This is a genomic window from Massilia timonae CCUG 45783 (assembly GCF_000315425.1).
GTDB classification, from domain to species: domain Bacteria; phylum Pseudomonadota; class Gammaproteobacteria; order Burkholderiales; family Burkholderiaceae_D; genus Telluria; species Telluria timonae.
Genome location: NZ_JH992926.1, coordinates 394505 through 565023 on the forward strand (window position 1 = coordinate 394505; position 170519 = coordinate 565023).

The following is a 170519-nucleotide window of genomic DNA, read 5'->3' on the forward strand; positions in this document are numbered from 1 at the left end:
CTTCCTAAGAAACTCACCCGCTAGCCATTGATTCCTGAGGCTGCAGAGCAAATCCGAACTGCGCTGCGCGCCGATGCAGCTGCTTGACCACGCGATCGCGATACTGCTGTTCATAGTGGTCGGCACCGGGGTCCCGGTAATCCATACCATACCGCATAGCGTTGTAAAACAGGACCGCAATCTTGCGGGCTGTGGCGGTCACTGCTTTGGCCGTGCCGATGCGTCCTGCAAGACGTCGGTAGAACGCGCCGAGCGCGGTGTCGCTCCGTCCAACGGTGACGGCTGCCAGTCGAATCGCGACGGTCAGCCGGCTGCTGGTCTTGCGCGTATGCGCCGACAGCACCTTGCCGCCGCTGATTTTGCAGCCGGGTGACAACGTCAACCATGACGTGAAGTGTTTCGCGCTACGCCATCGACCCATGTCCGTACCACATTCGCCGATAAACCGTAATGCCAGGAATGGGCCGACGCCGTGGATTTGCGTGAGATCGGTGCCGGTTAGCTGATACAGGGCAGCGCGCACGTCAAACTTAGGATCGCTCGGCATTTTGCTGCGATGTTTGGCCTTCGGGAGCGGCGCGTCCGGCATCGTCTTGCCAATGTTCAGCCCCGCCACCGTACGTTCGATTTCCACGTCGCATTCGTCGATGCAGCGCTGATAAAAATCGTAAAGGGCAAGCGCCTGCTTGAGCGCAAACACGTGTTCGGGCTGGTAATTACCAACCAGCGCACTGCGGATGGTTTCCAGGCTTTCCTTGCAGCGCACATCGCGCATCGCCGCCAACGTATCGGGATTGCGCTCGCCGGCAACGATGGCACGGATGATCCTCATGCCCGTGACGCCGGTGATCGTGGCGATAACGTGATGGAGCTGAATGTTCATGAACGTCAGCGCCTTCTGCATGTGCTGGATATGTGCGGCAGCGTAGTCGGTGTGCTTCTCGCGGGCGCGAAGATAGGCCCGCAACTCTGCGATATCGCGGCCAGGACGGAAGCTAGCACGCAGCAGGCCGCAGGCATGCAAACGCTGCAGCCACTGGGCATCGTTGACGTCGCTTTTTCTACCTGGGACGGCCCGCGCTTCGCGGGCGTTGGCCAGGATGACTTCGAGCCCGTGCGACTCGAGCACTTCAAAGGCGGCGACCCAGTAGACGCCTGTCGATTCCATCACGACCGTTTTCGTTCCGGTTGCAACCAGCCAATTGGCCATGCGTTCCAGATCACTGGTAAAAGCCTGAAACGTCTGGACTGGTTCGTCGCACAGATCCGGGCTGACGGCGGCGACGTGGAATCGTGCACCGATATCGATGCCGGCCGCGAATGGATGAATGATCGGCAGCCCGCTGGGCTTGGATCGTGAACGCTCTCTGGACATGGGCCACCTCCTGGATAGTCAGGTGCAGGACGGGGACTCGGAATTGATCAACTTCCTAAACGGGGTCGCCAGATGGCGCCGCCACATATGAGTCCGCAGCTTCCCCTGGACCAGGTTTTTTGACGGGGTCTATGCCTCCAAAAAGCGTTCGGTCACAGTCCTGCGTGCAACCAGTGTACTCTTCTGGAGTTTCTATTCATGAGGGCCACGGGCGACCGTGCGGGGCGGTTTTTTAACACCTCCCACGTATACGGATTCGGGGCATCGGCAGGATCGGACGTTTCTTCTTCCATCTCGCTATCGTCATCGTCCCCGCTGTTACGGTGTTCAATGGCCTCCGCCCGCGCGTCCTCCACCGTATAGATTTCATCTTCTTCATTGTGCAGCTCCTGGACGTATTTCCGCTGTTTGCCCGTCAGGCCATTCATGACCTTCGTGGTTTTTGCCAGCGTTCCAGGCTTGTAGCCTTCAACGACCCGTTGAACAATAGGGCCCCCGCGAACGGCGTCGCCCAGCGCCCGTTGCTGTAGCACGCGCGGGCTGTTATCGATCATTTCGCCGAGTTTGCGTTGCGCCACCGCCGTAGGCCGGTTGTCGACCAATCTCGCCATCGAAGCGGTTTTGATTTGGACGGCATCAGGGTCACTTCTTGATTGGAGTGGTGCTCGCATGTGGCGACCTTGGATGAATGGACTTATCGATCAGATTACTTGATGATAACCCCATTTTGCCTTTACTCGGCCTCGAATCAACTTCTCTCGTGTCGTCGAAACAGCCTTTCGTCCTTTCCCCCTGCAGACAATCTGTCGTCAGCGCCAAAAATGCGCTTGTTCAATGTTGTCGCTAACGGGATCCATCGTACGCTGCACCGGGACAAATCGTCACTTCAGCAGTTGCGATTCAAAATCGAGAAGCGTGGTCTGACGGAGGGTGACGCCTGCATTTCTCGCTGGCCCAACTCAGCCGCTCGGTGCCAACAGCAGTATCAAGGCTGTGGAATTCAGCCATTCAGCCGGCATGAAAACGCATCTACACCCACATCCCATTCTCAGCACATTGACGCTCACCGTATGTGCATGAGATTTTCAAGAATATCTGAAGCCCGAGGCGCCCATGCTTGCGAAGACATTCAAGTCAGGGTTGGCGTATGCGCTGATATTTGCAGCAGTCCCCCGTCGAGCATCAACCTCTTCAAGGAGCAATGGATGAACAAGAAACTGGCTACCCTGCTGTTTGCTATTGGTATCGGCGCCAGCACTTCGGTGTTTGCGTGGCAGGACGTTGAAGCGTGCGTCCGCGGCTGCGGCCAGGTACTGGACGCCTGCCTGCAATTGAGCACGAACGCCGAGGAATCGGCGCACTGCCGGCAAGAGTTCAACGAGTGCAGGGACTGGTGCGGCTTCTAAGGTCGCTGGCAAGACATGCCGTCCGGATGGGCGGCATTTTCCGGCACACGTTTTCGACTATCGTCGGATGCGCCCTGCTCCGCTAGGAACCAGGATGCAGAATCACCTTGGTCCAGCCGTGATCGCGCACGTCGAAGTGCTTGTAGGCGTCCGGCGCCTGGTCCAGCTTCAACTCATGCGACACGATGAACGAAGGTTTCGCTCGGCCGGCGTGGATCAGGTCGCGTAGCTGCCGGTTGTAGGCCTTGACGTTGCACTGGCCGGTGGCGACGCGCTGCCCCTTGAACCACAGCTTGCCCCAGTCGAGCGCGATCTTCCCTTCCTTTTCGAGGGCGTCCGGGCCGTTCGGGTCCTCCGGCACGAACACGCCCACCACGCCGATCCCGCCGGTGAACTTGACCGAGTTGACCAGGTTGTTCATCGTGAGGTTAGGCCGCTCTTGCCGGTGATGGTGGTGGTCGTGGCACTGGTAGCCGACACATTCGCAGCCCACGTCGGCGCCCTGCCCGTGGGTCAAGTCCATGACCCGCTGCACCGGGTCTTCCTTGGAAAAATCGATCGCCACCGCGCCGATCGACTCGGCCAGCTTGAGCCGGTCCGAGTGGCAGTCGACCACCATCACACTGCACGCCCCCTTGATCATCGCAGAATGCGCGGCCATGAGGCCGACCGGTCCGGCGCCGTAGATCACCACCGCGTCGCCGGGCTTCATGCCGGCCAGTTCGGTCGCGTGCCAGCCGGTCGGGAAGATGTCGGCGCACATCACGTAGTCGGACTGCTTTTCCTCGGCGTCGGGCGGCAGCTTCAGGCACATGAAGTCGGCCCAGGGCACGCGCAGGTATTCGGCTTGCCCGCCCTGCCATGGTCCCATGTCGGCGAAGCCGAAAGCGCCGCCGGCCACGCCAGGTTCGTTCGCCTTGAGGCAATAGGCGGTCAGGCCGCGTTCGCAGTTCCTGCAATGTCCGCAGCTGATATTGAAGGGCATGCAGACCCAGTCGCCGGGCTTGAGCCGCTCGACCGCGGGACCGACTTCCATGACCACGCCGAGGTTCTCGTGGCCGAAGACGCGGCCCTGCTCGAAGTCGGTCCTCCCCTCGTACATGTGCAGGTCGGAGCCGCAGATGTTGGTGCTGGTGATTCGGACGATGGCGTCCGTCGGACGTTCGATCTTTGGATCCGGCACATCTTCGACGGCCACCTGGTTGGGGCCTCGATAGACAACAGCTTTCATAATCCACGCCTTGAGCTGCCAGGAAATAGCCTGCCCTGCGTGCCCAATGACGACACGCGGCAATCTGTTCCGGCAGTGGTTGGCGATATCCGCGAAAGGCGCCCGCGGAACCATCTGCCTGCCGCCGACGCATCGATGGTCGGTGGCAGAAGCGACACAGGTTAGACACGCGTTCGCCCCGCCGCAAGCGGCGATTCGATTGAAGCGAGCACAGCCGAGTCGCTTTATTTGGACGTCTTCACAAACTCGCGAAGCAGCCTTGCGGGGTGGTGGCGATCGGTGTAGCTTTGCGCATTCCATGTTCCGCCGGCGATCGGCGGCGTCCAGTTCTTGGGGTTCTTGCAGCGCACGCTGCTGTCTTCAGAAAGGAAGCGTCATGCGAATCACTGCCACGTTTCTCGCACTCGTCCTTGCCGGCGCCGGCTGGTCCGCCGCCACGGCAACGGCGCAAACCGAGGCGTCCGCCGCGCAGTCCGAGCACCGCCGGGCCGGCACGACGCTGCAGCAGGCTGCCCAGTTCGAACACCAGGTCACCGGCGTGACCGTGAGCGAACGGGGCCGGTTGTTCGTCAATTTCCCTCGCTGGACAGAAGACGCTCCGGTCTCGGTCGCCGAAGTCATGAAGGACGGCAGCCTGCGTCCTTATCCCAACGAGCAATGGAATGCCTGGCGCAATGTCCGGCGCGACGAGCTCGATCCCGCGCAGCACTGGGTCTGCGTGCAAAGCGTGGTCGCCGACGGCCGCGGCAGCGTATGGGTGGTCGATCCGGCGGCGCCTGCCGTGGACGGCCTCGTGCCGGGAGGACCGAAGCTGGTGCGCATCGATCTGGCGACCGACCGCGTGGCGCAGGTGATCCGGTTCGGCCAGGACGTCGCGATTCCCGGCTCCTACCTCAACGACGTGCGCTTCTCGCACGACGGCAGGCATGCCTTCCTCACCGATGCCGGGCAGCGCGGCGCCCTGGTCGTGGTCGACCTGGCCAGCGGCAAGGCGCGCCGGGTGCTGGACGGCCATCCGTCCACCCAGCCCGAGAAAGGCGTGGTGGTGCGCACCGACGGCAAACCGCTGCGCTATCCGGACGGACGCCCGGTGCTGTTCGCGGCCGACAGCATTGCCCTGTCGTCCGACGGCGCCTGGCTGTACTGGAAAGCGCTGACCGGCACCACCCTGTATCGCATCCGGAGCGCGGCGCTCATCGGACAGGGCCTGGCCGGAGAAGACCTTTCGAGCCAGGTCCAGCCCTACGGCCAGGTCGGGCCGACCGACGGCCTCTGGATCGGGCGCGGCGCCGACATCCTGTACCTCACCTCGATCGAGGACAACGCCATCAAGGCGCGCAGATTGTCCGAAGGCCCGGCCGGCGCAGTGCGCACGGTGCTGCAGGATCCGCGCCTGCGCTGGCCCGACACCTTCAGCGAGGGACCGGACGGCAGCCTGTACGTGACCACCTCGCGCATCCAGGATTCCGCCTTCTTCAACCGGGAGGCGCCGCTGGCGCTGCCGACCCAGCTGTGGCGCCTGCCTGCGCCGCGCAAGTGACATCCTCATGCGGCGCTCCGGCGCCGCCAACCTGCAACCAGTCCGCTCGGCGGGCAATCAGCAAGGGAGTTCAATCATGGCAAGCAGACACTCTGCCGCACCACCGGGCACGGCATCGCGAGCGGGTTCACACGCTGGGCCGTCGCACAATCTTGGCTGGATTCCCATCGCGTTGGGGGGCGCAGCCATCGTGGCCGGACTCGGCGGCCGCAGGAGAGGCGCCGCGGCGCTCGCGCTGAGCGCGGTCGCCGGCGCGGGCGCGCTGGGCGCGCTGCGCAGCACGCAGACCGGCCGGGTAAATGCCGGCGGCGCCCCGGAGGTCGAGCGCTCGATCACGATCGGCAAGAATGAAGACGAACTGCGCCAATACTGGCAAGACCCACGTACGCTGCCGCAGATCATGTCCGGCTTCGCGACCGTGCACGCCACCGGCGAAGGCCGCATGCACTGGAAGATCGAAGGTCCGCTCGGCCGCGCCTGCGAATGGGACACCGAAACGGTGGGCCATTCCGGCGCGGGCATGGGTTGGCGCGCGCTGTCCGATGGCGCGGTCTCGAACGAGGGGTGGATCCGCTTCCACCCCGCCCCGGCCGGTCGCGGCACCGTCGTGACGCTGCGCCTGCGCTTCGAGCCGCCGGGCGGCGCGCTCGGCGAGTGGCTGTTTGAATTGCTGGGCACCGTACCCCTGCGCCTGGTCGCCGATGGCGCGCTCAGGCGCTTCAAGAACCTCGTCGAAACCGGCGAGATCCCAACCACCGCGCGCCAGAGCGCTGCTCGCGCCAACACACACTGAAGGACAGGCCATGCGAGCACTTTACTGGAACGGCGTGAACGACCTGCGGGTCGGCACGGTGAAGGACCCCGAGATCGTGAATCCCCATGACGCCATCCTGCGCGTCAGCCTGTCGACGACCTGCGGCTCGGACCTGCACTTCATCGACGGCTATATCCCGAGCATGAAGGCCGGCGATGTGATCGGCCATGAGTTCATGGGCGTGATCGAGGAAGTCGGCCCGGCGGTCAAGCGCGTCAGGAAGGGCGACCGCGTCGTCGTCCCCTCGTTCATCGTTTGCGGACAATGCTGGTACTGCCAGCATTCCCTTTAATCCCTGTGCGACAACACGCACCCGAAGCCCGAGCTGCAGGAACCGCTCCTTGGCGGCTATCCGACGGCCGGCATCTACGGCTACACCCATGCCTTCGGCGGCTACGCCGGCGCGCACGCGCAATACGTGCGCGTGCCGTTCGCCGACAACGATTGCTTCAAGGTCCCCGACGGGGTGGCGGACGAGACCGCGCTGTTTCTGTCGGATGCGGCGCCGACCGGCTACATGGGCGCCGATTTTTGCGACATCCAGCCAGGCGACACGGTCGCCGTCTGGGGTTGCGGCGGCGTGGGCCTGATGGCGCAGCAAAGCGCGCGGTTGATGGGCGCCGAGCGGGTGATCGCGATCGACCGCTTCCCCGAGCGCTTGCAGATGGCGCGTGCGCACGCCGGTTCCGAGACCATCGACTACACGCAGGTCGACAGCGTGCTGGACGTGTTGAAGGAAATGACGGGAGGACGCGGCCCCGATGCCTGCATCGACGCGGTGGGCATGGAGGCGCACGGCACCGGGCCCCAATACGCCTATGACCGCGTTAAGCAGGCGCTGCACCTGGAGACCGACCGTGGACAGGCCCTGCGCGAAGCTATCATGGCCTGTCGCAAGGGCGGCACGCTGTCGGTGCTCGGCGTCTATGGGCTGATCGACAAGTTCCCGATGGGCGCCATCATGAACAAGGGAATGACGGTACGCACCGCCCAGCAGCACGGGCAAGCCTATATGGAGCGGTTGCTGACTCATGCACAGAAAGGCGAGCTGAACCCTGCCTATCTCGCCACGCACCGCTTTTCGCTGGAAGACGCGCCGCGCGGCTACGACATGTTCAAGCACAAGAAGGACGGCTGCGTGCGCGCGGTGTTCGCGCCGTAACGGCCGACCTGGCCTGACTGTCACTCGTGGAGTGCCGGAATCATGACGTCAAGGCACTTCACGGGCGCAGCGCTTGGTTTTCCCGGCGCGAGGCGGGAACGCGCGGATACCGTCACTCGACGAAATGCAATATGACTTAATCGCCACTCCACCAGTGGCGATTTGCTCTTGCCGCCAGCGACCTGCCCCGGGCGATCCAGTCAAGCATTCGGCGGCGGCATGAAAGCCGACAGCTTGACCTGGCTGAACTCCCGCAGCAAGGCGCCCGCCGCCTGCGCCATCGCCACCTCGAGCGCGCCACTGATCGCCTGTTCCTGGGCGCAGCCGGGATGATCGACATTCGCGCCAATGGCGAAGATCACCGGCTCCTCGAGCGCCTCGTAGACATCCAGCATCGTGATGCTGTCGGGGTCCACCGACAACACCCAGCCACCGTTGCGTCCCGCCGTCGATTGCACATAACCCGCATCGCGCAAACCACCCATCATGCGGCGGACCAGGACCGGATTGGTGTCCAGCACGACGGCCAGCTCTTCCGAACTCGTCGTGCCCTTGCGTCCGTGTATATGAACCAGCGCGTGCAGCATGCGCGCCAGCCTGAAATCAGCTCTCATCGATATCCTCCTGACGCGAGCATACCGCAACTCCGAAAGTATCGGAATAGCCAGCCGCAATCGCCACTCCAGAAGTTCTTATTTATCAGAGTACGTCGCCGCGCCCCTCCCCACCCGGTCGCCTCGATTGCAGCTCCTTCTCTTGGTGGCTATGGTGGGTAGTGTTATTTTGTCCGTAGTTCGCGGCTATGAGGATAATTTAATGGTTTGTTTGCTATGTTGGTTAGTTACGTTTTTTAATACGATAAAACAGCGCACCATTTCAAGCCACACCTTTCGGATGCCTGAACATTGCAGTCTGGTATTTATTGGACGACAATGATTGCGCAATCATCTGGCGGTGATCCCTTTTCGCTCACTCCGTCCGCTTCACGAGGCCCACCCGCGTGGGGCCACTTTTTTCAAGGTCATCATGATTTCTCCACGTACCCTGGCAGGCCTGGCATCGTTGGCCGCACTGGCGGCCTGCTCCACTCCGGGCGGCCAACCCGATGTCGACGCCATATCGCCACAGGCCGCCCTCTTCGAACGCTTCAGCTACGAAGGACGGTCGCAGGAAACGGCGACCCCTAGCGCCACCCAGTACCGCAACCCGATCCTGTCCGGCTACTACCCCGACCCTTCCGTGCTGCGCGTGGAAGACGACTTTTACCTGATCAACTCGTCGTTCACGAATTTCCCCGGCCTGCCGCTGTTCCACTCGCGCGACCTGAGCACCTGGACCCAGGTCGCCAACGTGATCACCCGCCCCTCGCAGGCGAATTTCCAGGGCCTGCGCTCGTCGCGCGGCATCTACGCCCCCGATATCTCGTACCACGAGGGCGTGTTCTATGTGGTCACCACCTGCGTCGATTGCGGCGGCAATATGGTCATGACGGCCACCAGGCCGGAAGGCCCCTGGTCCGAGCCGGTCAAGCTGGCCTTCGGCGGCATCGATCCTTCGCTGTTCTGGGATGCGGACGGCAAGGTCTACCTGGTCGGCAACGACGCGCCGGCCGGGAAGCCGCGCTACGACGGCCATCGCGCCATCTGGGTCCAGGAATTCGACCCGGCCGCACTGGCGGTCAAGGGCGAGCGCACCCTGCTCGTCAACGGCGGCGTCGACATCGCGGCCGAGCCCAGCTGGATCGAAGGACCGCACATCTTCCGCCGCGGCGCCTACTACTACCTGATCGCGGCCGAGGGCGGCACCGGCGACAACCACTCCCAGGTGGTGTTCCGCTCGACCAGCGTGCGCGGCCCGTTCACGCCCTACGCGCACAATCCGATCCTCAGCCAGCGCAAACTCGATCCGGCGCGCCCGAATCCGGTGACCTCGGCCGGCCACGCCAAGTTCGTCCAGACCCCGGATGGGCAATGGTGGGCAACCTTCCTGGCCACCCGCCCCTACCGCGACGGCATGTACAACATCGGACGCGAAACCTTCCTGCTGCCGGTCAGCTGGAAGGACGACTGGCCGCTCGTGCTCGCGGACGGCAAGGCGATTCCCTTCGTCGCCGCCCGGCCGGCGCTGCCGGCGCAAGCGCGGCCCGCCTTGCCGCTTTCCGGCGACTTCGCCTATGTCGACGAATTCGACGGCGCCCGCTTGTCCGACGCCTGGATCGGCGTGCGCACCCCGGCGGCGCCGTTCCACCGCCTGGAAGCGGGCCGCCTGGTGCTGGAGCCGCGCGGCCGGCTCGGCGACCTGGAAGCCACGCCGGCCTTCCTCGCGCGCCGCCAGCAGCATCACATCGCCACGGTCGCTACCCGCCTGCGCTTTCGTCCCGCCCGCGAAGGCGACCGCGCCGGACTGGTGGCCTACCAGAGCGACGCTTCGCACCTGTTCTACGGGGTGACGCGGATGGGCCAGCGCGACGTGCTGGCCCTGACCATGCGCGACAAGGGCGACGCCGACCGCCTGCTGGCCAGCGCATCCGTGGACGGCGACGCGATCGACCTCGAGATCCGCTTCGATGGCGGGCGCGCGGACTTCTTCTACAGCGCCGGTGGCGTGCGGCGCGTGCTGCGCGCCGGGGTCGATGCCAGCTTCCTGTCGACCAGCAGGGCCGGCGGATTCACCGGCACGATCGTCGGCCCTTACGTCTGGCGCTCCGGCGCGACAGGTCCGGACTAGTCGTATTGACGGGCTGATCGAGTGTTAACATTTTTTGTTATACGCTACCATTTAAAGTTAAGCAATGGTAGGCTTATCGGATAACGTACCTCGAGCATAACAATATCGACAGGAGGAGACTTGGAACGACATCCGCCAACATTCATGGCAGGCAGCCGCGCGCCCCGCGCCCTTGACGCTGCCTTTGCCGCCTGCCTGCTGGCCGCGGCGCTCGGCACGACGCTGGCGACACCCCCGGCCGCCGCCCAGCCGGCCACGCAGGTCGCGCCATCCGAGGGACGCCAGCGCATCGACTTCAACGACGGCTGGCGCTTCACCCTGGGCGACCCGGGCGGCGACTCGGCGCCCTACCTGTATGACGTGCGCCCCGAGGTCAAGAAGTCGGCCGACGGCAAGGACGCCGACGCCAGGCCCGATCAGGCGGTCCGGGTCGAGCGCGGCGGCGTGGCCCTGCTCAAGCCATGGATACTCCCGAGCGGCAATGCCTTCATCAAGGATCCGGCGCGCCGCCATGCGCGGCCGGCGCTTGACCCGGCCGTCGAAGCGCCGTACGCGCGCCTGGGCTTCGACGACAGCGCCTGGGCCAGGGTGCGCCTGCCGCACGACTGGGCGATCGCCGGCCCCTTCCTCGAAACCGGGCCATATGGCGGCATGGGCCGCCTCAAGACCTGGGGGCCGGCGTGGTATCGCAAGACGCTCGAGCTGAGCGCGGCCGACCGCGGCAAGCAGATCTTCCTCGACGTCGACGGCGCGATGGCCTATGCCAGCGTCTGGGTCAATGGCCGGCTGGCCGGCGGCTGGCCCTATGGCTACAACTCGTTCCGCATCGACCTGACTCCGTACCTGACGCCGGGCGCCAGCAACCAGGTCGCGATCCGCCTCGACAACACGCCCGAATCGGCGCGCTGGTATCCCGGCGCGGGCCTGTACCGCAACGTCTGGATCACCAAGACGGCGCCGCTGCACGTCGGCCAGTGGGGCGTGCAGGTCACCACGCCGCGCGTGTCGAAGCAATCCGCCCAGGTGGCCTGGCGCGTCACCCTCGACAACAAGGGCGCCGCGCCGGTCAAGGCGGAGGTCATCACCGAACTGCTGGAGCTCGACCCCCAGGGCAGGCCCACCGGCCAGCCGGTGGCGCGCGTGACGTCTCCCGCGTCGACTGTCATGCCGGGCGCCAGCGCCAGCGTGGACGGCACGGCGACCCTGGCCAGGCCGCGCCTGTGGGGGCCGCCGCCGACCCAGCAGCCCAACCGCTACCTGGCGGTGACCACGGTGCGCCAGGATGGCCGGGTGGTCGACCGCGTCGAGACGCCGTTCGGCATCCGCACGCTGCGCTTCGACGGCAAGGAGGGCGTGTTCGTCAACGGCGAAAAGATCGTGCTGCGCGGCGTGAACAACCACCACGACCTCGGCGCGCTCGGCGCCGCCTTCAACGTGCGCGCGGCCGAACGCCAGCTCGAACTGCTGCGCGAGATGGGCGCCAACGCCGTGCGCATGGCCCATAATCCTCCCGACCCGCAACTGCTCGAACTGACCGACCGCATGGGCATCCTGGTGGTGGACGAGGTGTTCGACTCGTGGCAGCGCAAGAAGACGCCGCTCGACTTCCACCTGATCTTCGACGACTGGCACGAGCAGGACCTGCGCGCGATGATCCGGCGCGACCGCAACCACCCGTCGATCATCATGTGGAGCATCGGGAACGAGGTCGGCGAGCAGTACACCGACCACGAGGGCGCGGCGCTCGCGCGTCGCCTGCATACGATCTCGCGCGACGAAGACCCGAGCCGCCCCACCGCCTTGTCCATGAACTACGCCAAGCCGCACATGCCGCTGCCGGCGGAGGTGGACATCATCAGCCTGAACTACCAGGGCGAAGGCATCCGCCAGGATCCGGAGTTCGAGGGCACCGACCGCATCCGCACCCCACCGCAGTATCCGGGCTTTCACCAGGCGTTCCCGGACAAGGTGATCCTCACCAGCGAATCGGCGTCGGCGTTCAGCAGTCGCGGCGTGTATTTCTTCCCCGTCCATCCAACCGACAGCTCGATCGTGCGCGATGGCCGCGGCGGCGACTCTAAGCTGCAGCAGGTGAGCTCCTATGAGCTGTACGCGGTCGATTTCGGCTCGTCGGCCGACAAGGTGTTCGCCTCGCTCGACCGCCATCCCTACGTTGCCGGCGAATTCGTCTGGACCGGCTTCGACTACCTGGGCGAACCGACCCCGTACTACGGCGCGCGCAGTTCCTATACCGGCATCCTGGACCTGGCCGGCTTCAAGAAGGACCGCTTCTGGCTGTACCAGTCGCGCTGGCGTCCGAACCTCAAAATGGCCCACATCCTGCCGCACTGGACCTGGCCGGAGCGGGTCGGCCAGGTGACGCCGGTGCACGTGTTCACCTCGGGCGACGAGGCCGAGCTGTTCGTCAACGACAAGTCGCAGGGCCGCAAGAAGAAGGCGCCGTTCACCTACCGCCTGCGCTGGGACGAGGTCAGGTACGAGCCGGGCGAGGTGCGCGTGGTGAGCTACAAGGCCGGCCAGGAATGGGCGCGCGCGAGCGTGAAAACGGCGGGCGCAGCGGCTGCACTGCAGGCCGGCGCCGATCGCACCACGATCGCCGGCGATGGACGCGACCTGGCGTTCGTCACCGTGCGCATCGCCGACAAGGCCGGCGTCGATGTGCCGCGCAGCATGCAGCGGGTGCGCTTCACGGTCGAGGGCCCGGGCGAACTGGTGGCCACCGACAACGGCGACCCGACCAGCTTCGAACCGTTCCCGTCGGCGGAGCGCGCCGCCTTCAACGGGCTGGTGCTCGGCATCGTGCGCGCCAGGCCGGGCGCCAGCGGCCCGATCACGGTGCGGGTGACCGCCGAGGGGCTGGCGCCGGCGTCGGTGACGCTGCAGGCACAGCCGGCGAACGGCCCGACCCAGGCGCACCGACGGCCGTGATCACCCTGCAAGCGCGGCCTCCCGCCAACCGCAACGCATGCAGTTGCAGTCAGCGCTGCACGCCGATGACTCAAGCCGTGGCGCGGGTGCGTTTGCGAAACTCGGCCGCCTTGTGCCGGTTGCCGCACAGCGCCATGCTGCACCAGCGCCGGCGGTGCGACTTGGTGCGGTCATAGAACCACAGCACGCAATCGGGATGCTCGCACTGGCGCACATACTCGAACTGTCCGGTGGCCAGCAGCTGCGCCACCGACTCGGCCACCTGGCCCAGCGCCTGCCGCGGCGACGGCGCGGGTAGCCGGCGCGCGAGCCGGGGGCCGTCCTCGCCCCACTCCAGCACCGGCGCCGACTGCATCGCCGCCAGGTAACGATTGATCCGATCCGGACTGCCCCGCTCTCCCTCCTTGCGCCGCTCGACGAGTTCGCGTGCGATCGACCTCAACTCCCTGGCGTCCCGTAACAGCCCATCCCTGGCCGCCTGGTCGCCCGCTTCGCCCGCATCGATGCCGCAGCGCCCCAGCCAGCGCGCTACATCATCCCAACTGCCCCAGAAATCGACGTACTGCCCGCCCTTGCCGGCTTCGGTATTGAGCAGATCGAGCGCCGGGTGATCGGCGATGAGCAGCGGTTCGCTCAAGGCCGCCTCTTGTGTGTTGTCAGCCATGGTCTTCCTTTTGCAATAACCATCAACATTATACTTGAATGGTTACTTAAAGCATGCCATACTGGATTCATAACCCCTTAAATCCATCGTTGATGGTTACTTAAATAACCCACCTCATACAGGGAGCTCGTCATGAAAAGCATATTGAATCCACTCTTGATGGCAGCCGCAATCGGCAGCGCCGGCGCTGCCCCGGCTGCGGAACAGGCGCCCGTCGTGCGCTACGACACGATCCAGGCCGGGGGCGCCGACGTGTTCTACCGCGAAGCCGGCCCGAAAGACGCGCCCGCCGTCTTGCTGCTGCACGGCTTCGGCGCCTCGTCGCACATGTTCCGCGAACTGATCCCGCAGCTGGCCACCGGCTACCATGTGGTCGCCCCCGATCTCCCCGGCTTCGGACTGACGAACACCGGCAAGTCCTTCAGGTACACCTTCGACAACCTGGCCGACGTGATCGACGCCTTCACCACCGCCAAGGGCCTGCAGCGCTATGCGATCTATGTGTTCGACTACGGCGCGCCGGTCGGCTGGCGCCTGGCGGTGCGCCATCCCGAAAAGATCACGGCCATCGTGAGCCAGAACGGCAATGCCTACGAAGAAGGCCTGAGCCCGGGCTGGGCCCCGATGCGGGCCGCCTGGGCCGATCCGACGCCCGCGAATCGCGAGGCGTTGCGCAAGTTCAATACGCTCGACATGCTCAAATGGCAGTACGTGGAGGGAGTGAAGGACACGTCAGGGGTGGCGCCCGACGGCTATCTGCTGGCCCATGAGGCGATCGAGCGCATCGGCGTGGATCCGCAGATGGACCTGCTGGTCGACTACGGCACGAACATCAAGCAATACGCGCAGCTGCACGAATTCTTCCGTCGCCATCAGCCGCCGACCCTGGCCATCTGGGGCAAGAACGATCCCTTCTTCCTGCCGCCCGGCGCCGAAGCCTTCCAGCGCGACAATCCGAAGGCCGAGGTGCGTTTCCTGGACACCGGCCACTTCGCGATCGAGACCCACGGCGCCGAGATCGCGGGCGCGATGCGCGACTTCCTGGACCGCCACCTGGGCGGGCGCCGGTAGACCAACGCGCCGGCCGGCCCTGGCCGCTACTGCGCCGCAGCGCCGCAGCCGGCCAGCGCCTTCAGCTGCTGCGCGCGCATGAAGCTGCAACAGGTCACGATCTCGCGCACCGGCGCGATCGCCAGCTGGATGGATTCCCCGATATCGCTGAGTTAGGCAGCCCGCTGCCCGAGCCGGGCCAGGGCCGGACGTGCGCCGCGGCCGGCCGCGATCCGCATGCCGTCGCCCAGCAGGCGGGCTGCCCAGCCGAAGACCGTGTTCTGGCTCACCACGCCGCGCATGGCGCGCATGCGGGTCATCTGTTCCTGGGGCGACATGTCCAGCGCGTGTCCGATGGCGCGGGCGATGCCGGCGATGTCGCGCGGTTCGACCAGCAAGGCCTGTTCCAGTTCGGCCGCGGCCCCGGCCTGGCGGCTGAGCACCAGCGCGCCGCGCAAGTCATTGCGCGCCGCCACGAACTCCTTGGCGACCAGGTTCATCCCGTCGTGCAGGCTCGTCACCAGGCACACGTCGCTGGCGCGGTAGCAGTCGCTGACGGTGGCCGCATTGGCGCTGGCGGCATGCAGCACCACCGGCCGCCAGGCGCCATGAACGGCATGATTACTGAAGCGGGCATTGATCCTGTCGGTCAGCGCCTTCACCTGGCGCGCGATCTCCTGGTAGGCGGGCAAGGCGCCGCGGCATGGCGCGCCGATCTGCAGCAAGGTCACCTGGCCCAGCAGTTCCGGGCGCGCCTCCAGCAGCAGTTCGAAGGCCTGCAGCCGCTCGGGAATGCCCTTGGTGTAATCCATGCGGTCGACGCCGACCAGCAGGCGCACCCCCGGCGCGATGCCGAAGCGGCGCCGGACCTCGTCGCCCAGGCCGGGGGCGGGCAGCTCCTGGCGGCCGGGCCAGGCGATCGAGATCGGATAGGCGTCGACGTGGGCGGCGCCAATATCCTGTGCGCAGGCGGCGCGCGCCAGCTGGAAGTTGGCCAGGTCGGCCGGGGTCTGCAGGCCGACCACGGTGCTGGCCAGCAAGCCCGCCATCACCTGTTCGCGCCATGGCAGGCGCGCCAGGCGCTGCGGCGCCGGGAACGGAATATGCCAGAACAGCACGATGACCGCCTCCGGCAGGCGCTCGCGCACCATCTGCGGCACCAGCGCCAGGTGATAATCCTGGACCAGCACCACCGGACGCGCGCTCGCGGCTTCGGCCACCACGGCCTCGGCGAAGCGGCGGTTGACCCGCACGTAATGCTCCCAATCGGCGGCGCGGAAGGTCGGCTCGACGTCGGTGCGGTGGCATAGCGGCCACAGGCCTTCGTTGGACAGGCCGTCGTAGTAGCCGGCGACTTCGTCCTCGTCCAGCCACAGGCGGCGCAGACGGTAGGGCGCGTCCAGGTATAGCTTGCGCACATGGTCGCGCTCGTCGCAGGTGGCGCGGTCGGCGTCGCCGCTACCGTGGGCGATCCAGCAGCCGCCCTCCTTGGCCAGCACGGCTTCGAGCGCCGTGACCAGGCCGCCGGCGGGACGCTGGGCCGCGATGCCGTCTGGCGTATGGGAATGGATGCATGGCGCCCGGTTCGAGACGACGATCAGGTCGTCGCCACAGCCCAGCTGCTCGAGCAGGCGCGCCAGGTCGGCGCTGTCGCGCACGTCGTCCGGCGCGAGGAGGCCGGCCGGCGGTTGATGGTTGCGGCCGTGGCGGCCATCGCCGGGCAGCTGCTCCGGAAGATGGGTCGGTAGATGCGCTGGATTGCCGCGCACCCGCGTGGTGGGGTGGGTTTGGTATCTCGCTGTCATGCAAACAGCTTAATATGTTAACGCTCAAACCCACCGTGCGCCAGCGTACTCAAACTGACAATTTACCTAGAAGCAACTTAGAGTCGGAAAATTCAGACCGGAATGTAATGGTCCAGCAGCAGCGCCGCGAACAGCAGCGCCAGGTACATGATCGACCAGGCAAAGGATTTGCGGGCGATCCGGTCGCTGTAGCGCTTGTGGACCAGCCAGCCGTAGCGCAGGAACACGGCGTTCAGCGCACAGGCGGCCACCAGGTAGACCACGCCGCTCATCCCCACCGCCCATGGCAGCGCGGCGCCGGCCGCCAGCGCCAGGCTGTAGCGCCACACCTGCAGGCCGGTGTGCGCCATGCCGTGCGTGACCGGCAGCATCGGCAGGCCGGAGCGCGCGTACTCGTCGCGGCGGTACATCGCCAGCGCCCAGAAGTGCGGCGGCGTCCACAAGAAAATGATCAGGACCAGCAGCCAGGCTTCCAGCGGCACCGTATTGGCGACCGCGGCCCAGCCCAGCGCCGGCGGCATCGCGCCCGCGAAGCCGCCGATCACGATGTTTTGCGGGGTGTTCGGCTTGAGCAGCAGCGTGTAGATGAAGGCGTAGCCGACGAAAGTCGCCAGGGTCAGCCACATCGTCAACGGATTGACCCGGGTATACAGCAGCGCGGCGCCGGCGCCGCCCAGCAGCAGCGAGAAGACGACAGTGTGCAGCGGGCTCAGGCTGCCGCTGGCGGTCGCGCGGCGGGCGGTGCGCGCCATGCGGGCGTCGATCCGCGCTTCGAGCAGGCAGTTGACTGCGAAAGCAGCGCCGGCCAGCAGCCAGATGCCGGCGCCGCTGAACAGCAGCACGCTCCAGCCGGGGAATCCCTCGCTGGCCAGCAGGCTGCCGATGACGGCGCAGAACACGGTCAGCATCGTGACGCGCGGCTTGGTCAGCGCCCAGTACTGCGAACAATGGCGGGCCAGGCCGGCAGCGGCGCGGTCGCCCAGTTCCGCCGTTTCTACATCTACAACTTTAACGTTCGACATGATCGCTCGACCGCGGTGCGACAATGGCGGTCCTTTACCCAAAACCCGACATCCTAGAGGAAATCGCGGCGCAGACAAACGGGCAAAATGTCTCAGTTGCCGTACATGCCATGCAATTCAGGCCGGCTAAGCCGCTTCTTCGGGCACTGCCGCGGGCGCATGCACGACGCCGGGAACCGGTTTTGCCGGCATCTGATGCATGAAAACCACATGCTGGACCATGCACAGCGCGATATAGCCAAGCAGCTCGCACCATTCTTCGAACGTCTGAGCGGTGGGAATCACCCTGTCGAGATGACAAGACATATGGCCCTCGGCGCAGGTCGATCCCAGGGCGGCCGCAAACATGACGACCAGGAGCACCCAGGGCAGGCGGTGGGAGAAGGCGGCCCGCAGCGGCCCGTCGATCCGGTAGTACAGGGCGCTGAGCACCAGCCAGGCCAGCAGCACGGCGGCGCCGGGCTTGACCAGCGGCTCGATCTGGAGCGCCGTCGCGGCCATGGTCTCGCTGGCAGGGCCGGACAGCCATGCCCTCCCCCAACTGAGTTCGCGCCCCGCCAGCAGCAGCCAGACCGGCGCGGCCCACAGCGCCAGCATGGCGACGCGCGCCGGCCGCGCGCGCAAGTACATCAGCAGCGCCAGCACGCAGCCGGCCCCCAGCACCAGCACCTGCAGGCTTTCCAGCAGCCCGCCCTCGCGCGACCAGGTCGCCGGCAGCACCAGGCTGGCCGGATAGCAGGCGGCCAGCGCCGCCAGCAGCGACCATTCGCCGCGTCCGGCCGGCAACCAGGAAAGACTTCGTCGCATAAGCGCTCCATTCGCATGAGGCCGCGGCTCCCTGTCGGGAGACCCGTCGGCAATCAGGCGATTGTACGAAGCAGCATCACGCGCACGATTGGTTTACGTGAAAATCCTACCGGTGGTTGTTGTTTTCAGGTCAAGTACCGCTCAGTGGCCTGCGTGGGCTGGCTTGGCGGCGCTGTTCAGGGCTTTCACGGGCGCCTTGATCTCGACCTGCTCGCGCTTGCCGTCCTTGCCCTCGAATACCAGCGTCAACGGCACCGTATCGCCCTCCTTCACCTGGGCTTTCAGGTTCATCATCATGATGTGATGGCCGCCCGGCTTGAGCTCCACCGTTTTGCCGGCGGGCAGCTCGACCGACTGCACCTGGCGCATGCGCATCACGTCGCCCTGCATCGCCATCTCGTGCACCTCGACCGTCGGGGTCAGCGGCGAGCTGACCGAGACGAACTTGCTGTCCTTGGCCGCCTGGAGCTGCATGAAGGCGCCGGTCGCCTTCTGTTGTGGAACGGTGGCGCGCACCCAGGCGTCCTTGACGGTGACGTTGGCCTGGGCTTGGGCGGAACTTGCGACGGCGGCCAGCATGGCGGCGGCGGCGACGGTGCGGATGAAGTGCTTCATGGTGTTCTCCTTGAATGGTCTGGATTGGCGGGGCTCAGGCGGCATGCAGCAGCTTGCGCACGTCGGCAGCGTACTCGATCGCCGACTGGCTGTGCGACAGTTTCAGGCGCAGCTTGCCCTTGGTGTCGTAGGCATAGGTGACCGAGGTATGGTCGACGGTGTAGGAATCGCCGGTCGGCACTTTCTGGTAGATCACCTTGAATTCCTTCGCGGTCTCGGCCAGCCGTTCCTGGTCGCCGTACAGGGCGAGGAAGGTCGGATCGAAGGCCGCCGTATAGGCATGCAGGACCTCGGGCGTGTCGCGCTCCGGATCGACGCTGATGAACAGCACCTGCAGGCGGTCGCCGTCCGGCCCCAGCAGGGCCTTGACCTCGGCCGCGCGCGCCAGCGCGGTCGGGCACACGTCCGGGCACTGGGTGAAGCCAAAGAACACCAGCACGACCTTGTCCTTGAAGTCGGCCAGCGTGCGTTCCTGGCCGCTCGGATCCTTCAGGCGGAAATCCCGGCCGAAATCGGCGCCGGTGATGTCGGCGCCGTTGAAACTGACCGAACTGCCCATGCTGCAGCCGGCCAGCGCGCCCAGCGCGAGGACCGCGCCGGACAGCACGAAGGCGCGGCGCGAGGTATGACGTGAAACTCGTTGATGCATCTTGCTACTCCTGACTACTTGTACGTTGAGCGCGACCTGCGGGCGCGTCCCGATGGGCCACGCCGCGCTGCGCGCGTAAAGACTGCGCCGACCTTGCGCCGGCGCGAGAACGTCAGGAGTGCGCGGGCGGCCCGCGTGGCGGAAGCGGTGCGCCGGCAGTGGCGGCGACATGGAAGACGGCGGGCACATGCACCACCGCGGCGGCCGGCTGCGGCGGCGGAACGCATGGCGTCGCCAGCGGCGGCGGCGCGGTGGCGGGCAGGCACAGCGGGCAATCGAGGGTATGCCCCCTGGGGTGCACGGCGGCGCCGTCGCGGTCGACGAGCACGACCTTGACGCCACCGTCGGCGCATACCAGCGCCATCGAGACTGGCTGCACCATGGGTGCGGCGCTGGCGGCGCCCAGGGTAAGGACAAACCAGGCCAGAACCAGACGGACCAGCATCGACGATGTGCGCAGGATGTGCATGACCTTCGATTATTGGTGATGACTTCCACTCCCGTCAACGGCAAGCTGCATCCAGGATCGCTTTCATCGTGTGAATCATGACGCATGCGCTTGACAGGTATTGACGTGCCGGATATCTTAACGGCAAAAAGTTGCCTTAGAGCAATTAACCCTTGGTATCAAGGGGGGGCACCAGAAGACGGCCGCAAGGCACGCGGAAAAGGCAAGGCCTGCGCGGTGCGGATGGCGGTTGCCGCCGGCGCAGGATTCCCAATCAAGAATGGATAACCAAGGAGTATCAAATGAACCTACTGCCTCGCGGGCAGTCCTCAGGCCGTTACCGCATGCCCGGCCTCGCACTCGCGCTCACGATATTGCTTGCCGGTTGCGGTGGTGGAAATGGCGAATCGCCCATGTCTTCCATGCAAAGCGCCAGCAAGAGCCTGTTCAACGCCTTTTCCGCAGCGGCCGAGGGCCCGGAAATGCCCCTCACCCCGAAAGCCGCTACCGCCACGTCGCGCGAGCGCGACGACCTCGACGCCAGGTTCGCCATCGACGGCGACCGCAACACCCGTTGGGGCAGCCGGTTCACGGATGACCAGGACTTCACGCTCGAGTTCGCGCAGAACGTGGTCATCACCCGGGTCCGCATCGACTGGGAGAACGCGCACGCGCGCAAGTACGCGCTGCAGGTTTCCGAGGACGGCGACAGCTGGACCACGATCAAGACCGTGAACGACAGCCAGGGCGGCGTCGAGGACCTGACCGGCTTCGCCGGCGAGGGCCGCTACCTGCGCGTGAAAGGCATCGAGCGCGCCGGCCAGTATGGTTATTCGATCCTCGAGATCCAGGCCTTCACCGGCACCCCGTCCAACCCCGACGCGCCGACCGAACCCGCTCCCGGGATCCCGGTCGACCTGAGCAAGCCGGGCGTGCCCGTCAAGCCGGCCGGCGCGAGCTCGTCGCGGCCCGAGAACGGCGGCCTGGGCGCCTCGATGGCGATCGACGGCGAGCCGAACACCCGCTGGGCCAGCCACCAGGACGATGGCAATGGCGGCTGGATCCAGTTCGACTTCGCCGCGCCGACCCCGATCGGCTACATCAAGCTCAATTGGGAGAATTCCTACGCGAAGCAGTTCAAGCTGCAGACCTCGAACGACAACGTCAACTGGACCGACCTGCGCATCGTCGACAAGGGCCAGGGCGGCGTCGAGGAATTCTTCAACCTCAATACCGTCGCCAGGCACGTGCGCCTGCAGGGCCTGATGCGCGCCACGCAATATGGCTACTCGCTGTGGGAGGTCGAGTTCAAGACCCCGGGCAGCGATAACACCATCCCCGCGCAGCCGACTTCGGCGCACCCATTCCCGGCCAACGGCAACGGCTGGACCCCTCTGCCGGGTTCGAACGACGCCCTCGAGTCGCTCCAGTTCACGCTGGCGGACGGCACCCTGGTGACCCGCTTCGGCGTCCGCGTCCAGGACCGCCATGGTCGCGAACGCGGCGAGGAGTGGAACGAGATCGGCTACGGCCCCAACGAGACGGTCGACCCCGCCACCGGCCTGCCGCGCGACAAGGGCCCGGGCCGGCACCTGACCTTCGTGCCGCAATACCACCAGAACCGCACCTGGGGCGTCGAGATCATCGACCGCAGCCGCGTGCCGAACAACACCCGTCCGGTCCTGATCGTCAACCAGTACACGCAGGTGGACTTCCGGCCGGGCGAAGTGGCATTCTTCCGCGGCTTCGACCGGCCGGGGGTCACCGGCTTCGGCTGGATGAATCCGGGCCAGCTGGTCAACGACAAGGTCGCGATGTGCCCGGCGACGCCCTACCCGCGCAACAATACGCTGTACAACGCGAACCTGGCCAACGGCGACTGCGCCCTGCAGCACTGGAACTATCCGGGCCACGCCGAACTGAACGCCGACGGCTTCCCGAACGGCCGCAGCGTCCCGGCTAGGCCGCTGGTGGCCGGCGACGTGGTCGAGATCTCGCCCTCGATGTTCTCGACCACCGCGGCGATGCAGGCCAAGGGCGACTTCGGCGGCATCCGCTACTACTCGAACGAGTGGACCTATGTGGTCGGCCAGGGCCTGCGTCCGTGGTATGGCGTGCAGCCGCGGCTGATGAACGCGCCGCTGCCCCTCGACACCCTGTCGGGCGGCATCGGCTCGGTGTCCTATAACTACAGCGACAACGGCAGTTTCATGTTCCAGCAGCCGCACAACAACACCGGCATGCAGAACATGCAGCGCTTCGTCGAAGGGCGCCGCCTGGTGCACACCAACTTCACCACCGGCAAGCACAACGAGCCGGGCAACGATCCGCATCCGAACATCGCCGGACTCCAGGGCCAGCGGTTCAACCAGGCCGCCTGTATCGCCTGCCACACGAATAACGGCCGCAGCCCGGCGCCGGAAGTGGGCCGGCGCCTGGACACCATGGCCGTGCGCGTGGCCACGACCGCGGCCGACGGCGCCCAGCTGCCGCACCCGACCTATGGCACGACGGTGCAGATGAACGCCTCGACCGCGGCCGGCACGCCGCAGAACTGGGGCGGCGTGCGCGTCAAGGAGTTCGACACGCGCACGGTCAAGCTCGCCGACGGCACTGACGTGCAGTTGCGCAAGCCGGTGCTGGTGTTCGACGGCCCGACCCCGGACACGGTGTCGCTGCGCGCGGCCCAGCCGATGATCGGCACGGGCCTCCTCGAAGCGGTGCCCGAGGCCGACATCCTGGCGCGCGTGCGCAGCACGCCCGACCAGGACGGCGTCAAGGGCGTGGCCAACTTCGTGTTCGATCCGGAGACCGGCGCGGTGCACCTGGGCCGCTTCGGCTGGAAGGCCTCGAAGGCGACGTTGCGTCACCAGACCGCCAGCGCGCTGCTGCAGGACATGTCGGTGACCTCGCCGGTCTATCCGAACCGCAGCTGCGACAGCAACCCGGCAGGCTGCGCCACGGCGCCCAAGGAACGCGGCATCTCGGAAGCCGACCTGAAGCAGATCTCGAACTACCTGGCCCTGCTGGCCGTGCCGGCCCAGCGCAGCCTGCCGAGCGGCTTCCCGAAAGGCGTGTCGCCGATCGAGGAACTGGACGTCGACACCCGCCAGGTCGCCGCCGGCGCCAAGCTGTTCGAAGCCATGCGCTGCGTGGCCTGCCACACCGCCTCGATGAAGACCGGCTCGAACCACCTGTTCGCGGAACTGCGCGACCAGACGATCCGTCCTTACACCGACCTGCTGCTGCACGATATGGGTCCTGGCCTCGCCGACGACTACAAGGAAGGCCAGGCCAGCGGCCGCATGTGGCGCACGCCGGCGCTGTGGGGCCTGGGCTACACCGAAAAGGTGCTGGACCGCGAAGGCGCCGTCGGCTACCTGCACGACGGCCGCGCGCGCAACCTGACCGAAGCGATCATGTGGCACGACGGCGAAGCCGCCGCCGCGCGCAACCGCTTCGCCAGGCTGAGCAAGGCCCAGCGCGACGAGTTGATGGCCTTCCTGCGCTCGCTGTAAGCTGAACGCAGCAAGGCCAGGATGAATGGCGCCGGGAGCGATCCCGGCGCCATTTTTGTTTAGCGACCGCATTGACGGAATATACGGAACGTATATACTCAACATACGATTCATATATTGGAGTATCGCCATGGGCATCGTCAACATCGAGGACGACCTGCACGACCAGGTCCGCCTCGCCACCAAGGTTTCTTGCCGCTCGATCAATGCGCAAGCCGCGTTCTGGATCAAGGTCGGCATGCTGTGCGAAACCAATCCCACCCTCAGCTTCAACGAGATCGTCGCGCGCGAGCTGGCTGCTGCCGGCGTATCGGCGCCGCCCCTCACCCTGAGCGCGGCATGACCAAGCAACCGCATGAGCTGGCGCTGATGGCCGAGTCGGGCCGCCTGCTGGCGTCCGTATTCGGCATGCTCGACCAGCTTCCCCTGGCCGGCATGACCACGCTCGAAGTCGACACGCTCGTCGAACGCTTCATCGTCGACCAGCTCGGCGCGCGGCCCGCCAGCAAGGGCCAGTACGACTACGGTTTCGTGCTCAATTCGTCCATCAACCACGTGGTCTGCCACGGCGTGCCGTCGACGACCGACGTGCTCAAGGACGGCGACATCGTGAATTTCGACATCACGCTCGAAAAGAACGGCTACATCGCCGACTCCAGCAAGACCTACCTGGTCGGCCAGGTCGATCTGGATGCGCGCCGGCTGGTGCAGACCACCTACGAGGCGATGTGGAAGGGCATTCGCGCGGTGCGACCGGGGGCCACCCTGGGCGACGTCGGCTGGGCCATCGAGCGCCATGCCAAGCGCAATGGCTGTTCGGTGGTGCGCGAGTATTGCGGCCATGGCATCGGCCGCGAGATGCACGAGGAACCGCAGGTGCTGCACTTCGGATCGAAAGGAACCGGGCTGAAGCTGCGTGAGGGCATGGTGTTCACCATCGAACCCATGCTCAACCGGGGTGGACGCAGCGTGCGCACCGAGGATGATGGCTGGACGGTGGTGACGCGCGATGGATCGCTGTCGGCGCAGTTCGAGCACACGGTGGCCGTCACGGCCACGGGCGTCGCGGTGCTGACCCTGCGTCCCGAAGAACGCGCGATGATCGCGCTCTAGAACACCAGCATGCGCCAGCCCGGCGCGCTGCCTTGCTCGACGAACGAGACCATGCCTTCGACACCGGCGCATTGCGGGGCCAGCATGGCGCGATCAACGCCGCTGGCATGCAGCGCCTGGGTGCAGGCGCGGATCTCCACGCCAAGATCAAGGCTGGCCTCCAGGTGACGTGCGATCGCCCACTGTTCGGCGCCGAAGCCGGTCAGGCGCGCCGCATTGTCAGCCAGCAGCCACTGCACCGACTGGCTGGAAAACAGCATCTTGACCCGCATGTCGAGCGCCGCCGCCGCTTGCGCGGCCATGAACGGCGTGGCAAGCAGTTCGGGACGCGACAGGTCGCAGGACCAGACCAGGATGGCCAGCCCACGCTCTCCCATGCTCACGGCTTGATCCAGTCGTCGCTCGGCTCGAGCCGCATGCGGCGCTCGGCCTGTTCGGCCAGGGTGGCGCCATGCGCCAGCCGGGCACGGTCGCGCTCCCAGTCGCTGGCCTGGACCACGGAGATCCAGCCCTTGCCGTACGGGTCCTGGTTGATGAGTTCGGGCTTGTCTTCGAGCAGCTCGTTGATCTCGACCACCGTGCCGGAAACCGGCGTCTTGATCGTCACCACCGTCTTGCTCAGCTCGACGACGCCCATGGTCTTGCCCTGCTCGAGCTCGGTGCCGACCGACTTCGGCCGGCACATATAAAAGTAATTACCGCTGATCTTGACGCCGAAGGCGCTGACGCCGACCTGCATGCGGCCGTCACCCAGGTCACGGCACCACATATCGTTCTCGAGATCGAAATAGCAGTCGTCCGGATAGTCGAAGCCGAGAATGAGCATGGTGTTGGTTTGGGGAAGGATCTAAGGGGCAACTGCATGGCGGAAGGATGCGGGAGTCGAACCCACCCGGCGACGCATGGCGCCACCAACTGGGTTTGAAGCCCAGCCGCCCCACCAGGGACGATTTCCTTCCGATGAGCACGCATTTTACCGCGTGCGGGCAATTCAATCCAGTGCCGGGCTGGAACGACGCTCCAGGATCTGCAGTTTGCCGAGCACGCTCGCCACCTTGGTGGTGATGACGTCGATCGCCGGGCCGTTGGCGCCGTGCGGCAGGATCATGTCGGCCTTGCGCCTGGTCGGCTCGATGAACTGCTTGTGCATCGGACGCACCGTGTCCAGGTACTGGCCGACGATGCTGTCCAGCGAACGGCCACGTTCGGCGACGTCGCGCTGCAGGCGGCGGATGAAGCGCACGTCGGGCGCGGTGTCGACGAAGATTTTCAGGGACATCATGTCGCGCAGGTCGGCATCGTACAGGGCGAACAAGCCCTCGATCACGATCACCGGGGCCGGCTTGACGGGAATGGTCTGGTCGGTGCGGTTGGACACGGTGAAGTCATAGATCGGCATCGCGATCGATTCGCCGTTGCGCAAGGCGCGCACGTGCTCGACCAGCAACGGCCAGTCGAAGGCTTGCGGGTGATCGTAGTTCTGCTCGCGCCGCTCTGCCATGGTGAGATGGGTCTGGTCGCGGTAGTAGTCGTCCTGCATGACGACAGAGACGAGATCGGCGCCGAACGACGACAGCACTTGCTGCGTCACCGTCGACTTGCCACTGCCGCTGCCGCCGGCGACGCCAATGACGAAGGGTACAAAAGGTTGCGAAGGGTTCTGATTCATCCCGCCATGATACCGGAGCGGCGGGGGTTTCGACAGGGGCGACGCGGGTTCGCGCGCCCGCGTGTCATGACATCGTCATGCACGTCGCTTACCTTGGCGAAGTTGCAAGCCATGTCGGCACGACAACACACAGCGGCACAGTTTGTTGCCCAATCGCAATCGAAAATTTCCGGACAGATCTCATGACTTCACGCCGCAGATTCCTGAGCAGCAGCGCCCGCGCCGGCATCGCCGCCGCCACCTACGCCGCCTTCCCGCCCGCCATCCAGCGCGCGCTGGCCATCCCCGCCAACAATGCCACCGGCACCATCCGCGACGTCGAGCACGTGGTGATCCTGATGCAGGAAAACCGCGCCTTCGACCATTACTTCGGCACGCTGGCCGGCGTGCGCGGCTTCGGCGACCGTTTCCCGATTCCGCTCCCGGAGGGCCGCAGCGTGTGGCAGCAGCGCATGGGCAACGGCAACCTGATGATGCCCTTCCACCTCGACGGCAGCAAGGGCAATGCCCAACGCGCCAACGGCACGCCGCACGACTGGCTCGACAGCCAGCTGGCCTGGGACAACGGCCGCATGGACCAGTGGCCGCGCTACAAGAATCCGATCTCGATGGGGTATTTCAAGGAGAGCGAAATCCCCTTCGCCTTCGCGCTGGCCAACGCCTTCACCCTGTGCGACGCCTACCACTGCGCGATGCACACCGGGACCGACGCCAACCGCTCGTTCTTCCTGACCGGCACCAATGGCGCGGTGCCGACCGGCACGGCCTTCGTCACCAACGAGTGGGATGCGATCGACGGCCTGCCGGGCGGCGTCAATACCGGCTACACCTGGACCACCTATGCCGAACGTCTCGAAGCGGCCGGCATCAGCTGGATCAGCTACCAGAACATGCCCGACGAGTGGGGCGACAATATGCTGGGCGCCTTCCGCCAGTTCAGGCGCGCCAATATCGCGTCGGGCTACCCGGTCTCGAGCGGCGGCGCGCCTGGCCAGCCCTACACCAATACCGGCCAGTCGCTGCCCTATAAAGCCTATGACGCGGCGACCGACAACCCGGACAATCCGCTCTACAAGGGCATCGCCAACACCTTGCCGGGGACCCGGCCCGAGCAGTACCTGGACGCCTTCAGGCGCGACATCCGCGAGGGCAAGCTGCCGCAGGTATCGTGGATGAACGCGCCATCGATCTACTGCGAGCATCCAGGCCCATCGAGTCCGGTGCAGGGTTCCTGGTTCCTGCAAGAGGTGCTGGACGCCCTGACCGCCAACCCCGAGGTCTGGAGCAAGACCGTCCTGATCGTCAACTTCGACGAGAACGACGGCTACTTCGACCACGTGCCCTCCCCCTCGGCCCCGTCACCCGACGGCAAGGGCGGCTACGCCGGCAAGTCCACGCTGGCGCCCGGCGACCTGGCGCACGAGTACTACACGCATCCACGGCCGCCCGGCAGCACCAAACAGCCGGCGCCGGACGGCCGCGTGTACGGCCCCGGCCCGCGCGTGCCGATGTACGTAATCTCGCCATGGAGCCGCGGCGGCTGGGTCAACTCGCATGTGTTCGATCACACCTCGGTGCTGCGCTTCCTGGAAGCGCGTTTCGGCGTGAAGGAGCCGAACATCAGCCCGTTCCGGCGGGCGGTATGCGGCGATCTCACCAGCGCCTTCAACTTCGTGTCGCCCAACGACGAGGCGTTGCCGGTGCTAACAGGGCGCAAGACGAAGAGCGAGGCGGATGCCCTGCGCGCCTCCCAGCAACGGCTGCCGCAGATCCCGGCGCCCGCCGCGCCGCAAATGCCCGTCCAGGCCGCGGGGACGCGACCCTCGCGCGCGCTGCCGTACGAGCTGGCGACCACCTGCGAGGTGCAGCCGGGCGCCACGATGGCCGCAGCGCGGGTGGCGCTCACCTTCATCAACACCGGCCGCCAGGGCGCGGTGTTCCACGTCTACGACCGCAAGAACCTGGCCGCCATCCCGCGCCGCTACACGGTCGAGGCGGGCAAGTCGTTGTCGGACGTGTGGACGCCGGCGGTCGGCGGCGCCTACGACCTGTGGGTGCTGGGGCCGAACGGCTACCACCGCCATTTCACCGGCAGCGCGCTGCGCGCCGTAGCGGCGGGCCAGCCGCGTCCCGACGTCCAGGTGCGCTGCGACGCCGCTGCCGGGGCGCTGGTGCTGCGCCTGGTGAACGCCGGCGCGGCGCCCTGCACCTTCAACCTGGGCGCGAACGCGTATGCGCCGCTACGGCAACAGCACACGCTGGCCCCGCGCACCGAACTCAGCGTGCGCATTCCCGTGGCGGGCAACGACTGCTGGTACGACTTCAGCGCCACGGTATCCGGCCAGCCCGACTACCTGCGCCGCTTCGCCGGCCGCGTCGAGACCGGTCGGCACACGGTCAGCGACCCGGCACTGGGCCGCATTTGATCAATTCGATAAAGAGAAAACACCATGCATCGCATCATCCGCAACTACCTCGCGAGCGCCGCCATCGCGCTGTGCGCCCCCTTCGCCTCGGCGGCAGTATTGAACTTCGACGACATCGTTGGCCCAGACGGCTTTGCCGCCGTGCCCGGTAACTACGGTGGCCTGGACTGGTCGGCGTCCGGCCTGAACGTATTTACCGCGCAAGGAGCGCCTTTCACGCCGCACTCGGGCCTGGGCCAGGTCACGACCGACTGGATCGACGGCGGGCCGATCGCAAACACCATTCGCTTCCTGGCGCCGACAGTGTTCAACGGTGCCTGGTTCTCGGGCTATGAGGACAGCAGCGTACGCTTCGACCTCTACTTCGCCGGCCGACTGGTCGCCAGCTCGGATGCGCTCCAACTGTCGGCCACGTCGGCTTTCCTCGATGCAGGTTGGGATGGCGCGATCGATTCGGTGGTCGTGCGCACCGGCGCCCAGGGTTCGTACGCGATGGACGACTTCACCTTCGTGGATTCCACGGAGGTACCTGAACCGGACGCACTCGCCCTGCTGCTGGCCGGCGCCGGCGGCCTGCTAGTCCTTCGGCGGAAACAGCAAGGTCCCCGGCCGTAGCAGCTTGAGGGACGATCTGGCTGCCTTGGCGAACAGTTAGAGGGAATGGGCCACTTGAGGCGATTCCTCTGTCTGGTGGAAGCTCGAAGAATACCGGGGGGCGCTAGCTCGGCGCCCTTTGTCATTTCTACGCACTTTCCCTAGCCCGTCCTAGCGGGGGCGGCAAAGAGAGAAGAACGAATACAACTAGCGATACGAACGACGCAGAAACGACAAGTTCGATGGCCGCGTCCTTTACGAGGTACCGGGGATTGGAAACAAAGAGGATCACGTACAGAAACGCAAAATTAGCTACCCCAGCCCCAAATGAGATCATAATTCGTGAAAACATCGCTGTACGTCCTCGCCGATGCTTTAGAACCAGCCATGTGATGACCGTCATGTCTAGGAATCCCATAACGAGAATGTTCAAAGCCGTCTCGGAGCTTAGGCTGGGGGTGAGTTCGGCTCCTATTAGCAAGTGGACCACCATCACTACAAAGGCTATTCCGAGCGAAATAAGCGTTCTCATACGAATGGCTCGATTGATGGCACCTCGTTATACACAACTCGTCAGTCTCCAAGTTCGCGTAGTGCTTGAAGGGTGAGAGCTGAGGCGCGCACGTCGCGCAGCCCTTCCCAGAGGGTCTTGGCACCAGGTTCGCCATCACCTTTTCGGCCCAAGAAGCCGCCCGCGCGGGCGATCAAGCGTATTACTTCGTTTAACGCCGGGTTGGGCTGGGGGCGTAATTTGTTGAGCAAGTAGGCGCCGCGTATCTCATCGGGATCAAAGAACAAGTGGGCATCCAGGTTCGGGCAGGTACGGCCCATGCGTACCAGATAGGCAATGCGCCAGGCTACGACCAAGTACAGCGCCAGTGCGCGCTCGATGCGCTCGATCGTGCCCAGCTGAAGTTCCTCGACCTTGCAGCCGTTCTTGAGCACATTGAACAGCATTTCAATTTCCCAGCGGGCGCGATACCAGTCGATCAATTCGGCCACCTCGGCCGCGCTGGTGGCGACCCGGTTCGTCAGCAGGCGCCATTCGATCGGCTTGACGCCGGCCGGAGCGCCGTGTTCACGCGCCACGATGCATGTGGCGGTCACCACCTTGCCCTTGCCCGCGTTCAGTTCGACCCGGCGTGCCCACAGCTGCTGGCGCACGATGCGCGCCTTGGCGCCCGGCCGCGCGGCCAGCGCGAACTCGATTTCCCCCAGCGGCGCGCCTTCCGTGGCATGCGGCCACAGCTTCTCGCTGTTGGGCAAGCAGCGGTTGTGCGCGGCGCGCACCAGCCAGTCCACCGGGCAGTCGAGCTGCTGCGCCCGCGCCATCAAGGGCAGCATGTCCGCCTCGCGGTCGGCCACATACACCAAGCGCGTGGCGGGCAGGCGCGGTGCCAGTTCCGCCAGTCTTTCGTAGCCTTCGATCCAGCGCAGGCTTTCCTTGGGGCCGCCGCGCTGGCCGTTGGTGTCGCGCAGCGCGCGCGCCCACATCCACACGTCCAGGATCCCCAGCGGCTCGCGCGCCGTCGTCACCGCGTAGGTGGGGTGGACGTACATGCCGCGCTGCGCTTCATAGCTGAGCGGTCCGAGGCCGCGCGCCTGCTGTCCGTTAAAGTCCAGTTCGGTCGTGTCCTGCAGACACAGCACCACCGACTGCTCGGCCATTCGCTGTTCCGTTTGCTGCCAGTGCGGCTCCAGGATTGCCCGCCAGTCGACGCCGTCATTGTCGAAGAAGCGATACGCGGCCATCGTCTCACCCCAGCCGTTACAGGCCTTTGGCACGCTCGCCGTCGGTGCCCCCGCCATTGTTTCCATCAGTGTCCTCGCTCGCCGGTTCAGGCGCGCGTCGCCCAGGTCGAGTTGCTCAAACTCCGAATCGGTCCATCCCTTCGATTTGCTCGCCAATTGCGCCACGCAAAAGACGAGAGTAAACGCGATTTTGCAAAGGTTTACAAGGGCGCTGGCAAGTCATTGAAAGTAAACGGGATTTTCAGCCGGCGTGGTGAGGCTGGCGGACTTGTGTATAACGAGGTGGATTGATGGACAGTTGAAATACATCCCGGCACTACTGCCGCCAGCTTGCACGACCTCCTCTACAAAGTTCACACAGTTGTGCGGCAATATTCCCCACTGCCATTTCTCCGCTAGTAGTTGAACTAGCTTGACATGCGCGCCAATAGGGTCGGGGATGTTGACGATCCAGCGCCGAATTTCTCGCTTGTTGTTCTCGCGTAAGTACCTCATATAGCCTTCCTCGCGCATGAACCAAGGGCGGCTATTCCAGCCGTCCACGTGGAAATACCAGCCGCCGCCAGTATAGAGCAGCGTATAACCGCAGAAATTGATCCCCCAACCGGACACGATGACAGCGCGGGTCATCTTGAAATCGAACGGTTTTATGGGGCACTGGTTCATTATTTCGCCAAGATAAGGGCTGGACATAAGCGCCACCGATTAGCAGACTCGATTGGTGCTGCAATTCCAGCCGCCAGTAGAGTTGCCCTGCGTGCCGCCCCTGATGCTTTGCCTTACATACTTCCACTGAATTATGGAGAATGCCAGCTGGACCCGTTCAGTGATGATTCCGCCATCCCCGCTATCTGGAGTGATGCTGGCAATCAGCAAATTTTCTAAGTCGATTCGGAAGTAAGGGACCGGATTTCCATTGCCATCCGCTCGAAGGAATTCAAAAGTTGCCTTTGGAATCGTCTTCCCCGCTGCACAAGTTTGCAGCAGCACTGGGGAAGAAATGTCTGCGAGCTTCTTGAAAGTGATCGGGAAAAGGTCTGCCCTGCCGCTAGTGTGGCCTCCACCAGTCGATACTACTTCCGCTCTTGGCTGGAAAATTAAGTACTGGACCTTGCTAACTTCAATCCAATCCTTGTGCCGCTCATCCGTAGATTCACCCTTGATCCCATCAATCTGCAAGTACGCGTCATTCATATTGCCCCCGTTGTATGTAGAACGGGGATTCTTGCCCGACTGAACAGGTGCAAGGTTGGCAAGAGTCAGGAAGCAGTCGGAGCCAGATCAACAAGCAATCTTCCCAGCCCGGCATTTTCAGAGAGTGATTTTGGAGAGTAGCTGTCCGCAAGGCGCATCGTCGGCCACGAAGGTTTTGCCGTCGCGGCCGGCAACTACGGTGGCCTGCCTAGCTAGTCCTTCGGCGGAAACAGCAAGGTCCCCGGACGTAACAGGTGCACGTCGCCGACCCGGCGCAAGAAGCCGATCCGGTCGAAGAACTCGAGGATCTGGATCGCGCGCTTGCGGCCGAGTCCCGTCTCGTCGCGGAAACGTCCCGCCGTGACCTGGCCCTGGGCATCCTCCCGCGCCAGGCGGCGCACCAGGTCGGCGGCCTCCTGCATGACGGCCGGGTGGTAGAACAGGTCCTTAACGACCTGGTACACGTCGCCCCCGCGCGCCATGCGGCCCAGCACCTGGCGCACCTGCGCTTCGGGCAGGCGCGCTGTCTGGGCGATGTCGCGCACCCAGGGCGGATCGAAGCGCCCGTCCAGCAGTTTCGGCAGCGCGTGTTCGGCCACCACCTGCTCGGCCGCGCGCAAGGCCACGCCGTGCTCCGGCAGATGCAGGAAGCCGTTGCGGCGATTGATGCCGCCGGTCGCGATCATGTGTTCGGTCAGCTGCAGCCACAATGCCTCGGGCATGCGCGGCGCGGCCAGGCGGCGCGCGCGCAGCAGGTCGGGGCCGATCTCGTCGGGATACTTCGCATGGAAGTCGCCCAGCGCCCGCAGCAGGCCGGCCTCGTTCTCCTGCAGGCGCGCACGTGAAATCAGCCACTCGCCGCCGGCGCCGACCACGATGTCCGGCACCTTCTCCAGGTCGAACGGCCAGCGCGCCAGGCCGCTGCTCCTCAGCCAGGTCGCGCCGTTGACGCCATACGGCGCCTGGGCCAGCGCGCCCAGCAGGCGCGTCAGGGGTTCGTCGGCGCGCTGGGTCTCCAGATAGGCCAGGCGTTCCGGCGTCTGGCGATAGCGCACCGGCCCGAGGGGATCGAGCACCGACCCGCCGGCGACGGTGCGGATCGCCGAGGCGTCGCGCAAGATGAAACGGTCGCCGTGCCAGACGTTGGCCGGCTTGTGCAGCACCAGTTGCGCCGGCGCCGCCGCGCCGGGCGCGATCGACGGCTGGCCCAGCACCGCCACGGTGGCCAGGCAATCCTGGGTCGCGGCGTGCAGGTGCACCAGGGTGCCCGAGCGCAGCGCGCGCTCTTCGGTGGCCGCCACCTGCAGCCAGACGTCGATGCGCTGCGTCGTCAGCGCGATCGCCGGGTCGCACAGCACCTGGCCGCGCAACTCGTCGCTGCGTTCCAGGCCGGCCAGGCCGACCGCGCAGCGCTGGCCGGCGTGGGCTTCCTGCGCCGCCCGGCTGTGCACCTGCAGGCTGCGCACGCGATATTCCCTGTCCGGCGCGGCGGCCAGCGACAGGCCGTCGCCGATGCCGACCTTGCCGCTCGAGACGCTGCCCGCGACCACGGTGCCCACGCCATCGAGCGTGAACGCGCGGTCCAGGCCCATGCGAAAGCCCGCGCCGGGCGCGCCGTCGATGGGCGCCGCCTGCAGCTCCCGCACCAGCAGTGCGCGCAAGGCGTCGATGCCGTCGCCGCGGATGCTCGACACTTTCAGTACTGGGTAATCCTCGAGACCCGCGCTGGCCAGGAGGCCGGCGACCGCTGCCTCGGTCTCGGCCAGGCGCTCGGCGTCGACGCGGTCGATCTTGGTGATCACGGCGGCGCCGCGCCGCACGCCGAGCAGCGACAGGATGGTCGCGTGCTCGATCGTCTGCGGCATCGGACCGTCGTCGGCCGCGATCAGCAAAAGGCCGAAATCGATGCCGCTGGCGCCGGCGACCATCGTGCGCACCAGCTTTTCGTGGCCCGGCACGTCGACGAAGCCGATCCGGGCGCCATCCTCGAGAGGCATCCAGGCATAGCCCAGTTCGATGGTGATGCCACGCTTTTTCTCTTCCGGCAGGCGGTCGGCGTCGATGCCGGTCAGCGCGCGCACCAGCGCGGTCTTGCCATGGTCAATGTGTCCGGCGGTGCCGACGATCATGCGAAATCCTTTAGGTTCTTATGCTTCGACGAGCGCCGCGCGCAATGCGCCCAGCTGCCGCAGCAGCTCGGCCGGGTCGTCGACGCAGCGGCAGTCGAGCAGCAGGCGGTCGTCGGCGATGCGGCCGATTACCGGCAGCGGCAGCGCGCGCAGCGCTTCGGCCAAGGCGTCGAGCGCCGTGCCCATGCCACGCTTGCTGGAGAGGTTCGGCGCGATCGCCAGCCCGCTCGACGGCAGGCGGTCGATCGGCAGCGAGCCGGAACCGATCTGGCTCACCATCGTCTCCAGCGTCACCGTATAGCGCGGCGCCAGCGCCTCGCGCAGCGGCGTCAGGATGGCGTTCGCGGTGGCGCCCACCTGCTCCTGGGTGCGCGTCAGCCAGCGCAGGGTCGGCAAGTCGCGCACCAGCAGCTCGGGCTGCAGGTACAGCCGCAGCGTCGCTTCCAGCGCCGCCAGCGGCAGCTTCGACAGGCGCAGCGCGCGCTTCATCGGGAAGGTGCGGATGCGGGTGACGAATTCCTTCGAGCCGACGATCAGGCCGGCCTGCGGCCCGCCCAGCAGCTTGTCGCCCGAAAAGGTGACCACGTCGCAGCCGGCCGCCAGCATCTGCTGCGGCGTCGGTTCCTGCGGCAGGCCGTATTTGCCCATGTCGATCAGCGAACCGCTGCCCAGGTCGCTGACCAGGGCCACGCCGCGGGCGCGCGCCAGGGGGGCGAGTTCCGCCTCCGACACCGCGCTGGTGAAGCCCTGCACCGCGTAATTGCTGGTGTGAACCTTCAACAGGAGCGCGGTGCGCTCGTTGATGGCGCGTTCGTAGTCGGCCAGGTGGGTGCGGTTGGTGGTGCCGACTTCGACCATGTGGGCGCCGGCGCTGGCCATTACGTCGGGCATGCGGAAGGCGCCGCCGATTTCCACCAGTTCGCCGCGCGAGACGATCGCTTCGCGTCCGCCGCCCAGCGCCGCCAGCGACAGCAGCACGGCGGCGGCGTTGTTGTTGACCACGGTCGCGGCTTCGGCGCCCGTGATCTCGCACAGCAGGCCTTCGACGATGCTGTCGCGATCGCCCCGGCTGCCCCTGGCGAGTTCGTATTCGAGGTTGTTCGGGCCGGCCATCATCGCCACCAGGTGGTCGATTGCCGCTTGCGGCAGGACGGCGCGTCCGAGATTGGTATGGATGACCGTGCCGGTCAGGTTGATCACCCGGCGCATGTTCGGCGCCAGGCGTCCGGCGATACGCCCGGCCAGCATGTGGCCGAGCGCCTCCGGCAACAGCGCGCTCGCGGGGAGCGCGCCGGCCAGGGCCTGCGCGCGCAGGTTGTCCACTTGCGCGCGCGCTTCCAGCGCGACCAGGGTATGGCCGTGGCTGGAAACCAGCCCCTGCACGGATGGCAGGCGCAGCAGTTTATCGATCGAAGGCAGATCCTTGACTGTCGCCTTCGAGCCGTGGACCACGGACTCGTCAAGCGACATGGTCAGTTCCTCGTTCGTTCGTCGGACTCGCCAGCGTCCTCTTCACCGCCCGTGAGCAGCAACAAGTTGACGCCATGCGGCTGGAAGCCTGCTTCGGACACCAAAATATCCAGTGTCAGCGTGGCCACGTCGTCCGCCACCGGATCGACGTGGAGATCTCGCTCCATGCGCACGATCTTGAGGTAGTGGCCGCACTCGTCGCAAGTTTCGGCCTGGACCGATGCCTGCGCCGTATCTTCCTGCGCGCCATCGGTGGCCACCGCCTGCAGCGAGTGGTAATGGATGCCCTTGGTGGACTGGCAGTGGCTGCACTTGACCCGCACCATATGCCACTGTGTCGAGCACAGCGCGCAATTGAGGTAGCGGAAGTTGCTGCCGCTGGCGTCCAGCCTGGTGACCGACGAGGTCGGCAAGCTGCCGCAGCACGGGCACAGGGTCACGTCGAGCGTGCGCCCGAACGGTTCCTGGCGCGCCGCGCCGTGGGCCTGCTGAATGGCCAGCACCATATGGGTCCAGTAGACCTGCAGGCCGGCCGCCACCAGCGGCGCCGCGCTCATGTCCAGGCCGGCCGCGCCTTGCAGCAGCAGTTCGGCCTGGCCCTCGAGGTGGGCGTCGTCCTGGGCCAGCAAGGCCTGCACGGCCGCCTGGGCCGGGCTGCCCGCGAGGCGCGGGACCAGCAGCTCCAGCATGCGGCGGAAAGCCGCACGCCAGGCCGGGTCACGCGGCCACAGCGGCGCCGGCAGCGGCGCCTGGGCGGCGCGGCCGGCGGCCAGCAAGTCGTCGCTGCTCGGCAGCGCGACTTCCGGGTAGTCCTGCAGGACTTCATGCTGGACGTGCGCCAGTTCGGCGGCGAACAGCAGGAAGTCGCGCATCGCATGCCCGGCCGCCAGCTCGCGCAGGCGGGTTTCACGGGTGGCGAACAGCTCTGCCCGCACCGGGAGGTGCAGGTAGGGCATCTGCTGCCCGGACCGGACCGCGATTTCTTCCGGGCTGAGCAGCGGTGTTGCTTTGGTAACACTCATAGAGCAGTGAAGTCCTTAACGTTTCTTGCGCGAGGCATTGTCTTGCGTGACTTCCTTATACCACAATGGATGGTGCGACTTCGCCCAGTCCTCGTGCACGGTGCCACGGGTCATGGCGCGGAACGAGCCCTTGACCCAGATGGCGGCGTACACGTGGATGATCACGCTCAGCACCAGCGCGAACGCTGCCACGGCATGGACCAGCATCGCGGCGCGGCGCAGCGGAATCGAGAAGAAGTCCGCGAACCACGGCTGCCAGAACATGAACCCGGTGATCAGGAGCAGCACGAGGCTGATCGCGAACACCCAGAACACGCCCTTCTGGCCGGCGTTGTACTTGTGCACCGGCGGCATGCCGTGCTCGTCGCCTGTGGTCACCATGTGCGGCGCCTTCTTGACCCATTCCGTATCGGACTTGGTCCAGAAGTTGTCGCGCACCACGGCGAAGAACAGGAACACGAAGCCCAGCACCATGAACAGCCCGAAGAACGGGTGCAGGATGCGGGTCCACTGTCCACCGCCGAAGAAGGCGCTGAAGAAGTACATCGAAGGATGGAACAATGCCAGCCCGGTCAGTCCCGCGCAGATGAACAGCAGGGCCACGGCCCAGTGGTTCATCCGCGTACGGTCGCGATAGCGAGTGATAAACATGTTCTTCTCCTTAAACGCGCGTATCTTCGCGCTGGTCTGCGTCGGGCGTCGGCTGCACCGGCGGTTCGTCCACATGGGTCTCGATCGGACCCACTTTCATGTAGTGGAAGAAACCGGCCACGGCGGCGCCGATCATCGCGGCCACGCCCAGCGGCTTGGCCACGCCTTTCCACAGCGCCACGGTCGGGCTGATGGTCGGGTTTTCCGGCAGGCCGGCGTACAGGTTCGGCTTGTCGGCGTGCTGCAGCACGTACATGACGTGCGTGCCGCCGACGCCGGCCGGGTTGTACAGGCCCGCGTTCTGGTAACCGCGCTCCTTCAGGTCGACCACACGGTCGCCCGCGTATTCGATCATGTCTTCCTTGGTGCCGAAACGGATGGCGCCAGTAGGACAGATCTTCACGCAGGCAGGCTCCATGTTCACTGCCACGCGGTCCGCGCACAGCGAGCACTTGTAGGCCTTCGAGTCCACCTTGCTGATGCGTGGCACGTCGAACGGGCAGCCGGCGACGCAGTAGCCGCAGCCGATGCAGTTCTCGCTGATGAAGTCGACGATGCCGTTGGTGTACTTGACGATCGCGCCCGGCGCCGGGCAGGCCTTCAGGCAGCCCGGCTCGTCGCAGTGCATGCAGCCGTCCTTGCGGATCAGCCACTCGAGGCGGTCACCTTCGTCAGGCGTCTGGGTGACGACTTCCGAATACTTCATGACCGTCCACGACTGCGGCGTCAGGTCGCGCGGGTTGTCGTACGTGCCGTGGTTTTCGCCGACTTCGTCGCGCAGGTCGTTCCACTGCATGCACGCCACCTGGCATGCCTTGCAGCCGATGCAGCTCGAGACGTCGATCAGCTTGGCGACCTCGGCCTTGTGGGTACGCGCCACCGGCGTCGTCGCGGTCGTCGCCGACCGCTTCGCGATATCGAGAGATTGAAGCGAAGACATGGTATTAAGCCCTTTCGATATTGACCAGGAACGACTTGAACTCAGGCGTCTGGGTATTCGCGTCGCCCACGAACGGGGTCAGCGTGTTCACCAGGAAGCCCGGCTTGGTCAAACCGACGAAGCCCCAGTGGTTCGGCAAGCCCACCGTATCCACCTTCATGCCATCGCAGTCGAGCTGCGGAATACGCTTGGTCACGACGCACTTGGCCTTGATGTAGCCGCGCATCGACGAGACCTTGACCATGTCGCCATTGGCGATGCCCTTGGCCTTGGCCAGCTCTTCGCCGATCTCCACGAACTGCTGTGGCTGGATGATCGCGTTACTCTGGACGTTCTTGGTCCAGTAGTGGAAGTGCTCGGTCAGACGGTAGCTGGTCGCGACGTACGGGAAGTCCTTCGCGGTGCCGAATGCTTCCATATCGCCCTTGAACACACGCGCCGCCGGATTGGCGCGGGCTTTCGGGTTCTTCGGGTGCATCGGGTTGACCGGGAACGGCGACTCGAACGGCTCGTAGTGCTCAGGCAGCGGACCTTCGGCCATGCCGGTCGGCGCGAACAGGCGCGACACGCCTTCGGCCGTCATGATGAACGGCTGCACGCGGTCTTCGTCGCCCGGATTCGCATCGGGACGGATGTCCGGAATGTCGGAACCGGTCCAGCTGCTGCCGTTCCATGCGATCAGGTTGCGGTGCGGATTCCACGGCTTGCCGGTCTTCGGATCGGCCGAAGCGCCGTTGTACAGCACGCGGCGGTTCGCCGGCCATGCCCAGGCCCAGCCCAGCGTATTGCCGATGCCGTACGGGTCGGCATTGTCGCGGTTGGCCATCTGGTTGCCGGCCTCGGTCCAGGCGCCGGCATAGATCCAGCAGCCGCTGGCGGTCGAGCCATCGTCGCGCAGCACGCCGAAGCCCGGCACCTGCTGGCCCTTCTTGAGCAGCAGCTTGGACGGATCCTTCGGATCGTACAGGTCGGCCAGCGCCTTGCCGTTGAACTCCTTGGCGAGTTCCTCGGCCGACGGGCTGTGCGGGATCTTGTACGGCCAGGACAGGTTCACCATCGCATCCGGGAAGGCGCCGCCATCCTTGATGTAGGCATTCTTCATGCGGGTGAACAGGTCGGCGATGATCTCGATGTCCGGCTTGGCCTCGTACGGCGCCTCGGCGCCCTTCCAGTGCCACTGCAGCCAGCGCGACGAGTTCGACAGCGAACCGTCTTCCTCGGCGAAGCAGGTGGTCGGCAGGCGGAACACGGTGGTCTGGATCTGGGTCGGATCGACGTCGTTCGACTCGCCGAAGTTTTGCCAGAATTCCGAGGTCTCGGTGTTCAGCGGATCCATCGTCACCAGGAACTTCAGCTTCGACAGGCCGGCGATGATCTTCTTCTTGTTAGGGAAGGAACCAACCGGGTTGAAACCCTGGCAGATGTAACCGTTCAACTTGCCTTGACCCATCAGCTCGAAGGCCTGCAGCACGTCGTACAGCTTGTCGATCTTCGGCAGGTAGTCGAAGGCCCAGTTGTTTTCCGCGGTCGCGGCATCGCCCCACCAGGCTTTTTGCAGGCTGACGAAGAACTTGGGATAGTTCTGCCAGTAGCTCATCTGGTTCGGACGCAGCGGCTTGAGCGCGCGCGGCTTGTAGTAGGTCTCCAGGTCCTGCTCGTTGTCGGTCGCCAGGGACAGGTAGCCCGGCAGCGAGTTCGACAGCAGGCCCAGGTCGGTCAGACCCTGGATGTTGGAGTGGCCGCGCAGTGCGTTCAGGCCACCGCCGGCGACGCCGACGTTACCCAGCAGCAGCTGCATGATGGCGCCGGTACGGATGATCTGGCTGCCCTGGCTGTGCTGGGTCCAGCCCAGCGCGTACAGAATGGTCATGGCGCGGCCCGGCACGGCGGTCGACGCGATGTATTCGCACACTTTCAGGAACTGCTTGACCGGGGTGCCGGTGATTTTGCTGACTTGCTCGGGGGTATAGCGCGAGTAATGGCGCTTCATCACCTGCAGGACGCAATTCGGGTCTTGCATGGTCGGATCGACCTTGGCGTAACCGTCTTCGCCCATGGCGTAGCCCCACGACTTGTTGTCGTAGCGGCGCTTGGTTTCGTCGTAGCCCGAGAACAGGCCATCCTCGAACTTGAAGTCCGGGCCGACGATGAAGCTGGCGTTGGTATAGCTCCGGACGTATTCGGTCTGGATCTTGTCATTGCTCAGCAGATAATTGATGACGCCGCCCAGGAAGGCGATGTCGGAGCCAGCGCGGATCGGCGCGTAATAGTCGCTCATGGCGGCCGAACGCGTGAAGCGCGGGTCGACCACGACCAGCTTGGCTTTATTGTGATGCTTGGCTTCGATCACCCACTTGAAACCGCAAGGGTGAGCTTCGGCGGCATTGCCGCCCATAATCAGTACTACATCGGCATTCTTGATGTCAACCCAATGGTTGGTCATCGCGCCACGTCCGAACGTCGGGGCCAGACCGGCCACCGTAGGTCCGTGTCAAACGCGAGCCTGGTTATCGAAGACGAGCATGCCCATCGAACGCATCGCTTTGTGCGTGATGTAGCCCGTTTCGTTGCTCGCCGCGGACGCACACAGCATACCGGTGCTGGTCCAGCGGTTGACGAGTTTGCCTTCGGCGTTGTTGACCACGAAGTTCGCATCGCGGTCGTCCTTCATGAACTTGGCGATGCGCGACATCGCTTCGTCCCAGGACACGCGCTTCCATTCCTTGCTGCCAGGCTCGCGCACTTCCGGGTACTTCAGGCGGTTCGGCGAATGCACGAAGTCGAGCAGACCCGCGCCTTTCGGGCACAGGGTGCCGCGGTTCACCGGATGGTCCGGGTCGCCTTCGATATGGATGATGTCCGAGGTGACGTTCTTTGCGCCGTCGCCGATGCTGTACATCAGCAGGCCGCAGCCCACCGAGCAGTACGGACACGTGTTGCGCGTCTCCTTGGCCTTTGCCAGTTTATAGTGCCGGGTCTCGGCCATTGCCGGCAGCGGCGAAAAGCCGAGCGCGACGATAGTAGACGCGGCCAGTCCCGCCCCGCTCACGCGGAGGAACTGCCTACGATTCATGCCCATCTAGGTTCTCCTACTAGTAATGGATTGCGCACGCCGCAAAAGGATCTGCCGGGGTCTAGGCCCCGGCATCTTTGCCGATCGCGACGTTGCCACGGTCAGTGGCGTGCGCGCCTTGCTACGTCGCCGGTCGTGTTACCTGGCCGGCGGCGTCGTTGCCTGGGTGGCGCCATCGCCACCGGTCGGTTCCGAAGCACCGCTGTCGCGGGGCTTTTCCGCATCCTGGCCGGCGACCACGCCGCCGATCGCGGTGCCGCCTTCGCCCGGACCGGTGCCCGGGACCGTCGACGGCGCGGTGGCCGGCTCGGCCACGATAGCGGCGTGCGGATCGGGATTCTGGGTGGCGACAGCTGCGGGCGACGCGGGATCGGTCGGGGCCGGGGAGGCCTCGACGTCCGACTTCTTGCCACAAGCGGACAGGGCGAGCACGGCGGCCAACACGCCGGTGCTCAACAGGATGCGATTCTTGCTATATGAGTTATGTTGCATTGCAATATCCGTTGACCTTGAGATATATCGGGAATATATATGAATTCATGAACGCTACAAATAAGTATTTTACGCAATGTATACAATTTCTGCGTGACATTAGGTGAAAATTGTCCCGCGATTGTCGTGCTAACCTCAGCGCGCCTGCTAATGTAAAGACGCCTCGCCGCCATCGCCCTTGCGCGCGGCGCGCCGGCGCGCCGCGGACGGCAGGTCCGCCTGCGGCCGTTCGCCCTCGTGTGCGCCGGCCGGTGGCGCCGTCCTTGCGGCGACATCGAGCAGGCGCGTCTCGCCCAGCCGCCACCCCTCCTCTCCCATGCGCAGCAGCGTGCGCCCCTTCATCCGCACCAGTTGGCCCTCCACCTCGGCTTCGCTCGCATGCCAGCGCAGGCTGGCCTGGCCGGCGCCCTCGATCGTGATCACGTCCGGCGCCACCAGGCCGCCGGCCATGCGCGCATGGCCCGGCAGGTACGGCATGGCCTGGGCCAGGCGCTCGCTGGGCCTGGCTCCCATCATGCCCACCTGTTCGGCCAGCGCCTGCCACAGCGCGCCGGATTGCGCGCGCAGCGCCAGGTAGCGCCGGGCCTGCTCGCGTCCGTGCGCCAGCAAGGCCTGGGCCAGCTGCGGATCACGGTCGAACTTCGAGAACAGTCCCAGCTCCTTGCGCACTGCGGCGCCGACCGCCTCGCCGTCGAACACGATGCGCACTACCTCGATCGGCTTGTCGTGGGGACGCGAGCGCTGGCCCGGATCGTCCAGCCGCCCGTTCACGGCTTCGATGAAGGCCACTTCCTGGTTCAGCGACAGGTTGCCGGACAGGGTGTCGCGACGATGCCACAGTTCGTCGCCCGACTGGGCGTTGCCCGGGCCGGCGAACTTGCCGCTGAAGTCGTAGCGGTCCTGGTTGATCTGCAGGATCCACAGTCCGTCCGGCTTCTTGGCCGGATCCACGCCCGACGAGATGAAATTCTTGATCGGCGGGTTTTGCGAGAACAGGCCGTCCCAGCACGCCATGCGGCGCGGCTCGTGGGTTTCGGGGTCGAGCGCCTGGATCGATTGCGCCATGAAGACCCACGGCAGCGAGGCCGAGGCCACCACCGCGTCGAGGGTGATGCCGGCGTCGATTGGCGCGCGCTCGGAGCTGAAGGCAACGAAGGCGCCGCTGTCGATGTCCACCGCGCCGACCAGCAATTGCGGCAGCGCCCGGGCGGCGTCGCGCACCGCCTGCGCCAGGCGGCCCAGGGCGTCCGCCTCGAAGCGCAGCTCGGGCAGCTCGAGGGTCTCGAAGGTGGTGCGCAGCAAGGTGCCCGGCGCCAGCCGGTGCGCCCGCGACCAGGCCGCGATCCAGCCGCTGGACGCCAGCCGCGCCCGCAGGTCGTGCTCGATCGCGGCCTGGCGCGCCTGCAGCCGTTCGCGCTCGCGCGCGCTATCGGCCATGCGTTCCTCGAGGGCGATCGCCTGCCAGCGTTTGATTTCTTGCGGAATGCTGCAAAAGTCGCCGATGGCCCCGACCAGGTCGAAGTCGACGTGCGGCGCGATCGACTCGCGCAGCTGGAAGTAATGACCGCGGATCCAGCCGCCCAGCGGCGGATACATCGTGGTCAGCATCGGCCAGGTGGCGGTGGCGAAGCGCTCGATCTCGCGCAGCGGCGACAGGTAGGGACTCAGCTTCAGGTCGACCTGGGTCAGGCCGCCGACCCACTGGCCGATGTCGTTCAGCAGGCGTTCACCGGGCGCGCTGGCGCAGTTCGCATCCCAGAAGCGCTCGAGCCCGGCCCTGGCGGCCTCGGGGCCGCCCAGCAGGTAGCCATACCAGGCCAGCAAGGCGCTGATGGCGCCGCCCGAAGTGCCGCTGATGCCGGTCAGCTGCAAGATGTCGGCAGCCCCGTCCGCCAGCGCCCGCCCGCGCGCGGACGCCAGCTCGGCATTGCGAAACTGCGGCAGCAGCGCCGGCAAGGCGCCGGCGGCATAGGCCGCGTGGCTGCCGCCGCCCTGGCAGGCGATGGCGATGTTTTTGATAGGCATGATCTCCTCCCTCGTCCAGATCGACAATCGAGGCAGGCATTCGCCCATGGATGAAGTGCCAGGCACCGGTAAACGCCGGCCTGTCGCTTTTAGGCAGTTGGCGGCGCACACAGTTCCATGTCCGGCCCGGCGCCAGCCCGGAAACGTCGCGTCATGATAACGATTTCATCAAAACCGCAACGTTATCAATAAATATTTACGACAAGCCCATTCAGCCAATGATTGCGCCTAACATTAGGTGTTATATTTACTGACAGATTGCGCGATTGCCATCGTCCGGCGGTCGCCGATCCCGGCAGCACCAGATAAGGGACCCCATAGATGGGTTCTTCAAACAAAGACGGAGACACAATATGAGACAGTTGAACAAGTCGGCCATTGCCGTGGGCGTCGCACATCTGTGCTGCTTGTCCGCGGCTTTTGCTCAGCAAGCAGCGCCAGCGGCGAGCGCGGCTCCCCAGGTGGTCACGGTCACCGGCCAGCGCGCCGCCCTCGACAGCGCCCAGCAGCTCAAGAAGAACTCGGACGAAGTGGTCGATTCGATCGTCGCCGAAGACATCGGCAAGCTGCCCGACAAGTCCATCACCGAAGTGCTGCAGCGCATTCCCGGCGTGACCATCGACCGCACCATGTCGCGCGCCGACCCCGAGCACTTCTCGGTCGAAGGGTCGGGCGTGTCGATCCGTGGCCTGAGCTGGGTGCGCTCGGAGCTGAACGGCCGCGATTCGTTCTCGTCGACCGGCGGCCGGGCCCTGAATTTCGAGGACGTGCCGCCCGAGCTGATGGCCGGCGTCGACGTCTACAAGAACCCGTCGGCCGAGCAGATCGAGGGCGGCATCTCGGGCCTGGTCAACCTGCGCACCGCCCTGCCCTTCGACATCAAGGGCCAGCGCATCTCGGGCAGCATCGAAGGCGCCTACTCCGAGCTCAAGAAAGGCAAGACCCACCCCGCCGGCTCGCTGCTGTATTCGAACCGCTGGCAGACCGGCATCGGCGAGATCGGCGCGCTGGTCAATTTCGCCAGTTCGCGCAGCGTGACCCGCACCGACGCCTTCCAGGTCGAGCCGTATTATCCGGTCGCCGGCGCCGAGCCGGGCCGCACCGTCTGGATCCCCAAGGGAGCGCAATGGCGCACGCTCGACTTCGACCGCAAGCGCCAGGGCGCCTATGGCGCGCTGCAGTGGAAGAAGGACAATACCCTCAAGAGCCACCTGACCTGGTTCCGCTCCAAATACGATATGCGCTGGGACGAGAATGCGCTGTTCTCGGCCGAGGGCACCCCGACCAACCTGCGCGTGACCAACGGCGTGTATGACGCCAACGGCGCCTTCCTGAGCGGGACCATCACCAACCCGACCGCCGGCAGCATCGAGTACGCCAACAATGCGCGCACCGCGACGCGCGACTCGGTCACCACCGACATCGCCTGGAACGTCGAATGGAAGCCCTCCAGCAACTGGACCTTCACCTCCGACTTCCAGCACGTGAAGGCGCGCTCGGAAGGCTTCGATTCGACGGTGGCCCTCGGCACCCTGATGCCGGAACTGAACCTCGACGTAACGGGTTCGCTGCCGCGCATCACGTTCAGCCCGGCGCAGGCCGCGGCGATGAGCGATCCGAATAACTTCTTCTGGGCCTTCTCGCAAGAGCACCTCGACCGCAGCGTGGCCGAGCAGAAGGCGTGGAAAGGCGACGTCAAGTACGACTTCGACCACCCGGTGCTGCGCGATCTGCGGGTCGGCGTGCGCCTGACCGACCGTGACGCCAAGACCATCAATTCGAACCCCAACTACCACTGGGTCGGCATCTCGCAGCGCTGGATGATGCCGTGGCAGATCAACAACCTGGCCTACCTGAGCGACCCGCGCTTCCAGGCGCCGACCACGGTCAACCAGTTCAACAACTTCTTCAACGGCGACGCCAGCGTCCCGGCGATCATCTTCCCGGCGGCATCGGTCACGGCCGGTTTCCCCGGCAGCTATGCCCAGCTGCACGGCTTCCACGACATCCTGTGCGCGGAGGCAGGCAACAGCTGCACGCCGTGGACGCCGGCCGCCTTCGGCGAAGCCAACCCATCGGGCGACAACGAGCAGGCGGAAAAGACCAGGGCGATCTATGGCCAGCTCCGCTTTGCCTTCGACGACCTGCGCTTCCCCATCGACGGCAACGTCGGGCTGCGCTACGTGAAGACCGAATCCGATTCGTACGGCTACACCGTGTACAACTCGACCTTCATCGTTCCGCCGGGCGGCACCACCGGCCTGCCGGTGCCGGTGATCGCGCCGTTCGCCGGCCGCGAGGACTATGAGAACAGCTACCACAACTGGCTGCCGAGCCTGAACCTGCGGCTGAAGGCCAGCGACGAGCTGCAGTTCCGCTTCGCCATCGGCAAGGGCATGTCGCGGCCGAACTTCGACCAGTTGCAGGCCTATACCACCCTGAGCCAGAACGTCAGCAGCACGACCACCGGCACCGGCGCCGGGCAGGTCACCAACGTCACCTCGGTCGGCCATACCGGCGAGGCGATCGGCAATCCCATGCTGCGTCCGGTCACCTCGCGCAATATCGACCTCACCGCAGAATGGTATTTCGCCAAGGCCGGCTCGCTCACCGTCGGCCTGTTCGACAAGCGCCTGCGCGACATCATCATCAAGCAGAGCCGGTCCTATCAATTGATCGACTCGGCCGGCCGTGCAATCGATTTCACCGTCGCCACGCCGGTGAACGGCGCGCGCGGCAGCGCCCGCGGGGTCGAAGTCGCCTACCAGCAGTACTTCGACCGCCTGCCGGGCTGGCTCGCGGGCTTCGGGGTGCAGGCCAACTACACCCACGTCAAGACCAAGCGCGACCTGTACAGCCCGGTGTTCTCGCCGTGGTGCACGGCCGGCAACAACGCCGCCAACCTCAACCTGAACCTGAACGGTTGCGATACCGACGGCCGCACCTTCGGCGACCTGCCGCTGGAATACATGTCGCGCAACTCGTATAACCTGGCGCTGCTGTACGACCGCGGTCCATGGTCGGCGCGCCTGGCGTGGAGCTGGCGTTCCAAGAGCCTGCTGGGCAACAACAACAACGGCACCAACGGCACCAATGGCGTCGACACCAATCCGGACAGCCCGACCTTCGGCCAGAACGTGGTGGCCTGGGGCTTGCCGATCTGGGCCGACGACTATGGCCAGCTCGACGGCGGCGTCAGCTACAAGTTCAACGACAACTACCGCATCGACTTCCAGGCCCAGAACCTGACCGACGCCAGGTACAAGCAGATCATGACCCATCACGTCGGCGACAAGGGCCGCGCGTGGTTCGTGACGGGGCCGCGCTACAGCGTGCGTCTCGGCGTGACGTTCTGAGGTCGCGAACCGGCCGCGCCTCCGTCCAGGGCGGCGCGGCCATCAAACAAGAATCCAAGGAGACAAGAGTATGCAGCATGCTTTGCCGAACGCCCGCTGGGCGATTGCCCTCGCCGCCGCCTGCGCCGTCCAGTGCGCGCAAGCGGCCCCCGACGCCGCCCAACAACGCGCAGCAAAGCTGGTGAGCCAGATGACCCTCGACGAGAAGATCGGCATGGTGTTCGGCCAGTTCGGCACCGAATTCCAGGGCAAGCAGCCGCCGACCGAAGCCCTGGTGCAGTCGGCCGGCTACATCAAGGGCATCGAACGGCTCGGCATCACGCCGCAGTGGCTGACCGACGCCGGCATCGGCGTCGCCTCGCAGCCGGGCAAGCAGACCCGCGAACGCACCTCGCTGCCGGCCGGGATCGCCACCGCCGCCACCTGGAACCCGGCGCTGGCCTTCAAGGGCGCCGCCATGATCGGCAAGGAAGCGCGCCTGTCGGGCTTCAACGTGATGCTGGGCGGAAGCGTCAACCTGGCGCGCGAGCCGCGCAACGGCCGCAACTTCGAATACACCGGCGAAGACCCGCTGCTGGCCGGGATCATGGCTGGCGAGCAGATTCGCGGCGTGCAGTCGAACCACGTGATCTCGACCATCAAGCACTATGCCTATAACGACCAGGAGACGGGTCGCAACCACCTGAACGTCAAGATCGACGACGCGGCCGGCCGCATGTCCGACCTGCTGGCCTTCCAAATCGCCATCGAGCGCGGCAATCCGGGCTCGGTCATGTGCTCGTACAACCGCATTGGCGGCGTGTACGGCTGCGAGAACGACCACCTGCTGAACAAGGTGCTCAAGCGCGACTGGGGCTACAAGGGCTATGTGATGTCCGACTGGGGCGCCGTGCATTCGACTATTCCCGCAGCGCTGGCGGGCCTCGACCAGCAGTCCGGCTACCCCTTCGACAAATCGCCCTACTTCGACGGCGCGTTGAAAGAGGCGGTGCAGAACGGCCACGTGCCGGAGGGGCGCCTGGACGATATGGTGGCACGCATCCTGTGGGCGATGAGCGCGCACGGCGTGATGGACAATCCCGTGAAGGTGCGCGACAAGGAGATCGACTACGCCGACCACGCCCGCATCTCGCAGGAAGACGCCGAGGAAGGCATCGTCCTGCTCAAGAACGCGGGCAATGTGCTGCCGCTGGCCCCGGGTTCGAGGCGCATCGCCATCATCGGTGGCCACGCCAACAAGGGCGTGCTGTCCGGCGGCGGCTCGGCCCAGGTCTATCCGCGCGGCGGCATGGCGGTGCCCAACGAGGGACCGGCGGCCTGGCCGGGGCCGATGGTCTATCTGCCAGGATCGCCGATGCAGGCCCTGGCCCGCCGCAGCAAGGCGAAGCTCGACTGGCATGACGGCAAGGATGCGGCTGGCGCCGCGAAAGTCGCCGCCGGCGCCGACGTGGTGCTGGTGTTCGCGACCCAGTGGACCTCGGAGGCGAACGACGTGCCGAATCTGTCGCTGCCGAACGGGCAGGACGCGCTGATCGCCGCCGTTGCGAAAGCCAATCCGCGCACGGTGGTGGTGCTGCAGACCGGCACCCCGGTGACGATGCCGTGGGTCGACCAGGTGGCTGGCGTGGTCCAGGCCTGGTATCCGGGCACGAATGGCGGCGAGGCGATCGCGCGCGTGCTGAGCGGCGAAGTGGATGCCTCGGGACGCCTGCCGCAGACCTTCCCGCTGGCCGAGAACCAGCTGCCGCGGCCCAGGCTCGATGGCCTCGACCTGCCCAAGGACAGCCGCTTCGACGTCGACTACGACGTCGAGGGAGCGGCGGTCGGCTACAAATGGTTCGACCTGAAGGGGCACAAACCGCTGTTCGCCTTCGGCCACGGGCTGTCGTACACCAGCTTCACCTACACCAATCTGAAGGCCGAGGCGGCGGACGGCGGCATCCAGGTCAGCTTCGACACACTGAACAGCGGCGCGCGCGCCGGCAAGGCGGTGCCGCAGGTGTACGTGTCGAAGGTCGGCGCCGGCTGGGAGGCGCCGAAACGGCTGGGCGGCTGGGACAAGCTGGCCCTGAACGCCGGCGAGCGTCGCGCCAGCAAGGTGGCGGTCGACCCGCGCACGCTGGCGGTGTTCGACGCCGCATCGAACCGCTGGAAGATCGCGGCCGGAGAATACCGGGTGATGCTCGCGACGGCGGCCGACGCTCCGGTGCAGACGGTGACCGTGCGCCTGCCGGCGCGCGAGTTCGCGGCAGGCGCTCGCTGACAGTTCGCCATGCATGCCTTCCAACGCCGGGCGCTGCTGGCCCTCCTGGCGCTGCTCGCGGCTAGCCTGGTGCTGGGCACTGCCTGCTACCGGCGCAGCTTCCTGGACGTCGCGCTGTTGAGCGGCCCGGGCGACGGCCAGGCGGCCTGGCGCGTCCACCCGGGTGGCGACGCCTCGGCCGGCGGCGCATCGAACGTGCGGGTGCTCGACGACGGCCGGCGTCTGCGCATGGCGCTGAACGTCGCCAGCGGCACGACCTATCCCTACGCGGAAGCCAACCTGTTCTTCCTTGGACCGAACGGTGAGCCGGCGCACGCCGACCTGACGCGCTTTGCCTCGGTGTCCTTCATCGCCACCTGCGCGCCACAGAACACCTTGTCGCTGGTGGCGCCGACCTTTGAGGAGGGCCTGTCCCGGCGCGGCGACCCGGCCAGCTACCGCGCTCCATCGAGCTTCTTTTCCTGCAACGAGCAAGGCAGCCGGGTCGAACTGGACCTGACGCGCATGGAGACGCCGCAATGGTGGTTCGCCCATGCGGGACTGCCGCTGTCGCGCCAATCCTACCGCCTGGACCAGGTGCCCAAGCTGGCCATCGGCAGCACCTTCCAGACACCGCGCGACGTGGCGCTGGTGGTCGACGTGAGCAGCCTGACCCTGCATGGCCGCGACCTGCGCTGGATCATCATGCCCGGCGCGTTTCTTCTGCTCGCCTGGGCCGGCTTCGGCCTGTGGCTGTTCCGCGCCCACGCGCACGCCCTGCGCCGCGAGCTGCAGGACAAGCTGCAGAAGGACTTGCCGATCGTGGCCTACCAGCAGCTCTCGCTCGAACTCCCGCTCGAGCCGCGCCGCGACCGCGAAAAGGCGGCCATCCTGCAGGCGATGGCGAGCCGCTATGCCGAGGCCGACCTGGACCTGGACGCCGTGGTGCAGGCGGCCGGCGTCAACCGCAACAAGGTCAACGAGATCCTCAAGGCCGAACTGGGCTTCACATTCACCGGCTACCTGAACAAGCTGCGCCTGGCCGAGGCGGCGCGCCTGCTGGCCGAGAAGGGATCGGCCACGGTCTCCGAGGTCGCCTACACGGTCGGCTACAACAACGCCTCTTACTTCAACAAGCTTTTCAAGGAGGAGTATGGGTGCACGCCGAAGGCGTTCCGCGCCTCGCTGGCCGGCGCCCCGGGCATGGCGCCTGAACCTGACACGTCCGGCACGATTGCTTCAACTATCCGCATGGCGCATGCCATGGCGGGTGGCGCACCGTATGCTTGCGCTTCACCAGGCTCACCACGGGAATTCGATCCATGAGACACACGCCATTCGCCCGGGCCCTGCTGGCCGCGGCGCTCATTCTGCCAATCAGCGCGCTCGCGCAGCAGCGCAACATCGACGTCGACGTCACCCAGGTCCAGGGCAAGCTCGACCGCATGTTCAACCTGTCGGTCGGCGCCGGGCGCGCCAACGAAGGCTTGCGCGCCGACTGGCAGCAGCAGCTGGCCGAGATCCGGCGCGACGCGGGCTTTCGCTACATCCGCTTCCACGGCCTCCTGACCGACGACATGGGCGTGTACAAGATCGACGCCCAGGGCAAGGAACAGTACAACTTCCAGTACATCGATGCGTTGTTCGACTACCTGCTCTCGATCGGCATCAAGCCCTTCGTCGAGCTGGGCTTCATGCCGAATGCCATGGCCAGCGGCGCCAAGACCATCTTCTGGTGGCGCGGCAACGTCACGCCGCCACGCGACTACGGCCAGTGGGAGCGCCTGATCGAGGCCCTGACGCGGCACTGGACCGAACGCTATGGCAAGGAGGAAGTCGCGAGCTGGTACTTCGAAGTATGGAACGAACCGAACCTGGACGGCTTCTGGGCCGGCACCCAGGACGAGTACTTCCGGCTGTACGCCCACGCGGCGCGCGCCATCAAGCGTGTCGATTCCTCCTACCGGGTCGGCGGCCCGGCCACCGCCGGCGCGGCCTGGATTCCCGAAATGATGGCCTATGCCGACAAGAACAAGGTGCCGCTCGACTTCGTCAGTACCCACTCGTATGGCGTCGGTGAAGGCTACCTGGACGAATTCGGCACCAAGGGCACGGTCCTGAGCCGCGACGAGATGGCGGTGGCCAGCGACGTGCTCAAGAACCGCAGGGAGATCGCCGCCTCGAGCATGCCGAAGCTCGAGCTGCACTATACCGAATGGAGTTCGTCGTACACCCCGGCCGACCCGACCCACGACAGCTATCACCAGGCCGCCTACATCCTGAAAAAGCTCAAGCAGAGCAGCGGCGCGGTGCAATCGATGTCGTACTGGGTGTTCACCGATATCTTCGAAGAGCCCGGTCCGCGCTTCGAGGCCTTCCACGGCGGTTTCGGGCTGATGAACACGCAGGGCATCAAGAAGCCGGCCTATTTCGCCTACCAGTTCCTGAACCAGCTCGGCCACACGGAGCTCAAGAATGCGGACAAGGATTCCTGGGCGACCGTCGACGACAAAGGCAATGCCCAGGTCCTGCTATGGGACGTGACCCAGACGCTGCCCGACAAGGTCAACAACCAGCAGTTCTACATCAAGGACTTGCCGCCGAAGGCCAAGGGCCAGGTCGCCGTGACGCTGCGCGGCCTGAAGCCGGGCGCCTACGCCATGACGGTGTCGCAGGTCGGCTACAAGCAGAACGACGCCTTCACCGCCTATATCGGCATGGGCTCGCCAAAGCAGTTGACCCGGCAGCAGGTCGCCACGCTCAAGGCGCAAGCCACCGGCAAGCCGTCGCAGCAGAAGACGGTCACCGTCGGCGCCGATGGCCGCCTGGCCACCAGCCTGCCGCTACGCGAGAACGACGTCTACCTGCTGCAGTTCGCTCCAGCGAAATGATGGGTCAGCCTTTCGCCAGGATGGCGGCGATCGCCGCATCGGCGCGTTTGTAGAACGCCGGCCATTCCTGGTCATAGCTTGCCCGCGCCTTTTGCGTGAGCGCGCTGCGCGAGGTGAACATGTGCAGCACGCTGCCGTCGCGCTGGACGACGACCTCGGGCGTGACGATCTCTGACTCGATGACCTTCTCGCCCGGGTTCTTCACGATCGGCGCGAAACGGTTGGGCACTTCATAGACCTGGACCCGGCCGTCCGCCCCCTGCTTGACGTGGATGATTTTGGTCTCACCCGGTCCCATCGCGTCGCGCAGCCGCACCACGCCGGCATGCGCCTCGCGCGCGGCGCGGACATCGAAGCCTCTTTGCAGCATGTCGACCACGACGCCGAAACCGCCAAGGTATTTCCCGATGGCCGGGTCGATCGGTTGCGGCCGCTGGAGGCCTTGCCACGCCATGCCGAGCATGTCGACGACGGTCGCGCTATCGAGCCCGGCCGCGACGACGGCCGCCGGCGCCTTCGCCAGGTCGGGCGTGGGAGCGGGAGCGGGAGCGGGAGCGGAAGTGTCGGCCGGCCCGGCGGGCGCTGTCTGACCGGCCCCGCCAGGCCCGACATCGGGGATGCGCGGGAATGTTTCCGGACCGCCTGCGGTATTGCTTGATGACTGCTCCCCAGGCTTTCCGCCCGCATTGGCCGTTGACTGCGGCCACCAATCGAATGCTGCGCAACCCGACAGCCCGAGGATCGAGCCGACGAGCATTGTGCGCGCCAAGAGCAATTTCATCGCGACCTCCCTGAATCTGCGTCGATAGAGAGCGTATGATGACGCGCACCGCGGGCGGCTTTTTATATCTATAACAAGCCGCAGACCGGTTAGCCCGTCCTCGCCGTGAAGCATTGGCGTCGATATACGGCTACGTTAGAATCGTGCAACGCTGCTCGCTCCAATCCAGTGTTCACTGATCACGCAACATTACGGGAATCGATATGGCAAAGAAGGAAGAAGAACTGGACGAAGAAACCTTGGCGTTCATCCAGTGGTGCATCGAAGTGGAAGGTTTCCTGGTCGCCGGCGGCGCCACCGTCAAGCAGGCCCAGGATCACATCGAAGAACAGATCGAGTGGTTCACCGACCAGTTCTACGATTCACTGACGCCCGAAGAGGCGGCGAAGGAAGCGCTGGCCTGAACCCGGTTCAGCGCGGGTAGGTGAAGCCGGTGCGGATATCCATCGGCGCCAGGCTGTCCCGGGTGCGCACCATCAGGCGCTGCGGCGGCTCCTCGCCGGCCAGGGCGCCGGGCGCGAACGGCAATCCTTCCGCCTTGCGCACGAGCGCATCGCAACGCTCGTAGACGTTCGGGCAGCCGGTGGCGGCCAGCAGCGCCTGCACCACCGGCACCTTCCACAGGTCGACGCCCCCGGCGTTGAACTGGCAGACCAGGTAGCCGTCCGGGCCGCCATAGCCCTGCACCACCAGGCCGGGCAGGCCATCCTTTTCCCCGTCGACCAGCTGGACCAGCGCATCCGGTCCGACCGCGCGCCAGGTGTCAAGCCGCCGTTCGATGGCGGCCTGCACCCGGCGCTTGATGAGCGCATGGTCGACCGCTTCATCTTCGCGCAAGGTCCAGACGCGGGCCGCGATCTGCGACCTGGCGTTGTAGGCGGCGCGCGCCAGGAAGCGGCGCGACGACGATTGCACCAGCGCCGTCACGCCGATCTTGTTGCGCTCGTGCGGCTTGCCGTCGACTTTGTCGATCGCGGACTGGTAGATCCAGGGGTCGCCGGCAAGGATCGCTTGTTCCTTGCCCTGCTTGATGGTGATGATGAGCATGTGCGGCTTTCGTAACGAAGCCCGGCATGATACAGCACCGCCCTACCACCCCACTCTTTGGCGCATGAAAGTGGTCAGCAAGTCCGCGTTCGCCTGGTGCTGCGCCACGCGCGGGTGCTTGCCATAACCCGTGAACGGAAAGAACAGCGTGTCGATGCGCGCGTCACCGGCCGAGCGCAGGTTCCTGACGGCGGTCTCGACATACCCTGGCCAGGGCGATCCGGCCCTGGTCGCGTCCATGCTGCCGAGCGCGCACACGATATACGCCTTCGGGTACAGCGACCTGACGCGCGCGACGAAAGCCTGGTAGGCCGCGATCCGCTGCGCTTCATCGGGCTCGGGCTGCAGCTTGTGGTCGCGGCCGATCAGCCAGCTATCGTTCTGCATCAGGTTCACCACCACCACGTCGGGCGTCCAGCGCGAAAAGTCCCAGCGGCTGTCATTGTCGCCGACCGCGCTCAGCTGGTCGTAAAAGTCCGGCATCGTGAACGGGAACCAGCTGATCATGATGCCGATGCCGCCCTGCGAGGTGAAATGCGCTTCGGCGCCGAGCTGGCGGGCGGCGATCGCGGCGTAGGACCGATAGTTGTTCTTGTCCTTGCCGTGATGATCCTCGCCATCGTCAGGCGCCTCGTTGCCCATGCCGCTGGTGATCGAATCGCCGAAGAACTCGATCCTCCGGCCCGGCCTGGCCGGCGGCGCCTGCAATGCCGCCTTGTCGTCCAGCGCCAGGCCGAGGAACACGGTGGCGCCCTCCTCGCCCTCGGTGCGCTTGGTGAGCAACACCCGATGCGCGCCGGGCGCGAGCCCGTTGGCCACGAGGTAGCTCTTCTTCCCCTTGTCGAGCTGCAGGATGATCGGCCGCCCGGTATCGCCGTCGAGGAAGACGTTGTAGTAATTCTTGCCGTGCTGGTCGTCGAGGACGATGGACAGCGAGGTGCCGGTGAAGGTGGCCGCCACCGACGTGCCCGGCCAGCTCAGCACCGGCGTGCGGCGGTCGCTGAAATCGATGCGGCCCGTGTACTGCAAGTGCTGGTGGTCGGGCGCGACCGTCTCGAGCGCATGGGCGGGCGCCAGGTGGAGCAGACCGGCCAGGGCCAGGCAGGCCGCGTAAGAGAAGATGTTCATGGGTGTCGACTGAAAATGCCGGGCACGCGCACGTGCCCGGCGGGTAATCACAGCTTGATGCTCACCGGCTTGCCCTCATACACCACCGACTTGTCCGACGCATCCATATCGGCCGCGGTCGACACCCCCGGCTTGATCACGCGCACCCGGAACTCGCGCTTCTCGACCATGCCCTGGTAGCGGCCGACGCGCTCGCCGATCTGCACCACGCCGGCCTTGTCGTCGTAGCTGATCGGGATGCGGCTGGCTTCGCCGCGCTGGTAGGCGTTCGTCACGCCGTCGTCCTCGTACAGGGTCGCGAGGCCGTTGGCGCCGGCATACACGAACAGCGTCAGCGGCGCATCGGGCTTCTCGTCCACGTACTGGGTCACGGGACCGGCCGTGATCACCGAGCCGGCCTTGACGAACAGCGGCATGCGCTCGCGCGGCGCCTGGATGGTGCGGGTCGCGCCGCCCCGGTGGCGCTCGCCGGTATGGAAGTCGTACCAGTCGGCGCCGGCGGGCAGGTAGACCTGGCGCTGGCGCGCCTTGTACTCGTACACCGGCGCCACCAGGAACGAAGGGCCGAACATGTACTGGTCCTTGACGTTCTTCGCCTTGTCATCGAGCGGGAAGTCCATCGCCAGGCCGCGCATCATGGTGCCCGAGCGGTAATGGGTGTCGGATGCGATCGTGTAAATATACGGCATCAGGCGGTAGCGCAGCTTCAGCCACCAGACCATATTGTCGCGCATGGCGTCGTCGCCGGCGGCGATGTTATAGATCTCGCGCTTGACCACCTCGCCGTGCGAACGGAACAGCGGCGTGAAGGCGCCGAACTGGAACCAGCGGTGGTTCAGCTCGCGCCACTCTTCCATGTCTTCGGGATTGGCTTTGGCGCGGCTGGTGACGCGGTTTTCCTGGGCCGAGCCGACGTCGCCGCTCTGGAACCGCACTTCCTGGGCATAGCCGCCGATGTCGTGGGTCCAGTTCGGGACGCCCGACATCGACATATTGGTGCCCGACGCGATCTGGTCGTACAGATTGTTCCAGCGTCCCCCCGTGTCGCCGCTCCACACCGCCACGCTATTCCTCTGGATGCCGGCGAAGCCCGAGCGCGACAGGATGAACTGACGCTTATCGGGCTGGTCACGCTTGAGGCCATCGATCATGGCGCCCGTGCTCACCAGGCTGTAGGGATTGAAGGTGATCTCGCCGGCGCCATACACGGTCGGTCCGATCAGCTGCTTGAAGTCTTCCAGCCGGCTGTTCGACAGCACGTCGGGTTCGGTATTGTCCATCCACCAGGCGTCGAAGCCCAGGTCGACCAGCTTCGGTTTAAGCTGGCGGTAATAGATCTCGCGCGCCTCCCTGGTGTACGGATCGTAGTGGCTGTTGAGGTAACCCTTACCGACCCAATCGCGCGAACCATTCTCCACGTTCTTGGTCCACATATACCCCTTCGATGCGAACTCCTTGTAGTTGTCGGTATTGGCGTAGAACTTGCCCCACACCGACAGCATGATGCGCGCATTCTGCTTGTGGACGGCGTCGACCAGGCCCTTCGGATCAGGGAAGCGGGTCTTGTCGAAGTCGTGCGAGCCCCAGCCATCCTCGGGCCAGTAGAACCAGTCCTGGACGATGTTATCGAGCGGCCAGCCGCGCTTGCGGTATTCGCCCAGGGCGTCGAGCAGCTGTTGCTGGGTCTCGTAGCGCTGGCGCGACTGCCAGAAGCCGTAGGCCCATTTCGGCATCATCGGCGCCTGGCCGGTCAGGTGGCGGTAGCCGGCGATCGCGCCGTCCATGCTGTCGGCGCTGATCACGTGGTAGTTGATGGCCTCGGCGATCTCGGACGACATGGTCAGCGAATGGCGCTCGGGCGCCGGGAGCGGATTGTTGTGGGTGATGGCCACCATGCCGCCCGACGGCTTCCATTCCAGGTGCAGCTTGACCGGCTTGTTCTTGTCGAATTTGACCTCGAAGTTGTGGTACCACGGGTTCCAGCCCATGCGCCACACGTCCATCACTTCCTTGCCGTCCACCGTCAGCCTGGCGTAGTCCGAGGAATAGAGCTGCATCTTGTGCACGCCCGGCTTGTCGCTGCTCATGGTGCCTTCCCATACCACGCGCACGTTCTTGAGGTCCTTGGCCGGCTTGAGCTCCTTGGGCCAGTTCTCGTCCACGTCCTTCAGGTACTGGTAGTCGATGTCCTTCTCCTGGCGCGTCAGCGCCAGCTTGCCGTCGACGTAGTAGCGCGCGGTCAGGCCGGCCTGCTTGCCGTCAAGGCTGCGCAAGACCAGGTCGCGCGACATGTGGTCGTAGGGCGTGGCGTCGCCGAAGCGCGAGATCGAGTTGTTGTCCCACAGCAGGCCATAGCCCTTGTCCGACACCACGAAGGGCACGGCGGCGATCATATTGTGCTGGGCCAGCAGCACGTCTTCGCCGTTGTAGTTCATCTGGTTGTTCTGGTGCTGGCCCAGGCCGAAATAGGCGTCGCGCGTGCCATGATTGAAGCCCTGCTTGATCGCCAAAAACGGCTTGCCGCCGACATCGACCGGCTTCATCGACTCGGACGCCTGGGCCAGGAAGCGCTTGCCGGCGCCGTCGAAGAACTGGACCTGGCCGTCTTTCAGCGACACGGTGGCCGATATCTTGCCCGCCTTGAGCTGGACGTTGTCCGTCGTGGGCGTGACCGTGAACGTGCATTTGTCGGCGCACGGCGCGGCCACCGTCATGAGCGAGGGCGTGAGCGTCCTGTTCTCCTCGGCGAGCTTCACGACCTGGATGATGTTGTCGCTCATCAGGTTCAGGCGCACCACCTTGGCGCCGCTATCGGGCCGCACTTCGATGCCGGTGGCGGTCTGTTGAAACGTGCCCGCATGGGCCTGGAGCCCGGAGGCGAGGAACAGCGCCGCGGCTGCCACCTGTGTCATACGCATTTGCATATCTCCTGTCTTCATCGTTGTTATTCCTGGTACGTCACGAGCCTGACCTTCAGCACCACCGGCGCCGCCGGCAGGTTCAGGCCATAGTCGGTCTGGTCGCCGTTCCAGTTGCGCTCCATGACCCAGCGGCCATTGGCGTCGAAACGGCCTTCCTCCACCCGCCCCAAGAGCGAGGGCTTGCCCGCGTTCGCGCCATCGCCCGCGAACTTCACGCGCGCCTGCTGGCCGACGAGCACGAACTCGTTCTCGCCGACCTGGGCGATGGCCACGCCGCCGCCGGGCTTCTCGGTTCCTTCCTTGAACTCGCTCTTGTCCTTCAGGTACTGGCGCTCGCCGAACTGGAATTCGCGGAACGACACGGTCGCCTTCCAGCCCTCCAGCGCCACCGTCTGCGGCGCACGGTCGTCGCCCTCGGCCACGCCGTGGGTGCGGCCCTCGAAGGCCCAGCGCGCCCACTGGCGCTGCATCGGCGCGAACGCCCCGTACACGGTGGCGAAGGGCTCGACCATGCGGCGGTCTGTGAACTTCGAGCCCAGCGGGTAGTTGCTGTAGTCGAAGTAGTCGAGCCCGAACGGCGCCACGCCCAGCGCCCCCATGCCGACGATCTGGTACACGTAGCGCGCATAGCCCGCCGCATTGCCCATCTCCGGCACCATCAAGGCGTTGTCCGGCCGCTGGTACGATTTCAGCACCGCCGTCACCTTGTTCGACTCGGGCATATAGATGTCGGGCGCCGCCAGGTCGATGTGCGGCGCCGCCGCCTTGTAGATGTCGATCACGTCCCAGGTCGGCCCGCCGCTGGCGAAGTTCGCTTTCCACGGCGCCGCCGGCTTGCCGTCGAGCGAAGGCTCGCGCAGGGCGGCGTTGACGAACATCGGCAGGTCGTACACCGCGCGCCCCGCGCTGGCGATCGACTCGATATAGCTGGCGATGGCCCAGGAATGGAAGTACTGGTCGGCGTAGTCGCCATACACCTGGCGCCAGCTGCCCTGGGTCACGCCCGCCACCTTCGGCTTCTGGCGCGCCAGCACCGCGGCCGGCACCTGCTGGCGGAAGGCCGCCTCGGCGCGTTCGCCATGGTCGCGCGGGACGCCATAGGTGCCCACCTCGTTCTCGACCTGCACCATGATCACGGTGCGGTGGCCGCTGTCGATCTTCCTGATGTGCTCCATCATCCTGACGAAGGCGCGCCGGTCGGCCGCCAGCGTCTGCTCGCCGAACGGCGAATGGCTGTAGACCGTCTTGCCGTCCTTGTCCTTCATGCGCGGGAAGCGCCGGTTGTCGAACTTGACCCATTCCGGCAGGTAGCCCGGCCCCGTGTTCTTCCAGGTGCCGAACCAGACGATGACGAGCCTGATATCGTTTTCACGCGCCTGCGAAACGAGGGTGTCGAGGAAGCTGAAGTCGAACTCCCCTTCCTTGGGCTCCACCTGTTCCCAGGCGACCGGCATCTCGAGGGTATTGGCGTGCGCGTCCTTCAGCGCCGCCCAGACCTTGGGCAAGGCGCCCGGATAGTTGCTGGAGTTATGGGCCTGACCCGCGAGCATCAGGAACGGCGCGCCGTCCACCATCAGGGCGTGCCGGCCATCCTTTTCGACGAGGCGCGGCAGCTCGGGGGCGGCAGTCGCCGCGCCGGCGCTGGCCAACAACAGGCAGAGGCACGCAAGCCTGCGGGCGAGTGGTTTCAGGGTCATGCTGTTCGTCTCCTTCGTTGTCATTCTTGTCGTTAGCGCAACTGCGCCGGGTCCAGGCTACGGCTCTGCCCTGTCGCCAGGTCGATCTCGATGCGTTTCGCGCCGTAGCGGATCTTGACGGGACCGTCGTTCCCGGCCACCGCACGCACCGTGACGCCCTGCAAGCGGCCATCGGCCCAGCGCAGATCCACTTCATATCCGCCACGCGCGCGCAATCCCTTCACCGCGCCGCGCGCCCACGCCGACGGCAGCGCCGGCAACAGGTGCAATTCACCGCCCTGCGATTGCAGCAGCATCTCGGCGATCGCCGCGGTGGCGCCGAAATTGCCGTCGATCTGGAACGGCGGGTGGGCGTCGAGCAGGTTCGGATAGGTGCCGCCGGCGTTGTTATGTTCCGAAAAGACGCCGGCCTGTTCGGCCGCGCGCGCGCCCGGCGCCGCCAGCAGGCCGCGCAACATGCGGTGGGCGCGCTCGCCCTCGTGCAACCTGGCCCAGAACGCCATCTTCCAGGCCATCGACCAGCCGGTGCCGGCGTCGCCGCGCGCTTCCAGGGTACGGCGCGCGGCCCGGGCCAGCTCCGGCGTGCGCACCGGATCGATCTGGCGCCCCGGGAACAGCGCGAACAGGTGCGACACGTGGCGGTGGGTGTCGCGCGGCGTGTCGAGCACCGGGTCCTTCTTTTCTTCCAGCCATTCGAGCAACTGGCCCCAGCTGCCGATGCGCGGCCCGGCCAGGCGGTCGCGCATGGCGGCTAGCTGCGCGCGCAGATCCGGATCGACCCGCAGGATGCCGGCCGCCTCGACCGTGTTGTTGAACAGGTCCCATACGATCTGCTGGTCGTAGGCGACGCCATCCTCGACCGGACCGTGTTCCGGCGACCAGCCCTGCGGCGCGACCAGGCGCCCGTCCGGCAGCGCCTTCAGGTAGTCTTGCCAGAAGGCGCTGGCCTCCTTCATCACCGGATAGGCCACCTCGCGCAGGAAGCGCTCGTCGCGGTTGAAGGCGTAGTGTTCCCAGAAGTGCTGGGCATACCAGGCGTTGCCGGTCTTGTTCCACAGGTAGTCCATGGCGCCGAAGGGATTCGATTCGGTGCGCAGGGTCCAGCCCCGCACCGGCTGGCCATCGGCGCGGCGGAATTCCTCCGTGGTGGCGCGCCGCCATACCGGGGCCATGCCGTTCACGAAATCGAAGAACGGCAAGGCCGATTCTCCCAGGTTCGTCACCTCGGCCGGCCAGTAATTCATCTGGACGTTGATGTTGGTGTGGTAATCCGCATTCCACGGCGGCGTGAGGCTGTTGTTCCACAGGCCCTGCAGATTGGCCGGCAGCGAGCCGCGCGAACTGGAGGCCAGCAGGTAGCGGCCGTACTGGAAGTACTGGGCCTCGAGTTCCGGATCGCCGCCCGCTTTCGTGTAGGCCAGCAGGCGCGCATCGGTCGGCAGTGCGCGGCGAGCGGCCGGCGTCTCGCCCAGGTCGATAGCCACCCGCTGCATCAGGCGTCGGAAATCCTCGACGTGTTCCTCGAGGAGCGCTGCGGGAGCACGCGCCGCGGCCTGGTCCACCTGTGCGGTCACGCGCGCCAGCGGATGCCCGCCCTCGAAGCGGCGCGCGGCGTCGAGCACGTAGCTGGTGCCGGCGCCCAGGATCAGCGTCAGGCCGTCGGCGCCCGCGAAGGCGATGCGCTGGCCATCGGCCGTCAACTTGCCGCCATCGCTGATCACCTGCGCCTGGCTGGCGTAGGACATCACGTTGCCGCTCGGCGCCTGGTCGGGCAGCGCGAAGCCGGCCAGCGTACCGGTCGCATGCAGCCGGCCATTGGCCACCGCGAGATGGGCGCCGTGACGGTCCGTCAGGGACACGGCGCCGCTGTAGCGGCCGGGCCGGTCGGCAGTCAGGCGCAGCACGATCACCTGGGCCGGGAAGCTCGCCCAGGCTTCGCGCCGGTAGCGCACGCCGCCATGCGTATACGTCACCGTGTGCACGCCACGCCCGAGGTCGAGCGTGCGGCGATAGTCGGTCACCCCGCTTTCGTGGCCGGGCAGCTCGACCAGCAGGTCGCCGAAGGGCTGGAAGGCGCCCATGGTCTTGTCGTCGCCGGTCCACAAGGTGATGTCGTTGAACTGCAGGTGTTCGCGGCCCGGCTGGCCGAACACCATGGCGCCGATGCGGCCATTGCCGATGGGGAGCGCCTCTTTTTCCCAGCCCTGGTCGTCGTCCCGGGCCGGCCGATCGTAGCGCAGCATCATCTCAGGCGCGGCGGCGCTGATTGCCGCCAGCGAGAAGGCGCAGGCGCCCAGCAGGATGCGCAGGCTGGAGAACATCTTCATATCGGTCCCGGCCTTCCATAGACAATGCCGCGGCCGGCGGTGCTCATGTAGACCACGCCAAAGCGGTTCATGTCGCCGACGATGAAGTGGCCGTCGCCGGGGCCGCCGTACTGGTGGGCGTCGTCGTTGATGCGCTGCCAGCTGCGCCCCAGGTCGAGCGAACGGTGGACGCCGCGCACGCCCTTGACGCTGCCCCAGATGTAGACGGTCGGCTCGCGCTTGCCCGGTGCGGCCTTGCCGAAACCGACCGCGCCGCAGTAGCCGACGCCGGCCAGCGGCGCGAAGCTGGCGCCGCCATCGCGCGAGCGCACCAGGCCGCCGTCCTTGAGCGCCACCCACAGGTCGCCGTCGCGGCCCGGCAACGCACGAATCAGTCTGGAGCCGCCCGGCGGCAGGCTGGCGCGCGGCGCGAAGCTGGCGCCGCCATCTACGCTTGCCATCAGCGCCTTGTCGTCGTAGGCGTAGAACGCTTTCGGGTTGACCGGATCGGCGACCGCGCGCAAATCGCGTCCCGCCAGGCCCGCCACCGGCGTCCAGCTGGCGCCATCGTCAGCCGAGCGGTACAGGGTCGCCGATCCCTGCGGCGCATGCACGAGGGTCGCCCCGTCGCTCGACATCGCGACCCGCCCGCGCTTGCCCTGCAGCGTCGGCGTCCGGGTCCAGGTGTCGCCGCCGTCGCGCGTGATGAGCATGGCGTCGCCCACCCGCACCATGCTGCCGGGACGGCGGGCGGCGCCATCGAGCCCGGTGGTGGTGCCGATCTCGGGCTGGTGGATACGGCCCGGGCGCGCCGGGTCGTCGTGCACGAAGCCGTCGTAGTCGCCGATGGCCGAGACCAGCGGCGCGCCCGGCAGGCTGACCAGGCCGAGCGGCACCGTCTCTTCCAGGCCCTTCACCGTGAAAGTCCAGGTGGCCGGCGTGGCGTCGATGTCGGGCGTGCGGAACACGCCGTTGCCGGACGTGACCCATACCGCGCGCGGATCGAGCGGATCGAATTCGACCGAGCCGGCCCAGTGGATCGCGTGACCCTCGAGCCAGGGCACGCCGGCCGCGTCGCGCCGGAAGCCGCGCGCGATGACGTCGACCCAGTTGGCGCCGCCATCGTTCGACAGATAGACGCGGTCGCCGCGCGCATCGCCCTGGGCGATGAAGGTATTGATGGTGGAGACCACCAGCCGCCTGGGGTTGCGCGGGTCGACGCTGATCCCGGCGAACGGCCGGTTCGATCCCACCGGCGTCACGTTGCGCCATGCCCCGCTCGCGATCTCGTATTGCCACACCTGGCCGCGGTCGATCGGCTCGCTGCCGCTCTTGTCCGGGTGCGGACCGGCGCCGTTGGCATAGGTGATGTACAGCTTGCCGGCGCCGTCGAAGGCCGCGCGCTGCGGCATCAGGCCGGACGGGCTTCCCGCCACCGGCACGAAGGTCGCGCCGGCATCGTCGCTGCGGTACAGGTTCGGGCCGACGCTGCCGAAGCGCGACACGCCGACGAACAGCCGCTGCGCGCGCCCCTGCCTGACGCTGGCGGGGTCCGGCAACACGATGTTCAGGCCGACGTCGTTGGGCGTGGTGGTCACCGCCAGCGCCGGATTGCGCTGCCAGCTGCGTCCACCGTCGGCGCTTTCGAACAGGCCGTCGCGGCGCGAGCCCAGGTAGAGGCGCTTGCTCGGCCCCGGATCGACGGCCAGCCGTTCGCCGCCCTGGCGTCCGAAGCCGTTGCCATGGGTCTTGAACTGGGCGCTGACGTCGACGACGTCGAAGCTCTTGCCGTAATCGGTCGAGCGCAGGATGGCGGTGCGGCCGCCGTTCAGGTAGGCGATCCCGGCCAGCAGCCACACATTGGCGGCGTTGTCGGGGTCGATCGCCAGCGCGTCGATGCCCAGCAAGCCCGTCTGGTCCTCGCCCACCCAATCGAGCAGCGGCGTCCAGCGGCCCTCCGTGGCGCGCCACAGGTAGGCGCCGCCGACGTCGGTGCGGGCGTAGGCGATGCCCGGTTCGCTGCGGCTCGGCACGATCGCGGTCACGAAGCCGCCGCCGCCGATGGCGACGCTGTCCCAGACATAGCCCGCGCCGTTCGGGACGACGGGGGCGGCCAAGGCTGCGGCGGCGACGCACACGGCCGCAACCACACCCAGGACCCTGCGCCAACCCATGCCGGGTCGGCGGGCGATCGTGGTACGCATCATGTCTCCTGCCTGTATTTATTATTGGCTTGCTGGCAACCATGCTAATCAATAAAGGGGCGCTTGCAACAAAAATGTTCGCGCTAACAGAAAACGTTATCATTTGGGCTGATTGTTTTATCGCCGATCCCGCAGCAGCGTCTGATTGCGTATGACATCAACGACCCAACCACTTCCAACCAGGAGACCCACAATGAATATCAGCGGCGAAATGATCATCGGCCACCAGATCCTGCGCGGCGGCGCCGGCGCCGTGCGCGCCTACGACCCCGCAAAGAAGCAAGACCTGGAGCCCGAGTTCGGCCTGGCGACGCCGGCCGACCTGGCGCGTGCCTGTGAACTGGCCGATGCCGCCGTCGAGCCGTATCGCGCCCTGCCCCTGGAGCAGCGCGCACGCTTCCTGGAGACGATCGCCCAGCGCATCCTCGACCTGGGCCCGACGCTGATCGAGCGCGCGTCGCAGGAAAGCGGCTTGCCGGCGGCCCGCCTGGAGGGCGAACGTGGCCGCACCGTGAACCAGCTGCGCCTGTTCGCCAAGGTGGTCCGCGACGGCCACTTCCTGGAAGCGACGCTGGATTCGGCCCTGCCCGAGCGCACGCCGCCGCGCCCAGACCTGCGCATGCGCAAGATTCCGCTCGGCGCGGTCGCCGTCTTCGGCGCCAGTAACTTCCCGCTCGCGTTCTCGGTGGCCGGTGGCGACACCGCATCAAGCCTGGCCGCCGGTTGCCCGGTCGTGGTCAAGGCCCACAACGCCCACCTCGGCACGTCGGAACTGGTGGGCAAGGCGGTGCTGCAGGCGGCGCTCGAATGCGGCATGCCGGAAGGCGTGTTCTCGCTGCTGATCGGCGAAGGCAATCAGATCGGCGGCGACCTCGTGAGCCATCCGGCGATCCGCGCCGTCGGCTTCACCGGCTCGCGCGCGGGCGGCCTGGCACTAAGCCAGATCGCCGCGAAGCGCAAGGAACCGATTCCCGTGTACGCCGAAATGAGCAGCATCAACCCGGTCTACCTGCTGCCGGGCGCGCTGGAGGCCGGCGGCGCAAAGCTGGCCGGCGCCTTCGTCGATTCGCTGACCCTGGGCGTCGGCCAGTTCTGCACCAACCCGGGCCTGGTGATCGGCCTGGCCGGCCCGCAGTTCGACGCCTTCCGCGACGCCGCCGCCGCCGCGCTCCAGCTCAAGCCCGCCGGCACCATGCTCACGGCCGGCATCCATCAAGCCTATGACAACGCCATCGGCAAACGCGCGGGCGTGGGCGGCGTGCAGCTGGTGGCGAACGGCAGCCAGGAAGGCCCGGGCTGCGCCGCGCGCGCCGCCCTGTATCAGTGCGACGCCGCGACCTTCCTCGCCAACCCGGCGCTGGAAGAAGAGATCTTCGGACCGGTTTCCTTGATGATCGCCTGCCGCAATGAGGACGAGATCCTGGCCGTGACGCGCCACCTGGAAGGCCAGCTGACCGCCACCGTGCACGCCGTCGACAGCGACCATGCGCTGGCCGGCGCCCTGCTGCCGCTGCTGGAGCGCAAGGTGGGCCGCATCCTGTTCAACGGCTTCCCGACCGGCGTCGAGGTGTCGTACGCGATGGTCCACGGCGGGCCGTTCCCGGCGACCTCGGATGCGCGCAGCACCTCGGTCGGCGCGACCGCGATCGAGCGCTTCCTGCGGCCGGTGTGCTACCAGGACGTGCCGGCCGGCCTGCTGCCGGACGCGCTCAAGGACGGCAATCCGCTCGGCCTGGTGCGCCTGGTGGATGGTGAAGTGAAGCTCGCGTAATCACCAACGACGTGGCCGCGTGTCAGCGGGTATTGCTGCGCGTGGCCACGTCCAGCCACACGGCCAGGGTCAGGATCAGGCCCTTGACGATCATCTGCCAGTAGGCGTCGACGTCGAGCATCGACATGCCGTTGTCCAGGCTGGCCATCACCAGCGCGCCGACCAGCGCGCCATGCACGGTGCCGGCGCCGCCGCGCATCGAGGTGCCGCCGATGAAGCAGGCCGCGATCACGTCCAGCTCCGCCGACACGCCGGCCGACGGCGAGCCAGCCGCCAGGCGCGCGGTGTTGATCAAGCCCGCCAGCGCGCACATCAGCCCCATCAGGCCAAAGATCCACAGCTTGACCTTGCGCACGTCGATGCCGGACAGGCGGGTCGCCTCCATATTGCTGCCCACCGCATAGATGCGGCGGCCGAACACGGTCTGGCGCGCGATGTAGCTGAACACGCCCAGCAGGGTCAGGAGGATCAGCACCGGCAGCGGAATGCCTTCATAGCTGTTGAAGGTCGAGATCAGGCCCACCAGCACCACGCCGACGAGAAGCACACGAAACACCGAACGCCACAGCGCGATCACCGGCAAGCCGTGGCGCGCCTGGTTGACCCGCTGGCGCCAGGCCAGCACGCCGGCCAGCACGAAGAGGAGCACGCCCAGCCCGATGCCCCACGCCGGCGGCAGATAGGCCTGCCCGATCTGCTCGAAGCCGGGCGAGACCGGCGCCACGGTGGCGCCGTCGGTCAGGCCCAGCACCACGCCGCGGTAGGCCAGCATGCCCCCGAGGCCGACGATGAAGGACGGTATGCCGGCATAGGCGGTGAGATAGCCGTTGAGGAAGCCGCACAAGAGGCCCGCGCCCAGCACCACCAGGATCGACAGCGGCAGCGGCATGCCGTGGGTGACATCGAGCACCGCCGCCATCCCGCCCAGCAGGCCCAGGAGCGAACCGATCGACAGGTCGATCTCGCCGGCGATGATGACGAACACCATGCCGCAGGCCAGGATGCCGGTGATCGACATCTGGCGCATCAGGTTCGAGACGTTGCGCGCCGAAGTGAAACCGCCCTCGGTCATCCAGTGGAAGAAGGTCCAGATCAGGGCGACCGCCACCAGCAGCGCCAGGATTTTATATTGGGTGAACAGCCGCTTGAGTGTCGTTGTATCCATGGGTGTTATTTGCTTGTCAGGCCTGGCCCAGGGCGGCGGCCAGCACCGTCTCCTGGCTCAGGCCATCGTTGAGAAAATCGCCGCGCAGCCGGCCCTCCTGCAGCACCAGCACGCGGTCGGACACGCCCAGCACCTCGGCCAGCTCGGACGAGACCATGACGATGGCGATGCCCTGGGCCGCCAGCTCCAGCATCAGGCGGTAGATCTCGAACTTGGCGCCGACGTCGACGCCGCGCGTCGGCTCGTCGAGGATCAGCACCTTCGGGCCGGTGAGCAGCATCCGGGCCAGCACCGCCTTCTGCTGGTTGCCGCCCGAAAGCGCCGTGATCGGCAGCGCGGGGCTGGCGGTCTTGAGCGCCAGGCGCGCGATCTGTTCGCCAATCGCGCTGGCTTCCTCGCCGTCGTCGATGCGGGTCAGGTGCGCATAGCGCTGCAGCACCGACAGCGTGATGTTCTCGCCCACCGACAGGTCGCGCACGATGCCGTGGTGCTTGCGGTCCTCGGGCACCAGCGCGAAGCCGGCGCGGATCGCCTTCAAGGGGTCGGCGGTGTCGACCCGCTGGCCATCGAGCCAGACCTCGCCCTCGTGGCGGCCCGGATAGGCACCGAAGATCGCCGTCACCAGCTCGGTGCGGCCGGCGCCGACGATGCCGGCGATGCCGAGGATCTCGCCGCGCCGCACCTGGAACGAGACGTCGTCCACCTTCTTGCGGCGCGGGTTCTCGGGGTCGTAGCAGGTGATGTGGCGCGCCTCCATCACCACCTCGCCGATGGCATGTGGCAGCGACGGATACATCTGGTTCATCTCGCGCCCGCACATCTGGGCGATGATCCGGTCCACGCTCATGTCGGGCATCGGTGTGGTGGCGATGTGCTTGCCGTCGCGGATGACGACGATGGTGTCGCAGATGGCCGCCACTTCCTCGAGCTTGTGCGAGATGTAGACGCAGGCCACGCCGCGCGCCTTCAGGTCGCGCACGGTCTCGAGCAGCACGTCGATCTCGGAGGCGCTGAGCGAGGCAGACGGCTCGTCGAGGATCAGCAGGCGCGCATTCTTGTTCAGCGCCTTGCCGATCTCGATCAGTTGCTGGTGGCCGCCGCCGTAGTGCTTCACCGGCAGCACCACGTTCACGTCCGGCAGGCGCAGGCCGCGCAGGATCTCCTCGGCGCGCCGGTTCATGGCCGGATAGTCGAGCCGGCCGCCGGGCAAGGTGATCTCGTTCCCCAAAAAGATATTCTCGGCCACCGACAGCTCGGGCACCAGCATCAGTTCCTGGTGGATGATGATGATCCCGGCCGCTTCGGTCTCGCGCACCGAGCGCGCGCGCAGGGGCTGGCCGTCCCACAGGATCTCGCCATCCCAGCTGCCGTGCGGGTAGACCGCCGACAGCACCTTCATCAGGGTCGACTTGCCGGCCCCGTTCTCGCCGCACAGGCCCACGCACTCGCCCGGCCGGATCGCCAGGTCGATGCCGTCCAGCGCCGGCACCCCGTCGAATCGCTTGGCGATTCCCTTCATTTCAAGCAGATAGCCCGGCATCGCACCACTTCCCAAGGCGTGAAAAAATCCCCGGACCGCAAACGCGGGCCCGGGGAAAGGAGAGATTCGGATTTATTTGCCGGCCAGCTGGCCCTGGGTGTAGAACCCGTCCTTCACCAGCAGGTCGACGTTCGACCTGGTCAGCAGGATCGGTTTGAGCAGCACGGTGCTGACCTGCTTGTAGCCGTTGTTAAGCTGGGCGTTATAGGCCGGCTTCTCATTGCGCACCAGCTGCACGGCGAGGGTGGCGGCGCTGGTGGCGATGGTCTTGAGCGGCTTGTAGACCGTCATCGCCTGGGTGCCGGCGATCACGCGCCGCACCGCGGCCAGGTCGGCGTCCTGGCCCGACACCGGCACCTTGCCGGCCAGCTTCTGCGCGGCCAGCGCCTGGATCGCGCCGCCGGCGGTGGCGTCGTTGGACGCGACCACGGCGTCGATCTTGTTGCCGTTGGCGGTGAGCGCATTCTCGACGATCGACATCGCCTCGGATGCGCTCCAGTCCTTGACCCATTGGCGGCCGACGACCTTGATGTCGCCCTTGTCGATCAGCGGCTGCAGCACCTTCATCTGGCCTTCGCGCAGGATCTTGGCGTTGTTGTCGGTCGGCGCCCCGCCCAGCAGGTAGTAGTTGCCCTTCGGTTTCAGGCCGACGATCGACTGCGCCTGCAGCTCGCCCACCGCCTTGTTGTCGAACGAGATGTAGGCATCGACGTCGGCATTCAGGATCAGGCGGTCGTACGACAGCACCTTGATCTTCGCCTTCTTCGCTTCGCGGATCGCATTGTTCAACACCGTGGCGTTGTAGGGCACGATCACCAGCACGTCGACGCCGCGCGAGATCAGGTTCTCGATCTGGGCGATCTGGCGCTGCTCGCTGGCGTCGGCCGACTGCACATAGACCTTGGCGCCGAGCTTTTCGGCCGCGCCGATGAAGTAATCGCGGTCGCGCGTCCAGCGCTCCAGCCGCAGGTCGTCGATCGAGAAGCCGATCTTGGGGTTCCTGGCGTCGGCCATGCTCGGCGCCGATGCGAACAGCAGCGCGCTGCCGAGTGCGATGGCGATGCCCATCTTCGTGAAGCCTTGTTTCATCGTTGTCTCCTTTATTGTCGGCGCGCTCGCTTGCGCGGCGCGCCGTATTGACATTCCATTCGCGTCAGGCGCCGTACCAGCCGGCGTCGACGAAGTATTCGCGGCCGCTGCAGCGGCGCGCATTGTTCGACGCCAGGAACAGCGACAGCGCCGCCACGTCCTGCATCTCGACCCGCGCCGGCAGGCACTGGCCGGCCAGGATGCGGTCTTCTTCGGCCGGCGTATGCCACAACGCTTGCTGGCGCGGGGTGCGCACGGCGCCGGGCACCACGGTGTTGACACGGATATGGTCAGGCCCCAGGTCGCGCGCCAGCGCGCGACTGAGGCCCTCGATCGCGGCCTTGGCCGTCATGTACAGCGCCAGCTCGGTGTGCGGCAGGTGCCAGGAAATCGAACCGACATTGAGGATCACGCCGCCCTGCTGGCGCCGCATCGAACCGGCTGCCGCCTGGGCGCAGAAGAACTGGTGACGCAGGTTGACCGCCATCCGGTCTTCCCAGTACGCCGGCGTCACGTTTTCGATGCGGTGGCGGTCGTCGTTGGCGGCGTTATTGAGGAGGATGTCGATGCCGCCGGCCTCCTGCTCGATGGCGACGAAGCTCGCGGCGAGCGCATCGAGGTCGGTCAGGTCGCAATGGAAGAAACGTGGCGCATGCGGCGCGGCGTGAAGCGCTGCGGCCAGCGCCTGGCCCGGGGCATCCGCGATGTCGAGGAACCAGACCCGCGCTCCCTGGCCGACGAAGGCCCGGACCAGTTCGCTGCCGATCCCCGAGCCGCCCCCGGTGATGACGACCCGCTTGTCGCGCAGGTCCGGATAGGTCGCGTAGACCTGCGTCGGGGCGCCCGGCGTAGGGTCGGCATGTGCCGTCATGGTCGTCTCCAGATTATTCTGAGTATGATGGATGCGAAACACAGCCCCTTAACAGGAGTGTTAGCGCAATCATCCCAGTCTAATGGGCGCCTTCGACGGTTGTCAACGAATTATTGAAATGGATTTCACAGCGGCTGGATTTGCCGGATGTCAGCGCGCTTTCGCCACCGACGGCAGGCGTGCCGGCGGACGGATACGGGGGGCGGCGTCGGACTGGCGGCGCACCAGCTCGAAGTCCATGTGGCTCTGCTCCGGCTCGGCCGGTTCGTCTTCGCGCAGCGCGCGCACCCGGCGCACCAGGGCCTGCACCGCCTCGCGCGCCATGCCGGCGATCGGCTGGCGCACGGTGGTCAGTTCCGGCCAGATCGTGGTGGCCAGAGCGGTATCGTCGAAACCGGTGACGGTCAGGTCGCCCGGCACGTCCAGGCCCAGGCGGTGCGCGACCGCCACCGTGGCCGCCGCCATGTCGTCGTTGCTGGCAAAGATCGCCGTCGGCCGTTCCGGCAACCCCAGCAACTGCTCGGCCGCGTCCAGGCCCGAGCGGTAGGTGAACATGCCCTGCACCACCAGCTCGTCGGAGGCGTCGGCGCCCTTCTCGGCGATCGCCGCGCGGTAGCCGTCCAGGCGGCGCGCGCTGGCGGTCTGGTTCGGATGGCCGACGATGAAGCCGATGCGCTGGTGGCCCAGCGCGATCAGGTGCCGCGCCATGTAGCGCGCCGCCTCGTAGTCGTCGATGCTGACCGCGCCGACGCCGGGGGCCGGCGAGCCGCAGGCCACGACCACCGCCGGAATCCCTGCCTTGGCCACGCACTCGAGCACGGCGACGCTGTCGCACAGCGGCGGCGGCAGGATCACGCCATCCAGGCCGTTGTTGATCAGGCGCTGGGTATGCTCGATCTCGTGGTTGCCGGCCTCGCACTTCTCGACGAACAGCTGGACGTTGTTGAGGCCGGACTGGTTGAGCAGGCCGACCAGGAATTCGCTCAGGTAAGCGGCGCTCGGATTGCTGTACAGGAAGCCGACGCGGATCGGCTTGGAGCCGGCCAGGTTGCGCGCTTCCTGGTTCGGGGTGTAGTTGAGCGCCGCGACCGCCTCGGCCACCTTGCGCCGCGTGCTTTCGCGCACCAGGCTCTTGCCGTTCATGACCCGCGACACGGTCATCGCGGACACGCCGGCGAGCCTGGCCACGTCCACCATGGTGGGCTTGCCCTGCTCCATCGATTCGCGGACGGCCTCGATGCTCGTTTTACTCATGTCGGTGAATTTCTTTAGAAGTTAGTAATGTTGGCCGATGTTAGCATAGTTACGGATTTGCCATCGGGACCTGTTCCGATTTTGCCGGTAAGGGTCGATTCCTAAGCGAAACAGGAAAAATGTGCGCGGCGTTTGCGCTAACATGCGCGCCACGAATTGCGATCATAGCGCTAGCCGCGCTGCGCCGCGAGCGCCTCGCGGGCCGCCGCCTGGCCCTCTTCCATATGGCGCGCGATCGACAGCGCCGAAAAATCGTAGTCGCGCGCCGCCGTCTCGCGTTCGCTCCCCTTGCGCACGATCCGGGTGATGCTGGGCCCGGCATCCTTGTCGCCCATCAGCTGGATATAGGTGGGCCATTGGCGCACCTGGTCGGCCTGGTCCGGCGAGGTGGCGTAGGCCAGGATGCCCTCGACCAGCTTGCGAAAGTCGCGCACCAGGAATTGCTCGGCACTGTCGCGCCGGACGCGCTCGGCAAACACGATTTCATCGCGCCGGCCCAGCACTTCCATCAGGCTGGTAGGGAGCGACCCTGTCTCGGGGTACAGGTCGACGATGAAGATGCGCTTGCGCGCCGTGCCCGAGTGCTCCAGCAGCAGCTCGAGCGGCGAATTGCTGATGATGCCGCCATCCCAGTAGTGCTTGCCGGCGATGGTGGTCCAGGGAAAGCCCGGCGGCAGGCTGCCGCTGGCCAGGATGTGGTCGGCGCTCAGGTCGTCGACATAGCTGTCGAAGATTTCCAGGCGCGCCGTCTCGACATTGACCGCGCTGACCAATAGTCGTACCGAACTCGATTTCAGCGCCCCGAAATCGACGTAGCGCTTCAACAATTCCTTGACCGGTGTCGGGTCGTACAGGCTGGTCCATGAGAGCGGCTCCATGCCTGTGAGCATGCCGCTCCAGCGCGGCCTGAAGAAGGCCGGCACGCCGAAAGCGAGCGTCTGCCACGAACCGAGCAGGCGCCGCGCCCGGTCGTCGAGCAGCGCCTGCGCCGCCTGCGGCACGTCGAGCGACAGGCGGCGCCAGAAATCCTCCAGCGCGGCGGCGGCATGGCCTGGATTGGCCGCCATGATGACCCCATTGAAGGCCCCGATCGACACCCCGGCGATGACGTCGGGCTGGATGCGCGCGTCTTCGAGCGCCCGCGCCACGCCGCATTCGAAGGCGCCCAGCGCGCCGCCGCCCTGCAGGATCAGCGCGGTCTGGCTGGGGATGCGCGTGATGGAAAAGTCGGGCTCGTGCAGGCGCTTGCAGGCCCAGCCGATATTCGTGCGGTAGCGGATCAGCGACTCGATCGCGCGCGTCTCGATCGCCGGCCGCCCCGTGGAAAACAGGGCGCGCGGCACCTCGTGGTCCAGATACAGGCAGGCCCAGGAGCGGGTCTCGGGGCGACCCAGCCGGGCATGCTGGTGGCCGGCCTCGGGATGGCCCAGGAACTGGAAGCCCTGGCCGAACAGCTCGCAGGAAAAATAGGGCACCTCGTCGTAGCGCAGCCGCATGCCGAGCATATTGCGCGCCGCCAGCCGTCCCTGCTTGACCGCATTGTCCCAGTGCTCGATGCGGTGGCGCAGGCGGAACACGGGGTCGGTGAAATTGGCGACGTCGCCCGCCGCCCACACCAGCGGATGCGAGGCTTGCAGGTACTGGTCGACGCACACGCCGTCGTCCAGCGCCAGGCCGCTGCCTTCCAGCCAGCCGAGATCGGGCGCGACGCCGATGCCGACCCCGACCAGCTCGCACGGCAACCGGCGTCCGCCCTCGGTGACGACCATCTCGACCTGCCGCTCGCCATGGAAGGCGGCGACCGTATCGGCCAGCACTTCCACGCCCTGGCCGACGTACAGCGCGCGCAGGTAGTCGCTGATGCCGTGGTCGTGCAGCTTGTCGAACAACATGCCGTGGCGCGCCAGCACGGTCACCTGGATACCCTTGCGCGCGAAGGCCGCGGCCATCTCGAGGGCGATGAAGCCGGCGCCGACCACCACGGCCCGCGCCGCGCCCTCCATTGCGCCGCGCAGAAGGCGCGCGTCGCTGGCCGTGCGCAGGTAGTGGATGCCGGGCAGCCCGGCGCCCGGCACCGCGAGATGCACGGGACGCACGCCGGTGGCGACCAGCAGCCGGTCGTAGCGGATGGCGCCGGCGTGGTCGGTGCGCACCAGCTGGGCGTCGGCATCGAGGCTTGTCGCGCGCACGCCGGACAGCAGGGTCACGCCATTGTCGTGAAAGTATTCAAGCGGCAACACCGTCGCCAGCGGCGGCGCGGCGTCGCCCTCCAGGAAGCGGGTCGAGAGCTGCGGCCGGTGATAAGGCGGGTCGCGCTCGTCCGCCACGATGACGATGGCGCCCTGCGCGCCCTCCTGGCGCAGCGTCTCGGCGGCAGTGGCGGCGGCCAGGCCGCCGCCGAGCAGGAGGTAGCTCGCATGCCGCGCGTGATCCTGCACGGCCGGCTCCGGGGTATGTGGCTGATCGGCCATCGGCCATCCTTTCGCAAGCGGCGTCGATGCGGGTTGGACCGCGGCCGGGCTGCGGCGTTCGCTCGACCTCGAACGAAGATGGTTCCACGCTGACAACCCGCCACGCGAGGCATGACGCGCAGGCGCCATCTCGCTATAATCTCGTCCTTCGCCCCAAAGGAAAACCCATGTCCCTGCTTGCCCACGAGCTCGAATTGCTCTCGCCCGCCAAGACCGCCGAGATCGGCCGCGAAGCGATCCTCCACGGCGCCGACGCCGTGTACATCGGCGGACCGGCCTTCGGGGCGCGCCACAACGCCAGCAATCCGCTGGAAGATATCGCCGCGCTGGTCAAGTTCGCCCACGGCTACCGCGCGCGCATCTTCGTGACCATGAACACGATCATGCACGACAGCGAACTCGATCTGGCGCGCAAGCAGATCTGGCAGCTGTACGAGGCCGGCGTGGATGCGCTGATCATCCAGGACCTGGGCCTGCTCGAACTCGACCTGCCGCCGATCCAGTTGCACGCCAGCACCCAGTGCGACATCCGCGGCGCCGAGAAGGCGAAATTCCTGGGCGACGTCGGCTTTTCCCAGCTGGTGCTGGCGCGCGAGCTGACGGTCGAGCAGATCCGCAAGATCCACGCCGCCACCGACACGCCGCTCGAATACTTCGTGCACGGCGCGCTGTGCGTGGCCTATTCGGGCCAGTGCTATATCTCGCACGCCGACACCGGCCGCTCGGCCAACCGCGGCGACTGCTCGCAGGCCTGCCGCCTGCCCTACACCTTGAGCGACGGCCAGGGCCGCGTGGTCGCCTACGACAAGCACCTGCTGTCGATGAAGGATAACGACCAGAGCCGCAACCTGGAAGCGCTGGTCGATGCCGGCATCCGCTCGTTCAAGATCGAGGGCCGCTACAAGGACATGGGCTACGTCAAGAACATCACCGCCCACTACCGGCTGCTGCTGGACGAGCTGCTCGAGCGCCGTCCGGAGTTCGCGCGCGCCGCCAGCGGCCGCACCCGCGTGATGTTCTCGCCTGACGTCGACAAGAACTTCCACCGCGGCCACACCGAATACTTCGCCCAGGGCCGCCTGCCGGACATCGGCGCCTTCGATTCACCCAAGTATGTTGGCGTGGAACTGGGCATCGTGGCGCGCCTGAACGGCGACAGCTTCGACATCGTCACCAATGCGCCGATGGCCAATGGCGACGGCCTGAACTACATGAACAAGCGCGCCACCTGCGGCATCCAGGCCAACCGCGCCGAAAAGCTCGGCGAGGAGCCGGACGGCCAGCGCTGGCGCGTGTTCCCGAACGAGCCGATGCCGAGCCTGGCCGGCCTGAAGGTGGGCACCGTCATCCACCGCAACCGCGACCACCAGTGGGAAGCCACGCTCAGTAAAAAGTCGTCCGAGCGCAAGGTGGCGATCGACCTGATCCTGAGCGAAGTGCCGGGCGGCCTGCGCCTGGACGTCGTCGACGAGGACGGCATCGCGTCCAGCGCCGAAGCCATGCTCGCACTGGAGCCGGCCCAGCAGGCGGCCCAGGCCGAGGCCGGGCTGCGCGCCAGCCTGGCCAAGCTCGGCAACACGATGTTCGAGGCCGGCCACGTGGCGCTGCAGCTGAGCCAGCCGTGGTTCGTGCCGAGCGCCGCCATCAATGCCCTGCGCCGCGACGCCATCGCCGCGCACGAGGCGGCGCGCCTGGCGGCCTGGGAGCGCCCGCAGCGCAAGGCGCCGGCGGAACCGCCGCCGGTCTACCCGGAAACCCAGCTCAGCTACCTGGCCAACGTCTACAACGACAAGGCGCGCGCCTTCTACCACAAGCACGGCGTGCAGCTGATCGACGCGGCGTATGAAGCGCACGAGGAAGCCGGCGAGGTTTCCTTGATGATCACCAAGCACTGCCTGCGCTTCTCGTTCAACCTGTGCCCGAAGCAGGCCAAGGGCGTGCAAGGCGTGCAGGGCCGGGTGAAGGCCGAGCCGATGACCCTGGTCAGCGGCGACGAGAAGTACACGCTGCGCTTCGATTGCAAGCCGTGCGAGATGCACGTGGTGGGCGCCATGAAGACGAACATCCTCAAATCGCCGCCGCCGTCGAACGTGGCCTACACCCCGCTGACCTTCCATCGCCAGCGTCCGCGCGACCCGGCAAAGGCATAAGCGGCGTTGTTGCCGCGGCCCGAAGCCGCCGTTTCCTGGATGGCGCCTGCGGGCGCCATTGTCATATCCGGAGGATCGTGCAATCCGCGGCGACTTTTCGGCATGGGCGGCGCGGGCGTGCGCGTCCATACTGGCTCCACTGTCCACACAACGGAGCCCACCATGAAAGACCAACTGTCCAAAGTCGTCCTGATCACCGGCGCCAGCAGCGGCATCGGCGAAGCCACCGCCCGCCATCTCGCCGCGCTCGGCCACCGCGTGGTGCTGGGTGCGCGCCGCACCGAACGCCTGGTGGCGCTGGCGGCCGACATCCGCGAAGCCGGCGGCAAGGCCGACGTCGCCCAGCTCGACGTGACGAGCCTGGAAAGCATGCGCGAATTCGTCGACTTCGCCCTCGAGCGCCATGGCCAGGTCGACGTGTTGATCAACAATGCGGGCGTGATGCCGCTGTCGAAGCTCGATGCGCTCAAGATCGACGAATGGAACCGCATGATCGACGTGAACATCCGCGGCGTGCTGCACGGGATCGCCACCGTGCTGCCGGGAATGCAGGCGCGCCGCAGCGGCCAGTTCATCAACATCGCCTCGATCGGCGCCTACACCGTCAGCCCGACGGCGGCCGTCTACTGCGCCACCAAGTTCGCGGTGGCCGCCATTACCGAGGGCCTGCGCCAGGAAGTCGGCGGCGACATCCGCGTAACGCTGGTCTCGCCCGGCGTGGTGGAGTCGGAACTGGCCGATACGATCTCGGACCCGCTGGCGCGCGACACGATGCGCGAATTCCGCAAGGGCGCCATCAAGCCGGAAGCGATCGCGCGCGCCATCGCCTTCGCCATCGAGCAGCCGGCGGACGTCGACGTCAGCGAAATGATCGTGCGGCCGACGTCCAGCCCCTACTGATCCGAAGCCGAGTCAGGACGGGATCTTGAGTCCCTTCCTGACCGAGGGGCGCGCCAGGAAACGCTCCAGCGCGTCCCTCACATTACCGAAGTCTTCGGCGCCGATCAGGTCTTCCGCCTCGTAGAAGTTCAGCAAACCATTAATCCAGGGGAATACCGCGATGTCGGCAATGGTGAAGTCGTTGCCCGCGATCCAGGTATGCTGCGCCAGCTGGGCGTCGATCACGCCGAGCAGGCGGCGCGATTCGGCCACGTAGCGGTCGCGCGGGCGCTTGTCCTCATAATCCTTGCCGGCGAACTTGACGAAGAAGCCGAGCTGCCCGAACATCGGCCCGACACCGCCGATCTGGAACATCACCCACTGGATGACGCGGTAGCGACCCGCCGCATCGTGCGGAATCAGCTTGCCGCTCTTCTCGGCCAGGTAGAGCAGGATCGCGCCCGATTCGAACAGCGCCAGCGGCTGCCCCTCCGGGCCGTCCGGATCGAGGATGGCGGGAATCTTGTTGTTCGGGTTCAGCGACAGGAAGGCTGGCGAGTTCTGCTCGTCCTTGGCGAAGTCGACCTTGTGCGCCTCGTACGGCAGGCCGATCTCTTCGAGCATGATCGGGATCTTGACGCCGTTCGGGGTCGGCATCGAATACAGCTGCAACCGCTCGGGATGGGCGGCCGGCCATTTCTGGGTGATGGGAAAAGCGGAAAGCTTGGTCATGTCGTTGGCGCCTCATCGAGCACCGCCGTGGCGGCAGAGTTCTACGATACCAAAGATTCAATGCGCCCGCTGCGCACTTGGCTGCAGCGGGCGGCATCGCATCGATCAGCCGAACAGCTTGTTGGCGGTCTTGGCGATGAGTTCGCCCTGGTGGCGGGCGCCGCCCAGGTCCTTCTCGCTCGGCTGGCGCTGGCCCTGGCCGCCGGCGATGGTGGTGGCGCCGTAGGGGCTGCCGCCAACGATCTCGTCCAGCGTCATCTGCTCCCGGTAGCTGTACGGCAGGCCGACGATGGTCATGCCGAAGTGCAGCAGGTTGGTGATGATCGAGAACAGCGTGGCTTCCTGGCCGCCATGCTGGGTCGCGGTGGAGGTGAAGGCGCCGCCCACCTTGCCGTTCAGGGCGCCGCGCGCCCACAGGCTGCCGGTCTGGTCGAGGAAAGCCGCCATCTGGCCCGGCATGCGGCCGTAGCGGGTCGGCGCGCCGACGATGATGGCGTCGTAGTGCTCCAGCTCGGCGACGGTGGCGACCGGCGCGGCCTGCTCGAGCTTGAAGTGGGCGCCCCTGGCGACGTCTTCGGGGACGGTCTCGGGAACCCGCTTCACGTCGACGGTCGCGCCCGTGCTGCGCGCGCCCTCGGCGACGGCGTTCGCCATCGTCTCGATGTGGCCATACGTCGAGTAATACAGTACCAGTACTTTTGCCATCGACTGCCTCCATGTGTAGGATTCGGGACGGCCATTGTAGCGACAATGGCCGAATGCCCGTTTTCGGGACCACATGGATTGTGCAGGCGCGAGCGCCTCTCGCGCACTAGGGCTTAAGAAGGATCAGATCCAGTAGATGAAGGCGGCCAGCGCGACGACGAGCAGCACGCGGGTGATGTTGTAGGCGGTCTTGTTCCAGGCCTTGAAGCGGCGGCGGTACTGCCCGGCATAGAAGGAAATGCGGAACAGCTTGCTCACCAGGCCGACCTGGTCGCCGGTTTCATTCGGCGAGGCGGCGGCAGTCATCACGGTGCGGCCGAACCAGCGGTTGAAAGCCTGCATCCAGCGGTAGCGCATCGGGCGCTCGACGTCGCAGAACAGGATCACGCGGTCGCTCTCGCTGCCGTTGATCGCCCAGTGGATGAAGGTTTCGTCGAACACGACGCCCTGGCCGTCGCGCCAGCTGTGGCGCTCGCCGTCGACGTCGATGAAGCAGCGGTCGTCGTTCGGCGTGGCCAGGCCCAGGTGGTAGCGCATCGAGCCGGCGAACGGGTCGCGGTGCGGGTTGAGCTTGCCGCCCGGCGGCAGCTCGGCGAACATCGCCGCCTTGACCGAAGGGATCGATTGCAGCAGCGCGTAGGTCTGCGGGCACAGGCGCTCGGCCGACGGGTGGCTGGCGTCATACCACTTGAGGTAGAAGCGCTTCCAGCCGTTCTTGAAGAAGGAATTGAAGCCGGCGTCGTCGTTCTGCTCGGCCGCCTTGATCTTCTTGAGCGCGAGCAGGTTCTCGGCTTCGGCGCGGATGATCGGCCAGTTCTCTTGCAGACGGGCCAGTTCGGGGAACTCGCTCACCGGGATGAAGGGCGTGTTCGGCACCTTCGAGAACTTGTGCATGAAAATATTGATCGGCGCCATGAACGACGAGTGGTCGAAGATCTGGCGACGGAACGGCAGGCGCACGCGCCCGCGGAAATGGATGTGCAGGATAGACAGAATATAGAAACCCACAACGACCCACTTCATCACATCCTCCATCGCAGCCATGGGAGCGGCTGACCCTCTTGATCAAGGACGCAGGATACCACATCGGCTGCTGGGCCGTGGCGGCCCCGCCGACTCGCTGGAGAGGGAGGGTGGCGCCGGCGCACGGGCCGCATGGCCCGCCTGCCGGCGCTGGCGGTGGCAATACCCGCCAGGAAAATGTCAGTGCAGTACCGACGTCATCGCATAACCTTTTTCGGCGATCTGGCCGTTGAGGTTATCGATGTCGAAATCCGCGATCTGGTCGGCATTGTCGTCGACCTCGAAAGCGCGGGCTTCGATCTCCCAGTCGGTATTGGTGGCTTCTTCGGGAATGTTCTTCGCTTCGGGCACGGCCAGGTACGAGAACTTGCCGTCGTGTTCGGCTCTGCGGTAAATATCCAGGCGCATAGTCATTTTCCTCTATTCAATGCGCGCTTTCCGGATGAAAGCACGCAGCTCCACAGTAGAAGATCAAGTGGCCATAGTCTGTTATCTGCCGAACACTCTGCCGAATACCCGAGCAGGCGCGTCAGCGCGCCGGATTATGTCCAAGCACCCGCGCGGGCAGCATGACGATCGCGCGCAGCAGGCCGAACACGGCGTCGACGCCGATGCCGAGCAGACGGAACGGCAGCAACAGCAGCCACACCACAGGATACAGCACCAGGGCAAGCAGCGCGATTGGCCAGCACAGGAACAGCAGCACCAACCATACCAGGAAACTCAGCATTGTCTTTCTCCATGAAGAAGCAGCATGGTGAATGTATGCCGAAAGAGGCAATGGGGACAGCGGCGTGCGATAAACGGGGGAAACGGCGGCCCGAACGGTCGCCGGAAAGGATGAGCGGACCGACCGGTCCGCCCATGGTTGCCGCATCAGGCGAAGGTGGCCGCTTCCTCGACCGCCGGCGCGTGCGCCCCGGTTTCCGCCTGCTCGGCCACGACCTCGACCTTGATCGACGCTTGCAGCGACGGGATCGAGCCGCCGGCGCGGTAGGCGAAGGAGATGCGCAGCAGGTCGCCGGCCTTGACCTCGACCGGACGGTACAGCGGCAGGGTCATGTAATGGTTGAGCCAGTCGATGGTGGTCGCCTGTTCCTGGACGATGGCCAGCACGTTCTTGGTTACGAAACGCATCGCGTTCAGCGTGCCGCCCTGCTCCACCAGCAGCGAGCCTTCCCAGACGATCAGGCTGTCGACCGGCTGGCTGAAATCGAGGATGCTGTACACGGCGGGTTGGGCCAGCTCGACCGTGCCTGGCTGGACCACACCGGTTTCCTGGAACTGCACGATCGGGGCATAGAAGCCGTCGAAGTCATACGCCTGCTGGATCGGCTGGGCCGCCATGATCACGGCTTCCGGCATGAACAGCGGCAGCGGGCCGCCGAACTTGGCCAGGTAGCGGCGCTTGAACGATTCGATTACTTCGACCTGCTTTTCGCGCAGCATGCCGACGTGGATCATCTCGCAGATCACGACGTCGACCGGCTCCGGCGGCAGGTAGTCGAAGGCGTCGGCATGGATCACTTCAACCTTGTGGCCGTTCGGGTTCATCGCCAGGAAGCGGCGCGCTTCCTGCACCATGTCCGGGTTGAACTCGACGCAATACACTTTCGAGGCGCTCTGGGCCGCGAAGAAAGACAGCACACCGGTGCCGCCACCCAGCTCCAGCACTTTCGCGCCGGGGAACACGGAATAATGGATGGCATTCTTGAAGCTGTGCATCCGGTTCTGGTCCATCAGCATATTGTGATGGTAGTGGACTGGAATGAACTGCCCCAGGTAGCAGCTTTCGATTTCGCGTTCGTTGAGCATGGGTATCCTTGTTGGTCGGTGGTCGTTAAACCGTAGACACATTATGGATACCGTTGCCCTCACGCAATTGGTCGAGCTAAGCGCGTTTTACCGTCCAATTCACGAGCGAATTGTCACGCGGACAAAATCAGCGGGCTGAAGCAGTGAGCTCCCTGGCCAGTTCGTCGCGGCCCGCCTGCCTGGCGATCTGGGCCGCGGTATGCCCTTCCGTGTTCTTCAGCGCGGTATTGGCGCCGCGGGCGACCAGCAGCCGCGCCGTCGCGTCCTTCCCTTCGCGCGCCGCGAGCATCAATGGCGTGAAGGCGCCGCTGGGGCGCGGCGACACGGCGTCGAGCTTGGCGCCATGTTCGATCAGCAATTGCGCGATCTTGTCGTCCCCGCTGGCGGCGGCGTAGTGGAGCGCGGTCCAGCCCGGCTGGTTGACCTTGGCGCCTTTTTTCAGCAGCGCGCGGACGACCTCTTCATCGCGCTTGAAGGCCGCCATCATCAGCGCCGTGTTGCCATTGACCGCCTTACGCTCGAGGTCGGTGCCCGGATGGCGCAGTAGTTCAAGGATTACCTCGCGCGCGCCTTCGCGGATCGCCAGCACCAGGGCCGGCTCGCCGCCCAGGGGATTGAGTTCGTTGGCATTGACGACCGCGCCGACCATCTTGCGCACCGTGCCGGCGTCATCCATCTGCACGGCGCGGAAGAAGGAACTCACCTGCTGCGGCGTGGGCGGCAGGGCGGCGTGGGCGCCGGCAATTGCGGCAAACAGCAGGCTGGCGGCAAGCAGGCGGCGGATCGGCACGGGTCAGCTCCTGGCGGTCTGGAACAGATTGAAGAAATTCTCGCTGGTGCGGTCGGCCACCTCGCGCAGCGAGACGCCCTTGAGCGTGGCGATGTACTCGGCCACGTGGGCCACATAGCCCGGCTCGTTCATCCTGCCGCGGAACGGCACCGGCGCGAGATACGGCGAGTCGGTCTCGATCAGCATGCGCTCGAGCGGCACGGCTTGCGCCACCGCCTGCAGTTCCTTGGCGCTTTTGAAGGTGACGATGCCCGAGAACGAGATGTAGAAGCCCTGGGCCATCGCGGCTTCGGCCACCGCCAGCGATTCGGTGAAGCAGTGCATCACGCCCGCAACGCCTCCCGCATCCGTACCGGCGCCCTCTTCCTTCATCAGGCGGATCGTATCCTCGCTGGCGGCGCGGGTATGGATGATCAGCGGCTTGCGCGTCTCGCGCGAAGCACGGATATGCACGCGGAAGCGTTCGCGCTGCCATTCCAGGTCGCCCTCGAGCCGGTAGTAATCCAGGCCGGTTTCACCGATGGCGACGATCTTGGGGTGGTTGGCCAGCTCGACCAGTTGCTGGACGGTCGGCTCCGGCGTGTCCTCATAGTCGGGATGGACGCCGACCGAGGCGAAGATGTGGGGGTGTTGCTCGGCCAGGGCGAGCACTTGCGGGAAGTCAGGCAGGTCGACCGACACGCACAGGGCGTGCGTCACCTTGTTCTCGGCCATCTTGGCCAGGACTTCAGGCATGCGGGCTGCCAGTTCCGGGAAATTGATGTGGCAATGGGAATCGATGTACATCCTGCCATTGTAAAGGCAGGCGTCGGGGAGCGCCATGCGGGCCACTCACCGGACAGGAGCATCACTCTTTGCTCCTGACAAGGGCGGGGAATCAGGTTGTCGAGGCGGGAAGCGTGGATAACTTGCAACAACGTGAAAAATTGAATCGTGCGCGCAACAAAATTCGTCGCTTATCTTAGTATGTGCAATATCATTTTTTTAACAGCCAAGGAAATATTGTAATGAAGACTGTCTCACTTCGCCTCCTGTCCAGCCTGGTCCTGATGGCCGCGTCTTTTTCGGCCTCGGCCGGTCCGACCGTTGGCAAAGCGCTTGAAATCAATGGCGTATTCAATGAAAAGGTTGGCCCTGCGCCGCAATGTGCGTCCACCCTCGGCGGCAAGCTTGCCGGCCACGGCCAGACGGCCGAAGGCACGCCAGTCGCGTTCGTCGGCGGAGACTGCTTCGCCCAGTCCGGCACCACATTCACCTTCAGCAATGGCAAGTTCATCGTGCTGTATCCGAACGGCGACCAGATTTTCGCCAACTACGGTGGCCAGTTCGTTCCCACCGGCGCAGGCACTGCCTACGTCATGAACGGCGGCACCTTCACCATCACCGGCGGCTCCGGCACCTATGCTCGCGCAACCGGCGGCGGCTATTTGAGCGGCACCGAAGACTTGTCCAACGGGGCCGGTACGATCAAGTTATCGGGTCATGTGTACTACAAGCCGAAAAAGTGATCGCTGAAGCAGCACCAGGCTGCGCTGACACGGCAACGTAACGGCCCGAAAAAAGAGCGGTATGCATCCCGCTCTTTTTACATCAGTCTACGACGCGCTTGCCCAGGATGATCAGGTCGCGCTCGATCCCGTCGAGATTGGCTACACGTGGGAAATTGGCCCAGGTTTCGAAGCCGTATTTGCGGAACAGTGCCAGGCTTGGTTGGTTATGCCCGAAGATGAAGCCCAGCAAGGTATGCACCTTGACCTCGGGCGCGAACGCCATTGCCACCTCCAGGCAGTAGCGACCAAGTCCCTTGCCGCGCGCGCTTTCGGCGATATAGATCGACACCTCGGCCGTGCCCGAATACGCCGGACGACCGTAGAAGTTCGAATATGACAGCCAGCCCAGCACTTCGGGATGCTCGCGCTTGTCCTCGGCATCGTGAATCACCCACAGCGGACGACGGTCCGGCGTATGGTCGTTGAACCACGCTTCGCGCGATTCGACCGTAATAGGTGCGGTGTCGGCGGTGACTTCGCGCGAGGCGATGGTGGAATTGTAGATGTCGACGATGACCGGCAGGTCGTCGCGTCGAGCCAGGCGATGAACGTAGGATGGCATGAAACGAAAGGTGGTGGTTACAGGGTATGGGTTGCGCGCGACGACCGCAGCGCCGCGCCGAGGATTTCTTCGATGCGGGCCTTGGCGCGCTGTCCGGCCTCGTCGGCCGGGAAATGCACGCCGATGCCCTGCGCCTTGTTGTTATTGGCGCCGCTCGGCGTGATCCAGGCCACGGTCCCGGCGATCGGGTATTTGTTCTGGTCGTCCATCAGCGCCAGGATCAGGTAGATCTCGTCGCCGATTTTATAAGGTTTGTTGGTGGGCACGAACATGCCGCCGTTTTTCAGGAACGGCATGTAGGCCGCGTACAGCGCCGCCTTTTCCTTGATCGCCAGCGACAGCACCGAAGGCCGCGGGGCCTGGGCTGCATTCGTCTCTGGCTGGGTGACGCTCATTGTGGTCCTTTCATGTGCAGCACGCAGTGTACTCAAGCAGCATATCTTCGACAAACAATTTTGCCGACAAAGGATGATCCGCCACAGCCCGCCGCTCGTTCACGGCCTTGATGACGCGCAGCAGGCCCGGCGCATTGACGCGACCGGCCAGCGCCGCCAGCTCCTTCTGGTAGCGCGGGTAGTAGCGGAGTTTGCCCGACAATTTGTACGAAAACACATCGTACAGCCAGCGTTGGGTCCAGGACACCAGGGCCGGCAACTCGGCCTTGGCCAGCTTCTCGGCGGCGCGCAGCGCGGAATCCGGCGCCGGCCGCGCCAGGAACTGCAGCAGCGCCTCCATGTCGTCGCGGTTGCCGTTGCTTGACTCTGCCAGGGCCGCCAGCGGCGCGCCGCCCTGCTCGCGCAGCCAGCTGTCGGCGTCCGGCACGCCCTGCTCCTTGAGCCAGGCCAGGGCTTCGTCGTGCGAAGGCATCGGCAGCGCGAACTTGCGGCAGCGCGACAGGATCGTCGGCAGCAGGCGATCGAGGCTGTTGGAAGACAGCAGGAACACGGTGCCCGGCGGCGGTTCTTCCAGGGTCTTGAGCAGCGCATTCGACGCCGGCATGTTCAGCGCCTCGGCCGGATACAGCACCACCACCCGCAAGCCCTGGCGGTGGGTCGAGATGTTCATGAAATCCGAGAGGTTGCGGATCTGCTCGATCTTGATCTCTTTCGACGGCGCCTTGGTCGATTTCGACTTGGCGCCCGCTTCGCCGTCCTCGCCGTCGGCCGGCAGATCGTCTTCGAATACCTCCGGCCGCACGCGGCGGTAATCCGGGTGATTGTGCTGCACGAACCAGCCGCAGGACGCACAGACCCCGCAGGCATGGCCGTCGGGCCGCGGGCTCTCGCACAGCAGGGCCTGGGCAAAGGTCTCGATGAAGTCGGCCTTGCCGGTGCCGGCCGGGCCATGGAACAGGATCGCATGCGGCATGCGCGCGCGCATCTGCTGCAGCTGGGACCAGGCGGCCCCTTGCCACGGGTACATCGTCACAACAATTTCTCCAGAACTTGGGCCAGGCTGGCCTGGATATCGGCAATGCTCCTGGTCGAGTCGACCACGACGAAACGCTCGGGGAATTGCTCCGCGCGGCGCAGGTATTCGGCGCGGCATTTCGCAAAGAAGTCGGCCTGCTCGCGCTCGAATTTATCCAGCGTGCGCGTCGCGTCCAGGCGCTGGCGCGCCACTTCGAGCGGCACGTCGAACAGCAAGGTCAGGTCGGGCTGCAGTTCGGGATGCACCCAGGCTTCCAACGCTTCCATCTTGGCGCGCGGCAGGCCGCGGCCGCCGCTCTGGTAGGCGAAGCTGGCGTCGGTGAAACGGTCCGACAGCACCCATTTGCCTGCGGCCAGATTGGGAGCGATGACTTGCGCGATGTGCTCGCGCCGGCTGGCGAACATCAGCAGCGCTTCGGTTTCCAGGTGCATCTTTTCGTGCAACAGCAAGTCGCGCAGCTTTTCGCCGAGCGGCGTGCCGCCCGGTTCGCGCGACGAGACGATCTGCTTGCCGCGCGACGTCAGGTAATCGGTGACGAAGCCGATGTGGGTCGATTTCCCGGCCCCATCGATGCCTTCGAATGTAATGAACTTGCCCTGCATGTGCTGCCCTGCTTCGTGTTAATGGGATTCGGTAAGTGGCTGGTTCATGATGCCACGCTGGAAACGGTTGACCGCCCGGTTATGGTCCAGCAGGTTGTTCGAGAAGTGGCTGGTGCCATCGCCGCGCGCCACGAAATACAGCGCCGGTGTCTCGGCCGGCGCGAGCGCCGCATTCAGCGACTGCAAACCGGGCAGCGCGATCGGCGTCGGCGGCAGCCCGCTGCGCGTATAGGTATTGTAAGGGGTATCGGTCAGCAGGTCCTTCTTGCGGATCTGGCCCGCAAACACCTCGCCCATGCCGTAGATCACGGTCGGGTCGGTCTGCAGGAGCATGCCGGTGCGCAGGCGATTGACGAACACGCCGGCGATCATGTTGCGCTCGCTCTTCTGGCCCGTTTCCTTCTCGACGATCGAGGCCATGATCAGCGCTTCGTACGGCGTCTTGTACGGCAGCTCCTTGTTGCGCTTTTCCCAGGCCGCGTTCAGGTGCTCCAGCATCGCCTGGTGCGCGCGCCGATAGATCTCGATTTCCGACGAGCCCTTGGCGAACAAATAAGTGTCTGGGAAGAACAAGCCTTCCGGCTCCTTGAACTCGGTCGAGATCTTGCCCATCAATTCCTGGTCGGACAGCTTGACCGTGTCGTGCTTGAGGCGGTTGTGCGAACCGATCGCCTGGCGCATCTGGCGGAAGGTCCAGCCTTCGATGATGGTGATCGCTTCTTGCGCGAACTCGCCGCGCACCAGCTGGGTCAGCAGGCCGCGCGGACTGGTATTCGGTTTCAGTTCATAGCTGCCGGCCTTGATGCGCGCGGCGTCGCCCGTCAGGCGCGCCAGCAGCACGAACATGGTCGGGTTGATCGGCACGCCGGCCGCCACCATCTGCTGCGCGCTCGCTGCGACACCGCTGCCGGGATTGATCGTGAATTCGATCGGTTCACCGCTGGTCGTGAGCGAGTGCTTGGCCCACCAGGAAAATCCGCCTGCGGCTGCCAGCGTGACCACGACGCCGGTAACGAGTAATTTTTTTATGAATGCCATGTGGTGTGTGCGGGTACGAACGTGGATGCTGGTGCGGATTGCGGCGCTCCCGGCGCGATTTCCCCGACAACTCTATAATGAGGCCGTAATGATAAAGCCTAATTGCCAAAATATTTCGGATTTTCATGAGTAACTGGACTGATCACCTCGCCACGCATGGCGCCCGCTTCCATCTCGACGAAGCCACCCAGGTCGAGGACTTCGGCCAGCCCCTGGATATCGACGCACTCGCGGCCGGCTTTGTCGCCACCGTGACCGACCAGGGATTGATCGCTGTCGCCGGCGAAGAAGCCGCGAAATTCCTGCACGCCCAGCTCACCAACGACGTCGAGCACCTGCAGCAGGACGAAGCCCGCTTCGCCGGCTTCTGCACGCCGAAAGGCCGCCTGCAGGCGAGCTTCCTGATGTGGCGCGACCCTGACGCCGTGTATTTGCAGCTGCCGCGCGCGATCCAGGCGCCGCTGCAAAAGCGCCTGTCGATGTTTGTGCTGCGCAGCAAAGCCAAGCTGCGTGACGCCACCGATGAAGCGCCGTTCGCGGCCGTGCTCGGCCTTGGCGGCGCCGGGGCGCAGGCGGCGCTCGGCCGCTTCGTCAATACGTTACCAGGCGCGCCGATGGGCAAGACCAGCGGCGAGTTCGGCACCGTGCTGCGCCTGAACGACGCCTTCGGCGCGCCACGCTACCTGTGGCTCGCCTCGACCGAGGCAGCGAGCGCTGCCCTGCCGGCATTGAAGGAAGAACTGGCCCTGGGCGGCAACCAGGCCTGGCGCCTGGCCACGATCCACGCCGGCGAGCCGCAGGTGAGCGCTGCCACGCAGGAGCAGTTCGTGCCGCAGATGGTCAACCTCGAGCTGCTGGGCGGCGTCAACTTCAAGAAGGGCTGCTACCCGGGCCAGGAAATCGTCGCGCGCACCAAATACCTGGGCAAGATCAAGCGCCGCACCGCGCTGGCCGGCATCGAGAATGCCGCCGCCCGCGCCGGCGATGAAGTGTTTTCGGTGGCCGACCCCGACCAACCCTGCGGCATGGTCGTCAACGCCGCGCCGAACGGCCGCGGCGGCGCCGATGCCCTGGTCGAGATCAAGCTGGCCGCGCTGGATCAAGAGGTGCGCCTGGGCTCGGCCGGCGGCGCGCTGCTGCGCTTCCTGCCCATGCCCTACAGCCTCGACGCGATCGACGACTAGCGATGGTCGACTTCTACGTCTACTACAAGGTGCGCAGCATCGATGCCGCCCGGCTGGCGCCGCTGGTGCATGCCATGGCGCGCCGCCTGGAGCAGGATGCCGGCGTGCGGGTGGCGCTCAAGCGCCGCCCCGAAGACAAGGACGGCCTGCAGACCTGGATGGAAGTCTATCCGGGCGTGACGGAGGGCTTCGAAGCGGTATTGGCGCAGGTCGTCGACGATGCCGGCATCTCGCCGTATCTCGCCGGGCCGCGCCGCCTTGAAATTTTCACGGACCTGCCATGTGCCTGATCGTCTTTGCATGGCACGTCGTCCCCGGCGTGCCCGTCATCGCGGCCGCCAACCGCGACGAGTTCTATGACCGCCCCGCCACGCCGGCCGGCCCCTGGCCGCAGGCGCCGCATGTGATCGCGGGCCGCGACCTGCAGGGCGGCGGCAGCTGGATGGGCGTCTCGCTCACCGGCCCCAACGGCCCGCGCTTCGCGGCGCTGACCAATATCCGCAGCCCGCAAGAACGCCGGCTGGATGCGCCGTCGCGCGGCGCGCTGGTGGCCGACTACCTGCGCGGCGAACTCGATGCGGCGGCCTACGTGGCCGAACTGGCGGCGCGCCCCGACCTGTACAACGGCTACAACCTGGTGCTGGGCGACGGCGAGACCTTGTACTGGTACTCGAACCGCGGCAAGGACGATCCGCGCAACGGCCAGCCGCTGGAGCGTGGCCGCATCTACGGCATCTCGAACGGCCTGCTGGACACGCCCTGGCCCAAGGTGCTGCGCACCAAGGCGCAATTCGCGAGCCTGCTGTGCCAGGGGGCGCCCGAGGATGCGTACTTCGAGATGCTGGCCGACACCACGCGCGCGCCGGACGTGCGCCTGCCCGAGACCGGCGTGCCGATCGAGATGGAACGCATGCTGTCGCCGGTATGCATCGAATCGCCCGAGTATGGGACGCGCACCTCGACCGTGGTCAAGCTGTATCGGGATGCGGCGCCGGAGTTGCATGAGCGGGTGGTGCAGCCTGGCGTCGTCGCTGCAGCGTGAGACGTGGCGTGGACGGCTTCGCCGTCCACGCGTTCAACTTACGGCGATGTTGCGATAACCCTCGCCTGGATTGAACGCGTGGGCGGGGGACCCGCCCACCCCACGATCTAGTGCCAGTCGATCTCGCCGCCAACCCTACCGCCTTCCTTTCATCCCCGCCTTCAAGATCTCCTTCAAATGCGGTGTCGCCGCATACGGATCGGCCGGCTGCCGGGCATGCACCAGCGCGTCCATGCGCTCGGCCACCGCGCCCAGCGCCTGCGGGTGCGAGAACACATAGAAGCGCTCTTCGCGGATAGCGTCGAAAGTCAGGCGCGCGACGTCCGCCGCCGACACCTTGCCGGAGCCGACCGCCTTTTCGGTGAGCGCCTGCGCCGCCATCTGGCTCGCGGTCATGATTTCGTCGGTGCGCAATTCGTCCGGACGGTGGCGGTGCGATTGCGCGATCGCGGTCGGGATGAAATACGGGCACAGCACCGAAGTCCCGATCGGCGCGTCGACCAGCTTCAGGTCGTGGTACAGGGTTTCGGTGAGCGAGACCACCGCATGCTTGGAGACGTTGTAGATGCCCAGCGCCGGCGAATTGAGCAAGCCCGCCATCGAGGCGGTATTGACGATCCAGCCGCGATAGCCGGGATCCTGCGCGGCGCACTCGAGCATCGTGCGCGTGAACGCGCGCACGCCGTGGATCACGCCCCACAGGTTGACACCCAGCACCCACTCCCAGTCTTCCTCGGAGTTCTCCCACACCAGGCCGCCGGCGCCGACGCCGGCATTGTTGAACACCAGGTGCACCACGCCGAAGCGCGCCATCGCCGAATCGGCCAGTTCCTGCACGTGCTCGCCCTTGCGCACGTCGCACACCATGGCCAGCACCTCGGTCTGCTTCGCCAGTTCATCCGCCGCCTTTTCGAGGGCCTTGGGCTGGACGTCGGCCAGCACCAGCTTCATGCCGAGGCTGGCGGCCAGGTTGGCGAACTCGCGCCCCATGCCGCTGGCGGCGCCCGTGATGGCCGCAACCTTTCCGTGAAACTCGTCCATTTTTGCCCCTCCCTAAACTAGACCGCCGTCACCCCGCCATCCACCGCCAGCACCTGCCCGGTGATGTGCTTGCCGGCATCCGAAGCGAACAGCACCACGGCGCCCTTCAGGTCTTCATCGTCGCCCAGGCGCTTCAATGGGGCCGCGGCCGCCAGCCCGTCGACGCCATAGGCGGCGAGCACGCCCTTCGTCATCTTCGACGGAAAGAAGCCCGGCGCGATCGCGTTGACCGTGATGCCGTAGCGCCCCCACTCGCCGGCAAGCGTACGGGTGAAATTTACCACCGCGCCCTTGGACGTGTTGTACGCCAGCGTCTGCATCGCATCGGGCGGGTTGCCGGCCAGGCCGGCGATCGACGCGATATTGACGATGCGGCCGTAGCGGCGCGGGATCATCGACAGCTTGCCGACCGCCTGCGACACCAGGAAGACCGAGCGCACGTTCAGGTTCATCACCTTGTCCCAGGCCTCGAGCGGATAGTCCTCTGCCGGCGCGCCCCAGGTGGCGCCGGCGTTATTGATCAGGATATCGACGTGGCCCAGGCGCGCGATCGCCGCCTCGACCAGCGCCTGCGCCTGGCCCGGGTCGGACAGATCGCCCGCGAAGCAGCTGGCCTCGATGCCGAGCGCGTGCAGCTGGGCCACGGTGGCGTCGAGCTCTTCCTGCTTGCGCGACGAGATCACCAGGCGCGCGCCCTGCTCGCCGAGCGCCTGCGCCATTTGCAGGCCGAGCCCGCGCGAGCCGCCGGTCACGATGGCGGTCTTGCCCTTCAGTGAAAACAGCTCCTGGGTGGTGCGCATGCGGTCTCCTGGTTGTCGTTATCGGAAAGCTGTGCGGCTCAGACCTCGTAATCCATGCACTGGCGGCCTTCGCGGATGGCGCCGATGAACGGCACCACGGCCTGGTGGGTTGGGTGCTTGATGTAACCCTCGAGCGCGGCGCGGTCGGCGAACTCCGAATACAGCACCACGTCATAGGTTGCTTCGAGGTCGGGCTGGGCCAAGGTCACCTCGAAGGTCAGGATGCCCGGCACGACCGTCGCACACTCGTCCAGCCGGCGCTTCATCTCGCGCGCATTGGTCGCGCGATCGGCGCCTTCGGCCTGTTCCTTCAATTTCCACATCACGATGTGCTTGATCATTCTGTTTCCTGTTCTATTCATTGAGGGTGAGTGCCTTCCCGGACGTTGCCGTAGAGGGAAGCCGGTCGAGCATAGCATAGCGGCAGCACGACCGTTCGCGAAGAAATATCGATTTCATCATGGGGATTAAATAGGATGATTCTCTCCTATCAACGGGCAGTAGTCCGACACGGAAAAGCGGAGCACGAGAATGCGCTCGTAAGCCATGCGTAAGCTGGATGCAAGATTCGCGTAAGGTTTCGGGAGCACAGTGGAGTTAGCTGACCAACAATCAGCATTTCCGGTTACACAAAATTAATTACGGAGACACCCATGGCTATCACACCCGGCAATACTGTCGGAGGACAAGCTGCACCGACCTCCGCCGGACTTACCAAGGAAGAGCGCAAGGTCATCGCCGCTTCTTCCCTCGGCACCGTTTTCGAATGGTACGACTTCTATCTCTACGGTTCGCTCGCTTCCATCATCGCCAAGCAGTTCTTCATCGGCGACCCCAGCACCACCTTCATCTTCGCCCTGCTCGCCTTCGCCGCCGGCTTCATCGTGCGCCCGTTCGGCGCGCTGGTGTTCGGCCGCCTGGGCGACATGATCGGCCGTAAGTACACCTTCCTGGTGACCATCCTGCTGATGGGCGCCTCGACCTTCCTGGTCGGCATCCTGCCGAGCTATGCCCAGATCGGCATCGCGGCGCCGATCATCCTGGTCACACTGCGCATCCTGCAAGGCCTGGCGCTGGGCGGGGAATACGGCGGCGCCGCCACCTACGTGGCCGAGCACGCGCCGCACGGCAAGCGCGGCCTGTTCACGGCCTTCATCCAGACCACGGCCACCATCGGCCTGTTCCTGTCGCTGCTGGTGATCCTGGGCACCCGCACCCTGACTGGCGAAGAGGAGTTCCAGGCCTGGGGCTGGCGCATTCCCTTCCTGATCTCGGTGATCCTGCTCGGCATCTCGGTCTGGATCCGCCTGTCGATGAACGAGTCGCCGGCCTTCGCCAAGATGAAAGCCGAGGGCAAGACCTCGAAGGCGCCGCTGTCCGAAGCCTTCCTCAAGCCGAAGAACGCCAAGATCGCCCTGCTGGCCCTGATCGGCCTGACGATGGGCCAGGCCGTGGTGTGGTACACCGGCCAGTTCTACGCCCTGTTCTTCCTCACCAAGACGCTCAAGATCGACGATCCGACCGCGAACATCCTGATCGCGATCGCGCTGCTGCTGGCGACCCCGTTCTTCATCATCTTCGGCGCGCTGTCGGACAAGATCGGCCGCAAGTGGATCATCCTCGGCGGCTGCGTGATCGCCGCCGCCACCTACTTCCCGATCTTCAAGGCCATCACCCACTACGGCAACCCGGCGCTCGAAACCGCGATCAAGACCTCGCCGGTCGTCGTCGTCGCCGATCCGAACACCTGCAGCTTCCAGATCGACGCCACCGGCACCAAGAAATTCCCGTCCTCGTGCGACATCGCCACGCGCATGCTGACCGCCGCCTCGGTGAGCTACAACCGCGTCGACGCGCCGGCCGGCACCGTCGCCACCATCAAGATCGGCGACACCGAGTACCGTTCGTTCAACGCCGTCATGACGCCGGATAACCTCAACTTCGACAAGGCCTCGCTGGCCAGCGAAGCGGCGCTCAAGTCCGAAGTGACCGGCGCCCTGAAGGCCGCCGGCTATCCGGACAAGGCCGATCCAACGCAGATCAACAAGCCGATGCTGGTGGTCTTCCTGTTCATCCTGGTGCTGTACGTGACCATGGTGTACGGCCCGATCGCGGCAATGCTGGTCGAGATGTTCCCGACCCGCATCCGCTACACCTCGATGTCGCTGCCGTATCACATCGGTAACGGCTGGTTCGGCGGCCTGCTGCCGACGACGGCCTTTGCGCTGGTGGCGTTCAAGGGCGATATTTATTACGGCTTGTGGTATCCGATCGTCATCGCGCTCATCACCTTCGTGATCGGCGCACTGTTCGTGCGGGAGACCAAGGACAACAATATCTACGCCAACGACTGAGACCGCGAGCGCAGAAAGAATAATGCCGCTGGCTATCCAGCGGCATTTTTTTCGAATCGACCGACTCCCGCAGGCTACTCTCAGCCGTTGAAGCCCTGCCCCAGCGACGCCAGGCGCGCCAGCAGCGGCGCCGGCTGCCACGCCTCGCCCTGGCGCCCGCGGGCGAACCCTTCGACCGCCTCCAGCACCTTCGGCAAACCGACACTGTCCGCGTACAGCATCGGTCCGCCCCGGTGCAAGGGGAAGCCATACCCGCTCAGGTACACCATGTCGACGTCGGAAGCGCGCAGCGCGATGCCCTCCTCGATGATCCGAGCGCCTTCGTTCACCAGCGCATACACCAGGCGCTCGACGATCTCCTCGTCGGCAATGGCACGCCGCGACACGCCGATGTCGGCCGAATGGCGCACGACCATGTCGTTCACCGCCTCGGACGGCAATGCCTTGCGTTCGCCCGCGCGGTAGTCGTACCAGCCGGCGCCGGTCTTCTGCCCGAAACGCCCCTGTTCGCACAGCAGGTCCGGCAGCTTCGAATAGGTGAAGCCCGGCGACTCCAGCGCGCGGCGCTTGCGGATGTGCCAGCCGATGTCGTTGCCGGCCAGGTCGCTCATGCGGAACGGCCCCATCGCGAAGCCGAAGGCCTCGATCGCGCGGTCGACCTGCTCCGGCAGCGCGCCTTCTTCGAGCAGGAAGACCGCCTGGCGCAGGTACTGCTCCAGCATGCGGTTGCCGATGAAGCCGTCGCACACACCGGAGACCACGCCGATCTTCCTGAGCTTTTTGGACAGCGCCAGCGCCGTGGCCAGCACGTCCTTGCCGGTGCGGGCGCCGCGCACGATCTCGAGCAGCTTCATCACGTGCGCCGGGCTGAAGAAATGCAGGCCGATCACGTCCTGGGGGCGGCGCGTGAAGGCGGCGATCCGGTTGACGTCGAGCGTCGAGGTATTGGTGGCCAGGATCGCGCCCGGCTTCATCACCTTGTCCAGCTCGCGGAACACGAGTTCCTTGACGCCGATGTCCTCGAATACCGCCTCGACCACGATGTCGGCCTGGGCGATGGCGTCATACGACAGCGTGCCGGTCACCAGCGCCATGCGCTGCTCGAGCTGCTCGGGCTTCAGCTTGCCCTTGCTCACGCCGCTCTCATACAGCTTGCGCATCGCGGCCAGCCCCTGGTCCAGGGCGTCCTGCTTCGTTTCGAGGAGCGTCACCGGAATGCCGGCGTTGGCGAAGTTCATGGCGATCCCGCGGCCCATGGTGCCGGCGCCGACCACCGCCGCGCTCGCGATGCTGCGCAACGGCGTATCGGCCGGCACGTCCGGCACCTTGCCGGCCGCGCGTTCGGCGAAGAAGGCATGGCGCAGCGCCTTCGATTCGCTCGTCGTGGTCAGTTGAATGAAACGCTCGCGCTCGAAACGCAAGCCGTCCTCGAACGAATCGGCCGTCACCGAGGCGGCCACCGCCTCCACGCAGGCGCGCGGCGCGGGGAACGGCCCGGCGGCGGCATCGACCTGGGCCCGTGCGGAGGCCAGGAACCCGGCGGCGTCGGGGTGCTCGACCACGCGGTCGCGCACCTTCGGCAGCGGACGCAGGTCGGCGATGCGCTCGGCGTAGGCGATGGCGGCCGGCAGCAGCTCGGCGCCCGCCTGGAACACCTCGTCGAACAGCGGCGTGCCGGCCAGCTTTTCGGACAGCATCGGGATCCCGCCAAGAATCATGCCCAGCGCCTTTTCCAGGCCGAGCACGCGCGGCAGGCGCTGGGTGCCGCCGGCGCCCGGGATCAGGCCCAGCTTCACTTCGGGCAGCGCGATCTGGGCGCCCGGCAGCGCCACGCGGTAGTGGCACCCCAGCGCCAGCTCCAGGCCGCCGCCCATGGCCACGCTGTGGATCGCCGCCACGACCGGCTTGGAAGAGCCCTCGACCACCCGGATCAGCGAGTGCAGGGTCGGCTCGGTGAGGGCCTTCGGAGAATTGAATTCGCGGATGTCGGCGCCGCCCGAGAAGGCCTTGCCGGCGCCGGTGAGCACGATCGCCTTGACCGCCGGATCGCTTTCTGCCGCCTGCACGCCCTGCACGGCGGCGCTGCGGGTCGCGAGCCCCAGGCCGTTGACCGGCGGGTTGTTCAGGGTGATGACGGCAACGCTGCCGTGGACCTGGTAGTCGGCGCTCATGTCTCTCGTTCTCCTTGTAGGTGGTGCTGGATGAGCCATCCACTATACCGCAGAAAATGCACGAGCGTACTATTCAGGCAACGGCCGGCCGGGATCAGAAATCGCGCTGCTGGCGCGCCCGCTCGATCTTCTGGTCGGTCTTGTACTGGCTCAGGGCGTAGACGGCCCAGATGGCGGCCGGCAGCCAGCCGATCAGGGTGATTTGCAGGATCAGGCAGATGATGCCGGCGATCGGGCGGCCGATCGTGAAGAAGGTCAGCCAGGGAAGAATGAGGGCGATGAGCAGGCGCATGGAGAATCCTGTGGGCGAAAGTTGTCAAAAGTGATAACAGTCTACCCGTCCGTGCGCGCTCGCCGCGCCCTGTTGGCGCCGCCTGCACCCATACGGCCGATACCTGCCATTGCGTCAGGCAGCCGGCAACCGATGCCCCGCATACGTCTCGCGCAATTTGTTCTTCTGGATCTTGCCGGTGCCGCCCACCGGCAGGCTGTCGGCGAACACGACGTCGTCCGGCGTCCACCACCGCGCCACCTTGCCGGCGAACCATCCCAGCAACTCCTCGCGGCTGACCTCCATGCCGGGCCGGCGCACCACCACCAGCAAGGGCCGCTCGGCCCATTTCGGATGCTGCACGCCGATGCAGGCCGCCTGCAGCACCGCCGGGTGCGACATCGCCACGTTTTCCAGGTCGATGGTGCCGATCCACTCGCCGCCCGACTTGATCACGTCCTTGCTGCGGTCGGTGATCGCCAGGTAGCCATCGGCATCGATGGTGGCCACGTCCCCGGTCGGAAACCAGCCGTCCTGCAGCACGTCGCCGCCCTCGCCCCGGAAATACCCGGACACCACCCACGGCCCCTTGACCAGCAGGTGGCCATAGGTCGCGCCGTCCCATGGCAATTCGGCGCCGTCGTCGTCGACGATCTTCATGTCGACGCCGCAGATCGCGTGGCCCTGCTTCCTCAGCAGCGCGCGCTGCGCCTCCTGCGGCAAGCCGGCATGCCTGGCCAGCGGGGTGCAGGCGGTGCCGAGCGGCGACATCTCGGTCATGCCCCAGGCGTGCACCACCTGCACGCCCAGCCGGTCGATGAGCAGGTCCATCAGCGCCGGCGGACAGGCCGAGCCGCCGATCACGGTGCGGCGGAAGGTCGAGAACCGCAAGCCGCCCTCCAGCACGTGGTTCACCAGGCCGAGCCAGACCGTGGGCACGCCGGCCGAGAAGGTCACGCCCTCGGCCTCGAACAGCGCGTACAAGGACTTGCCGTCCAGCGCCGGCCCCGGGAACACCAGCTTCGCGCCCACCAGCGGCGCCGAGTACGGTAAACCCCAGGCGTTGACGTGGAACATCGGCACCACCGGCAGCACCACGTCGGCGCTCCCGATGCCGAGCGCGTTCGGCAGCGCCGACGCATAGGCGTGCAGCACGGTCGAGCGGTGCGAGTACAAGGCGCCTTTCGGGTTACCGGTCGTGCCCGAGGTGTAGCACAGGGACGCCGCCGAACGCTCGTCGAACTGCGGCCAGTCGTAGTCGTCCGACGCAGCCCCGATCAGCTCTTCGTAGCACAGCAGGCCGGGAATCGCGCCGGCGGGCGGCATGTGCTCGCGCCCGCACAGGGCGACATACGCTTTGACGGTCTTGCACTGGCGCGCCATCGCCTCGATCGCCGGCAGGAACGTGAGGTCGAAGAACAGGACGCGGTCTTCGGCGTGGTTGACGATATAGGCCACCTGCTCGGGATGCAGGCGCGGATTGATCGTATGCAGCACCGCGCCCGAGCCGGACACGCCGTAATACAGTTCCAGGTGCCGGTAGCCATTCCAGGCCAGCGTCGCGACGCGCTCGCCCATGCCGATCCCCAGCGCCGCCAGCGCGTTGGCCAGCTGGCGCGCACGGCGTGCGCAATCGCGGTAGGTATAGCGGTGCAGATCGCCCTCGACGCGGCGCGAGACGATCTCGGTGGCGCCGTAATGGCGCGCCGCGAACTCGAGGATGCCAGAAATCAGCAGCGGTTGATCCATCATCTGGCCTTGCAACGGACTCATTGGGTACTCGTGCATCGCGTCTCCGTGATTAGAATGGCAGCGTGGAAAGTGTCGTCCCCGCATCCTGGGCCCGTCAACCGGATTCGATGATGCACCGCATCAACGCCTTGAGCCAGATCGGCAATGAGCGGTTACCGGATGTAACGCCGGCCCACACCGCACCGGTGCGCGAATAGAATCGGCCGGGTGCGGTAAAATCGCGCCAATCTTGACCACTTTGCCACGGACACTGCCATCACTGCCGACGAACTTCCACTGAACAATTCGTTCGCCGAATTGCCACCGGCGTTCTACACGCGCCTCATGCCGACGCCGCTGCCCTCGCCGCATTTCATTGCGGCGAGCAGCCCTGCTGCCGCCCTGATCGGGCTGGATGCGGCCGATCTCGCGCGCCCCGACTTCGTCGACGTGTTTACCGGCAACAAGGTCGCGGCGCGTTCGCAGCCGTTGTCCGCCGTGTATTCCGGCCACCAGTTCGGCGTCTGGGCCGGCCAGCTGGGCGACGGCCGCGCGATCACGCTGGGCGACATCGCCACGCCGAACGGCCCGATGGAGCTGCAGCTGAAAGGCGCCGGCCGCACGCCGTATTCGCGCATGGGCGACGGCCGCGCCGTGCTGCGCTCGTCGATCCGCGAATTCCTGTGCTCCGAGGCCATGGCGGCGCTCGGCATTCCGACCACGCGCGCGCTGATGGTCACCGGCTCGCCGCAGCAGGTGGCGCGCGAGACCATGGAGAGCACCGCCGTGGTGACGCGCATGGCGCCCACCTTCGTGCGCTTCGGCTCCTTCGAGCACTGGGCCTCGCGCGGGCGCGAGGCCGAGCTGAAAACGCTCGCCGACTACGTCATCCGCCAGTTCTACCCGGAATTCCTGGGCGCCGCCAATCCGTACAAGGAGCTGCTGGCCGAAGTCACCCGCCGCACCGCGCGCATGATCGCGCACTGGCAGGCGGTCGGCTTCATGCATGGCGTGATGAACACCGACAATATGTCGATCCTGGGACTGACGCTGGACTACGGCCCGTTCGGCTTCATGGAAGCGTTTGATGCCAAGCACATCTGCAACCACACCGACCAGGGTGGCCGCTACTCCTATGCCAACCAGGTCCCGATTGGCCACTGGAACTGCTATGCGCTGGGCAATGCCCTGCTGCCGCTGATCGGCGAGCCCGAAGTGGCCGAAGAGGCCCTCGACGTCTACCGCCCCGAGTTCGGCCGCCAGCTCGACACCCTGCTGCATGCCAAGCTCGGCCTGAAGGAGACGCGCGACGGCGATGCGGCGCTGTTCGACAATATGTTCACGCTGCTGCAGGACAACCACGCCGACTTCACGCTGTTCTTCCGCCGCCTGGGCGAGCTGAAGCTCGAGGAGCCGGCCGCCGACGAACCCCTGCGCGACCTGTTCATCGACCGCGCCGCCTTCGACGCCTGGGCCGGCGAATACCGCGCCCGCCTGCGCCAGGAAGGCAGCAGCGACGCGGCCCGGCGCGAGGCCATGCACGGGGTCAATCCAAAATACATCCTGCGCAACTACCTGGCGCAGATCGCCATCGAACAGGCGCAGAACGGCGACTTCGGCGGCGTGCACAAGCTGCTGGCCGTGCTGGAACGCCCGTTCGACGAGCAGCCCGAGAACGCATCCTATGCGGCCCTGCCGCCGGACTGGGCGGCCCACCTCGAGGTGAGCTGCTCGTCCTGAGCCTGCCCCGGGCCTCATTTGAGCCTGGCCTCTCACACCACGAAAGAGAATCATGACCGACAAAGTGACCAAGACCGACGCCGAGTGGCGCGAGCAGCTCGACCCGATCGAATACCAGGTGACGCGCCACGCCGCCACCGAGCGCGCCTTCACCGGCAAGTACTGGGACCACCATGAACACGGCATCTATCACTGCGTGTGCTGCGACACCCCGCTGTTCGAATCGGACACCAAGTTCGACTCGGGCTGCGGCTGGCCCAGCTACTTCACGGCCCTCGACCCAGAAAATGTGATCGAGAAAGTCGACCGCAGCCACGGCATGGTGCGCACCGAAGTCATCTGCGGCGTGTGCGATGCCCACCTGGGCCACGTGTTCCCGGACGGCCCGCCGCCGACCGGCCTGCGCTACTGCATCAACTCGGCCGCCATGCGGTTCGAACCGATCTGAGGGTAGCGCGGTGAAGAAATTTCTGTTCGATCTGTTCCCGGTCATTCTGTTCTTCGGCGTCTACAAGTACGGCGACAGCAACCAGGACTGGGCGCACCGCATGGCGGTCGAGTACCTGGGCGGGCTGATCGCGGGCGGCGCGGTGCCGCCGGCGCAATCGGCGATCCTGCTGGCCACCGCGGTGGCGATCGTCGCCACCGCGCTGCAGGTCGGCTACCTGCTGGTGCGCGGCCGCAAGGTCGACAATATGCTGTGGCTGTCGATGGCCGTGATCCTGGTTGCCGGCGGCGCCACGATCTATTTCCATGACGACCTGTTTATCAAATGGAAGCCGACCATCCTGTACTGGGCCTTCGCCGTCGCCCTGCTGGTGGCGCAGGTGTTTTACAAGAAGAACCTGATGCGCTCCGTGATGGAGGCCAATATCAAGCTGCCCGATCTGGTGTGGAACCGGCTCGGCTACAGCTGGATCCTGTTCTTCGCCGGCATGGGCCTGCTGAACTTGTTGATGGCCTTCGTGGTCTTCCGTAACGATACCAGCGCCTGGGTCAGCTTCAAGCTGTTCGGCTTTACCGGCATCATGTTCGGATTCATCGTGATCCAGATGATGATGCTCTCAAAATACATCAAGGAGGAAGAAGCATGACCACTGCAACCAGCAAAGGCGACCGCGAAGCACGCCTGCGCGCGATCCTCGAGGCCGAGCTGGCCCCGGCGTCGCTCGAGATCATCGACGACTCGCACCTGCACGCCGGCCATGCCGGCGCGGCCTCCGGCGGCAGCCATTACACGGTCAAAATCGTGTCATCCCGCTTTGAAGGCCTCAAGCTGGTCATGCGCCATCGTCTTGTGTATGATGCCGTTCACGATATGATCAACAAGGCGGAAATCCACGCGCTCGCCATCAACGCGACCGCGCCTTCCGAGCTGTCCTGAGTGTCGGCTTCAGGCAGTTTTAAGTAATGTGCCCGACAATTGTCACTGCTAGTCATAAGAACTAATCCAATCTCGTCCAGCAACTATCCCCGCTACAGGAACACACATGACCTTTAAGCCAGCTCGCCTGCTGTTAGCCCTTGTCGCCGTTGCATCGGCTCCCGCTTTCGCCCAGAACCTCGCAGTGGTGAACGGCAAGGCGATCCCTTCGTCGCGCGCCGATGCCGTCGTCAAGCAGGTCGTGGCCCAGGGCCAGGGCCAGGATTCGCCGCAACTGCGCGAAGCCGTCAAGAACGACCTGATCGCCCGCGAAGTGCTGATGCAAGAAGCCGTCAAGCAAGGCTACGACAAGAAGCCCGAAGTGCGTGAAGCGCTGGACAATGCCCGTCAGTCGATCGTCGTCAACGCCCTGGCCCGCGAATACATCACCAAGAACCCGGTGAGCGACGCCCAGATCAAGGCCGAGTACGACAAGTTCAAGGCGCAGACCGGCGACAAGGAATACCATGTGCGCCACATCCTGTTCACGACCGAAGACGAAGCCAAGGCGGCCATCGGCAAACTGAAAGGCGGCGCCAAGTTCGAAGACCTGGCCAAGACCTCGAAGGACACCGGCACCGCCAACAACGGCGGCGACCTGGATTGGGTCACCCCGAACGCCCTGCCGCCTGAATTCTCGGCCGGCTTCACCAAGCTGCAGAAAGGCGCGATCACCGACGTGCCGGTCAAGACCAACGCCGGCTTCCACGTGATCAAGCTGGACGACACCCGTGCGGTCAAGCTGCCGTCGCTGGAAGAAGTCAAGCCGCAGATCGCCGACACCCTGGCGCAAGAGAAGCTGCGTGACTACCAGGAGCAAATGGTCAAAAAGGCAAAGGTGCAGTAATATGTGCTGTCGCCGGCGCTGAGCATGCGCCGGCTTTCGTCGCCTGCGGCGATACTTTTCGTGTTTATATAGGATCTCAACAATGATTTTGAAGCCAGCCCGCCTGTTGTTAGCCATGACCGCATTGGTTGCCCTGCCTGCACTCGCGCAAAACGCTGCAACCGTCAATGGCAAGGCGATCCCGCAAGCGAGGGTCGACCAGCTGGTCAAGCAAGTCGTCGCCCAGGGCCGCGCCACCGATTCCCCTGAGCTGCGCGATGCGATCAAGAAAGACCTGATCAGCCGTGAAGTGTTGATCCAGGAAGCCGACAAGCAGAACATCGGCAACCGCGCCGACGTCAAATCGGCCATCGACAACGCCCGCCAGAGCATCATCATCAATGCGATGCTGGCCGACTACGTCAAGAAGAACCCGGTCAAGGATGCCGAGATCAAGGCCGAGTACGACAAGCAGAAGGCCATGATCGGCGACAAGGAATACCACGCCCGCCACATCCTGGTCGATTCCGAAGCCGACGCCAAGGGCATCATCGCCAAGCTGAAGGCCGGCGGCAAGTTCGAAGAGCTGGCCAAGCAGTCGAAGGACGGCAGCGCCCAGAACGGCGGCGACCTGGGCTGGGCAAGCCCGGCGACCTACGTGCCTGAGTTCTCGAAGGCCATGGTCGCCCTGCAAAAAGGCGCCATCACCGAGACCCCGGTGAAATCGCAGTTCGGCTTCCACGTCATCAAGCTGGAAGACGTGCGCGCGACCAAGATCCCGCCGCTGGACGAAGTCAAGCAGCAAGTCGCGGAAGGCCTGCAGCAGCGTCAGCTGGCGGCATACCGCGAAAGCCTGGTCAAGAAGGCCAAGGTGCAGTAATCGCTGTCCAGCCGTCTCGAAGAGCGCTCCTGCGGGGGCGCTCTTTTCTTTTGTGCGAGTACGAATGCGCTCATCTGTTCCCGTTTTCCGGCGCGCGACCGCCGCCGATATCCCGCAGATGTCCCGCGTCCGTTTATCAGTGTTCGAGAACCGGTTGCGCGACCCGGCGCGGGTCACGCCGCGGATGTATGAAGATTTTCTGGAAAAGGATGGCCGCGGCTGGATTGCGCAGGTCGATGGCGTCACCGTCGCGTTCAGCTATGCCAACCGGCTCGATGGCTCGATCTGGGCGCTGTTCGTCGATCCCGCGCACGAGGGAAAGGGGCTGGCGAAAGCCCTGCTCGGACTGGTGACGGCGTGGCTGTTCGAGCAAGGCTTCGCCGAGATCACGCTCGACACGGGCGCCGGCACGCGGGCCGACCTGTTCTATGCGCGCCAGGGCTGGACCAGGGACGACGCCGGCGCCGCCGACGTACGTTACACCCTGGCGCGTCCAATACCCTGACTGCCCGCCCTATCCCTGCTTGTCGACTTCGGCCAGGCGCTTGCGCAGCAGGTCGGCATGCATGGCGTCGCGCGGCTTCTCCAGCAGCGCCTTCAATGCCAGGCGCTGGGCCGTACGCAAGGCTTCGTCCGCCGCGACCGGCACGTCGGGGATGACGCCCGTGCCTTCCCAGTTCGATTTGCTGATCGGATTGACCGCCCGGCCGCTCGGAATGAAGACCGAGAGATGGGGATGCAGGCGACGCATGCCGCCCGGGTGGGCGCCGCCGCCGGTCGTCTCGCCGATGAGCGTTCCACGCTTGAGCTGTTGCATGTTGTAGCTGAATTCTTCCGCGCCCGAGAAGGTCTTCTTGCTGGTGAGGACATAGATCTTCTTCTGGCCGCCGAAGCGCTTGCCCGGCACCTCGTCCTGGGTCCAGAACGACTCAAGGCGCCCTTCGTGGCGCCAGACCATGTCGTTGAGGTGGGTGCGCTTGTCGAACAGGTAGCTCGACATGAAGGCGACCGTGTTCGGGTCGCCCCCGCCGTTATTGCGCAAGTCGACGATCAGGGCGTCGGTGTCGGCGACCACCTGCATTGCGGCGCCGATGATGTCCCTGGCGAAGTCGACCGGGGCGAACGTCCTCAGGTCGATGTAGCCGATATTGCCCGGCAGTGCTTCGATCTTGCGTACGCCAAAGTTCGAGGCCTTCAGGTGACCGAGCATCATTTTTTCGATCTCGGGCGTCGGCTCGGGGGGAATGTCCGGAAGCGGCTGCGCGCTGACCCTGACCCTCAGGTGCAGGTCCTTGGTCGGCGCGCGCAGGTCGTCGGTCAGGACGCTGGCCAGTTCCTCCATCGTCGAGATGCGCGCATACGCGCCGCTCTTCTCCTTCGCCTGCAGGCGCTCGGCAATCAGTTTCGCCTTGTCGGGGAAAACGTACTGCTCGTCGATCGCCTGCGCCAGCTCGCGGACGATGCCTGAGCGTGTCGCGGCGTCGATCTGCCTGCCGTCGGGAGCCGCATTCGCGGCGGTGGAAAGCACCATGATCAGTGCGCATAAGGGACGAACGACGATCGGGTTCATGGTCTCCAATCCTTGTTGAGTTCGACACAGTGTATATCGCGCCGGCGAAAAAAACGCCTCCGGAGAGGCGTTTATGATTGCTGCATCAAACCGTCAGACCTGACGCTCGATCCATGACCTTGACCGTTATTGACGGATGAGCGGCATCAGTTCTTCCAGCTACAGTTCCGATCTGCTTGTCGTTAAGATAGAAATTGAAGTTGGTCCCAGATGAGCTACTATTTTGTTTTGGCGCCAACACTAGCCCGATGACAATGCTAACGATGAGAAGGACCGAGATGCCTAATGCGCTGAGACCCGCCCACCGGGAGCTAGGCTCGCCTCTCTTGACATCTTCCCAGACGCCTTTCACGACGTTCGCAGCAGCGGTATCGACTATACGAATCCCACGCTCAATCTCTGGATAATGCTTCAACACGGTCTTGTAGTCGCCGTGCGCCAGCTGACGCGTTGCGAACGCCGCAAGCAGCAGGATCGAGCCGAAATCGGTACAAGATTCTCGCAGTTTCTCCTGCGCTGTCGTTAACGCAGCGACGGTAACTTGCTCAGCGGACGGGATTTTTTTAAATTTCTGCCTTCGGTTCCAACGCGACTTCCGATGCCTCGGAACCTCGCCAATTCGCGCATCCGCCAAGCTCAAGCACCAGCACAGGAAGCGGAAAACTTGCGCGTCTTTCGTCCCTTGTGGGAACTTACTCTGCCAGGATTCGGACACCGCCCTCTCGGCGATTAAATAAGACTCGTGTTCTGCTGGGTTCAAGTGAAGGATAATGGTGTTGTACGACACCCTCAGCTTGGACCAATACGGAAGGAGTTCGCTGGCAAGCTCTTCCTCAAGTGACTTTGAAGGAGTTTTAGCCGGTACCGGGGCGGGGGTCGCTTTTGACTTGATCGAAATCCTTCCGACAATCAAATGGATGCTGCCGCCAAACTCCGCGACCGCCAGCCGGAGTGATTCAACCCATGCCTTCCTGAACTCGGTAACCTTGGCTGCTTTGTCAGAGTAATATTTGAGCGCGGCGAACAAAGCCGTCACTGCCGCGACAAATGTTGCTGTAGCCGCAGGGATATTCGACGCGATAATCGACAAAACAGACATCTGGATCTCCGGGCTAAAATCCAGATTATTTCATAGAAGCATGCTCGAACATCTGCCAGAAATGTTAGTAGATAAAATTACCCACCTTGAATAAGCCCCAGAATGCCAAATTCCCGTGAGTTCCGGAATTGGAAATGAGAAAGTAAGCGGACCAAATAAAAACGCCTCCGAAGAGGCGTTTTCCATATCAGTTAAACCGATCAGCCAACCCACTTGCGCGCATTGCGGAACATGCGCATCCACGGCGACTCGTCACCCCACGATTCCGGCGCCCACGAATGCGTCGCGGCGCGGAACACGCGCTCGGCGTGCGGCATCAGCACGGTGAAGCGGCCGTCATCGGTGGTGACCGAGGTCAGCCCGCCCGGCGAGCCGTTCGGGTTGAACGGATAGACCTCAGTCGCCTGGCCGCGGTTGTCGACGAAGCGCATCGACTGGTTGACGGCGCTCAGGTCGCCGGTCAGCGAGAAGTCGGCGAAGCCTTCGCCGTGGGCGATGGCGATCGGCGCCTGGGTGCCGGCCATGCCCGCGAAGAAGATCGACGGCGAATCCAGCACCTCGACCATGCCGAAGCGCGCTTCGAACTGTTCCGACTTGTTGCGGGTAAACTTCGGCCACGCATGCGCGCCCGGAATGATGGATTTCAGGTTGCTCATCATCTGGCAGCCGTTGCAGACACCGAGGCCGAAGGTGTCCTGGCGCTGGAAGAACTTCGCGAACTGCTCCGAGAGCTGCGGGTTGAACAAAATGGTCTTGGCCCAGCCCTCGCCCGCGCCCAGCACGTCGCCATACGAGAAGCCGCCGACGGCGATGATGCCGTGGAAGTCGTCCAGCTTGGCGCGGCCGGCGATCAGGTCGCTCATGTGGACGTCGATCGCGGCGAAGCCGGCCTGGTGCATCACCCATGCAGTCTCGATGTGCGAGTTGACGCCCTGCTCGCGCAGGATCGCCACGCGCGGGCGCACGCCGGTCGCGATGAACGGCGCCGCGACATTGTCCGCCAGGTCGAAGGTGATCTTCGGCTGCATGCCTGGGTCGGTTTCGTCCAGCAGGCGGTCGTATTCCGAATCGGCGCACGCCGGGTTGTCGCGCAGGCGCGCGATGCGCCAACTGGTCTCGCTCCACAGGCGGTGCAGGCTGCTGCGCGACTCGTTGTAGATCACTTTCGCATCACGGGTGAACTCGATCGCGCCGCGGTCGTTGAGCTTACCGATGATGTGGCTGCAGGCGCCCAGGCCCTGGTCGCGCAGCACGTTCATCACCGCGCTCTTGTCGTCCGCGCGCACCTGGATCACGGCGCCCAGCTCTTCGGAAAACAGCGCGCGCAGGGTCATCTCGTTGCGGCGCTCGGCCACCTGGCCGGCCCAGTTCTTGGCGTCGCCCCAGTCGGACGCGTGCTCGCCTTCCATGGTCAGGATGTCGAGGTTAACCGACACGCCGGTGCGGCCGGCGAAGGCCATCTCGGTCAGCGTGGCGAACAGGCCGCCGTCCGAGCGGTCGTGGTAGGCCAGCAGCTTGCCGTCCTTGTTCAGCTGCTGGATCGCGACGAAGAAGGCTTTCAGGTCTTGCGGCGAATCGACGTCCGGCACCGAGTCGCCCAGTTGCTGGGTGACTTGCGCCAGGATCGAGGCGCCCAGGCGGTTCTTGCCGCGGCCCAGGTCGACCAGGATCAGGGAGGTCTCGCCGCTGTCGGTGCGCAGTTGCGGGGTCAGCGAACGGCGCACGTCGGTAACCGGCGCGAACGACGACACGATCAGCGACACCGGCGAGATGACGGCCTTGTTCTGGCCTTCGTCGTTCCAGGTGGTGCGCATCGACAGCGAATCCTTGCCCACCGGGATCGACACGCCCAGCGCCGGGCACAGTTCCATGCCGACCGCCTTGACGGTGTCGAACAGCGCCGCATCCTGGCCAGGCTGGCCGCAGGCGGCCATCCAGTTGGCCGACAGCTTGATGTCCGAGATGTCGTCGATGGCGGCGGCGGCGATGTTGGTGATCGCCTCGCCGACGGCCATGCGGCCCGAGGCGGCGGCGTCGATCACGGCCAGCGGGGTGCGCTCGCCCATCGCCATCGCCTCGCCCACGAAGCCTTCGAAGGCCATCGCGGTGACGGCGCAGTCGGCGACCGGCACCTGCCATGGGCCGACCATCTGGTCGCGCACGCTGGTGGCGCCAACGGTGCGGTCGCCGATCGTGATCAGGAACGATTTATCGGCCACGGCCGGATTGAGCAGCACGCGACGGGCCGCCTCCGGCAGCTCGATGCCGGTCAGGTCCACCGGCGGGAAGGCGTGCTGGACGTGTTCGACGTCACGCAGCATCTTTGGCGGCTTGCCGAGCAACACATCCATCGGCATGTCGACCGGCGAATTACCTTCTTGCTGGTCGATCAGCTTCAGCTGGCGTTCTTCGGTAGCGGTGCCGACCACGGCGAATGGGCAGCGCTCGCGCTCGCACAGCGATGCAAATTTTGTAAGGTCATCAGGATAAATCGCCAACACATATCGCTCTTGCGATTCATTTGACCAAATTTCCTTTGGCGCCAAACCACTCTCTTCCAGCGGCACCTTGCGCAGGTCGAAGATCGCGCCGCGCTTGGCGTCGTTGACGATCTCGGGGAAGGCGTTCGACAGGCCGCCGGCGCCGACGTCGTGGATCGAGATGATCGGGTTGTCCTCGCCCAGCTGCCAGCAGCCGTTGATGACTTCCTGCGCGCGGCGTTCCATCTCCGGATTGCCGCGCTGGACCGAGTCGAAGTCCAGGTCGGCGGTGTTGGTGCCGGTCGCCATCGACGAGGCGGCGCTGCCGCCCATGCCGATGCGCATGCCCGGGCCGCCCAACTGGATCAGCAGGCTGCCAACCGGGATCTCGTCCTTGTGGGTGTGCCGGGCCGAGATGTTGCCGATGCCGCCGGCGATCATGATCGGCTTGTGGTAGCCGTAGACCGCGTTCGCGGCGCCGACGTTCTGCTCGTAGGCGCGGAAGTAGCCGCCCAGGACCGGACGGCCGAATTCATTGCTGAAGGCGGCGCCGCCGATCGGACCGTCGATCATGATCTGCAGCGGCGAGGCGATGCGCTCCGGCTTGCCGTAGACGGCGTCGAGACGCTCGCCCTTGGTGACGTCCGATGCGTTTTCCCATGGACGCTGGGCGTCCGGCAGCAGCAGGTTCGACACCGTGAAGCCGGTCAGGCCCGCCTTCGGCTTGGCGCCGCGGCCGGTCGCGCCCTCGTCGCGGATCTCGCCGCCGGCGCCGGTCGAGGCGCCCGGGAACGGAGAGATCGCGGTCGGGTGGTTGTGGGTCTCGACCTTCATCAGGGTGTGCACCAGCTCGGTCGACGCACCGTATTCCTGGCCGTCGCGCGGGAAGAAGCGGGTGACGGTGGCGCCTTCGATGATCGACGAGTTGTCGCTGTAGGCGACCACGGTGCCGCGCGGATTCAACTGGTGCGTGTTCTTGATCATGCCGAACAGCGATTTGTCCTGCTTGACGCCGTCGATGATCCAGTCGGCGTTGAAGATCTTGTGGCGGCAGTGCTCGCTGTTCGCCTGGGCGAACATCATGAGCTCGACGTCGGTCGGGTTGCGCTGCGCCTTGGTGAAGGCGTCGTGCAGGTAGTCGACTTCGTCTTCCGACATCGCCAGGCCGAGTTCGGTGTTGGCGCGCACCAGCGCGTCGCGACCAGCGCCCAGCACATCGATGCTTTCCAGCTGCTTGCCTTCGAGTTCGTTGAACAGGTGCTGGGCGTCGTCGGCGCTGCGCAGCACCGATTCGGTCATGCGGTCGTGCAGCAGCGCGCTGACCGCTTCCAGTTCCTCGCTGCTGAGCTTCTTGGCGGCGCCGATGCTGCTGCCCAGGATGCCGCTCTTGAGGACCACGGTGTAGCCGACGCCGCGCTCGATGCGGTGCACGTGAGCCATGCCGCAGTTGTGGGCGATGTCGGTCGCTTTCGAGGCCCACGGCGAAATCGTGCCCAGGCGCGGAATGACGAAGAACTCCTCGGTCACGCCCTCGTACAGCGTTTCGGCCGCCGGCTCGCCATAGGTGAGCATGGCCGACAGACGTTGCGTATCGTCAGTGGAGAGCGGTGCGCTGGTGTCGATGAAGTGGTAGAAGCGTCCCTGGACGGCGGCGATCGACGGGGCGACGGCTTGCAGTTGGCTCAGGAGGCGTTGGCTACGGAAGGCGGACAGGGCATTGGAACCCGGCAGAATCAACATGGCTTGGACAGTCGTTGATGCAGCGTGGCTGCTAGGGTGGAAGATAGCCCGCTATTATACAGTGTTGCACTATGGTCGGGCCCTCGGCCGACTGACAATATGGCGCTGCAGTTTCCTTGATCGGATTGAAACTTGCCGGTATCTTTACGGTAGACAATATTTAAACGCGCCCCCTTCCGCGTGGCGCCGGATGACCTGGACGAGAGCGACGATGCAAGAGAATGGAAACCTGGCGGTGCTGGTGGTCGACCCGAACCCGGGAATGCGCACAAGCCTGCAGAACATGCTGAACCTGGCGGGCATCAACAAGGTCGAGTATGCGATCAACGCCAACACGGCCATCCGCCAGCTGCAGCGGCGCGCCTACGACGTCATCCTGTGCGAGTACGACCTGGCCGGCGGCAGCGGCGAAGGCCAGGACGGCCAGCAGTTGCTGGAAGACCTGCGCCACCACCACCTGATCTCGGCGTCGACGATCTTCATCATGCTCACCTCCGAGGGCGTCCACGACAAGGTGGTGAGCGCGGCCGAACTGACGCCGACCGACTACGTCCTCAAGCCCTTCACGGTGGAGATGCTGAGCGGGCGCATCAAGCGCGCACTGGAGCGCCGCGCCGCCCTGCTCCCGGCCTGGCAGCTGGCGGCCCAGGGCAAGCCGCGCGAAGCGATCGCCGCCTGCCGCGACGGCGCTGGCGCCCAACCGCGCTACGGCGCCGACTTTGCCCGCATCCGCGCCGAATTGCACACGAGCCTGAACGAGCACCACGAGGCCGCCGCCGTCTACCGCGAGGTGCTGGCCGAGCGTCCTCTCGGCTGGGCGGCATTGGGCATGGCGCGCACCCTGTTCGCGCTCGACCAGGTGGACGACGCCCGCACCATCCTCGAAGAACTGCTGGCCGCCAATCCGCGCCTGATGGCCGGCTACGACCTGCTGGCGCGCTGCCTGGAGGCGAGCCACGAGCCGGAGCTGGCCAAGAAGGTGCTCGAAGACGCGGTGGCGATCTCGCCGCACGTGGTGCGGCGCCTGCGCAAGCTCGGCGAAGTAGCGCTCGCGGCGGGCGACGTCGATGGCGCCGAAAAATCGTTCCGCCAGGTGGTGACCAAGGCCCGCTATTCGGAGTTTCGCAATCCCGAAGACCACGTCAACCTGGTCAAGGCGCTGGTCACGCGCGACGACCTGCTCGGCGCGACCGGCGTGGTGCGCGACCTGGAGCGCTCGATGCGCGGCAACCCGGCGGCGGACGCCTGCCGCGCCTATGCCAACTCGCTCGTGCTCGACAAGAGCGGCAACGCCGGCGCCGCGATCGCCGAGCTGCAGGCGGCGGTGACGGCGGTGCGCGCCGGCGGCGCGACCTCGCCCGGCCTGCGCATGGACCTGGCCAAGGCGTGCCTGGATCACCAGCTGGACGAGCAGGCCTCGAACGTCATGCTGACGGTGATGAACGAGTCGAACAGCGGCGTCTCGGTCGACCAGGCGATGCACGTGTTCGTCAATGCCGGCCGCACCGACATGGTCGAGGGCATGGGCCAGCAACTGCGGGCGCAGGCGCAGATCCTGCTCGGCGTGGCCGACGAGAAGCGCAATATGGGCGACGTGCGCGGCGCGGTGCAGACCCTGCTCGAGGCGCTGCACATCGCGCCGCACAATCTGCAGGTGATGGTGGCCACCGCCGGCGGCATCCTGCGCCAGGTGAACGAGCTGGGGTGGGATCACCCGCTGGGCGACACGGCGGCCCAGCTGCTGGAAGGGATTCGGGCGCAGGATGCGCAACATCCAAGGTTGGTGGCGTTGAGCGATGAGTATCAGGCGGCGCGCAGGAAGTATGGTATTGCCACTGTCTAGATCACGTCACGGGTCGGGCATGCCGCGATAACTGGATGGGACCGCCATTCCCGGCCAATGGCGGTCGTCCCTGACCAGGCCGTGACACATGCTGGTCGAGACGATCTCGCCACTGGCCAAGTCCCGGCACGCCCACATATTGCCACGGTGATTGAAGTTGTCCCAGGCAACGCCGACCACGGCGAGCGGTGCGGCAGCGCCGGGCGCCCGGGCAAGCGCATTGGGCGCAGACGGCATTTCAGGCTTCGTACTGCCACACGCACCCAACAGGCCGCATACGGCGAGCAAAGCGAATCGTGGAATTGATCGCTGCGACATGCATTTCCTCTATGTCCGGAAGCGTTTATCGGTGCGGCTGAGTTCAAATCATCGCCTTCCCGGCCCGCCGCCCCTATCGTCGTAGCAATTCCTTACAACTCCACCGCCAACGCCCGTCCGGCAAGGGACTAGAATGAATCATCGTCCCCGATGAGGGTCTGCCATGAACTTGCAGATCAAAGGCGCGGCGAAACGCCTGACTTTTTCGCTCTTGCTGGCATGCGGTCTCGGAGGCTGCGTGGCCTACGGGCCTCCGTATGCGACCTACGATGGCGCCTACGTGCCCGCTGATGGCTACTCCAGCTATTCGGCCTACCCCTATTACGGCGCCTATCCCTACAGCAGTCCTGCCTACGCCTATCCGCCAGTCACGCTCGGCCTGGGCTTCTCGTACTACGACCGCGGCCCGCGCCACTACGGGCACGGCCATCACCACGGCAGGGGCCACTATCATGGTGGCCACGGGTGGCGTGGCCACCATGGCGGACATGGCGGCCACCGCCACGGCGGCCACGGTCGCGGTCACCAGCGGCGCTGAGCAAACCGGGCAAATCGGATCAGGCAGGTTCCCCGTACCCGCCCCCGCCCGGCGTCTCGATCACGAACACGTCGCCCACGCCCATATCGGTCTTGCCGATATGGCCCAGCTCTTCGACCTGGCCGTTGGCACGTTCGACGCGGTTGCGCCCGCGCTGGGCAGCCTCCCCGCCCGCCATCCCGAACGGCGCGTGAATCCGGTTGTTGGACAGGATCGCCGCCGTCATCGGCTCCAGGAAGCGCACCTTGCGCACGCCGCCATTGCCGCCATGCCAGCGACCCGCTCCGCCCGATCCGTGCCGGATCTCGTAACTCTCCAGCCGCACCGGGAAGCGGAATTCCAGGATCTCGGGATCGGTCAGACGCGAGTTGGTCATATTCGTCTGCACGACGTCGGTGCCGTCGAAGCCCTCGCCCGCGCCCGAGCCGCCCGAGATGGTCTCGTAGTACTGGTAGCGCGCGTTGCCGAAGGTGAAGTTGTTCATCGTGCCCTGCGCCGCCGCCATCACGCCCAGCGCGCCATACAGCGCGTTGGTGATGCAGGTCGAGGTCTCGACGTTCCCCGACACTACCGAGGCCGGGTAATGCGGGTTGAGCATCGAGCCGGGCGGGATGATGACCTTCAACGGTTTCAGGCAACCGGCGTTCAGCGGAATCTCGTCGTCCACCAGCGTGCGGAACACGTACAGCACCGCCGCCATGCACACGCTCGACGGCGCATTGAAGTTGTTCGGCAGCTGGCCTGACGTGCCCGTGAAATCGACCTGCGCGCTGCGCGTGGCCTGGTCGACCCGGATCGCGACGTCGATGTGCGCGCCATTATCGAGCTCGTAGTGGAAGCTGCCGTCCTTGAGCGCCGAGATCACGCGCCGCACGGCTTCTTCCGCATTGTCCTGCACATGCCCCATGTAGGCGCGCACGACGTCCAGGCCGAAGTGCGCGACCATCTTGCGCAGCTCCTCGACGCCCTTCTGGTTCGCCGCCACCTGGGCGCGCAGGTCGGCCATGTTCTGGTCGGGATTCCGCGCCGGGTAGCGCGCACCTTGCAGCATCGCGCGCGCTTGCGTCTCGCGCAGGACGCCATCGATGCCGTCGACCAGCTTGAAATTGTTGATCAACACGCCCTCTTGCTCGATGTGATCCGAGTCGGGCGGCATCGAGCCCGGCGTGGTGCCGCCGATGTCGGCATGATGGCCGCGCGAGCCGACGTAGAACAGGATATCCTGCCCGGCTTCGTCGAACACCGGCGAGATCACCGTCACGTCGGGCAAGTGCGTGCCGCCGTTGTAGGGATCGTTGAGCACGTAGACATCGCCCGAGCGCATCCGGCCCGCGTTCTCGCGCATCACGGTCTTGATGCTCTCGCCCATCGAGCCCAGGTGCACCGGCATGTGCGGTGCGTTCGCAACCAGGTTGCCGTCGTGGTCGAAGATCGCGCAGCTGAAGTCCAGGCGCTCCTTGATGTTGACGGAATAGGCCGTGTTCTGCAGCCGCAAGCCCATCTGCTCGGCGATCGACATGAACAGGTTGTTGAAGATCTCGAGCATCACCGGATCGGCCGTGGTGCCGATCGCGCGCCGTTCCGGCAGCGCTTCCACGCGCTGCAGCACCAGGTGGTTGTAGCTGGTGACCTGCGCCTGCCAGCCCGGCTCCACGATCGTGGTCGCATTGTCTTCGGCGATGATTGCGGGGCCGCGCACCACGTGTCCCGGCTGCAGCGTGCGGCGGGCGTAGATGCCGGTGTCGTGCCACTGCGCGCCGCTGTACATGCGCACGGTTTCCTGCGGCGCCGGCGCGGCATCGGCTGTCATCGCGTTTGCCGGCTGCTCCGGCGGCGCGTCGGACTGGCCGATCGCCTCCACCGACACCGCCTCGACGATCAACGCACGCGACGGCATCAGGAACGAGTAACGGCGTTTATACGCCTGCTCGAACTGCGCCTGCATCGACGCCACGTCGTCGAACTGCACCACCAGCGCCGAATCGGTGCCCTCATACCGCAGGTGCACGCGCTCGACCAGGGCGATGCGCCCCGGCTCCACGCCTTGATGCAGCAACTGGCCGCGCGCCGAATCGCCCAGCGCCGACAGGCGCGCCGCCAGCGCATCGAGCGCCGCATCCGACAGCTTCTCTTCCACCGCCTGCTCGCGCATCGCGGTCTGGTCGGCCAGGCCCATGCCATAGGCCGACAGCACGCCGGCCAGCGAATGGATGAAGACCGTCTTCATGCCCAGCGCGTCCGCCACCAGGCAGGCGTGCTGGCCGCCCGCGCCGCCGAAGCTGGTCAGCGCATAGTCGGTGACGTCGTGGCCGCGCTGCACCGAGATCTGCTTGATCGCATTGGCCATATTGCCGACCGCGATCTGGATGAAGCCTTCGGCCACCGCCTCGGGCGCCGGGCGTTCGCCGGTGGCAGCCCCGATCTGGTCGGCCATCTCGTCGAAGCGCGCACGCACCGCCTCCGCATCGAGGGCTTCGTCGCCACCCGGCCCGAACAGGCGCGGGAAGTAATTCGGCTGCACCTTGCCGAGCATGACGTTGCAGTCGGTGACCGCCAATGGCCCGCCGCGACGGTAGCTGGCCGGGCCCGGGTTGGCGCCGGCGCTGTCCGGTCCCACGCGATAGCGGCTGCCGTCGAAATGCAGGATCGAGCCGCCGCCGGCCGCCACGGTATGGATGCTCATCATCGGCGCGCGCATGCGCACGCCGGCGACCTGGGTCTCGAACACGCGCTCGAACTCGCCCGAGAAGTGCGACACGTCGGTGGATGTGCCGCCCATGTCGAAGCCGATCACGCGCTCGAAGCCGGCCAGGCGGCTGGCGCGCACCATGCCGACGATGCCGCCGGCCGGGCCGGACAAAATGCTGTCCTTGCCCTGGAAGGCGCGCGCATCGGTCAGGCCGCCGTTGGACTGCATGAACTGCAGGTTCACGCCCGGCAGCTCGCCCGCCACCTGGTCGACGTAGCGGCGCAGGATCGGCGACAGGTAGGCGTCGACCACGGTGGTGTCGCCGCGCGCGACCAGCTTCATCATCGGGCTGACCTCGTGCGAGCTTGATACCTGGGTAAAACCGATCTCGCGCGCGATGCGCGCCACTTGCGCCTCGTGCGTCGTGTGGCGGTAGCCGTGCATGAACACGATCGCCAGCGAGCGCAGGCCGGCGTCGAAGGCCTGCTGCAGGCCGGCGCGCGCGGATGCCTCGTCCAGCGGCAGCACGACGTCGCCGTGGGCGCCCATGCGTTCGTCGATCTCGATCACCTGCGCATACAGCAGCTCGGGCAGCACGATGTGGCGGTCGAACAGGCGCGGCCGGTTCTGGTAGGCGATGCGCAGCGCGTCGCGGAAGCCCCGCGTGATGGCCAGCGCCGTCGGCTCGCCCTTGCGCTCGAGCAGCGCATTGGTGGCCACCGTGGTGCCCATCTTGACGGCTTCGACGCTGGCCGCCGGCAGCGGTTCGCCCGCCGCCACGCCCAGCAGGTGGCGGATGCCGGCCACGGCGGCGTCGCGGTACTGTTCGGGATTCTCGGACAGCAGCTTGTGCGTGACGAGTTGTCCATCCGGGCGCCGCGCCACGATGTCGGTGAAGGTGCCGCCTCGGTCGATCCAGAACTGCCAGTCCATGCCTTGCTCCTGCTGTAACGGTGAAACGCCTATTGTAGATCGGACGGCGCGACAACGTTGGCGGAAATGCACGACAATCAAACCTGTCCCTCACGACCAGACACGAGCATGGAACGACATCTTTACACGGTCGCGCAATTGCGCGCCATCGAACAAGCAGCCTACGCCGGCCTGGCGCCGGGCACCCTGATGCAGCGCGCCGGCAAGGCTGCCGCCGACTTCGCCCTCGAGCTGCTGGGCGACCGGCGCGACCGGCCGGTACTGGTGCTGGCCGGCCCCGGCAACAATGGCGGCGACGGGCTCGAAGCCGCGGCCAATCTGGCCGAGGCCGGCGTCGACGCCACCGTCCTGCACCTGCCCGGCCGGCGCGACGCCTCGGCCGAGACGGCGGCCGCCTACGAGCGCGCGCGCGCCGGCTCGGTCGGCTGGATCGACATGCTGCCGCCCGGCGCCGAATGGGGCCTGGTGATCGACGGCCTGTTCGGCATCGGGCTGGAGCGGCCGGTCGACGGCGACTACCGCGAACTGGTGGTCGGGCTCGAGACGATCCGCTGCCCGATCCTGGCGCTCGACGTGCCGAGCGGGCTGGACGCCGACACCGGCGCCGTGATCGGCCCGGACGGCATCGCGGTGCGCGCCACCCACACGATCACCTTCCTCGCCGACAAGCCCGGGCTGCACACCGCCGATGGCCGCGACCATGCCGGCCAGGTACGGGTCGACATGCTCGGCGTCGGCGTCGATGCGCTGCCGCGCGCGACGACGCGCCTGAACGGCTTGCCGCTGTTCGCCGGCCGTTTCACGGCGCGCCGCCACAACAGCCATAAAGGCAGCTTCGGCGACGTCGCCGTCGTCGGCGGCGCCCATGGCATGGCCGGCGCGCCGGTGCTGTCCGCGCGCGCCGCGCTGTATGCCGGCGCCGGCCGCGTCTTCGTCGCCGCGCTGGGCGCGCCGCCCGGCTACGACAGCAGCCAGCCCGAGATCATGTTCCGCGCGGCCGACGACTTCGATTTCCTTGGCCGCACCCTGGTGATCGGCCCCGGCATGGGCGACTCGGCCAATGCGATCCGCCTGCTGGCCAAGGCCCTCGACAGCGACAGCCCGCTGGTGATCGACGCCGATGCGCTGAACCTGATCGGCGCGAGTCCCGACCTGCAATCGCGCCTGGCGCAGCGCACGGCGCCGGCGGTCTTGACGCCGCATCCGCTCGAAGGCGCGCGCCTGCTCGGGATGACGGCGGCGGTCGTGCAATCCGACCGGCTGGAAGCGGCGCGCGAAATGGCGCTGCGCACCAATGCGACGGTGATCCTGAAGGGCTCGGGCACGGTGATCGCGCGGCCCGACGGCGAGGTGCTGGTCAACCCCACGGGCAACGCGGGCCTGGCGACGGCGGGCAGCGGCGACGTGCTGGCGGGGATCTGCGGCGCCTTGCTGGCGCAGGGTTGGCCGGGATGGGAGGCGGCAGCCGCGGCCACCTGGGTGCATGGCGCGGCCGCCGACGCGCTGGTCGACGAAGGCGTCGGCCCGATCGGCTTGACCGCCGGCGAGCTGCCGGCGGCCGTGCGCAAGGTAGTGAACCGGCTGGGGAAGGACGCCGCCGGCGGTTGACGGTGTTATTCGACCAGGCGGCCGGCCGCGATGGTGATGGTCCGGCCGCAACGCGCCGCCATGCCCGGATCGTGGGTCACCAGCACCAGGGTCGAGCCGCGTTCGCGATTGAGCTCGAACATCAGCTGGATGACGGATTCGCCGGTGGCGGCGTCGAGGCTGCCGGTCGGTTCGTCGGCGAACAGCAGCGGCGGCTCGGTGACGAAGGCGCGCGCCAGCGCGACGCGCTGCTGCTCGCCGCCGGAGAGGAACTTGGGATAGTGCTTCAGGCGGCTCGACAGGCCGACGCGGCCCAGCATCTCGGTCGCCTTCTCGCGCGCCCCGGCGTCGCCGCGCAGTTCGAGCGGCAGCATCACGTTTTCGAGCGCGGTCAGGTGGGCCAGCAGCTGGAACGACTGGAACACGAAGCCCAGCTTGGCCTTGCGAAAGGCGGCGCGGCCGTCCTCGTCGAGGGCGAAGATATCGGTGCCATCGAGCAGCACGGTGCCGGAGGACGGCGTGTCGAGGCCGGCCAGCAGGCCGAGCAGGGTCGACTTGCCGGAGCCGGATGCGCCGACGAGCGCGAGCGTCTCGGCCGGTTGCACGGTAAAATCGACGTTTTGCAGGATGGTGAGCTCGCCGCTGGCGTCGGCCACCTTCTTCGACAAACCGCTTACCTGGATCGCGGGCGGACGGCCTGCATGAACGCCGGCGTCGCTGACGCCGTTTTTGAATGCCTCGGGATGATCACGCATGCTAGCTTTTCTTAAAAATTTGACTGTCGTCGCTTTCCTCACCTTGGCCGCGACGGCGAGCGCCTATTCTGCACCAAAAACGGTGCTCGTGGTGGGCGACAGCCTGTCGGCCGAGTACGGCATCGCGCGCGGCGCGGGCTGGGTGGCCCTGCTGGAACAGAAACTGCAACGCGAGAAAATCGACGCCAAAGTGATCAACGCCAGCATCAGCGGCGAGACCACCAGCGGCGGCCGCGCGCGCCTGCCGGCCCTGATCAAGCAGCACCGGCCCGACATCGTCGTGATCGAACTGGGCGCCAACGACGGCCTGCGCGGCTTGCCGGTGCCGTCCGCCGAAGCGAATCTGCGCGCCATGATCGCCATGGCGCAAGAGACCAGGGCGCGCGTGCTGCTGGTCGGCATGCGCATGCCGCCGAACTACGGGCGTGCATACACCGAACGCTTCTTCAATATGTTCGAGAGCGTCGCCAAGTCCACCAGGTCGCCGCTGGTGCCGTTCATGCTCGAAGGCGTGGCCGACAAGCCGGCGCTGTTCCAGCAGGACCGCCTGCATCCGACGGCCCAGGCGCACCCGATCATCCTCAATAACATCTGGCCGCAGTTCGCGGCGCTAATCAAGAAATAAGCTTTTTCAATGAGCATGAAGTATCCGGAAGTCCTGGGGTTCGACGCCCTGCTGCCGCAACTCGACGGGTTCGATGCGATCATCGACGCGCGCAGCGAGGCCGAGTACACCCTCGACCACATTCCCGGCGCGATCAACTGCCCGGTCCTGAACGACGAGCAGCGCATCCAGGTCGGCACGCTGTACAAGCAGGTCGGCGCGTTCGAAGCCAAGAAGGTCGGCGCGCCGATCGTCGCCCACAATATCGCGCGCCACATCGAGACGCTGTTCGCCGACAAACCGCGCGACTGGCGTCCGCTGGTGTATTGCTGGCGCGGCGGCAACCGCAGCGGCGCGATGGTGCATATCCTGGCGCGCATCGGCTGGCCGGTGGCGCAGCTCGAAGGCGGCTACAAGGCTTATCGCGCCCACGTGAGCACGGCGCTGGAGAATCCGCCCGAACTGAATTTTCGCGTCGTTTGCGGCACCACCGGCAGCGGCAAGAGCCGCTTGCTGGAAACGCTCGACGGCATCGGCGCCCAGGTGCTCGACCTTGAAAAGCTTGCCGCCCACCGCGGCTCGGTGCTGGGCCACCTGCCGAACGAACCGCAGCCGACCCAGAAGATGTTCGAAAGCCTGGTGTGGGACAAGCTGCGCCGCTTCGATCCGAGCAAGCCCGTGTTCGTCGAGTCCGAGAGCAAGAAGGTCGGCAACCTGCGCGTGCCGGGCCTGGTGATGGAGCGCATGCGCGCCTCGCCCTGCATCGCCGTCAACCTGTCGCGCCCGAACCGCGTGCGGCTGCTGATGGAAGATTACGAGCACTTCTGCGCCGATCCATCCGCCCTCAACACCCAGCTCGATCACCTGGTGCAGCTGCACGGCCGCGCGCAGATCGATGCCTGGCATGCGATGGCCAACGGCGGCGAAATGGCGGAACTGGTCGACCAGCTGCTGGCGCAGCACTACGATCCGGCCTACCTGCGCTCGATCGACCGCAACTTCGTGCGCTACCCGCAGGCCGACGTCCTGGCGCTGGACGACATCGCGCCGGACGACTTTCTGCAGGCGGCGCGCCGGCTGCACGCCGCCTAGCTAACTGGGGCGCGACTGCGGTAGAAGTCGTCGCCGACGATCGCCCGCACCCGCTCCAGATTCCAGTACTCGGTGATGGCGTCGGCCGTGACGATCAATCCCTCGGGAGGGACCGCCGCGCCTGCCTCGCCCTGGAGCTCGAGCTGGATCATTACCTGCGCCCTGGGAGCGCCGGCCTCCCTGACGCAGCGCTGGATCGCCAGGGCGACTTCCGGTGTGAGGAAGGCTTGGGAAGACACGCAGAGCTTCTGGTTGTGGCATCCCCAGTCGTCGTCGACCACCCAGAAGTCGGCGCGTCCGAAAGCGTTTTCGTCGCCGAACCACTTGCAGGTGAGGACCAGGGCGTCATACAGGCGCTGCCAGCCCGGGTCGACCGGGTCCTCGTCGTCGTCCACGTATTTCTCCTTTCGGCGTCAAAGAGTTTGTCTCGTCATCATGGCGCAGCCAATCATGTTATTGACCTTCGACTTTATGCAGAGTTCCTCCGTACGCTATCGTTCGCTGTCAGGACGCGCCTGACCGGGACAGGCCGCCACAACGCAAAAAGCCCGGCTGCTCGCGCAGCCGGGCTTTTTGTCGTCCGACGATCTACTTACTGACCGTCGGTATTCGCGCCGAGTTCAGTCGGCTTGACGTTGATCTTCACCTTGGCCTTGGCCTTGAGCGCTTCGACGTAGTCGTACATCTGCTGCTGGCCCACCAGGTTGCCGATCTGGTCGGATTCCTGCTTGCGGCGCGCCGTATCCGGCTGGGCCGGTTGCGACACCTTGCCGATGCGGTAGACGCCATACCCCTGGCCCGGCACCTCGACGCCGACATAGGCCGGCAGCTTGGTCACGTCGGCCTTCAGCACGGCGATCGCCGCGGTCTGGTTGATGGCCGGCTCCTTGGTGCGCGACACGCTCACAGGCGCGCCGAAGCCGGTGGCGTCGCCCGATGTCTTGGCGGCGTTCAGCTTCGCTTCGCCGGCGGCGCGCGCCAGGCGGCCCGCTTCTTCCAGGGTCACGCGCTGGCGGATCTGCGCTTCGACTTCAGCCAATGGACGCTTGGTGGCCGGACGGAACTCCACCACGCGGCCCGACACCAGCACGCTCGGCGCCACTTCGACCGCTTCGGTATTGCGCTTGTTCTTGATCGCGTCGGCGCTGAACAGGGCGGCCAGGAACTTGGCATTGTTGATCGGCGAGTCACCCAGCGCCGGATTCGGCGTGCGGGTCAGGTTGTCGGCGGTCTGGATCTGCAGCTTGAGCTTGTCGGCGACCGGCTTCAGGCTCTCGGACTGGTCATACGCGGTCTCGCTGAACACGCCGGCCAGTTCGGTGTACTTGGCCGCCATCTTCTGCTTCTTGAGGTCGGCGGCGATGTCGCCCTTGGCGTCGTCCAGCGAGCGCTGCGACGACGGCTTGACGCCGGTGACCTTGATGATGTGCCAGCCGAATTCCGACTGCACCAGGCCGCTCGTCTCGCCCTCTTTCAGCGCGTAGATCGAATCCTCGACCGACTTCACGAACAGGCCCTTCTCGACCACGCCCAGGTCGCCGCCCGACTGGGCCGAGCCCGGGTCTTGCGAATTGGCCTTGGCAATGGCGGCGAAGTTGTCCGGATTGGCGCGGACTTCGGCCAGCACCGATTCCGCCTTCTTCTTCGCGGCAGCCTGGTCGGCGGCGCTGGCGTCGCGCGACACGGTGATCAGGATGTGGCTCGCGCTGCGCTGCTCGGGCGTGGTGTAGTTCTTGAGGTTCTTGTTGTAGTAGTCGGTGACTTCGGCGTCGGTCACCTGCACCTGGTTCTCGACGGTCGACGCATCGAACACGACGTACTCGGCCTTCACCTGCTCAGGGATCTGGAACAGCTGCGCGTTCTTGTCGTAGTAGGCCTTGACCATCTCGTCGGTCACTTTCACCTGCGGCAGATAGGTCGACAGCGGGAACAGGACCTCTTGCACTTCGCGTTCCTGGTCGTTGATGTCCGACAGGCGGTTGGCCACGGTGCGCGGCGCGAAGGCGGTAGCCTGGATCGAACCCGACAGCTGCTGCACGGTCAGGTCGCGGCGCAGGCGCTGGTCGAACATCTCGGGCGTCATGCCCTGCGCCGCCAGCGCGGCCTTGTAGCCTTCCATGTCGAAGCCGCCGTCCGGCAGGCGGAACTGCTGGATGTCCATGATGGTCTTCTGCAGGGTCGCATCGCTCACGCTCATGTGCGCGCGGTTGATCTCGGCGTTGATGGCGCGCTCGGCCACCAGGTTGTTCAGGATCGCCTGCTTGGCTTCCGAGGTCTCGAACAGCTTCTGGTCGAACTGCGCGCCCATCATCTGGCGCGCCTGGTCGATCTGGCGGCGCTGCGCGTCTTCCCATTCCTGCTGCGTGATCTTCTGGCCATCGACGGTGGCGACACCGGCGCCGCCATCGTTGCTCTGGTAACTTTCCATCCCCACGAACACGAACGAGGGAATGATCAAGAGCAGCAGGATCCCGTACATCCAGCGCTTGTGGGTCCGAATAAATTCAAACATGGTCAGCCATTCAAGGTTGAGAATGCATTAACAGCACAGTTAAAAAAAAAGGCGAACTTGCGTTCGCCCCTTCTTGCGGAGCTACCCTTCAGGGCACTCCATACTACTCGAATTCTGGCGGAGCGGACGGGGCTCGAACCCGCGACCCCCGGCGTGACAGGCCGGTATTCTAACCAACTGAACTACCGCTCCAGACTTTCGTCATCGCGTTTATTTGGTGGCGGAGCGGACGGGGCTCGAACCCGCGACCCCCGGCGTGACAGGCCGGTATTCTAACCAACTGAACTACCGCTCCAGCAAATAAACACTACAACAAGCATCAGGATGGATACGACGTTATCCTGTTGCTTTCTACGCTTGTCATCGCGAAGAAGGCATTAGTTTACAGCATCTTTCAGCGCTTTACCAGCCTTAAATTTCGGAACCTTCGCAGCCTTGATCTTGATGGGTTCCTTGGTGCGTGGATCGCGGCCGGTACGCGCCGCGCGCTCGCCCACGGTGAAGGTGCCGAAGCCCACCAGCGTGACGCTGTCGTTCTTCTTCAGGCTTTCGGTGACCGCTTCGATCATGGCGTCGAGTGCACGCGTCGCCGAGGCCTTCGTAATGTCCGCGGACTTCGCGATTTCTTCGATCAGTTCTGTCTTGTTCACTCGTTTCCTCGTTTTCGTTCGTGACGCACACCGCGCCATTGCTGCAAAAGTGCAAGCGCATATTAAACAAGGGCAACATAGGGATGTCAAGCGAGGCGGGTCGAGGTGTTAGCGCAAAGTAGTAATGTCCCCTCTCCGCTAAGTAGAAATGTCCCCTAGGATGCCCTGAAGGGGGACGGGACAGTGCTCAAGATGACAGCCAAAGACGTGTTGCGTAGCCAGGTGATGGCACAGGTAGTTGAGGGTAAGCTGGATCAGGAAAGTGCTGCCAGGAGGCTGGGCATCAGCACGCGCCAGGTGAAACGTCTGAAGCGGCGTATGCTCGACGAGGGCAATGCAGGGCTACTGAGCAAGAGCCGGGGCAAACCGTCGAATCGACGCACGCCACAAGAGAAGCTGTCCAAGGCATTGGACCTGATCAGGGCGCACTATGCGGATTTCGGTCCGACGTTGGCATGCGAGAAGCTCGACGAACTGCATGAGATCCGCCTATCAGTGGAAACGGTGCGCAAGGCGATGATTGCGGCGCAACTGTGGAAACCGCGTCGTGGCGCAACAGCGCGGACACACGCAATGCGCGAGCGCAGGGCCCGGCGCGGAGAGCTGATCCAGATCGATGGATCGCCGCACGACTGGTTCGAGGGCCGCGCGCCCCGCTGCAGCCTGTTGGTGTTTATCGACGATGCCACGAGCGAGCTGATGGCATTGCGTTTCGTCGATGCCGAGACGACGCTTGGATACATGAGTTTGCTGGAGGAGCACATCAGAAATCATGGCCTGCCAGCGGCCCTGTACAGCGATCGTCATAGCATCTTCCGGATCAGCACGGGCGACAAGAGTGGCGTCGGTGAAGGGCAAACGCAGTTTGCACGCGCATTGGAACAACTCGGTATCGAGGGCATCCAGGCTAACAGCCCGCAGGCCAAGGGACGAGTCGAGCGAGCCAATCAGACCTTGCAGGACCGCTTGGTAAAGGAGATGCGGTTACAGGGCATCAGTAGCCAGCAGGCTGCCAATGCCTGGCTACCGCAGTTCATTCGCGCCTTCAACCGGCGCTTTGCCGTCACGGCCGTGCTGCCTGAAGACGCTCATGTGCCGTATGGCGGAACCGAAGCTGCTCTACGCCGAATCCTCTCGGTGCATACACCTCGCCGCCTGTCGAGCAACCTGAGCTGTCAGTTCAATGGCTTGCTGTATCAGATCCAAATTGCCGACCAGGGGCGAGCATTGCGTGGCGCCAGCGTTACTATCGTCACCCATCCGGAAAGTGCGACCGAGGTCGTCTGGCAAGGCCGGGTTTTGCAGCACACATGCAGCAGCAAGCCAATCAAGCAGCATGAGGCGATCGACGGCAAGGACATCAATGGCAAGGTCGAGCAGGCACTCGCCCGACGCCAACCGCCACAGCCTATCGGACACCCCTGGAAAAAACGCATGGAAACGCAACCGGGCACCGTCCCTGTACGTGCTGAGTTCGCCCATACGAAATCGCATCTGGCCCCTGTCACCAACCCGTGATCAAATTGGCAAGAGGGACATTTCTACTTTGCGCAACAGGGGACATTTCTATTTAGCGTTGACAGTCGAGGACGGCTTCGGTCGATCGGCAACGGCGCCCGTCAATACAGGCGGTGCGGGCAAAAAAACAGGCGCCGCATGGGCGCCTGATTCATGAACTACGCGACGTGCTTAGTGCTTGACCACTTCGCCCTGCCCTTCGCTCGGGGCCGGCGCCACGGCGACCGCAGGCACATCGGACAGCGCTTCCGGCTGGCGTTCCAGCGCCACCTCGAGGACCTTTTCGATCCAGCGCACCGGCACGATCTCGAGCTTGTTCTTGACGTTGTCCGGGATCTCGGCCAAGTCCTTCACGTTCTGCTCGGGGATCAGGACCGTCTTGATGCCGCCGCGATGCGCCGCCAGCAGCTTCTCTTTCAGGCCGCCGATCGGCAGCACCTCGCCGCGCAGCGTGATCTCGCCCGTCATCGCCACGTCGGCGCGCACCGGGATGCCGGTGAAGGCCGAGACCAGCGCGGTCGTCATGCCGATGCCGGCGGACGGACCGTCCTTCGGCGTCGCGCCTTCCGGCACGTGGATGTGGATGTCGGTCTTCTCGAACACTTCGTTCTTGATGCCGAAGCGCTGTGCGCGCGAACGCACCACGGTGCGGGCGGCCTCGATCGATTCCTTCATCACGTCGCCCAGCGTGCCGGTGCGGATGATGCCGCCTTTACCCGGGACGTTGACCGCTTCGATGGTCAACAGGTCGCCGCCGACTTCGGTCCAGGCCAGGCCGACCACCTGGCCGATCTGGTTGTCCTTCTCGGCCACGCCGAAGTCGTAGCGGCGCACGCCCAGGAATTTATCCAGGTTCTTGGCGCTCACGATCACGCGCTTCTCGGCCGCTGTCGAACCCTTCTTCAGCAGCAGCATCTTGACCACCTTGCGGCAGATCTTCGACACTTCGCGCTCGAGCGAACGCACGCCGGCTTCGCGGGTGTAATAGCGGATGATGTCGCGGATCGCCGACTCTTCGACCTTGATCTCGTCTTCCTTCAGGCCGTTGTTCTTCATCTGCTTCGGCAGCAGGTAGCGCTGGGCGATCGAGGTCTTCTCGTCTTCGGTGTAACCCGACAGGCGAATGACTTCCATCCGGTCCAGCAGCGCCGGCGGGATGTTGAACGAGTTCGAGGTCGCCACGAACATCACGTCCGACAGGTCGAAGTCGACTTCCAGGTAGTGGTCCGAGAAGGTGTGGTTCTGTTCCGGGTCCAGCACCTCGAGCAGGGCCGACGACGGGTCGCCACGGAAGTCCGCGCCCATCTTGTCGATCTCGTCGAGCAGGAACAGCGGATTGCGCACGCCGACCTTGGCCAGCGACTGCAGCACCTTGCCCGGCATCGAGCCGATATAGGTGCGGCGGTGGCCGCGGATCTCGGCTTCGTCGCGCACGCCGCCCAGCGCCATGCGCACGAACTTGCGGTTCGTGGCGCGGGCGATCGACTGACCCAAGGACGTCTTACCAACACCAGGAGGACCGACGAAGCACAGGATCGGCGCCTTGAGCTTGTCGACGCGCTGCTGCACCGCGAGGTATTCCAGGATGCGTTCCTTGATCTTGTCGAGGCCGTAGTGGTCCTGCTCGAGCACGTTCTGGGCGTTCTCGAGGTCGGCGGTGACCTTCGACTTCTTCTTCCATGGCAGCGACACCAGGGTATCGATGTAGTTGCGCACCACGGTGGCTTCGGCCGACATCGGCGACATCAGCTTGAGCTTGCGGATCTCGGCCTGGGCTTTTTCCAGGGCTTCCTTCGGCATCTTGGCGGCGATGACCTTCTTCTCGAGTTCCTCGATGTCGGCGCCCTCTTCGCCTTCGCCCAGTTCCTTCTGGATCGCCTTGACCTGTTCGTTCAGGTAGTACTCGCGCTGCGATTTTTCCATCTGGCGCTTGACGCGGCCACGGATGCGCTTCTCGACCTGCAGGATGTCCAGTTCGCCCTCCAGCTGGCCGAGCAGATGCTCCAGGCGCTTGGCGACGTTGAAGATCTCGAGGATCACCTGCTTTTGCTCGAGCTTGAGCGGCAGGTGGGCGGCGACGGTATCGGCCAGGCGGCCGGCGTCGTCGATGCCGGCCAGCGAAGCCAGGATCTCGGGCGGAATCTTTTTATTCAGTTTGACGTACTGGTCGAACTGCTGGACGATCGCACGGCGCATCGCTTCGACTTCGGAATCGTCGCCGATTTCCGAATTGAGCGGCGTGAGGTCGGCCACGAAATGGGTGGCGCCATCGGTAATATTATCGATGCGCGCGCGCTGGGAACCTTCCACCAGCACCTTCACGGTGCCGTCCGGGAGTTTCAGCATTTGCAGAATATTAGCCACGCAGCCGATCTCGTAGATGTCTGCGGCTGAGGGTTCGTCCTTGGCGGCGGCCTTCTGGGCAGCCAGCATGATGCTCTTGCCCTGCTCCATTGCGGCTTCGAGCGCCTTGATGGATTTTGGACGGCCGACGAACAGAGGTATCACCATATGCGGGAACACAACCACATCGCGCAACGGCAGAAGCGGCAGCGTCGTTTGCTCGGTTAATTTCGAAGTTGTCATGGCATACCTTATAGAAAGCGTGTTGCTGAACTTGGGCGCTGGGCAGTGAAAACACAAGGGCCACCCAGTGAAAATATTTTCTACAAGTAAAAAAGTTTCAACTTGCCGAAGAATATAGCCGTTCCAATAAAAGTGCCGTTAAAAACGAAAAAGCCACCGCGCGGCGCGCCGCGAGTGGCTTTTCGATTGAAGCCGAAGTCTTTTATTGAGATTGATTGTACCTAGTTAAGTCCGCACGGCAAGCCTTTTTGTAGCGTGCGTGCGGGCTTTTTTCAGTTCTCTCCCGAAGCCTTCGCGGTTTCGCTATAAATCAGCAAAGGTTTCGCGCCATTCGTGATCGTATTTTCATCGATGACGACTTTCACGACGTTTTGCTGGCTTGGCAATTCATACATCACGTCCAGCAGCGCGTGCTCGAGAATCGAACGCAGGCCGCGCGCGCCGGTCTTGCGCGCCAGCGCCTTCTTGGCGATCGCGTGCAGGGCGGCGGGACGGATTTCCAGCTCGGCGCCTTCCATCTCGAGCAGCTTCGAATACTGCTTGATCAGGGCGTTCTTCGGCTCGACCAGGATCTGGATCAGCGCTTCTTCGGTCAGTTCCGACAGCGCGGCCACCACCGGCAGGCGGCCGACCAGCTCGGGGATGAGACCGAACTTGATCAGGTCTTCCGGCTCGGCTTCGAGCAGGATCTCGGCGTTGTAGTCGTCGTTCTGGCTCTTGACCGTGGCGCCGAAACCGATGCCGCTCTTGACCGAACGGTTCTGGATCACCTTGGCCAGGCCGTCGAAGGCGCCGCCGCAGATGAACATGATGTTGGTCGTGTCGATCTGCACGAAATCCTGGTTCGGATGCTTGCGGCCACCCTGCGGCGGCACCGACGCCATCGTGCCCTCGATCAGCTTGAGCAGCGCCTGCTGCACGCCTTCGCCCGAGACGTCGCGGGTGATCGATGGATTGTCGGACTTGCGCGAAATCTTGTCGATCTCGTCGATGTAGACGATGCCGCGCTGCGCCTTTTCGACTTCATAGTTGCAGCTCTGCAGCAGCTTCTGGATGATGTTCTCGACGTCCTCGCCGACATAACCGGCTTCGGTGAGCGTGGTCGCATCGGCGATCACGAACGGCACGTTGAGCATGCGCGCCAGGGTCTGGGCCAGCAGGGTCTTGCCGGAGCCGGTCGGGCCCACGAGCAGAATATTGCTCTTGGCCAGTTCGACTTCGTCTTTCTTGCCCAGGTGCTTGAGGCGCTTGTAATGGTTGTACACCGCCACCGACAGGATACGCTTGGCCGTTTGCTGGCCGATCACGTACTGGTCGAGCAGTTCGGTGATTTCGTGTGGCGTCGGCAGGTCGGACTTGGCGCCCGCCACCGTTTCGACGTTCGACGTTTCATCGCGGATGATGTCGTTGCACAGGTCGATGCATTCATCGCAGATGAACACCGACGGTCCCGCGATCAGCTTCTTGACTTCGTGCTGGCTCTTTCCGCAGAAGGAGCAGTACAGAAGTTTTTCGCCGCTGGAGGATTTTTTGTCTGACATGGGGGCAGGACTCTATTGAATTGCTGTGAATATAACGCTTATACACGTACGCAACAAGTGCGAATGTTACACGCTGACGAGGCAGCGCAACTTGTGCACGTACGAACATGCTACCCGAAATAAAAAACAAACGCCCGAACGTGATCGCGTCCGGGCGTTTTTTTCCAACACCTCTAAGAGGTTCAGGCTTGGCCGCGGCTGGTCAGGACCTTGTCGATCATGCCATATTCGACGGATTCTTCCGCGGACATGAAGCGGTCGCGGTCGGTATCCTTGTGGATCTGCTCGATGCTCTGGCCGGTGTTGTCGGCCATGATGCGCGCCAGGCGCTCGCGCAGGTACAGGATTTCCTTGGCCTGGATTTCGATATCCGACGCCATGCCCTGCGATCCGCCCGATGGCTGGTGGATCATGACGCGCGAGTTCGGCAGCGAGAAGCGCTTGCCCTTGGCGCCGGCGGCCAGCAGGAAGGCGCCCATCGAGGCGGCCAGACCCGTGCACAGGGTCGAGACGTCGGGCTTGATGAAGTTCATCGTGTCGAAGATCGCCAGGCCCGCCGAGACGGAACCGCCCGGGGAATTAATGTAGAGCGAAATATCCTTGTCAGGATTTTCACTTTCCAGGAACAGCATCTGGGCGACGATCAGGTTCGCCATCTGGTCGTTGACAGGACCGACCAGGAAGATCACGCGCTCCTTCAAGAGGCGCGAATAGATGTCATAGGCGCGCTCGCCGCGGCCACTCTGTTCGATCACCATCGGCACCATGCCGAGTGCTTGTGTATCCAATGCCGGATTACGAATCATACCTGTCTCGTTCCTTATAAAGAGGCCATTGAAAAAAATGCCGGCCCTGGAGGCCGGCAAGTTCGATTCTTTAGGCCTGTGGGACGCTGCCCATCAGTTCATCGAAAGCGATGGTCGTGGTCGACACTTTCGCCTTGCCGAGTACATAGTTGACGACGTTTTCTTCCAATACAAGAGCTTCGACTTCACCCAGGCGACGACGGTCGCTGAAGTAGTACTTCAGGACTTCTTTCGGATCTTCGTAGCTTTGCGAGAAGTCTTCGATCTGGGCCTTCACCTGCTCTTGGGTAGCTTGCAGGTTGTTATCGGCGACCAGTTGCGACAGGATCAGGCCCAGGCGCACGCGGCGCTCTGCCTTGTCCTTGAACATCTCGGCCGGGAATGGCAGCTTGGACACGTCCATGCCGCGCTGCGCCATGTCCTGGCGGGTCATTTCGGCCAGGCGTTCCGAATCTTGCTCGATCATGACTTGCGGCACGTCCAGTTCGGTCGACTTGACCAGGGCGTCCATCACGGCTTCCTTGTTACGTGCTTTGACACGGGCGCGCACTTCGCGTTCCAGGTTGACCTTGATGTCTTCGCGCATTTTGTCGATCGAGCCGTCTTCGATGCCCAGCGATTGGGCGAATTCGGCGTCGACTTCCGGCAGGTGCGCCCACTCCAGGGCCTTCAGGGTGATGGTGAACTCGGCGGTTTTACCGGCCACGTCCTTGCCATGGTAGTCCTCCGGGAAGGCCAGCGGGAAAGTCTTGCTTTCGCCGACTTTCAGGCCCACGGTCGCGGCTTCGAATTCCGGCAGCATGCGGCCTTCGCCCAGCACGAAGGCGTAGTCTTCAGCCTTGCCGCCAGCGAATTCGACGCCGTCCAGGGTGCCGACGAAGTCGACGGTCACGCGGTCGCCGTTGGCAGCCACGGCTTCGCCGCCGGTGCCGTGCTCGCCTGCCTCACCTTTGGTGTGGTAGTGCACGCGCTGCTTGCGCAGGATGTCGATGGTCTTGTCGATCTCGACGTCGCTGACGTCGGTCGAAACGGTTTCGACTTCGACGGCAGCCAGGTCGCCGATCACGACTTCCGGGTACACTTCGAAGGTGGCGTCGAAGGACAGGGTGCCTTCAGGCGCATCTTGCTTCGGTTCGATTTTCGGGAAACCGGCAACGCGCAGTTCGTTCTCGACGGCGGCGTCGTTGAAAGCGCGGCCGACCTTGTCGTTCAGCACGTCGGTTTCGATCTGGTAGCCGTACTGGGCAGCAACCATCTTCAGGGGCACTTTACCTGGACGGAAGCCCGGCGCGCGGGCCGTCTTGGCCTGCTGTTTCAGGCGCTTTTCGACTTCGGTACGGACGTCAGCGACCGGAAAAGAGATCGTCAAGCGACGCTCGAGTTTACCCAGGGTTTCGACTGCAGTTGCCATTGTAAAAATCGTCCAAAAAAATAATTATTCGTGGTGCGAGGAGGGGGACTCGAACCCCCACACCATTGCTGGCGTCAGGACCTAAACCTGGTGCGTCTACCAATTTCGCCATCCTCGCTCAGGATTGCATAATTGCCACAAAAACAAAGGACGACCGACAGTGAAACCGGCCGCCCTGCACTCCAATGTTTAGGGGCTACAACTTCAAACGATTATTTTACTGGAATTTCTGACACTATTGGGCATCATTTTTAGGAGTGCGGGGTATCGCGCAATGAATCTTGCAGCTCATCCGTATATCGGACGCGTGGACGGCGAACCGCCCACCCTGCCCCGTCCACCCTGCCCCGCCCACGCCAATCACGATTCCGGCTTCTTGACACGGAACCACGTCGCATACAAGGCCGGCAAGAACAGCAAGGTCAACGCAGTGGCCACGATCAGGCCGCCCATGATCGCCACCGCCATCGGTCCCCAGAACGTCGACCTCGACAGCGGGATCATGGCCAGCGCCGCGGCGGCGGCCGTCAACAGGATCGGCCGGCAACGCCGCACCGCCGATTCCACGATCGCATCCCATGGATGGCTGCCATTGGCGATGTCATGCTCGATCTGGTCGACCAGGATCACCGAGTTGCGGATGATCATCCCGAACAACGCGATCACGCCAAGATTGGCGACGAAGCCGAACGGCCGGTCCAGGATCAGGAGCGCCATCGCCGCACCCGCCACGCCCAGCGGACCGGTGAGGAACACCAGCAGCGAACGCGAGAAGCTGTGCAGCTGCAGCATCAGCAAGGTAAAGGTGATGAACAGCACCAGCGGCACATTGGCCATGATCGAGGCCTCCGCCTCGGAGCTGTCGGCCGCGGCGCCCTCCACCGTCACGCGGTAGCCGGCCGGCAACTTGGACCGGATATCGGCGAGTCTGGCATCGACCTGGTCGGTCACGGTCGGCCCCTGGATGCCCTCCACCACGTCGGACTGCACCATGATCGCCCACTCGCGGCCCTCGCGCCAGACCACGCCCGGCTCCCACACGAACTGCACCCGCGCGACCTGGCTGATGGTGACGGCGCGTCCGCCGGCGGTCGGCACCAGGGCTTCCTGCAAGCGGGTGATGGTCGAACGCTCTTCCAGCGGCTGGCGCACCACCATGTCGATCAGGCGGTTCGATTCGCGGAACTGGCCGATCGGGGTGCCGCTCAGGGTGGTCTGCACCACGCGCCGCACCTGTTGCGAGGTCACGCCCAGCGCGCGCAGCTTGTCCTGGTCGAGGTCCAGGCGCAGCACCTTGACCGATTCGTTCCAGTTGTCGTTCACGCCCAGCGTGTTCGGATTGGCGGCCATCACTTCCTTGACCCCGTCGGCGATGGTGCGCACCACGCCGATGTCCGGGCCCAGCACCTGGAACTGCACCGGATACGGCACCGGCGGCCCGTTCGGCAGCAGTTTCACGCGTCCGCGCACCTCAGGGAAGTCGGTCTTGAATACCTCGATGATCTTCATGCGCAGGCGCTCGCGCGCCTCTGTATCGACCGGGAGCACCACCAGCTGCGAGACGTTCGACTGCGGGAAGATCTGGTCCAGCGGCAGGTAGAAGCGCGGGCTGCCGGTGCCGACGTAGCTCGTCACGCTCTGCACCCCCTCCTGCTTCGCCAGGAAGGACTCGAAGCGCTTCACGACGGCTTCGTTGGCGGCGAAGCTGGTGCCTTCGGGCGACCACATTTCCACCATCAGCTCGGGGCGGCTCGAATCCGGGAAGAACTGCTTCTCGATGAAATTGAAGCCGAACACGCCCAGCGCGAACACGCCCAGGCTCAGCGCGATCGTGGTTTTCCTCCACTCGACGCAGCGGTTCACCAGGCGCCGGAAGCGCTGGTAGCCGGGCGTATCGAACACGTCGTGATGACCGCCCTCGCCGGCGGCATGCGGCTTGACCTTCAGCAGCAGGAAGCCGATATAAGGAGTAAACGTGACAGCCACGACCCACGAGATCAGCAGCGCCAGCCCGTTCACCGAGAACATCGTGAACGTGTACTCTCCGGCGGCCGATTCGGCCAGGCCGATCGGCAGGAAGCCCGCCGCCGTGATCAGGGTGCCGGTCAGCATCGGCATCGCGGTCGAGGTGTAGGCGAAGGTGGCCGCCTCGAAGCGGGACAGACCCTCTTCCATCTTGCGCACCATCATCTCCACCGCGATGATGGCGTCGTCCACCAGGAGGCCCAGGGCGATGATCAGGGCGCCCAGCGAAATCTTGTGCAGCGAAATGTCCAGCATGCGCATGAACAGGAAGGTGATCGCCAGCACCAGCGGGATCGACAGCGCCACCACCAGGCCCGGATACACGTCCACGCGCCACTTCGGCTTGGTATGCAGGCCCAGGGCCAGGAAGGACACGATCAGCACGATCACCACCGCCTCGATCAGCACCTTGACGAACTCGCCGACCGAGGCCGTCACCGCCTGCGGCTGGTCGGCCACCCGTTCGAGCTCGATGCCGACCGGGAGCTGGGAGCGGATGCGCGCGACCGTCTCGCTCAAGCCTTCGCCCATGCTGATGATGTTGCCGCCCTTTTGCATCGACACGCCCAGGCCGATCACTTCCTTGCCGTTGAAGCGCATCTTCTCCGCCGGCGGATCCTGGTAGCCGCGCTTGACGGTGGCGAAGTCGCCCAGGCGGAAGGTGGTGCCGCCGGCGCGCAGCTGCAGGTCCTCGATCTGGCCCAGCGTGCGCAGCGCGCCCGTCACCCGCACCTGCAGGTTGTCGCTCGGCGTCACCAGCACGCCACTGGCTTCGATCTCGTTCTGGGTCGCGATCTGGTTGACGATCTGCTCGAACGGCACGCCCAGCTGGGCGAACTTCTTGCTCGAGAATTCGATATACACTTTCTCGTCCTGCACCCCGAACTGCTCGACCTTGGCCACCAACGGCACGCGCAGCAGCTGCTGGCGCACGAAGTCGGCATAGTCGCGCATCTCGGCGTAGGTGAAGCCGTCGCCCGACAGCGCGAAGATGGAGCCGTAGGTGTCGCCGAATTCATCGTTGAAGAACGGTCCGATCACGCCCTGCGGCAGGGTGCCCGCGATATCGCCGATCTTCTTGCGCACCTGGTACCAGGCCGGCGAGGTTTCGGACGGCGGCGTCGATTCGCGCAGCTCGAGGATGATGGTGGTTTCGCCCGGCTTGGAAAAGCTGCGGATGGTGTGGATATAGGGCGTCTCCTGGAGCTTGCGTTCCAGCGGGTCGGTCACCTGCTCGGCCATCTGCAGCGCGGTGGCGCCCGGCCACACGGCGCGCACCACCATCGCGCGGAAGGTGAAGGGCGGATCCTCGTCCTGGCCCAGCTCGAAGTAACTGAGGATCCCGAACAGCATGCAGGCGGCGATCAGGAAACGCGTGAGCGGAATGTGCTCCAGCGCCCAGCGCGACAGGTTGAAGCCCTTCATTTGCGGCCCTCGCCGGATACGAGCGCTTCGGTGTCGGCGCGGCGCGAGACGTCAGCGGTCAGGATGCGCACCTTCTGGCCATTCTTCAGCAGGTTGACGCCGGCGGTGACGACTTTCTGGCCGGCGCTGATTTGCCCACCGAGCTGGCCCGTCACCAGCACGTCATTGCGCACCTGTCCGACCACCTGCACCGGCACCAGCTTGACGGCGCCGTTCTCGACGATCCAGACGGCGCTGGCGCCCTTCTGCTGCACCAGCGCGGTCAAGGGCAGGCGCAGGCCAGCCGCGCCATTGCCGCTTGTCGCCAGTTCGACCGTCGCGGTCATGCCCAGCCGTACTTCGGCGCTCTCGGGAAGCGCCACTTTCACCGTATAGGTACGGGTGGCCGGATCGGCCACCGGCGACACCTCGCGGATCTTGCCGGGGATCGCCACGGCCTCGTTGGCCCACAGGCGCACGGTGACGTCGCTGGCAGCGCGCAGCTGACCGACCTTGTCTTCGGGGATGCCGATCACCACTTCCTTCTCGACCGTGCGCGCCACGCGCACCACCGGGCTGCCCGGTTGCACCACCTGGCCCACTTCGGCCTCGATGGCGGTCACCACGCCGTCGGCGTCGGCCGTCAGGCTCGTATAGTTGGACTGGTTGGCCTGGCCGCGCAGGCCGGCGCGGGCGGCGTCGACATTGGCCTGGGCCGCCTTCAGGGCGCTTTGCTTGGTGTCGAGCACGGCCTGGCTGACGAAATTCTGGGCGCGCAGGTCGACGTGGCGCTTGTAGTCGGCGCGCGCCAGATCGCGCTCGGTCTCGGCCGCGCGCAGGGTGGCCCTGGCCTGGGTTTCGGCCAGGCGCAGGTCTTGCGGGTCGAGCCGCATCAGCACGTCGCCACGCCTGACCGTGGCGCCGACGTCCACCTTGCGCTCGACGATCTTGCCGCCGACCCGGAAACCGAGCTGCGACTCGTAGCGTGGGCGCACGTCGCCGGAGAACTCCAGGCGCTCACCCGCGCTATCGACGGCCAGGGTGGTCACGCGCACCGGACGCACGTCTTCGGGCGGCGGGGCGGGCTTGGAACAGGCGAGGAGCGCGGCGGCGGCAAGCGGCGCCAGCACGGCCGCGCGCAGGGCGGAAGAAGAAAATCGGGAAAACACAGTGGCAATCCTTTGGCTGATCTTGCGGCGTCTCGGGCCGGAGCTGGCTGCGCATGAGGGGTACATGAACGCCAGTTTGTATTCCAGCAATTATAATCATGCAAATAGATAAATCAGATGACTTTAGAGTCATCCGTCCAAAATGGCCGTAGACCACTACGAAAACTTTCCTGTCGCCTCGATCCTGCTGCCGCGCCGCCTGGTGCCGGCGGTCGAGGCGATCTATGCCTTCGCGCGCAGCGCCGACGACCTGGCCGACGAAGGCCATGCCACGCCGGATGAGCGGCTGGCCGCCCTTGAAGCCTACGAACGTGAATTGGACCTGATCGATGTCGGCGCGACGTCGTCGCATCCGATGTTCGCCCGTCTGGCCGGCGTCGTCGCCCAGTATCGCCTGCCGCTGGACCCGATGCGCGACCTGCTGTCGGCCTTCAAGCAGGACGTCGTCACCCAGCGCTATGCCGACTATGCCAGCCTGCTCGATTACTGCCGCCGCTCGGCCGATCCGGTCGGGCGCCTGATGCTGGCGCTGTACGGCGCCGACGACGCCCATAACGTGCGCGACGCCGACGCCATCTGCAGCGCGCTGCAGCTGACGAACTTCTTGCAGGACGTGGCGATCGACCTCGAGAAGGGCCGCATTTATCTTCCGCTGGAGGACCTGGCGCGCTTCAAGGTGAGCGAGGCGGCGCTGCGCGCGGGCACGGTCGACGCGCCGTTCCAGGCGCTGATGCGCTTCGAGGTCGAGCGCACCCGCGCGCTGATGCTGTCCGGCGCCCCGCTGGCCAAGCGCCTGCCGGGCCGGATCGGCTGGGAGCTGCGGATGGTGGTCCAGGGCGGGCTGCGCATCCTCGACCGCATCGAACACGCCGGCTACGACGTGTTCCGGCGCCGTCCGGTGCTGTCGGCGCCCGACTGGTTCATGGTCGGCTGGGGCGCATTACGTATGTAATAACCCTTCGGGCAACCCCGATTTCACGCTCATCGGATAAGATAGCGGATTGACAGCGCGCCGGGACCCGATCCGGCCGCGCCCCGACCAGCATTTCACGACGATTTCATGTCTCCAGACGAATACTGCCAGCAAAAGACCGTCCAGAGCGGCTCCAGTTTCTACTACAGCTTCCTGTTCCTTCCGCCCGAGCGCCGGCGCGCGATCACGGCGCTGTACGCCTTCTGCCGCGAAGTCGACGACACCGTCGACGAGGCGACCGATGGCTCGGTGGCGCGCATCAAGCTGGCCTGGTGGCGCACCGAGGTCTCGAAGATGTATTCGGGCACCCATACCCACCCGGTGATGCTGGCCCTGCAGCCGCACGTCGCCACCTATCAACTGGAAGAAAAACACCTGCTGGCCATCGTCGACGGCATGGAGATGGACCTCGACCAGAGCCGCTACCTCGACTACCCCGGCCTGCAGCGCTATTGCTGGCACGTGGCGGGCGTGGTCGGCATCCTGTCGGCCAGCATCTTCGGCTACACCAATCCGCAGACCCTGGCGTATGCCGAAAAGCTCGGCCTGGCGTTCCAGCTGACGAACATCATCCGCGACGTCGGCGACGATGCGCGCAAGGGCCGCATCTACCTGCCGGTCAACGACCTGCAGCAGTTCGGCGTCACCGCCAACGACCTGCTCAAGCTGCAGCACAGCGACAAGTTCGAAGCGCTGATGCGCTTCCAGGCCGAGCGCGCGCAAACCATCTACGACGAGGCCCTGGCCCTGCTGCCGAAGGAAGACCGGCGCGCCCAGCGTCCCGGCCTGATGATGGCCGCCATCTACCGCACCCTGCTGGACGAGATCCAGCGCGACGGTTTCCACGTGCTCAACCAGCGCATCTCGCTCACGCCACTGCGCAAACTGTGGCTGGCGTGGAAGACCTATGTCCGCACCTAGCATGCGGGTTGCGGTTGCCGGCGGCGGCTGGGCCGGCTGCGCGGCGGCGGTCGAGCTGGCGCGCCAGGGCTGCCAGGTGACCTTGTACGAGGCTGCCCGCAGCCTGGGCGGGCGCGCGCGCGGCGTCGAAGTGCGCGGCGTGGAACTGGACAATGGCCAGCACATCCTGCTGGGCGCCTACCGCGCATCGCTGCGCCTGATGAAACAGGTGGGCGTCGACGAAAAGACAGCATTCCTGCGCCTGCCGGTCCAGATGCGCTATCCCGCGGGGGGCGACGGCATGGACTTCGCCGCGCCACGCCTGCCGGCGCCGCTGCACCTGGCGTTCGCCCTGCTGCGCGCCAAGGGCCTCGAGCGCGCCGACAAGCTGGCCCTGGCCCGCTTCAACAGCGCCGGGCGCTGGATGGGCTGGCAGCTGAACGACGACTGCACGGTGCTCGAGCTGCTCGAGCGTTTCGACCAGACCGAACGACTGACACGCTTGATGTGGCGCCCGCTGTGCATCGCGGCCCTGAACACGCCGCCGGAACGCGCCTCGGCCAATGTGTTCCTGGCGGTGCTGCGCGACAGCCTGGGCGCCAGCCGGCGCGCGGCCTCCGACATGCTGCTGCCGCGCCTGCCGATGGGGGCGCTGTTCCCGGAACCGGCCGGCGCCTGGCTCGAGCGCCAGGGTCATGCCGTGCGCCTGGGCGTGAAGGTCGCGGGCATCAAGCGCGAGGGCGACGGCTGGCAGGTGGAGCCCGGCGGCGACCTGCCGGCCGAGCGCTTCGACGCCGTGGTGCTGGCCACGCCGGCGCCGGTGAGCGCCGCGCTGCTGGCGGGGCTCACCGAAGCCGCCGAGGTGGCCGGCCTGCTCGCGGCCTTCACCCACGAACCGATCGCCACCTGCTACCTGCAATACGCGCCCGGCACCCGGCTCGCGCTGCCGTTCTACGCGCTGCTGGACGACCCTGCGGCACACCGCTGGGGCCAGTTCGTGTTCGACCGCGCCCAGCTGGATGCGGCCCAGGACGGCCTGCTGGCGGTGGTGGTCAGCGCCGCCGGCGACGCGGCGAACCTGCCGCGCGAGCAGCTGGCAGCAGCCATCGCCTCTCAACTGGCCCAGGATTTCGGACGGCCGGAACTGGCGAATCCGACCTGGACCCAGCTGATCACCGAGAAACGCGCGACCTTCAGCTGCACACCCGGACTAGTGCGGCCAGGCAACACCACTGCCCTGCCCGGTCTGGTGCTGGCCGGCGACTACACGGCCAGCGACTACCCGGCCACCCTGGAAACGGCGGTGCGCAGCGGCCAGGCGGCGGCGACGGCCATCCGTGCCTACGGCGCCCTGCCCCGCGAAAAGCGCAGCCTGTCGCACACCCATGGCGCCGCATCAGGCGATTCCGTAAGGTAGCAGCATCAAAAACCGTCTTATGGAAATGACTATGAAACCCCGTCTCGGCCTGCACGCCGTTGCCATCCTTGCCATCCTTGCCATCGTGGCGCTGAGCACCCTGGTGCTGGTCAAGCCAGAACTGATCGGCGGCTCGGCGCATGCGACCGTCCTGGCGATCGGCTCGATCCCGGCCCTCGGCCACCATTGACGGAGCGCCGCAACGACATGGGCAAGCTGGAATACCTCGACGCGCTCAAGCGGGCCCTGATGGGCCTGCCACCGGAAACCCAGGCCAGAACCCTGGCCTGGTACGAGCAGCGTTTCGTCGACGGGAGCGCCGCCGGCCGGCCGGAACACGAGGTGGCCGCCGAGCTGGGCGATCCGCGCCAGGTCGCGGTGACCCTGCGCACCAGCGCCCACCTGGCCGACCTCAAGGATGGCAATAAAGACAAGAAACCATCTGGCAATGTCGCGCGCACCGTCGTCTCGGGCATCGGCCTGTTGATTTTTAATCTGTTCATGCTGATCCCGGCCGCGGTGTTCGCGTCGCTCTTGATGTCGCTCTACCTGTCCGCCTTCGGCGTCTACGTCTCGGGCATCGCCGTGACCGCCAGCGGACTGGCCGGCTCGAACGAACTGATCCTGAGCGCCCCGCTGACGCGCATGGTGATCAGCGACGATGGCGAGCCGGTCGAGTCGCAGACCCGGGTCACAATCGGCGCCAACGGCATCCATGTGTTCGACGAACCGGCGCCTGCTCTTGAAGAGGACAACCCCGAGACGCGCACCGAGCGCGACGACCGCAACTCGCGCTTCATGCGCGGGGCCGAGGCGGTGGCGGAGCGCAAGATCCAGATCACGACCGAGATGGACCCCGGCTCGCGCAGCACGCAAGTGGCCTTCGGCTGCGCGCTGATCCTGGGCGGCATCGCGCTGTTCCTGCTGTCGATCGTCCTCACCAAATACACGCTGCTGGGCATCCGCCGCTACGTGAACATGAACCTGTCGCTGCTGAAGGGATAAGGACACCATGCGCGCCTTGATGAAAATCGGACTCGCCCTGCTGCTGCTGGCCGCCGTGCTGGTGGCGCTGAGCTACAGCATGCTGCGCGCCAACGGCACCACCAGCATCACGGAGCGCCGCGCTGTGTCGCAGGACACCCGCAGCGTGCCTTCCGGCGTCGAGGTCGTCGAACTCGACGGCCCGATCGACCTGAACCTGCGCTACGGCGCCACGCCTGCGCTGCAAGTGAGCGGCGAGCAGCGCATGCTGGGCAATGTCGAGGTGACGGGCGACGGCAACGTGCTGCGCATCGGCATCCGCGGCATGGTGCTGCGCCACCGCGAACCGCTGGTGGTCGGCCTGACCTTGCCGGCCCTGAGTTCGGTCCGGATCGACGGCAGCGGCGACAGCAGCATCAACGGCTTCTCGGGCGACGAGATCGAGGTGCAGTTGAATGGATCGGGCAGCGTGCGCTTCAACGGACGCTTCCGCACCGCCAAGGTGGGCCTGACCGGCAGCGGCGACCTGGACGTGAATGGCGGCGCCGCCATGGACCGGGTCGAGACACGCCTGATGGGATCGGGCCGGATCACCGTGGTCGGCACCGCGCGCGAGCTCGACGCCAGCACCACCGGCTCGGGGCACCTCGACGCCGAGCACCTGCGCGCCGAGGAGGTCACGGTGAGCCAGAGCGGCTCGGGCGACAGTGCGGTGCAGGCGCGCAGCAAGGTGAAGGTGTCGCTCAGTGGCAGCGGCGATGTCGAGGTGTATGGGGATCCGGGTGAGCGCAGCATCAGCCGGGCGGGTAGCGGGAGCGTCAGTTATCACGATTAGCCGGTCTGGACGGCGCTGAACCGAGGCGACCGCCAAATGGTCGCGAAAGTCAGAATGCTGCAACGGCATCCGCTACCTGGACGAACAGGGCAAGGAGACCGAGATCCAGGACGGGTTTATCGGTCTTTCTTCGGTCGGGCCGCGATGCACATCCAATGTGCATCGCTGTCTTTCAGCAACCGCCCAGCTTCACCCGCTCCACTTCCAGCCCGAACAACGGCCGCAAGCGCGTGCCGACCACGTTGCCAACAAACGCCACCACCAGCCACAACCAGCCATGCAGGCTGCCCGAGATGATGCCGCTGAAATAGGCGCCGATATTGCAGCCATAGGCCAGGCGCGCGCCGTAGCCGAGCAGCAGGCCGCCGACCACCGCCGCGACCAGCGAACGCAGTGGCAGCTTCCACACCGGCGCATAGCGGCCGGCCAGCGCCGCCGCCAGCATCGCGCCGAGCACGATGCCGATGTCCATCACCGAAGTCACATCCTTCCACACCGGCGCGGCCAGCGCGGCGGCGTTGGCGCCGCTCGACCAGTAGGTCCAGCTGGCGACGTCGATGCCAGCAAGGGCTGCCGCCTTGGCGCCCCACAGCGCGAAGGCCGAGGTCACGCCCCACGGCCGGCCCGACAGGGCCAGGGTGGCGAAGTTGAGCACCACCAGCGCCAGCGCGCCGGCCACCAGCGGCCACGGACCGCGCAGCCAGCGCGCGCCGCCGGTCGGTTGCGACTGCGCCGCGACCAGCCGGCCGTGGCGGCGCTTCTCGACCACGACCGTGACGGCCGCGATCAGGGCGAACACGAGCAGGTTCAGCGCCAGCGCCGGGGCCAGGCCCAGTTCCTTCACCGCCGACAGCGGCGGCAGTTGCGGCATCGCGGTCCAGAACGGCATGTGGGCGGTGCCGATCAGCGAGCCGACGATGAAGAACAACAGCGTGACGATCATGCGCGTGCTGCCGCCACCGACCGTGTACAGCGTGCCCGAGGCGCAACCGCCGCCCAGCTGCATGCCGATGCCGAAGATGAAGGCGCCGACGATGACGGACGTGCCGGCCGGCTGCACCAGCCCGGTGACCGGGTTGCCGAACAGCGTGCCGCCGGCGAGCGCCGGGAAGAACAACACGACGCCGACGGCCAGCATCAGCATTTGCGCGCGCAGGCCAGCGCCGCGGCCGTCGGCGATGAACACGCGCCAGGCCGAGGTGAAGCCGAAGGCCGCGTGGTACAGGGCGACGCCGAGCAGCGCGCCGACGATGTAGAGCGCGGCCTGGCGCGGACCGACGACCTGCGTCAGGTACCAGGCGCCAAGCACGATGAGCAGGAATGCGACGCCGAAGGGCCGCAGGTTGATGTCGGCGCGTCGTGCGCCGGACAAGGATGCAGAATTGGTCATGAGTGACGAAGAAGTTGAGACGGAACCCTCTATTCTCTAATATCTTCACTTTCTTTGCAGGCCGCCGGCCGGTTTACAATGACGCCATGGCCGTCATCAATCCTCTCGAAGTCGAATTCAGCGCAATCCGGGCCCAGGGTCCGGGAGGCCAGAACGTCAACAAGGTCTCGTGCGCCGTGCATGCGCGGTTCGACATCGGCGCTTCGTCGCTGCCGCAGCATGTGAAGGAACGACTGCTCGCATCGAGCGACGCGCGCATCACGCAGGAAGGCGTGCTGGTGCTCAAGGCGCAGCAGTCGCGCAGCCTGGAACAGAACAAGGAAGACGCCCTGCGCCGCCTGCAGGAGCTGGTCGACAAGGCCTCGGTCGTGCCGGTGACGCGTCGCCCGACCCGGCCGACGCGCGGCTCGCAGCTGCGGCGATTGGACGCCAAGGCGCGCAGCAGCCAGATCAAGTCCCTGCGCGGCAAGGTGAGCGACTAGTTTTTCTCGGGATCAGGCTGCAGCGCCGCGAACCATGCCGCATACGGCGTGTTGGCCACCATCCGCCGGTTGAAATCCGGCGCGCCATCGGTCCACCACACCGGCCCACGCTCTCCCAGCGCGCGCTTGGCCTGGTCGACCGCCTGGCGCGCGGCCCGCTCGGCATTGCCGTCGCGCGCCTTCAGGGCGGCGCCGACGTCCCGCCGAGCCTTCATGAGCTGGTCGACCAGCTGCTGGCGCTCGTCCGGCGCAAGGCCGGGATTGCTGGCTCGCCACAAGCGGCCCGAGACGACGAAGTACCTTCCGTCGGGCGTAGTGGGATGTTTGTCAGGTGAAGGCATGGCCGCACTATACCTAAAGGCGACATGCGCGGCCGTTCGCTTCCTGCGAATCGATCAAGGCTGCAGGCCGTAGCGGTCGATGAACCCTTTGACGCCGCCTGGATTGGCGGCCAGCCAAGCGTTCAGCGCCGGCCGATACGACTGGCGGAACAGGAGCAGCAGGATCGCCGGCTCCAGCTGCCCATCCTTCGCCAGCGCCTGCATCTGCAGCAAGGCGGGGTCGGTCACGCGCTGGTCGCCGAGCGCCCTGGTCTCGTCCATCACCTTCAGGGCGGTGCGCCACGCGCCCAGTTCGATCTCGTACGGCGATTTGTCGGCGGCGCTCTCCGACTGGCGCTGGTTGGATTCGCTCATGCCGAGCAGCAGCCGCATCGCGTAGTTCGGGGTATCGGCCTGGCCGGCGGCCGACTCGTCGATATGGATCGTGAACTTGCCGTCCGCCTCCTGCGCCACGCGCACCCCGCGCCTGAACGCGAACGGCTTGAGCGGCAGGCCGGCGGCGGCGCGCAGCCTGGCCAGCTTGCCCCAGCTCGGACGTTGCGACGGATCGGCCGCGATCGACGCATACAGGGCTGATTCGGCCTGGGTGCGCTGGCCCTGCGCCAGCAAGGCGTCGGACAGGAAGCGCCACGCCTGCGCATTTTGCGGTTCGATCTCGGTGGCGCGCCGGAACAGCGCCTCGGCGCGCGGCCAGTCGCCCTGCATGAAGTGGCAATCCGCCGCGCCCACCCAGGCGCTCGACGCCTTGGGGTCGGCCTCCATCGCCGCTTCGTACTTGAGCAGGGCTTCCTTCGGCTTGCGCTGCGCGAACAGGGCCGAGCCTTCGGCCAGCAGCTTCGCAGCGCGCGGATTCGGCGTATGCAGGGGCGACGCGCCGTCGTCGTCCAGCATGCGCAAGACCTCGTGCGCGATCGGATCGTCGGCGGCGAGCGTGGTCGCGCGCTCGGCCAGGGCGCGCGCCGTCTGGCGCACCTGCGCCGCCTTGTCCTTCGGGGCCACGCTGGACAGTTTGAGCATCAGGCCGGCCTGCAGCGACACCGGCAGCGAGGCGTTGGGGTCGGCCTGCTGCGCGGCCTTGTACTTGTCGAGCGCTTCCTGGTACTTGCCCTGCCCCTCGAGCACGTGGGCGTCGCGCACCAGGGTGTGGCATGGCTCGCCGCATTGCATGGCGGCCGACGCCGCGGTGGTGAAGAACGCCAGCAGCGCAGGCAATAGCAATACACGGATGGATGTCATGGGCGGCCAGGCGACAAAATACCCATGTTACCGCGCCGCCCGCCCCATGTTATTCACCGAATGTCACGGCTCATGCGTCGTATTTGCCCGTCATGCGGTCCCACCCGTGTCGTACGGCCGACTTTATCTTTTCCCAGGTCGAGGCGCCGCCCGGGCGCGCTTCCCAGTCGGTACGCAGCTCGGGCTCGATCTCGTCCCATTGACGGCCCGTGTACCTGCCGCTGCCCGCCACCTGCGAACCGTAGAGATAGGCCGGCGCATAGTCGTCGTACGCCCCGCCGCTGGCGCCATAGGTGAGCTTGAAATGCTCGCGATAGTAGCGCTCGTCGTCGGACATGCCCGCGCCAAGCCGCTCGACGTCGACTTCGGTGTGGCGCACCGTGTCGTCGATCTGCTGCTGGCGTTCGCTGACCTGCTTGCCGATCGAGACTTCCTCGGTGATGCGGGCGGATTTCTCGACCACGGCTTCCTCGGCGCTCTCGCGCATCTCGATGGTCTGCTCCTTGAAAGCCGCCGCGTCGCTCGGGCTGATCGGCTGGTCCACCTTGCGCCGCTGGACGTCGACGTGTTCCTCGCGCAGGCCAATGGTTTCGTGCACCGGGACCTCGACGATGCGCGAGAAGATGCGCATGCCGCCGCGCTGGACTTCGCGCTTGCCGACCCGCAGCTGCTCTTCGACCACCGGGATGGTCGCGCTGGCCGCGCTGGTCGATACGTCGCGCTGCAGCGAGGCGCTGCCCGATGCGCCCTGCAACTGGCCGGATGCCGACTGGCTCGATGCCGCCGCACCCGGCGTCGCCCCTTGCCGTGGCCCGGCGCCCGTCAGCAATGCCCCGGCGGTGCCGACGCCATCCGAATGTTCGTCGATGTCGACCGGCCCGAAGGCCTCGACGACGTCGGCGGCGCGCTCGACGTCGGGTAACGTCTCGGCGCTGAGCGTCACCACGTGCTGGCCCCGCGCGAGCGCGCCGTCGTAGCGGCTCGCGTGGTGCTTGTCCTCGTCGCCGAACAGGTCCTGGAAGAAGTGCTTGACGCTGCTGCCGATGCCTTCGGCGGTGGTGGCGCCGCCAGCATTGGCCTCGGACAGCCGCACGCTCTCGCGGCTGAAACCGGAAGACAGCAGCTGGTCGTACGCGCTTTGCGCGTCGGTACGGTTGTCGAAAACCGCGACTAGCGTATGGTGCATGATGAGCCTCCTTGGGTGATGACTTCAGGCGCCCGAATCGCCGGCCTCGTCGAAGCGCTCGACCTCGACCCGTTCCGCCTTGAGCGAAACGGTATCAAGGTGACGCTCCTCGTGCCGGACCCGGGTGATGTGCAGTTCTTCCTTGATGCGGACCTTGCGCTCCACCACCAGCACTTCTTCGAGCACGGGAATGACCAGGGTGTCGCCTTCGTGGCGGTGACCGGGCGCCTCGTCGGCGCCGACGATGCGATCCACCGGGACATGTTCGACGCGCAGCTCCTCGCGCAGCAGGCGTTCGTCGATGGCGACGGGATGTTCGGTGACGGTCTTGTGGATGCGTACGCCGCGGCCGGTGTCGACCATGCGGGTGCCGACCGCGAGCTGCTCCTCGACGACAGGAATGCGCACTGGCTCCTGTTCGCTCGGCTCGATAGGCGTGCTGGACATGCTCCGCTCCTGGACAAGGCTGCGAGAAGAACGATCCAGCCTACGCCAATCCACGAACGGCATGCGCACCGTTGGCGTTCACGTTGGCGTTCAATTACCCGCTCAGGCGCCGGCGCGCTCCAGCCAGGCCAGCGCATCGCGCCCTGCGGCGCGGCCGCTGGCGAAGCAGGCGGTGAGCAGATAACCGCCGGTCGGCGCCTCCCAGTCGACCATCTCGCCCGCCACGAAAGTGCCCGGCAGCGCGGCCAGCATTGCGGTGTCATCCGCCAGCGCATCGAAGCGCACGCCGCCCGCGCTGCTGATCGCCTCGTCGATCGGGCGCGCGCGCAGCAGCTTGACCGGCAGGCGCTTGATGCCGGCGGCCAGGCGAACGGGGTCGGCGTATTCTTCGCGCGACAGGCATTCGTGCAGCAGCCCGGCCTTGACGCCCTTGATGCCGAGCCGGCTTTGCAGGTGGCTGGACATCGAGCGCGACCCGCGCGGGCGCGTCACTTCGTCGAACACGCGCCCGGCATCGTGGTCGGGCGCCAGGTCGAGCCAGAGGGTGGCGCCGCCAATACGCGCGATCTGGTCGCGCAGCGGCGCCGACAGCGCGTACACCAGGCTGCCCTCGACGCCGCCCCCGGTGATGACGAACTGGCCCTTGCGCCAGGCGATGGCGCCATCCTGGTCATCGCAACCGGCGGCCACCGTAAGCAGCGGCGCGCCGGCGTAGCGGCTGCTGAAATGCTCGCTCCAGCCGACATCGAAACCGCAGTTGGCGGGCGCCAGCGGGGACAGCGCGACCCCGCGCTCGGCCAGCAGCGGCTGCCAGGCGCCGTCCGAGCCGAGCCGCGCCCAGCTGGCGCCGCCCAGCGCCAGGATCGTGGCCTCGGCCTCGACCAGCAACTCCCCTTCCGGCATGGCAAGGCGCAGCCGGCCATCCTGCCAGCCCAGCCAGCGGTGGCGCATGTGAAAGCGCACGCCGGACTCGCGCAGGCGGTGCAGCCAGGCGCGCAGCAGCGGCGCCGCCTTCATCTCGCGCGGGAAGACCCGGCCCGAGGTGCCGACGAAGGTCTCGATGCCGAGCTCGTGGATCCAGGCGCGCACCGCACCGGCGTCGAATCCTTCCAGCCAGCGCGCCACCTCGTCCTGGCGCGCGCCATAGCGCCGCACGAAATCGGGATAGGGTTCGGAATGCGTGATATTCATGCCGCCCTTCCCCGCCAGCAGGAACTTGCGGCCCACGCTGGCCATCGCATCGTAGACGTCGACCTGCGCGCCGCCTTGCGCCAGCACCTCGGCCGCCATCAGCCCGGCGGGGCCGCCGCCGATCACGGCGACACGCTTGGAGGAAAGGGAAGACTGGGTCATGACGGTGCGGGGGACGGAAAAGATGGACCCGCATTGTAGTCGAGTTCGGGCAGCCAAAGACGATGTAAAGGTTGCTTGACATAGCGTCCCGGCAAGCCTACGATGTAAAGTATCCTTTACTACTCGAGGGCGAGACGATGACAGCAAACACGCATGAACGACGGGTCGGCAAGGCTTATCTGAGGGAGCTGGGCATCTCCTTCGCGGTGTATGTGATCCTGCTGGTGGCGTCGATCCTCTACGGCCGGCCGATGGCAGAAGGCGTGCCGCGCACCGTGGTCCTGCTGTCGCCGATGCTGGGATTCTGTCTGATGCTGTGGGCCATCGCGCGCCACCTGGACCGGGTCGACGAATACCTGCGCCGCTACCTGCTCGAATCGTTCGCGCTGGCCGCCGCGCTCACCGCCGGGCTCACCTTCAGCTATGGCTTCCTCGAGACCGCCGGCTATCCGCGCCTGTCGATGTTCGCGGTCTGGGTGGTGTTGTGCGCGGCCACCGTCCTGGTCTGCACGGTGCGGGCGCTGCGCCGGCGATGAAGAACCGCATTCGCGCGCTGCGCGCCGAACACGGCTGGAGCCAGGCCGACCTGGCCGAACGCCTCGACGTCTCGCGCCAGAGCATCAACGCGATCGAGACCGGGCGCTACGACCCCAGCCTGCCGCTCGCCTTCGCCATATCACGGTTGTTCGGCCTGCCGGTCGAAGCCATCTTTTCACCCGATCAGGAGACCGCATGAAGAAAGCTTCCCTGTTGTTCGCACTCGCCGCACTGGCTGCCAGCGCCGCTTCCATCGCCCAGGCCCAGGCGCAGGCCGCGCCTCCAGCGGCGCCAATCGTCAACCGTTTCGCCGCCACCATCGAACCGGCCGAGCGCTTCGAATCCGGCGGCCTGCTGGTCGAGCGCCACGGCAGCCGCGGCCGGCCGGTGATCCTGGTCCCCGGCCTGGCCAGCGGTCCCTGGGTATGGCAGGAGACGATCCGCCAGTTCAAGGACGAGTTCACCCTGTACGTGGTCACCCTGCCCGGCTTCGATGGCCGCCCGGCGCCGGGCGCAACGTCCGACTGGGCGCCGTTCGAAGGCGCGCGCGCCGCCCTGCGCGGCCTGATCGCCGAGCGCAAGCTGGACAAGCCGGTCATCGTCGGCCACAGCCTGGGCGGCACGCTGGCCTATGCCGTGGCGCAGGACCTCGGCAACGGCATCGGCGGCGTGGTGGCGCTGGACGGCCTGCCGGTCTTCCCCGGCACCGAGAACATGCCGCCGCAGCAGCGCCCGCAGGCCGCGATCAACGTGCGCAACCGCATGGCGGCCAGCCGGCCGGATGCCTACGCCGCCGAGCAGCGCCAGTACATGCGCGGCCAGGGCGTGCTCGACATCGGCAAGGCCGACGACATCACGCCGCTGCTGCTGCGCAGCGACCGCGAGGCGGTCGGCGCCTACGTGGCCGACCTGCTGGCGCTCGACCTGCGCCCGGGGCTGTCGAAGATCAGCGCCCCGGTGCTGGTCGTGGCGCCGTTTTACCAGTACGATGCGGCTCAGGATGCGCTGACGGTGACCGACAAGGTCGAGCATTACCGGATGCTGGTCGAAGGGATTCCCTCGGTCGAGGTGGTCCCGATCGCGCCGTCGCGCCACTTCCTGATGATCGACCAGCCGCTGGCGCTGGCCGGCATCCTGCGCCGTTATCTCGACCGCCGTTGAAAGGAGTCATTCCATGCGTCCTGGGTCACAGTCATACCTCCACTGGATCGGCCAATACCTGCTGGCCGCCGGCACCATGTTCCTGCTGCTGTGCGCAATCGACCTGATGCGCGGCGACAGCCTGGCCCACACCTGGGGCCCGACCCTGCTGTGGTCGCTGGCCGCGGCCGCCATCTTCGTCGCCGCGCGCTGGCGCTCGGCCAGCCAGGCCATTACCGACAAGGCCCGCTGACGCGGCTATTCTCCAGGATGGATCAAGGCCGGTTCCACCAGCGTGCGCGATACTGCCGCGTTGGCGCCGGTCTACGTTAACCGCATGCCTTTGTCATAGCTGCAATATTCCGCTTGACATGCGGTGTGGCAGGAATATTCTTGTACACGCCAGCGTGAACGATGGCGCCCGCTCGACGAGGTCAGCCACGATTCGCCCGGCAGTCCGTTAAAACATCTTGGAGGATGTATATGTCGGTAATCAACCGGTCGTTTACGACCCGCAGGGCAATGCTGGGCGCGATCGCGACCAGTCCCCTATGGATGCAGTCCGCCTGGGCCCAGGCCAGCAATCTCAGGATCTCGCACCAGTTCCCCGGCGGCAGCATCGCCCAGGGCGATTTTCGCGACCGCCTGTGCCGCATGTTCGCGGCCGAGGTCGAGAAGCGCACGCGCGGCAGCCTGAAGTTCTCGATCCACCCGGGGTCGAGCCTGATGCAGCCGAACGCCCAGTTCGGCGCGCTGCGCAGCGGTTCGCTCGACATGGCCCTGGTGCCGCTGTCGTATGCGGGCAGCGAAGCGCCGGAAGCGAATATCGGGCTGATGCCGGCGCTGGTCACGTCCTACGATCAGGGCTATGGCTGGAAGAACGCCCCGGTCGGGCGCGAGCTGGCGCGCATCCTCGGCGAACAGGGCCTGGTGATCGTCAGCTGGATCTGGCAAGCCGGCGGGGTCGCCTCGCGCGGCGCTCCGATCCTCAACCCCGGGGACGTGCGCGGCCTGAAGGTGCGTGGCGGCTCGCGCGAGATGGACATGCTGCTGCAGGACGCCGGCGCGACCGTCGTCAGCCTGCCGTCCAACGAGATCCACGCCGCCATGCGCAGCGGCGCACTGGATGCGGCCCTGACCTCGTCGACGTCCCTCATTTCCTTCCGCCTGCAAGAGACGGCCCGCTCGCTGACCACGGCGCGCGGCGGCTCGTACTGGTTCATGTTCGAGCCGCTCCTGATGTCGCGCACCGTGTTCGAGCGCTTGCCCAAGCCGCAGCAGGAAGCCATCCTCAAGGTCGGCGCCGACCTGGAGCAATTCGCGATGAAGATGGCGCGCGTCGACGATGCCGAGGTAGTGTCGGTCTACCGCGGCGCCGGCGCGCGCGTGGTCGACCTCACTCCGGAAGCCCTGCGCGGCTGGCAGGCGGTGGCGCGCAATACGGCGTGGAAGGATTTCGCGGCGCGTAACAGCAATTGCGCGAAATTGATGGCGTTGGCGGAGCAGTCGATCGCGGCCTTGTGATGGAACAGCCGGCCGCGGCGGCCGGCCGCTGTCAACCGCCGGTCACCGGCGGGAAGAATGCCACTTCGGCGCCTTCGCCGATTGGCGTATCGGCGCCGCACATGACCTGGTTGCACGCCATGCGCACCGCACGTTCCGGCGCCAGGGCCTCGGCCCACACGCCGCCGCGTGCGCGCAGCAGTTCGCGCACGCCGCCCACCGTCGCGACATCCGGCGGCAGGTCCAGTTGCTCCTGCGCGGCGCCCACGGCTTCGCGCAGCGCGGCGAAGTATTTCAAACTGATCTTCATGTCTTTCCTAATACTGTAATTCGGCGAACGGAATGAAGCGCACCAGGTCGCCCGCGGCGATGCGGTTGCCCGCCGGGTTGTCGACCAGGCCGTCGCCCCACACCGTCGAGGTGAGCACGCCCGAACTCTGGTTCGGGAACAGGTCCAGTCCCCCGGCCGCGTTCAGGCGCGCGCGCAGGAATTCGTTGCGGCGGTCGCCCTTGGGCAGGTCGAAGTCGGCGCGCACCGTATATCCCTTTGGCTCGACCTGGCCCGTCACGCCCTGCAGGCGCAGCAGGAAAGGCCGCACGAACAGCAGGAAGGTGACGAAGCTCGACACCGGATTGCCGGGCAGGCCCAAAAAGAACGCGGAGCCACCGTCGTCGCCATTACTGCGGCGCACCTCGCCGAACGCCAATGGTTTACCCGGCTTGACCGCGATCTGCCACATCGACAGGCGTCCTTCCGCTTCCACGGCAGGCTTGATGTGGTCTTCCTCGCCGACCGAGACGCCGCCCGAGGTGATGATCAGGTCGTTCTCGCGCGCCGCCTCGCGCAAGGTGGCGCGGGTCGCCTCCAGCGAATCGGGGACGATGCCGAAGTCGCTGATCTCGCAGCCGAAGTTCTCCAGCAGCCCGCGAAGCGTAAAACGGTTCGAGTTGTAGATGGCGCCCGGTTTCAATCCCTCGGGCGGCACGTCGCCCGGCATGGTCAGCTCGTCGCCGGTGAAGAACACCGCCACGCGCAGGCGCCGCCGCACCGGCAGGCTGGCCAGGCCGCTTGACGCCGCCAGCCCCAGTTCCTGGCTGCGCAGGCGGCTGCCGGCCGGCAGGATCACGGCGCCGGCGCTGATGTCCTCGCCCTTGCGGCGGATCCACTCGCCGGCGCGCGGCGCGTGGTGAATGGTGACGCTGTCGCCGACCGCCTCGGCCTGCTCCTGCATCACGACCGCATCGGCGCCCGGCGGGATCAGGGCGCCGGTGAAGATGCGCGCCGCGGTGCCGGGCTCCAGTTCATGGCCGACGCTGCCGGCCGGGATGCGCTGGCTGACCTTGAGGGTGGCGCTGCCGCCCGCGCAATCCGCCGCGCGCACGGCATAACCGTCCATCTGCGTATTGTCGGCCGACGGCACGTCGATCGTCGCCAGCTGGTCCGCGGCCAGCACGCGGCCGTTGGCCTCGAGGGTCGGGATCGTTTCCACCTGCTCGACGGGCCGCGCGGCTTCCAGCAGGAAGTCGAGCGCTTCGCGCACCGACAGCATGGGGGCTTTCTGTACCGGTGCGTTCATCACAGGCCCGTGTGCTCAGCGATGTAGGCCTTCATGCGGCCGACGTCGGCCGGCATGACCACGAAACGCTGCGGCAGCGACTCGATGTTCTCGAAGCCGGCGGGACGCTCGGCGTCCTGGCCCAGCGCTTCGAGGATGGTTTCGTTGAACTTGGCCGCCAGCGCGGTCTCGAGCACGATCATCGGCACGCCCGGCTGCAGGTGTTCGCGCGCGACCTTGATGCCGTCGGCGGTATGGGTGTCGATCGTGATGCCGTAGTCGTCGGCGACGTCGCGGATCGTGGCCAGGCGATCAAGATGGGTCGAGCGGCCCGACAGGAAGCCGAACTTCGCCACATCCTTGAATTCGTCGCCATCGCTGCCCGGCGCGCCGGACAGGTCGAAGCCGCCATGGGTGTCGACCTTGCGGAACAGCGCATGCGTGCGCTCGGCGTCGCGGCCCACCAGTTCATACACGAAGCGCTCGAAGTTCGATGCCTTGGAGATGTCCATCGACGGGCTGCTGGTGTGGAAGGTCTCGGCAGGTTTACGCACGCGGTAAACGCCGGTGCGGAAGAATTCGTCCAGCACGTCGTTCTCGTTGGTGGCGGCCACCAGCTTGTCGATCGGCAGGCCCATCATGCGGGCGATGTGGCCGGCGCAGATATTGCCGAAGTTCCCCGACGGGACGGTGAACGACACTTTCTGGGAGTTAGCGGTGGTGGCCGCCAGGTAGCCGCGGAAGTAGTACACGACCTGGGCCACGACACGCGCCCAGTTGATCGAATTGACGGTGCCGATCTTCTGGCGCGCCTTGAATTCGAGGTCGTTCGAGACCGCCTTGACCAGGTCCTGGCAATCGTCGAACACGCCTTCCACCGCGATATTGAAGATGTTCGGGTCCTGCAGGCTGAACATCTGGGCGGTCTGGAAGGCGCTCATCTTCTTGTGCGGCGACAGCATGAACACGCGCACGCCGCGCTTGCCGCGCATCGCGTACTCGGCGGCGCTGCCGGTGTCGCCCGAGGTGGCGCCGAAGATGTTCAATTCATCGTCGTTCCTGGCCAGCGCGTACTCGAACAGATTGCCCAGCAACTGCATCGCCATGTCCTTGAAGGCCAGGGTCGGGCCGTTCGACAGCGCCTGCAGCACCAGCTTGCCCTGCGCGCCGTCTTCCAGCACGCGCAGCGGGGTGATGTCCGCGCTCGATTCGTCGGCGCGGGCGTTGCGGTAGACCGCCGGCGTGTAGGTGCGCGCGGTCAGCGCCTTCAGGTCGGCGTCCGGGATGTCGGTGGCAAACTTGCGCAGGATTTCATAGGCCAGTTCGGCGTACGAGAGCTTGCGCCAGGCATCGAGCTCGGCGCCAGTCACCTGCGGGTATTCGGCCGGCAGGTAGAGGCCGCCGTCCGGGGCCAGACCACCTAACAGGATGTCGGAGAATTGCTGGGGATTGCGTGCTGCGGACGCGCTCGTCGCGCGGGTGGACACATAATGCATACAGTTTGAAGATCCGGTTGGCTCACATTGAAACTTTATTATAGTGGGAGCGGGCGGAAATGTATGCTGTGCTGCAAAAAACGGGGTTGTGGCGCATACGCCACTACCCCGCCCCCGCGCAGGCGGGGGGCCAAGTTTGTACGAACGGCCGTATCAGCAGGCCGCGTGATTGACCGTCACCACATGAATCGCCAACCCGCCCAGCGAGGTCTCCTTGTACTTGACCTGCATGTCGGCGCCAGTCTGGCGCATCGTCTCGATCGCGCTGTCCAGGCTCACGAAATGGGTGCCGTCGCCCTTCATCGCCAGCGAGGCGGCGGTGATCGCCTTGATCGCGCCCATGCCGTTGCGCTCGATGCATGGAATCTGCACCAGGCCGCCGATCGGGTCGCAGGTCATGCCCAGGTGGTGCTCGATGCCGATCTCGGCCGCGTTCTCGATCTGTTCGTTGCTGCCGCCCAGCGCGGCCACCAGGCCGGCCGCCGCCATCGCGCAAGCCACGCCCACCTCGCCCTGGCAGCCGACTTCGGCGCCCGAGATCGAGGCGTTCTTCTTGCACAGCATGCCGATCGCGCTCGACGCCAGCAGGAAATCGCGCACGCCCCGCACTGGATCGATCGGCCGGCAGTCCTCGGCGTAATAGCGCAGCACTGCGGGAATGATGCCGGCGGCGCCGTTGGTCGGCGCGGTGACGACCCGGCCGCCGGCCGCGTTTTCTTCGTTGACCGCCATGGCGTACAGGCTCACCTGCTGCACCGCGTCATGCGGCAAGGCGTTCAGTGGTTGCTGTTGCGCTTGCTGTGCCTGCTTCCACAGGCCGGCCGCGCGGCGGCGCACGTCCAGGCCGCCCGGCAGGCGGCCCTCGGTTACCAGGCCGTGGCAGATGCACTCGCGCATCACGCGCCAGATATTGTCCAGGCCCGCATCCAGTTCTTCGTCGCTCATGCGCGTGCGCTCGTTGGCGCGCAGCATGTCCGGGATGCTCAGGCCGTGGCGGCGGCCATGCTCGAGCAGCTGGGCCATCGTGTCGAACGGGTATGGGACCGGCGCCGCGTCCGTTTCAGGCGCGCGCGCCTGGCTCTCGCCGGCCGCGGTGATGAAGCCGCCGCCGACCGAATAATAAATGCGCTCGATGATGCTGCCGTCCTGCAGATGGAGCACGAAGCGCATGCCGTTCGGGTGCTCCGGCAGGGTCGAGGCCTTGTGCCAGACCAGGTTCGTCCTTGCGCTGAACGGCACCGGTTTGGCGCCCAGCAGGTGCAGCACGCCGTCGAATTCCGCTTCCGCCAGCTTGTCCTCGACCGCGCTCGGGTCGACGTCCTGCGGGGTCTCGCCCATCAGGCCGAGGATCACGGCCTTGTCGGTCGCGTGGCCGACGCCGGTCAGCGCCAGCGAGCCATACAGGTGGGCTTCGACGCCGACCGCCTGTTCCAGCATCCCGCTCTCGAGCAGGAAGCGGCGCGCCGCCACCATCGGGCCCACGGTGTGGGAGCTCGAGGGGCCGATGCCGATCTTGAACAGGTCGAAAACACTCATGTCCATGCTTGTCTCACTTTTCGGTTCTTATAATGATTGCGGCCTGGCGCGTCGAGGCGGCAGGCCGTTGGATGCGTGTCCTGGCAAGGCGGGGCTTACGCCGCCACGCCCAGGCCCACGTCGATATTCTTCAGCATCGAATCGACCATCTCGTCGACGCCAATGCGCGATTTCCAGCCCCAGTCGGCGGTGGCGCGGCTGTCGTCGAGGCTCTTCGGCCAGGAGTCGGCGATCTGCTGGCGGCTGTCCGGCTTGTAGTCGATGCGGAAAGCCGGCAGCGCCTTCGAGATCGCGGCGGCCAGTTCGCGCGGGTTGAACGACACGCCCGCCACGTTGTACGACGAACGGATCGCGACTTGCTCGGCTGGGGCTTCCATCAGCTCGATGGTGGCGCGGATCGCGTCCGGCATGTAGATCATCGGCAGGGTCGTTTCCGGCCCCAGGAAGCACTCATAGGTTTCGCCGCGCAGGGCCGCGTGGAAGATCGCGATCGCATAATCCGTGGTGCCGCCGCCCGGAGGCGATTTGTAGCTGATGATGCCGGGGTAGCGGATGCTGCGCACATCGACGCCATACTTGCTGTGATAGTACTCGCACAGGCGCTCGCCGGCCAGCTTGCTGATGCCGTAGATCGTGGTCGGATCCATGATCGTGAACTGCGGCGTGTTCTCGCTCGGGGTGGTCGGACCGAAGGCGGCAATTGAGGATGGCCAGAACACCTTCAGCGGCTTGCCCGCTTCGCCCCGTTCGCGCGCGATCTCGAGGATGTTCAGCAGGCCGTCCATGTTCAGCGACCAGGCCGTCAAAGGGGCCTTTTCGCCGGTGGCCGACAGCATGGCGGCCAGCTGGTAGACCTGGGTGATGCCCTCATCCGCGACCAGGCGCGCCAGGCTGTCCTTGTCCAGCACATTGAGCACGGTATAGCGCGCGGCGCCGTACAGGTTCTTGTCGCCGATGTCCGAGGCGATCACGTTCTGCGCGCCGTGCTTGTCGGCCAGCGCGCTGACCAGTTCACTGCCGATCTGGCCGTTGGCGCCGATGATGAGGATGCGTTCCATGCTGTCTTCCTTGCTTCTATGTATATTGGTCTTGCTTAGTTCTTGATGATGCCCAGCTCTTTGCCGGCTTGCTCGAAGGCCTTCAGCACGGTGTCGAGCTGCTCGCGGGTATGGGCCGCGGACAGCTGCACGCGCACGCGCGCCTGCCCCATCGGCACCACCGGATAGAAGAAGCCCGACAGCAGCACGCCCAGCTCGAACATGCGCGCCGCGAATTTCTGCGCGACCGGCGCCTCGAACAGCATCACCGGCACCACCGGGTGGGTGCCCGGCTTGATGGTGAAGCCGATGCGCTCGATCTCCTGGCGGAAGTAGGCGGTGTTCTCGTGCAGGCGGTCGCGCAGCTCGGTCGACTTGGAGATGCGCTCCAGCACCGCCAGCGAGGCGCCGGCGATCATCGGCGCCAGCGTGTTCGAGAACAGGTAGGGACGCGACTTCTGGCGCAGGGTTTCGATGACTTCTTTTTTCCCCGACGTGAAACCGCCCATCGCGCCGCCCAGGGCCTTGCCCAGGGTGCCGGTGATGATGTCGATCTTGCCGATCACGCCGCAATGCTCGTGGGTGCCGCGGCCTGTCGCGCCCATGAAGCCGGAGGCGTGCGATTCGTCGATCATGGTCAGGGCGCCGTACTTTTCCGCCAGCGCGACGATCTTGTCCAGCTGGGCGATGGTGCCGTCCATCGAGAACACGCCGTCGGTGACGATGATCTTGTGGCGCTTGCCGGCGTCAAGGGCGGCGATCAGCTGCTTCTCGAGGTCGGCCATGTCGTTGTTGGCATAGCGGTAGCGCGCGGCCTTGCACAGGCGTACGCCGTCGATGATCGAAGCGTGGTTGAGGGCGTCCGAGATGATGGCGTCGTTCTCGTCGAACAGCGGCTCGAACACGCCTCCATTGGCGTCGAAGGCGGCCGCGTACAGGATCGTGTCTTCGGTGCCCAGGAAGTTCGAGAGTGCCTGCTCCAGCTCCTTGTGCACGGTCTGGGTGCCGCAGATGAAGCGCACCGACGACAGGCCATAACCGTACTTCTCGAGGGCGGCGGCGGCGGCGTTCTGGGTCTCGACGTCGCCCGACAGGCCCAGGTAGTTATTGGCGCACATATTGATCAGGGTACGGCCATCCTGCGCCACCACCTCGGCGCCCTGGCGCGAGGCCAGCACGCGCTCGGGCTTGAACAGGCCATCAATCTTCAAGGTCGCGAGTTTTTGCTGCAGGCTGCTGTAGAAAGCTTGATCGCTCATGGTGTTCCCCTGTTCCCTGTTTGATGTGGCTGAACTCGTGGCAAGACCGGCGGCTTGACCGGCGGTCGGCGGATGTTGTACCGTTGGTTCGTTCGATGTAGAGAACTAGTTCGCTATCTCGAACAGAAATTCGATATATTGAATCTTACGCCCAGCCAATGAACTTGGCAAGCGGCTTCCCATATACTTATTAGCAATTTGCATTAGGCAATACCCAGACAGGCAGCCAACGGAAAATGAGTACCACTCTAACAAACAATGCCCCGCCAGAAGTTGGCGCCACACTACAACGCCTGCGGCTGGCGCGTGGCCTGACGCTCGAGGACCTGTCGCGTATCGCCGGCGTGTCGAAGTCGATGCTGTCGCAGATCGAGCGCGAAAAGGCGAATCCGACCATCGCCATCACCTGGCGCCTGGCCAATGCGCTGGGCGTTCAGATCGGCGAACTGCTGTCGTCCGAGGTGAGGACGAGCGACCTGATCCGGGTGGTCGACGCCCACGAGATCCCCACCCTGCCCGGCGCCCACGCCGGCTATTCGCTGCGCATCCTGGGGCCGATGGACCTGGCGGGCAAGTATGAATGGTATGAGCTGACCCTGGCGCCGGGCGGAGAGCTGGCCTCGCAGGCGCACGATCCGGGCACTGGCGAGCACCTGACGGTGATCACCGGCACGGTCGAGCTGGAAGTGGGGAACGAAAAGCGCAAGGTGCGGCATGGCGCGACGGCGCGGTATCCAGCCGATCAGAACCATGTGATCCGCAATACCGGCAAGACCGAGGCGAAGGCCGTATTGGTGGTGGTCCACCGGTAGGCCTGCAAATCAGGCACGAAAATCAGGCATGAAAATCAGCGGCCGCCGGGTTGCCCTGGCGGCCGTTGTCTTGTTCACCCGGCGCAGCACCGGCTGATCGTTACCACCTAGTGCGAGCCGCCAACCGTCTTGGCCGCATCCTGCATGTGCAGCTCACGCGACAGGAAACCCCAGCGATCGGCGACTTCCTCGATCTGCTTGCCGGTCGGCTTGCCGGCGCCATGGCCGGCCTTGGTGTCGATGCGGATCAGGATCGGCGCCGAACCGGCCTGGGCAGCCTGGGCCGCGGCGGCGTACTTGAAGCTGTGCGCCGGCACCACGCGATCGTCGTGATCGGCCGTGGTGACCATGGTTGCTGGATAGCAGGTGCCCTTCTTCAGGTTGTGTAGCGGCGAATACTTGACCAGGGCCTTGAACTCATCAGGATTTTCCGACGAGCCGTAGTCCGAAGTCCATGCCCAGCCGATGGTGAACTTGTGGAAGCGCAGCATGTCCATCACGCCCACGCTCGGAATCGCCGCCGCGAACAGGTCCGGACGCTGGGTGGTGGCCGCGCCGACCAGCAGGCCGCCGTTGCTGCCGCCGCCGATCGCCAGTTTCTTCGGCGAGGTGACCTTGTTCTGCACCAGCCACTCGGCCGCGCCGATGAAGTCGTCGAACACGTTCTGCTTTTGCAGCTTGGTGCCGGCCTGGTGCCAGGCTTCGCCATATTCTCCGCCGCCGCGCAGGTTGGCCACCACGTAGACGCCGCCCATCTCCATCCAGGCCAGGTTGGCCGGCGAGAAGCTCGGGGTCAGCGCGATATTGAAGCCGCCATAGCCGTACAGATAGGTCGGATTCGAGCCGTCCAGCTTGAGGCCCTTCTTGGAGACGATGAACATCGGCACCTTGGTGCCGTCGCGGCTCGTGTAGAACTGCTGGCGGGTCTCGTAGTCGGCCGGGTTGAAGGCGACCTTCGGCTGGCGGAACACGGTGCTCTCGCCGGTCTTGAGGTTCAGGCGGTAGATCGTGGTCGGATTGGTGAAGCCGGTGAACGAATAGAAGGTCTCGGCGTCCTGGCGCTTGCCCGTGAGGCCACCCACGGTGCCGATGCCCGGCAGCGCGATCTCGCGCACCGGCTTGCCTTCGAGCGACACCACGCGCACCACGCTCTTCGCATCCTTCAGGTACTCGAGCACGAGCTGGTTGTTGATGATGTCGGCGCCGGCCAGGGTGTCGGCGGTTTCGGCGGCGACCTCTTTCCAGTGATTCTCCGATGGCTTGCTGATGTCGATCGCGACGATGCGCTTCTTGGGCGCGTTGCGGTCGGTGCTGAAGTAGAACACGGTGCCGACATTGTCGATGAAGTCGTAGCCGGCGTCGAAGTTGTCGATCAGGTCGACCACCTTGGCATCGGGCTTGGACAGGTCCTTGTACGAGACGCGGTTCTTCGGCGCGGTGCCCTTGGTGGTGGTGATGATCAGGTAACGGCCATCGTCGGTGGTCTGGCCGCCGAAGCCCCATTCCTTCTGGTCGGCGCGGTCGTACACCAGGGTGTCGGCGCTTTGCGGCGTGCCGATGCGGTGGAAGTACAGCTTCTGGAAGTAGTTGACGTCGGCCAGCTTGGTCGCTTCTTTCGGCTCGTCGTAGCGGCTGTAGAAGAAGCCCTTGCCATCCTTGGTCCAGGCGGTGCTCGAGAACTTGACCCACTTGATGTGGTCAGGCAGGTCCTTGCCGGTGTCGATGTCGCGCACCTTGATCTCGTTCCAGTCGGAGCCGGACGCGGCGATGCTGTAGGCCAGCAGCTTGCCGTCGGGGCTGACCTCGGCGCCGGCCAGGGCGACGGTGCCATCAAGCGCCAGCGTGTTCGGGTCGAGCAGCATGCGCGGCTGGTCGTTCAGGTTCTTCAGGGTGTACAGCACGGCCTGGTTTTGCAAGCCATCGTTGCGCGTGTAAAAGTAGCGGCCGCCTTCCTTGCCCGGCACGCTGTAGCGCTCGTAGTTCCAGAGCTGGGTCAGGCGCTGGCGGATCGCCTCGCGCTGCGGGATCTGCGCCAGGTAGGCCTGGGTGACCTTGTTCTGGGCGTCGACCCAGGACTTGGTGTCGGCGCTGTTCGCGTCCTCGAGCCAGCGGTAGGGGTCGGCCACCACGGTGCCGTGGTAGTTGTCGGTCTGGTCGACTTTCTTCGACACGGGATAGGTCAGCGAAGGGCCGGCAGGCGAGCAGCTCTGCCCCATCGCTGGCGCGGCGAAAGCAGCGGCCAGGACGGCGGCGAGCGTGGCGAGTCTCATGTGCATATTCTTCTCGGGCTGTTGAATGATGGTGTGGGCTTGTGGCCGCAGGGCATCATAGCGCGAAATGACATGCTTGAGTATGGCGTAGCTGCCCGGGCAGCCGCTCGCGGCCGGACGCGTATTGACGATGCATGCCACGCGCATGCCAGGATGCGGCGAGTCTAAGGAAAACCTCGCGAAACCCCGGCGGAACACGCAGCGCCGTGAGAACACGCTCATGCGCCGGTGCGCCCGAGCAGCCGGCGTGGACTCGTCTTCGAGGCCAGCCAGCGCTCGACCAGGGTCCGCGCCCGGCTCCGCTCGGCCGGGCTCAGCAAGGCGGTAAAGTCGTTGGCCGCCGTGCTGGCGGCCAGCGCGACGTCGGCCGGCGCCGCCTTGTCGAGGCCGCGGCCCTGGCGCGCCAGCCAGGCCCACATGCAGGCCCGCACCGGATTCTTCGCGACGCCGCGCCCGGCGGCGTACAGCCCGCCCAGGTTGTGCTGGGCCGGCGGGTGGTCCTGGCGCGCCGCGAGGCGGTACCAGTGGGCGGCCAGGTTGTCGTCGCGCGGCACGCCTTCGCCGCAGGCATACATGGCGCCCAGGTTGTTCTGGGCGCTGGCGTCGCCCTGCTGGGCGGCGCGCCGGTACCAGGCCGCGGCCAGGGCCAGGTCGCGCGGCACGCCCTGGCCCTTGGCGTACAGCAGGCCCAGCGCGAACTGGGCATTGGCGGCGCCGCCCTCGGCGGCCTGCAGGTAGAACTCGAGCGCGCGCGCCGGATCGCGCTGCACGCCGCAACCGCCGGCCAGCATGCGCGCCACCCGGTACTGGGCCTGCACGTGGCCCCGGGCCGCCGCCTGCATGTAGCAGCGCAGCGCGCGTGCGCTGTCGCGCGGCATGCCGCCGCCCGAGAGCAGCCCGCCCAGCACGTACAGCGCCTCGCGTTCGCCGCCGGCCGCCGCGCGTTCGAGCCACTGGATGGCCAGGGCTGGATCGGGGCCGGCGCCGCGGCCTTCGGCATAGGCCACGCCGAGCTGGCGCTGGGCGGTGGGGTCGCCCGCCCCGGCCGCGTGGCGGAACCAGTACAGGGCCTGGGCCGGACTGGGCGCCACGCCCTGCCCGCGCGCATACATTTGCGCCAGTTGCACCTGCGCCGGCACGTGCCCCTGCATCGCGGCCTTGCGGAACCATGCCATCGCCAGCGGGTGGCTGACGTTGACGCCGAGGCCGTGCAGATAACCCTGGGCGAGCTGGGTCTGGGCGCGCGCCATGCCTTGTTCAGCGGCCCGGTAGAACCAGCCGATCGCCGCCTTGTGCGAGCGCGGCACGCCGCGGCCCTTGCGGTACAGGAGACCCAGATTGTGCTGGGCCGAGCGGTCGCCCTGCTCCGCGGCGCGCTGGAACCAGTGCGCCGCCCGCGTGTGATCGCGGCACACGCCGCGGCCGTTGTAGTACATGGCGCCCAGATGGTTCTGGGCAAAGGCCAGCCCCTGCTGGGCGGCGCGCGCCAGCCAGGCGGCCGCTTTGGCCTCGTCGCGCGCGACGCCGTCGCCACGCAGGTACAGCTGGGCCAGGTTGAACTGAGCGTAGGGATTGCCGCCGCTGGCGGCGCGGTGGAACCACTCGTAAGTGGTGGTGCCCTGTCGGGCGGCATCCTCGCTCATCGAAGTCCTCTCGGCGTTCTCAATCCCGTTGTTAAAATTTTAAGGAGAGCGAGGGATTCGGGATTTGCGACCGCACAATCGGACGGTCAGCGGCGCGCGCGCCGCCACGGTTGGGTCAGAAGGCTCAGGCAGCGACGGCGGCCGCGGCAGCGCGGCGCTCGCGCACGGTGGCCGCGTACTTGTCGAGGAAGGCGGGAATCTTGGCGGCCGCGACCTTGTTGATCGAGACCAGCAGCGCCGGCTCGACCTGCTCGATGCCGCAGGTGCGGCCGAGGTGGCGCGCGGCGTGCAGCAGCACGTCGGCGGCCACCTGGGCGTCGGCCTCGGCCCGGTGGGCGGTGCCGCGGAACTCGATGCCGAGCTGGCGCGAGAGCAGGCCCAGCTTGTAGCTGGCCAGGCCCGGGAACAGGCGGCGCGACAGCTTCAGCGAGCACACCAGGCCGGCGTGCGACGTGGCGCGACCGAAGCGCGCGCCTTCGGCCTTGAGGAACTTCTCGTCGAAGCTGGCATTGTGGGCCGACAGCACGTCGCCGCCGATGAAGTCGAGCAGTTCCGGCACCACCTGGTGCGCCGGCGGCGCGCCGTCGACCATCGCTTGCGTGATCCCGGTCAGCTGGGTGATGAAGGATGGGATCCGCACGCCGCAGTTCACCAGCGAGACGTAGCGCTCCGTCACTTCGCCGCCGACGATGCGCAGCGCCGCCACTTCGGTGATGCGGTCGCCCATCTCGGGCGACAGGCCGGTGGTCTCGAAGTCGAGCATCACCAGCGGTCGATCATAAACACTCATCGTTCCATCCTCTATTGTATGTGCGCGGTCGGGCCGGGCCTTCAGCCGAACCTGCGCAGCGCGTCCAGCGCCAGGCCGGTGCCGATGCTGCCGAACAGGTCGCCCTCCACGCGGCGCGCGCCCGGCACCATGGCGCCGATGCGCTCGCGCAGCAGGCCGACGCCGCTCGAGCCGCCCGTGAAGAATACCGTATCCACGTCCTCCGGCTTCACCCCGGCATCCGCGAACAGTTTACTCACCGTGGTCGCCACCTGGTCGACCAGGCCGGCAATGGCCGCCTCGAACTGCGCGCGGGCGACGTCGAGGGTCTCGGGCGGCGCCAGGCGATCGAGCTGCAGGCGCACCGTGTCGGCGTCGGACAGCGCGATCTTGGCGCCCTCCACCTGGATCGCCAACCAGTGGCCGGCGCGCTCGTCGATCAGGTTCTGCAGGCGCGCGATCTTGCCTGGCTCGGCCGCGTCGCGCGCCAGGTCGGCCAGCTGCGTCACGCTCTTGCGCGTGTAGGCCTGGTTGATCGTATGCCAGGTCGCCAGGTTGAAGTAATAGCTGGACGGGATCGCCGCGCCCGAACGCAGGCTGCTGCCGTAACCGAGCAGCGGCATCACGCTGGCCAGGCTCAGGTACTTGTCGAAATCGGTGCCGCCGATGTGCACGCCGCCATTGGCCAGGATGTCGTCGCGCCGGTCGCTGCGCGCGGCGCGCTGCGGGCCGAGGCGCAGCAGCGAAAAGTCCGAGGTGCCGCCGCCGATGTCGGCGATCAGGACCAGTTCCTCGCGCTCGATCCGCGCCTCGTAGTCGAAGGCGGCGGCGATCGGCTCGTACTGGAAACCGATCTCCTTGAAGCCGACCGCCTGCGCCACCTCGCGCAGCGTGTCCTCGGCCAACTGGTCGGCCTGCGGGTCGTCGTCGATGAAGAAGACGGGACGGCCGAACACCGCGCGCTCGAACGGCACGCCGGCCTGGCTTTCGGCGCGGCGCTTCACCTCACCGATGAATTGCGACAGCAGCGCGCGGAACGGCAGCGCGCGGCCGGCGACCTCGGTCTGGCCGTCGATCAGGCTGGTGCCGAGCAGGCTCTTGAGCGAGCGCATGAGGCGGCCCTCGTAACCCTCGAGGTATTCGGCCAGCGCCGCGCGCCCATAGCTGACCCGCTCGTCGTCGGCATTGAAGAACACCACCGACGGCAAGGTGGGCTTGCCATCCTCGAGCGTCAGGAGCGCCGTGGGGGCGGAGTGGGTCGTGCCTGGCCGGAGCCAGCCGACAGTGGAGTTGGACGTGCCGAAGTCAACGCCGCAAGCGTGCGCCATAGGAACCTTTATATCGAAGGGGCGGTATGTTACCAGATTTGGATTGCCCTGTAAGCGGCCTCTTACATACACACGGCGGCGCTACCGATATGGTTCAGACGGTTGCTTTTGCATAATATCTACTGGTCGCACACGGAGCTGCGCGACCAATGACGATGACAATAATGCAAAAGGATTGGACGAGATGAGCAAGCCTCAACAAGCTGGCGCCGTCGTGGTACACGGTGGCGCCGGCGCGTCGCGCGAGAACGAAGATGGCTGCGTTCTCGCCGCGCGCCGCGCATTGGCGCAGCTGGAAGTCAGCGGCGAGGCGCTGGACGCCGCCGTCGCCGCAGTCAGCGCCCTCGAAGACGACGGCCGCTTCAACGCCGGCAGCGGTTCGGTGCTGTGCCTCGACGGCGCCACCGTCGAAATGGATGCTTCGATCATGGATACCCGCGGCCGCCTTGGCGCGATCGCCTGCGTGCAATCGGTGAAGAACCCGGTGCTGCTGGCGCGCGCGGTGGCCGACACGCCGCACTGGCTGCTGGCCGGCGACGGCGCCACGCGCTTCGCGCGCGCGATCGGCATGCCGGAGAGCGCTCCGGTGTCGGAGCGCCAGCGGGCCGACCATCGCAAGATCATGACGCAGCTGGCCGGCTCGGTGCCGGCCATGCCGGGACTGAACATCCGGCTGTTCGACCGGTTCTGGAACTACAACACCCCGTTGAACCTGCCCGAAGGCGTCGCCTGCGACACGGTCGGCGCCGTGGTGCGCGGCGCCGACGGCCACTTCGCGGTGGCCTGCTCCACCGGCGGCTCGGCGCCGTCGCTGCTCGGTCGCGTCGGCGACACCCCGATCATCGGCAGCGGCTTCTATGCCGGGCCGGAAGGCGCGGTGGCGGCGACCGGTATCGGCGAACACATCGTGCGCCACCTGCTGGCGCGCACGGTCTATGGCTGGATCGGAGACGGCATGCCGCTCGACCGGGCGCTGCAGCGCGGAATCGACCTGTTCGCGCCGGAGATCAAGGTCGGGCTGATCGCGGTCAGCCGTCATGACGCCGGCGCCTGCAGCAACAGCGACATGCCTTACTCGAAAATGGTGCAGCGATGAGCGAACAAGCGAAACAAAAGAACGGCCACCTGGTCATCATCGGCGGCGGCGAAGACCGCAAGCACGACATGGAAATCCTGTCGCGCTTCGTCGAACTGTCGGGCGGCGCCAGCGCGCGCATCGTGGTGATCACGGCGGCCAGCCAGATCGCCGATGAAATGTGGCAGATCTACGACGGCGTGTTCGGCACACTGGGCGTGAAGGAACGCGCCCACTGCGAGATCACCAGCCGCGAAGACGCCAACAGCGAAGACTTCGTGCGCAAGGTGGGCGAGGCCGACGGCATCTTCATGACCGGCGGCGACCAGAAACGCCTGCTGGCCCTGATCGGCGGCACCGCCATGGACGCCGAGATGCACAACGCCCTCAAGGTGCGCGGCGCCACCATCGGCGGCACCAGCGCCGGGGCCTCGGCCATGTCGGGTCACATGCTGGCGCAAGGCCGCACCGACCTGCTGCCCGAGAAAGGCTCGGTGAGCCTGGGCGCCGGCCTGGGCTTCCTGCACCGCGTGGTGGTCGACCAGCACTTCTCGGAACGCCAGCGCCTGTCGCGCCTGTTGTCGGTGGTGGCCCAGAACCCGTATCTGCAGGGGATCGGCATCGACGAGGACACGGCGCTGATCATCGAGCGCGGGGTCGGCATCGAGGTGGTGGGCGAAGGCGCGGTGACCGTGGTCGACGGTCGCTCGATGAGCACCAACGTGGCCGAGATCAAGGACCGCGCCACGCCGGAGCTGATCGACGTGCGCCTGCACCTGCTGCCGGCCGGGAGCAAATATTCACTGCCCGATGGCCAGGAGCAAACCGGCAAGCGTGTGCCGCCCCAGCTGCTGGACTTCCTGGAAAACGTCACCAAACGGACGACACTGTCATGAGAATCAAGGAAAAACGCCTGCTGCGCGGGCCCAATCTGTACGCCGCCAGTCCCTGCCTGATGGCGCTGGTGGACAACGGCGGCGCCAAGGGCCGCGGCTTTTCCGCGCGCCTGCTCGCACTGCTGCCGGCGCTGCCGCTCGAGGCTGCGGTGCGCCTCGCCGACGACGCGCTGCTGGTCGATGCGCTCGAGCCGGTGGTCATGGAGTTGCAGCGCCTGGCCGGCGCGCCGGGTGAGCACAGCGCCACCCTGCCGGTCGCGGGACAGAGCGAGCGCCGCCGCGTGGTGTGCGGCTATGCGATCGAACAAGTGGCCGAGGAAGCGCTGCGCAGCGCGATCGCCCTGCTCGACGCGCTGGCGCACGACCAGGCCTTCGACCTGGATGCGGCCGTCGCCGGATTGCGCGACACCGCCGAGCACCATGCGATCGGCACCAGCACCGGCGCCGTCGTCAACGCCGCCCTGCGGCGCGGCATCCCGGCCCTGCGCCTGCTTGATTCGGCAAACCTGTTCCAGCTGGGCTGGGGCAGCCGCCAGAAGCGGCTGCAGGCGACCATCACCGGCGCCACCAACTCGATCGCGGTGGGCATCGCCAGCGACAAGCAGTTGACCAAGGCGCTGCTCGACGGGGCCGGCGTGCCGGTGCCGGAAGGCGACGTCGTCACCACGGTCGAAGCGGCCCAGCGCATCGCGCGCCGACTCGGGCGGCCGGTGGCGATCAAGCCGCTGGACGCCAACCAGGGCAAGGGCGTGACCGTCGACTGCGTCGGCGTTGACGCCGTGGCGCGCGCCTTCGAGTTCGCGCGCAAGCATGGCCGGCGCGTGATCGTCGAGGAATACCTGCGCGGCCGCGACTACCGCGTGCTGGTCACGGGCGGCAAGATCGCGGCCGCCTCCTGGCGCCGTCCGCCGCACGTGACGGGCGACGGCAAGTCGACCATCCGCGAGCTGGTCGAGCTTGAAAACCGCAACCCGGCGCGCGGCGATGGCCACACCAACATCCTCACCAAAATTCCGCTCGACGCCCTGGCCGACGAGACGCTGGCCCGGCAGGGATATGACCTCGACACGGTCCTGCTCGATGGCGTGAGCGCCGACCTGCGCGGCAACGCCAACCTGTCGACCGGCGGCACCGCCGAGGACGTGACCGACCTGCTGCCGGAAGAGACGCGCGACATCTGCATCCGCGCCGCGCGCACCATCGGCCTGGACGTGGCGGGCATCGACATCATCTGCGAAGACATCGCGCTGCCGCTGCGCGCCCAACGTGGCGGCATCATCGAGGTCAACGCGGCGCCGGGCATCCGCATGCACCAGTACCCGAGCCGCGGCACGCCGCGCGACGCCGGCGACGCCATCGTCGAGGCGCTGTTCGGCGGCTGCAACGGACGCATCCCCCTGGTGGCCGTCACCGGCACCAACGGCAAGACCACCACCAGCCTCCTGATCGAGCACACGGTGCGCATGGCGGGCCTGCGCACCGGCGTGACCACCACCAGCGGCGTCTACCTGAACGGCCAGCTGGCCTATGAAGGCGACTGCACCGGCTACCATTCGGCGCGCAGCGTGCTGGGCGCGCCGGACGTCGACTTCGCGGTGCTGGAGACGGCGCGCGGCGGCATCCTCAAGCGCGGCCTGGCGTACGACCGCTGCGACGTAGCGGTGGTGCTGAATGTCTCGGCCGACCACCTGGGGCTGGACGGGATCGACACCATCGACGACCTGGCGAGGGTGAAGGCGGTGGTGGCCAGGCGCGCCTCGCGCGCGGTGGTGCTCAATGCCGAGGACACGTATTGCGTGCGGATGGCGGCCGAGCTGGCCGACGGCGTCGAGATCATCTATTTCGCGCTGGACGCCGAGGATCCGGTGCTGCTGCGCCATGTGGAGCACGGCGGGCGCGGGGTCTACCTGCAGGATTCGACGATCGTGATCGCGAGCGGCCTGCGCCACGAAGCGCTGATGGACGTGCGCGAGATGCCCTCTTCGCTGGGCGGGCGCGCGCGCTACAACATCGCCAACGCGATGGCGGCGGCGGCGGCCTTGATCGCCTGCGGCTTCGCCAACCACGAGATCGCGGACGGCCTGCGCGGCTTCGTCTCGGACAGCAAGCACAATCCGCTGCGTTCGAACCTGTTCGACGTGGACGGCGTGACGGTGGTGGTCGACTACGCCCACAACTGCGCGGCCTACGCCGCCCTGGCCGAGATGGCGCGCGCGATGACGCCGGGCCGCCTGGTCGGGGTGGTCGCCGCCCCTGGCGACCGCCGCGACGCCGACCTGGTCGACATCGGCCGAACCTGCGCCGCCGGCTTCGACGAACTGGTGATCTACGAAACCGAGAACCGCGGCCGCCCCGCCGGCGAAACCGCCACCCTGCTGGCGCGCGGCGCCAAGCTCGGCAAGATCGACGCCGAGCAACTGCAGGTGGAACTGGACGTGCACCGCGCGATCCGGCTGGGTCTGTCGATGTGCCGTCCGGGCGACGTGCTGGTCTTCGGCTGCGGCTCCTCGATCTCCGAACTGACCGAGGCCCTGCGCCCCACCCGCCCCGACCTCGCGCGCCGCATCGACGCCGCCACGATCTGACCCAACGGCCCTCCCGGGCCGTTTTCTTTCCCCATCTCCAATCAGGGTCAGTGTCGAATTGTTTGACAACGTTTGCTGATGAGCCGTTAAATCGACTCTGAGGTAGCCCGGGTTTGGTGGACATCCAGAATAGGAGACAATGGAGCCTATGGATGACACTAAGACCCCAGCTGCAAAGCGCACCATTCACACCAGCGACTTCAAGAAGCGTGCCGTCGCCAGACTCAAGCAGGAAGGTAACGCAACGGCGCTCGCTCTTGAGCTTGGAGTGCCGCGCAATCAGCTGTACAAGTGGGCCAAACGGCTCGAGGAAGCTGGTACTGACAAGGCATTTAAGGGCCCTGGTCGCCCGGCCGGAGTGGAAGAAGATGAACTTGCTAAGCTGCGTCGTGAAAATGAGCGCCTCAAGCTGGAGAACACCATCTTAAAAAAAGCGGAAGCGTACTTTGCGCGACGCAAGCCGTAAAGTACGCATTCATTCATGAGCACATTGGGGTACATCCGGTGGCCATGATGTGCCGCTTGTTGAAGGTCAGCCGTAGCGGTTGCTATGCATCGCGCGAGCGCCCGGAAAGCAAGCGTAGCAGCCAGGATGCGGCGCTGCGTTCACGCATCGAGGAACTGCACGAAGCCCACCGCCATGCTCCTGGCACGATCAAGATGTGGCATCTGCTACAAGCCGAAGGACTACCTTGCGGCCGTAATCGCGTGGCCAAGTTGCGTCGTATCGCAGGCATTGAGACGCGTCGCAGCGCGCGCTTTAGAAAAATGCGCACCTACCAAAAACTCGAACCGCCAGCAGATGACTTGGTCAAGCGTGCATTCGACAGGAAGGCGCCAAACAAGGTGTGGGTAGG

Annotated in this window: 144 protein-coding genes and 4 tRNA genes; 57 read left to right on the plus strand and 91 right to left on the minus strand. The window is 65.9% G+C overall.

Features of this window, described 5'->3' with window-relative positions; genetic code table 11:
* Window positions 1-13: 13 nt before the first annotated feature.
* Together HMPREF9710_RS24555 and HMPREF9710_RS24560 are read right to left on the minus strand one after the other, a co-directional pair.
* Complete coding sequence (locus tag HMPREF9710_RS24555; RefSeq protein WP_005667535.1) at window positions 14-1375, minus strand: IS110 family RNA-guided transposase; 1362 nt, start codon at window positions 1373-1375, stop codon at window positions 14-16.
* 152 nt (window positions 1376-1527) lie between these two features.
* On the minus strand, window positions 1528-2046 hold the full coding sequence (locus HMPREF9710_RS24560) for a hypothetical protein (RefSeq protein WP_157225738.1): 519 nt from the start codon (window positions 2044-2046) through the stop codon (window positions 1528-1530).
* A gap of 534 nt (window positions 2047-2580) precedes the next feature.
* Here HMPREF9710_RS24560 and HMPREF9710_RS24565 point away from each other — a divergent pair.
* Window positions 2581-2781 (plus strand): hypothetical protein, encoded by a 201-nt coding sequence (locus HMPREF9710_RS24565; RefSeq protein WP_005670960.1) that lies wholly within the window; start codon window positions 2581-2583, stop codon window positions 2779-2781.
* 82 nt (window positions 2782-2863) lie between these two features.
* Here HMPREF9710_RS24565 and HMPREF9710_RS24570 read toward each other — a convergent pair whose 3' ends face one another.
* Window positions 2864-4012, minus strand: a complete 1149-nt coding sequence (locus tag HMPREF9710_RS24570; RefSeq protein ID WP_040778170.1) for a glutathione-independent formaldehyde dehydrogenase — start codon at window positions 4010-4012, stop codon at window positions 2864-2866.
* A 376-nt stretch (window positions 4013-4388) separates the two neighbouring features.
* On the opposite strand from HMPREF9710_RS24570, the gene HMPREF9710_RS24575 reads away from it, so the two are divergent.
* The 4 genes from HMPREF9710_RS24575 (at window position 4389) to HMPREF9710_RS29015 (ending at window position 7528) form a co-directional block, all read left to right on the plus strand.
* Complete coding sequence (locus tag HMPREF9710_RS24575; protein WP_005670964.1) at window positions 4389-5552, plus strand: L-dopachrome tautomerase-related protein; 1164 nt, start codon at window positions 4389-4391, stop codon at window positions 5550-5552.
* 172 nt (window positions 5553-5724) lie between these two features.
* Entirely contained in the window at window positions 5725-6345 is a 621-nt protein-coding gene (locus tag HMPREF9710_RS24580) for an SRPBCC family protein (protein ID WP_051205195.1), read from the plus strand.
* 10 nt (window positions 6346-6355) lie between these two features.
* Window positions 6356-6658: an alcohol dehydrogenase catalytic domain-containing protein gene (locus HMPREF9710_RS29010; RefSeq protein WP_005670968.1), complete on the plus strand. Its 303-nt coding sequence runs from the start codon at window positions 6356-6358 to the stop codon at window positions 6656-6658.
* A 126-nt stretch (window positions 6659-6784) separates the two neighbouring features.
* Complete coding sequence (locus HMPREF9710_RS29015; protein WP_005670969.1) at window positions 6785-7528, plus strand: zinc-binding dehydrogenase; 744 nt, start codon at window positions 6785-6787, stop codon at window positions 7526-7528.
* A 200-nt stretch (window positions 7529-7728) separates the two neighbouring features.
* On the opposite strand, the gene HMPREF9710_RS24590 is transcribed toward HMPREF9710_RS29015, so the two are convergent.
* Entirely contained in the window at window positions 7729-8142 is a 414-nt protein-coding gene (locus HMPREF9710_RS24590) for an Rrf2 family transcriptional regulator (protein ID WP_005670971.1), read from the minus strand.
* A gap of 412 nt (window positions 8143-8554) precedes the next feature.
* Between HMPREF9710_RS24590 and HMPREF9710_RS24595 the strand changes: the two genes are divergently transcribed.
* Both HMPREF9710_RS24595 and galB read left to right on the plus strand, forming a co-directional pair.
* A complete protein-coding gene (locus HMPREF9710_RS24595; RefSeq protein WP_005670973.1) occupies window positions 8555-10255 on the plus strand; it encodes a glycoside hydrolase family 43 protein in 1701 nt (566 codons plus the stop codon).
* A gap of 144 nt (window positions 10256-10399) precedes the next feature.
* Window positions 10400-13204, plus strand: a complete 2805-nt coding sequence (galB, locus tag HMPREF9710_RS24600) for a beta-galactosidase GalB (protein WP_081590011.1) — start codon at window positions 10400-10402, stop codon at window positions 13202-13204.
* Window positions 13205-13274: 70 nt separating this feature from the next.
* Here galB and HMPREF9710_RS24605 read toward each other — a convergent pair whose 3' ends face one another.
* Complete coding sequence (locus tag HMPREF9710_RS24605) at window positions 13275-13868, minus strand: CGNR zinc finger domain-containing protein (protein ID WP_005670977.1); 594 nt, start codon at window positions 13866-13868, stop codon at window positions 13275-13277.
* 132 nt (window positions 13869-14000) lie between these two features.
* Between HMPREF9710_RS24605 and HMPREF9710_RS24610 the strand changes: the two genes are divergently transcribed.
* Window positions 14001-14939 carry an alpha/beta fold hydrolase gene (locus HMPREF9710_RS24610; protein ID WP_005670979.1) on the plus strand — a complete coding sequence of 313 codons (939 nt, stop codon included), beginning with the start codon at window positions 14001-14003 and terminating at the stop codon, window positions 14937-14939.
* A gap of 152 nt (window positions 14940-15091) precedes the next feature.
* Here HMPREF9710_RS24610 and HMPREF9710_RS24615 read toward each other — a convergent pair whose 3' ends face one another.
* From HMPREF9710_RS24615 to HMPREF9710_RS24640, 6 genes are all read right to left on the minus strand, one after another.
* Entirely contained in the window at window positions 15092-16723 is a 1632-nt protein-coding gene (locus HMPREF9710_RS24615) for an alpha,alpha-trehalose-phosphate synthase (UDP-forming) (protein WP_005670981.1), read from the minus strand.
* Window positions 16724-16815: 92 nt separating this feature from the next.
* Entirely contained in the window at window positions 16816-17745 is a 930-nt protein-coding gene (gene cyoE, locus HMPREF9710_RS24620; RefSeq protein WP_005670983.1) for a heme o synthase, read from the minus strand.
* Between the two features lie 126 nt (window positions 17746-17871).
* A complete protein-coding gene (locus tag HMPREF9710_RS26805; RefSeq protein ID WP_005670985.1) occupies window positions 17872-18552 on the minus strand; it encodes a hypothetical protein in 681 nt (226 codons plus the stop codon).
* A 141-nt stretch (window positions 18553-18693) separates the two neighbouring features.
* Window positions 18694-19167 (minus strand): copper chaperone PCu(A)C, encoded by a 474-nt coding sequence (locus HMPREF9710_RS24630; RefSeq protein ID WP_005670987.1) that lies wholly within the window; start codon window positions 19165-19167, stop codon window positions 18694-18696.
* A gap of 34 nt (window positions 19168-19201) precedes the next feature.
* Complete coding sequence (locus HMPREF9710_RS24635) at window positions 19202-19816, minus strand: SCO family protein (RefSeq protein ID WP_005670989.1); 615 nt, start codon at window positions 19814-19816, stop codon at window positions 19202-19204.
* Between the two features lie 112 nt (window positions 19817-19928).
* Window positions 19929-20285, minus strand: coding sequence for a hypothetical protein (locus tag HMPREF9710_RS24640; RefSeq protein WP_005670991.1), 357 nt, complete (start codon window positions 20283-20285; stop codon window positions 19929-19931).
* Between the two features lie 281 nt (window positions 20286-20566).
* On the opposite strand from HMPREF9710_RS24640, the gene HMPREF9710_RS24645 reads away from it, so the two are divergent.
* The 3 genes from HMPREF9710_RS24645 to map all read left to right on the plus strand — a co-directional run bounded on the left by HMPREF9710_RS24645 (window position 20567) and on the right by map (window position 24895).
* The gene (locus HMPREF9710_RS24645) at window positions 20567-23782 is read left to right on the plus strand and encodes a di-heme oxidoredictase family protein (RefSeq protein ID WP_005670993.1); all 3216 of its coding nucleotides are present in this window, start codon (window positions 20567-20569) and stop codon (window positions 23780-23782) included.
* A 130-nt stretch (window positions 23783-23912) separates the two neighbouring features.
* Window positions 23913-24125 (plus strand): ParD-like family protein, encoded by a 213-nt coding sequence (locus tag HMPREF9710_RS24650; RefSeq protein ID WP_005670995.1) that lies wholly within the window; start codon window positions 23913-23915, stop codon window positions 24123-24125.
* Window positions 24122-24895, plus strand: coding sequence for a type I methionyl aminopeptidase (map, locus tag HMPREF9710_RS24655; RefSeq protein WP_005670997.1), 774 nt, complete (start codon window positions 24122-24124; stop codon window positions 24893-24895). Before HMPREF9710_RS24650 ends, map begins: the two co-directional genes overlap by 4 nt.
* Here the strand turns inward: map and HMPREF9710_RS24660 are convergent.
* The 4 genes from HMPREF9710_RS24660 to udk all read right to left on the minus strand — a co-directional run bounded on the left by HMPREF9710_RS24660 (window position 24892) and on the right by udk (window position 26564).
* Window positions 24892-25278, minus strand: a complete 387-nt coding sequence (locus tag HMPREF9710_RS24660) for a DsrE family protein (RefSeq protein ID WP_157225740.1) — start codon at window positions 25276-25278, stop codon at window positions 24892-24894. The genes map and HMPREF9710_RS24660 overlap by 4 nt on opposite strands.
* On the minus strand, window positions 25275-25721 hold the full coding sequence (locus HMPREF9710_RS24665; protein ID WP_005671002.1) for a glycine cleavage system protein H: 447 nt from the start codon (window positions 25719-25721) through the stop codon (window positions 25275-25277). Before HMPREF9710_RS24665 ends, HMPREF9710_RS24660 begins: the two co-directional genes overlap by 4 nt.
* A gap of 37 nt (window positions 25722-25758) precedes the next feature.
* Window positions 25759-25854 (minus strand) — tRNA-Sec (locus HMPREF9710_RS24670).
* A 32-nt stretch (window positions 25855-25886) separates the two neighbouring features.
* On the minus strand, window positions 25887-26564 hold the full coding sequence (gene udk, locus HMPREF9710_RS24675) for a uridine kinase (protein ID WP_005671004.1): 678 nt from the start codon (window positions 26562-26564) through the stop codon (window positions 25887-25889).
* Window positions 26565-26746: 182 nt separating this feature from the next.
* Between udk and HMPREF9710_RS24680 the strand changes: the two genes are divergently transcribed.
* Entirely contained in the window at window positions 26747-28990 is a 2244-nt protein-coding gene (locus HMPREF9710_RS24680) for a phosphocholine-specific phospholipase C (protein ID WP_005671005.1), read from the plus strand.
* 24 nt (window positions 28991-29014) lie between these two features.
* Window positions 29015-29605: a PEP-CTERM sorting domain-containing protein gene (locus HMPREF9710_RS24685; protein ID WP_005671007.1), complete on the plus strand. Its 591-nt coding sequence runs from the start codon at window positions 29015-29017 to the stop codon at window positions 29603-29605.
* Window positions 29606-30157: 552 nt separating this feature from the next.
* Here the strand turns inward: HMPREF9710_RS24685 and HMPREF9710_RS24695 are convergent.
* From HMPREF9710_RS24695 to HMPREF9710_RS24750, 11 genes are all read right to left on the minus strand, one after another.
* Window positions 30158-31492: an IS4 family transposase gene (locus HMPREF9710_RS24695; RefSeq protein WP_040775003.1), complete on the minus strand. Its 1335-nt coding sequence runs from the start codon at window positions 31490-31492 to the stop codon at window positions 30158-30160.
* 63 nt (window positions 31493-31555) lie between these two features.
* Complete coding sequence (locus HMPREF9710_RS24700; RefSeq protein WP_005671009.1) at window positions 31556-32002, minus strand: hypothetical protein; 447 nt, start codon at window positions 32000-32002, stop codon at window positions 31556-31558.
* 39 nt (window positions 32003-32041) lie between these two features.
* On the minus strand, window positions 32042-32530 hold the full coding sequence (locus HMPREF9710_RS24705) for an Hcp family type VI secretion system effector (protein ID WP_040778183.1): 489 nt from the start codon (window positions 32528-32530) through the stop codon (window positions 32042-32044).
* Between the two features lie 212 nt (window positions 32531-32742).
* Complete coding sequence (selB, locus tag HMPREF9710_RS24710) at window positions 32743-34659, minus strand: selenocysteine-specific translation elongation factor (RefSeq protein WP_005671010.1); 1917 nt, start codon at window positions 34657-34659, stop codon at window positions 32743-32745.
* Window positions 34660-34677: 18 nt separating this feature from the next.
* Window positions 34678-36129 carry an L-seryl-tRNA(Sec) selenium transferase gene (selA, locus tag HMPREF9710_RS24715; protein ID WP_005671012.1) on the minus strand — a complete coding sequence of 484 codons (1452 nt, stop codon included), beginning with the start codon at window positions 36127-36129 and terminating at the stop codon, window positions 34678-34680.
* 2 nt (window positions 36130-36131) lie between these two features.
* The gene (gene fdhE, locus HMPREF9710_RS24720) at window positions 36132-37151 is read right to left on the minus strand and encodes a formate dehydrogenase accessory protein FdhE (protein WP_005671014.1); all 1020 of its coding nucleotides are present in this window, start codon (window positions 37149-37151) and stop codon (window positions 36132-36134) included.
* 15 nt (window positions 37152-37166) lie between these two features.
* Entirely contained in the window at window positions 37167-37802 is a 636-nt protein-coding gene (locus HMPREF9710_RS24725; RefSeq protein ID WP_005671016.1) for a formate dehydrogenase subunit gamma, read from the minus strand.
* 10 nt (window positions 37803-37812) lie between these two features.
* On the minus strand, window positions 37813-38742 hold the full coding sequence (fdxH, locus tag HMPREF9710_RS24730) for a formate dehydrogenase subunit beta (protein WP_005671019.1): 930 nt from the start codon (window positions 38740-38742) through the stop codon (window positions 37813-37815).
* A gap of 4 nt (window positions 38743-38746) precedes the next feature.
* A complete protein-coding gene (gene fdnG / locus HMPREF9710_RS24735) occupies window positions 38747-41821 on the minus strand; it encodes a formate dehydrogenase-N subunit alpha (protein ID WP_157225741.1) in 3075 nt (1024 codons plus the stop codon).
* 132 nt (window positions 41822-41953) lie between these two features.
* Entirely contained in the window at window positions 41954-42307 is a 354-nt protein-coding gene (locus tag HMPREF9710_RS24745; RefSeq protein ID WP_005671024.1) for a hypothetical protein, read from the minus strand.
* Window positions 42308-42454: 147 nt separating this feature from the next.
* Window positions 42455-44332 (minus strand): patatin-like phospholipase family protein, encoded by a 1878-nt coding sequence (locus HMPREF9710_RS24750; protein WP_005671028.1) that lies wholly within the window; start codon window positions 44330-44332, stop codon window positions 42455-42457.
* Between the two features lie 353 nt (window positions 44333-44685).
* On the opposite strand from HMPREF9710_RS24750, the gene HMPREF9710_RS24755 reads away from it, so the two are divergent.
* The 4 genes from HMPREF9710_RS24755 to HMPREF9710_RS24770 all read left to right on the plus strand — a co-directional run bounded on the left by HMPREF9710_RS24755 (window position 44686) and on the right by HMPREF9710_RS24770 (window position 52821).
* Entirely contained in the window at window positions 44686-47688 is a 3003-nt protein-coding gene (locus tag HMPREF9710_RS24755; protein WP_005671030.1) for a TonB-dependent receptor, read from the plus strand.
* A 70-nt stretch (window positions 47689-47758) separates the two neighbouring features.
* Window positions 47759-49951, plus strand: coding sequence for a beta-glucosidase family protein (locus HMPREF9710_RS24760; protein WP_005671032.1), 2193 nt, complete (start codon window positions 47759-47761; stop codon window positions 49949-49951).
* A 9-nt stretch (window positions 49952-49960) separates the two neighbouring features.
* Window positions 49961-51256, plus strand: coding sequence for a helix-turn-helix domain-containing protein (locus HMPREF9710_RS24765; protein ID WP_005671034.1), 1296 nt, complete (start codon window positions 49961-49963; stop codon window positions 51254-51256).
* On the plus strand, window positions 51253-52821 hold the full coding sequence (locus HMPREF9710_RS24770; protein WP_005671036.1) for a GH39 family glycosyl hydrolase: 1569 nt from the start codon (window positions 51253-51255) through the stop codon (window positions 52819-52821). Before HMPREF9710_RS24765 ends, HMPREF9710_RS24770 begins: the two co-directional genes overlap by 4 nt.
* 4 nt (window positions 52822-52825) lie before the next feature.
* Here HMPREF9710_RS24770 and HMPREF9710_RS28135 read toward each other — a convergent pair whose 3' ends face one another.
* Window positions 52826-53602, minus strand: coding sequence for a hypothetical protein (locus HMPREF9710_RS28135; RefSeq protein ID WP_005671038.1), 777 nt, complete (start codon window positions 53600-53602; stop codon window positions 52826-52828).
* A 203-nt stretch (window positions 53603-53805) separates the two neighbouring features.
* Between HMPREF9710_RS28135 and HMPREF9710_RS24780 the strand changes: the two genes are divergently transcribed.
* The gene (locus tag HMPREF9710_RS24780; RefSeq protein ID WP_005671040.1) at window positions 53806-54006 is read left to right on the plus strand and encodes a hypothetical protein; all 201 of its coding nucleotides are present in this window, start codon (window positions 53806-53808) and stop codon (window positions 54004-54006) included.
* Between the two features lie 7 nt (window positions 54007-54013).
* Here the strand turns inward: HMPREF9710_RS24780 and HMPREF9710_RS24785 are convergent, their stop codons facing one another.
* Genes HMPREF9710_RS24785 through HMPREF9710_RS24810 form a run of 6 tightly spaced genes read right to left on the minus strand, consistent with a single transcriptional unit; the run spans window position 54014 to window position 64908 of the window.
* Window positions 54014-54649: a class I SAM-dependent rRNA methyltransferase gene (locus HMPREF9710_RS24785; protein WP_005671042.1), complete on the minus strand. Its 636-nt coding sequence runs from the start codon at window positions 54647-54649 to the stop codon at window positions 54014-54016.
* Window positions 54650-54691: 42 nt separating this feature from the next.
* On the minus strand, window positions 54692-55777 hold the full coding sequence (locus HMPREF9710_RS24790) for an SGNH/GDSL hydrolase family protein (RefSeq protein ID WP_005671044.1): 1086 nt from the start codon (window positions 55775-55777) through the stop codon (window positions 54692-54694).
* 47 nt (window positions 55778-55824) lie between these two features.
* Window positions 55825-58695, minus strand: coding sequence for a glycoside hydrolase family 31 protein (locus HMPREF9710_RS24795; protein ID WP_005671046.1), 2871 nt, complete (start codon window positions 58693-58695; stop codon window positions 55825-55827).
* A gap of 26 nt (window positions 58696-58721) precedes the next feature.
* Window positions 58722-60395: a GH35 family beta-galactosidase gene (locus tag HMPREF9710_RS24800; RefSeq protein WP_005671048.1), complete on the minus strand. Its 1674-nt coding sequence runs from the start codon at window positions 60393-60395 to the stop codon at window positions 58722-58724.
* Window positions 60396-60427: 32 nt separating this feature from the next.
* Window positions 60428-62722, minus strand: coding sequence for a glycoside hydrolase family 95 protein (locus tag HMPREF9710_RS24805; protein ID WP_005671050.1), 2295 nt, complete (start codon window positions 62720-62722; stop codon window positions 60428-60430).
* On the minus strand, window positions 62719-64908 hold the full coding sequence (locus HMPREF9710_RS24810) for a beta propeller repeat protein (RefSeq protein ID WP_174348367.1): 2190 nt from the start codon (window positions 64906-64908) through the stop codon (window positions 62719-62721). The genes HMPREF9710_RS24805 and HMPREF9710_RS24810 overlap by 4 nt, the downstream gene beginning before the upstream one ends.
* 190 nt (window positions 64909-65098) lie before the next feature.
* Between HMPREF9710_RS24810 and HMPREF9710_RS24815 the strand changes: the two genes are divergently transcribed.
* Complete coding sequence (locus HMPREF9710_RS24815; protein WP_005671054.1) at window positions 65099-66676, plus strand: aldehyde dehydrogenase (NADP(+)); 1578 nt, start codon at window positions 65099-65101, stop codon at window positions 66674-66676.
* Window positions 66677-66698: 22 nt separating this feature from the next.
* Here HMPREF9710_RS24815 and HMPREF9710_RS24820 read toward each other — a convergent pair whose 3' ends face one another.
* The 6 genes from HMPREF9710_RS24820 to HMPREF9710_RS24845 form a co-directional block, all read right to left on the minus strand.
* Window positions 66699-67841 (minus strand): sugar ABC transporter permease, encoded by a 1143-nt coding sequence (locus tag HMPREF9710_RS24820; protein ID WP_005671056.1) that lies wholly within the window; start codon window positions 67839-67841, stop codon window positions 66699-66701.
* A 16-nt stretch (window positions 67842-67857) separates the two neighbouring features.
* On the minus strand, window positions 67858-69381 hold the full coding sequence (gene xylG, locus HMPREF9710_RS24825) for a D-xylose ABC transporter ATP-binding protein (RefSeq protein WP_005671058.1): 1524 nt from the start codon (window positions 69379-69381) through the stop codon (window positions 67858-67860).
* Between the two features lie 72 nt (window positions 69382-69453).
* Window positions 69454-70449: a D-xylose ABC transporter substrate-binding protein gene (xylF, locus tag HMPREF9710_RS24830; protein ID WP_085986732.1), complete on the minus strand. Its 996-nt coding sequence runs from the start codon at window positions 70447-70449 to the stop codon at window positions 69454-69456.
* A gap of 85 nt (window positions 70450-70534) precedes the next feature.
* On the minus strand, window positions 70535-71341 hold the full coding sequence (xylB, locus tag HMPREF9710_RS24835) for a D-xylose 1-dehydrogenase (RefSeq protein ID WP_005671061.1): 807 nt from the start codon (window positions 71339-71341) through the stop codon (window positions 70535-70537).
* Between the two features lie 150 nt (window positions 71342-71491).
* A complete protein-coding gene (locus HMPREF9710_RS24840; RefSeq protein WP_005671063.1) occupies window positions 71492-72595 on the minus strand; it encodes a LacI family DNA-binding transcriptional regulator in 1104 nt (367 codons plus the stop codon).
* 170 nt (window positions 72596-72765) lie between these two features.
* Complete coding sequence (locus HMPREF9710_RS24845; protein ID WP_005671064.1) at window positions 72766-75066, minus strand: FAD-dependent oxidoreductase; 2301 nt, start codon at window positions 75064-75066, stop codon at window positions 72766-72768.
* 167 nt (window positions 75067-75233) lie between these two features.
* Here HMPREF9710_RS24845 and HMPREF9710_RS24850 point away from each other — a divergent pair, with 167 nt between their 5' ends.
* Window positions 75234-77216 (plus strand): peptidase U32 family protein, encoded by a 1983-nt coding sequence (locus HMPREF9710_RS24850; RefSeq protein WP_005671066.1) that lies wholly within the window; start codon window positions 75234-75236, stop codon window positions 77214-77216.
* A 162-nt stretch (window positions 77217-77378) separates the two neighbouring features.
* Window positions 77379-78116: an SDR family oxidoreductase gene (locus HMPREF9710_RS24855; protein ID WP_005671067.1), complete on the plus strand. Its 738-nt coding sequence runs from the start codon at window positions 77379-77381 to the stop codon at window positions 78114-78116.
* A gap of 12 nt (window positions 78117-78128) precedes the next feature.
* Here the strand turns inward: HMPREF9710_RS24855 and HMPREF9710_RS24860 are convergent, their stop codons facing one another.
* The 8 genes from HMPREF9710_RS24860 to HMPREF9710_RS24895 all read right to left on the minus strand — a co-directional run bounded on the left by HMPREF9710_RS24860 (window position 78129) and on the right by HMPREF9710_RS24895 (window position 83946).
* Window positions 78129-78827, minus strand: coding sequence for a glutathione binding-like protein (locus tag HMPREF9710_RS24860; protein WP_005671068.1), 699 nt, complete (start codon window positions 78825-78827; stop codon window positions 78129-78131).
* 105 nt (window positions 78828-78932) lie between these two features.
* Window positions 78933-79532 (minus strand): NAD(P)H:quinone oxidoreductase, encoded by a 600-nt coding sequence (gene wrbA / locus HMPREF9710_RS24865; RefSeq protein WP_005671069.1) that lies wholly within the window; start codon window positions 79530-79532, stop codon window positions 78933-78935.
* 123 nt (window positions 79533-79655) lie between these two features.
* Entirely contained in the window at window positions 79656-80555 is a 900-nt protein-coding gene (lpxO, locus tag HMPREF9710_RS24870) for a lipid A hydroxylase LpxO (RefSeq protein ID WP_005671070.1), read from the minus strand.
* Window positions 80556-80735: 180 nt separating this feature from the next.
* A complete protein-coding gene (locus HMPREF9710_RS24875; RefSeq protein ID WP_005671071.1) occupies window positions 80736-80963 on the minus strand; it encodes a DUF6139 family protein in 228 nt (75 codons plus the stop codon).
* Between the two features lie 121 nt (window positions 80964-81084).
* Entirely contained in the window at window positions 81085-81285 is a 201-nt protein-coding gene (locus HMPREF9710_RS24880; protein WP_005671072.1) for a hypothetical protein, read from the minus strand.
* Window positions 81286-81431: 146 nt separating this feature from the next.
* Window positions 81432-82370, minus strand: coding sequence for a class I SAM-dependent methyltransferase (locus tag HMPREF9710_RS24885; RefSeq protein WP_005671073.1), 939 nt, complete (start codon window positions 82368-82370; stop codon window positions 81432-81434).
* Window positions 82371-82497: 127 nt separating this feature from the next.
* Window positions 82498-83160 carry an ankyrin repeat domain-containing protein gene (locus HMPREF9710_RS24890; RefSeq protein ID WP_005671074.1) on the minus strand — a complete coding sequence of 221 codons (663 nt, stop codon included), beginning with the start codon at window positions 83158-83160 and terminating at the stop codon, window positions 82498-82500.
* Window positions 83161-83163: 3 nt separating this feature from the next.
* Window positions 83164-83946, minus strand: coding sequence for a TatD family hydrolase (locus tag HMPREF9710_RS24895; RefSeq protein ID WP_040778189.1), 783 nt, complete (start codon window positions 83944-83946; stop codon window positions 83164-83166).
* Window positions 83947-84167: 221 nt separating this feature from the next.
* Between HMPREF9710_RS24895 and HMPREF9710_RS24900 the strand changes: the two genes are divergently transcribed.
* The gene (locus HMPREF9710_RS24900) at window positions 84168-84668 is read left to right on the plus strand and encodes a hypothetical protein (RefSeq protein ID WP_005671076.1); all 501 of its coding nucleotides are present in this window, start codon (window positions 84168-84170) and stop codon (window positions 84666-84668) included.
* Window positions 84669-84750: 82 nt separating this feature from the next.
* Here the strand turns inward: HMPREF9710_RS24900 and HMPREF9710_RS24905 are convergent, their stop codons facing one another.
* Genes HMPREF9710_RS24905 through mltG form a run of 5 tightly spaced genes read right to left on the minus strand, consistent with a single transcriptional unit; the run spans window position 84751 to window position 88343 of the window.
* Window positions 84751-85272 (minus strand): GNAT family N-acetyltransferase, encoded by a 522-nt coding sequence (locus HMPREF9710_RS24905; protein ID WP_005671077.1) that lies wholly within the window; start codon window positions 85270-85272, stop codon window positions 84751-84753.
* Window positions 85273-85289: 17 nt separating this feature from the next.
* Window positions 85290-85667 (minus strand): PilZ domain-containing protein, encoded by a 378-nt coding sequence (locus HMPREF9710_RS24910; protein ID WP_005671078.1) that lies wholly within the window; start codon window positions 85665-85667, stop codon window positions 85290-85292.
* A 10-nt stretch (window positions 85668-85677) separates the two neighbouring features.
* Window positions 85678-86694 (minus strand): DNA polymerase III subunit delta', encoded by a 1017-nt coding sequence (locus tag HMPREF9710_RS24915; protein ID WP_040778192.1) that lies wholly within the window; start codon window positions 86692-86694, stop codon window positions 85678-85680.
* 2 nt (window positions 86695-86696) lie between these two features.
* Window positions 86697-87305 carry a dTMP kinase gene (gene tmk, locus HMPREF9710_RS24920; protein WP_005671082.1) on the minus strand — a complete coding sequence of 203 codons (609 nt, stop codon included), beginning with the start codon at window positions 87303-87305 and terminating at the stop codon, window positions 86697-86699.
* Window positions 87306-87323: 18 nt separating this feature from the next.
* Window positions 87324-88343 carry an endolytic transglycosylase MltG gene (mltG, locus tag HMPREF9710_RS24925; RefSeq protein ID WP_005671083.1) on the minus strand — a complete coding sequence of 340 codons (1020 nt, stop codon included), beginning with the start codon at window positions 88341-88343 and terminating at the stop codon, window positions 87324-87326.
* A gap of 125 nt (window positions 88344-88468) precedes the next feature.
* Here mltG and ygfZ point away from each other — a divergent pair, with 125 nt between their 5' ends.
* The 3 genes from ygfZ to HMPREF9710_RS24940 are packed head-to-tail and all read left to right on the plus strand — an operon-like array spanning window position 88469 to window position 90569.
* A complete protein-coding gene (gene ygfZ / locus HMPREF9710_RS24930) occupies window positions 88469-89527 on the plus strand; it encodes a CAF17-like 4Fe-4S cluster assembly/insertion protein YgfZ (RefSeq protein ID WP_005671085.1) in 1059 nt (352 codons plus the stop codon).
* A gap of 2 nt (window positions 89528-89529) precedes the next feature.
* Complete coding sequence (locus tag HMPREF9710_RS24935) at window positions 89530-89817, plus strand: DUF4936 family protein (protein ID WP_005671086.1); 288 nt, start codon at window positions 89530-89532, stop codon at window positions 89815-89817.
* The gene (locus HMPREF9710_RS24940; protein ID WP_005671088.1) at window positions 89808-90569 is read left to right on the plus strand and encodes an NRDE family protein; all 762 of its coding nucleotides are present in this window, start codon (window positions 89808-89810) and stop codon (window positions 90567-90569) included. The genes HMPREF9710_RS24935 and HMPREF9710_RS24940 overlap by 10 nt, the downstream gene beginning before the upstream one ends.
* A gap of 135 nt (window positions 90570-90704) precedes the next feature.
* On the opposite strand, the gene HMPREF9710_RS24945 is transcribed toward HMPREF9710_RS24940, so the two are convergent.
* Genes HMPREF9710_RS24945 through HMPREF9710_RS24955 form a run of 3 tightly spaced genes read right to left on the minus strand, consistent with a single transcriptional unit; the run spans window position 90705 to window position 92751 of the window.
* Window positions 90705-91610, minus strand: a complete 906-nt coding sequence (locus HMPREF9710_RS24945) for an SDR family oxidoreductase (protein WP_005671089.1) — start codon at window positions 91608-91610, stop codon at window positions 90705-90707.
* Between the two features lie 17 nt (window positions 91611-91627).
* On the minus strand, window positions 91628-92410 hold the full coding sequence (locus tag HMPREF9710_RS24950) for an SDR family oxidoreductase (RefSeq protein WP_005671091.1): 783 nt from the start codon (window positions 92408-92410) through the stop codon (window positions 91628-91630).
* Between the two features lie 38 nt (window positions 92411-92448).
* On the minus strand, window positions 92449-92751 hold the full coding sequence (locus HMPREF9710_RS24955; protein ID WP_005671092.1) for a Dabb family protein: 303 nt from the start codon (window positions 92749-92751) through the stop codon (window positions 92449-92451).
* A 312-nt stretch (window positions 92752-93063) separates the two neighbouring features.
* On the opposite strand from HMPREF9710_RS24955, the gene HMPREF9710_RS24960 reads away from it, so the two are divergent.
* Window positions 93064-94764 (plus strand): MFS transporter, encoded by a 1701-nt coding sequence (locus HMPREF9710_RS24960; protein ID WP_005671094.1) that lies wholly within the window; start codon window positions 93064-93066, stop codon window positions 94762-94764.
* Window positions 94765-94844: 80 nt separating this feature from the next.
* Here HMPREF9710_RS24960 and HMPREF9710_RS24965 read toward each other — a convergent pair whose 3' ends face one another.
* The 3 genes from HMPREF9710_RS24965 to HMPREF9710_RS24975 all read right to left on the minus strand — a co-directional run bounded on the left by HMPREF9710_RS24965 (window position 94845) and on the right by HMPREF9710_RS24975 (window position 98994).
* Window positions 94845-96935 carry a 3-hydroxyacyl-CoA dehydrogenase NAD-binding domain-containing protein gene (locus tag HMPREF9710_RS24965; RefSeq protein WP_005671097.1) on the minus strand — a complete coding sequence of 697 codons (2091 nt, stop codon included), beginning with the start codon at window positions 96933-96935 and terminating at the stop codon, window positions 94845-94847.
* Window positions 96936-97029: 94 nt separating this feature from the next.
* Entirely contained in the window at window positions 97030-97227 is a 198-nt protein-coding gene (locus HMPREF9710_RS24970) for a YqaE/Pmp3 family membrane protein (RefSeq protein ID WP_005671099.1), read from the minus strand.
* Between the two features lie 114 nt (window positions 97228-97341).
* Complete coding sequence (locus HMPREF9710_RS24975) at window positions 97342-98994, minus strand: 3-(methylthio)propionyl-CoA ligase (protein ID WP_005671100.1); 1653 nt, start codon at window positions 98992-98994, stop codon at window positions 97342-97344.
* 219 nt (window positions 98995-99213) lie between these two features.
* On the opposite strand from HMPREF9710_RS24975, the gene HMPREF9710_RS24980 reads away from it, so the two are divergent.
* The 7 genes from HMPREF9710_RS24980 (at window position 99214) to HMPREF9710_RS25010 (ending at window position 104311) form a co-directional block, all read left to right on the plus strand.
* Complete coding sequence (locus tag HMPREF9710_RS24980; protein WP_081590014.1) at window positions 99214-100677, plus strand: protein adenylyltransferase SelO; 1464 nt, start codon at window positions 99214-99216, stop codon at window positions 100675-100677.
* Between the two features lie 52 nt (window positions 100678-100729).
* Window positions 100730-101125 carry a peptide-methionine (R)-S-oxide reductase MsrB gene (msrB, locus tag HMPREF9710_RS24985; protein WP_005671103.1) on the plus strand — a complete coding sequence of 132 codons (396 nt, stop codon included), beginning with the start codon at window positions 100730-100732 and terminating at the stop codon, window positions 101123-101125.
* A 10-nt stretch (window positions 101126-101135) separates the two neighbouring features.
* Window positions 101136-101771, plus strand: coding sequence for a septation protein A (locus HMPREF9710_RS24990; RefSeq protein ID WP_005671104.1), 636 nt, complete (start codon window positions 101136-101138; stop codon window positions 101769-101771).
* Window positions 101768-102061 (plus strand): BolA family protein, encoded by a 294-nt coding sequence (locus HMPREF9710_RS24995; RefSeq protein WP_005671106.1) that lies wholly within the window; start codon window positions 101768-101770, stop codon window positions 102059-102061. The genes HMPREF9710_RS24990 and HMPREF9710_RS24995 overlap by 4 nt, the downstream gene beginning before the upstream one ends.
* A 106-nt stretch (window positions 102062-102167) precedes the next feature.
* Window positions 102168-102947 (plus strand): peptidylprolyl isomerase, encoded by a 780-nt coding sequence (locus HMPREF9710_RS25000; RefSeq protein ID WP_005671108.1) that lies wholly within the window; start codon window positions 102168-102170, stop codon window positions 102945-102947.
* An 82-nt stretch (window positions 102948-103029) separates the two neighbouring features.
* Window positions 103030-103806 carry a peptidylprolyl isomerase gene (locus tag HMPREF9710_RS25005; protein ID WP_005671109.1) on the plus strand — a complete coding sequence of 259 codons (777 nt, stop codon included), beginning with the start codon at window positions 103030-103032 and terminating at the stop codon, window positions 103804-103806.
* Window positions 103807-103924: 118 nt separating this feature from the next.
* Window positions 103925-104311, plus strand: coding sequence for a GNAT family N-acetyltransferase (locus HMPREF9710_RS25010; RefSeq protein WP_157225742.1), 387 nt, complete (start codon window positions 103925-103927; stop codon window positions 104309-104311).
* A 9-nt stretch (window positions 104312-104320) separates the two neighbouring features.
* On the opposite strand, the gene HMPREF9710_RS25015 is transcribed toward HMPREF9710_RS25010, so the two are convergent.
* The 3 genes from HMPREF9710_RS25015 to purL all read right to left on the minus strand — a co-directional run bounded on the left by HMPREF9710_RS25015 (window position 104321) and on the right by purL (window position 110695).
* A complete protein-coding gene (locus tag HMPREF9710_RS25015; protein WP_005671113.1) occupies window positions 104321-105376 on the minus strand; it encodes a S41 family peptidase in 1056 nt (351 codons plus the stop codon).
* 85 nt (window positions 105377-105461) lie between these two features.
* Window positions 105462-106475, minus strand: a complete 1014-nt coding sequence (locus HMPREF9710_RS25020; RefSeq protein WP_005671115.1) for a hypothetical protein — start codon at window positions 106473-106475, stop codon at window positions 105462-105464.
* A gap of 200 nt (window positions 106476-106675) precedes the next feature.
* On the minus strand, window positions 106676-110695 hold the full coding sequence (gene purL, locus HMPREF9710_RS25025; RefSeq protein ID WP_005671117.1) for a phosphoribosylformylglycinamidine synthase: 4020 nt from the start codon (window positions 110693-110695) through the stop codon (window positions 106676-106678).
* Window positions 110696-110906: 211 nt separating this feature from the next.
* On the opposite strand from purL, the gene HMPREF9710_RS25030 reads away from it, so the two are divergent.
* Window positions 110907-112538: a tetratricopeptide repeat protein gene (locus HMPREF9710_RS25030; RefSeq protein ID WP_005671118.1), complete on the plus strand. Its 1632-nt coding sequence runs from the start codon at window positions 110907-110909 to the stop codon at window positions 112536-112538.
* Window positions 112539-113019: 481 nt separating this feature from the next.
* A complete protein-coding gene (locus HMPREF9710_RS25035; protein WP_005671120.1) occupies window positions 113020-113394 on the plus strand; it encodes a hypothetical protein in 375 nt (124 codons plus the stop codon).
* 19 nt (window positions 113395-113413) lie between these two features.
* On the opposite strand, the gene HMPREF9710_RS25040 is transcribed toward HMPREF9710_RS25035, so the two are convergent.
* Window positions 113414-117016, minus strand: a complete 3603-nt coding sequence (locus tag HMPREF9710_RS25040) for a hydantoinase B/oxoprolinase family protein (RefSeq protein ID WP_005671124.1) — start codon at window positions 117014-117016, stop codon at window positions 113414-113416.
* A gap of 108 nt (window positions 117017-117124) precedes the next feature.
* Between HMPREF9710_RS25040 and HMPREF9710_RS25045 the strand changes: the two genes are divergently transcribed.
* Window positions 117125-118624, plus strand: coding sequence for a bifunctional ADP-dependent NAD(P)H-hydrate dehydratase/NAD(P)H-hydrate epimerase (locus HMPREF9710_RS25045; RefSeq protein WP_005671126.1), 1500 nt, complete (start codon window positions 117125-117127; stop codon window positions 118622-118624).
* A gap of 5 nt (window positions 118625-118629) precedes the next feature.
* On the opposite strand, the gene HMPREF9710_RS25050 is transcribed toward HMPREF9710_RS25045, so the two are convergent.
* Entirely contained in the window at window positions 118630-119358 is a 729-nt protein-coding gene (locus HMPREF9710_RS25050; RefSeq protein ID WP_051205201.1) for an ABC transporter ATP-binding protein, read from the minus strand.
* Between HMPREF9710_RS25050 and HMPREF9710_RS25055 the strand changes: the two genes are divergently transcribed.
* Both HMPREF9710_RS25055 and mnmH read left to right on the plus strand, forming a co-directional pair.
* Entirely contained in the window at window positions 119357-119983 is a 627-nt protein-coding gene (locus tag HMPREF9710_RS25055; RefSeq protein ID WP_005671130.1) for an arylesterase, read from the plus strand. The two genes, HMPREF9710_RS25050 and HMPREF9710_RS25055, sit on opposite strands and share 2 nt — an antisense overlap.
* 15 nt (window positions 119984-119998) lie before the next feature.
* Window positions 119999-121054 (plus strand): tRNA 2-selenouridine(34) synthase MnmH, encoded by a 1056-nt coding sequence (mnmH, locus tag HMPREF9710_RS25060; protein ID WP_040778193.1) that lies wholly within the window; start codon window positions 119999-120001, stop codon window positions 121052-121054.
* Here mnmH and HMPREF9710_RS25065 read toward each other — a convergent pair.
* From HMPREF9710_RS25065 to HMPREF9710_RS25085, 5 genes are all read right to left on the minus strand, one after another.
* Entirely contained in the window at window positions 121051-121449 is a 399-nt protein-coding gene (locus HMPREF9710_RS25065; protein WP_005671135.1) for a hypothetical protein, read from the minus strand. The genes mnmH and HMPREF9710_RS25065 overlap by 4 nt on opposite strands.
* A 197-nt stretch (window positions 121450-121646) precedes the next feature.
* Entirely contained in the window at window positions 121647-123566 is a 1920-nt protein-coding gene (locus HMPREF9710_RS25070) for a SurA N-terminal domain-containing protein (protein ID WP_005671136.1), read from the minus strand.
* Between the two features lie 115 nt (window positions 123567-123681).
* A tRNA-Asp gene (locus HMPREF9710_RS25075) sits at window positions 123682-123758 on the minus strand.
* A 26-nt stretch (window positions 123759-123784) separates the two neighbouring features.
* Window positions 123785-123861 (minus strand) — tRNA-Asp (locus HMPREF9710_RS25080).
* 82 nt (window positions 123862-123943) lie between these two features.
* Window positions 123944-124255 (minus strand): HU family DNA-binding protein, encoded by a 312-nt coding sequence (locus HMPREF9710_RS25085; protein ID WP_162819654.1) that lies wholly within the window; start codon window positions 124253-124255, stop codon window positions 123944-123946.
* A 153-nt stretch (window positions 124256-124408) separates the two neighbouring features.
* Here HMPREF9710_RS25085 and HMPREF9710_RS25090 point away from each other — a divergent pair, with 153 nt between their 5' ends.
* Window positions 124409-125734 (plus strand): ISNCY family transposase, encoded by a 1326-nt coding sequence (locus tag HMPREF9710_RS25090; protein WP_005671140.1) that lies wholly within the window; start codon window positions 124409-124411, stop codon window positions 125732-125734.
* 171 nt (window positions 125735-125905) lie between these two features.
* Here HMPREF9710_RS25090 and lon read toward each other — a convergent pair whose 3' ends face one another.
* From lon to HMPREF9710_RS25125, 7 genes are all read right to left on the minus strand, one after another.
* Window positions 125906-128320: an endopeptidase La gene (gene lon, locus HMPREF9710_RS25095; protein ID WP_005671142.1), complete on the minus strand. Its 2415-nt coding sequence runs from the start codon at window positions 128318-128320 to the stop codon at window positions 125906-125908.
* Between the two features lie 272 nt (window positions 128321-128592).
* Entirely contained in the window at window positions 128593-129861 is a 1269-nt protein-coding gene (gene clpX, locus HMPREF9710_RS25100) for an ATP-dependent Clp protease ATP-binding subunit ClpX (protein WP_005671144.1), read from the minus strand.
* Between the two features lie 182 nt (window positions 129862-130043).
* Window positions 130044-130667 carry an ATP-dependent Clp endopeptidase proteolytic subunit ClpP gene (gene clpP, locus HMPREF9710_RS25105; protein WP_005671146.1) on the minus strand — a complete coding sequence of 208 codons (624 nt, stop codon included), beginning with the start codon at window positions 130665-130667 and terminating at the stop codon, window positions 130044-130046.
* Between the two features lie 70 nt (window positions 130668-130737).
* Entirely contained in the window at window positions 130738-132078 is a 1341-nt protein-coding gene (gene tig, locus HMPREF9710_RS25110; protein ID WP_005671148.1) for a trigger factor, read from the minus strand.
* A 31-nt stretch (window positions 132079-132109) separates the two neighbouring features.
* Window positions 132110-132196 (minus strand) — tRNA-Leu (locus HMPREF9710_RS25115).
* Window positions 132197-132438: 242 nt separating this feature from the next.
* Window positions 132439-135528, minus strand: a complete 3090-nt coding sequence (locus HMPREF9710_RS25120) for an efflux RND transporter permease subunit (protein WP_005671151.1) — start codon at window positions 135526-135528, stop codon at window positions 132439-132441.
* Entirely contained in the window at window positions 135525-136676 is a 1152-nt protein-coding gene (locus HMPREF9710_RS25125; protein WP_005671153.1) for an efflux RND transporter periplasmic adaptor subunit, read from the minus strand. The genes HMPREF9710_RS25120 and HMPREF9710_RS25125 overlap by 4 nt, the downstream gene beginning before the upstream one ends.
* Window positions 136677-136818: 142 nt before the next feature.
* Between HMPREF9710_RS25125 and hpnC the strand changes: the two genes are divergently transcribed.
* From hpnC to HMPREF9710_RS25150, 6 genes are all read left to right on the plus strand, one after another.
* Window positions 136819-137628 carry a squalene synthase HpnC gene (hpnC, locus tag HMPREF9710_RS25130; protein WP_005671154.1) on the plus strand — a complete coding sequence of 270 codons (810 nt, stop codon included), beginning with the start codon at window positions 136819-136821 and terminating at the stop codon, window positions 137626-137628.
* A gap of 108 nt (window positions 137629-137736) precedes the next feature.
* Complete coding sequence (hpnD, locus tag HMPREF9710_RS25135) at window positions 137737-138570, plus strand: presqualene diphosphate synthase HpnD (protein ID WP_005671157.1); 834 nt, start codon at window positions 137737-137739, stop codon at window positions 138568-138570.
* Window positions 138557-139966 carry a hydroxysqualene dehydroxylase HpnE gene (hpnE, locus tag HMPREF9710_RS25140; protein WP_005671159.1) on the plus strand — a complete coding sequence of 470 codons (1410 nt, stop codon included), beginning with the start codon at window positions 138557-138559 and terminating at the stop codon, window positions 139964-139966. Before hpnD ends, hpnE begins: the two co-directional genes overlap by 14 nt.
* 31 nt (window positions 139967-139997) lie before the next feature.
* On the plus strand, window positions 139998-140156 hold the full coding sequence (locus HMPREF9710_RS28140; RefSeq protein WP_005671162.1) for a hypothetical protein: 159 nt from the start codon (window positions 139998-140000) through the stop codon (window positions 140154-140156).
* A gap of 17 nt (window positions 140157-140173) precedes the next feature.
* Window positions 140174-140971 (plus strand): DUF1700 domain-containing protein, encoded by a 798-nt coding sequence (locus HMPREF9710_RS25145; protein WP_005671164.1) that lies wholly within the window; start codon window positions 140174-140176, stop codon window positions 140969-140971.
* 19 nt (window positions 140972-140990) lie between these two features.
* The gene (locus tag HMPREF9710_RS25150; protein WP_229409931.1) at window positions 140991-141785 is read left to right on the plus strand and encodes a GIN domain-containing protein; all 795 of its coding nucleotides are present in this window, start codon (window positions 140991-140993) and stop codon (window positions 141783-141785) included.
* Between the two features lie 172 nt (window positions 141786-141957).
* On the opposite strand, the gene HMPREF9710_RS25155 is transcribed toward HMPREF9710_RS25150, so the two are convergent.
* On the minus strand, window positions 141958-143175 hold the full coding sequence (locus tag HMPREF9710_RS25155; protein WP_005671168.1) for a YeeE/YedE family protein: 1218 nt from the start codon (window positions 143173-143175) through the stop codon (window positions 141958-141960).
* An 86-nt stretch (window positions 143176-143261) separates the two neighbouring features.
* On the opposite strand from HMPREF9710_RS25155, the gene arfB reads away from it, so the two are divergent.
* Window positions 143262-143657: an alternative ribosome rescue aminoacyl-tRNA hydrolase ArfB gene (gene arfB, locus HMPREF9710_RS25160; protein ID WP_005671170.1), complete on the plus strand. Its 396-nt coding sequence runs from the start codon at window positions 143262-143264 to the stop codon at window positions 143655-143657.
* Here arfB and HMPREF9710_RS28725 read toward each other — a convergent pair.
* The 5 genes from HMPREF9710_RS28725 to HMPREF9710_RS25185 form a co-directional block, all read right to left on the minus strand.
* Window positions 143654-143998, minus strand: a complete 345-nt coding sequence (locus HMPREF9710_RS28725; protein ID WP_005671172.1) for a hypothetical protein — start codon at window positions 143996-143998, stop codon at window positions 143654-143656. The two genes, arfB and HMPREF9710_RS28725, sit on opposite strands and share 4 nt — an antisense overlap.
* Before the next feature lie 54 nt (window positions 143999-144052).
* On the minus strand, window positions 144053-145234 hold the full coding sequence (locus HMPREF9710_RS25170) for a tetratricopeptide repeat protein (protein ID WP_005671174.1): 1182 nt from the start codon (window positions 145232-145234) through the stop codon (window positions 144053-144055).
* A gap of 70 nt (window positions 145235-145304) precedes the next feature.
* A complete protein-coding gene (locus tag HMPREF9710_RS25175) occupies window positions 145305-146420 on the minus strand; it encodes a YsnF/AvaK domain-containing protein (protein ID WP_005671177.1) in 1116 nt (371 codons plus the stop codon).
* 24 nt (window positions 146421-146444) lie between these two features.
* Window positions 146445-146867, minus strand: a complete 423-nt coding sequence (locus HMPREF9710_RS25180) for a YsnF/AvaK domain-containing protein (RefSeq protein ID WP_005671181.1) — start codon at window positions 146865-146867, stop codon at window positions 146445-146447.
* Window positions 146868-146969: 102 nt separating this feature from the next.
* Window positions 146970-148220, minus strand: a complete 1251-nt coding sequence (locus tag HMPREF9710_RS25185; protein ID WP_005671182.1) for a TIGR03862 family flavoprotein — start codon at window positions 148218-148220, stop codon at window positions 146970-146972.
* A 137-nt stretch (window positions 148221-148357) separates the two neighbouring features.
* Between HMPREF9710_RS25185 and HMPREF9710_RS25190 the strand changes: the two genes are divergently transcribed.
* From HMPREF9710_RS25190 to dctP, 5 genes are all read left to right on the plus strand, one after another.
* Window positions 148358-148756 carry a hypothetical protein gene (locus tag HMPREF9710_RS25190; RefSeq protein ID WP_005671184.1) on the plus strand — a complete coding sequence of 133 codons (399 nt, stop codon included), beginning with the start codon at window positions 148358-148360 and terminating at the stop codon, window positions 148754-148756.
* Window positions 148753-148956 (plus strand): helix-turn-helix transcriptional regulator, encoded by a 204-nt coding sequence (locus HMPREF9710_RS25195; RefSeq protein WP_005671186.1) that lies wholly within the window; start codon window positions 148753-148755, stop codon window positions 148954-148956. Before HMPREF9710_RS25190 ends, HMPREF9710_RS25195 begins: the two co-directional genes overlap by 4 nt.
* Window positions 148953-149918 (plus strand): alpha/beta fold hydrolase, encoded by a 966-nt coding sequence (locus HMPREF9710_RS25200; RefSeq protein ID WP_005671188.1) that lies wholly within the window; start codon window positions 148953-148955, stop codon window positions 149916-149918. Before HMPREF9710_RS25195 ends, HMPREF9710_RS25200 begins: the two co-directional genes overlap by 4 nt.
* 13 nt (window positions 149919-149931) lie before the next feature.
* Window positions 149932-150150 carry a hypothetical protein gene (locus tag HMPREF9710_RS25205; RefSeq protein ID WP_005671190.1) on the plus strand — a complete coding sequence of 73 codons (219 nt, stop codon included), beginning with the start codon at window positions 149932-149934 and terminating at the stop codon, window positions 150148-150150.
* A 269-nt stretch (window positions 150151-150419) separates the two neighbouring features.
* The gene (gene dctP, locus HMPREF9710_RS25210) at window positions 150420-151421 is read left to right on the plus strand and encodes a TRAP transporter substrate-binding protein DctP (RefSeq protein ID WP_229409932.1); all 1002 of its coding nucleotides are present in this window, start codon (window positions 150420-150422) and stop codon (window positions 151419-151421) included.
* A 31-nt stretch (window positions 151422-151452) separates the two neighbouring features.
* Here dctP and moaD read toward each other — a convergent pair whose 3' ends face one another.
* The 6 genes from moaD to HMPREF9710_RS25240 all read right to left on the minus strand — a co-directional run bounded on the left by moaD (window position 151453) and on the right by HMPREF9710_RS25240 (window position 158284).
* Window positions 151453-151710: a molybdopterin converting factor subunit 1 gene (moaD, locus tag HMPREF9710_RS25215; RefSeq protein ID WP_005671194.1), complete on the minus strand. Its 258-nt coding sequence runs from the start codon at window positions 151708-151710 to the stop codon at window positions 151453-151455.
* A gap of 7 nt (window positions 151711-151717) precedes the next feature.
* On the minus strand, window positions 151718-152977 hold the full coding sequence (locus tag HMPREF9710_RS25220; RefSeq protein WP_005671196.1) for a molybdopterin molybdotransferase MoeA: 1260 nt from the start codon (window positions 152975-152977) through the stop codon (window positions 151718-151720).
* Window positions 152977-154452 carry a threonine synthase gene (thrC, locus tag HMPREF9710_RS25225; protein ID WP_005671197.1) on the minus strand — a complete coding sequence of 492 codons (1476 nt, stop codon included), beginning with the start codon at window positions 154450-154452 and terminating at the stop codon, window positions 152977-152979. Before thrC ends, HMPREF9710_RS25220 begins: the two co-directional genes overlap by 1 nt.
* Before the next feature lie 153 nt (window positions 154453-154605).
* Complete coding sequence (locus HMPREF9710_RS25230) at window positions 154606-155994, minus strand: L-serine ammonia-lyase (protein WP_005671200.1); 1389 nt, start codon at window positions 155992-155994, stop codon at window positions 154606-154608.
* Between the two features lie 89 nt (window positions 155995-156083).
* The gene (locus HMPREF9710_RS25235) at window positions 156084-157046 is read right to left on the minus strand and encodes an NAD-dependent epimerase/dehydratase family protein (RefSeq protein ID WP_005671202.1); all 963 of its coding nucleotides are present in this window, start codon (window positions 157044-157046) and stop codon (window positions 156084-156086) included.
* Window positions 157047-157081: 35 nt separating this feature from the next.
* Window positions 157082-158284: a glycine C-acetyltransferase gene (locus tag HMPREF9710_RS25240; RefSeq protein WP_005671204.1), complete on the minus strand. Its 1203-nt coding sequence runs from the start codon at window positions 158282-158284 to the stop codon at window positions 157082-157084.
* A gap of 236 nt (window positions 158285-158520) precedes the next feature.
* Here HMPREF9710_RS25240 and HMPREF9710_RS25245 point away from each other — a divergent pair, with 236 nt between their 5' ends.
* Window positions 158521-159096 (plus strand): helix-turn-helix domain-containing protein, encoded by a 576-nt coding sequence (locus tag HMPREF9710_RS25245; protein ID WP_005671205.1) that lies wholly within the window; start codon window positions 158521-158523, stop codon window positions 159094-159096.
* A gap of 107 nt (window positions 159097-159203) precedes the next feature.
* Here HMPREF9710_RS25245 and HMPREF9710_RS25250 read toward each other — a convergent pair whose 3' ends face one another.
* From HMPREF9710_RS25250 to HMPREF9710_RS25265, 4 genes are all read right to left on the minus strand, one after another.
* On the minus strand, window positions 159204-161372 hold the full coding sequence (locus tag HMPREF9710_RS25250; protein ID WP_157225743.1) for a prolyl oligopeptidase family serine peptidase: 2169 nt from the start codon (window positions 161370-161372) through the stop codon (window positions 159204-159206).
* Between the two features lie 212 nt (window positions 161373-161584).
* The gene (locus HMPREF9710_RS25255; protein ID WP_005671210.1) at window positions 161585-163009 is read right to left on the minus strand and encodes a tetratricopeptide repeat protein; all 1425 of its coding nucleotides are present in this window, start codon (window positions 163007-163009) and stop codon (window positions 161585-161587) included.
* Between the two features lie 124 nt (window positions 163010-163133).
* Complete coding sequence (locus HMPREF9710_RS25260; protein ID WP_005671212.1) at window positions 163134-163799, minus strand: 3'-5' exonuclease; 666 nt, start codon at window positions 163797-163799, stop codon at window positions 163134-163136.
* Between the two features lie 41 nt (window positions 163800-163840).
* Window positions 163841-165106 carry an Hsp70 family protein gene (locus tag HMPREF9710_RS25265; protein WP_005671214.1) on the minus strand — a complete coding sequence of 422 codons (1266 nt, stop codon included), beginning with the start codon at window positions 165104-165106 and terminating at the stop codon, window positions 163841-163843.
* Window positions 165107-165290: 184 nt separating this feature from the next.
* On the opposite strand from HMPREF9710_RS25265, the gene HMPREF9710_RS25270 reads away from it, so the two are divergent.
* The 5 genes from HMPREF9710_RS25270 to HMPREF9710_RS27450 all read left to right on the plus strand — a co-directional run.
* The gene (locus HMPREF9710_RS25270) at window positions 165291-166202 is read left to right on the plus strand and encodes an isoaspartyl peptidase/L-asparaginase (protein ID WP_005671216.1); all 912 of its coding nucleotides are present in this window, start codon (window positions 165291-165293) and stop codon (window positions 166200-166202) included.
* Window positions 166199-167077, plus strand: coding sequence for a cyanophycinase (locus HMPREF9710_RS25275; protein WP_005671217.1), 879 nt, complete (start codon window positions 166199-166201; stop codon window positions 167075-167077). The genes HMPREF9710_RS25270 and HMPREF9710_RS25275 overlap by 4 nt, the downstream gene beginning before the upstream one ends.
* The gene (cphA, locus tag HMPREF9710_RS25280) at window positions 167074-169662 is read left to right on the plus strand and encodes a cyanophycin synthetase (RefSeq protein WP_005671219.1); all 2589 of its coding nucleotides are present in this window, start codon (window positions 167074-167076) and stop codon (window positions 169660-169662) included. Before HMPREF9710_RS25275 ends, cphA begins: the two co-directional genes overlap by 4 nt.
* Before the next feature lie 148 nt (window positions 169663-169810).
* Complete coding sequence (locus HMPREF9710_RS25285) at window positions 169811-170128, plus strand: transposase (protein WP_005671221.1); 318 nt, start codon at window positions 169811-169813, stop codon at window positions 170126-170128.
* A gap of 56 nt (window positions 170129-170184) precedes the next feature.
* The coding region (locus HMPREF9710_RS27450) for an IS3 family transposase (protein WP_169331349.1) at window positions 170185-170519 on the plus strand (335 nt) is incomplete at its 3' end.

What these genes read in the sequence shown, in the direction of transcription:
- lon (WP_005671142.1), bottom strand. Translation starts at nt 128,320, where the DNA reads ATGACAACTTCGAAATTAACCGAGCAAACGACGCTGCCGCTTCTGCCG.
- HMPREF9710_RS25200 (WP_005671188.1), top strand. Translation starts at nt 148,953, where the DNA reads ATGAAGAAAGCTTCCCTGTTGTTCGCACTCGCCGCACTGGCTGCCAGC.
- HMPREF9710_RS24965 (WP_005671097.1), bottom strand. Translation starts at nt 96,935, where the DNA reads ATGAGCGCCGACTACCAGGTCCACGGCAGCGTTGCCGTCATCACCCTG.
- HMPREF9710_RS25245 (WP_005671205.1), top strand. Translation starts at nt 158,521, where the DNA reads ATGAGTACCACTCTAACAAACAATGCCCCGCCAGAAGTTGGCGCCACA.
- HMPREF9710_RS24650 (WP_005670995.1), top strand. Translation starts at nt 23,913, where the DNA reads ATGGGCATCGTCAACATCGAGGACGACCTGCACGACCAGGTCCGCCTC.
- dctP (WP_229409932.1), top strand. Translation starts at nt 150,420, where the DNA reads ATGCTGGGCGCGATCGCGACCAGTCCCCTATGGATGCAGTCCGCCTGG.
- HMPREF9710_RS25035 (WP_005671120.1), top strand. Translation starts at nt 113,020, where the DNA reads ATGAACTTGCAGATCAAAGGCGCGGCGAAACGCCTGACTTTTTCGCTC.
- HMPREF9710_RS24970 (WP_005671099.1), bottom strand. Translation starts at nt 97,227, where the DNA reads ATGCGCCTGCTCATCGCCCTCATTCTTCCCTGGCTGACCTTCTTCACG.
- HMPREF9710_RS24560 (WP_157225738.1), bottom strand. Translation starts at nt 2,046, where the DNA reads ATGCGAGCACCACTCCAATCAAGAAGTGACCCTGATGCCGTCCAAATC.
- HMPREF9710_RS24765 (WP_005671034.1), top strand. Translation starts at nt 49,961, where the DNA reads ATGCATGCCTTCCAACGCCGGGCGCTGCTGGCCCTCCTGGCGCTGCTC.
- HMPREF9710_RS24935 (WP_005671086.1), top strand. Translation starts at nt 89,530, where the DNA reads ATGGTCGACTTCTACGTCTACTACAAGGTGCGCAGCATCGATGCCGCC.
- cyoE (WP_005670983.1), bottom strand. Translation starts at nt 17,745, where the DNA reads ATGTCGAACGTTAAAGTTGTAGATGTAGAAACGGCGGAACTGGGCGAC.
- HMPREF9710_RS25120 (WP_005671151.1), bottom strand. Translation starts at nt 135,528, where the DNA reads ATGAAGGGCTTCAACCTGTCGCGCTGGGCGCTGGAGCACATTCCGCTC.
- HMPREF9710_RS25150 (WP_229409931.1), top strand. Translation starts at nt 140,991, where the DNA reads ATGAAAATCGGACTCGCCCTGCTGCTGCTGGCCGCCGTGCTGGTGGCG.
- HMPREF9710_RS24635 (WP_005670989.1), bottom strand. Translation starts at nt 19,816, where the DNA reads ATGCATCAACGAGTTTCACGTCATACCTCGCGCCGCGCCTTCGTGCTG.
- HMPREF9710_RS25275 (WP_005671217.1), top strand. Translation starts at nt 166,199, where the DNA reads ATGAGCGAACAAGCGAAACAAAAGAACGGCCACCTGGTCATCATCGGC.
- HMPREF9710_RS25145 (WP_005671164.1), top strand. Translation starts at nt 140,174, where the DNA reads ATGGGCAAGCTGGAATACCTCGACGCGCTCAAGCGGGCCCTGATGGGC.
- HMPREF9710_RS25040 (WP_005671124.1), bottom strand. Translation starts at nt 117,016, where the DNA reads ATGGACTGGCAGTTCTGGATCGACCGAGGCGGCACCTTCACCGACATC.
- xylG (WP_005671058.1), bottom strand. Translation starts at nt 69,381, where the DNA reads ATGCCGGGCTATCTGCTTGAAATGAAGGGAATCGCCAAGCGATTCGAC.
- HMPREF9710_RS25015 (WP_005671113.1), bottom strand. Translation starts at nt 105,376, where the DNA reads ATGAACCCGATCGTCGTTCGTCCCTTATGCGCACTGATCATGGTGCTT.
- HMPREF9710_RS24815 (WP_005671054.1), top strand. Translation starts at nt 65,099, where the DNA reads ATGAATATCAGCGGCGAAATGATCATCGGCCACCAGATCCTGCGCGGC.
- HMPREF9710_RS24575 (WP_005670964.1), top strand. Translation starts at nt 4,389, where the DNA reads ATGCGAATCACTGCCACGTTTCTCGCACTCGTCCTTGCCGGCGCCGGC.
- HMPREF9710_RS25175 (WP_005671177.1), bottom strand. Translation starts at nt 146,420, where the DNA reads ATGCACCATACGCTAGTCGCGGTTTTCGACAACCGTACCGACGCGCAA.
- selB (WP_005671010.1), bottom strand. Translation starts at nt 34,659, where the DNA reads ATGATCGTCGGCACCGCCGGACACATTGACCATGGCAAGACCGCGCTG.
- mltG (WP_005671083.1), bottom strand. Translation starts at nt 88,343, where the DNA reads ATGGCATTCATAAAAAAATTACTCGTTACCGGCGTCGTGGTCACGCTG.
- HMPREF9710_RS25250 (WP_157225743.1), bottom strand. Translation starts at nt 161,372, where the DNA reads ATGCACATGAGACTCGCCACGCTCGCCGCCGTCCTGGCCGCTGCTTTC.
- HMPREF9710_RS24905 (WP_005671077.1), bottom strand. Translation starts at nt 85,272, where the DNA reads ATGCCATCCTACGTTCATCGCCTGGCTCGACGCGACGACCTGCCGGTC.
- HMPREF9710_RS25195 (WP_005671186.1), top strand. Translation starts at nt 148,753, where the DNA reads ATGAAGAACCGCATTCGCGCGCTGCGCGCCGAACACGGCTGGAGCCAG.
- HMPREF9710_RS25085 (WP_162819654.1), bottom strand. Translation starts at nt 124,255, where the DNA reads ATGGCGCGGTGTGCGTCACGAACGAAAACGAGGAAACGAGTGAACAAG.
- HMPREF9710_RS24760 (WP_005671032.1), top strand. Translation starts at nt 47,759, where the DNA reads ATGCAGCATGCTTTGCCGAACGCCCGCTGGGCGATTGCCCTCGCCGCC.
- HMPREF9710_RS24840 (WP_005671063.1), bottom strand. Translation starts at nt 72,595, where the DNA reads ATGAGTAAAACGAGCATCGAGGCCGTCCGCGAATCGATGGAGCAGGGC.
- purL (WP_005671117.1), bottom strand. Translation starts at nt 110,695, where the DNA reads ATGTTGATTCTGCCGGGTTCCAATGCCCTGTCCGCCTTCCGTAGCCAA.
- HMPREF9710_RS25050 (WP_051205201.1), bottom strand. Translation starts at nt 119,358, where the DNA reads ATGCGTGATCATCCCGAGGCATTCAAAAACGGCGTCAGCGACGCCGGC.
- HMPREF9710_RS24960 (WP_005671094.1), top strand. Translation starts at nt 93,064, where the DNA reads ATGGCTATCACACCCGGCAATACTGTCGGAGGACAAGCTGCACCGACC.
- HMPREF9710_RS25240 (WP_005671204.1), bottom strand. Translation starts at nt 158,284, where the DNA reads ATGAGCGATCAAGCTTTCTACAGCAGCCTGCAGCAAAAACTCGCGACC.
- HMPREF9710_RS24845 (WP_005671064.1), bottom strand. Translation starts at nt 75,066, where the DNA reads ATGGCCGATCAGCCACATACCCCGGAGCCGGCCGTGCAGGATCACGCG.
- HMPREF9710_RS24850 (WP_005671066.1), top strand. Translation starts at nt 75,234, where the DNA reads ATGTCCCTGCTTGCCCACGAGCTCGAATTGCTCTCGCCCGCCAAGACC.
- HMPREF9710_RS24855 (WP_005671067.1), top strand. Translation starts at nt 77,379, where the DNA reads ATGAAAGACCAACTGTCCAAAGTCGTCCTGATCACCGGCGCCAGCAGC.
- HMPREF9710_RS24555 (WP_005667535.1), bottom strand. Translation starts at nt 1,375, where the DNA reads ATGTCCAGAGAGCGTTCACGATCCAAGCCCAGCGGGCTGCCGATCATT.
- msrB (WP_005671103.1), top strand. Translation starts at nt 100,730, where the DNA reads ATGACCGACAAAGTGACCAAGACCGACGCCGAGTGGCGCGAGCAGCTC.
- tmk (WP_005671082.1), bottom strand. Translation starts at nt 87,305, where the DNA reads ATGCAGGGCAAGTTCATTACATTCGAAGGCATCGATGGGGCCGGGAAA.
- HMPREF9710_RS24810 (WP_174348367.1), bottom strand. Translation starts at nt 64,908, where the DNA reads ATGATGCGTACCACGATCGCCCGCCGACCCGGCATGGGTTGGCGCAGG.
- selA (WP_005671012.1), bottom strand. Translation starts at nt 36,129, where the DNA reads ATGTCGCTTGACGAGTCCGTGGTCCACGGCTCGAAGGCGACAGTCAAG.
- HMPREF9710_RS24605 (WP_005670977.1), bottom strand. Translation starts at nt 13,868, where the DNA reads ATGGCTGACAACACACAAGAGGCGGCCTTGAGCGAACCGCTGCTCATC.
- HMPREF9710_RS25265 (WP_005671214.1), bottom strand. Translation starts at nt 165,106, where the DNA reads ATGGCGCACGCTTGCGGCGTTGACTTCGGCACGTCCAACTCCACTGTC.
- HMPREF9710_RS24790 (WP_005671044.1), bottom strand. Translation starts at nt 55,777, where the DNA reads ATGAACATCTTCTCTTACGCGGCCTGCCTGGCCCTGGCCGGTCTGCTC.
- HMPREF9710_RS25055 (WP_005671130.1), top strand. Translation starts at nt 119,357, where the DNA reads ATGCTAGCTTTTCTTAAAAATTTGACTGTCGTCGCTTTCCTCACCTTG.
- HMPREF9710_RS24770 (WP_005671036.1), top strand. Translation starts at nt 51,253, where the DNA reads ATGAGACACACGCCATTCGCCCGGGCCCTGCTGGCCGCGGCGCTCATT.
- HMPREF9710_RS24665 (WP_005671002.1), bottom strand. Translation starts at nt 25,721, where the DNA reads ATGCTCATTCTCGGCTTCGACTATCCGGACGACTGCTATTTCGATCTC.
- moaD (WP_005671194.1), bottom strand. Translation starts at nt 151,710, where the DNA reads ATGAAGATCAGTTTGAAATACTTCGCCGCGCTGCGCGAAGCCGTGGGC.
- HMPREF9710_RS24950 (WP_005671091.1), bottom strand. Translation starts at nt 92,410, where the DNA reads ATGCGCACCACCCAGGAGCTGTTTTCACTGAAGGGCAAGACCGCCATC.
- arfB (WP_005671170.1), top strand. Translation starts at nt 143,262, where the DNA reads ATGGCCGTCATCAATCCTCTCGAAGTCGAATTCAGCGCAATCCGGGCC.
- mnmH (WP_040778193.1), top strand. Translation starts at nt 119,999, where the DNA reads ATGAAGTATCCGGAAGTCCTGGGGTTCGACGCCCTGCTGCCGCAACTC.
- hpnD (WP_005671157.1), top strand. Translation starts at nt 137,737, where the DNA reads ATGTCTCCAGACGAATACTGCCAGCAAAAGACCGTCCAGAGCGGCTCC.
- HMPREF9710_RS25205 (WP_005671190.1), top strand. Translation starts at nt 149,932, where the DNA reads ATGCGTCCTGGGTCACAGTCATACCTCCACTGGATCGGCCAATACCTG.
- hpnC (WP_005671154.1), top strand. Translation starts at nt 136,819, where the DNA reads ATGGCCGTAGACCACTACGAAAACTTTCCTGTCGCCTCGATCCTGCTG.
- HMPREF9710_RS24590 (WP_005670971.1), bottom strand. Translation starts at nt 8,142, where the DNA reads ATGAGAGCTGATTTCAGGCTGGCGCGCATGCTGCACGCGCTGGTTCAT.
- HMPREF9710_RS25005 (WP_005671109.1), top strand. Translation starts at nt 103,030, where the DNA reads ATGATTTTGAAGCCAGCCCGCCTGTTGTTAGCCATGACCGCATTGGTT.
- HMPREF9710_RS25190 (WP_005671184.1), top strand. Translation starts at nt 148,358, where the DNA reads ATGACAGCAAACACGCATGAACGACGGGTCGGCAAGGCTTATCTGAGG.
- HMPREF9710_RS24885 (WP_005671073.1), bottom strand. Translation starts at nt 82,370, where the DNA reads ATGCTCAACGAACGCGAAATCGAAAGCTGCTACCTGGGGCAGTTCATT.
- fdxH (WP_005671019.1), bottom strand. Translation starts at nt 38,742, where the DNA reads ATGTCTTCGCTTCAATCTCTCGATATCGCGAAGCGGTCGGCGACGACC.
- HMPREF9710_RS24685 (WP_005671007.1), top strand. Translation starts at nt 29,015, where the DNA reads ATGCATCGCATCATCCGCAACTACCTCGCGAGCGCCGCCATCGCGCTG.
- HMPREF9710_RS24750 (WP_005671028.1), bottom strand. Translation starts at nt 44,332, where the DNA reads ATGCCTATCAAAAACATCGCCATCGCCTGCCAGGGCGGCGGCAGCCAC.
- HMPREF9710_RS24725 (WP_005671016.1), bottom strand. Translation starts at nt 37,802, where the DNA reads ATGTTTATCACTCGCTATCGCGACCGTACGCGGATGAACCACTGGGCC.
- clpP (WP_005671146.1), bottom strand. Translation starts at nt 130,667, where the DNA reads ATGATTCGTAATCCGGCATTGGATACACAAGCACTCGGCATGGTGCCG.
- HMPREF9710_RS24805 (WP_005671050.1), bottom strand. Translation starts at nt 62,722, where the DNA reads ATGAAGATGTTCTCCAGCCTGCGCATCCTGCTGGGCGCCTGCGCCTTC.
- HMPREF9710_RS24795 (WP_005671046.1), bottom strand. Translation starts at nt 58,695, where the DNA reads ATGCGTATGACACAGGTGGCAGCCGCGGCGCTGTTCCTCGCCTCCGGG.
- HMPREF9710_RS24645 (WP_005670993.1), top strand. Translation starts at nt 20,567, where the DNA reads ATGAACCTACTGCCTCGCGGGCAGTCCTCAGGCCGTTACCGCATGCCC.
- HMPREF9710_RS24610 (WP_005670979.1), top strand. Translation starts at nt 14,001, where the DNA reads ATGAAAAGCATATTGAATCCACTCTTGATGGCAGCCGCAATCGGCAGC.
- HMPREF9710_RS28140 (WP_005671162.1), top strand. Translation starts at nt 139,998, where the DNA reads ATGAAACCCCGTCTCGGCCTGCACGCCGTTGCCATCCTTGCCATCCTT.
- HMPREF9710_RS24880 (WP_005671072.1), bottom strand. Translation starts at nt 81,285, where the DNA reads ATGCTGAGTTTCCTGGTATGGTTGGTGCTGCTGTTCCTGTGCTGGCCA.
- galB (WP_081590011.1), top strand. Translation starts at nt 10,400, where the DNA reads ATGGCAGGCAGCCGCGCGCCCCGCGCCCTTGACGCTGCCTTTGCCGCC.
- HMPREF9710_RS24800 (WP_005671048.1), bottom strand. Translation starts at nt 60,395, where the DNA reads ATGACCCTGAAACCACTCGCCCGCAGGCTTGCGTGCCTCTGCCTGTTG.
- HMPREF9710_RS24900 (WP_005671076.1), top strand. Translation starts at nt 84,168, where the DNA reads ATGAAGACTGTCTCACTTCGCCTCCTGTCCAGCCTGGTCCTGATGGCC.
- HMPREF9710_RS24940 (WP_005671088.1), top strand. Translation starts at nt 89,808, where the DNA reads ATGTGCCTGATCGTCTTTGCATGGCACGTCGTCCCCGGCGTGCCCGTC.
- HMPREF9710_RS25235 (WP_005671202.1), bottom strand. Translation starts at nt 157,046, where the DNA reads ATGGAACGCATCCTCATCATCGGCGCCAACGGCCAGATCGGCAGTGAA.
- HMPREF9710_RS24785 (WP_005671042.1), bottom strand. Translation starts at nt 54,649, where the DNA reads ATGCTCATCATCACCATCAAGCAGGGCAAGGAACAAGCGATCCTTGCC.
- HMPREF9710_RS25285 (WP_005671221.1), top strand. Translation starts at nt 169,811, where the DNA reads ATGGATGACACTAAGACCCCAGCTGCAAAGCGCACCATTCACACCAGC.
- HMPREF9710_RS24615 (WP_005670981.1), bottom strand. Translation starts at nt 16,723, where the DNA reads ATGACAGCGAGATACCAAACCCACCCCACCACGCGGGTGCGCGGCAAT.
- clpX (WP_005671144.1), bottom strand. Translation starts at nt 129,861, where the DNA reads ATGTCAGACAAAAAATCCTCCAGCGGCGAAAAACTTCTGTACTGCTCC.
- HMPREF9710_RS28135 (WP_005671038.1), bottom strand. Translation starts at nt 53,602, where the DNA reads ATGAAATTGCTCTTGGCGCGCACAATGCTCGTCGGCTCGATCCTCGGG.
- cphA (WP_005671219.1), top strand. Translation starts at nt 167,074, where the DNA reads ATGAGAATCAAGGAAAAACGCCTGCTGCGCGGGCCCAATCTGTACGCC.
- HMPREF9710_RS25155 (WP_005671168.1), bottom strand. Translation starts at nt 143,175, where the DNA reads ATGACCAATTCTGCATCCTTGTCCGGCGCACGACGCGCCGACATCAAC.
- HMPREF9710_RS24700 (WP_005671009.1), bottom strand. Translation starts at nt 32,002, where the DNA reads ATGAACCAGTGCCCCATAAAACCGTTCGATTTCAAGATGACCCGCGCT.
- map (WP_005670997.1), top strand. Translation starts at nt 24,122, where the DNA reads ATGACCAAGCAACCGCATGAGCTGGCGCTGATGGCCGAGTCGGGCCGC.
- HMPREF9710_RS24955 (WP_005671092.1), bottom strand. Translation starts at nt 92,751, where the DNA reads ATGATCAAGCACATCGTGATGTGGAAATTGAAGGAACAGGCCGAAGGC.
- HMPREF9710_RS25030 (WP_005671118.1), top strand. Translation starts at nt 110,907, where the DNA reads ATGCAAGAGAATGGAAACCTGGCGGTGCTGGTGGTCGACCCGAACCCG.
- HMPREF9710_RS24595 (WP_005670973.1), top strand. Translation starts at nt 8,555, where the DNA reads ATGATTTCTCCACGTACCCTGGCAGGCCTGGCATCGTTGGCCGCACTG.
- hpnE (WP_005671159.1), top strand. Translation starts at nt 138,557, where the DNA reads ATGTCCGCACCTAGCATGCGGGTTGCGGTTGCCGGCGGCGGCTGGGCC.
- lpxO (WP_005671070.1), bottom strand. Translation starts at nt 80,555, where the DNA reads ATGAAGTGGGTCGTTGTGGGTTTCTATATTCTGTCTATCCTGCACATC.
- HMPREF9710_RS25010 (WP_157225742.1), top strand. Translation starts at nt 103,925, where the DNA reads ATGTCCCGCGTCCGTTTATCAGTGTTCGAGAACCGGTTGCGCGACCCG.
- HMPREF9710_RS25090 (WP_005671140.1), top strand. Translation starts at nt 124,409, where the DNA reads ATGACAGCCAAAGACGTGTTGCGTAGCCAGGTGATGGCACAGGTAGTT.
- HMPREF9710_RS24915 (WP_040778192.1), bottom strand. Translation starts at nt 86,694, where the DNA reads ATGTACCCGTGGCAAGGGGCCGCCTGGTCCCAGCTGCAGCAGATGCGC.
- HMPREF9710_RS29010 (WP_005670968.1), top strand. Translation starts at nt 6,356, where the DNA reads ATGCGAGCACTTTACTGGAACGGCGTGAACGACCTGCGGGTCGGCACG.
- HMPREF9710_RS24910 (WP_005671078.1), bottom strand. Translation starts at nt 85,667, where the DNA reads ATGAGCGTCACCCAGCCAGAGACGAATGCAGCCCAGGCCCCGCGGCCT.
- HMPREF9710_RS24755 (WP_005671030.1), top strand. Translation starts at nt 44,686, where the DNA reads ATGAGACAGTTGAACAAGTCGGCCATTGCCGTGGGCGTCGCACATCTG.
- HMPREF9710_RS24945 (WP_005671089.1), bottom strand. Translation starts at nt 91,610, where the DNA reads ATGGACGAGTTTCACGGAAAGGTTGCGGCCATCACGGGCGCCGCCAGC.
- HMPREF9710_RS24565 (WP_005670960.1), top strand. Translation starts at nt 2,581, where the DNA reads ATGAACAAGAAACTGGCTACCCTGCTGTTTGCTATTGGTATCGGCGCC.
- HMPREF9710_RS26805 (WP_005670985.1), bottom strand. Translation starts at nt 18,552, where the DNA reads ATGCGACGAAGTCTTTCCTGGTTGCCGGCCGGACGCGGCGAATGGTCG.
- HMPREF9710_RS25000 (WP_005671108.1), top strand. Translation starts at nt 102,168, where the DNA reads ATGACCTTTAAGCCAGCTCGCCTGCTGTTAGCCCTTGTCGCCGTTGCA.
- HMPREF9710_RS25270 (WP_005671216.1), top strand. Translation starts at nt 165,291, where the DNA reads ATGAGCAAGCCTCAACAAGCTGGCGCCGTCGTGGTACACGGTGGCGCC.
- HMPREF9710_RS24630 (WP_005670987.1), bottom strand. Translation starts at nt 19,167, where the DNA reads ATGAAGCACTTCATCCGCACCGTCGCCGCCGCCGCCATGCTGGCCGCC.
- HMPREF9710_RS24705 (WP_040778183.1), bottom strand. Translation starts at nt 32,530, where the DNA reads ATGAATGACGCGTACTTGCAGATTGATGGGATCAAGGGTGAATCTACG.
- HMPREF9710_RS25070 (WP_005671136.1), bottom strand. Translation starts at nt 123,566, where the DNA reads ATGTTTGAATTTATTCGGACCCACAAGCGCTGGATGTACGGGATCCTG.
- tig (WP_005671148.1), bottom strand. Translation starts at nt 132,078, where the DNA reads ATGGCAACTGCAGTCGAAACCCTGGGTAAACTCGAGCGTCGCTTGACG.
- xylF (WP_085986732.1), bottom strand. Translation starts at nt 70,449, where the DNA reads ATGGGCATCGCCATCGCACTCGGCAGCGCGCTGCTGTTCGCATCGGCG.
- HMPREF9710_RS24820 (WP_005671056.1), bottom strand. Translation starts at nt 67,841, where the DNA reads ATGGATACAACGACACTCAAGCGGCTGTTCACCCAATATAAAATCCTG.
- HMPREF9710_RS24570 (WP_040778170.1), bottom strand. Translation starts at nt 4,012, where the DNA reads ATGAAAGCTGTTGTCTATCGAGGCCCCAACCAGGTGGCCGTCGAAGAT.
- fdhE (WP_005671014.1), bottom strand. Translation starts at nt 37,151, where the DNA reads ATGAGTGTTACCAAAGCAACACCGCTGCTCAGCCCGGAAGAAATCGCG.
- HMPREF9710_RS24860 (WP_005671068.1), bottom strand. Translation starts at nt 78,827, where the DNA reads ATGACCAAGCTTTCCGCTTTTCCCATCACCCAGAAATGGCCGGCCGCC.
- HMPREF9710_RS25045 (WP_005671126.1), top strand. Translation starts at nt 117,125, where the DNA reads ATGGAACGACATCTTTACACGGTCGCGCAATTGCGCGCCATCGAACAA.
- thrC (WP_005671197.1), bottom strand. Translation starts at nt 154,452, where the DNA reads ATGCATTATGTGTCCACCCGCGCGACGAGCGCGTCCGCAGCACGCAAT.
- HMPREF9710_RS24875 (WP_005671071.1), bottom strand. Translation starts at nt 80,963, where the DNA reads ATGCGCCTGGATATTTACCGCAGAGCCGAACACGACGGCAAGTTCTCG.
- HMPREF9710_RS25180 (WP_005671181.1), bottom strand. Translation starts at nt 146,867, where the DNA reads ATGTCCAGCACGCCTATCGAGCCGAGCGAACAGGAGCCAGTGCGCATT.
- HMPREF9710_RS24640 (WP_005670991.1), bottom strand. Translation starts at nt 20,285, where the DNA reads ATGCACATCCTGCGCACATCGTCGATGCTGGTCCGTCTGGTTCTGGCC.
- ygfZ (WP_005671085.1), top strand. Translation starts at nt 88,469, where the DNA reads ATGAGTAACTGGACTGATCACCTCGCCACGCATGGCGCCCGCTTCCAT.
- HMPREF9710_RS24745 (WP_005671024.1), bottom strand. Translation starts at nt 42,307, where the DNA reads ATGCAACATAACTCATATAGCAAGAATCGCATCCTGTTGAGCACCGGC.
- udk (WP_005671004.1), bottom strand. Translation starts at nt 26,564, where the DNA reads ATGAATCAGAACCCTTCGCAACCTTTTGTACCCTTCGTCATTGGCGTC.
- HMPREF9710_RS25230 (WP_005671200.1), bottom strand. Translation starts at nt 155,994, where the DNA reads ATGGACATGAGTGTTTTCGACCTGTTCAAGATCGGCATCGGCCCCTCG.
- HMPREF9710_RS25220 (WP_005671196.1), bottom strand. Translation starts at nt 152,977, where the DNA reads ATGAACGCACCGGTACAGAAAGCCCCCATGCTGTCGGTGCGCGAAGCG.
- HMPREF9710_RS25255 (WP_005671210.1), bottom strand. Translation starts at nt 163,009, where the DNA reads ATGAGCGAGGATGCCGCCCGACAGGGCACCACCACTTACGAGTGGTTC.
- HMPREF9710_RS28725 (WP_005671172.1), bottom strand. Translation starts at nt 143,998, where the DNA reads ATGCCTTCACCTGACAAACATCCCACTACGCCCGACGGAAGGTACTTC.
- HMPREF9710_RS24995 (WP_005671106.1), top strand. Translation starts at nt 101,768, where the DNA reads ATGACCACTGCAACCAGCAAAGGCGACCGCGAAGCACGCCTGCGCGCG.
- wrbA (WP_005671069.1), bottom strand. Translation starts at nt 79,532, where the DNA reads ATGGCAAAAGTACTGGTACTGTATTACTCGACGTATGGCCACATCGAG.
- HMPREF9710_RS24780 (WP_005671040.1), top strand. Translation starts at nt 53,806, where the DNA reads ATGGCAAAGAAGGAAGAAGAACTGGACGAAGAAACCTTGGCGTTCATC.
- HMPREF9710_RS25020 (WP_005671115.1), bottom strand. Translation starts at nt 106,475, where the DNA reads ATGTCTGTTTTGTCGATTATCGCGTCGAATATCCCTGCGGCTACAGCA.
- HMPREF9710_RS24895 (WP_040778189.1), bottom strand. Translation starts at nt 83,946, where the DNA reads ATGTACATCGATTCCCATTGCCACATCAATTTCCCGGAACTGGCAGCC.
- xylB (WP_005671061.1), bottom strand. Translation starts at nt 71,341, where the DNA reads ATGACGGCACATGCCGACCCTACGCCGGGCGCCCCGACGCAGGTCTAC.
- HMPREF9710_RS25185 (WP_005671182.1), bottom strand. Translation starts at nt 148,220, where the DNA reads ATGACCCAGTCTTCCCTTTCCTCCAAGCGTGTCGCCGTGATCGGCGGC.
- HMPREF9710_RS25260 (WP_005671212.1), bottom strand. Translation starts at nt 163,799, where the DNA reads ATGAGTGTTTATGATCGACCGCTGGTGATGCTCGACTTCGAGACCACC.
- HMPREF9710_RS25170 (WP_005671174.1), bottom strand. Translation starts at nt 145,234, where the DNA reads ATGACATCCATCCGTGTATTGCTATTGCCTGCGCTGCTGGCGTTCTTC.
- HMPREF9710_RS24975 (WP_005671100.1), bottom strand. Translation starts at nt 98,994, where the DNA reads ATGCACGAGTACCCAATGAGTCCGTTGCAAGGCCAGATGATGGATCAA.
- HMPREF9710_RS24680 (WP_005671005.1), top strand. Translation starts at nt 26,747, where the DNA reads ATGACTTCACGCCGCAGATTCCTGAGCAGCAGCGCCCGCGCCGGCATC.